Here is a 227,420-nt window from a genome sequence, read left to right as displayed (position 1 = left end):
GCCGCTTCCAAGGCGCAGACCGCGGTGGAGATCGGAACCGGAGCCGGGGTCTCCGGCGTGTGCATCCTGCGGGGACTGTGCCCGCAGGCGGTACTGACCACCATCGACGTCGACGTCGAGCACCTGAAGGCGGCCCGGGAAGCGTTCCAGGAAGCCGGCAGCCCGGCCAACCGCACGCGCACGATTTCCGGCCGTGCCGGCGACGTCCTCCCGCGGCTGACCGACGGCGCATACGACCTCGTGTTCATCGATGCCGACAAGCCGAACTACCCCGGCTACGTCGAGCAGGCCATCCGGCTGCTCAAGTCCGGCGGCCTGCTGATCGTCAACGATGCCCTGGACAAGGACCGTGTGGCCAATCCGGCGGCCCGGGAAGCCACCACCGTCGTCCTCCGGCAGGTGGGCAAGTCCATCCGCGACGACGACCGCCTTGCTTCGGCCATGCTGCCGACCGGCGACGGCCTGCTGATCGCGGTCAAGAAATAGCCGCCCGCCAGGCAGGCAGGCGTTGCGGCCGGATCCTGGAGACAGAAAAGAGGCGGGCCCCGCAGCCATCAGGCTGCAGGCCCCGCCTCTTTTGCGGAATCATCCGCAGAAGTCTCTCAGTGCGAAGCTACTTCGGTGACGCCGACGAGGCATTCCTTCAGGTTTGTGGCTTCGGCAGCATTGAGTTCGACCACGAGCCGTCCCCCGCCTTCGAGCGGAACACGCATGATCAGGCTCCGTCCCTCTTTGGTCACTTCCATAGGGCCGTCGCCGGTGCGTGGTTTCATTGCCGCCATAAGGAATATCCCCTCCATTAGTCCCGTGACTTACCAGCCCGGCCGGGCTGCGTCCGCTTGGTCAATCAAGCCGCCCGACGGCCATGCCTGCTGCCGTCGTGGCAGAAAACCCAGTTGCTTGTTTCTCTTACTTGTTTCTTCGCTACTTGTTTCTTCGCCTGCATCTTGCCCTTGCTTACCCTCCATTATCCCGTAATCAGGCGCCCGGGGCTAATCGTTGGACTTTCCACGCCACCCCGCAAAACCGCCCTGCCAAGCCGTGCTGCCAGCCGGGAAAGGTGCTGCGCGTCATGGCGGATAGTCGCCGCCGCCGGGCAGCGGTGCCCAGGCCCAGAGCCAGACGATCCAGACGATCTGCAGCAGCACGAACATAACCGCCACGCTCCCCCGGTAGGCCCGGGACCTGGAAACCAGGGCGGCGCCCAGGGCGAGCGGGAACAGCGGCAGCAGCATCCTGAAAGTGCTGGTCTGGGGATGCAGGAACACCAGCAGATAGCCCAGATAGCAGCAGCACCACAACCGCAACTCGGTCCCGAGGGCCACCACCGGGCGGGACATCATCAACAGGGCGAAGGCCGCCACGAACACGAACGGCGCAACGAGTCCCAGCGCCGGGCCGAACAGCAGGATTCCGGTATCAAACCACGGCGTGAAGGGCACAAGATCATGTCCCCGCCAGACGGTTTCGGTCTTGGTATAGGCCGCGATATCCCCGGTCACGGCCCAGGCGATGGCGGGCCACAGCAGGGCCGCGATCCCGCTGACTGCAGCAAGACCGGCAAGGGGCCAGAGCGGCGGGGCCGGATCCGCCGGCACCAGGTGTCGTCGGCCCGGTTGCCAACGCTGCCACAGGCGGCAGACCAGAAGCAGCCCCACCATCGCCGCGAACGGAACACCCGTGGGCCGCGACAGGCCCATCAGAAGCACCACGGGCATCGCCCACAGATACCGGCGCTGCAGCACAAGCAGCAGGGCCGCGCCGAGCAGCAGCAGGTTCAGTGACTCCGCATACGGCACCTGCAGGACCGGGGAGACGGGAAAGGTGGAGAAGAACACCGTCCCCCAGAGGGCAGTGCGATGACCGGCCTTATGCCGGAAGATGCGGTAGGCCACGAGGGACGCCCCCAGCCCGCACACCATCGCGATGAGCGTCAGCGACCCTGCCGGGCCCATGCCGGTCAGGCCCGATACGAGCCTTCCCAGCATGGGAAACAGGGCGTAGAAGGCCCAGGCGTTTTCCTGGACGTTGCCGGCCGCGTCCGTGGGCAGCACCGCCGGGTAACCGTTCTGCAGGACCTCGCCGTACCATCGGGCATCCCAGATGTTGATGAAATTCCAGTAGTCGGGCTTGGCCGGAAACCATGGATTCACGCCCTGGTGCAGGGCTGCGGCCATAAAAATGCAGGCGCTGACGAGCCGGGCCACGAGGTAGATTCCGCCCACCTGGATCCACCAGGGCCACCGCGCCATGCGGGCACCGGCAGAGGCAAGGCGCCGCCAGGCCGCGTCGTTCAGCCCGGTGTTGAACTGCCCGGGCGTTCCGGCAGCTGGCTCCTGCGGGGTGCCGGGGTCGTTCTCGTCCACCGGTGTATCCAAGGCCTCAGGGCTGCCCGGGTTTGACCTGCTCAAGGCCGTTGCTCCGCCGGCGTCCCCAGACGCCCCAGTTCCTCCCCGAGCTCCGAAATCTTCCGGTCCCTGGCCGCGATCTGGTCACGCAACTCGTCCAGCACTTGGTCCACCTGGTCCATCCGGTAGCCGCGGAGGCCGACGGCGAAGCGGAGCTGGTCGACGTCGGACGGTCCGGCGTTCTCGGGGAGGAGCACCGGCGGGAGGGAGGCAACCGGCTCGTCCAGGCCGTCGTCGAAGGGAAGCGTGCCGGCCGGGCCCCTGCGGAAGATTTTCGGCGCCAGGCCGGTGCCAAGGAGGGCGGCGGCGCCGGTCAGCACGATCGCCAGGAAGATCAGGAAAAAGCTCACAGCTCCATCGTGCCAGACGGCGGCCCGGACGGCAGCGGCGGACCGCCCGGCCCCGCGTGCCGCTGCGGATAGTGTCAGCGGATGGTGCCATTGGGGTTCCGGTGGCGCGACGCCCCCTCGACGACGAGAGCGACGGCCTGGGCTGGATCATCCACCAGTTGCACCAGATCAAGATCCTCCTCGTCCATCATCCCTTCGGACACCAGGGTGGTCCGGATCCAGTCCAGCAGCGGGCTCCAGAAGTCGGTGCCCAACAGCACAATCGGGAACGACGTCACCTTGCGGGTCTGGACCAGCACCATCGCCTCAAAGAGCTCGTCGAGGGTTCCAAGCCCGCCGGGCAGCACGATGAAGCCCTGGGCATACTTCACGAACATGGTCTTCCGGGCGAAGAAGTAGCGGAAGTTGATGCCCAGGTCCACCCACTGGTTCATGCCCTGTTCGAAAGGCAGTTCGATCCCGAGGCCCACGGACACGCCGTTGCCCTGGAGTGCGCCCTTGTTGGCGGCTTCCATGGAGCCGGGGCCGCCGCCGGTGATGACAGCGAGGCCCGCCTCGGCCAGTTTCCGGCCGACCTGGACGGCGAGTTCATAATTCATCGTTCCCGGCACGGTGCGGGCCGAGCCGAAGACGCTGACGGCCGGGCCGAGGTCCGCGAGCGCGCCGAAACCTTCGACAAATTCGCTCTGGATCCGCATCACGCGCCAGGGGTCCGTATGGACGAACTGCCCGGGACCCTTGGTGTCGAGCAGGGTCTGGTCGGACATGGTGACCTTGGCCTGTTTGCGCCGCAGCTCCAGCGGGCCCTTGTGCCGGATGCCGTTTGCCGGCGGTGTGGCCCGCGGTGCGGGCGCCTGCTTCCCGGTGGGGTTCAGGTCCTGGTTTGGCTGCGGATCGGTACTCATGCCCAATAGGCTAGCGCGGAACACGCTCCAAAGCGGTCTGGCGGACGCCACCACGGCCTGAGCTGCAGGTATCTCTTGAATCACGATCTGCACTTAACAGAGTGATTGCGGTCATAGGGCGTCAATTTTCGCTAGATTCTTTCTATGACTACTCAAGTGCCAGGCGATGCGCTCGTCTCCCTGAATGCCGTAAATAAGCATTACGGCCAGTTGCACGTCTTGAAGGACATCAACCTGGCCGTCCGCAAGGGCGAGGTTGTTGTTGTCATCGGCCCCTCGGGTTCCGGCAAGTCAACGCTGTGCCGGGCCATCAACCGCCTGGAGACAATCGACGACGGCGTCATCCGCATCGATGGCAAGGAACTGCCCAAGGAAGGCAAGGAACTCGCCAAACTGCGGGCCGACGTCGGGATGGTCTTTCAGTCGTTCAACCTCTTTGCCCACAAGACGATCCTCGAGAACGTCACCCTCGGACCCATCAAGGTCAAGGGCGCCTCGAAGGCAGAGGCCGAGAAGGAGGCGATGGCCCTGCTGGAACGGGTCGGCGTCGGGCTCCAGGCCCCGAAACTGCCGGCGCAGCTCTCCGGCGGCCAGCAGCAGCGCGTCGCGATTGCCCGCGCCCTGGCGATGAAGCCCAAGGTCATGCTCTTCGATGAGCCCACCTCGGCCCTGGACCCGGAAATGATCAACGAGGTTCTCGACGTCATGGTCCAGCTCGCCAAGGAAGGCATGACGATGATCGTGGTCACCCACGAGATGGGCTTCGCCCGCAAGGCGGCCGACCGTGTGGTGTTCATGGCCGACGGCCAGATCGTTGAGGACGCCAGCCCCGAAGAATTCTTCACCAACCCCAAGAGCAGCCGGGCCAAAGACTTCCTGTCCAAACTCCTGACGCACTAGAACCAAACGTTCATGTCTGACCGCCGCACGGCGGCCGCCCAATGAAAGGTACCCGATGAAGAACTTCTTTAGCTGGAAGAAGCCGATGCTGGTCGCGGCAACCGCGGCCCTGGCCCTGTCCCTCAGCGCCTGCGGCGGAACCGCCGGCAGCCCCGCCCCGACCGCCACGTCCGACCTCCCCTACAAGGTCGCGGACAACGTCTCGATTTCCGGCAGCCCCACCTTCGATACGATCAAGTCCAGCGGCAAGGTACGGATCGGCGTCAAGCAGGACCAGCCCGGTCTCGGCTTCAAGGACGCGGCCACCGGCGAGTACTCCGGTTTCGACATCGAAATCGCCAAGTGGATCGCGGCGTCCCTGGGTATCAGCAAGGACAAGATCGAGTTCAAGCCGATCCCCTCGGCCAACCGCGAGTCCGCGATCACCAACGGTGACATCGACTACTACGTCGGCACCTACTCCATCACCGACAAGCGCAAGCAGCTGATCGACTTCGCCGGTCCGTACTTCGTCACCGGGCAGGGCCTGCTCGTGAAGAAGGACAACTCCACCATCAACAGCGAAAAGGACCTGTCCGGCAAGAACGTCTGCTCCGCGACCGGTTCGACGCCGATCCAGAACATCAAGGCCAACTTCCCGGGCACGAAGACCACCGAGTTCGATACGTACTCCCAGTGTGTCGAGGCACTCAAGAGCGGACAGGTCGACGCCGTCACCACCGACCAGGCCATCCTGCTCGGCTACGCTTCCCAGGAACCGGACACCCTGAAGGTCGTCGGACAGCCGTTCACCGTTGAGAAGTATGGTGTCGGCCTGAAGAAGGGCGACACCGCGCTGCGCCAGTTCATCAACAAGATGTTCACCGACGGCGGCACCGTCTGGCAGAAGCTCTACGACCAGTCCCTGGGCCAGTCGGGCACCAAGGTCCAGCAGCCCGCAGTAGAGAACTACTAAACCAACGCTGAGGGGGGCGGCCGCACGGCCGCCCCCCTCAACACCCGCTGAAAGCGACGGTTCTGTGAATACGCTGCTGAACAATTCGGACCTCTTCATCACGGGGTTCCGGAACACGCTCATACTCTTCTTCTTCGCCGCGATTTTTGCCCTCATCCTCGGCACCGTCGTCGCCACCCTGCGCGTCTCCCCCGTTCCCGCCATGCGGGCGGCGGCAACGCTGTACGTCAACGTGGTCCGCAACACCCCGCTGACCTTGGTGCTCTTTTTCTTCGCCCTGGGCTACCCGAAGCTCGGGCTGGTGCCCATTGATTTCATGACGGCGGCCATCATCGGCTTGAGCCTCTACACCGCCACCTACGTGGCAGAGGCCGTCCGGTCCGGTATCAATACGGTCCCGGTGGGACAGGCCGAGGCAGCCCGCGCGATCGGACTGCCGTTCACGCAGACGCTGACGCTCGTAATCCTGCCGCAGGCCTTCCGCGCCGTTATCCCGCCGATGTTCAGTGTGTTCATCGCCCTGCTCAAGAACACGACGGTGGCCGCCGGTTTCTCCGTCTTCGAGGCCGGCGCCATCCGGGCCAACCTCTCCGAACGCGGCGAACCGGCCATGGCCGGCCTCCTCTGGGTCGCCCTCGTGTTCATCGCCCTCGTATTCATCCTTTCCGCCGCGCAACGGAAGCTCGAACAGAAGTGGAAGGTTGACCGATGAGTTCTGTTCTCTTCGACGCGCCCGGCCCCAAGGCCCGCTCCCGGTACCGGATCCTGGGCGTTGTGACGGCCCTCGTGATCCTGCTGATCGTCGGCTTCGTCATTTTGCGCTTCGCGCAAAGCGGCCAGTTCGAGGCCAAGAAGTGGCAGCTGTTCACGTTCCCGCTGGTACAGCAGACCATCGCCCAGTCAGTCGGCGCCACCCTGGCCGCATTCGGCACCGCGGCCGTGTTCAGCCTGGTCCTGGGTATATTCCTGGCATTCGGACGCCTTTCTGACCGCCGCTGGATCAGCCTGCCGTGCTACGGCTTCACGGAGCTCTTCCGGGCCGTCCCGTTGCTGATCCTGATGATGATCTTCTACTACGGCCTGCCTACCGTGGGCGTCCAGGGGATCACCCCGTTCATCGCCGTCGTGGCGGGACTGGTGCTGTACAACGGATCCGTCCTGGCCGAGGTGTTCCGGGCCGGCATCGAGTCGCTGCCGCGGGGCCAGAGCGAGGCCGGATACGCAATCGGACTTCCAAAGAGCGCCGTCATGACCAGCATCCTGCTCCCGCAGGCCATCCGGTCCATGCTCCCCGTGATCATTTCCCAGCTCGTGGTGATCCTCAAGGACACCGCACTGGGGTTCATCGTGACCTACAACGAGATCCTGTTCCAGGCGAAGTTCTTTGGCAGCCAGATCCAGTACGGTTCCCCGATCATCCCCTCGGCGATCGTCGCCGGCGTCCTGTACGTCGGCATGTGCCTGATCCTGGCCGCCATCGCCAAATGGCTTGAGAAGCGGCTCTCCCGCCAGCCGGGCGCTGCCGTCATCCCGGCGGCCGCCATCCCGGCGGAAGTCTAGGAGGCCGCGCAGGGACCTCTGGGCGCGGTCAGAGGTCCAGCCAGGTCCGCAGCGCGCGGAGGCATTCGCGGATCGCGTCCGCTTCGACGTGTTCGTTGTCCTTGTGGGCCAGCAGCGCGTCCCCCGGGCCGAAGTTCACCGCCGGGATCCCCAGCCCGCTGAACCGCGCGACGTCGGTCCAGCCGTATTTGGGCTTCGGCTCGGCTCCGACGGCGGCCACAAAGGACGCGGCGGCCGGGTGGTCCAGTCCGGGACGCGCGCCGGCGGCACTATCGGTGCGGACGACGTCGAATCCCGCCAGCAGTTCCCGCACCTGCTGCTCAGCCTGGTCCGGGGTCTTGTCCGGCGCGAAACGGTAGTTGATCTCGACAACGCAGCGGTCCGGAATGACGTTGCCGGCGGTGCCTCCGTTGATCCTCACGGCGTTGAGGCTCTCACGGAAGTCCAGCCCGTCCACGGTGATAGTCAGCGGTTCGTAGGCGGCCAGCCGGGCCAGGATCGGTGCCGCCGCGTGGATGGCGTTGCTGCCCATCCAGGCCCGGGCCGAGTGGGCGGCTTCGCCGAGCGTGGTCGCTTCCAGGCGCATGGTGCCGTTGCAGCCGCCTTCCACGGTCCCGTCCGTCGGCTCGAGCAGGATCGCGAAATCCCCGCCGAGCATGGCGCCGTGGTTGCGTACGAGCCGGCCCAGTCCACTCTTGACCGCCTCGACTTCCTCGTGGTCGTAGAAGACGAAGGTGACGTCCCGGTCCGGCCCCGCACCGCCGTCGAACAGCGCCGCCGCCAGGGCGAGCTGCACGGCGACGCCGCCCTTCATATCCGTGGCGCCGCGGCCGTAAAGGACACCCTCGCCCGGCGCCCCGGAGGGCCAGAAAGCGGGAACCGTCCCGAGGGACCCTTCGGTCGTCGGCAGCGGCACGGTGTCCAGGTGCCCGGCCAGGATGACCCGCTCGGCGCGGCCGAGGCCGGTGCGGGCAATGATGGAGTCCCCGTCCCGGATTATTTCCAGTTGCGGGATCGCGCGGAGGGCATGCTCAACGGCGTCGGCGAGCTCCGTTTCGTTGCCGGACACACTGTTGATGCCGATCAGCTCGGCGGTGAGGAGGGCAACGTCCTGGCGGAGGTCCAGGCGGGCGGGGGCATGGGGGTTCGGGGCGGTCACCGTTCCACCTTATCCGTTGCCCTCCTGCCCTGCCCTCCCGTTCTGCCCTCTGCCCTGCCCTTTGGGATTTGCCGCATTGGTGATTGTTCCGGCCCCGCCGGACGACAACAGCCGGCAGTCACGCGGGTGACTCCGGTTTCAGCCACCGCGGGCGCTCTCGATAGACTTGGACCATGACTGAAACCGCTGCTTCCGCCGTGCCCGCCGACTCCCGCCCTGCCGCCCGCACTGACGCCCGCTCTGCCTACGGCTATGGAGTGGCCACTGTCTCGACCCGCAACGGTGAAGCAACCGTGCTGGACGTCTGGTTCCCTGCCCCGGCACTCGGAACCGCTGCGGAAAACCTCCGGGACGTGGAGAACGCGGACCAGACGCTGCGCGACATTGCCGCCGGCGGCTCCGACCCGGACCGCGGCACCGAGCAGAAGGTCGTCTTCGTCCAGATCCACCTCGACGAAGCCCCGGCCGACACGGCCGATGCCTACCTGCGCCTGCACCTGCTCTCGCACCGCCTGGTCCGGCCGAACACCATCAACCTGGACGGCATCTTCGGCAAGCTCCCCAACGTCGTCTGGACCAACTTCGGCCCCGCCGCCGTCGAGGACTTCGAACTGACCCGCGCACGCCTGCGCAAGCGCGGCGCCGTGACCGTCTACGGCGTGGACAAGTTCCCGCGGATGGTGGACTACGTCATCCCCTCCGGCGTCCGCATCGCCGACGCCGACCGCGTCCGGCTCGGCGCGCACCTGGCCGAGGGCACCACCGTCATGCACGAGGGCTTCGTGAACTTTAACGCCGGAACGCTCGGAACCTCCATGGTCGAAGGCCGCATCTCCGCCGGCGTCGTCACCGGTGACGGGTCCGACGTCGGCGGCGGCGCGTCGATCATGGGCACCCTGTCCGGCGGCGGCAAGGAAAAGATCGCCGTGGGCGAGCGCGTCCTGCTGGGCGCCAACTCCGGCGTCGGCATCAGCATCGGCGACGACTCCGTCGTCGAGGCGGGCCTCTACGTGACGGCCGGAACCCGCGTCCGCGTCATCGGGCCCAAGGACGTCGACGGCGAGGACACCACCCGGATCGTCAAGGCCGTGGAGCTTTCCGGCGTTCCCAACCTGCTCTTCCGCCGCAACTCCACCACCGGCGCGGTGGAGGTCCTCCCCCGCAAGGGGCAGACCGTCGAGCTGAACGAGGCCCTGCACGCCAACTGAGGCGCCAGGGTGAACAACCGACCGTCTGAAGAATGCACCGGCCCGAGAAGGCCTGAGGAGTAGTTTCGTGGCACGTAGAGGTGGCTGGCGCCGTCGGATTGTGCTGCTCCTGGCCCTTGCGATGGTCGCGGGCGGAATCTATACGGCCGTGGCGTTCCTGCAGCGGTCCGAAACCCTGATCACCGAACGCTGCACCGCCGTCGGCAGCGGGGGCGACGACCTTGCTACGGACCAGGCCGGCAACGCCGCCCTGATCACCGCCGTCGCCGTCCGCCGTGGGCTGCCGGCCCGGGCGGCCAGCATCGCGCTGGCCACGTCCATGCAGGAATCCAAGCTGCGGAACATCGGCCACGGCGACCAGGCCGGACCCGACTCCCGCGGGCTGTTCCAGCAGCGGCCGTCCCAGGGCTGGGGCACCGCCGAGCAGGTGATGGACCCGTACCACGCGAGCAACGCCTTCTACGATGCGCTGGTAAAAGTCTCCGGTTACCAGTCGCTGGAGATCACCGACGCCGCGCAACAGGTCCAGCACTCGGCGTTTCCGGGCGCCTACGCCCAGCACGCGGAGATGGCGCGGGCGTTCGCCTCCGCGCTGAGCGGCCAGACCGCGGCCGGGCTGGACTGCACCCTGCGGGCCCCCGACGCTGCCGGTGATCCGGCCGAGGTGCAGGCGCAGCTTACCGCGGCGTTTGGGACCGTTCCGGCGTCCGCCGACGGCAGGACGCTGCAGGTGGAAGCCGAGGGCACCGAGGCGTGGGCCGTGGCGCAATGGGCCGTAGCCAATGCCAAGGCGCTCTCCATCACCGTGGTGCAGACGGACGGCCACGGCTGGAGCCGGGATGCACGCAACGGCTGGCAGGCTTCGGATGCGCCGGCGGGACAGATCACGCTGACCGTCGCGGAGGCTCCCAAACAGTAGCGGCCCCGTGCGGTGGGTCCAGCGGTTACGGTCCAGCGGTCGGTCAGACCAGCAGATCGACCACCGGCTGCACATAGCTGCGGAACAACTCGGGCTGGGACAGCAGGTCGTGGCTCATGATGATCGTGCTCGGCTCAAGGTACCAGGCGCGGGGTTCCGCCAGCGGCAGCTCGATAATGGTGAGGTCGAAATCCCGGGAAGCCCGGCCCACTTCCAGTAGGCGGTCCTCCACCATGTCTGCCAGGAACTCCGTGGCGCCACCGGCTTCCCGCTCCGCTTCCAGTGCCGCGTACTCGCCGCGGCGCTCCCGTGCCCACGTCAGCGCCGCGCCGAAGTGAGCCTGCAATACGCGCCTGAGGGCCGGCGAGTTGCCGAAGGCGCCGAAGGCCGGCGGGGCCAACTCCGGCGACATCTCCGGGTGGGCCTTCAGAAGCTGGTCCCACCAGGCTTCCCACTCGGTCTTGAGCGCGCTGACGCCACCCACCGCGGCGATCAGATTCGCGTGATCCGAGGGGCGGATTTTCGGTGCCACGTGGCTGAGTGCCGGATGCCCGGCGCTGTCCAGGCCGGCGGCGTCCCGAACGTAAAGTGCAATGAGCATGGGGCCCGAAGTGTCCATGGTGATCCGCCAGCCAGGTCCGCCTGTGTGGTGCATCCGATTGCCTCCCTTGGCAAGACGTACGTTTCCAGTGTATTCCCGAAGCTACCGCACGTTAATGGCTGGCTGCGTTGCTTCGCGCAGGGCTCGCCCCGGAGCTGTCCAGGCCGGCCAGATGGGCGTCGAGCACGTCCCTGCACATCTGGGCCGTCATCCATTCGGGCTGCAGGAGGGCATGCATCGTGAGCCCGTCCAGGGTTGCCAGCAGGCGTTCGGCCTCGATCACGAGCTTTTGCTGGTCCGGGGCCGCGCCGCGGGCCCCAAGGTCCATCACCACCCTGCCGACAATCGCGGCGACGCCCCGGTGGCTGCGGTCCGCCTCAGCGGCCAGGACCGGCCTGATCCTGGCCGCGTTCTTGAACGCCATCCAGACACAGGCATCGACGGCACGCGCCTCGTCCAGCGGCAGAAACTCGCCCAGCAGGGCCAACACCCCGTGGTGGTGCCCGGCGGTTCCGGGGACCAGGCCCGCAAGCCTCGCATCGGCTGCCGAGAGCCGGCCGATGACCCGGTCCACGACGACCCGGAAGGAATGGACGAGCAGTTCATCGCTGCTGGCGAAATAGTGCCGGACCGATCCGACGGCAAGGGAGGCCTCGTCCGCAACTTCCCGCAACGATACGCGCTCCAGCCCATCGGCTGCGATGATCCGGAAGGCGGCTTCGACGACATCCTGGCGCCGCAGTGCGGCGTCGACAAATTTGGGCATTGGTCTTTTTTAGCACGGATGTGCCGCTTCCGTGGCGGGGCGCCCCGTCCTATGCAGTCGCCTGGCCACGCAGCCCCCTTCGAACAGGGCGGGGACCGCTTTTGGGATAGCGTAAAGTCATGAGAATTTTGGTTACTGGCGGCACCGGCTACATCGGTTCGCACACTGTCTTGTCCTTGCAGGAGGCCGGCCATGACGTCGTGGTCATCGACAACCTGGTGAACTCCAGCGAGGAATCACTGCGCCGGGTCGCCGAGCTCAGCGGGAAGCCTGCGGTCTTCCACCACGCCGACCTCGTGGACGAGTCCGCCGTCGACGCCGTCTTCGCCCGGCACGCGATCGACGCCGTCATCCACTTCGCCGGCCTCAAGGCCGTCGGCGAGTCCGTCCGCGAGCCCCTGAGGTACTACCACAACAACCTCGTCGGCACGCTGAACCTGATCCGCGCGATGGACCGGCACAACGTCCGCTCGCTCGTCTTCAGTTCCTCGGCCACGGTCTACGGCGAGCACAACCCGATCCCGTACATCGAGAAAATGGAGATCGGCGCCAACAACCCCTACGGCCGGACCAAGGAACAGATCGAGGACATCCTCTCGGACCTCGGCGCGGCAGACGGCCGCTGGCACATCGCGCTCCTGCGCTACTTCAACCCGGTCGGCGCGCACCCCTCGGGCCGGATCGGCGAGGACCCGCAGGGCATTCCCAACAACCTGATGCCCTTCATCGCCCAGGTCGCCGTCGGACGGCGGGAGAAGCTGATGGTGTTCGGCGGTGACTATGACACCCCGGACGGGACCTGCCTGCGCGACTACATCCACGTCGTGGATCTGGCCGAAGGCCACGTCGCCGCCCTTGACCACGTGGCGGACCGCTGCGGCGTGTTCCGCTGGAACCTGGGCTCGGGGAAGGGCTCCTCGGTACTGGAGGTGCTGCGCTCCTTCGAGAGGGCCGTGGGCCATCCGCTGCCCTACGAGGTCACCGCCCGCCGCGCCGGGGATCTTCCCGCGTTCTGGGCGGACGCAACCTCGGCCCTGGCCGACCTCAGCTGGTCCACCACCAGGACGGTGGACCAGATGTGCGAAGACCACTGGCGCTGGCAGAAGAACAACCCTCTGGGCTACAACTCCTAAAGCAACTTAAAGCAACGCGGGGTCACTTACGGCCCATCCCGGTCGCCGGAATGGGCCGTAAGTGACCCCGCGCTGTCTACCCGGCTAGACCGAAGGGTAGTTGCGTTCCGGCTCTCCCACGTAGAGCTGGCGCGGGCGGCCGATCTTGGTGGTGGGGTCGCTGATCATTTCGCGCCACTGGGCAATCCAGCCCGGCAGGCGTCCGATAGCGAACAGTACGGTGAACATCTTCTCCGGGAAGCCCATGGCCTTGTAGATCAGGCCGGTGTAGAAGTCCACGTTCGGGTAGAGCTTGCGCTGGATGAAGTAGTCGTCATTCAGGGCCTTCTCTTCGAGGCGCAGGGCGATGTCCAGGAGCTGGTCGTTGCCGCCGAGCTTGGTGAGGATCTCGTGTGCCGTGGCCTTGACGATCTTGGCGCGCGGGTCGTAGTTCTTGTAGACGCGGTGTCCGAAGCCCATCAGGCGGACGCCGTCTTCCTTGTTCTTGACCTTCTCCATGTAGTCCTCCGGCTTGGTGCCGTCGGCCTGGATCTGGCGGAGCATCTTGAGTACGGCTTCGTTGGCGCCGCCGTGGGCGGGTCCGAAGAGGGCGTTGATGCCGGCGGACACCGAAGCGAAGAGGTTCGCGTTGGAGGAGCCGACGAGCCGGACCGTGGACGTGGAACAGTTCTGCTCGTGGTCCGCGTGCAGGATCAGGAGCAGGTCCAGCGCCTTGGCGATGACCGGGTCCATCTCGTACGGCTCCGCGGGCAGGCCGAAGCTCAGGCGCAGGAAGTTCTCCACAAGGTTCATGGAGTTGTCCGGGTAGAGCATCGGCTGGCCGATGGACTTCTTCAGGGCGTAGGCGGCGATGACCGGCATCTTCGCCATCAGGCGGATGGTGGAAAGCTCCACCTGCTCCGCGTTGAACGGGTCCAGCGAGTCCTGGTAGAACGTGGACAGTGCGGACACGGCCGAGGACAGCACCGGCATCGGGTGGGCGTCGCGCGGGAAGCCGCCGAAGAAGCCCTTGAGCTCCTCGTGCAGCAGGGTGTGGTGGCGGATGCTCTGGTCGAAGGTTTCCAGCTCGGCCGAAGTCGGCAGGTTGCCATAGATCAGCAGGTAGGAAACTTCCAGGAAGCTGGAGTGCTGGGCAAGCTGCTCGATCGGGTATCCGCGGTAGCGCAGGATTCCCGCATCGCCGTCGATGTAGGTGATGGCCGAGGTGGTGGCCGCGGTGTTCATAAAACCCGGGTCAAAAACAACGGCGCCGGTCTGCTTCAGCAGCTTGGAAACGTCGTAGCCTTCGTTCCCTTCTACAACCTTTATGCGCGGGAGCTTAAGCTCGCCGCCGGCATAGTGCAGGGTTGCACTGGTGGTCTCAGTCATGGAGTCTCCTCATGAGGCGTCGGGGCCTCTCTGTAGAAAGCTGGTCCAACATCTGGTGAATCGGCCCGTGGAACCTGTTCCGGACAGGTATTCCAAAGGCGCCGTTGCCTTCTTGTAGAAAGCCACCATTGATCGTCAGTTAAAAACTACCGGCAGTTCGCCGGGTGGTGCTAATCCGCGGCCCCTGCCAAGGGCCTAAATCGTGCCGGTTGTGGCACGTGTCACAGCATTATTACGGTCCCGTGGTGAGCCGTGACACGGCGGCGTCGATGCGTTCATCAGTTGCCGTCAGCGCGACGCGGATGAATCCGTTGCCGGCATCCCCGTAGAAGACGCCCGGGCCGACGACGATTCCGCGGTCCGCGAGCCTGCCCACGGTGTCCCAGGTGGCTTCTCCTGCCGTGGCCCACAGGTAGAGGCCGGCCTTGGAATCATGGATCGTCATCCCGAAGCTTTCCAGGGCCGGCACGATCCGCTGGCGCCGGCCGCGGTACAGGTCCTTCTGCGCCTCGACGTGGGCAGAGTCCGCGAGGGCCACGCGCATGGCTTCCTGGACCGGATAGGGGACGATCATGCCTGCGTGCTTGCGGCTGTTGACAAGGTTGGCCATGATGGCGGGATCCCCGGCGACGAAGGCCGCCCGGTAGCCGGCCACATTGGACTGCTTACTCAGGGAGTAGACGGCCAGCAGTCCGTCATGGGATCCGCCCGCCACCTGCGGGTCAAGGATGCTCGGCACCGGGGTTCCGCCGCACTGGACATCCCATTCCCCCCAGCCGAGTTCGGCATAGCACTCGTCGGAGGCCACCACGGCGCCGAGCTCGCGGGCCTGGCCGACGATGTGCTGGAGCGATGCGATGTCCCGGACGCTGCCGGTGGGGTTGGCCGGCGAATTGACCCAGACCAGCCGAACCCGGGCGCGGGTCCCGGCGTCGAGCTCATCGAGGTCATCCGCGGCGATCTGTTCGGCGCCGGCAAACGTCGCGCCGATGTCGTAGGTGGGGTAGGCCACGGTTGGACGGACGACGACGTCGCCCGGCTTCAGGCCCAGCAGGAACGGCAGCCAGGCCACGAGTTCCTTGGAGCCCACCGTGGGCATAACGTTCTGCGGATCGAGCCCGGGCACACCGCGGCGGCGGTCAAACCACTCCGCGATCGCTTCACGGAGCGTCGGGGTGCCGTGGACCGTGGGGTAGCCGGGGGCGTTGGCCGCGGCGCGCAGGGCATCCTGGATCACGGCCGGCGTGGGGTCGACGGGGGTGCCGATGGAGAGATTCGCGACTCCCCCGGGGTGTCCGGCTGCCCGGGCAAGGTACGGCGCCATCGCCTCCCACGGGTAGTCGGGCAGGCTGAGGCCGAAGCTGCGCACCGCAGATGTCACCGAAGCGCCGCCTTAGTTGTCTTGGTTCTGCAGCGGCAGGGCGGCGATCATCGGATGGTCCGTATGGGTGTTGCCGATCTTCGCAGCGCCGCCCGGGGATCCCAGATCGTCAAAGAACTCGACGTTGGCCTTGTAGTAGTCGGCCCATTCCTCGGGGGTGTCATCCTCGTAGTAGATGGCCTCCACGGGGCAGACGGGCTCGCAGGCACCACAGTCCACGCACTCGTCCGGGTGGATGTACAGGGAACGCTCACCTTCGTAGATGCAGTCGACGGGGCACTCCTCAATACATGCCTTGTCTTTGACATCTACACACGGCTGCGCGATTACGTACGTCACGTCCCTGGCCTCTCCACGTTGGTTCCGGCGACCGGCCGGATGATTCTCCGGCCTGAGCGCCGGACTGCTGACTTCTGAGCCTATTATCCCCCAGCCGGTTCACGCGAACCTAGCCGGGCGCGTTACACGGCGCCCCGCGTCTAGGATGAACGGGTGAGTCCGCCATTGCCTGTACCGCAGCAGTTCCTTTCGGATGCCCCGCTCGGCACCCGGGTGGTGGTCAGATACCGCATCGGGGGCGGCCTGACGGATGCGCTGGGCGAGCTGGTGGGAAAGTCCGACGGCGGGTGCACCGTCCGCACCCGGCGCGCCGACGTCGTGATTGCGCTCGAGCTTGTGGTGGCCGCCAAGGAAGTGCCTCCCGCCCCGCCGCGACGGGCCCCGCGGCCGGCGGTCTCCTGAGCGGGCCGCGCTCCCCCTGGTCCCGCCCGGGTGGTCCCGCCCGGGTGGCTTCACCAATGGACATGCCCTCCCCTGGCTCCCGCCGGCGGGCATTGCCAGGAGATGTCCGGTCGCCGCCGCAGGAGTGGGACATGTCCACTGGTGGTCAGGCCATCGCATGGGACATGTCCACTGCTAAGCCGCAGCGGACAGCCTGTCCAGCGTGTCGTGGACCATGGCAATGAATTCCTCCGGGCGGTTCCTGAGCAGCGGGTAGCTCACTACCAGAGTGGGGATCCCCAGCCTGGTAGTCACGTTCCATCGCCGCCGGTCCTCTTCGAAGCTCGTCCTGTCCATGTGGAATCCGGCCCCGTCTGTCTCGATCCCGAGCCTGCCATCGACCATGAGGTCCAGATGCCCCATGCCGGGCACATTCACCTGGGATTCGACATGGAAGCCTGCCCGCCGCAAGAGAAACCTGGCCATGCACTCGATGATGGACTGCGATTGCGGGACGATTCCGGCCACGATCCGGCGTGCCCTCGCATCGTTCCTGCCATCGAGCCGGCGGCGCAGCCCGGACAGCGGCAGGCCTTTGAGTACGACGGCGGATTCGGCAATGACCAGTCCGTCAAGGTCCGGCAGACATCGCAGGCTTTGGACCACGGAGTCCATCAGAGTCGGCGGTGCCGCCGATCTGTGGCAGACGAACCCCTCGTAGCGCCGGCTGTGGGTCAGTGCAATGTGCGGCCACGCGGGGGCTTCAAGAACCCAGAGCCCCTGCTGGAACTGCGCAGCCGTGACGCAGGCCGGCTCGGCCGGCAGCGAGCGGATGGCAACCAGCAGCGCGTCGGCACCGGGCAGCGCATAGACACCCCGGGACACGCGGGCAACGACGCCACTGGACATGGCAGCCTTAAGCTGGAAGTCGGACACCCCCGCAGCGGCCAGATGCTTGGCGCGCGCGACGCCGTCGTATCTTGAGAGCACTTCGATGATATTGACCATTCGGCCATGGTGTCGCCGTCGGACGCGGGCAGGCTAGGCGCCTCGGACGCTATGTGCACAAGTGCATGTCCCGGCAGCCAAACAGCGGAAGAGCATGTCCCACGGCCACGCATGAGCATGTCCCCCGCTGCGCGCCAGCGGTGGGCATGGTGCCGCTATGCCCGCCCGCGGTGCCGAAGAATGGGCATGTCCCACGGGAGGCCGGGCAGCCGGGAAGCGCGGCAGGCATCAGCCAGGCGGGCTGGGAACCTGGTCCCGCGGCAGCCGGTAGCGCCTGCACCAGGCCAGCATGGCCACCGTGACGGCTGCGATGCCGTAGATCCAGAGATTCCCGGCGGTGTCACCGATCAGGAGCCGCTTGCCGGTCGCCAGGGTGCTCCACCAGCCCGTCAGTCCGTAGCAGAGGATCCCGCAGGCCGCCGTCGGAATCACCGAGTGGAACGCCGCTCCGAGCCACAGCTCCACGGAGGCCAGCAGCAGCAACGCGGCAACCGCACCCCAGGGAAGCCCGACGCCGGCCACCAGGACGTCGTTCCGGTGCAGGGCGGTGCCTGCCACGGCTACAAAAAGAGCTGCCGGCACGGCGGCGGCAATGCCGCCTGCCGTACCGGCAGCTCCTTTATTCACAAATGATCCGTTGCGCCAGCGAAGACCGCTGGAACTAGGACTTGGCGCGTGAGCGGTTGGCCTTGTTGCGCTCGTTGACGTCCAGGATGAGCTTCCGGATGCGGATGGATTCCGGGGTCACCTCGACACACTCGTCTTCACGGGCGAACTCGAGGGACTCTTCGAGGGTCAGGTCGCGTGGCGGCGTCAGGTTCTCGAAGGTGTCCGAGGAGGCTGCACGCATGTTGGTGAGCTTCTTTTCCTTCGTGATGTTCACATCCATGTCGTCGGCGCGGGAGTTCTCGCCGACGATCATGCCCTCGTAAACCTCGGAGGTGGGCTTGACGAAGAAGGAGCCACGCTCCTGCAGGTTGATCATGGCGAACGGCGTCACCACACCGGCGCGGTCGGCGATCATCGAACCGTTGGTGCGGTACTCGATCGGGCCGGCCCAGGGCTCGTAGCCCTCGGAGATGGAGGCTGCGATGCCGGCGCCGCGGGTGTCCGTGAGGAACTTGGTGCGGAAGCCGATCAGGCCACGGGCCGGAACGATGAACTCCATGCGGCACCAGCCGGTGCCGTGGTTGGCCATGTTGGTCATGCGGCCCTTGCGGGCAGCCATGAGCTGCGTGACGGCGCCGAGGTACTCTTCCGGTACGTCGATGGTCATGTGCTCCATCGGCTCATTGATCTTGCCGTCGATGGTCTTCGTGACGACCTGCGGCTTGCCGACGGTCAGTTCGAAGCCTTCGCGGCGCATCTGCTCAACGAGGATGGCCAGCGCGAGCTCGCCACGTCCCTGGACCTCCCAGGCATCCGGGCGCTCGGTCGGGAGCACCTTGATGGAGACGTTACCGATCAGTTCCTTGTCCAGGCGGTCCTTGACCTGGCGGGCCGTGACCTTGGCGCCCTTGACCCGGCCGGCCAGCGGCGAGGTGTTGATACCGATGGTCATGGAGATGGCCGGATCGTCAACCGTGATCAGCGGCAGCGGCTGCGGGTTGTCGACGTCGGTCAGGGTCTCACCGATGGTGATGTCCTCGATACCGGCGACGGCGACGATCTCGCCCGGGCCGGCGGACTCGGCCGGCACACGGTCGAGGGCCTTGGTGGCGAGCAGTTCGGTGATCTTGACGTTCTTCAGTTCACCGTTGGCACGTGCCCAGGCAACGGTCTGGCCCTTGCGCAGGGTGCCGTTGTAGATGCGCAGGAGCGCCAGGCGGCCCAGGAACGGCGAGGCGTCCAGGTTGGTGACGTGCGCCTGCAGGACACCGTTCGGGTTGTAGGTCGGGGCCGGGATGTGCTCGATGATGGCCTTGAACAGCGGTTCCAGGTCCTCGTTGTCCGGAGCGGAGCCGTCGGCCGGCTGCTCGAGGGAGGCACGGCCAACCTTGGCGGCGGCGTAGACGACGGGGACGTTGAGGATCTTGTCCAGGTCAAGGTCCGGAACCTCGTCGGCCAGGTCGGAGGCCAGGCCCAGGAGGAGGTCCATGGACTCGTGGACAACTTCGTCGATCCGCGCGTCGGGGCGGTCGGTCTTGTTGACCAGGAGGATGACCGGCAGGTGCGCGGCCAGGGCCTTGCGCAGCACGAAGCGGGTCTGGGGCAGCGGGCCCTCGGAAGCGTCGACGAGGAGGACGACGCCGTCAACCATGGACAGGCCGCGCTCGACCTCGCCGCCGAAGTCAGCGTGGCCGGGGGTGTCAATCACGTTGATCGTGATGGTCTCGCCGTTGGAGGACGGTCCGTTGTAGGCCACCGTGGTGTTCTTGGCCAGGATGGTGATGCCCTTTTCGCGTTCCAGGTCACCGGAGTCCATGACGCGGTCTTCGAGGTGGTTGTGGGCGGCAAAGGAGTTGGTCTGCTTGAGCATGGCGTCGACCAGGGTGGTCTTGCCGTGGTCAACGTGGGCCACGATCGCGACGTTGCGCAGGTCACTGCGCGATGCAGTGGCTACCGCGGTGTTGGTGGTGGTTTCAGACATGCGTTATTGCTCGATTCAGTGGTGAAGTCAGCTGTTGTATCGCGACATTTCCAACCGGAACGCACGACGGATAAGCCCTTTTGGCACAGGGCACCTAGTACCAGTCTAAGCGCTAGTGCATTTATTGGCCTAAAAACCGAAAACGGCCGGTGCCCGCCGCAGCGGCCAGAGCGCGGAATCAGGGGGGTAACCGTGAGTAAAGTCACTGGTCTTTCCGGACTGCATGCACCATCATTGCTCAGGTAGCAGCAAGCCAGCCCGGAGACATCAATGCGCAACGCCTCGGCCCTGTTCCGTTTGGCCGCACCGATGTTCGTCCTTGGCGTCGTTCTGGGCGGCTGCGGACAGGCCCCGCCTTCCCAGAACCCCGACGCCGCCCCTGGCTCCCGTACGGGATCCGTCCAGGCCATCCACGGCAGTTCCTCCCGCACGCCGGGCGACACTACCACCCCCGCCACGTTGCCGCCCGGCTCGGTGCTCCGGAACCCCGCGAACGGCCGCGACGAGGTCATTGTGGAGGATATCCGCCACACGGCCGTGCTGATCGGCGATTCCCAGTCCGAGCCGGCCAACGCGTGGCCCCGGCAGGCTCTCGCCGCCTTGGGCTACAAGCCCTTCTTCTGCGGGCTGGGCGGGACCGGATTCTTCTGCGGGCTGGGCGGGACCGGATTCGTGGCCTCCAACGGCAAAACCGGCAATTACATCACCGCCCTGCAGCGGGGCGACTGGAAACTGCCGTCCGGCGCACCGCCCCTGGTGGTCATCGAGGGCGGCGGGAATGATGCGGCACAGGGGGCAACCGACGCCCAGATCGTCTCCAATGCAGAGCAGCTGATCAGCACCCTTCAGCAGCGCTACCCGGGGAGTGATTTCGTGATGGTCGGCACGCTCGCCCGCGGAGCAAACTACGGTGGCGGCCGCCGCACCCAGGTCGACACCCTGCTGGGAACGATTGCGCAGAAGAACGGTATTCCGTTCGTCAGCGTCGGGGACTGGCTGACCCGGTACAAGCTGACCGGGCTGCTGGCAGACGGCCTCCACATGACCGCCACGGGGCATGACACCCTGGGCATCCTGCTCGCCGCGAGGCTGAAGGCGCTCGGGCTGGAGGCAAAGGACGCCGCGGAAGCGCAGCCGGCCGCCGGCTACTGACCACCCCGGACCTCCGCGGCAGGATCGCGGCAGGATCGCGGCAGGACGCGACGGGAGCCGGCGCCCGCCCCGCAGGGTGGACACCGGCTCCGGCGTGTTACAGGTTCCGGCCGGGCTCAGGCAACTTCCGGGGGCAGCATGAGGCCGGCACCCGGGATGGCGTTGAGCAGGGCCTTGGTGTAATCCCGCTGTGGCGAGTCAAAGACATCATCCGTGGAACCCGTTTCGACCAGCTTGCCCTTTTCCATCACGCAGACGTGGTCGGCGATCTGCCGGACCACCGCGAGGTCATGGGTGATGAACAGGTACGTCAGGCCCAGCCTTGACTGCAGCTCGGCGAGCAGGTTCAGCACCTGTGCCTGCACCAGGACGTCCAGGGCGGAGACGGCTTCGTCGCAGATGATCACTTCGGGGTCCAGGGCCAGGGCCCGCGCAATCGCGACTCGCTGGCGCTGGCCGCCGGAGAGCTCGTTGGGGTACCGCTGCATGGTGGACTGCGGCAGGGCCACCTGGTCCAGCAGTTCGCGGACCTTCCTCTCGCGGCTGGCCTTGTCCCCGATCTTGTGGGTCCGCAGCGGTTCCTCGATGGTCCTGAAGATGTTGTACATCGGGTCCAGGGAGCCGTACGGGTCCTGGAAGATCGGCTGCACGCGGCGGCGGAAGGCGAAGATCTCCTTGTTGTTCAGCGTGGAGGTGTCAACGCCGTCAAAGATGATCTTGCCGGACGTGGGCGCCAGGAGGTTCAGGACCATCTGCGCCACGGTGGACTTGCCGGAGCCCGACTCCCCCACGATCGCCGTCGTGGTTCCTCGCCTGACGCTGAAGGAAACGTCGTCCACGGCGGTGAAGTCCGTTGCCCGGCCGAATCCTGAGCGCAGTTTGAAGACCTTGCTCAGGTTCCGGATCTGGAGCACTTCTTCGGTCAGGGCGGGCTCGACCGCTACGTCCTCTCCGGGCGTGAGCAGTTCCTCCGATTCGATGCCGAGTTCCTTGGCCGCCTGGATGCGCCGGGACGCCAGCGACGGCGCCGAGGCCACCAGCCGCTGGGTGTAGGGGTGCTGCGGGTTCTGCAGCAGCTCCAGCGACGGCCCGGATTCGACAACCTGCCCGCGGTACATGACCACGACCTTGTCGGCGCGCTCGGCGGCCAGGCCGAGGTCGTGGGTGATCAGCAGTACTGCGGTTCCCAGTTCCGCGGTCATCTTTTCCAGGTGATCGAGGATCTGGCGCTGCACCGTCACGTCCAGGGCCGACGTCGGCTCGTCTGCGATCAGCAGGCGGGGCTGGCAGGAGAGCCCGATGGCGATCAGCGCGCGCTGGCGCATGCCGCCGGAGAACTCGTGCGGGTACTGCTTGGCCCGCCGTGCCGCGTCCGGCAACCCTGCCTCGGACAGGACCTTGGCGACATCGTCGGGGCCGCTGGGCAGCCCGTTGGCCTTCAGCGTCTCGCGGACCTGGAAGCCGATCTTCCACACCGGGTTGAGGTTGGACATCGGGTCCTGCGGGACCATGCCGATGCTGTTTCCCCGGAGTTCGATCATCCGTTTTTCGCTGGCGTGGGAGATGTCCTCGCCGTCGAAAAGGATCCGGCCGGCGGAGACGCGGCCGTTGCCCGGAAGCAGGCCGATGGCGGCCAGCGCCGTCGTCGACTTTCCGGAACCGGACTCGCCCACAATGGCTACGGTCTCGCCGGGCATGATGGTCAGGTGCGCGTTCCGCACGGCCTGAACGTCACCGTTACTGGTGGCGAAGCTGATCGCGAGGTCCTTGATTTCAAGCAGCGGACGCTCGGTGGAGTAACCCTCTTCAAGGATTTCTACTGTGGTGTTCATGGCGTCCCCTTTCATCGCTTCCGCGCTTTGGGATCGAGGGCATCACGCAGGGCGTCGCCCAGCATGATGAAGCTCAGGACTGTGATGGACAGCGCGATGGCCGGGTAAAGCAACGGCATCGGGTTGGACCGCAGTGATGCCTGCGCGGCCTGGATGTCATTGCCCCAGGACATGACGCTCGGCGGGAGTCCGATCCCGAGGAAGGACAGCGTTGATTCGGCAACGATGAACGTGCCCAGCGAGATCGTGGCGACGACGATGATCGGAGCCAGCGAGTTCGGCAGGACGTGGCGCAGGAGCGCGCCGAACTTCGACACGCCCAGCGAGCGGGCCGCCGTGACGAAGTCTGCGTTGCGGACTTCGATCACGGCACCGCGGGTGATCCGGGCGATCTGCGGCCAGCCGAAGGTGATCAGGATGAGCACGAGGGTCCACGCCGTCCGGTTCGCGCGGAACATCGGCAGCTGCATGAGGACGATGGCCCCGAGGATCAGCGGCAGCGCAAAGAAAATGTCGTTGATGCGCGCCAGGATGGCATCCACCCAGCCGCCGTAGTAGCCGGCGAGGGCGCCCATGATGCCGCCGATCAGGAGGACACCGATGGTGGTGAACAGGCCCACCGTCACCGAGGAGCGGGTCCCGAAGATGACCCGTGCGTACACGTCACAGCCCTGCTGGGTGAAACCCAGGGGGTGGCCGGCGGCCGGGCCGCCGTCGGAATTGGCCAGCTGGCAGGCCTCGGAGGACGGGTCGATCGAGGAGAACAGACCCGGGAACAGCGAGACGGCCACGACGACGAGAATCAGGAAGGCGGAGATCAGGAAGAGCGGCTGCTTGCGCAGGTTCTTCCAGGCCTCGCCCCAGAGGCTCAGCGGGGCATTGTCTTCCTTGACCTTGTCGGTTGCCTGCAGCGGCGTCTCCGCCACATCGGCAACGAAGTGTTCTGTCTGGCGGGTTGCACGGACGATGGCGGCGCCGTGCCTTGATGTGTTGTTCTCAGGCGTCATAGCGGATCCTTGGGTCAAGCCAGGCGTACAGCAGGTCAACGAGGAGGTTGGAGAGGCAGTAGATGAGGACCAGCACGGTGACGATGGAGACCACCGTGGGTCCTTCTCCCGAGAGCACGGCCCGGTAGAGCCGGTTGCCGACGCCCGGCACGTTGAAGATGCCTTCCGTGACGATTGCTCCGCCCATCAGGCTTCCGAGGTCCGCACCAAGGAAGGTGATGACGGGAATCAGCGAGTTGCGGAGGATGTGCACCCGGACGACGCGGAAACGGGACAGGCCCTTGGCGGTGGCCGTGCGCACGTAGTCGGCGTTCATGTTCTCGATGACGGACGTGCGGGTCAGGCGCAGGACATAGGCGAAGGAGGCAAGGCCCAGAACGATGGCCGGCAGGATCAGGTCCTGGACCGTCGCGGCGGAACTGACGGTCGGCTTGGCCCAGCCGAGCTGGACGCCGATGGTGAACTGCAGCAGGAAGCCCAGGACGAATATCGGGATGCCGATGACGATCAGCGATGCCACCAGAACCGTGGCGTCGAAGAACTTGCCCTTACGGAGGCCGGCGATGAGGCCGAAAACGATGCCGAAAACGCCTTCGAAGATCAGCGCCATGACGGCCAGGCGCGCTGTGACCGGGAAGACTTCGCCCAGCACCGCGGCGATGGGGCGTCCGGAGAAGTCCTGGCCCAGGTCAAAGGTGAAGATACTCTTCAGGTAGAGCACGTATTGCATCCAGAATGGCTGGTCCAGGTGGTACTGGACCCTGAGCTTGGCCGCGACGGCCTCGTTGACGGGCTTGTCCCCGAAGAGCGCCACGATGGGATCGCCCGGGAGGCTGAAGACCAGGAAGTAGACCAGCAGGGTTGCCCCGAGGAATACGGGAATCAGTTGAAGGAAACGCTTGAGAATGTAAGTCGCCATCAGCGAAGCACACCCCCTTGGAGAAGCATCCGGTCCAGGGATGCGGTGGAGTTGTTCATCAAAGAACCTTTTCACTATGGGTGCAGGCCGACGCCGGTTTGCTCACGGCGTGCGGCTTGCGAAAGAACACCCGAAGGGCCGGGTCACCAAGAATATGCGGAAATAAAACAACGGCGGAGGCCCCAGTCCAGGCAGCCCCCGCCGTCGTTCTTCAGTTACTTGCCGGTGATGTTGTAGTACAGCGGGACGCCGTCCCAGCCGTAGTCAACGTTGGTCACCTTGTCGCTCCAGCCGCCCTGGGCGACCTGGTACCACAGCGGGATGGCCGGAAGATCCTGCAGCAGGATCTCCTGGGCCTTGTTCATTGCCTTGTTGCCGTCGCTGACGGAGGAGGCGTTCAGCCCGTCGGAGACGGCCTTGTCAAAGGCGGGGTTGGCGTAGTTCGCGTCGTTGGAGCCGGCACCGGTCTTGTAGATCGGTCCCAGGAAGTTGTACAGCGACGGGTAGTCCGCCTGCCAGCCGGCGCGGATGGAGCCGGTGAGGGTCTTGGCGGTTGCGTCGTTGCGGGCTTCCTTGAAGGTCGCGTACGGCTTGCCTTCAACCTTGATGCCGAGGGTGTTCTTGAGCTGGTTTACGACAGCTTCGACCCATGCCTTGTGGCCGCCCTTGTCGGCGTTGTACGCGATGGTGAACGTCTCATTGGCGTCCCACTTCTGGATGGCGTCGGCCTTGGCCCAGGCGTCCTTGGCCTTGGTCGCGTCGAACTTCAGGTTCTCGGATCCCGGGATCGAGTCGCTGTAGCCGTCAAGGACGGGAGCCGTGAAGTCCTTGGCAGGCTGGCGCGCGCCGCTGAAGATCACCTTGGTGATCTCGTCGCGGTTGATCGCCATGGAGATGGCCTGGCGGCGCAGCTTGCCCGCCTCTCCGCTCCACTCCGGCAGGTATTCCGGGATGGCGATGGTCTGGTTGCCGGCGTACGGCTTGTTGATGGTGCGGTCGCCGAGGTCAGTCTTGAAGTTCTTCAGCGCGCTCGTGGGGATGGTCTGCAGGATGTCCAGGTTGTTGGACAGCAGGTCCTGGTAGGCAGCGTCGTCGTTCTGGAAGATCTTGAAGGTCACGCCGGCGTTCTTGGGCTTGCGGGGACCGTTGTAGTCCGGGTTCGGCACGAGCTGGATCTGCACGTTGTGCTGCCAGCCGCCGTCGGCCAGCTTGTACGGGCCGTTGCCCACAGGCTTCTCGCCGAAGCCCTTCGGGTCCTTGAGTGCTCCGGACGGGACCGGGACGAAGGCGGTGTAGCCCAGGCGCAACGGCCAGTCCGACTCCGGCTGCATCAGCTCTACGGTGAAGGTCTGATCGTCAACGACCTTCAGGCCGGACATGGTCTCAACGGTCGAGTCCTTAGCGCTGGCCTCGTCGTAGCCCTTGATGCTTTCGAAGAAGTTCCCGCTCAGCTGTGCGTTCTTGGCAGCCGCGCCGAAGTTCCAGGAGTCCACGAAGGTCTTGGCCGTGATGAGCTCACCATTGGTGAATTTCTGGTCCTTCTTGATCTTGATGGTGAAGTGCTGGCCGTCCTTGCCCTCGATGGACTCGGCGAGTTCGTTGACGGGCTTGCCGCTGGGGTCGTAGCTGACGAGGCCCGCGAACATCATGTCGATGACCTTGCCACCGCCGACCTCATTGGTGTCGGCCGGCATCAGCGGACGCTGCGGCTCCGAACCGTCGGCAATAATGACTTTGCTGGTGTCGCCACCGGTGCTGCTGCTGCCGCTGGCGGAGCCGCCGGCACCGCATCCGGTCAGGGCAAGGGCGGCGATGGCCACCATGCCCAGTGCTTTGGAAGTGCGCGAAAAACGCATTCCGCCTCCTATGAGTTGGGGGAGTTAGTGAGGGAAAAACATGTGTTTCCCGGGCAGACCAGGCACAGGGATATCCTGTGACGTGGACTACATATGGAAGTAGCCTAACCGCAAAATGTCCGAATGTTGGAACTCTGTTGCCAAACCGTGATCCGACAAAAGCGTGACCGGCACCGTCAACCGAAATGTATTTCAAGTCACACACTACTGGCTGGTAGGATTCGCCGCGAGGTCAACCCGGTTATTTGGTGTTAACTGGAGGAATCAGCTGGAGGGGCTTGCCGGCGCAGGTGGCGGGAATCCCTGACCGGCGTCTGCCGCCAGCAGCTGGGCCCGCAGTTCACGCCGCTCACGCTGCTTCTCCGGATCAGGCAGCGGAACCGCGGCCAGCAGCCGCTGGGTGTACGCCTCCTGGGGGTTGCGCAGGATCTCGTCCCGGCTCCCCTGCTCCACGATGCGGCCCCGCTGCATCACGCAGATCCGGTCCGCGAGCACATCCACGACGGCGAGGTCATGGGTGACGAAGAGGCAGGCAAACCCCAGTTCCTTTTGCAGGTTCTGGAAAAGGTCGAGGACCTTCGCCTGCACGGAAACATCGAGGGCCGAGGTGGGCTCGTCCGCGACCATAAGCTTCGGCCTGAGCGAGAGCGCCCGGGCGATGCCCACGCGCTGCTTCTGGCCCCCCGAGAGCTCGTGCGGATACCTGTTGCGGTAGTCCCGCGGAAGTTCCACCTGGTCCAGCAGCGCCTCGATCCGCTTCTGCAGCTCGGCGCCCTTCGCCACCTTGGCAAGGAACATCGGCTCCCCGATGCTTTCGCCGATCGGCAGCCGGGGGTTCAGGGATGACGAGGGATCCTGGAACACCATGCCCACATGCCGGCGCATCCGGTGGAGTTGCCGGCCGTTTTTCCTGGCGGCGGAGATATCCTGGCCGACCACGCGCATACTGCCGGCGGCGACCGGGAGCAGCCCGACGGCAGCCCGCCCGATCGTCGTCTTTCCGGACCCGGATTCGCCCACGAGACCCACGACCTGTCCGGGATAGATCACCAGGTTGGCGCCCTCCACCGCCCGGAAGGCGGGCACCCGGCCCTGCTTCGGGTAGTCGATGGCGACGCCGGCCAGCTCCAGCACGGGGTCGCCCTGGGGGCTGGCGGTTTCCACGGCCGTGACGTCGACGCCGCCGGCCGCCCCGGCGCCGCCCTGGCCGAGGTGCGGGACGGCGGCCAGCAGCGCCCTGGTGTATTCGTGCTGCGGGTTGTGGAAAATCTGCGCTGCCGTGCCGGTTTCGACGATGCGGCCGCGGCGCATGACGGCGATCCGGTCGGCGAGGTCAGCGACGACGCCCATGTCGTGGGTTATCAGGACAATTGCGCTGTCCAGCCTGTTGCGCAGCTTGCGCATGAGGTCCAGGATCTCGGCCTGGACCGTCACATCAAGGGCCGTCGTGGGCTCGTCCGCGATCAGCAGCCTGGGGTCGCAGGAAAGCGACTGGGCGATCATGGCGCGCTGCCGCTGCCCTCCGGAGAGCTGGTGCGGATAGGAGCGGAAGGATTTCTCCGGGTCCGGCAGCTCGACGAGTTCCAGCATCCGCAGGGCGCGCAGCCGGGCCTCCTCCGGGGAGACTTCGCTGTGCAGGCGGATGGTCTCCACGATCTGCGCCCCCACCGTGTAGACGGGGTTCAGGGCAGTCATGGGTTCCTGGAAGATCACGGCCACGTCCTTGCCCCGGACGGCCCGGATGTTCGCCTCGCTGGCGCCCAGCAGTTCCTTGCCGGCGAGCCTGACGCTGCCGCTCACCCGGCTGTTGCCGGGCAGCAGCCCAAGCAGCGCCATCGAACTGGCGCTCTTGCCGGATCCGGACTCGCCGACGATGGCGAGCACTTCACCGGCGCGGACCTCGTAGTTCAGGCCGATCGCGGCCGGGACCCACTTCTTGTCCACGCCGAAGTCGACGCTCAGGTCACGGACTTCCAGGACGGGTGCACCTTGGCCCGGCACCGGTGCAAAGGGCGGATCGAGGGCGACGAAGTCAGTCATGATGGGGCTTTCCTTCCACCCGGGCCGCCGGAGCACCGGGGATTAGTTCTGCGGGCCGGAATGCTGAACTATTGGGGGCATGAGCCCTGCGCCGCATGCCGGAAACGTTGAAGTCTTCAAGGCCCGCACGAACAAATGGTTCGCGTGGCTGTCGTGGGCGGTGGCCGCGTTCGGCGTCGTGGTCATGGCCGTGACCGCGGGTCCCGGGGCGCTGGCCGGCATCGCGCCGCTGGTGCTGCTTGGTTTCCTGGGCTGGCAGCTTTTCTGGATGCCGGCGGTCGTGGTGCACGGCGGCGGCGTCACCCTGGAGAACCCGTTCCGGTCCATCGAGGTGCCCTGGGCGGCGCTGGTGCAGGTCGATACCCGCTACGCCCTGACGCTGGTCACGGCAGCCAGGAGCTATACCTCCTGGGCGGCGCCGGCTCCCGGCATCTGGGGCGGCCGCAACGCCCGCCCCGAAGACCTCCAGGGCCTGCCGGCAACCACGTACGGACCGGGGAAGTCGGTCCGGCCCGGGGATCTGACGAGCACCGATTCGGGCCAGGCCGCACGGCTGGTGCGCGCAAGATGGCACGAACTGGTGGAAAGCGGCGAACTTGCCGCCGGCGAGGCCGCCACCACAGCCGTGAAGGTGACCTTCCGACGGGCGGCGGCCGGCGCCGTCGTACTGCTGCTGGCGGCCAGCTACTGGACCGTCACCGCGGGCTGACACGGAAGGGCCGGGGCACGGCACCTAGTCGCCACCTGTTCCGTTGTTGGCCGCCGTTCCGTCAAAGGCCGTGACCGGGAGCGCTGCGGCCGGCGACTGCCCGGGTTCCTTCACCTTCCGGGCATTGAACTTCTTCTGCCGCGGATCGAAGGCATCACGCAGGCCGTCGCCGATGAAGTTTATGCTCAGGCAGATCAGCACGATGAAGAGGCCCGGGAACCAGAAGAGCCACGGACGCGTGGAGAACGCTTCCTGGTTCTGCGAGATCAGCAGCCCCAGGGAGGTATCCGGAGCCTTCACACCGACGCCGAGGTAGCTCAGCGCGGTCTCGGTGAGGATGGCCGCTGACATGGTCAGCGTGATGTTCACGATCAGCACCCCCACCGCGTTCGGCAGGATGTGCTTGAAGATGATCCGGGCATTGCCGGCCCCGGAAATCCGTGCCGCATCGACGAATTCGCGCTCGCGCAGGGACAGGAATTCGCCGCGCATCAGGCGGGCCAGCCCCACCCAGCTGATCAGGCCGAGGAAGATCCCCAGCGCCAGGACGCCGTTGCTGCTCGTGAACGCGACGAGCCAGCTGCCGGAGTCCCGGCGCCCCGCCATTTGCGCCATGACGGCGGCGAGCAACAGGGCGGGGATGATGATGATGACGTCCGTCAGGCGCATCAGCACGGCTTCCATCCAGCCCCGGAAGTATCCGGCGAGGGCACCGACCACGACGCCGATCAGGCCGGCGATGAGGCCGATCACCACCATGATGGTGATGGACTGCTGGGCCCCCCGCATGGTCATGGCGAAAAGATCCCGCCCGATGCGGTCCTGGCCGAAGGGGTGCTCCCCCCAGGCCGGAAGCCAGAGCGAGGCGGTGGGGGCGCCGTCGTTGACCAACGGCGAGACATCCTCGTGGCCGTATTTCCACCAGCCCGGGATCCCCCAGTAGCCCACGGAGGTGAACGCCATGATGAAGATGACCGCGAAGACGACGAGGCCGGTGATGGCGCCCGAATGGCCGAGGAACCGCTTCCGGACGATCTGCCCCTGGCTCAGGCCCTTCGCTTCGATGACCGGTTCGATCCCCGCCGCCGGCCGCAGCAGGCCCGCCTCTTCGGCCATGACTTCGTCCTGTTGGCTGGGCTGGCTCATGCTTTGACCCTTACGCGCGGATCGAGGGCGGAGTAGGCAAGGTCCGCAATGAGGTTGAACACCATGGCCGTGATGGCCACGCAGATGAAGACGCCCATCACCGGGTTGGGATCCACGTGCGTGATGCCGTCGAGGAACAGGAATCCCATTCCCCGGACCGAGAAGACCGATTCGGTGATGACGGCGCCGCCGATCAGGCCTCCGATATCGAAGGCGACGATCGTGGCGATCGGGATCAGCGCGTTCCGGAAGGCATGGCGCATGACGACGGTGCGCTCCGACAGCCCCTTGGCGCGGGCGGTCCGGATGTAGTCCATGTTCATGATTTCGAGCATCGAGGCGCGGGTGAAGCGCGTGTAGCCGGCTAGGGAGATCAGGACCAGCGCCGTCGTCGGGAGGATCAGGTGGGTGAAGGAGTCCAGGCTCAGGATCCAGAAGTCGCCTTCGATGTTCGGGGTGCTGGCGCCGATCGTGGCGATGGGCCGGCCGCGCACGCGGCTGTTGTTGAAGTAGCCGGGCCATGCCTGCATGTAGCGGTCCAGGATGATGAGGAATCCGACCAGGAACGAGGTGAGGGCCGCCGCGCGCATGGACTGTCCGCGGTCGTAGCCGCCCACCAGGTAGCCGATGCCAATGCCGGCCAGGACCGCGGCGATTGCCAGCAGCACGATCATGGGAAACGTTGCCTCATCCAGCAGCGGCTGGACGGCGAAGTAGGCAACCAGACCGAGCCCGACGGCGATCAGAGCCGACTGCAGCGCCTTGCGGTTCTTCAGGCCGGCCGAGAGCAGTGTGACGGCGAAGGCGATGCCGACGCCGGCGACGGCGATCACCACCGGGCCCAGGCCCGGCGTCTTGAACCACCCGGTGGCGGAGAAATAAATGAGCACGGCGGCCACGAAGACGAAAACCGCACCACCGGCCAGGAGCCGGCGTTTCAGCGGGCCGCCCGCAGCCACCGCGGTCAACAGGCCGCACACGGCGCCGATGCCGAGGGACACCGGAAGCGGAACCTCCGGGTTCCGGAGGAAGTTGTTGAAGCCGATGGCGCCGAACTCCTTCAGCAGGACGGCGACCCAGAAGATGGGCAGGGAGAAGAACAGGAACGCCATGAAGGTCACACCGTAGTCGAGCGTGCTGTACTGCCGGAGGGCAGTGACGATGCCCAGGGTGATGCCGATCAGGATGGCGAGCACGGTGGCACCGGTGACCAGGGTCAGGGTCTGGATCAGCGCGTGGCCCAGCGCATCGGTGATCGGCTGGCCGGCGATATTCCTGCCCAGGTCGCAGGAGCCGGCCCACGGCACGAGACATTGCGCCGCACCGCCCAGCCACCTGAAGTAGCGCAGCGGGGCCGGGGTTTCCAGCTGCAACAACTCGGTCCTGGCGTCGATCAGCTGCTGGCGGTTGGGGGCGTTGCTCGCCCGGAACTGCTCCAGCGGATCACCTGACGCCGCGGTCAGGAGATAGACCAGGAAGGACGCGCCGAGCAGGATGAGCGCGGCTGTGATCAGACGCCGGACTATATAGGTCACCATTGTGATTGAACCGGCCCGTGTTGCCAGCGGCCGTCGGCTACTTCTGTGCCCACTCCCAGAAGTTCCACCAGACACCGGTCTGGTTCGGCATGTACTTCACGCCGGTGATGCGGTCGCTGTACGCATCGACACCGACGTTCTGGTACAGCGGGAGCCCGTAGGCGGAGTCCCAGATCTTCTTGTCGATCTGCTGGCTGATCCCGTCCTGCTTGCTGCGGTCGGTGGTGACAACCAGTTCATCCATCAGCTTGTCGGCTTCCGGGTCGCTGAACTGGTTGTAGTTGGAGTCGTTGCCCGACTTGAAGATCTGCGGAACCCCGGAGACGCCGACGCCGGGGTTGCTCCAGCCGAAGATGGTGGCGTCATAGCCGCCCTTGCCCAGGGCCTTGCCCCAGTCGGACTTGCCGAGGCCGCCGTCGACGATCTTGAAGCCGGCCTTGGTGGCGGACTCACGGATCAGCGAGTAGGCGTCGACACGGTTGGTGTTGTCCTTGTTGTACATGATGCGGATCTCGGGCGTGGCACCGTTCAGCAGCTTCTTGGCGCCATCGATGTCCACGTCCTGGTAGGCGGAGGAACCGTTGTTCTTGGCGGAGTCGGCATAGGCGGCCTGGTCCGGCACGAAGAGCTGGGAATCAAGCGGCTTGGCGTTCGGGTCAAGCTTCTTGACGATCTTGTCAACGATGTCCTTGCGCGGAACCGCCTTCAGGAACGCCTCGCGGACGTTCTTGTCGGCAAACGGGCCGGAGTAGTTAAGGTCGATGTGGTCGTAGGCGAGCTGGCTGCCGCGGTCCGTCGTGACGCCCTGGCTTTCCAGTGCCTTGAGCTGGTCCACCGTGTCGGCGGAGGGCTGCGGCGCGATGATGTCTGCCTCGCCGTTCTTGAGCGCCTGGACCTGCGCCGCGGAATCGCCGATGTAGCGGACGGTGATTTCGTCCAGCTTGGCTTCCGGACCCCAGTTGTAGTCCTTGTTCTTCACCATGGTCAGTGACTGGTCCTGGTTGATGCTCTTGACGACGAACGGGCCATTGGAGAGGAACAGGCTCGGGTCAGCCGGCAGCGTCTTGGTGTCGAAGCCGGTGTTCCACAGCGCGGACATGGCCTGCAGCTTGGCGTCGGCCGGCTTGGGAGCCTTGGAATCGCCGCGCGGCATGGACTTGAGGAGGTCGATGAATGCCTTGGTGTCCGTCAGGCCGGCTTTCCTGGCGAGGACGTGGGCCGGGATGTCGATACCGGGGCCGCCGAGGGCGATTTCCCAGTCGGCGAAGGGCTTGGAGTACTTCACCGTCATGGAGCGGCCGTCGGATCCCAGCTCCGGGAAGTCGGTTAAAGCCAGGCCGGTCGCGTCGCCGGCATAGGAAAAGTACGACGTTCCGGTCTTGGCTTCCGGATTGGCGTCATCGTAGTACCCGGAGAAGGCGGCCCACTGCAGCAGGAGGTCGGCCGCGGTTACGGGCGTGCCGTCTGACCACTTGACGCCCTCATTAACCGTGTACTTGACGGTGAGCGGATTGTCGGAGGTCTTCTCCATCTTGCCGAACTTGTCGTTGTGGACGATGTTCAGTTTGTTGTCGATGTAGTAGAAGCCGGAGTGGGTGGCATAGCTGATCTTGGAGTTGACGTCAACGTTGCCATCCGCGGTGTTGGGATTAAACGTGGAGAAGGCGTTCACCTCGACGACCGTTGCCGATCCGCCTGTCTTGCCTGCCGCGGCAGCCGTCGGGGTTGACCCGCCGCTGCCGCCCGCGCAAGCGCTGAGGGCGAGGGCGGCTGCTGCCGCCACTCCCACTGCTTTGGAAATACGACCCAAGCGCATTCCGCCTCCTTGTTTCCGTGGTGTGGATGAGACCAGCACCGTAGGCACCGGACAGACGCCCACACTCCCCCAGCGGCAGTGTGGCCCGTCTCACATGGGATGTAAGCGTAGACCCCAATTGAAAAGGTACTTGAAGAAAGTTGACTAGCGGTAAATGTTGTTACCGAGCTGCAACATTTACCGCCTGGAGGGGAAAGAATTCCGCGTTGGCATTGACGGCGCGGGCGGACCGCGATAAAGGAGGCGAACACAGGAGAGGCCCCGATTGGAAAATCGGGGCCTCTCGAGTTAATCCGTAATTACTTGGCCCCAGTGTGTGGCCCTGTTGCCGGAATCGCCGGGACGTCACACATTGAATCTAAATTCCACCACGTCGCCGTCGACCATGACGTATTCCTTGCCTTCGATCCGGACCTTGCCGCGGGCCTTCGCCTCGGCCATCGTGCCGGCTTCCATCAGATCGTCGAAGGACACTACTTCAGCCTTGATGAATCCACGCTGGAAATCGGAGTGGATCACGCCGGCCGCCTGCGGGGCGGTGTCGCCCTGGTGGATGGTCCAGGCACGGGTTTCCTTGGGTCCTGCCGTCAGGTAGGTCTGCAGCCCGAGGGTGTGGAAGCCGACGCGGGCCAGCTGGTCCAGGCCGGATTCGTCCTGGCCGTTCATCTCCAGCATCTCGCGGGCCTCTTCCTCGTCCAGCTCGACGAGGTCGGATTCGAGCTTGGCATCGAGGAAGATGGCGTCCGCCGGGGCCACCATGGCCCGCAGCTCTTCCTGCTTCTCCGGGCTGCCCAGGATGCCTTCGTCGGCGTTGAAGACATAGATGAAGGGCTTGGCGGTCAGGAGGCTGAGCTCCTTGAGGTGCTCCATCTCGAGTTTGTCCCGCTTGACCGAGGAGAAAATGGTGTCGCCACGTTCCAGCACGGCCTGGGCTGCCAGGATTGCCGCGAGTTCCGCGGCTTCCCGCTTCTTGATCTTGACTTCTTTTTCGATCCGGGGGATGGCTTTTTCGATCGTCTGGAGGTCGGCCAGGATCAGCTCGGTGTTGATGGTCTCCACATCCGAGCGGGGATCGACCTTGCCGTCGACGTGGATGACGTCGGGGTCATCGAACACGCGGACGACCTGGGCGATGGCCTCGGCCTCGCGGATGTTGGCGAGGAACTTGTTGCCCAGGCCTTCGCCCTCGGAGGCTCCCTTCACGATGCCGGCGATGTCCACGAAGGACACCGGGGCGGGCAGCAGGCGCTGGGAGCCGAAGACGGCGGCCAGCTTCGCCAGCCGAGGGTCCGGCAGATTAACGACGCCGACGTTGGGCTCGATCGTGGCGAACGGGTAGTTCGCTGCGAGCACCTGGTTACGGGTCAGTGCGTTGAAGAGAGTTGATTTGCCGACGTTGGGCAGTCCGACGATGCCAATAGTAAGAGCCACGAGTATTGATTCTACCGGAAACCGGTCCCTGATCCTGCGGCCGGGGAGCGCTGTTCGCCGTGGGCGTCGGTTGCCCGTGGCCGCAGTGCGTGTTCGGGCAAAAGTGTCACAGGGGCATGCCAGAGTGAAGGCATGGACGCTTTTGCACTGATACTTGCCCTGCTCATGCTGCTCGTGGGCGCCGTTTCCGGCGCCGCCGTCGCCTATCTGTTGCTCCGGCGCCGCTATCTGGCCGTGGAGCAGGACTTCGACGGCGTCTCGTCCCGGCTTTCAGAGGTCAGCGCCCAGTTCGCCGCTGCCGACGCCGAGCGGCGCCTCCTGGCAGCGCAGAACCGGGAGCTGGGCGAATCACGGAACCAGGACGCCAGCGTGCTGCGCGCGCTGGCCCCGGTGGCGGAGAAACTGACCGCCGTGCAGCAGCAGGTCTCGCTGCTGGAGCGGGACCGGTTGGAGCAGTACGGGCAACTGGCCCAGCAGCTGCAGGAGGCACGGCTGTCCGATGAACAGCTGCTGCGGTCAACCCACGCCCTGGAGTCGGCCCTGCGTTCCAACAGCGCACGCGGCCAGTGGGGCGAGGTCCAGCTGCGGCGGGTGGTCGAAGCGGCCGGGATGCTCCGGCATGTCGACTTCCATGAGCAGGTCCACACGGCCGGCACGGAGAACAGCGTCCGGCCCGACCTCGTCGTGCAGTTGCCCGGGGACAAGCTGCTGGTGGTCGACGCGAAGGTCCCGCTGGCGTCCTACCTGGCGGCGCAGGAGCTCGGCGCGTCCACCGGCAGCCTGCAGCTCGGGCAGGCCGCCAACGGACAGCAGGCGCACCTGGCTGCCCATGCCAAGGCCCTGAAGGCCCACGTCGATGCCTTGAGCACCAAGAAGTACTGGGACATCCCCGGCAATTCTCCGGAGCTCGTGGTCTGCTTCCTGCCGGCGGAATCGATCCTGGCCGCGGCGCTCTCGGCGGACCCGGCGCTGCTGGACTACGCACTGTCCAAAAACGTGGTCCTGGCCTCCCCCGGCACCCTCCTGGCGGTGCTGAAATCGGTCGCCTTCACATGGCGGCAGGACGTGTTGACGGACAGCGCCCGGGAACTCTTTGAGCTGGCCCGGCAGCTCTACGAGCGGATGGGCACGCTCGGCGAGAACGTGACCAAGCTCGGGTCCTCGCTGAAGACCTCGGTGGAACGCTACAACTCGATGGTCGGTACGCTGGAGGCCCGGATACTGCCCACCGCGAGGAAGCTCAATGCCCTGGAGTCCGCCGGGCTCGTCACGCCCGTCTCCGTCGAGGTGACGCCGCGTTCGGTGGCAGCCCCGGAGCTGCAGTCCTCCGGGCCGGAGCTGCAGTCCTCCGGGCCGGAGCCGCAGCCAGGCGGGCAGGCGTGGGGGCCCGGGGAGAACTCGGACGGACCGGCCGCCTGGGAACGTGCCGGCTAGGACTGGGCCGGGCGCACGCCGCGGCCGCCGAGCGCCCGGGAGACGTCCCCGGCCTGCTTCAGGGTTGCCCGGAGCTCCTTCGGCAGGGAGAAGAGCAGGTCCTCCTCGGCCGTGACGACTTCCTCGACGGAGCCGTAGCCGTAGTCGGCCAGGAGCCGCAGCACGTCCTTGACGAGCACTTCCGGGACCGAGGCCCCCGAGGTCACGCCCACCGTGGCGACGCCCTCGAACCAGGCCTCGTCGACCTCGTTGGCGAAGTCGACCCGGTACGAAGCCTTGGCGCCGTATTCCAGCGCCACCTCGACGAGGCGGACGGAGTTGGACGAGTTGGCCGACCCGACCACGATGACGAGGTCGGCCTGCGGCGAGATCTTCTTGATGGCCACCTGGCGGTTCGTCGTGGCGTAGCAGATGTCGTCGCTGGGCGGATCCTGCAGGGTGGGGAACCGTTCCTTCAGGAGCCTGACCGTCTCCATGGTTTCGTCCACACTGAGGGTGGTCTGCGAGAGCCAGATGACCTTCTCCGGGTCCCGGACAGTGACCTTGCCGACCTCATGCGGGCCGTTGATGATCTGGATGTGCTCGGGCGCCTCACCCGCGGTCCCTTCGACTTCCTCGTGGCCATCGTGGCCGATCAGCAGGATGTCGAAATCGTCCTTGGCGAAGCGGACCGCTTCGCGGTGCACCTTGGTCACGAGCGGGCAGGTCGCGTCGATGGTCCGCAGACCGCGGTCCTCGGCGGACTGGACCACCGCAGGCGATACGCCGTGGGCGGAGAAGATCACGAGCGCGCCCTCGGGGACCTCGTCTGTTTCGTCCACGAAGATTGCGCCCTTTTCCTCCAGCGAGCTGACCACGTGGACGTTGTGCACAATCTGCTTGCGCACGTAGACGGGGGGACCATAATGCTCCAGGGCTTTTTCCACGGCAATGACGGCGCGGTCCACGCCGGCGCAATAGCCGCGCGGTGCCGCGAGCAGCACCTTCTTGGCCCCGGCAACGGGCGCCGCGGCCAGTACTTCCTCCGGCGAACGCCGCCGGCGCGGAACGGATGGCATCGGTATGGAGACTGCGGTGGAGGTCATTCTTCAATGCTACCGGTGTTCAAAGCCACCCGTTTTTGGCGGGCAGGCGCGGTTCAGGCGCGGCGGCGGCCGCCGACGGCGCGAAGCACGAGGCCGCCGGCCAGCAGGACCCCGCCCGCCACCGCGGCTGTCAGGATCCACTGCCCGAAACTGCCCGCGGAAGCGGCCACAAACTCGAGCTTGAAGGTGTCCGCCACCTCGTTGCCGCTGGAGGTCCCGGTCAGCGCGGCGCCGGCGGCATCGGAAGCCAGTTTCCACGCCCCGGCAAGCACCAGTACGCCGGCTCCGGTCCCCGCCACGACGCTCCAGCGGCGGCGTGCGGCAACCAGGGCCAGCAGGAAGGCGATGCCGGCTCCGACGGCTACGGCATAGCCCATCGGCGCGTAGGCGGCCGCCCTTTCGATGGCCTGGCGCTGGTTGGACTGCCCGATGTGGATCAACACCTGGTCCGGTGCGCTGAGCGGCAGCTTCGTGGCGTCCGACACCTGCTTCGCGACCAGCGCCGCCAGCGGTGCGACGTCCAAGGTCAGCGAGGTGGCGCCGTCGGCCTCCGCCGGCAGCGTGGCCGGATCTGCGAAGGTCAGCCGGTGGCTCCTGCGCAGCGTTTCCGCCCATGCATCCGGGTAGCCTGGCATGCCGGTCAGGGACTGTGCCGCGGCTTCCAGGATCGGCCGGGCCAGGTCGGTGAGGGCACCGGGGATCCGGTCTCCGGACCCGAGGCTGCTGACGGCCGCGGTGGCGAGCCTGCGCTGGAAAACGGGGTCCTTGCCCAGCGGCCCGGCCAGGGCGGCGAACCCGTCTTCCTGGACGATGTTCCGGTCAACCCAGATGGCTGGAACAGCTACAGCCGCCATCAGGAGCCCGATGAGTACGGCGGCGGCCGAGACGAAAGTGCGCAAAACAGAGTCCTTGGAAGTCGTGGGGATACTGCCATCCTACGGGGCACTGCCCGGCGAGCGATAAAGTCCGGCCCTGGTGATAGAGCTATGGATAGAGTTGAAACAGACAAGTTCCAGCTGCCTGCCGGTCACCTTTCCTGAAACGTTACCTGCGGACGGCTCCGCCCCGGCAAAGGACAACACCACATATGCACACGGCACTCTCCGCCCCCGGAGACAGGCATGCCTGAGGATCCTGCGGCAGCCACCACGCTTCCGGCCACGGCGGCGCAAACCAGCCCGGACAATCCCTGGCCCCTGCAGCTGCTCTCCCAGAAACTCAAGATGCACATCGACCGCGCGCCCTCGGCCTGGGTCGAAGGCCAGGTCATCGAGCTGAACCGGCGCGGCAGCAACGCCTACCTGACCCTGCGGGACATCGACGCGGAGATTTCCCTGCCGGCATCGATCTGGACGAATGTGCTGGACCGCCAGCAGACACCGCTGGAACGCGGCTCCCGCGTGGTGGCCCTGCTGAAGGCCGAGTTCTGGCTCAAGACGGGCCGGCTGAGCATGTCGGTAAAGGACATCAGGCCGGTGGGCCTCGGGGATCTGCTGGCCAGGATCGAGCGGCTGCGCCAGGCCCTCGCGGCAGAGGGGCTGTTCTCGGACGCCCGCAAGAAACGGCTCCCCCTGCTCCCGCACCGGATCGGCCTCATCACCGGCCGCGACTCGGACGCCAAGAAGGACGTACTGCGCAACGCCGCCCTGCGCTGGCCGGCCGTCGAATTCGAGATCCGGGAAGTCGCGGTCCAGGGGAACACCGCCGTCGCGCAGATCATCGCGGCGCTGCGGGAGCTGGACGCCCACCCCGTCGTTGACGTCATTGTCATCGCCCGCGGCGGCGGAGCCTTGGAGGACCTGCTGCCGTTCAGCAACGAAGAGCTCATCCGGGCCGTGTCCGACGCCGCAACGCCCGTGGTGAGCGCGATTGGCCATGAGGCGGACCGGCCGATCCTCGACGACGTGGCAGACCTCCGGGCTTCCACCCCCACCGACGCCGCCAAGAGGATCGTTCCGGACGTCGTCGAGGAGCTCGCCCTGGTGCGGCAGGCACGGGACCAGCTCCGCCGCGGCGTCACACGGCTCGTGGAGCGGGAAGCCGACCGGCTGGCCTCGCTGCGCTCCCGGCCGGTGCTCGCGTCCCCCGAAGCCATGGTCACCACCCGGCTCGACGACGTCGAAAGGCTCAAGGGCCGCTCGCACGCGGCCGTCAACACCGCGGTGGTGCGGGCCGCGGACCAGTTGGTCCATCTCAGGGCCCAGGTGCGTGCGCTCTCGCCGCAGAAGACCCTGGACCGTGGTTACGCCGTCGTGCAGCTCAGCGATGGTGAGGCGGTCCCCGGCACGCCCCGGGAGGTTGTCCGGCACCCCTCGCAGGCGCCGGAAGGAACCGCGCTCTCGGTCCGCGTGGCCGGCGGCAGGTTCACCGCGCAGTCCACCGGCGGGCAGGAAGCCTCCGACAGCTGAACCCGCGGAATCCCGCCTCACCGTTCGATCAGAACCACCCCTCCCCCGGAACCCATCAAGGAGTACGACATGGCAGCAGAAACAAAGCCGAACACCGACATCGACGGACTGAGCTATGAGGATGCCCGCGAGCAACTCGTCGGGGTCGTCGGCAGGCTGGAAGCCGGCGGTGCCAGCCTGGAGGAATCCCTGGCGCTGTGGGAGCGCGGCGAGGCGCTGGCCAAGCGCTGTGAACAGTGGCTGGAAGGCGCCCGCAAGCGCCTTGCCGCCGCCCGGGACCAGGCCGCGCAGGACGGCTAGGGAAACGGCACGTCCGGCGGCGGACAGTCCGGGCCGTTCAGGAGCGCCGTTCAGGAGCGTTGGACCAGCTCCCGTTCCATGCCGACGTCGAGGTCCGGGACGGGCCACTGCAGTTTCAGCCCCTCGAGTGCCTCAAGCAGCAGCTGCTGCACGGCGATGCGCGCGTACCACTTCTTGTTGGCCGGCACGACGTGCCACGGGGCCTGTTCGGTGCTGGTCTTGTCGAAGGCCTTCTGGTAGGCGTCCATATAGTCTGCCCAGAAGGCCCGTTCCTTCAGGTCCGTGCTGCTGTATTTCCAGAGCTTGGCCGGATCCTCCAGCCGGGCCAGCAGCCGCTCCTTTTGTTCGTCGCGGCTGATGTGCAGCATGACCTTGACGATTCTGGTTCCGGCACCCGTCTGCCGGGCCTCGAACTCGTTGATGGCCCGGTAGCGGCGCTCCAGTTCCTCGGGGCTGGCCCAGCGGTGGACGCGATGAATCAGGACGTCCTCGTAGTGGGAGCGGTCGAAGACCCCCACCATGCCCGCCGCCGGCACTTCCTTCTCGATCCGCCAGAGGAAATCGTAGGACTTCTCTTCCTGAGTGGGTGCCTTGAAGGACTTCAGCTGGACCCCGTGGGGATTCATGGCGCCCATGACGTGGGTTACGATTCCGCCCTTGCCGGCAGTGTCCATGGCCTGCAGGATGAGCAGGATCCGTTTGGTCCCGCCAAACCGGGACTCGGCGAAGAGCTGCTCCTGGAGCTGGGCGAGCCTGTCGTCCAGCTGGTCCAGCAGCTGCTCGCCGTCGGGCTTCTCGCCGTCGTAGCCGGGTGTCGAGCCTGGGTCCAGCGCCTTCAGGCTAAAGCCCTTCCCGACCTTCAGGAGTTTCGAGGGGTGGTCATCGAATGTCGCGGAGCCTGCCATCAATGCCTCTTTCCGGTTGGCGCAGCCGTGGTCCGCGGGGCGAGGGCCCCGTTGCGCTGCTGACCGAAGCCTAGTTCCCCTTGTAGCGGCTCAGGAAGTCCGCCATGCGGTTCAGTGCCTCTTCGAGGTCCTTGACCAGCGGCAGCGTGACCATCCGGAAGTGGTCCGGGCGGACCCAGTTGAAGGCGCGGCCGTGGGAGACGAGGATCTTCTGCTCGCGGAGCAGGTCCAGGACGAACTTCTCGTCGTCACGGATGTGATAGACCTCCGGATCGAGCTTCGGGAACAGGTACATGGCGCCCCGCGCCTGCTGCGTGCTGACGCCCGGGATGGCGTTGAGCATGTCATAGGCCTTGTTGCGCTGTTCCAGCAGGCGTCCGCCCGGGAGGATCAGGTCGTTGATGCTCTGGTAGCCGCCGAGTGCCGTCTGGATCGCGTGCTGGGCCGGCACATTGGCGCACAGGCGCATGTTCGCGAGCAGGTTGATGCCTTCGAGGTAGTCTGCTGCGTCCTTCTTGGGGCCCGAGATGGCCATCCAGCCTGCCCGGTAGCCGCACACGCGGTAGGCCTTGGACAGGCCGCTGAACGTCAGGCACAGCACATCGTCCCCGGTGAGGCTGGCCATGTTCACGTGGACGGCGTCTTCGTAGAGGATCTTCTCGTAGATCTCGTCGGCGAAGAGTACCAGCCCGTGCTTCTCGGCGAGGGCCACGATCTTCTTCAGCGTGTCCTCCGGGTACACCGCACCGGTGGGGTTGTTGGGGTTGATCACCACAATGCCCTTGGTGCGCGGGGTGATCTTCGCTTCGAGGTCCGCCAGGTCGGGCTGCCAGCCCGAGTCCTCGTCGCACAGGTAGTGCACGGGTTTGCCGCCGGCCAGGGCCACGGAAGCGGTCCACAGCGGGTAGTCCGGCGTCGGGATCAGGACCTCGTCGCCGCCGTCCAGCAGTGCCATCAGCGACATGGTGATGAGTTCGCTGACGCCGTTGCCCAGGTAGATGTCATCGACGTGGATGTTCTGGATACCGCGCGTCTGGTAGTACTGCGAGACGGCGGTGCGGGCGGAGAAAATGCCGCGGGAATCGCTGTAGCCCTGGGCATGTGGCAGGTGGCGGATCATGTCCACCAGGATCGCGTCCGGCGCTTCGAACCCGAAGGGGGCCGGGTTTCCGATGTTCAGTTTGAGGATGCGGTGACCCTCTGCCTCCATCTGCTGGGCGGCCTGAAGAATCGGTCCACGGATGTCGTAGAGGACATTATGAAGCTTGGTGGACTGCTTAAATTCTGCCATTCATCAAATATGCCATATGCCGCATCCACTTCCGGCGAGACATGCCTCACAGCCGTTTCCCGCCGTCACAAGCGGTGAAACCGCACCAGAACCACGACGGCGGCTGCCGGCACCCCCGTGAGGGAGCGGAGGCCGGCAGCCGCCGTCGAACGCAGGGAAGGGCTGTCAGCCGGCCTTACTTGACGATTCCCTTGTCCTTGAGCCACGCAGCGGCGGCGTCCTTGGGGTTCTGTTTCTGGCTCCCGCTGACGGCCCGGTTGAGGTTGATCAGGTCATCGGTGCTGAGGATCCTGGACACGGCGTTAAGTGCCTCCTTCGCCTTGTCCGTCATCTTGGACTTGTTGTACAGCGGCAGCACCTGCTGGGCGATGAAGTTGTTCTTCGGGTCCTCCAGCACCACCAGGTCGTTGTCCGCGATGGACGGGGTGGTGGTGTAGATATCCGCCACCTGGACCTGGTCCGAGAGCAGGGCCTTGAGCGTGACGGCGCCGCCGCCGTCGCTGAACGGCTCAAGCTTCTTGGGCTCGCAGCCGTAGTTCTTCTTCAGGCCCGGCAGCCCGTAGGCGCGCTCGGCAAAGGTCGCCGGGGCGCCCACGACGATGTCGCTGCAGACCTTGGCCAGGTCCTCGATGGATTTGAGCTGGTACTTCTCCGCGGTGGCCTTGGTGACGACCATGGCGTCCTTGTCCTCGGCCTTGGAGGCGTCCAGCACGGCCAGGCCTTCCGGCAGCTTGGCGGGAAGCGCCTTCGCGATGTCACCGGCCGAGACTTCCGTGGCGTCCTTGTTCACGTACAGCAGGAGGTTGCCGCTGTAGTCGGGGACGACGTCCACGGACCCGTCCTGCACGGCCTTGAAGTACACCTCGCGCGACCCGATGTTCGGCTTGGTGCTGGCCGTGACACCGGCAGCGTTCAGGGCACCCGCGTAGACCTCGGCGACGATCTGGCTTTCCGGGAAATCGGCGGAACCGATCACGAGGGGTCCGCCGGATCCGGAGGCGGCACCACTGCTGGCCGGGGCCGAGCCCAGCGGATTGGATGAGCCTCCGCAGGCGGACAGGGCCAGGGCCAGGCCTACGCCGGCGGCCAGGCCGCCGAATGCGCGCCTGCCAAGTGCCCGTTGGCGGGTTTCCTTCATGACATACCTCCTTGAACAACAGTCCCCGCGGTCACGGGGTCTGTGAGATCAACCGCAGCCTGCTGGCTCCGGTCCGGCTGGGAAGAGGCGCGCCTTGACAGGAAGAGCCTCTGGAACAGGGCAAGGACAAGGTCGACGGCGATGGCGAGTCCTGCGATGAGCAGCGAACCGCCCAGCATCTGAGGGAAGTCGGAGAGGACGAGACCGTCGAACAGGTAACGGCCCAGCCCGCCCAGGTTAATGTATGCCACCACCGAGACGGTCGCGATCACCTGGAGCACGCCGGTCCGGAACCCGCCGAACATCACCGGCAGGGCGTTGGGGAATTCGGCGCGGAAAAGCACCTGGAGTTCGGTCATACCCATGGCGCGGGCAGCGTCTACCACGTTCCGGTCAACACTCGAGATTCCCGCATAGGTGCCGGCGAGCAGGGGCGGGACCGTCAGGATCACGAGGGCCCAGATCGGCGGCATGAGACCGATGCCGGCCAGCAGCACGAACAGGGTGAGCAGTCCCAAGGTAGGCAGGGCGCGGAGCGCGCCGGCGAGGGCCACGACGGCGACCCTCCCCCGCCCGGTGTGCCCGACGTACAGGCCGACCGGAACGGCGATGGCGGTGGCGATCAGCATAACGAGGCCCGTGTACTGCAGGTGCTCGGCCAGCCGCACCGGGATCCCGGAGACGCCGGACCAGTGGGCCGGGTCGGCGAGCCACTCGAAGGTGTCCGTGACAACGTTGCTCATACGTCACCCCCGCCTGACTTCGCTGCGGAGAGCCGCAGGGCCGCGGACGGAAAGGTTGCCTTGTCCGGGCTTGCCCCAGGCCCGGCAGCCGCCCGGGTCCACGGCGTCAGCACCCGCTCGAGCAGCACCAGGACGGCGTCCATCAGGAGCGCGAGGACCAGGATGGCGATGATGCCCACCACCACCTCGGTGACGAAGTCCCGCTGCAGGCCGGAGGTGAAGAGCATGCCGAGGTTCCCGATCCCGAGCAGCGCGGCGACGCTCACGAGCGAGATGTTGCTGACCGAAACCACCCGGAGGCCTGCAAACATCACGGGCAGGGACAGCGGCAGGTCGATCTGGAGGAAACGGGCGGCGGGTTTGAAGCCCATGGCGACGGCGGCCTGGCGGAGGTCCTCGTCCACGGAGTCGAAGGCATCAAGGGCGGCGCGGACCAGCAGGGCGACGGCGTAGATGGTCAGGGCCACCACCACGTTGGCGGGGTCCAGGATCCTGGTTCCGATGATGGTGGGCAGGATGATGAAGAGCGCCAGCGAGGGGATCGTATACAGCAGTGAGGATGCCGTCAGAACCACGGAACGCAGCGCCTTGTTCTGCCGGGCGAACTGGGCCAGCGGAATGGAGATGAGCAAGCCGAAGGCCATCGGGAGGATGGCCAGGACGAGGTGCTGGCCGGCAAGGCTGAAGACCTGCCCGCTGTTGGCGAGGAACCAGTCCATCAGCGTGCGCCCTGCCGGAAACGCCGGTCGGCGTCGATCACCGCGAGCACCTCGGCGGCCTTGACGACGCCGGCCACCCTGCCGTCGGCGTCCACGGCGACCCCCAGGCCCGACGGCGAGGACAGCGCCGCGTCCAGCGCCCGGCGGAGGGTTTCACCCTTGCGGAACAGGGAGCCGCCCGGAACCATCACCGGGCCCTTGCCCGGGCCGGCCCAGCCGAGCGGGCGCAGTTCGGCGTCGACCACCAGCTTCCAGCCGTGGTCCCAGTCGCCGTCCGGCCCGCCGCCATGGTCAAGGTCCGCCGGGGTGAGCGTACCGATCTGGTGGATGGTGACACCGTCGGACGGGCTGAACGCGAGGTGCCGGAAGCCGCGGTCCCGGCCCACGAAGGACGCCACGAAGTCGTTGGCCGGGGCGCGCAGGATCTCCTCCGGGGTGGCGTACTGTGCCAGTTTTCCTCCCACGGCGAAGACGGCCACCTTGTCCCCCAGGACGGTGGCCTCATCGATGTCATGGGTGACGAAGACGATGGTCTTGGCCAGGTCGCGCTGCAGCCGGAGCAGTTCCTTCTGCAGTTCGTCGCGCACCACGGGGTCCACCGCGCTGAACGGCTCGTCCATGAGCAGTACCGGAGGATCGGCGGCAAGCGCCCGTGCCACACCCACGCGTTGTTGCTGGCCGCCGGAGAGCTGGGACGGATACCGCTTGCCGAGGGACGGGGCCAGCCCGACGACGTCGAGCAGCTCCCCGGCACGCTTGCGGGCGTCGGCCTTGGAGACCCCGTTGAGCCGGGGGACGGTGGCGATGTTGTCCAGCACGGAGCGGTGCGGCATCAGGCCCGAGGACTGCATGACGTACCCCATGGACCGCCGCAGCTTCGCCGCCGGCACCGAGGTGACATCCTGCCCGTCAACAGTGATCGTCCCGGACGTCGGCTCGACCATGCGGTTGATCATCCGCAGCGAAGTGGTCTTGCCGCAGCCCGAGGGGCCGACGAAGACCGTGATGGTGCCCTTGTCGATGGACATGGTCAGATCATCGACGGCAGGCTGGCCGCCCTGGTACTGCTTGGTGACGCTCTGGAACTCGATCATGGCTTCAGCCATCTCCGGGCTTACCTAACTGTTGGCGGCAACATCGGATGGTCCAGCCAGCTGATCATAGGCATGCTGATTTTTGGCTGTAAAGACAGGTATGACCCAGCGTAGCCAGCGCCACCGGCGAATTCAGGGATATGCGGCCAGGGAGCCAGGGAAACTTCAGGAGAGTTTGCCGTCCAGCGGCCGTTCGCGGTAGAGCCGGAGCGCCGCGTCCACGAGGGAGACCTTGTTCAGTTCCGGCACCTCGGCCAGCGGGATCCAGGCCGCGTGCGTGGTGCTGCCGTTCACCTCGTGGCGCAGCTCCCCGCCGGTGATGTTCGCTTCGTAGACGAGGCGCAGCGACTGGAAGTCCCGCTCGCCGCCGTCGATCCGGATCTCGGCGGGCCAGTGCCCGACGTCGATCCCCAGCATGGGGCCGATCTCGGCGTGATAGCCGGTTTCCTCGTAGATCTCCCGGCGGCATCCGTCCACCGGGTGCTCGGCCAGGTCCAGGCCCCCGCCGGGAAGGGTCCAGCCTTCGCGTCCGCCCTGCTTCCAGTACGCCAGCAGGATGGCGCCGTCGCGGATGATGACCGCGTAGGCGGCCGGCCGGGTGTCGAAGTTCAGGCTCATCCCTCCAGCGTAGTGGCCCGGCAGCGTAGTCGTAGTGGCTCGGCAGGCCTGGTCAGCCCTGCTCGGCCACGAGTTGGAGCACACCAAAGACAGGGTCCTGCGCCAGGACGCGGACGTCGGTGATCCCTGCGGCTGCCAGCGCGGCGCGGAAGGATTCCTGCAGGCGGGGGACGTTCATGCCCAGTCCGCTGCCCAGGATCACCGGGCCGTCGATGCCGAGCTTCCGGACCGCCTGCTCCGCGAGGGCCGCCAGATCCCGCCCGGCCTGGTCCACGAGCCCCCGGCTTGCGGCATGGCCGGCATCGGCTGCGTCGACCACCAGCCGGCCCCGCTCGGCCCAGTACCGCCGCCCGGTTTCCGGCGAGTGGAAGAGCGCGATCAGCTTGTTGGGGTCAGCCACCCCGCAGGAGGCCAGCAGGGCAGTGGTGAGTTCGTCCGGTTCGTGCCCCTGGTTCATCCGGCGCAGGCTGTGGCGGACAGCCTCGCGGCCCAGCCAGTAGCCGCTGCCCTCGTCGCCGAGCAGATAGCCCCAGCCGCCGGCGCGGGCCTCCTCGCCGAGGCTGTTCCGGCCCCAGGCCGCCGAGCCCGTGCCGGCGATCACGGCGACGCCGGTGCTGGCACCGCCCGCGGCCAGCAGCAGCCGCGAATCGTGGACCACGGTGATCCGGGCGCCCGGCACGAGCGGCGCGATCAGGGCGGCGAGCGCCGCGGCGTCGTCGTCGGTATCGATGCCGCCGGCTCCGGCGTAAACCTGCGCGACGGCGCCGCCGCCGATCCGGGCAAAGAGCTCCTCGAGGTTGCGGGCCGCTTCCTCGCGGCTGACGTTCTGGACATTCGAGCTCCCCACCGACTCGTCGGCAACCGGGGTGCCGTCCTCGAAGCGGACGCCGCGGGTCTTGGTGCCGCCGATGTCCAGGCCGATCACGGCGCCCGCCGCCGGGGAGGAAGATGGAACGGAATCCGCCGCCGGCGGGTTGTCAGTGTTGGTCACACGAACAGACTACTGAATCGCCTCAAGGAGTGAACCATGCCGCATCCCCTGTTCGGTACCCGCATCATTGCGGCCCCCATGGCCGGCGGGACGTCCACCCCGGCCTTCGTCAGCGCCGTGCACTCCGCCGGAGGCCTGGGCTTCCTCGCCGCCGGGTATAAGACCGTCGAGGCCATGCAGGCGGAGATCCGCAGCGCCCGGGCCGCCGGGGCGCGTTTCGGGATGAATGTCTTCGTCCCCGATCCGGCCCAGCTGGAGCAGTCCGAGGCCCTGCGGGACCGGCTGGAGGAGTACCGCTCCCGGCTGCGGACCGACGCCCGGCGCTACGGGGCGGAGGTCCCGCCGCTGCGGCTCGACGACGACGACCGCTGGCAGGGCAAGATCGATGCGCTGCTGGAGGATCCTGTGGAAATGGTCAGTTTCACGTTCGGGCTGCCGGGTTTCGACGTGGTGCGCGCGCTCCATCGGGCGGGCTCCGTGGTGCTGGCCACCGTGACGACCCCCGCCGAAGCGCTGCAGGCAGCCGCCCAGGGCATGGATGCGCTCGTGGTCCAGGATGCGAGCGCCGGAGGCCACAGCGCGGCGTTCCAGCCGCGCGCCGAAAGGCAGAACGGCACGATGGCCGGCCTGCCGCATGACGGCCGGCCGGGCACGACGGCGGAGCTGGTCGCCCTGGTCAGGTCCGCCGTCGGGCTCCCCTTGGTTGCTGCCGGCGGCGTGATGGACCGTGACGGGCTGGACGCCGTACTGGCGGCGGGAGCGGATGCTGCCCAGCTGGGCACGGCGTTGCTTCGGACCGATGAGAGCGGCGCCCGGCAGCTGCACAAGGATGCCTTGGCCAGCCCGCACTTCACCCGGACGCGGCTCACCGCAGCCTTCACCGGACGGCCGGCCCGGGCGCTGGTCAACGAGTTCGTCCGGGACCACCCCGGTGCCCCCGAAGCCTATCCGGCCGTCCACCACCTCACCGCGCCGCTGCGTGCGGCAGCGGCCGCAGCCGGGGACCCGGAGCGGGTGAACCTCTGGGCTGGCACGGGCTGGCGGCAGGCGCGGTCTGGTTCCGTGGCGGATGTCCTGGCGGGGCTGCTGGGCTGACGGAATCCCGCCGGACCGGACTCGCCGGAAGTGTGCCACTTCGCCGGAAGCCCGGGGCTTCCGGCGAATTGAGCGCCTTCCGGCGAACTCACGGCATGGCCCGGATGCCTGGATCCCCGAGGCGTGCCTTTCCAAGGACCTAGTCTGGAGTCATGCCACGCTTTTCACCACGCGCCTCCACCCCGCCACGCCGGACCCCGGCACTCCAGGCCATGGCTCCTGGCTGGGCGGGGCATGCGAAGGGATCCCCCGCCTACCGGAGGATCCTCGCCGGGCTGGCATTCGCCGGCGTCGCGACCTTCGCCCAGCTCTATTCCACCCAGGCGGTGCTGCCGGTCCTCGCCGCGGATCTGAAGGTCACGGCGGCCGAAGCGGCGCTGACGATTTCCCTGGCCACCGTGGGACTGGCCGGGACAGTCCTGCCCTGGTCCTTCCTCGCCGACCGGATCGGCCGGGTCCGCGCCATGATATGGGGCATCTCGGCCGCAACTGTCCTGGGCCTGCTGGTCCCGCTGGCATCGAGCTTTCCCCTGCTCCTGGGCCTGCGGATGCTTGAGGGGATGGCACTGGGCGGCATACCGGCCATTGCCATCGCATATATCAACGAGGAGGTCAACAAGGCCCACGCCGCCCTTGCGGCGGGAAGCTATGTTGCAGGCACCACGCTCGGCGGGCTGGCCGGGCGGCTCGTGGCAGGCCCTGTCGGGGATCTCTGGGGATGGCGGGCCGCGGCCCTGGCCGTCTCGGTCCTGGCCACGGCAGCAGCCGTCCTGTTCCTGGCGCTGGTCCCGAAGGCGCTGAGGTTTACGCCGGTCGCGGCGAACGGTTTCCGCGGCGCCCTCAGGACCCTCGGCGGCCACGCCCGGAACCCGCGCCTGCTGGCCCTGTATGCCCAGGCTTTCCTGCTGATGGGGGGATTCGTGGCCATCTACAACTACCTCGGATTCCGGCTCTCCCGTGAGCCCTTCAGCCTTCCCGCCACCGCCGTCAGCCTGATCTTCCTGGCCTATCTCTCCGGAACCGTCTCGGCCCGCTGGGCAGCCGGGTTGACCGTGCAGTTCGGCCGGCGCACCGTCCTGATTTCCGGGACCGCACTGATGGTGTGCGGACTCGCGCTGACGCTCACCGAGCTGCTGCCGCTGATCCTGATGGGGCTGTTGCTGTTCACCGCCGGCTTCTTCGCGGCGCACAGCGTAGCCTCCGGCTGGACCGGGGCGATCGCGACGACGGGGCGCGCCCAGGCCGCCTCGCTCTACAACCTCTCGTATTACCTGGGCTCCAGTGTCATCGGCTGGGCCGGCGGCCTGGTCTTCCAGTCGCTGGGCTGGACGGCCCTCGCCCTGACCGTGATCGGGCTGGCGTGCGCGACGGCGGTGATCACCGCCGTCGCGCATCCCTCCGGAGGATCCCTGAGACCGGCGCCCGGCTAGCGCGTGGCCTCGATGGCCTGGACGAGATCGGCCACGATGTCCGACGGGTCCTCCAGCCCCACCGAGATGCGCAGCAGGCTGGCGTGCGGCTTGGCTTCTGCGGCCACCGGGCGGTGGGTAAGCCCGGCCGGATGCTGGATGAGGGTGTCGATGCCGCCGAGTGAGACGGCGTGCGTGATCATGCTGACCGCGGACGGGATCCGCTCGGCGTGCCCGGCGCTTGCCAGTTCGAACGCCATGAGGGACCCGGGACCGGACATCTGCGTGCCGACCAGGCCCTGCGGATCGCACTCCGGCAGTCCCGGGTAGTAGACACGCTTCACCAGCCCGTGTTCCGCCAGGGCGGCGGCGACCTTCTGGGCGCTGGCCTGCTGGGCACGCACCCGTACCGGCAGTGTCGCCAGCCCGCGGTGCAGCAGGTAGGCCGGCCACGGGGTCAGGATGCCGCCGGTGACGGCCCGGATCCGGCGCAGCCGGGTGGTCCACTCGGGGGCGGCGGCCACGACGCCGCCCATCGCGTCGCCGTGCCCGCCGAGGAACTTCGTGGCGCTGTGCATCACCATCGCGGCGCCGTGCCTGAAGGGCTGCTGCAGCACCGGGCTCGCGAAGGTGTTGTCCACCAGGAGCGGGACGCCGTCAGCAGCCGCCACCACCCGGGCGATGTCCACCAGCTCCAGGCTGGGGTTGGCCGGCGTCTCCAGGATGACCAGCCCGGTGTCCGGCCGGAGGGCGGCCTGGACGCCCTCCGGCGTCGTGAAGGTGACCTCATTGCCCAGCACACCGGAGGCGAGGAGGTAGTCACTGCCGCCATACAGCGGCCGCACCGCCACCACGTGCTTCCTGCCGGCGGCGACGACGGCGAGCAGCACCGCGCTGAGTGCCGCCATTCCGGTGGCGAAAGCCACGGCCTCGGGGGTTCCCTCAAGAACGGCCACACCCTCCTCGAAACGGGCGACGGTAGGATTCCACAGGCGCTGGTAGACGGTACTCTGCCCCTCGACGGGCGTTCCGCCCATGGCCATGTGCTCATAGGCGAGGCCGCCGTCGTGCACCGAGGGCAGCGGCGCCGTGGTGGAGAGATCGATGGGCACGGCATGCACGCCCAGTTCGGTGAGGCCGTTGCGGCCGGCATGGACAGCCAGCGAGTCTTGGGACAGCACGTTGCTCCTTTTGAATATTCGCCATTGAATGCCGCAAGTATCTGGCAATAATTCGGAGTTTCACAGGGCTTGTGAATGGAACTGTCAGAAAGAGCTGTTTATGATGAACTGACAACACTTCAAGGAGGATCCGTGAGTAGCAGTGCGAAGAATATTCGGCCGGGAGCGGGTGCCGGCGAGCCGCTGGACGCTATCGACGAGCGCCTGCTTGCGGCCCTGGTGGCGGATGCCCGCATCTCCAACAAGCAGCTGGCCGAACTGGTCGGGATCGCTCCGTCCACGGCACTGATGCGCACCCGGGCCCTGCAGGAACGCGGGATCATCCAGGGCTTCGAGGCCAAGCTCAGCCTCTCCGCGATCGGCCGCTCGGTGCAGGCCCTGATCGCCGTCAGGCTCCGGGCCCACGACCGCGAACAGATCGACCGCTTCACCGCCCGCGTCCCCAGACTGCCCGCGGTGCTTTCGACCTTCCACACCTCGGGTTCGGTGGACTACCTGCTGCACATTGCCGTTGCCACCACGGAGGACCTGCGCGACTGGGTACTGGACAACCTGGCCACGGATCCCGTCGTCGGCCATACCGAGACCACCCTGGTGTTTGACCACATCCAGGGCAACCACGGCCCGCTGCCGGACTGACCGGCAGCCCGGTTGCCCGGCGTTCATCCGGGCGTTTGGGGGTTCAGAACCTCCTGCGCAGCGCCGTGCGGAGGGTGGCTGCGGCCAGCGCGAAGGCTGCAACCGAGCACAGCACCACGAAGCCGGTTACGGCTGCCTGGAGGCCGAACGCCCCCGCCGCGGCTCCCAGCCCGATAACGGGGAATGCGCTTCCGAGGTACGTGATGACGTAGACGGTGCTGATGATCCGGGCATGATGGGTGGCCTCGACCTTGCCCGCGACATCGTTGAACACGGTCCGGAAGGAGATGCCCTGCCCGATCCCGGCGGTGACGCTGGCCAGGATCAGCAGCCAGGGGCTGCTCCAGGCCGCGGCCGCGGCGATCAGCAGCACGGATACCCCGAGCACGGCCAGGCCCGCGGGAACCACGAAGCGGCCACGCACGGCCAGCAGCTGGCTGAGTGCGGAGGAACCGAGCGTGAGCCCTGCCAGCAGCCCGATCAGGGGACGTGAATCGGCGTGGACGATCTGCGCGAAATAGCCGGGCGCGAGTGAGAGGCAGAAGCCGAAGACCGTGAAGCTGAGGAACCCCACGGCGGAGGCCAGCCAGAAGGATCCCCGGGCCTCGGAGGAAACGGAGGGGCGGCGGGGCGCCAGGACCCTCAGCGGCTGCGGACCGGCAGCCTGGCCGACGGCAGGGCGCGCCTTGAGCAGGTACAGCGGGACCAGCAGGGCGGCCAGCAGGAAGGAATGCAGGTAGTACGGCGTGGACGTCGGCCCGGGCAGCAGCGAGAGGACTCCCCCGATCCCCGGCCCGGCGGCCACCCCGCCGGCGGAGGCCAGCAAGGTGAAGCGCGAGGCCCATTCGGGACGGCTTGGCAGCAGTTCACGCAGGGCTGCGGAGCTCGCGCCGGTGGCCAGCGCCACCGCAATGCCCTGCAGCGCCCGGCCGGCGCACAGGGCCGGGAGGCTGTCCGCAGTGGCGAAGACTGAGCCGCCGGCGAGGCCCACCAGCACCGCCAGCACGAGGGCTGCCCGGCGGCCGATGTGGTCCGACCAGTGGCCGGCCAGCATGAGTGTGGCCACGAGGGCCAGGACGTAGGCGGCGAAGACCGCCGTGATGTCCAGCGCGGTGATGCCGAGCTTCGCCTGCAGCAACGGGTACAGCGGGGTCGCAAGGTTCGCGCCGACCAGCAGCGTGAAGATCACGACGCCGGCCATTGCCAGCCGTGCGGTGGTGGAGGCGTCCCAGCCCCGGCGTCCAGCGGAGGCCGGGCGCATGCGTAGTTCGCTGAAGACAGTCATGTCCGTGCCCTTGCGTGAAGCCGGACCGGGCCTTCCCTCTTGTGGAGGAGCCGGCCGGCCCGGGTGAGATCTGATATCTACAGAATGGGGCACTTATGACTCATCAGACTGATTTTCATGCCAATATTGATCAAAACAGTCAACCGTTGGCCGCCACAGTGAGCCGGAGTGATGATTTGAACAGCCTGGACCCCACCGACCTGAAGATCCTGCTGGAACTCATCCGGGATCCGCGGATCCAGATCGCCGAGCTCAGCGAGAGCCTGGGCATCGCCCGGAACACCGCCCAGTCCCGGCTGCGCCGGATGCTGCGCTCCGGCCTGCTGCACGACGGCGGCCGCGAGATCGACCTCGAGGCGGTGGGCTACGACGTCGTCGCCTTTGTCACGATCGAGGTGAACCACCGGGAGCTCGACGGCGTGGTGGGCGCCCTGCGCCTGATCGCGCAGGTGCTGGAGGTGCACGAGATCTCCGGCCGCGGTGACGTCTGGTGCCGGGTGGTTGCCACCGACACCCACAATCTCCAGGCCGCCCTGCGGTCCATTCTCAGGATCAGGGGCGTGATCCGGACGGAAACCGTCCTGGCCCTGCACACGCACATCCCGTACCGCACCGAGCCGCTCATCAGCAGGCTGGCCCAGGGCAGCGCGCTGGCGCCGGGCAGGTCCACGTGACACCCTGGCCGCCTCCGGCCCTCACGTTCCGCGCCCCCTGCCGCCCGGACGCTTCCGGAGACTGGATAATTGCCCGGTGACTATCATCGACAACGCCGTCTATGTGGACGGCGTCCGCAGTGCCGAGCCGCAGAGCCTCGAGCAGACTTTCGAGACCCTGACCACGCACGGCGGCATGGCGTGGATCGGGCTGTACCGGCCGACGGAGACCGAGATGGCCGCCGTCGCGGCCGAATTCGGGTTGCATGGGCTGGCCGTGGAAGACGCGATCTCGGCGCATCAGCGTCCCAAGCTGGAGCGCTACGACGACAACCTCTTCACGGTGCTGCGGCCGGCCCGCTATCTGGATGACACCGAGACGGTGGAGTTCGGCGAGCTGCACGTGTTCACGGGCAGGAACTTCGTGGTCACCGTCCGGCATGCCGAGACGGGGGGCGTCGCGCAGGTGCGGCGCCGGCTGGAGCAGCGCCCGGACCTCTTGAGCCACGGCCCGGAGTCGGTGTTGTATGCCCTCATGGACCAGGTCGTGGACGATTATGTACCAGTCGTCGCCGGGCTGGAAAATGACATCGACGAGATCGAGGACCAGCTCTTCAGCGGTGATCCCAAGGTGTCCCGGCGCATCTACGAGCTTGCCCGGGAAGTCATCCAGTTCCAGCGTGCCATCCACCCGCTCCCGGCCATGATGCAGCATCTCCGGCGGGGCTTCGAGAAATACGGGGTGGACTCCGAACTCCAGCACAACCTTCGTGACGTCGAGGACCATGTGGAGCGGCTGATCTCCCGCGCCGATTCCTTCCGTGACCTGCTGCAGAACGCGCTCACCCTGGACGGAACGCTGACGGCAAACCGCCAGAACGAGGCGAGCGCCGAGCAGAATGAGCAGGTCAAGAAGATCTCCTCGTGGGCGGCGATCTTCTTTGCGCCCTCCTTCGTGGCGGGCGTCTACGGCATGAACTTCGACCACATGCCGGAACTGCATTGGCTGCTCGGTTACCCGATGGCGATCGGACTGATGGCCGCCACGGCGACGCTGATGTATACAATCTTCAAGAAAAAGGGCTGGCTCTAAGGCTCATCGGCTTCCCGGGCGAGGCACCGGGCCCGTGTAGTGTGGCGGCATGAGCGCGCGGCGGGACCGGTTCCGGTACATCGTGGAGACCCTGACAAGGCACGGACTGGGCTTCGTGCTGGGCCATCTGGGGCTGGACCGGCGCGTTTGGGCCGAAGGCCGCCCCTCCCCGCACGGGCGTCCGCCCCGGGGCGTGACCCTGCCGGTGCGGGTCCGGCTGGCGCTGGAGGATCTCGGCGCCGTTTACATCAAGTTCGGGCAGATCGTCTCCACCCGCACCGATGTGCTCCCGCCGGAATACGCCTCGGAGCTCGCGAAGCTCCAGGACGCCTCTCCTCCCGTTCCTGTGGCCGGGATCCGGGCCGTCATCAGCGAGGAACTCGGCGCCGCGGCGGACCGGCTGCTGGCCTCACTCGACGACGCTCCCCTCGCCACCGGGTCCATCGGGCAGGTCCACTGCGGCCGGGTTGATCCCGGCGACGGCACCGCACGGGGAACCATGGCCGACGTCGTCGTCAAAGTCCGCCGGCCCGGCGTCGTGGCGCAGGTCAATGAGGACCTGGAAATCATGGCGGAGCTCGCAAAGCGGGCGGAGCAGGCTTCGGCCACCATTGCCGGCTACCACGTGGCCGCTCTCGTGGACGAGTTCTCGCAGACCCTGCGCGCGGAACTGGACTATCTGCAGGAGGCCCGCAATGCCGAGCTATTCGCCGCGAACTTCGCTGGCGACCCCCGTGTCCACATCCCGCGGGTGTTTTGGGATACCACCACGTCACGGGTCCTCACGCTCGAACGCCTCCGCGGTATCAAGGTCAATGACGCCGAGGCCCTGCGCGAGGCAGGGATCGACCCCGGCGAGCTGGCCGTGCGGGCCTGCAGGGTCCTGCTCAAGATGGTCTTCGAGGATGGGTTCTTCCACGCCGATCCCCACCCTGGAAATTTCTTCGTGGAGGAAGACGGCCGTCTCGGCATCATCGACTTCGGCATGGTCGGCCATATCAGCGACGCCTTGAAGGGCCAGCTGGTCAGGGTCCTGCTGGCGGTCGTGGCGAAGGACGCCGGCCGGCTCACCACAGCCGTGGCCCAGATGTGCGGTTCGACGGCGGCCGGGGACTTCGGAGCTCTGCGGGCCGCGCTGGGCCGGCTGCTGGACCGCTACGCGGGCCGGCCGCTGGCGGAAGTGCCACTTGTGCCGGTCGCGGCCGAATTGGCCGGACTGTTGCGTGCCCACCATCTCAGGCTGCCCCGCGAGATGGCGCTGATGGTGAAGATGCTGGTGATGGCGGACGGGCTGGGCAAACAGCTGGATCCTGGATTCGAGCTGACCTCCCAGCTGGCTCCCTTCACTCGGAAGATCGTCCTCGGTTCCCTCTCCCCCGAGGCGCTGGCCGAGCGCCTGAAGAAGCTGGGGTGGGAGGCCCTGAGGCTCGGGACCGATGCGCCCGATATGGTGCGCCGCATGGTGGAGGTCCTGGAACGCGGCGGCATCGACGTGCACTTCCGGGCGGAAGAGCTGGACCGGCTCGCGGACAAGGCGGAGAAAACCGGGAACCGGATCGTCGCCGGGCTGATCACCGCCGCGCTGATCAACGCGATCGGCGAGATGGTCGCCATCCAGCCCGACCGTTGGCAGAAATGGCCGAAAGCCCTGTTCACCGCGGGAATCGGCGGGGTGGGGGCTCTCGGGGCCTACCTGGCGCTGAGCTCCCGGCACCGGCGGTAGCTGCCCGCGGGGCCGGGCGCCGCAGTCGTCCTGACCGCCAGTATTACCGGGAGGACCGCCGGTTGCGCGCCTGGGCCACGAGCCGCGCGAACGCCAGCACGAAGACCGTCTCGATCACCAGCATGAGCCCGAGCAGCAGCCACTGGCCCTGGCCGACGAAGGCGATGGCCCCGACGAGGACCAGCGTGGTTCCGAGGACCAGCGCGTAGACGGCGAACCCGATCGCCACGCGTGCGCTGCGCACACCCGTGCGGAAGCCGAATCCCAAGGGCTCGCCCCCGGGGTACCCCTCGACCCGGTCCGGCCCTGCGGGCTTGAGCCTGTCGAACTCTTCCCAGGGGTCCCGGTCCTGATCTTGCTGTGTCATAGCCCCATTATCGCGCGAATCCGGCGGGCCGGAGGGGCCGTGCCAGCGCTCAGGCGGCGCGCACGTCGATTTCGCCGGTTTCTGCGCCGTCGGCGCCGAAGACGAGGTGCCGGTTGGCGACCTTTTCGGTGAAGAAGCGGTCATGGCTGACCACCACCACGGCGCCGGGGAAATGGAGCAGGGCCCGCTCCATGACCTGGGTGCTGGACAGATCCAGATGGTTGGTGGGCTCGTCCAGCAGCAACACCGAGGCCCCGGAGAGCAGGCATTGGGCCATCGCGACGCGCGCCCGCTGCCCGCCGGAGAGGTTTCCGATCCTCTGCTTGAGGTCGGCCTCGGAGAACTGGAACATCGTCAGGAAGCGGTTCACCGACTTCCTGGTCGCCGTGAAGGCGAGGCTGCCCGGCATCGCGTTGACGGCGTGGGTGACGGTGTCGTCCGGGTCGAGTTCGTCGAGGACCTGGTTGTAGGACACCACGGCCGTCCCGCTGGCCCACGCCACCTTGCCGGCATCGGCCGGTTCCTCCCCGGCCAGCACGCGCAGCAGGGTGCTCTTGCCGCTGCCGTTGGAGCCCAGCACAGCGATCCGGTTTCCCCGCCTGATTTCAAGGTCCAGCCCGGTAAAGAGCGCCTTCTCGTCGTAGGACTTTCCGAGCCCTTCAATGCGGCACAGCACGTCCTTGACATGCAGGCCCCCGTAGATCTCGGTAATGATCTGGTCGACGGGCCGGGGCGCCCGGGACTTCTTGATCCTGGCCAGCTGGTTGCCCAGGCTGCCGCCGGCTGCCTTTGCCGCCTCACGGCGGTCGGCGATGCCCTCAGCCTCAAACGCCAGCAGTTCGGACTCGTGGACGAACTGCGCCTCGAGGGTCTTGAGCCGGAACTGTTTCTGGATAACGTACTCGCCGAAGTTTCCGGGGTATTCGTGGAGGTGGAAGTTCTCGACCTCGATGATGCGGGTGACGACGGCGTCCAGGAACTTCCGGTCGTGCGAGACGACGATCGCAGCTCCCCGGAAGTCCCTGAACCAGCCTTCGAGCCACTCGACGCCGGCGACGTCGAGGTAGTTGGTGGGCTCGTCCAGCAGCAGCACGTCGGGGGCCTCGAGCAGGATCTTGGCCAGTGCCGCACGGTTGCGCCAGCCGCCGGACAGTTCGTCAATCGCGCAGACGCGGTGTGCCTCGCTGAACCCGAGGGTGGTCAGCACCGTGTCGATCCGCCGGCCGTAGTCCCAGCCGTCGAGGCGGTCCATGTCCTCGAACAGTCCGGCCTGGCGGTGGATCAGGCGGTCCAGTTCCCTGGCGTCCGAGGGGTCCGCCGCGATGGCCACCTCAATGGAGGCGAGTTCGGCTTCGATGGACTTGATCCCGGAGAACAGCCCGTCCAGGACGTCGGTGATGGTGGTGTCGCCGTTAAGCTCGGAGAACTGCGAGAAGTACCCGACCCTGGTCCCGAGTTCGACGGTGACCGCGCCGGTGTCGGGCGCCACCTGCTCGAGGATCAGTTTGAGGATGGTCGACTTGCCTGATCCGTTCCTGCCGATCAGGCCGACCCTGTCGCCTGGTTCGAGGCGGAAGAAGGCCTCCCGGAGGATCTGGGTGTTCTCGAAGCGGACGCTGACGTCTTGCAGCCGGATCAGGCTCATTGGTGTTTCTCTCTCGGATGGGGGTCTTGGGGCCGGGAAACGGCATGGCGCGGCTTTGCGGTGAGGCCCCGGACTAACGGGGAACGAGCCGCCACAGGGAGGTGACCTCGGCCGCGCGCGCCTCGAACAGCGGATCACTGCGGTCGGATGCCTTCGGATGTGTTGGCCTGGTGTCGAGCCGTCCCGTCACGTGCAGCCCGGCCGAGTCAATCGCGGACAGCAGATCGTCACGGGACCGCAGGCCCAGGTGCTCGGCCAGGTCCGAGAGGACGAGCCAGCCCTCGCCACCCGGCTCCAGATGGTCGGCGAGCCCGTTCAGGAAGCGGAACAGCATCCGGCTGCCGGGGTCGTAGACGGCGCTGTCCAGGGACGAATGCGGCGTGGCCGGAATCCACGGCGGGTTGCACACGACGAGCGGTGCGCGTCCGGGCGGGAACATGTCGGCCAGGACGGCCTCGGCGCGGTCCTGCACGCCGAGGTTCCGGAAATTCTCGCCGGCACAGGCGATGGCACGGGGTTCGTTGTCCGTTGCTACCACGCGGCGGACGCCACGGCGGGCGAGGACGGCGGCGAGCACTCCGGTGCCGGTGCCGACGTCGAACGCCAGCGTGTCGGATGGCAGCGCAGCGGCGGCCACGAGGTCCACATACTCGCTCCGGGTCGGGAAGAACGTGCCGTAGTGCGGGTGGATGCGGCCCTTCAGGGCATCGACGTAGACGCCGTTCCTTCGCCACTCGTGTGCACCTATTGCGCCCACAAGCTCGTGCAGGGACACAACCGAAGGTTCGCCGATTGCACCGTACGCCTCGGCGACAGTCTCCCGGAGATCCGGGGCCCGCCGAAGCGGCACCACCGGGCCCGGATCCAGCGGAATCAGCAGCAGGCCGAGAATGCGTGCACGATGCGAGCGGGACTGGCGATACCGATAGAACTCATCGGCCGCAGTGCCGGGGACCTTCTTCGTTCCGGCGCCCAGACGGCGGTCCATGGCGTTGAGGACCTGCCGTGCGTTGTGGAAGTCACCGTGCCAGAGCATCGCGATGCCCTGGGATGCCATCCGGTTCGCGTCATCGGCCGTGAGAGTGTCGGTGACCACTTCGATGCGTGTCGGCGCCGGCCTGCCGTTGGCCGACAGCCATCGGGCCGTCCTGCTGCCGGCGGCATCGGCCCAGGCCACGACGGCAGGCCCGTCCGGCGTGGCAGAGCCCGGGGCCCTGAGGCCCGACGTCGGATTTCCCAAGGGGGCTTGCGCATCGGTACTGATAAAGGTCCATTCCCAGCGTCCGAGGGCGGATCGGAGACTGACGTTAGCGCGGTAATTCCGCGACGTCCTGCGGACCGGCCAGGATTCCGGAGAGCCGTCCGGCCACGAACCGGCCGGATCGCTGGCCAATCATGTCATTCAACCGGCTTTCTCAGGATACAGGGGGCATGGCCGCAAACGGCCACGGCCGGAGCCTGGAGCTTCCGGCCGGCCCTGCCGTGCTGCTACCCGGCGATGCGGTTGCGGACGATTTCGCTGACGGCCTTGCCGTCGAAGCGCCCGGCAACTTGGGCGGTGACGGGCTTCATCACCGCCCCCAGCTGACGGATGGAAAGCTCGACGCCGTCGGCCTTCAGTGCCCCGATGACCCCGTCGACGATGGCTTCCACCTCGGCGGCGGTGAGTGCCTTCGGCAGGTACCCCTCGATGACCTCGGCCTCGGCGGTTTCCGCCGCGGCACGCTCGGCCTCGCCGGCCTCCGTGTAGATCCGGGCGGTGTCGCGGCGCTTGGCGGCTTCCTTCTGCAGCAGGGACGTCACCTGGGCATCGTCCAGCACGACCGGCGTCTTGCCGGACTTTTCACGTGTTTCGATTTCGCCAAGGACGTTGCGCACGGTCGTCAGTGCGACCTTGTTGCGGTCCTTCATGTAGCTGACCACGTCAGCGTGCAGTCGTTCTTTCAGGGTGCTCATGGCTTCCATCGTCTCATTGCCACGGCACCGCGGAGTTCCGCGGGTGTGCGTACTTAGGGGGCGGCCAGGACTTCGATGAGTGCCAGGTCCCAGCGATCGGTGGTGGGTGCGGTGTCATTGATGGTGACGACGGTGCCGCTGGTGGCTGTCGGCCCGGTCTGGCGCTGCAGCCAATAGGTATCACCGGCCGGAGGGAGGTACTGGTCAACAAGGGTCTGCGCCAGCCCGACGGCCCGGGCCCGCGAAGCATCCCAGTCGGTTCCCACGCCCCAAACCCATGATCCGGCGCGGGTGGTGGTGAGGCTGGCGCCCGGGGCCCCTGACGCGGCACTGGCGCCGGCTGTGGCGCCGGCTGTGGCGCCAGTGGCGGTATCGGCAAGGAGCACGAGCGGAGGAGTTGTCGTATTCGACGGTGCGTGACTACGTGCGCCCACCGTCCGGGCGGTCCTGGACGAAGCCCTCACCGTCGCAGGGAAGGGACAACTGAGCTACCAGGGCTTCCTGGCCGAACTCCTCCTGGCAGAGTGCGACGACCGGGACCGGCGGTCCTCCGTCCGCAGGGTGAAGACCGCAGGTTTCCCACGGGATAAGTGGCTGGGCGATTTCGACTTCGACACGAACCCGAACATCAACGCGGCCCCTATCAACACTTTGGCCTCCGGTGAGTGGGTCCGGGAAGGCCAGCCTTTGTGCCTCATCGGAGACTCCGGGACCGGGAAATCCCACCTGCTCATCGGGCTCGCCACAGCGGCAGCAGAGAAGGGCTACCGCGTAAAATACACTCGCCACCAGACTGGTGAACGAACTCGTCGAGGCCGCCGACGAGAAAGTTCTGGCCAAAACCATCGCCCGCTACGGGCGGGTTGATCTGTTTTGCATCGATGAGCTGGGCTATATGGAACTGGACCGGCGCGGCCCCGAGCTCCTCTTCCAGGTCCTGACCGAGCGAGAGGAGAAAAACTCCGTCTCGATCGCGACCAACGAGTCCTTCTCAGGTTGGACGAAAACTTTCACCGATCCCGGACTATGCGCTGCAATCGTTGACCGGCTCACGTTCAACGGCGCCATCATCGAAACCGACACCGACTCCTACCGGCTGGCCCGGACCAAAGAGCAGCAGGCGGCGAGCTAAGACCGGTCCGCCATGACAAGGCTCTACTCGAAGTGCCGGAGTTGGAAACGGCGAATAAATAGGAGGCATCCCCCTGCCCATTCCTCATACTTCCCGGATCCCGACCCGGTCGTTTCCGCTCGGGTTCGACCGCGATTGATGCCCAGCACTACCCGTTGGAGCCGTCCGTGTTGGCAGCGGCTGTCAGGTTGATCACTGCTGCCTGGCCGTCGGTAAAGAATCCATCTCCGGTGGCGTTGTGGCCGAGTTGGGCGTCAACGACGTGCACGAATCGTGGGGTTGTGATGTTCAGCGATTGGAGAATGAAGCTCCGTTCGGCGTCGACGTTGGGGTCGATGTGGTGGGTGGGTAGTCCTGACTTGGTTCCGATCCCGATGCCCTTGTCGAAGCTGGCGGTGGCGACCCAGACGGGCTGTCCGTCGAGGGTGAAGGTGGTCTTCCAGAGCCGGGTGTGGTGCCGTTGCACGAGGGTGTTGGTGTCGGTGGGTTTTTCGAAGGCGACTGTCTCGGGCTCGGAGTTCAGGTATGACGGTGTGACGGGGGCTGTGAGGTACTGCTCGTTTCGCAGCGCTACGAGGATGGCCCGCAGGGTGTTCCCCGGGGTGGAGGGATCGGCCTTGAACCATCCGGCCCGGATGAAGTTCTCCTCAATGTGGGGCTGCTCGCCAAGGTAGATGAAGTTGATGGGTTCCATCCTGGCCCCGGTCAGTGTTTCGCTGTAGACGGGCAATTGCCGGATCCCGTCTGCGTTCAGCGAGGGAAGGATCCGTGACTGTGATTGAGGCTGGACTTCCGTCAGAGGGGTGACGGCCGCACCCACGGTCACGGCAAGGAGAGCGGCTGCGGCGGTTGCGATCAGAAGCGGGCGTTTAGCCGCACGGCCGACCGACACCCGCTTCACGAGGTGGAATCGTTCGGTGATCTCCACGGCGGTGATGAGCAGGGACAGGAAGAACAGGCCCAGAGCCAGGCCTCCCAGCACGTCGCTCGGATATTCGACGCCGAGGTATGTCCGGCTCAGACCAACGAGCATGATGCCTGTGACCACGACCAGCAGGATCAGAAGACGGAGTGCACCTGATTTGAGGACGCGAACCAGTACGTATGCCACGAGCCCTGCCACGACCGTTGCCGTCAGCGTAGATCCGCTGGGGAAACTGAAGCTGTTCCCCGTCAACAACCCCAGCGACCGGTCCGGACCGGGTCGCCGGATCAGCGCATTTGCCAGGGTCTGGCCGGCGACGCTGACCAGGAACGCCCCGGCAAAGAGAACCGGCAGCCAGCGTTGCTGCGACCGCCACGACGTAACGGTCAGGACGATCAGAAAGACCGTGAACGACGTCGGACCGGCAGCAAAGGTCAGGACGCTGAAGACAGCGTTCTGGTCGGGCGAGTGGATGTGTGGCACCAGATTGAGGATCCGCTCATCCAGCCCCGCAAACGACGTCCGCAGCACCACGGCACGGGTGATGTTTGCAAAAAGCAACATGCTGGTGGCCGCGGCGGCGATGCCGGCCGTCAGGATCAGTCCCTGTGGACGATCCCGGGAGAATCTTTGACCAACCCACCGGGTCAGGCGGGGATAACGCCGGCGCAGAGAAACGACATACAGATTGGTCAATACCCCCTGCCACGCTGAAATCAGGATTGAGAGGGTAATCTTCAGCGGCGTAAGGAGCACCATGACGAGGCTGAAAGCGAAGAAAATAAGCAGCAGCAGCTGCACACCCAAGGCCGTGGCAAAAATAAACGGGATGCCCACGACATCGAAAGTGTTCAGCGCGTAAGCATTCAGCACGGTCAGGACGATGACAGCCGCCAGTGCGGCTGCATAGCGCCTGGTGCGAATTTCAGTCATGCCGGGCCCTCGTTCCTTTGTCCGCTTTGCTCGTGCGAGGCGGAAGCTGCATGGGGTCAGCGTTCCGGCGTACCAGCCACGCTACACAAAGCCCCGGATTAGTATGAAAGAATCTACGTATGGATGCAGATAAGGCTATTTGCGGGCGCGAGCCCGACAGCCAGTTCGTGGAACTCGCGGTGGAAGTGTTTGCGATGCTCGCCGACGCCACACGGACACGCATTATCCTTGCTCTGCGTGATGGTGAGCTGCCTGTCAATCAGCTGGCCGATCTGGTCCATAAGTCTCCGGCCGCCGTTTCCCAGCATCTGGCCAAGATGCGTCTGGGCCGGCTGGTGACCACACGCCAGGAAGGCACCCGGGTGTACTACCGCCTCGAGAACGAGCATGCCCGCCAGCTCGTCTCAGACGCGATCTTCCAGGCCGAACACTCCCTCGGCGGCAATCCCCGCCACCACCACACGGAAAGCGCGGACAGCCATTGAGCACCCCCCACGACCACCATCACGGGCACGCAAGTGCGCAGGACCACGCAACCGGGCACGAGGTCCAGCACAATCACGATCATGACCACGGGCATGAACACGCGCATGACCACGACCACGGTCATTCCCATGAGCACCCCACGGGAATCAAGGGGTTCTTCTATGGGTTGTTCGTTCCGCATACCCATGATGCAGCGGACTCCATCGATGACGCGCTCGAGGCGAGTGCGCATGGGATTCGGGCCGTGAAAATCAGTCTGTTCATCCTGCTGGGAACGACCATTCTCCAGTTCATCGTGGTGCTTTTCAGTGGCTCGGTGGCGCTGCTTGCGGACACGATCCATAACTTCTCGGACGCCCTGACCGCGGTGCCGTTGTGGATCGCGTTCATTCTTTCCCGCCGGGTCGCCACACGTCGCTATACCTACGGCTTCGGCCGGGCCGAGGACCTCGCCGGGCTCTTCATCGTCGGTGTGGTGGCGCTTTCGGCCATTGTGGCGGCGTGGCAGTCCATCGACCGGCTCATCCACCCCCACCCCCTCACCAACCTGGGGTGGGTCGCCGTCGCGGGTCTGATCGGTTTTGCCGGCAACGAGGCCGTTGCCATCTACCGGATCCGCATCGGTCGGAAGATCGGCTCCGCGGCACTGGTCGCGGACGGGGTGCACGCCCGGATGGACGGGTTTACCTCCCTCGCGGTGGTCTTGGGCGTGCTCGGAGTGTGGGCCGGGTTCCCGCTGGCGGACCCGATCGTGGGCCTGCTGATTGCCGCCGCCATCCTGATCCTGCTGTGGGGAACCATCAAGAGCATCGGCCGGCGGCTGATGGACGGCATTGAGCCTGATCTCCTGGACCGTGCCGGCTCCGCCCTGTCCGGCACCCCCGGTGTCCTGAGCGTCTCCGCGCTTCAGCTGCGGTGGGTCGGCCACCGGCTCCAGGGCAATGCCACCATCGTAGTCGCTGACATGGCCCTCACGGCAGCGGAACAGATCGTGCTGGCCGCCGAGCACAGGCTCGGCCACGCCCTGCCGAATCTGGACACCATGTCCATCCGAACCACTCCCGCACCGGTCCCCTCCCTCGACAATGAGGCCGGGGCAGACCCGGACCTGCACCACCAGCGCAAATGATCAGCGGTCTCCGATGCAGAACATGACCGTAGCGGAAGCCCTTCGGGTCAGCATCCCGGGGCACGGCAGCTTTACCGTGACGGCGGACGCTGCCGCCATGATCGAGGTGTTCGGCGGGCGTCTCCACTGCTACCAGGGCAGCGGCGGGTGCCGGAAGCAGGGGCTGTACTTCTCACGGGCCGAACCGAAGAAGCCCCTGCGCTGCCGGGTCGAGCTCCCGGACACCGGCGAAACCGGCGCCCGCGCAGCGGAGAACCGCGGCGGACGGGACCGGCTTGGGGAAACAGAGATCATCCTCAGCGTCAGCCACGAACTGGCACCGAAACTGGGCGGTGCAGTTCTGGACTTCGGAAACCACAACAAGATGCAGCGTTTTGTCTGGCTGGCCATGCCGGCCGTCAAGGGACCGGCATGCACCTGCCGTCGATCCATGGGGCCCCCGGCAGGAAAACGTTCGCCATGCCTCGATGACCGTGGTATTGGCCTGAGCGACGTCTGACGCCACCCCGACCACGAGGCACCGGCGACCTCTCCCATCGCTGATCCGTGCTGGTCCCGGCGCTGCCGCGGATAGCGCATGACCCTATCGGTGCAGCAGGACGACCACGGCGCCGGCGAGGGCGCCGACGGCCGCGGCGGCGGCCCCGGAGACGAAGGCCTTGACCTGTTTGTTGTCCCGGTGGCGGTGACGGCCCCGGGGAATCCGGCGATGAGGTAGCCGATGAAGCCGGCGGTAATGACGACGGGGCCGGGGTGATCAGGCCCATCGCGACGGCGCCCAGGAACTGTCCCTGGGTGAGCCAGTGGTGCTGGGCGACGACGACGACGCGCAGCAGCGGAACGATGGCCAGGCCGGAGCCGAACACCAGGGCCCCGGTCTGCAGGAAGAACAGTCCCAGGGCCAGCAGGGTTCCGCCCGCCGCATCGGGCCCGCTGCGGGCCCGATGAGGGCCGGCAGGAGAAGAGCCGGTGACCAGGACTGCAGGGTCGGGCCGTCCTCTGCGTGCGGTGGTGGTTTGGGTTTGCGCTGCCCGGGCCGGAGCAGGGAGGGCGGGGCGTCGAGGACGAGCATCATGATTCCGGCGGCCAGGATCAGGGGCACCGGTTCGGACCCGGTCAGCGCGGTGACGGCGAAGACCGCGGCGCTGATCCCCCAGAGCCGCAAATCACGCCGGTCGGTGAGTTTGAGGAGTTTGTAGCCGGCGATGGTGATGATTGCCATGACCGCCGGGGCGATGCCGTAGAACATGGACTGGACCAGGGGCAGACCGAACCGGACCCGTCCCGTCCATCCGCGCGGCGCAGGCCACCACGGTGGCTTCGGTGGGGCCGTAGGTGTTCCAGACCTCGCGTTCGTCCACGGCGAGCCGGGCGGCGAGTTCCGGCGGGCAGGCCTCGCCGTCGAAGATCAGCAGCCGGACCGCCTCGAGAGACTCGGCCGGCCAGAGCCCGGCGAGGGTGGGAACCGTGGAAACGACCGTGATGCCGTTGCTGATCAGCCACGGACCCAGATCCATTCCGGTCCGGACCAGGGACCGAGGGGCCCACCGGCTCCCCCGGCAGGAACAGGCGCGCTTCGGCATCCACGAATGCAGCGGCGGCCCGGTGCGTGACCGCCACACCCTTCGGGGTGCCGGTGGATCCGGAGGTGAAGATCACCCACGCGTCGTCCTCCGGTGTTGCCCGCCGCGGCGCCGATCCCGGCCTGATGCAAACGCCGGCCGTAGGCCTTCACCTCACGGAGCAGCTCCGCATAACTGAGCGAGGTCCGTCCGTCGTCCAGGGCAGAGGAGTCAGGGAACCGTTCGGGGGATTCCAGGAGAACCCGGATCAGGGTCCGCGGGGGTGCAGCGTAGGCAGCGCGGGCCAGCTGCGGGCGGTGGGCTGTCACTATCCCTGTTTGGCCGACAACCGGCCCGGACGGGACGGTTCACCGCTAATCGTCACCGCCCTCCCCGGATGTTACGGCCGGCGCGGTCGCGCCGACACAGCAGACTTTTTCGGCGTTCATCTTGCGCCCGGGCCCCCGATCATCCAGACTGGCTACAGATCCGCAGGAACAAATGCTTCCGCCGATCCAGCCCGCCGGACACGGCCGGCCACCGCCCCATCAGAGAATGCCGGGCAACCCCCCTCGCGAACTACCGTCTTCTGCCTCCCCGGGTGCGCCCGGCCCCGGAAGCCGGTGCCTGTCGGGAGTCCCGGCATATCCCGCCGAGAAAGAGACCACGATGATCAAGCGCCATTCGGACGTTGTCCTGGAAATCACCGCCCACGACCCTGACACCATCGAAAACGACCTGAACACCGCCGTGGGAATCGCCCGTGAAAACGCCATGAAGGAACGCCGCCACGGCATCCTGGTCACCCAGCACGGCTACACCAGCTACACCGTCGCCGTCAGCCGCGACGTCCCCTACGGACAGACACACGAACGGCGCGAACACCCGGCCAACCCGCAGACGGAGACCGGTCGCGGCAGCTGAGGCGCGCCGGACCCGCCCTCCCGTGCCCGGGCTCCGGTCGGACATTCCCGCCATCAGTGTCCCGGCACGACTAGGACCGGTCTGGTCTGGGTACGGGTCAGTGCTGCAGAAACCGACCGCTCAAGAAACCGGTCTATCCGGGCAAGTACGCCGGGCCGCTGCCCGCCCACGATCAGCAAGGACGCCCCGGTGCTCTCCGCCAGTCGGCCGAGGGCCAGGGCAACGTCACCGTTGAGCGCGCGGAAAGTCCACTCCGCGCCTGGCGGCCCGAGGAAGGCTTCCAGCCGCTGCAACACCTGACCTGGAGGAAAGGGCGCCTCTTCGTTCGGGGCCGGATCCAGGGAGGCAGCAGTCCGCGACCTTGCGGGCTCCCACTCGGTCAGGTAGCCGGCCGGATCCACGAACGCACAGATCAGATGCAGCCCCAGACCCGTAGCGAGAACGACGGCCGTTCGGACCAGGTGCTCCGATATATCCCAGCCGGCGCCCAGCACAACCGGCCCGTCCGGCCAGCTCCCGGCGGGAGATTCAGGAAAGTCCGGATGGTCCATCGACTGCCCCTTGCTGCGGCGGCACGGCTGCCTGAACGGCATCCATAGCCATCAGGATAGCCACCGCCCCCATCTGCGCAGACATGGGAGGGCCATGTTCTTCCCCTAAGCCTCCGGCGCCGGGCACTTCCTAGTCGAGCCCGGAGTAGAGGACCGGACGTCGCGAGGACAATTCAGTCAGCTCTGCGAGTTCGGCCAACCGGCGGGCACGGCCGGACTCGGCAGCGGCCCACCGGCGAAGGACGATTCCCCGCGATCTCGTTGTAACGGACCTGCAGTGACGCGGCGGTACGAACCACCAGCCGCATGCCTTCTTCTTTGTACCCGACGGGGTCCGGTGTTTCCGCAGGTCATTCCATGAGCAGCGCTCCCGGGGGACACGTTCCGACACAGCGTCGGGAATTCACGCCGCCGACACCTGATCGGCCATCCGGGAATTCTACGATGAGGCGTCATCACCCATCCATGAAGGAGTTCCGTTTGTCTTTCCAGCAGCAGACCATCCCCGCCGGTACCGGCGCCGTCCCGTTGTGGGCCCCGTACTACGGCGCACCGATCGGTGAGGCCGCGAAGCGGTTCTTCCAGAAATACGCCACGTTCACGGGCCGCGCCAGCCGCAGCGAATACTGGTGGTGGATGCTCATCTCCATCGTCGTATCCATCGTGCTGAACATCATCATGTCAGTGGCCGGCGCCGCGGGCGCGACCGTGGATGCCCTCGGAAACACCGTTCCGGGCCCTGGCGCCGTTGTCGGCATCATCCTCATGGTCATCTGGGGACTGGCGGTCATCGTCCCGTCCCTGGCGCTGACCGTCCGCCGCCTGCACGATGTGAACTTCAGCGGCTGGATGATCCTCATCGGGCTCGTTCCCGTCGTCGGCGCCCTGGCCGTCCTCATCTTCACTCTGCTTCCGTCCAGGCCGGAAGGCCAGCGGTTCGACGCCCCCACAGCCGCGTAGGCTGACGCGTACGTCCAGACGCTGACAAGAAGGCCGCCGGCATTACGCCGGCGGCCTTCTGCCTTCCTCCGCGGATTCGGTCCCACACCTGACTGGCCGGTCCTGTCCGTCAGGCAGGAAGTCCGGAGAACGACGGCGCCCGTCACGGCCACCGTGGCTGCAGCGCTAGTCCGCGACGGAGCGGAGGATCCAGGCGGTCCGCCCGGGTACGTTGTATTCGCTGCCTGCCAGGATCCGTGCCGGCACCGGCCCTTCCCAGCCCCGAGGGCGGCCTGGCCTCGGGCATCCGGGAGCGCTTCCACGCCGCAAACGGTACCTGACAAAGGTGAACTGCAGGGGTCCACTCCCCAGCAAGGGCCCGGCCGGCGGGGCGTGGGCGGGGCAGGGCAGCACGGGTTTGTCGGAGCCGTGACGGGGGCGTCAGTCGAGGATTTCGACGCGTTTCTTGACAGCGCTGAGGGTGACCATGATCCTGGTACCGCGTTCCTCCGGCTCGGGCCCCAGCAGGTTCACGGCGTTCCGGGCGAGCAGCTCTTCGCCGTCGAGGGGATCCGCCGGCGCGTCCGGCTGGTCCTCCGCGGAGACCAGCCGCGCCAAGGTCCGGGCCACGGTGTCGACGCTGGGCAGTACCCTCGATTCGGTGCGTCCCAGCGAGGACAGTCCGTGCTTGGCCAGCCCGGTCTGGAGCTCACGGATGTCATGGCGGCGCAGCTCCGTGTAATGGATGAGGTTCCGGGCGCTTTCCCGGTGGCGGGGAAGCCCGGCCGCGATCTGTCACTGTGCCGTGTTTCGGCGTGCCGGAGCGTTCGCCGCAGCCGGTCCACTCCCTCCAGCAAGGCCCGCAGATCCTGGATCTCGGCGTCCGTCACGTGTGTCCTTTCCCGCCCTGGCTTCGGGCACGGTGCGCGCGGAGCGGACCCCGGTGTCACGGCCGGCTGCCGGGCACCGGTTCCCTCCCCCGGGCGAGGCTACCTGTCCGGGATGTCTGCCAGGTGAACGCGGGCCGGGCAGTCAGCGACTATTTCCAGTGAAGGGGCCTGGGCGGCGAATTACGCCAGGCCCGGGAGAACCGGGTGCGGGCGTCGGCGCCACGTTGCTGCTCCAGGGCGTGGAGACGGCCGTACGTGAATCCGTCTTCCCGGCCGCCGTCCGGGGATTCGGTGGCGAGTGAGCGAAGCTTCTCCCTGATGATCACGCTGTCCTGATGCTCGCCCAGGACGGTCTGGATTTCTTCCGCGGCGCGGGCAAGCCTCGAGGCCTGTTTCCCGAAAACCGGGACGGCGGCTTCTGCCGCGTAGCGGAGCCGTTTTGCGCTCTTCCGCACCTCATGCAGCACCGCATCGACAGACGCTTCTTCCGCGTCGTCCACGCCCCCCACCGCTCTTTGCAGGCGCCGCCGTTCTGCGTTGACGAGCCGGCCCACCGCCCCCTCGGCCTTCTTTCGCGCCGGTCCGGCCAAGGGAGGGGCCGCGAGGAAAGCATCCAACGCATCAAGAAGCCGGAAATACCGGTCGCTTCCCAGCGCAGCCAGGCCGTCGGCGAGGGCAGCCTCATAGGCGGCCCCGAGCTGGTCATCGATGTGTTGTTGCACGGGGCCAATGATCAGATCCGGGGGCTCGGCGCCGATCATCTCGTTCAAGTGGGCCCGCATGACCTCCGTATCCCGTGCCGCCCCCACCGCCCCGGCAAGCCATTGAAGTTCTTCCCGCAGAAGCTGCGCGGTCCCCTTGTCCGTCAACCTGCGGAAGCTTGCCAGCACGGACCGCATCCGGCGTGCGGCGACCCGGAGCTGGTGGACCGCGTCCGGGGCCCCTTCCCGGACCCCAGGGTCGTGCGCCTTGAGGGCCTCGACCTGGGCATGCATATACGAGACAAGCACCGTCGAGGCGTGGCCCTTGCTCCGCGGACGAGGTACGGGAGGGACCTCAGCCGGATACCGGGAGCCAAGGGCGCGTGCCAGTTTGGAAGGCAGCTCCGCCGGCCGGTGGCCCATCAGGGCGAACACCGTATCGGCGGCGTCCAGTACCTCCCGGTTCCCGTCGACCAGTTCGACTTCCCATTCCCGCCAGGTGGCACGTTCGGACGGTTCCAGGAGGATCCGCGATTCCACCCGGTCATCGCTGAATTCAGCCAGGACCGTTCCGTCGGCTCCGAACAGGGGAATCGCCGTCCGGTGGGTCTTCAAGTGGGCGACTGCCACAAGTTCCTGGTTCCGGGTATGGGTCATTACTAGGCCCTTCAACCGTGCAGGCACAGTATCCGGGTCCTCGTTCAACGGCTCCGTGATTTCGCGCCGTTCCCCCGCGGCCACCGGCAGCTTCAGATGCCATCCGGCATCCTTACCGCCGGTACGCCGGCGCAACGTGATCCCGCGGCCCGCAAGCGTCAACCCCGCCGTGTCGAAGTACACGGCATCAAGTTTCTGGTCTACGGCTGTCCCGACGCTGTCCACCCCTGTGATCGACGTGAAAGCCGGCAACTCATCGGACCCGCCAACGTCGAATTTTCGCTCCACTTCCAACTTCTCAGTCCCGGGCATGCCTCATGATAAGCCCGGACAGCTGTCCTGGGTGCGTGCCTAAAGACCCTCGGCCGGTGTCGGCCCAACGCCAGGCATTGGCTGATATAGGAGCCGTCCTCGCGCGGACAGCCTTGCGCCTCGGCGTCCAGCCGTTTGTCCTTGGAGGGCTGCACGCAACTGCAGATCGATCATGAGCCTCGAAGGGCCGCGTTAGCGTGGGCGAACGAGTACATTCCGAGCTACCAGCACAACGCCACTTCAGGGTCCAAAGTGTTATGAAAGTGTTTATTGGGAGGCACTTGTGCCCCCAAAACCCCTGAAAACAGTGGAGCTAAGGAGATTCGAACTCCTGACCTCTTCGATGCGAACGAAGCGCTCTACCAACTGAGCTATAGCCCCGAAGCAACGCCGGTCCCGGAGGAACGGCGTTGCCGGTCTCCCTAGGCTACAAACTATCGGCGCTCTTTGCCAGCCAGCCACGGAAAGTTTCAGTTCCGCGGCGTTCTTCAGGTATCAGATTCAGCCCGTCACGCAGGTATCGGCCCATCGCGCCGGGCAACGGCAGCCGCACGAGGCGCCCCCGCGACCCGCTCGCCCGCTTCCAGGCCAGGGCCAACTCCCCCATCTCGGCGATCTCCGGCCCGCCGATGGTACGGACGCGGTGCCGCGCCCCGGACGGGGCCGCCAAGGCTGTTTCCAGCAGGGCCGCGGCCACGTCCGAAGGCGAGACGGGCTGGAACCGTGCGCCCTTCACCACGGGGATGATCCCAAACCGCGACCCGGCCGCGAAGATGTCTGCCAGCAGGGAGTGGAACTGCGTGGCGCGGACGGCAATCGTTTCAAGGCCGCACCGCTCGTAGCCCTGTTCCTTGGCGGCCTTCGTCCTGTAGTAGCCGAAGCTGCTCCGGTCGCAGTTGATGATGGACAGCAGCACCGCTTTCGTCACCCCGGCGTCCTGGGCGGCGCGGAGAAGCCGGGCACCGCCGTCGGCGAAGTCCTTCCGCGCCTTCCCCGACCGCCCCTCAAGGCAGTCGATCACGACGGCGGCGCCAGCCAGCGCCGCCGCCAACCCCTCTCCGGTGGTGACGTCGCCACGGAAGTACTCCGCGCCGCCGTGGTGCCCGGCCGCCCCGCCCGGGGGCGGATTGCGGCTGAGGACGGCAACCCCGTGCCCGCCGGCTACCGCCCGGCGCACCACCTCACGCCCCACCTGGCCGGTTCCGCCGGCAACACAGATTCGCGTCATGGGCCGAGGCTACCGGTCCGTTGCCGTTGGAGACAGGGCTGCCGCCGGACAACAAAAAGCCCCGGGCTGCCATTGCTGGCTTCCCGGGGCCGGGACCTGGTGAGGATGTCAGGCGCGGCGGCGCTGGAGGACATCGTCCAGATTGCTCAAGGCGCTCTGGGCTTTGCCCGGCTTCGCGTCGGAAACTGCCGCGGGGGCCTCGGACGCGGGTGTCCGGCTCCCGCCCTGCACGAGGCCCTGCTTGAGCGAGGGCTTGCCGACGGCTTTGGGTGCTGCCGGAAGATCGAGCGGCCCGGGCGCGGCACGCTCCGCCTTGGCTGCTTCAACGTAGGTGGGCTTCGGGATCTCCACCGGCTCCCAGCTCGACCCTTCCGGGCTCAGGCGTACGGAGGTGTCCCCGGACGCCGCGGCTTCGGCCATGGCGGCCTGCCTCAGTTCCTGGGCTGTCAGCGCCTTCGGGGCGGCTTTGGGGGCACCGGGCCCCGACTGGGCGTCGAAGAGCAGGCTCTCGGGCCGGCTCACCGGCTCACGGGTGTCCCGGGAACGGACCCCGGCGCCGGGCTCCTGGGCAGGCTGGGCCTGGGCAGAGCGCAGCTGGGCAGACTGTGCCGACGCGCTTCGCGGCGTCGGGGCACTCATCGCCGCACGGAACGCCACATTCACTTTGCGTCGACGGTCCCGCACGGCCAGCCGGCGGAGCAGCACGACGGCGCCAGCCGCGCCCAGGAGCGTCACGACCGGCAGCCAGGCGGTGCCAAGTCCAAAGATCCGAAGCGCGGCGGAGACGACCCCGGCGAGCAGGGACAGCACGCCGGCCAGTGCGAGCGCGAGGCGCCCGTAGCGGATCCGGAACGCCGGGCCGGTTGCCGCCGGCTTCCGGGCCGCATCGGCGTCGGCCGCGCGCTTGACGGGTCCGGTACGCTGCGTGCTGGTCATGGGATCCTCCTGCTGGGCCATCATCATGATCTTCCCGGCTTGGGGGTCTGCGGGTTCTAAATCTATGACCTCCGCCAGGAAATCGCCCGCAGGCTGCAGTTGGTGGCGTCCGTTCCGGAGAACGTAGGGCGCCACCCACACAATCCAGAGCGCAACAGCAATGACAAGGATCACAGAGCTGCTAAGAGGGAAGTCCACAATCAAAACCGTATGAGCAACTCGGGGAACGGCCCCGCATTGTCCCCGGTGTGTCGCGTGGCAAGTGACAAATGCCTCGACTTATGTCAAAACACCCGGCGTGGACGTCATCCGCTGATCAGGCCGGACGGCTTCGCAGCCACCGTGCGAGGAGCCCCTCAGGGACTTCCTCCGAGGTCAGCGCAAAGCTGCGGTGATCGGCCCATTCACCGTTGATGTGCAGGAACCGCGGCCGGCATCCCTCATCGCGGAAGCCGAGTTTCTCCACGACGCGCAGGCTGGGTCCGTTTTCCGGCCTGATATTGATTTCCATCCTGTGCAGGCCCAGGGTCCCGAAACAGTAGTCCGTTGCCAGCGCCACCGCCGTGGGGGCAATACCGCGGCCGGCGCGGTCCCTGTCCACCCAGTAGCCGAGGGTCGCCATCATCGCCGAACCCCACACGATGGATGAGACCGTCAACTGGCCGACGATCACGGGCTCCTGGAAACCCGGCGTGCGGGCGGTGATGACGAAGGGCAGGGCCGTGGCCTGGGCGGCCTGGACTTTGAGCGAGCGCACCATCTGGCGATAGTCGGGCAGCCCGCCGCCGGGCGCGGGGTTCGATGCTTCCCAGGGGGCCAGCCATTCCCGGTTGCGCGAGCGGAGCGCCGTCCACTCCTTGCGGTCCCGGTACCGGATCGGGCGCAGCACGATGTCGCCGCTCTCCAACGTCACCGGCCATTTGAAGTCGCCCCCCATGGGAGTTACTTGGTCAGGCTGGGAGTGAGGCTGGCGGCGAAGCCCGGCAGCCAGTCACGCAGGCCGGGACCCAGGTCATCGCTGTCGCAGGCAAGCTGGACGCAGGCCTTAAGGTAGCTAAGCTTGTCCCCGGTGTCGTAGCGGCGGCCGCGGAACACCACCCCGTACACGCCGTAGCCTTCGCCTTCGCCCGCCGCCAGTTCCTGGAGCGCGTCCGTGAGCTGGATTTCTCCACCGCGGCCGGGTTCGGTGTGTTCCAGCACGTCAAAGACGGCCGGGTGCAGGACATAACGGCCGATCACGGCGAGGTTTGATGGGGCGTCCTCGACGTCGGGCTTCTCCACGAGGTGATTGATGCGGACATAGTCTTCGCCCGGGATGGCGGCCACGTCGGCGCAGCCGTAGGCGCTGATCTGGGACGGCTCAACCTCGATCAGGGCGACCACCGATCCGCCGGTCTTCGCCTGGACCTCGATCATGGTGCTGAGCAGTTCATCGCGGGCGTCGATCAGGTCATCGCCGAGGAGGACTGCAAACGGTTCGTAACCCACATGCTGCTTCGCCCGCAGGACGGCGTGGCCAAGGCCCATGGGATCGCCCTGGCGCACGTAGTGGATGTCGCCGAGGTTGCTGGCGGCCTGGATGGACTCCAGTTTGGCCGTGTCGCCCTTGGCTTCCAGCGAGGCTTCGAGGGACGGGACGCGGTCGAAGTGGTCCTCCAGCGCACGCTTGTTCCGGCCGGTGATCATCAGGATGTCATGCAGGCCGACATGCACGGCCTCCTCGACGACATACTGGATCGCCGGCTTGTCGACGACCGGGAGCATTTCCTTCGGCATCGCCTTGGTGGCGGGGAGGAACCTGGTACCAAGACCCGCGGCGGGGATGACGGCCTTGCGGACGGAAGCGTTGGGTGTAGTCACTCGACTAATCTAACGGAGGTACCAATCATTCGGTAATCATTCCGGCAGCCTTGGGAAGGACCCTTCCCAGCGTGTAACAGACGGAGGGGCAGGGCATTATGGCGTCAAAGGAAGACATCCGGTCCAGTCACAGGCTCCGGCGTGCCGCGCTGTCCCCGGCGGCCAAGGAATCCGCCGCGGCGGGCATCGCCCGTCACGGGCTGGACTGGGCAGCCGGACTCACCGGCGGCCGGCCGGGAACGTTTGCCGCATACCTCGGCGTGGGTTCCGAACCGCCGACCCTTCCCCTGCTCGCCGCCCTGCACCACGCCGGACACCGGGTCCTGCTGCCCGTCTGCGAGCCGGAACTCGAGCTGAGCTGGGTGTACTGGACGCCGGAGTCCGGCTTTGCCCGCAGCCGCTACGCCCCGATCCAGGAACCCGTCGGCGAGCGGTACGGGACTGCGGCGGTGCACGACGCCGCCGGCATCTTCCTGCCGGCGACCGCCGTCGACCGCTCCGGCAACAGGATCGGGCAGGGCGGCGGCTACTACGACAAATTCCTGGCCGCCCTGGAGGCGGACCGCGTCATGCGCGCGCGGCCGCACGACGCCGTCCCGGTGCCGACCGCCGCCGTCGTCTACGACACGGAGGTGCTGCCCGCGGGCAGCATTCCCGCCGAGTCGTTCGACCGGAAAGTTTCCGCGGCGCTGACGCCCGGTGGGCTGCTCCGGCTTGGTGGGGCTCCGTGGCCGGGGTGATAGAATTAGCACTCAGGCCCTGCGACTGCTAAGTCACGGATCTACGTTTCGGATTCCCGGGACGGAAATCCTGACTGGACAGCACGGGACCTGCTCGTTTGTCCCAGAGGAGGATTTCCAGTGCCCACGTATGCCTACGCCTGCAAGGACTGCAGCCACGACTTCGAGATCGTGCAGTCGTTCACCGACAACTCCCTGACGACCTGCCCCGAATGCCACGGCACCCTGCGCAAGAAGTTCAACAGCGTCGGCGTGGTGTTCAAGGGCTCCGGGTTCTACCGGACCGATTCCCGTGACGCCAAGGGCAGCACCGTGTCGGCAGCCGCAGCTCCCGCCCCCGCGGCGGCGCCTGCTCCCGCTGCCGCCAGCTAGTTCCCTGGCTTCGGGCGGCCAGCCACGGCTGTTGCCACCGATCGCGCTTTCCTTTTCCACATAGTGGCTCCGGCGGCTGCGGCTGCCCCCGGGGGGATGCGTAGCGTGGCGGCATGGCCACTCTCCCGTTCCCCGTTCCATGCCGTAGCGGCTACCGTGCCGGCCTCCCTGGCCCGGTCTTCCGCACTTTTTCCGGCGGTCAACGTCCAGCCCCGCCCTGGCCGGGCCCAGGCGGCCCGACGCGCGCCCGGAAGCCGGGAGGCCGTCCGTCGCGCCGCCGCCTGGCCGCCTGGTTGAACCGCAACCGCCGGCTGGCGGTAGCCCTCCTGCTGTGTGTTGCGGCCGCCCTGGCGGTGCAGCAGCTCACGCCGGCGCCCGCAACGACCGTGGCAGCCTTGGCGTCCGTCAGCGACCTTCCGGCAGGCAAGACCCTCTCACCCGACGACGTCGTCACCCTCGATGTGCCGCCCGCCCTCGTGCCCGGCGGGAGCTTCAGCAACAAGGCGGCAGTCCGGGGAATGCAGTTGGCCGTGGCACTGCGAAAGGGCCAGCTGCTCTCCGACTCCCAGCTCCTGGGGCCCGGGTTGCTGGCCGGAAGCCCGGCCGGCTCGGCAGCCGTACCGCTCCGGATGGCGGATCCTGCCTCGATCCAGCTGGTCTCCCCCGGGCAACTGGTGAACGTGGTGCTCACAAGCGGCAGCGGTTTTGAACAACCGGCGGCATCCCAGGTCCTGGCGTCCGCCGTCCCGGTGCTGTGGACCTCCACACGGGGCGGGAAGGCCGGCCAGTGGCTGGCGGCAGGAGGAGACGCCGAGGGCCTGATCGTCGTGGCCGCCGACCCGGAGCAGGCGCGCCGGCTGGCTGGTGCCTCCACCTTGGGCAAGCTTTTTTTCGTACTTGTGGGAACCGCCCCGGGCTAGGGCTGCACTAGCCCCAGTGCGGAGGCTTCTGCTCCTGAAGCCACGAGTCGTGGTCATAGCTGTTCGGCTGGTCGCCCCACCGGCGCGGATCGTCCTCGGCCGCCTTGTTCGGCAGCAAGCCGCCGGCAACCGTGGCGTGAACTGCCTGCCGGGGGGCGTCCACTGCCGGAGCGCCCGGCTCCGGTGCGTAATTCACTTCATCCAGGTGCCCGCCGTTTTGGCGGCTGCTGCCCCGGATTTCGCCGTCTGCACTCATGCCGTCGGCCTCCTTACTGCCTGTTACTGTTTCCTGCTGATCCGCGCTGCGCCACCCCCCACGCATCTGCCCAGGGAGCGCCTGTGCGGGCCGTGCCTGGCCGCGGGATGTCTCGTTGTCCGGGCTGTGCACCTGGCTTGCGGCGAGATTCTCGACGTCGTCGTCGAGGAACCCCGGCGAGGTCCGCATCAGCCTGGATGCTTCCGGCTTATCCAGGCCCAGATACCCGCCGATGCGGTCGGCGCAGGCCGAAGGATCGGTGAACACCTCTATGGTCCATAGTGGCACATAGCGCCAGCCGAGGCGCTCCAGCACCTGCGGCCGGAGCCGGCTGCGTTCGCGGACGGTCATCCGCCGGTACTGTTCGGTACCGTCGGACTCGATCGCGACGGGCCGGGGAATCTCGGCATCCTCCTGGCCGATGGTCCTCAGCGGGTCGGCCGCCGCAACCATGTTCACGGCTCCGTCATACTGGTGCCAGACCCTTGCCCCGCGGGCACGGAGCCGGTCTCCGAGGTCAGCCACCAGCGGATCGGCACCAAGTGCCTGCTCACTCGCGGCGGCCCGGGAGGCGGGGCTGCCCAGATCGGAGTTTCCCGCAATTTCGCGGTCAAGCAGTTCGTAGAAGTCCACCGCGCCGTGGCTCAGCCGGGTGACATCCAGATCCTCGGGACGGAAACAGCTGAGCACATGCAGGGACCGGCGCGAACGCGACATCGCCAGGGCAAACTTGGCCCGTCCGCCTTCGGCGGAGAGGGGGCCCAGGTTGTGCAGCGCGCGCCCGTGCGGAGTGCGGCCGTAACCCGGGGAGAAGATCACGTGGTCGCGGACCAGGCCCTGGGCGCGTTCCAGGTCCACTACCCGGAAGGACTCGTCGCCTGCGGTGAAGAAGCTGGCGAGCAGCGGATAGTTGGGCAGCTGCAGCCGGATGGATTCGCCGATCCGGGCCGCATGGCGCAGGCTGCCCGTGACCACCGCCAGTGACGTCCGGGGCCGCAGCCTGGCGTGTTCGAAGACGAGCTCCACTGCCCGGTTCACCTCGGCGACAACCGATTCGACGCCGTCGTGGTCCGCGCTGGGCAGCCCGGTGCCGTCCGGCAGGTACTCGACCGTCAGGGATCGGTCCAGGCCCGTGGCGGACTGCCCTTCCGGGAGCCTTCGGAGCGTGCCGTCGTAGAAGCCCTTGCTGAGCTGCCGCACGAGGTCCTCATCCACCGCCCGGTAGACGGTCCGAAGGTTCCAGACAGGCAGCACGGCCGAGAGCGCCGCATAGGCGCTGTCCACGCCCTGGTGGGAGCTCTCGCCGGCGGCGAGCCGCTCCACCCCGACGGTGAACGTCCGGGGGCTGGCGATCCTGTCATCGCCGAAGGCAATCACCTGCCTGGCGCGGGCAACGGCCGGCAGGACGGCCTGAAGCGATGTCGCCTCGGCGTCCAGGATGACGACAGCGTCGAACCTCTGTTCCACCGGGAGCACACCGGTCATGAGGTAGGGGCTGACCGACCATACCGGCACGAGCATGGGGAGAAGCTCCGGGGCCTGGCCGGTCAGGGCCGCCAGCGTGACCCGGCCGTCCTTCAGCAGGGTCCGCAGCAGGTCCGACTGGCGCGGATACTCCGCGATGGCCGCACGCCAGCGTTCGGACAGTTTCCAGCGGAGCCGGGCGGCGCCGCTGGCAATGTGGGCGTTGTCCGCGAGGCGGTACTCCGCTTCGAGCTGCCGCAACGCCTCGCCGTCGGACATGGCGAGGTAACCATCACCGCTGATCATCGCTTCCAGGGCCGACTGCCACCAGGCCAGTTCGAGTTCGGCAGCTACCGACTCTGCCGGGACCTCCCGCTCGGCCAGGTCCGCGAGCAGTTCGCCGAGGCCGTGTTCGCGCATGTTCTCCACGAGCAGTGTCCGCTCCGGCAGGGTCTCCAGGGTGCCGGTATCGGCCACCAGCCGGTCCAGGCGTTCCATCAGCTCTTCATAGCCGGTGCGGTCCAGGCCACCGCCGGCTGCCGTGAATTTGACGGCCTGGCCCAGCTCCGCCAGTTCGGACTCCAGCTCGCGGTAGAGGGCCGTGATTTCTGCGAGACCGGAGGGAATGGCCGGGTGGCGTTGCGTTGTGGCGTAACCGGACCATGCGGCCCGCTGCTCCTGGACAAGGAGGAGCGAGCTGTGAAGATCTGCGATATGCACCCCGGGCCGGACGTATTCCTTGGCCACGCGGCGGAGGCGGGAGCGCTGCATCGACGGCATCTCAATGTTCCGTTCGCGGCGCCAGGAGGAGGCTGCGGTGGCGGAGATGAGGTCGTGGACCGGGCGGTCGAAGATGTCCGGGGTGAACCTGTCAAGGCTTTCGCGCACCGCAACCAGGAGTTCGATCTGCTCTCCCCATTCGGCGAAGGTGCTGCCCAGGCGGATCTCGGCGTGTTCGGCGACGCCGTTCATGCGCTCGCGCAGCAACGGCAGCTTCCCGGCTACGGAGCGGGCCACATGCTGGGCCTCCTGGGTTTCCTTGCGGGTCAGGAGCCTCGCGCCGTGCCAGGGGCTCGTGGTCGAAGCACGGCTGAAGCTGCCCAGTTCGGCGGCCCTGCGGAGCCGGCCGGCCAGCTCCTCCCGGTCGCGGATATTGTCCAGCACGCTGCGCTTGAGCCGGACCGTGGTGGCCGGGGCGGGCTGGATGGACGTCAGCGCGGCCAGTGACTGCATGGCCTCATACGGGGAGCAGCCCCAGCGCTGCCGCACGTTGTGGAGCGATGCCACATGGTCCATCAGGGCGTGGCGGTGTCCGGTCAGGGTGGCGTGAAGATTCGCCAGCTGGGGCTGCAGGGACTTCTCATTCCGCACGATGGCACGGACAAGCTGGCCCTTGATCTGCAATGGGGTCGCGTTCCCGGAGAGCTGCAGGAGGATGGAGTCGAGTCCGAGGACGTCCAGCTGGCCCGAGATCTCGGCGAGGCTGGCGCGCCGGTCCCCCACCACCAGGACCGTCTTGCCCTCATCGACGAGCGCGCCGATCGTGTTGATGGCAGTCTGGGTCTGGCCCGTGCCCGGCGGGCAGCTGACCACGAGCGAGTCCCCTGCACGGACGGCATCCACAACGTACTGCTGGTCCGTATCGGCGTCGAGCAGCAGCAGCTCGTCGGCCGGGTCCCGCTCATCGGTGCTGGGGAATCGGCCGGCCGGCAGTTCCGGCACCTCCACGGGCCCCCCGGCGGCGGCCCGCGCCAAGGCGGCCACGACGGCGTTGTTCTGGTTGATCCACGGATCGTCCAGGTTTCCGGACAGATCGGCGAAGGTGGAGACGAGCAGGTTGTGCTCGACCTCGGCGCCGTGGATCGGCTGGATGAGCGTGCCGAGACGGTCCAGGACCGGCTGCGGATCGTAGCGGGCGGTGCTGTACGCCATCCGGGTCACGGCGTTGACGTCAAAGACGATCCCGTGGACGGTTTTGAGATGGCGGATCAGGGCAGGGTTGATCTGCGCCTGTTCGGTCAGCTGCAGTTCATAGTCGTCCTCGCCGGGACGGACCGTCAGGGAAATCGCAGTGAGCATGACCGGGGCCGAGATCCGCTGTGGCTTGCCCCCGACGGCGGACGTCCAGACGACGGTGCCGGCCGAGAAATAGCCGGCGTCGATGCCGCGGTCGTTGGCGAGTTCGAAGATCTTCGAGCGGAGGTTGCGTGAGGCCCGGGCCGCGACAACGTACTGCTGCCGGTCGCGGATCAGGGTGGAGAGCCGGGTGCGCCGGCCCGCCATCAGCTGGGCAAGCCCGGACGGGTGGGCGTGGGTGAGATCAATGGAGCCTTCGGGCGTCTTGGTGAACCGCAGCATCGTATCTGCTCCGGTGACGGGCTTAAGCCCCGACAGCCAAGTCCTGAGCTCCTCAGAGTCCTCGGGGTGGCCTTGACCAACTGACACTGCTGCCTTCTTTTCTCTGCCTGCGTTTTCTTGGACTGCGTTTGTTCTGGCTGCGTTTTCTCTGCTCGCGCGGGACGCCTTGGACCATACCGGCATGCATTCGAGGGTAGCCCGAATCAGGGCCCGGTGAGGCACCGCAACACTGGCGCGGAGCAAATTGAACCAGAATTCGGGAGTAATTTGGGAGTGAAACGAATGGCCGGCCTCGACGAGGCCGGCCATTCACAATGCTATTCCCACTCGATGGTTCCCGGCGGTTTGCTGGTCACATCGAGCACCACGCGGTTGACGCCGTCCACCTCGTTGGTGATCCGGTTGGAGATCCTGGCCAGCAGATCGTAGGGCAGCCGCGACCAGTCCGCGGTCATGGCGTCTTCCGACGACACGGGACGCAACACGATCGGGTGGCCGTAGGTGCGGCCGTCGCCCTGGACACCGACGCTGCGGACATCGGCCAGCAGGACAACCGGCATCTGCCACACCTCGTCGTCCAGTCCTGCCGCGGTCAGTTCGGCGCGCGCGATCGCGTCAGCCTTGCGCAGCAGGTCAAGCCGCTCCTTGGTGACCTCGCCGACGATCCGGATGCCGAGGCCGGGGCCGGGGAAGGGCTGGCGTCCGACGATTTCCTGCGGCAGGCCAAGCTGGGCACCGACGGCGCGGACCTCGTCCTTGAACAGGGCGCGCAGCGGTTCGACGAGTTCGAACTGCAGGTCTTCCGGCAGGCCGCCCACGTTGTGGTGGCTCTTGATGTTTGCGGCACCTTCGCCGCCGCCGGATTCGACGACGTCCGGGTACAGGGTGCCCTGCACGAGGAACCTGATCTTTTCGCCGTGCGCGGCCGCCTCGGCGATGATGGCCTGTTCGGCTTCCTCGAAGGCGCGGATGAATTCGCGGCCGATGATCTTGCGCTTCGTCTCCGGGTCGCTGACACCGGCCAGTGCGCTCTGGAAGCGCTCCTGCTCGTTGGCGACATAGAGCTTGACGCCCGTCGCGGCTACGAAGTCGCGTTCCACCTGTTCGGCTTCGCCTTCGCGCAGCAGGCCGTGGTCCACGAAGACGCAGGTCAGCTGTTCGCCGACGGCACGCTGCACGAGGGCCGCGGCGACGGCGGAATCAACGCCGCCGGAAAGGCCGCAGATGACCCGGGCATCGCCGATCTGTGCGCGGATCCGCTCGACCTGCTCTTCGAGGATGTTGCCCGTGGTCCAGTTCGGCTCGAGCCCGGCGCCCTTGAACAGGAAGTTCTCCAGGACCTGCTGGCCGTAGGCCGAGTGCTTCACCTCGGGGTGCCACTGGACCCCGTAAAGGCGCTTTTCCTCGTTGGCGAAGGCGGCGACGTCGGCGCCCGCCGTCGTCGCTAGGACCTCGAAGCCCTCGGGAGCGTCGTGCACGGAGTCGCCGTGGCTCATCCAGGTGCTCTGGTGCTGGGGCATGCCCTCGAGGATGCTGCGGCCTTCGCCGATGGTGGTGGTCTCGGTGGCGCCGTATTCACGCAGTCCGGTCCTGGCCACCTTGCCGCCAAGGGCGTTGGCCATGGCCTGGAAGCCGTAGCAGATTCCGAAGACCGGAACCCCGGCCTCGAACAGGTCTGCGCCGACGCTCGGGGCGCCTTCGGCGTACACGCTTGCGGGGCCGCCGGAGAGGATGATGGCGGCGGGGTTCCTGGCCAGCAGTTGCTCGGTGCTGTAGGTATGCGGAACCACTTCCGAATACACATTCGCTTCCCGGACGCGGCGGGCGATCAGCTGCGCGTACTGGGCACCGTAGTCAACAACCAGCACCGGCCTGTGGGACGTCTGGGATGCAGTGGGAGTAGTCACCCCCCTAGCCTACTTTGCGCCGCCGCCCGGCCGCACATTGCGAAGTCCGGGCGGCACCGTATCCGGGCCCCCAGGTAAGCGAACTCACATTACGGACGCCCGACGGCGGCCGACGCCCCGGGGCCGAAAACTCAGTAGCGCTGCGGTGCCTGCGGGTTCGCGGCCAGCTCGGCCTCCACCTCGGCGTGGAACTTCTTCTCCACAAAGAAGGACAGGAACGGCACAACGCCGCCCAGCGCCAAAAGGACGAGCTTGCCGAACGGCCAGCGCATCAGGGACCACAGGCGGAAGTTGGAAATCAGGTACACAACGTACATCCAGCCATGCACGATCAGGATCGTGACCGAAAGGTTCACTCCCCCGATCACTCCCGCCGGCTCGGCGTCGGCGAATCCCAGGCCGAACGGCTGGCCGGTGAGGGCGTTGGTGCCGCCCGCGAAGAGGTACTGTCCGAAGGCGTACCGGGTGACCAGCTCGGCACAGAGCAGGAGCAGCATGGATCCGGTCAGGTAGGCCATGACCTTGTAGAACTTCAGGGCGGAACGGATCTGGGCCTCGGTACCGCCGAAGCGGCGCTTCCGGCCGGCGGCTGTTCCCGCTCCATTGGACTGCTGCGGCTGGATGGCCGGCTGGGGCTCGATCATGATTGCACCTTCGGGTCTGTTGTGTTGCGGTTGCTGGTATTCGTGCTGGTCCCGGTTGGCTCCCCGCCGTCGGGCTCCCCTTCGGGCTTCCGGCCGGCGGCGGCCGCCTCGGCTGCGTCGAGTGCGTCCTCCAGGCCGCGGCGGTAGTCGTCCTTCACCAGGCGCCACCAGATAAACAGCGCGAATCCGGCGAAGACGACCCATTCCACGGAATAGAAGAGATTCAGCCAGTTGACCTTCTGGGCGGGGGGCTGGGGCCCGACGTTCAGCGGCTTGACACCGCCGCGCGAGACGGCAACCGCGCCGACGTCGGCGTTCCCTGACCGTTCGGAGCCCGCGGCGACAAAGCCGGGGTAGCTGCTGACGTCCCAGACGTTGATGAGTTCCGCGACGGATACGGCGGTTGCGCGCCCGGGGCCGGGGTCGGTTGCCGGCAGCGGTGCTTCGGACGGCAGCAGCCGTCCGGTCAGTTCAATGATGCCCGACGGCGGTGCCACGGCATCCGCCGGATCCGCCACCCAGCCGCGTGCCACGGGGATCCAGGTCTGGGCGGAGGCGCCGGCTCCCGTCAGGACAGGGGCATCCTTGACGGCGAACGCTGAGACTATCCAGTAGCCCTTCGCGCCGTCGTTCAGGCGGTCCGGGACGAGGACCTGTTTCTGCGGATCATAACTCCCGGTAGCGGAGATCATCTGGTCGGCGACCGAACCGTGGAAGAACTCCCCCGGCCGCAGGGCGGCGGTGAGCGGTTTGAGCTCCTCGGTCGTGGTGCTGGCCGGAACCTCCGACTGGGTCGAGCGGCCGAACTGCCACTGGCTCAGCAGCACAAAGACCCCCGAAATGGCGATCGCAAACACAAGGCCTGCGATCCAGCGGGGTTTGAGGGCAGTTTTCAGCACCCCTTAACCGTACTTCGTCGGCGTGTAGAACAACGAAACGCGTTGGGAATCGGGTCCCGGGAGTGGCCTGCTGCCCCGGAGTGGGGCAGCAGGGTCCCTGCGTGGCGGCGGAGTCGACACGAAAGGGCCTGCCCCCGGAGTGGGGCAGCAGGGTCCCTGCGTGGCGGCGGAGTCGACACGAAAGGGCCTGCCCCCGGAGTGGGGCAGCAGGGTCCCTGCGTGGCGACGGAGTCGACACGAAAGGGCCTGCCCCCGGAGTGGGGCAGCAGGGTCCCTGCGTGGCGACGGAGTCGACACGAAAGGGCCTGCCCCAATCCCTAGTGATCGAAGAACACCAGGCTGGAGTTGATGAGTTCGGCGATCACCTCGGGGTCGTAGGCCCGGCGCAGCGACTCGCGGAACGATTCCTTGGACAGCGAGCGCGCCAGCGTCGCCAGCACCTCGAGGTGGTCGGAGAAGGAGCTGGCCGGGGTCGCGATCAGCAGGATGACCGTGGCGGGGCCATCAGCGGCGCCGAAGTCGAGGGCCTTGCCATACTTCGTGATGCCCACCGCGATCGAGGTCCGCGACACGAGCTCGCTGCGGGCGTGCGGCAGCCCGATGCCGCCCGGGAGTCCGGTGGCCAGCTGATGCTCGCGAGCGCTGACATCCTTGAGGAATCCTTCGAGGTCGGAGATCCGGCCCGCGGCATGCATCCGTTCCGCGAGCTGGGCCGTGGCGTCCAGTTTGTCGGTGGCGTCAAGCTCCAGGATCACCATCTCGGGGGTGGTGAGGCCGGCGTCATACCGGTCCAGTGGTTCCGCCAAGTGGTGTCCCTTCGAAGTGGCAACGGTGTACGCCGCCCGGAGCGCTCATGATGAGCGCAACGGATCGGCGGAGCCTGTCAACGCAACGGAACGATATCCTCCACGCCCATTCGTGCTGCGTCGGCGGATTCGTCGTCCGGTTGCTGCTGGCTCAGCCGTTCGGCGTCGACCCGTGCCAGGTAGTGCTTGATTTCGCCCTCGCGCTGCGCATCGCTCCAGCCGAGAACGTCTGCCATCAGTTTAGCGACTACGGGGGCGGCAGAGACACCCCGGTCCCACGACTCGATCGAGATCCGGGTTCGGCGGGTCAGCACATCCTGCACGTGGCGGGCACCTTCGTGCGTGGCGGCGTAGACGGCCTCGGCCGCCAGATAGTCATCGGCTCCCGGCAACGGTTCGCCCAGCTCCGGGTTTGCGGTGATGAGCGCCAGCACCTCGGCGGCCATGGAGCCGTAGCGGTTGAGCAGGTGCTCGATCCGCGCCACGTGGACGCCGGTCTCCTCCGCCATCCGGTTCCGCTTGTTCCACGCGGCCTTGAAGCCGCTGGCACCGAGCAACGGAATGGAATCCGTGCAGCTGGGCGGGACACGCTCGTCCATGCTCCGCGTCGCCTCGTCCACGGCATCCTTGGCCATGACCCGGTAGGTCGTCCACTTGCCGCCGGCCACGACGACGAGTCCCGGCACCGGGTGCGCCACCACGTGTTCGCGGGAGAGTTTTGCGGTGGATTCGTTCTCCCCTGCCAGCAGCGGGCGCAGGCCGGCATAGACGCCTTCGACGTCCTCGCGGGTGAGCGGGCGCTTGAGGACCTTATTAACGTGCTCCAGGAGGTAGTCGATGTCCTTGCTGGACGCCGCGGGATGGGCTTTGTCCAGGTGCCAGTCGGTGTCGGTGGTGCCAATGATCCAGTGCCGGCCCCACGGGATGACGAACAGCACGGACTTCTCGGTCCGCAGGATCAGCCCGACGGTCGACTGGACACGGTCCCGGGGCACCACGAGATGGATGCCCTTGGAGGCGCGCACCTTGAGCTGGCCGCGGTCCGTCACCATGGCCTGGGTCTCGTCGGTCCAGACCCCGGTGGCGTTGATGACCTGCTTGGCCCGGATGTTGAAGCTGGAGCCATCCTCGTGGTTGACCACCTTGGCCCCGACGACGCGTTCGCCTTCGCGGAGGAAGTCCACGACGGACATCTGGTTGACCGCGTGGGCACCGTAGTGCGCGGCGGTGCGGACGAGGTTGGCCACGTATTTGGCGTCGTCGACCTGGCCGTCGTAGTAGCGGATGGACCCTACGAAGGCGTCGTCCTTGAGGCTCGGCGCGGCGCGGAGGGTCCCGCGGCGGCTCAGGTGCTTGTGGAAGGGCACCCCGCGGCTGTGCCCGCCAGTGATGGACATGACGTCGTACAGGGCGATCCCGGCGCCGACATACGGCCGCTCCAGGAAGGGCCTCGTCAAGGGGTACAGGAACGGGACAGGCCGGGCAAGGTGCGGGGCGAGGACCGAGAGGATCAGTCCGCGCTCGTGCAGTGCCTCTTTGACCAGGGCGAAGTCGAGCATCTCCAGGTAGCGCAGGCCGCCGTGGATCAGTTTCGAGGACCGCGACGAGGTGCCCGCGGCCCAGTCGTTGGCCTCCACGATGCCGACGCTCAGCCCGCGGGTGATCGCGTCCAGGGCGGAGCCTGCGCCGACGATGCCGCCGCCGACGATCAGGATGTCGAGTTCCTTGCCCGGCTCGTTGGTGCCCTGGAGGACTGCGATTGAAGCTTCGCGCTGCTCAGGCCCCAGAGCACCACCGGGCACGGGAGAACCGCCAGGAAAACTGTTCATTTCACGCCTCCATCCGGATCAAACCTCGTAGGGCACCAGACTACGTCCAAGTGGTCCGGATGGGCAGGGGTCTCAGTTCCCCGCGTAGGGCGAAACGACGACGTCGACGCGCTGGAATTCCTTCAGGTCCGAGTAGCCGGTGGTCGCCATCGAACGGCGCAGCGCACCGATCAGGTTGGATGTGCCGTTGGTGTGGTGTCCGGGCCCGAAGAGTACCTCTTCGAGCGGTCCCACGGTGCCCACGTTGACCCTGTCGCCGCGGGGAAGTTCGAGGTGGTGCGCTTCCTGGCCCCAGTGCCAGCCCTTGCCGGGGGCTTCCGCGGCGCGGGCCAGTGCGCTGCCCAGCATCACGGCGTCGGCGCCCATCGCGATGGCCTTGACGATGTCGCCCGAGACGCCCATGCCGCCGTCGGCGATCACGTGCACGTAGCGTCCGCCGGACTCGTCCATGTAGTCGCGGCGGGCTGCGGCGACGTCGGAGATGGCGGAGGCCATCGGCGAATGGATCCCGAGTGCACGCCGGGTGGTGGTGGTGGCTCCCCCGCCGAACCCGACCAGGACGCCGGCGGCACCGGTCCGCATGAGGTGCAGGGCCGGGGTGTAGCCGGCCGCTCCGCCGACAATCACGGGGACGTCGAGTTCGTAGATGAACTGCTTGAGGTTCAGCGGTTCGTGGTCCTTGGAGACGTGCTCGGCCGAGACGGTGGTGCCGCGGATCACGAAGATGTCGACGCCGGCGGCCACGACGGTCTTGTAGTGTTCCTGGGTCCGCTGCGGAGTGAGCGAGCCGGCGACGGTGACCCCGGCGGCGCGGATCTCGGCGAGCCGCGAGGTGATCAGCCCGGGCTGGATGGGCGCCTTGTAGAGCTCCTGCATGCGGCGGGTGACGGCCGGGCTGTTGGTCTCGTCGGCGAGGGCGGCGATCTCGTCCAGGACGGACTGCGGGTCCTCATAGCGGGTCCACAGGCCCTCGAGGTCGAGCACGCCGAGTCCGCCGAGGCGGCCCAGGGCGATGACGGTTTCCGGGGACATGGCCGAATCCATCGGTGCGGCGATGACCGGCATGTCGAACATGTAGGCATCGATCTGCCAGGAGACGGACACGTCCTTGGGGTCACGGGTACGCCGGTTGGGGACGATCGCAAGGTCATCCAGGGAGTAGGCACGACGCCCACGCTTGCCAAGGCCAATCTCAATCTCGTAAGTCACTGCTCTAGGTTATCCCAGTGAAGGGACCTGATGCCGATGGGCCGCCCGGCTCCCGGAGCCGGCCCTCGCCCCTTTGCCACATCTGGCCGGAATACGACGCAGGACAGCGGCCATCTCCGGCAAATCACCGCTCACTGCCGGCGTCACTCCGCGCTGGCGTCACCGGTCTCCACGGCTGTCAGCTGGGATTCGAACATCCGGAAGTACCGGCCGCGCAGCGCCACGAGTTCCTTGTGCGTGCCCTGTTCCACGATCCTGCCGTCCTCCAGCATGTAGACCACATCGGCCTTCTCGATCGTGGCCAACCGGTGGCTGATGGCGATCATGGTGCTGCTGCGGTCGGCGAAGAGCCGGGTGAAGATCCGGTGTTCGGCCAGCGCATCGATGGCCGAGGTGGGCTCGTCCATGACCATGAACGGGGCGTTGCGGTAGAAGTTCCGGGCCATCGCGAGCCGCTGCCATTGGCCGCCGGAGAGGCCGCTTCCCTTCCGGCCGCGCGGGTCCTCCATCCAGTTGCTGACGTGGTTGTCCAGCCCGTTGGGCAGCTTGTTGATGAACTCCAGGGCTTCCGCGTCGGCGGCGGCCCTGCGGATCCGGCCGTCATCGCGGGGCGCGTCCACGTCGCCGAAGAAGATGTTCTCCGCTGCCGTCGCGAACTCGTATTTGAGGAACTCCTGGCTGAGCACTGCGAGATGCCGGTGCCAGGACTTGACGTCGACGCCGGCGAGGTCAACGCCGTCGAGCAGCACCTGCCCGGAATCCGGCCGGTAGAGGCCGGCGAGGATACGGATCAGGGTGGACTTGCCCGCGCCGTTCTCCCCTACGATTGCAATGTGCTGGCCTTCCCGGATGGTCAGGGAAATGCCCTTGATGACCTCGAGTTCGCTGCCCGTGTAGGTGAACCGGATGTCCCGCAATTCCACAGTCTTCGGGGCCTGCAGCAGCGGCGGGGCGTGGCTGGAATGCACCGGGAGTGCCATGAACAGTTCGTAATCCGTCAAGTTTGCCAGGTCCTCGTCGATCGAGCTGAGCGAGGAGACAAGGTTGTTTGCCGTGGACAGGGCACGGCTGACGATCTGCTGGATGTAGAGGAACTGCCCGACGGGCTGGGCCCGCGCGATGATCTGGCCTACCACCCAGATCAGCGACACCACCTCGGCGCCGTACTGCAAGGCATCCGCCGCGAGCTGCTTGGGAATGTAGCGTTTCTGGAAGTCCAGCCGGCGCTTCTCGTCGGCGTCCCGTAGCCGGGAGCGCAGTCCCATCAGGTAGCCGACGATCCCGTAGAGGCGCATCTCGGCAATGTGCTGGGGGCGGAGCAGGTTGGTTTCGATCATGCGCCGCTGCCGGCGCGAATCGACCTGGGTGTTCCAGTGGGCGATCTGCTCGCGGGAGAGCCTGAACTGCAGGTACACGCTGGGGACGATCGCGATCAGGACGATCACCGCGATCCACCAGCTGACCAGCAGGAGCGCCCCGATGGCGAGGATTACGGAGACCGCCTGGGTGAAGATCGCGGCGATGCGGTCCAGGACCCGCGCGTAGGAGTCGGAGAAGCGCTTGGCGCGGTCGTAGAGGTCGACAGTTTCCTTGTCGTCGTACCGCCAGAACTCGAGGGCCAGGAAGCGCTCGTACATCAGGTCGCCCACGATCGCGCCCACCCGGAAGCTCATGAGCTGCTGGATGTAGCGGTCCACGCTGCTGAAGGCGCCCCAGAACAGCCCCAGCGCGGCGGTGATGATGACGTAGACGATGGCCTGCTGGCCTGCGGCGGCGTTGCCCGAATAGGCTGCCGCGAGTGAGGTGGTGGTCAGCGCCGCATAATACGTGGTGACGAGCGGCAACAGCGCCGAGATCAGCGATCCCGCCACCTTCATGACCACGGCCGCGGGCGAGGCCCGGAAACTGACCCGCAGAACCTGCCCCACCGCCCGCGCGTAGGGCCTCAGCGCAAGCTTGCGCCGGGGCTCACGCGCGGGCGGGAGTTCAGACATGGATTGAGCCTAGTCCTGACCGGTGACCATAAAAGTGGCGGCGTCCGGCCTGGCGGCCGTGGGCTTAGCGGGAACCGTAGTTGGGTGCCTCGACCGTCATCTGGATGTCATGCGGGTGGGATTCCTTCAGGCCAGCCGGGGTGATCCGGACGAACTTTCCGCGGGCCTTGAGTTCGGGGATCGTCGGGGCTCCGGTGTAGAACATGGTTTGGCGGAGCCCGCCGACCAGCTGGTAGGCCACGGAGGCCAGCGGGCCGCGGTAGGCCACGCGGCCTTCGATACCTTCCGGGATGAGCTTGTCATCGCCGGAGACGTCGGCCTGGAAGTAGCGGTCCTTGGAGTAGGAGGTGTTCTTGCCGCGGGTCTGCATGGCCCCGAGCGAACCCATGCCGCGGTAGAGCTTGAACTGCTTGCCGTTGACGAAGATCAGGTCACCCGGGGACTCGTCGCAGCCCGCCAGCAGGGAGCCGAGCATGACGGTGTCGGCGCCGGCGACCAGCGCCTTGCCGATGTCGCCCGAGTACTGCAGGCCACCGTCGGCGATCAGCGGAACGCCGGCGGGGATGGCCGCCTTGGCGGACTCGTAGATGGCCGTGATCTGCGGGACGCCGACGCCGGCGACGACGCGGGTGGTGCAGATCGAGCCAGGGCCGACGCCGACCTTGATGCCGTCGGCACCGGCGTCGATCAGCGCCTGGGCGCCTTCACGGGTGGCGGCCTGGCCGCCGATGATGTCCACGTGCGCGACGGCGGGGTCCGACTTAAGCCGTCGGATCATGTCCAGCACGCCCTGGGAGTGCCCGTTGGCGGTGTCAACGAAGAGGGCGTCCACGCCGGCGTCGACGAGCGCCATGGCGCGTTCCCAGCCGTCGCCGAAGAATCCGATGGCCGCGCCGACGCGCAGGCGGCCTTCCTCGTCCTTGGTCGCGAGCGGGTACTGCTCGGCCTTGGTGAAGTCCTTGGTGGTGATGAGGCCCTTGAGCCGTCCCTGCTCGTCAACGAGCGGGAGCTTCTCGATCTTGTTGGTGGCAAGCTTGTGCGAGGCTTCCTCGCGGCTGATGCCGACGTGCCCGGTGACGAGCGGCATCTTGGTCATGACGTCGCTGACCAGGCGGATCGGGAGGTCGGACTCCGGCACGAAGCGGGTGTCGCGGTTGGTGACGATGCCCAGCAGCCGGTTGCCCTCGTCGACCACCGGAAGACCGGACACGCGGTAGTGCGAGCAGATCTCGTCCAGCTCGGCAAGAGTTGCCTCGGGGCCGATGGTCACGGGGTTGGTGATCATGCCCGATTCGCTGCGCTTGACCCGGTCGATCTGGTCGGCCTGGTCTGCGATGGAGAGGTTGCGGTGCACGACGCCGAGGCCGCCCTGGCGGGCCATGGCGATCGCCATCCGCGACTCGGTGACGGTATCCATGGCGGCGGACAGCAGCGGCGTCTGGACCGTGATGCGCTTGGAGATCCGGGACGAGGTGTTCGCTTCGGAGGGAATCACGTTCGTGTGGCCGGGCAGGAGCAGGACGTCGTCATACGTCAGGCCGATGAAGCCGAAGGGGTTGTGTTCGGGCTGGGTCATGAGTGCGCCTCTTACCTTGGGTTGCAGGGTTTCACGGGTAGGGGTTGCATCAGATGACCAGCCCGTCATTACGGGCGTGGCCTGTGCAGAAGTGTTGAATAAATAATAGAACCTTGGCGGCGATCCCCATATTCCGGGGCGGAATGTGAGGTACGGCATGCGGGACCGCGTCACCCTGCCTGTGCCACCGCGCCTGCGGCGGGAGTCAGCTCCAGCCCGTGGCCGCGAGCAGCCGCTCCTCGAACATCGGAATCATGGTCTGGACATACGTCTTGGTCAGGTGGTTGTCGTCCTTGTAGACGTACACATTGCCCACCACGGCGGGGCAGCGTCCGCCGGCGCAGATGAAATCGCTCAGGTCCATCAGGTGCAGCCCCGGCACCTTGCCCCGGTACGCGTCCAGGGGCGAGGAAGCGGCCAGGGACTCCTGCAGCGGCACGTTGCAGTCCGGGGCATCCGGGCCGTGCTTCTGGACGCATTCGGGCATGTTGATGCCGAAGCGGGGATTGTCACGGATCCCTACGACGTCCATGCCGGCGTCGGTGAAGGGTTTGACGCCCTCAAGGTAGCCGGGCACCTCGGTTTCGAACGGCGCGTCGATGTGCGTCAGGGACGCCACGGTGAAGACGGCGTCGGGGCGGTGTTCCAGGACATACCCGGCACTGGCCTTGTTGAAGGCGTTGCAGTCGGCGTCACGGTCCGGGGTCGCGCCGCCGAACCGGCAGTTGCCCTTCAGCAGGGCGACGACCTCCCAGCCGTGGCTCCTGGCGATGGGGCCGCGGGCTGCCATGTACTGCTGGGCGTGGGAGTCGCCGAGCACCACGATCCGCTTGGTGACGGTTTCCGGCCTGCTGTTCTGCAGGCAGCCGGACAACAGGGGATCGCCGGGGACGTTCCCGTCCGTGCACAGCCCGTCGATATCGGCCCACTCGTTCTTCAACGCGGCCGGAGCCGGGATGATTTTCGCGTCCGGCGTGGGTTTGCCCGCATTCTCGGGCGCCAGGGCGGCGGCCCCGGGTGTCAGTTCCCTGGGCTGCGCCGCGGCTGCCGCCTCGTCCGCCAGCAGCTGGCCCTGCCAGACGGACACGGGGCCCGCCAGCAGCGTGCCGCAGGCAGCGATGACGACGGCGGTGCGCCAGACGCGGCGTTCCGGCCAGCGCCACTCGCGCATTGGCTGCTCCACGAACCGGGTGGTCAGTACGGCCAGCACGACCGAGGCCGCGACGATGATCAGGCCCTGCGCCAGGTCCGGGGCCGTGATCCCCATCCACGCAAGGGCCAGGACCAGCAACGGCCAGTGCCAGAGGTAGAGGGCGTAGGAGTTATCGCCCAAAGAAACGAGGGGCTTCCAGCTGAGCAGGCGGTCCACACCGAAGCGGCTGCCACTCTGCCCGGCGACGATGATCGCGGCCGCCGCCAGTGTCGGCCACAGCGCCACGAAGCCGGGGAAGGAACGGTCCACGGTCAGCAGCAGCCCGCAGGACAGCATCGCCGCAAGGCCGGTCCAACCCAGCGCCACCCTCAGGACCTTGCCGGGCTTGAGGTAGGGCAGCGCCAGCGCCAGCAGGGAGCCGAGGGCGAACTCCCAGAGCCGCGCGCGCGTGTCGAAGTAGGCGTAGCCCTGGTTGCCGGCGGTCTGGTCAACCGAGTACACGAGGGACACCACGAAGATTGTCCCGAAGGCGGCGGCCAGCAACAGCCGGTAGCTGGCCGCCCACCGGTGCCTGAGCAGGTGCCGGAGCAACCGGTGGAGCAGGGCCGTGCCGGCAAACACGAGCGGCCAGAGCAGGAAGACCTGGCCTTGGACGGACAGCGACCAGAAGTGCTGCAGCGGGCTGGCGCCGGAGTGGTCCTGCGCATAGTAGTCGACGGCGCTGTCCGCCAGGAGCCAGTTCTGCCGGTAGAGCAGGGAAGCCCAGGCCTGGTCCAGGACGTCGGGCCAGCGGCTTTGCGGAAGGATGGCCCACGTGCCGGCGAGGACGCCGAGGATGACCACCACGACGGCGGGAAGCAGCCGCTTGAGCAAGTGCAGCCAGTGTCCCAGAAGCCGGAGGGGTTTCCCGCTTTCGACCTTCCGGACGAAGCCGAGCGTCATCAGGAACGCTGAAATAAGAAGGAAGATGTCCACCCCGCCGGAGACGCGGCCGAGCCACACGTGATAGGTGACTACCATGAGGACCGCGAGGGCGCGGAGGCCCTGGACTTCGGGGCGGTAGCTGGATTTCCGGCCCGAGAATGAGCCCGCATCCGCCGTTCCAGGGCTGGAAGCGGCTCGCTCGTTCGACACAAAAATCCTCTCGGGCCGGCTTCCAAAGCATCAATGTTACCGAACCGTAATTTCTGTGGCCAATCGTCGGGGCGGCCACGTGGACGGTTCCGGTGCGAAATCCCCCATCGCTGGAGGTGCCCGGCGGCGTGTCGCCGGGACCCGCCGTCGTACCCGGCAGCGGCGCTGCCGGACGTGGGGAGATTCCGCGGTGCGGGCGCCCGGGGCACAAAAAACAGGGGGCCGGGCCAGCTGATGCTGATCCGGCCCCCTGTCCTGGAGCTGTGTTGCCGGGCTGGCGCCAGGGAAGGCGCCGGGGGCCCGTGTTAGTGCTGGTGGCCCGCGTGCTCGTCATCATCGGCAGGCTTCTCGACCACGAGGGTTTCCGTGGTGAGGACCAGTGCCGCGATGGAGGCAGCGTTGCGGAGGGCCGCACGCGTTACCTTCACCGGGTCGATGACGCCGGCAGCGATGAGGTCTTCGTATTCGCCGGTCTTGGCGTTGAAGCCCTGGTTGTTGTCGGATTCGGCCACCTTGGCAACGACGACGTAGCCGTCGAAGCCGGCGTTCTGGGCGATCCAGCGCAGCGGCTGGGTCAGTGCCCGGCGGACGATGCCGACAGCAGCGGCTGCGTCACCTTCGAGAGCCTGGACGGCGGGGGTCTCGTCGAGCGCCTTGAGGGCGTGGATGAGGGCGGCGCCGCCGCCGGCCACGATGCCTTCTTCGAGGGCAGCGCGGGTGGAGGAAACGGCGTCCTCGATGCGGTGCTTCTTTTCCTTCAGCTCGACCTCGGTGGCTGCGCCGACCTTGATCACGCCGATGCCGCCGGCCAGCTTGGCGAGGCGTTCCTGCAGCTTTTCCTTGTCCCAGTCCGAGTCCGTGCGGGTCAGCTCGGCACGCAGCTGGGCAACCCGGGCTGCGACGTCCTCGGCCGAACCGGCGCCGTCGACGATGGTGGTGTTGTCCTTCGTGACGGTGATGCGCCGGGCAGTGCCCAGCACTTCGAGGCCGACGGTGTCCAGGCTCAGGCCCAGTTCCGCAGAGACAACCTGCGCGCCCGTGAGGGTGGCGATGTCCTGCAGCATGGCCTTGCGGCGGTCACCGAAGCCCGGCGCCTTGACGGCAACGACGTTCAGGGTGCCGCGGATGCGGTTGACGATCAGCGTGGACAGGGCCTCGCCGTCGACGTCCTCGGCAATGATGAACAGCGGCTTGGAGCTCTGCAGCGCCTTCTCCAGCAGCGGCAGGAATTCCTGGACCGAGGAGATCTTGCCCTGGTTGATCAGGATCAGGGCATCTTCGAGCACTGCTTCCTGGCGTTCCGCGTCGGTGACGAAGTACGGGGAGAGGTAGCCCTTGTCGAACTGCATGCCCTCGGTCAGGACCAGCTCGGTCTGCGTGGTGGAGGATTCCTCAATGGTGATCACACCATCCTTGCCGACCTTGCCGAATGCCTCGGCCAGGAGCTCGCCGATCTCGTCACTCTGGGCAGAGATGGAGGCAACGCTGGCGACCTGGTCGCCGCCGACGGGGCGTGCGTTTTCGAGCAGGCGGGCGGCGACGGCCTCGACAGAGACCTCGATGCCGCGCTTGATCTCGCCGGGGGCGGCGCCGGCCGCGACATTGCGCAGGCCTTCCTTGACCAGGGCCTGCGCCAGCACGGTGGCGGTGGTGGTGCCGTCACCGGCAACATCGTTGGTCTTGGTGGCGACCTCCTTGGCAAGCTGCGCGCCAAGGTTCTCGTACGGGTCGTCCAGTTCTACTTCACGGGCGATCGTGACACCGTCGTTGGTGATCGTGGGAGCGCCCCACTTCTTGTCCAGCACGACGTTGCGGCCGCGCGGGCCAAGCGTCACCTTGACAGTGTTGGCGAGCTTATCGATGCCGGCTTCAAGCGACCGGCGGGCAGCGTCGTTAAACGCAAGCTGCTTTGCCATGGTTTTGTCCTTTCAAGACAGAACCCCGCGCAACTGATCCATCGTCAGAGGGATCGGCGGCGCGGGGGTCCAAGGGAAGTTACTTAACGACGATCGCCAGAACGTCGCGGGCGGACAGCACGAGGTACTCGGTGCCGCCGGTCTTGACTTCGGTTCCGCCGTACTTGGAGTAGATGACGACGTCGCCGACGGCAACGTCAATCGGAACGCGGTTGCCGTTGTCGTCAAAGCGGCCGGGGCCTACTGCAACAACTTCGCCTTCCTGGGGCTTTTCCTGCGCGGAGTCCGGGATAACCAGGCCGGAAGCCGTGGTCTGCTCTGCTTCGAGCGGGCGGACAACAATACGATCCTCAAGAGGCTTAATAGAGACCGACACTCGGACCTCTCCTTCTACGTCAGCAAATTCGTGGACAGTAGAACTGTGGTCCCGGGGCTGGCAAACCGTCGTCGCGGTGCCGGCAGCAAGCCTGGCGGGCAGTTCTTCATGTGTTAGCACCCTCCGGGGGAGAGTGCTAATGACGACTCTATGTAAGGAGTTAGCACTCGGTCAAGGCGAGTGCCAGAAATCCGTTCCGGATGAACGCCCGCGACGTGCTTTGCTACTGCCCGGCGAGGTCCTCAAAGTCCACGTCTTCGCCGTTCTCTTCGTCGTCGTCCCGGCCCTGCTCACTCCGGTGGCGGTACAGCACGAGGCCCCCGGCGGCGGCGAGGGCGGCACCGATGGCCAGGAAGATGATGCCGCCCAGACGGGCCGCGGCGTACGTGTCGCGGATCGCCCGCGCCTCGTCGGTGGCATCCGTGACGTCCTTGCCGCCGACGGAGTAGATGGTCGCGTTGAAGGAATCCAGGAAGAAGATGATGACCAGCAACGCAACGCAGACGACGGCGATGACCCCGCCGGCGATCAGCGCGGGGCGGGCATACCGGGCAAGCCCCCGGTGGTTGCGGTGGTCCCCATCGGCGTACTGCTGCGCTGCGCTGCTGTTGCCGGCCAGGCCGTTGTCGTCGCTGCGCTGATCATTGATGCCGCTGTCTTCCATGCCGTCAACACTAGCGGGCGCATCTGGGGAAGAGCGCCTCCACTACGCTTGTTCCCATGGCTGACGCACCGCAGGACCAGATCGCCCCGCTCCTTAATCCCGAGGGGTGGGAGCTGCTGGCGTCGCTGGGACCGTACCGGGAGGACGAGGCTTTCCGGCTCAACGCCTCCCTCCGGAAGGCCGGCCACTCCCCCGAGCTAGTCTCGGCAGTGCTGACCCAGTCCCGGCTCCGGACCAGGGCCGAGGCCAAGTTCGGCGAGTTCGCCCGGCAGATGATCTTCACCCAGGCCGGCCTGGAGCAGGCCACCCGGCTCACGGTGGCAGCCCGGCATGCGCAGCGGTTCCTCGGTGCCGGAATCAGCCATGTGGCAGACCTGGGCTGCGGGCTCGGCGCCGATGCGATGGCGCTGGCCTCCCTGGATATCCAGGTCACCGCGGTGGAAGTGGACGAAACCACGGCCGCCTGTGCAACCATGAACCTGATTCCGTTCCGGAACGCCACCGTGGTCCACTCGGATGCCACCGCCATGTCGCTGGAAGGGATCGACGGCGTCTGGCTCGACCCGGCCCGCCGCACCACCTCCAGCTCGGGAACGAAGCGGCTCTGGGATCCGGAAGACTTCTCCCCTCCGCTGTCATTCGTGGAGTCGCTGGCCGCCTCCGGCCTCGCCGTCGGCGTGAAGATGGGCCCGGGCATGCCGCATGACGCGGTCCCGGCGGGCTGCGAAGCCCAGTGGGTCTCGGTGGGCGGGGACGTCACCGAGGTGGCGCTGTGGTTCAACGCGGTGCGCCGCCCCGGCATCCGGCGGGCAGCGCTCCTGCTGGGACCGCAGGGGGCAGCGGAGCTGACTAGCAGCGAGGACTTCGGCGGCGGCCCGCTGGCCCCCGTCGGTCCTGTGGAGGGCTACCTGTACGAGCCCGACGGCGCCGTCATCCGCGCCGGCCTGGTGGCCGACGTCGCACTGCAGCTGGACGGGCACCTCGTCGATGAGCACATCGCCTACATCTGTGCCCCGGAACTCAGGGACACCCCGTTTGCCCGGGCCTACAAGGTCCTGGAGATGATGCCGCTCAACGTCAAGGTCCTCAAGGCCTGGGTCAGGGACCAAGGCATCGGCGTCCTGGACATCAAGAAACGCGGCACCTCGGTCACCCCGGAAGAGCTGCGCAAGCAGCTGCTCCCCGCAGGGAAGGCCGCAGCTAAGGCCGGAGGCCGGAATGCCGCGAAGAAGACGGCCACCCTGGTCCTCACCAGGATCGGCGAGGACAAGGTGGCCATCTCGGTGGAGCCGGCCTAGCTCCGGAAGCTACTGGGCCCGCATGAATTCCTCGGCGGCCCGCACCTGTTCATCGGTGGGCCGGATGCCGGTGTACAGCACGAACTGCTCCAGCGCCTGGATGGTGGCCACCTCCGCTCCCGTGATCACGGTCTTGCCCGCTGCCCGGGCAGCCTTGATGAGCGGCGTCTCCGCCGGAAGGGCGACGACGTCGAACACCACCTTGGCAGCGTCGATCGCCTCCTGTGGGAAGGACAGCGCCTCGGCGTCCGGGCCGCCGGCCATACCCACCGGCGTGACGTTGATGAGCATGTCGGCGCTGCCGCCTCCATCGCTTGCGGGAAGTTCCGGACTCCACGCGAAGCCGTACAGTCCGGCGAGCGCCCGCCCCGCTGCCTCGTTGCGGGCGATCACGGTGACATCCTTGAACCCGGCGTCGCGCAGGGCCGCCACGGTGGCCTTGGCCATTCCGCCGGAGCCCAGCACCCACACCGAGTACGACGACGGCACGGCGTTGCGCTGCAGCAGCTGTTCGATGGCCGTGTAGTCGGTGTTGTAGGCGGTGAGCGTCCCGCCGTCGTTGACAATGGTGTTGACCGAATCTATCGCCTTCGCTGAGGGGTCCAAGACGTCGACAAGGGCGATGACATCCTCCTTGTACGGCATCGACACGGCACAGCCGCGGATCCCCAGCCCGCGGACGCCGGCCACTGCCTGGGCCAGATCCGTGGGGGCGAAGGCCTTGTAGATCCAGTTCAGGCCCAGCTGTTCATACAGGTAGTTGTGGAAACGCGTCCCGTTGTTGCTCGGCCGGGCCGAGAGCGAGATGCACAGGGTCATATCTTTGTTCAGTATGGGCACAACCCCATTAAACCCTCCGGCAAAGTCCGGCGGGGTCCGGTGTCAGCCACAACCTGTTCCCGGGCCCTGCGGTCCGACGGCGACGGGAAGCTTCCCTGGGGCCGCCGCCTGTCCCGCAAGGACTGCCAGCAACGCGTCGTAGGCGCCTTGGCTGCGGCCGTACAGGGCGATCTTCGCCGGAGCGGCAGAGCCGGCCAGCGCCCATGGCGCGTCCAGGGCAACGGCAACGTCCGCCGGTGCCGCCTCTGCTGCCTCCGGCTCCGCCGCCCCGCCGAAACCGATCAAGGAAACGAGCGGCCCGCTGCCGACGCTGATGCCGGCGTTCCGGGCCGCGGCCGTGAACCGTGAACGGTCCTCCTCGGAGCCGCCCGTTACACGCACGCCCGCGGGCACCATCCGCCCATGGCAGGGGCCGGCCAGGACGGTGACCGCAGCCGCGGAGACCTTCCGCGACAGCTCCGTGCCGCTGCCCGGCGCCGTTCCCGCCGGGGCGCCGGTGCGGCCACGCCAGCTCATCATGGTGGCCACCCGCCGCGCGGCCTCGGCCAGCCGTTCCGGCGGCAGGGCCCCGCTCTTCACGGCCCCGACGATCGCGGCATGGGCTGCGGCCACATCTGCCGGCATCAGCAGCAGGTCGGCACCCGCGGCGAGCGCCAGCGGAGCGGCGGAGTCATTGGGGAACTGCTTCCGGACCGCCCCCATGTTGAGCGCATCCGTCACCGCCACGCCGTGGAAGCCCATCCCCCGCAGCATCGCATAAGCAGGCTTGGACACAGACGCGGGTACCCCGGGTTCGAGCGCAGGCACGGCGACGTGGCCTGTCATGATCATGGGCAGGCCGGCACTGATGGCCGCCTGGAAGGGTTTCAGATCCTTGGCACGGAGCTGGTCCAGGGACGCACCCTGGACGGGGAGACCGGCATGCGAATCCACGTCTACCGAGCCGTGGCCGGGAAAGTGCTTGACTGCCGGCAGCAGCCCCGAGGCAAGCATCCCCCCGGAGAAGGCGACGCCGAGTTCCGCAGCCGCGTCGGCGCTGCCGGACATCGACCGCGCCCCGATGGTCGGATCTGCGGGGCCCATGGTTACATCCAGGGCGGGGGCGAAGTCGAGGTTGAAGCCCAGCGCAGCCAGTTCCGAGCCCATGGCCTGGCCTGCACCGGAGGCCAGCGGCCCGTTTCCGGCGGCGCCGTAGCTCATCGGGGCAGGCCACTCGGTCAGCGGGGCGCGCAGCCTGGCTACCACCCCGCCTTCCTGGTCGACGCCGATCATTCCGGGCCAGCCGCGGCCATCCGCCCGAGCCGCCAACTGGAGCCGGCGGGTGACGCCCTGCATCGCGCCGGTGTCCACCTGTCCCCCAGGCGTTCCGGGAACGTTGTCTCCCATGATGATGGAGCCGGCTAGGTGCAGGCGCTCGATGGTCGCGGCGTGGGACTCATAGTCGGGCCCGGTAAAGTTCGGCAGCAGGACCTGCCCGGCCTCCTGTTCGAGGCTCATGGCGGCCACGGCCTGGGCGGCCGCGTCGGCGTCCCGCTGCTCCGGTCCCCAGCCGAGCGGCCGGGATCCGGTGTCCAACGGGGAATCCGGGACGCCGTGTGGTGACGGGGCCGCGGGACGGCCTGAAGGTGCTGGCGGCGGAGGCGCCGAGCAGGAGGCCGTTCCGAGGGCCAGTCCCAGAACTGCCATCAAAACCGCTGCGGTCGGAGTTCTTTTGTGAACACTTTCACTTGTTCGCTGTCGTCTGGCCACCGTCTCGATGGTACCCCTGCACTAGACTTGGACCACCGTTGCCCTGCCAACTGTCCGGCGACGCCGCTCGTGACTTTGCCAGTACCTCTGATGGTGACATTGCCGGTTCCGCTGGCCGTGGCACCGTCGGCCAGGGCCGCGGAAACAGACAGCCGAACAGTGAAGGGACCACATGAAGATTGATTTCGCTTCATCCAGGCAATCAACTCTTGGTGTGGAATGGGAGCTCGCCCTCGTCGATGCGGAAACCGGAGAGCTGGCCTCCGTGGCCAAGGAAGTGCTCCGCGGGGTCGCCGCACGGCATCCCGAACTGAACGAGGACGACGAGCACCCGCACATCAAGCAGGAGCTGCTGCTGAACACGGTGGAACTTGTCACCGGGATCTGCAACACTGTGGCCGAGGCAAAGGCGGACCTGAGCAGTTCCCTCGCGGCGGTCCGTGACGTCACCGACCCCATGGGCGTCGAGATCTTCTGTGCCGGGAGCCACCCCTTCAGCCCGCCGCAGCTTCAGCCCGTGACGGACAAGGCCCGGTACGCCAAGCTCATTGACCGCACCCAGTGGTGGGGCCGCCAGATGGTCATCTACGGCGTCCACGTCCACGTCGGCCTCGACAGCCGGGACAAGGTCCTCCCCGTCCTGGACGGCCTGGTGAACTACTTCCCGCAGTTCCAGGCGCTCTCTGCCTCCAGCCCGTTCTGGGGCGGCGAGGACACCGGCTACGCCTCCCAGCGCGCGCTGATGTTCCAGCAGTTGCCCACCGCCGGCCTGCCCTTCCAGTTCTCCAGCTGGGAGGACTTCGAGTCCTATGCCCAGGACATGTTCACCACCGGAGTGATCGACTCGCTCTCCGAAATCCGCTGGGACATCCGGCCCGTCCCCCATTTCGGCACCATCGAGATGCGCATCTGCGACGGACTGGCCACCCTCGAGGAAGTCGGCGCCATTGCAGCGCTGACCCAGTGCCTCGTGGACGACTTCTCCACCCTGCTGGACAACGGCGGGACCATACCGACCATGCCACCCTGGCATGTGCAGGAAAACAAATGGCGTGCCGCGCGCTACGGCCTGGACGCCATCATCATCCTCGATGCCGAAGGCAACGAGCAGCTCGTCACGGACCACATCCGCGAGACAGTCGCCCGGCTTGAACCCGTCGCCGTGAAACTCGGCTGCAGCGCCGAGCTGGCCGACGTGCTGAAGATCATCGAGCGCGGCGCCGGCTACCAGCGGCAGCGGCGCGTGGCGGCAGAGCACGGAGGCGACCTGCGCGCCGTCGTACTGGACCTGGTCCAGCAGATGCGCAAGGGGCCCGAGGCCTAGGCCGGGCCTTCACCTCACAGCACCGCTTCAGGCCGAGACGGTGGTGACCGGCATGGAGGAATCCGGGGCAAAGCCGATGCCGCTCGGCGCCACCCCGGCCATCACCAGCTGGGCGCCGAGCGCGGCGACCATGGCGCCGTTGTCGGTGCACAGGGACAGCGGCGGGACGGTCAGGCGGATCCCGGCCGCGCTGCAGCGCTGCTGGGTGAGCTGCCGCAGCCGCGAGTTGGCGGCCACTCCCCCGCCCAGCAGCACCTCGGTAATGCCGTTTTCGCGGCAGGCCAGCACCGCCTTGGACGTGATCACATCCACCACGGCTTCCTGGAACGCCGCGGCGATATCCGCCACGGGTACCACTTCCCCGCGGGCCTCGAACTGCTCCACACAGCGGGCGACGGCGGTCTTGAGCCCGCTGAAGGACCAGTCGTAGCGGTGCGGGCCGGGTTCCTCCGCGGTCCCCATGTACTTCGGCTGGCTGAGCCCGCGCGGGAAGCGGATCGCCTTCGCGTTGCCGCTGCGCGCCAGCCTGTCGATGGCGGGGCCGCCCGGATAACCCAGGCCCAGCAGCCGGGCCACCTTGTCGTAGGCCTCGCCGGCGGCGTCGTCGATGGTGGAGCCGAGCAGTTCGACGTCGTCCGTGATGCTCCGGACCCGCAGGATTTCGGTGTGCCCGCCGGACACGAGCAGCGCGCCCAGGTTCTCCGGCAAACCGTTAGCCGGCAGCGCGCCGGTAACGGTCTGCGGGCCGCCGGCATCGGCTTGGAGCAGCCCGACGCCGACGTGCGCGACGAGATGGTTGATCGCGTAGAGCGGCTTGCCCGTCGCGACGGCGAGGGCCTTCGCCGCGCAGACGCCCACCATCAGGGCTCCCGCGAGTCCGGGCCCGGAGGTGACCGCGATCGCGTCGAGCTCCTCCAGCCTGACGTCGGCCTCCGCCAGCGCCTCCCGGAGGGCGGGCACGAAGGCGTCGAGATGGGCGCGCGAGGCGATCTCGGGGATGACGCCGCCGAACCGGACGTGTTCGTCCATCGAGGAGGACACGGTGTTGGTCAGCAGGGCCGTTCCGCGGACAATCCCGACGCCGGTCTCGTCGCAGGAGGATTCAATGCCGAGGACCAGCGGCTGGTCACGGTGCTGGGTGCGGTTCATGGGCGGCCTGCTTCCCTGGGCTGCTCGGACGGTGGTGGGGCGTTCAGCCGGAGCCGCATGATCAGGGCGTCGACGCCGTCGCGGTAGTAGCGGCGCCGGACATGGATCTGTTCGAAGCCGAAGCGGAGATAGAGCCGCTGGGCACGCGGGTTGTCCGCCCTGACCTCCAGCAGCACGTCCTCGGCATGGCGCCGCCGGGCCTCCCTGATGAGCTCGGTGAGCAGGGCCGAGCCGATGCCCTTGCCTTCCTGTTCCGGCACGACGGCGATGGTCTGGACGTCCGCGATCGGCTCGATGCACATCAGCCCGGCGTAGCCCACGATCCCGCCGTCGAGCTCCGCGACGAGGTAGCGGCGGGTTTCCCGTTGTGCCAGCTCATCGAAGAACATCTGCAGGGGCCAAGCGTCTACCGGGAACAGCCGGCGCTCCAGCTCGTGGACGGCCGGGATGTCCGCGACATCCATGGCCCGCAGCGTCACCGTGCCCGGCGCCGTAGACGGCGTTTCCGCGCGGCTCACAGCGCGCGCTTCCGGGGGCCCGGCACCTGGGCGTCGGACTCGCGCAGGTACAGCGGGGTCGAATCCAGCAGCTGTTCTCCTGCCGCGAGCCGGGCGAGCGCCAGCCTGCCCAGCCCGAGGGCCTCCGGCTGCCGGTCGCTGAATCCGGGGACGGCGTGGAGCACCCCGGAGTAAATCCCGGCCCCGGCGCCATAGACCGGCAGCCCGGGGAGGTCCGCGGCGAACCCCACGTGCGGGCCATCGAGGAGCCGCGGCAACCGGGCGCCGGTGAGGGTGTACCGGGCCCAGTAGACCTCCTTGCGCCGCGCATCGGTCGCCACCAGGAACTCCGGCGGCGCCTCGGCTGACCGGGCCACGTCGAGGGCGATCGCGTCCAGGCTCATGACGCCGTACAGCGGTTTATTCCAGACAAAGGCGAGGGTGCGGGCGGTGACGATCCCCGAGCGCAGGCCGGTGAAGGGGCCCGGGCCCACCCCTGTGACGATGGCGTCGACGTCGGCGCCGGCCAGGCCGGCCTCGGCCAGGAGCCGCTCGATCCCCGGTGCCAGGACTTCCGCGTGGCTGCGGGTGTCCTCGGTGGCGAAGCTGCCCAGCCGGGACTCCGTCGCACCATCGGAAACGAGGGCGGCGCTGGCCACGGCGGAGGTGTCGATGGCGAGGATCAGCATCAGGAGTTCCCTTCCGCGGCGGCGGGAAGGGTCCCGGGAAGGATCGGGAGCCCGGGAAGCGCCGGGGGCTGTGCCCAGCGCGGACCGAAGCCGCGGATCACCACGGTGCGGGGCTCGCCGTCGTCGTCCGTGTCAAAGTCCAGGACGCCGCCGGCCTCCGCCGGTCCCGGCGAGCCGTGCCCGGACGAAGCCGCCGGGGTGCCGCCCAGCGCGCGGTACAGGTCCACCTCGAGCCGGCTCTCGCTCAGGTGTTCCACCCGGTCGCGGCCCCATTCGACGACGGTGACGGCGCTGTCCATCGTGTTTTCGAGGTCAATGTCATCGATTTCGGATGCGGACTCCAGCCGGTACGCGTCCACGTGCACGAGGTCCGGGCCGCCCGGGCGCGGGCCGTCGGGCAGGTTGGGGTGGATGCGGACCAGCACGAAGGTCGGTGAAATGATGCCGGCGCGCACGCCCATCCCTTCGCCGAGCCCCTGGGTGAACGTCGTCTTGCCCGCCCCGAGTTCGCCGGTGAGGATCACGAGATCCCCCGCCGCCAGCTGGGCGCCGAGGGCCGCCCCGAGGGTATGGGTGTGCTCCGCCGTCTGGACTTCGAGCGTCCGTTGCCAGGCCGCCGCGCTCACGGCGTGGCCTTGTTGTTGCCGGATGCTCCGGCCACGGCGGCGCCCCCGTCGTGGGGGTAGGGTACTTCGTTGATGTAGCGGCGCGGCACCCGGGGGCTGATCCGGGTGACGATCTCGTAGTTGTTGGTCCCGGCGGCGCGGGCCCAGTCCTCCGCCGTCGGGCCGCCGTCCTCGCCGTTCCCGAACAGCACGGCTTGGGCCCCGAGGATGCTCGGGCCGCCGGCGGTCACGTTGCGCGGTCCGAGGTCGATCACCATCTGGTCCATCGCGATCCGGCCGACGACCGGGTAGTTCACGCCCTCCACCCGGACCGGGCCGCCGGTGGCAACGCGCGGGACACCGTCGGCGTAGCCCAGCGGGATGAGCCCCAGGGTGCTGGCCCCGGCGGTGCGGTAGTTCAGGCCGTAGGAGACGCCCTGGCCGGCGGGCACGTCCTTGCAGTGTGACACGACCGTGCGGACCGTCATGGCCGGGCGCAGCCCCAGCTCCGCGGAGCTCTGCCCTTCGAAGGGGGACAGCCCATAGATGCCCAGGCCCACCCGGACCAGGTCAAAGTGCGTGTCGGGGCGGGACAGGGTGGCCGGAGTGTTGGCGAGGTGGCGCACTTCGGGGTCCGCGCCGGCGTCCTGGGCGATGGCGAGGGCCTCGCGGAAAACGGCCAGCTGCTCGTCGGTTTCCGGACGCTCGGGCTCGTCGGCGACGGCCAGGTGGGAGAAGATGCCCACCACCCGCAGCAGGCCCTGGTCCTGGTACTCCATGGCCTCGCCGACGACGGCGTCCCAGGCTGCCAGGGTGGCGCCGTTGCGGCCCAGGCCGGTGTCCACCTTCAGGTGGATGCGGGCGGGCCGTTCCTGATCACGGACCGCTGCCACCACCCGGTCCAGCTCCCAGCCCGAGCAGCCGATGTCGATGCCGGCGGCGACGGCGGCGGCGAAGTTGCTCTCCGGGGTGTGCAGCCAGGCCAGCAGCGGTGCCTCGATCCCGGCCGCGCGCAGGGCCAGCGCCTCGGAAATGTGGGCCACGCCGAGCCAGCCCGCGCCGGCACCGAGGGCGGCCCGGGCCACCGGAACGGCGCCATGCCCGTATGCGTCGGCCTTGACCACTGCCATGACCTGGGCCGGCGAGGCCACGGCCGCCAGCCGGCGCACATTGTGCCGGATGGCCTCGAGGTCGATTACTGCCGAACGCTCCTCGGGGCGGGCCGCTGCGGCCGCCATATCGGTGCGGAAGTCGCCTGTCGCTGCTGGGTAAGTCACGTATCGATTCTAGGGGCGGCAGTGCACACCGGATAATTCCGGCCACCGGCCCCCGGAGGACATGCCCATTGTTCGCGCCAGAGAGCGGGCCCAGCGGGACTATGTCCATGCCCCGGCCCGGGCACGGGGCATGCGCAACGGTGAAGGGGACCGGGGCTCAGCACCGCACGGGGCATGCCCATCTGCTCGCGCCGTACGCCGGCCGGCTACGCGTCCGAAAGGTGCGCGATGGTCGCCGTCGCGCGCCGCTGCGCCTCCGGCGGCACATCCCGGACGATCTCCTCGAGGAAGCGATAGCGGCGCAGCCACTGGCTGCCCTGCCGCTCCTTCCGGGCGTTGGCCCGTTGCCACCAGTCGGCGATGTCCCCCCAGCCGGGCGCCGCAAGCGAACCGCCCACCTCCTGCACGGCCAGGGCGGCGCACAGGTTGGCGAAACGGAGCCTGTCCCCGAGCGGCCAGCCGGCCAGGCAGCCCACGATGAAGGCCGCGCCGAAGCAGTCCCCGGCGCCGGTGGGATCGTAGGCCGAGACCGGCAGGGAGGGCACCCATTCCTCTTCGCCCGTTTCGGAATCGACGGCCATGGCGCCCTGGGGGCCCAGCGTCACGACGGCCACCGGCACCTTGTCCGCGAGCGAATACAGCGCGGACCAGGGATTGTCGCGGCCGGTGAACGCCATCGCTTCGTGCTGGTTGGGCATAAAGGCGTGGAAATACTGCAGGTTCTCCAGCCGGGCGGCGGACCAGGCGCCCGTGGGGTCCCAGCCGACGTCGCCGAACAACCGGACGCCGGCCTTGCCGGCGTCCAGGGCCCATGGTTCCATTTCCTCGCCGAGTTCCGCGATGGCCGCGAGCGCCGGCGGCGGGCATCCGATCAGTTCGGTCGAGGTCACCGGCGCCGGATGGCCGTGCGTCACCATCGAGCGGTCCTTCTCGACGCTGAGGGACACCGTGACGGGCGAGTGCCAGCCCGGAACGCGCCGGGACAGGGACAGGTCAACGTGTTCCTGCCCGGCCAGGATCTTCCAGTTGAAGTCGCCGTAGCCGTCGTCCCCGAACGCGGCGGCCAGCCCGGTCCGCAGCCCCAGCCGGGCCGCGGCAATCGCCTGGTTGGCTACCCCGCCGGGGCAGCTGCCCATCCCCTCGCTCCAGATTTCGGTGCCGGCCCGGGGCAGGTGCGGCAGCCCGGTGAAGATGATGTCCTGGAAGACGGTGCCGGTCAGGAGCAGGTCGAAACCCTCCGACGCCGGGCTGCGGACGGCGGACAGCGGATCGTAGCGCCGCATTGGATTCGCGTCCATGTATGGCAGACTACGCCGTCCCCGTACCCGGGGATAGACGGAGTGCCAGCGGCCGGGCACCGGCAAGGAACAGCACCGAATAGACTGTCCGCATGCGGCTCATGATTGCCGGCGGCGGCGGGTTCCGGGTTCCGCTGGTCTACCGGGCCCTCTCCTCCGGACCCTTCGCGGGGCTCGTCCGGGAGCTCGTCCTGTACGACGTCGACGCCGGCCGGCTGGCCGCCGTCGACGCGGTCCTGGCCTCGCTCGCCGGGCAGTCCACGGACGCTGGCTTCCCCACGGTCCGCGCCACCACCTCCCTCGCCGAGGCGCTCGACGGCACGGACATGGTGTTTGCCGCGATCCGCCCGGGCGGCACCGCCGGCCGGACGGCGGACGAGCGGATCGCCCTGGACCTGGGGCTCCTCGGCCAGGAGACCACCGGCGCCGGCGGAATCTCCTATGCCCTGCGGTCGATCCCCCGGATGCTCGAGCTCGCGGCGGAGATGCGGCGCCGGTGCCCGGAGGCGTGGCTGCTCAACTTCACCAATCCGGCGGGCATCGTCACGGAGGCGCTGGTCCCCGTGCTCGGCCACAGGGTTGTCGGCATCTGCGATTCCGCCAGCGGCCTCGTGCACCGGGCGGCGCGGGCCGCCGGCGTCGCCCTCCCGGAGGGAAGGCTCCAGGGGAAGCTCGACGGAATTCTCGACGGCGTGGGCTACTACGGGCTCAACCACCTGGGCTGGCTCTACCGGCTGGAGTCCGGCGGCCGGGATGTTCTGCCGGAGCTGTTGGCGGATGCCGCGGCACTGGCAGGCTTCGAGGAAGGCCGGCTGTTTGGCCAGGAATTCCTCGCCGGCCTTGGCTGCCTGCCGAACGAGTACCTCTATTACTACTACGACACCGTCCGCGCCGTGGCCGGGATCCGGGCCTCCGCCCAGACCCGCGGCGAGTCCATTGACCGGCAGCAGTCGGCGCTGTACCCGCGGCTGGCGGCCGCGGGGCCGGAGGCGTATCCGCTTTGGGAGGCTGCGCGCCGGTCCCGCGAAGAAGGTTATCTGGCCGAGGCTCGGACGGCGGGCGAGCGCCGGGACGAGAGCGACCTGGACGGCGGCGGCTATGAACGCGTCGCCCTGGCGGCCATGCGGGCCCTGTCCGGCGGCGGCGAAGCGGAGCTGATCCTCAATACCCCCAACACGGTGCCGGGCGCAGGTCCCGGCCTGGTCCCCGCGGTCCCGGGGCTGCCCGCGGACGCCGTTGTCGAGGTTCCGTGCCGGGTGAGCCCCGACGGCGTCGTGCCGCTGCCGCAGGACCGCCCGGCTCCGGCGCAGCTGGCGCTGATGCGGCGGGTCAAGGACGTCGAACGCCTCGTCGTGCAGGCGGCCGGACTGTCAGCCGGGCAGGCAGCCGGGCAGGGCCGGCGGCAGGCGGCCCTCGCGGCCTTCGCCCGGCATCCCCTGGTCGATTCGGAGGTCCTCGCCGGGCAGCTGCTCGCCGGCTATGAGGCCGCGTTCCCGGAACTGGCGCTGCTCTGGCGTGGCGGGGACGGCCCCGCTCCGGGGCACGACGCCGGGTTTCCCCGGGTTTGACGGCCGCGCCCGGCGCGCCGGCCGGAACGCCCGGTGATTCCCGGCGTCGTGGTCGCAAAACCGGGGAAATCCAGCGCACACCCACGGCAAGATGACCGTGGCTCGATGATGACGCCGTTGGCCCCGCACCGGCCGGCGGGAGCCCGCCCGCGGTACAGGAGTAATGTTTTATCGAAATGCAGTCCGCAGAGGAGGGGAAACAATGTCGCTGATCCGGCGTGTCGCCTTCCTCTCCCTGCATACCTCGCCGATGGAGCAGCCCGGATCGGGCGACGCCGGCGGCATGAACGTCTACGTCCGGGCACTGGCCGCGGCCCTCGCGGAGACCGGCGTCGAAGTGGAGATCTTCACGCGGTCCACCGCCGCCGGGCAGGCCGCCGTCGAACATCCCTCCCCGGGAGTGTGCGTCCACAATGTCATGGCAGGTCCGCCGCGGAAACTGCCCAAGGAGGCACTGCCGGAGCTGCTGCACAGCATGGTCGCCGAGGTCGACCGGATCCGGCACCTCCAGCCGCACGGCCGTTACGACATGATCCATTCGCACTACTGGGTGTCCGGGGTGGCCGGGCTCGAACTGTCCCAGCTCTGGGGGCTGCCGCTGGTACACACCATGCACACCATGGCCAAGGTCAAGAACCTGCTGCTGGAGTCCGGTGAACAGCCGGAACCGCGCCGGCGCGAGGACGGCGAGCAGCGGATCGTCGACGCCGCCACCCGGCTGATCGCCAATACCGGGACCGAAGCCGCGGAGCTGGTCTCCCACTACAACGCCGACCCAGACCACATTGACGTGGCGCCGCCGGGCGTGGACCTGACCGTCTTCACCCCCGCCTTCCGGGGCCGCTCCCGGGCGGCGCACGGAGTTCCGCCCGGCAGGTTCCATCTGCTGTTCGCCGGCCGGATCCAGCGGCTCAAAGGCCCGCAGGTCCTGATCAAGGCGGCCGCGCTGCTCCGATCCCGCCGCCCGGACATCGACCTGCAGCTCACGGTCCTGGGCGCCATCAGCGGTGCGAAGGACTTTGACCTGAAGTCGCTGATCAGCGCCGCCGGGATGGACGACGTCGCCACCCACCACCCGCCGGTCAGCGCGCCGGAGCTGGCCGGCTGGTACCGCTCGGCCGACGTCGTCGTGATGCCCTCCTACAGCGAATCCTTCGGGCTCGTGGCCCTGGAGGCCCAGGCCTGCGGCACGCCGGTGGTCGCCACCAAGGTGGGGGGGCTGTCCCGCGCCATCTTCGACGGACGGACCGGGCTGCTGGTGGACGGGCACAAACCCGAGGACTGGGCAGACGCCCTCGAGGCCCTCTATGACGACCCCGCCACGCGGGAGGACATGGGCCGTGCCGCCTCGCTGCACGCCCAGGGGTTCGGCTGGCAACGGACGGCCGCCATCACCCTGGAGAGCTACCACACCGCCGCGGCACAGCACTTTGGGAGCCTGCACATCCCGGTGGGCCACGCGCCCTGAGCCGGAACCGCCGGCCGGAACACCATCCGGAAGACCCACCGACGCCACGAGCCGAAGGACAACGATGTCTGAGACCACACCTGCCAGGAAGGCGGTCCTGAGCGACCTTCAGATCGCGCAGCAGGCCACGATGAGGCCCATCGAGGAGGTTGCTGCCGCCGCCGGCATCAATCCCGAGGCGCTGGAACCCTACGGCCGCTACAAGGCCAAGATCGATCCGGCGAAGCTCGCTCTGTCCAGGGCGGGCGGCCCTTCCCGTGCCCCAGGCAAGGTGGTGCTGGTGTCCGCGATGTCCCCCACCCCCGCGGGCGAAGGAAAGTCCACCACCACGGTGGGGCTGGCGGATTCCCTGGCCCGTGCCGGGCACAAGGTGATGATCGCGCTGCGCGAGCCGTCGCTGGGCCCCATCCTCGGCATGAAGGGCGGCGCCACCGGCGGAGGCTACTCACAGGTGCTGCCGATGGACCAGATCAACCTGCACTTCACCGGAGACTTCCACGCCGTCACGTCAGCGAACAACGCCCTGATGGCCCTCGTGGACAACCACATCTTCCAGGGCAACGGGCTGAACATCGATCCGCGCCGGATGACCTTCAAGCGCGTGCTGGACATGAACGACCGCTCCCTCCGCGAGGTGGTGATCGGCCTGGGCGGACCGGCGCAGGGCATCCCGCGGCAGGACGGCTTCGACATCACCGTGGCGTCCGAGATCATGGCGGTCTTCTGCCTCGCCACGGATCTCGCCGACCTGCGCGGAAGGCTGGGCCGGATCACCTTCGGCTACACCTACGACCGCCAGCCGGTCACGGTCGCGGACCTGGGCGTGCAGGGTGCCCTGACCATGCTGCTAATGGATGCCATCAAGCCGAACCTGGTGCAGTCCATCGCCGGCACCCCGGCCCTCGTGCACGGCGGCCCGTTCGCCAATATTGCGCATGGCTGCAACTCCCTCATCGCCACGCAGACCGCCCGCAGCCTGGCGGACATCGTGGTCACCGAGGCCGGCTTCGGCGCGGATCTGGGTGCCGAAAAGTACATGGACATCAAGGCGAGGGTGGCCGACGTCGCGCCGTCCGCCGTCGTGCTGGTGGCCACCATCCGGGCCCTCAAAATGCACGGCGGCGTGGCCAGGGACCAGCTCCGGGAGCCCAACATGGAGGCGCTGGCGGCCGGCGTCGTGAATCTCCAGCGCCACATCCGCAACGTCGGGAAGTTCGGCATCACACCGGTGGTGGCGGTCAACAGGTTCGGCACCGACAGCCAGGCCGAGCTGGACTGGCTGCTGGGCTGGTGCGCCACGGAGGGGGTCCCGGCTGCCGTGGCCGATGTCTGGGGCCGGGGAGGCGGCGGCGACGGCGGGGACGAACTGGCGGCGAAGGTGGCCGCGGCCATCGAGGCACCGCACACCTTCCGGCACTTGTACCCGCTGGAGCTGTCGGTGGAGGACAAAATCCGGACCATCGCGCAGGAGATCTACGGCGCCGACGGCGTGGATTTCTCCGTCCCGGCACTCAAACGGCTCGCGGAAATCGAGAAGAACGGCTGGTCGGGTTTCCCGGTCTGCATGGCGAAGACCCAGTATTCCTTCAGCGACGACGCGTCCAGGCTCGGTGCACCCAAGGGCTTCACCATCCATGTGCGCGACCTTATCCCCAAGACCGGGGCCGGCTTCATCGTGGCACTCACCGGCGCCGTGATGACCATGCCCGGGCTGCCCAAGGTCCCGGCTGCCCTCCAGATGGACGTCGACGCCGAAGGCAACGCCGTCGGCCTCTTCTAAAAAGCAACGCGGGGTCACTTACGGCCCATCCCGAAGGTGGTTATGGGCCGTAAGTGACCCCTCGTTGCGGGTGAGGAAGGGGGTTAGCGCTCGAGGTCGCCGCGGATGAAGGCCTCAACCTTTTCGCGGGCGATGTCGTCGTTGAACTGCTCCGGCGGGGATTTCATGAAGTAGCTCGACGCCGAGATCAGCGGGCCTCCGATGCCGCGGTCCAGGCCGATCTTGGCGGCGCGGATGGCGTCGATGATCACGCCGGCGGAGTTGGGTGAGTCCCAGACCTCCAGCTTGTATTCCAGCGAGACCGGGGCATCGCCGAAGTTGCGGCCCTCGAGGCGCACGAACGCCCATTTGCGGTCGTCGAGCCACTGGACGTAGTCCGACGGGCCGATGTGGACGTCGCGCGGGGCGATGTCGGCCTCGACGTTGGAGGTGACGGCCTGCGTCTTGGAGATCTTCTTGGACTCCAGGCGGTCGCGCTCCAGCATGTTCTTGAAGTCCATGTTGCCGCCGACGTTCAGCTGGTAGGTGCGGTCCAGCGTGACCCCGCGGTCTTCGAAGAGCTTGGCCATGACGCGGTGCGTGATGGTGGCACCGATCTGGCTCTTGATGTCATCGCCGACAATCGGCACCCCGGCGGCGGTGAACTTGTCAGCCCAGGCCTTGGTCCCGGCGATGAAGACCGGAAGCGCGTTGACGAAGGCCACGCCGGCGTCGATCGCGCACTGGGCGTAGAACTCGGCGGCTTCCTGGGACCCCACCGGCAGGTAGCAGACCATCACGTCGACCTTGGCGTCCTTGAGCGCCTGGACGACGTCGACGGGCTCCTCGGTGGACTGCTCGATGGTCTCGAGGTAGTACTTGCCGAGCCCGTCGAGGGTCGGCCCGCGCCGGACGGTGATGCCGGTCGGCGGGACATCGGCGATCTTGATGGTGTTGTTTTCGCTGGCCAGGATGGCTTCGGACAGGTCCAGGCCCACCTTCTTGGCGTCGACGTCGAACGCGGCAACAAATTCGACGTCGTTGACGTGGTATTTGCCAAACTCCACGTGCATCAGACCCGGGATCGTGGCCTGGGGGTCGGCATCCCGGTAGTACTGGACACCCTGGACCAGCGAAGTGGCACAGTTACCTACGCCGACGATTGCAACACGAATCGGATTTGAAGACACGGAACTCCTTTGAGAACAAACTTCACGTGCCCGTCGGGGACGCACTCTGATGTGCGACGGCCGCAGACGGGCACGGCGCCATACGGCGCCCTTAGTATTCTACCCAACGGCGCCGGGTCCCTGGTTGTTCCCGTCCGCCGCCTGGTCCTCTGTTACGTCAGGCGGTCAGCCGGGCTGTTTCTGCGCCCACAGGTTGATGTCCGACTCAACGGCGAACTCTTCGATGGCCGTGAGCTCCTCCGCCGAGAAGTCCAGGTTGTTGATGGCGGAGAGTGTGTCCTCGAGCTGGCTGACGCTGGAGGCGCCGACGAGCGCAGAACTCACGGACGATCCCCTGGCCTGGCCGCGGAGGATCCACGCGATGGCCATCTGTGCCAGCGACTGGCCGCGGCCTTCGGCGATGCCGTTGAGCCCGCGCACCCGGTCCAGCCTGTCCGCCGTGATGGTGGATTCGGCCAGAGACTTCGCCTGGGCGGCGCGTGAATCGGCCGGGATGCCCTCCAGGTAGCGGTCGGTGAGCATGCCCTGGGCCAGCGGGGAGAACGCGATGCAGCCTGCGCCCACCTGCTCCAGCGCCTCGTAGAGGTTGGGGCTGCCGTTTTCGGTCCAGCGGTTCAGCATGGAGTAGCTGGGCTGGTGGATCAGCAGTGGCGTGCCAAGTTCCCGCAGGATCCGTGCCGCCTCGAGGGTTTGCTCGGGGGTGTAGGAGGAGATGCCGGCGTACAGGGCCTTGCCGGAGCGGACGGCCGCATCCAGTGCGCCCATGGTCTCTTCCATCGGCGTCTCCGGGTCCGGGCGGTGGCTGTAGAAGATGTCCACGTACTCCAGGCCCATGCGGTTCAGCGACTGGTCCAGGCTCGCGAGCAGGTACTTGCGGGAGCCCCATTCGCCGAACGGGCCCGGCCACATGTCGTAGCCGGCCTTGGTCGAAATGATGAGCTCATCCCGGTACGGCCTGAAATCGTCGCGCAGGTGGCGGCCGAAGTTGGTCTCGGCCGAGCCGGCCGCCGGGCCGTAATTGTTGGCGAGGTCGAAGTGGTTGACGCCGAGGTCGAAGGCCCGGCGCAGGATGGCCCGCTGGGTTTCGAAAGGCTTGTCGTCGCCAAAGTTGTGCCAAAGGCCCAGCGAAATGGCCGGGAGCTTCAGCCCGCTGCGGCCCACGCGGCGGTAGGGCATGGAGTCGTAACGGGTTTCTGCTGCAACATAAGTCATACGTACTATCCTGTCTTATTTCGAGATGATGGCGGCGCTGTGGCCGGGCAGGCCGAGCTGGCCGCCGCCGCCAAGGACCTTGTCGAGGCGCACGCCGGCGTCGGTGGCCAGCGCGATCGAGGAACCGGCAATGACGATGCGCCGCGGTTCGGCGGAGAAGTTCATCGCCACCTCCGTGCTGCCGCGGCGCAGGCGCAGCCAGCCGTCGGCCGCACTGTAGGCCACGGCGGTGTCCTCGAAGCCGAGGCCGGCGAGCTCAGGCGTCGAACGGCGCAGCGCAATCAACTGCCGGTAGAGCTCCAGCAGGCGGGCGTGGTCCCCTTCGGCGGCTTGGGACCAGTCGAGTTTGGAACGGGTGAAGGTTTCCGGGTCCTGCGGGTCGGGCACGACGGCGGGGTCCCACCCCATCCGCTCGAACTCCCGGATCCGGCCCTCCGCGGTGGCCTTCCCGAGTTCGGGTTCCGGGTGCGAGGTGAAGAACTGCCACGGTGTGGTGGCGCCATACTCCTCGCCCATAAACAGCATCGGCGTGAACGGCGACGTCAGGGTGGCGACGGCGGCGAGTGCCAGCGGCCCGTACCCCAGGGTCTGGGAGAGCCGGTCTCCGGTGGCCCGGTTGCCGATCTGGTCGTGGTTCTGGCTGCAGACCACGAGGGCGGCCGGGTGGACCAGGTCCGTGTTGATGGGCCGGCCGTGGTGCCGGCCGCGGAAGCTGGAGTAGCTGCCGTCGTGGAAGAAGCCATCAACCATGACCTTCGCCAGCGCGCCGACGGAGCCGAAATCCTCGTAGTAGCCGGTGGTCTCGCCGCTGACGCTGACATGGACGGCGTGGTGGAAGTCATCGCTCCACTGCCCCGCGAGGCCGTAGCCGTTGACGTCCCGCGGGTAGAGCAGGCGCGGGTCATTCAGGTCCGATTCGGCGATCATGGTGGCGGGACGCCCGGTCTCCGCGAAAACGGCGTCAGCCAGGGCGCCGAACTCCTCGAGCAGATGCACCGCCCGTTCGTCCTTGAAGGCGTGCACCGCATCGAGGCGCAGCCCGTCCACGTGGTAGTCCCGGAGCCACATGGCGGCATTGTCCAGGATGTAGCGGCGCACCTCGTCCGAGCCCGGACCGTCCAGGTTGACGGAATCCCCCCAGGTGTTGCCCTCCCCGGACTTCAGGTACGGCCCGAAACGGGAAAGGTAGTTCCCGCTGGGGCCCAGATGGTTGTAGACCACGTCCTGGATGACACCCAGGCCCGCGGCGTGGGCCGCATCGATGAAGCGCTGGTACGCCGCGGGGCCGCCGTAGCCTTCGTGGACGGCGTACCACAGGACGCCGTCGTAGCCCCAGTTGTGGGTGCCGTTGAAGCCGTTGACGGGCAGCAGTTCGACAAAGTCGACCCCGAGGTCCGCGAGGTAGCCCAGCTTGCCGGCGGCGGCATCGAGGGTGCCCTCGGGGGTGAAGGTCCCGACGTGCAGCTCGTAGATCACGGCGCCGGCCAGCTCACGCCCGGCCCATTGGCCGTCCGCCCACTCGTGTTGGCCGGCGTCGAAGGTCCGGGACAGGGAGTGGACACCCGCTGGCTGGCGCCGGGACCGGGGGTCCGGCAGCGGCGTCGTCTCCCCATCCAGGAGGTAGCCGTAGTCCACCTCGCCGACGGCGGGGGCGCCGGCGGCGCTCCACCAGCCGCCGGGCTGCCCGTCGATACCGCTGCCGGTACGGCTCATCGGATACTGCCGGCCGTCGGCGAGCAGTGTCACTGCCTCCGCGTCCGGCGCCCAAAGGTCAAAGCGTTGGGTTCCGCTTGCAGGCAAGGTCATCGCGTTTTTCCGTTCCCCGGTTCGGTGCTTGTGAGTGAATGCGTTCAGGCCGTAGGCGCCAGCAGTGCCACCGGGTAGTCCCGGAGGAGTTCCCCCACCTCCACGGTGCCCGGGCCGAAGGTGTTGCCCGTCAGTTCATCCTTCATCTCGGCGGCCAGCCGGATGGCCGTATCCTGCCAGCCGCCCTGCCGCTCCAGCCCGCGGGGCAGCCGGGTCGCGAGGGTGAGCGCCCCCGGGGAGCCACTGCCGCGGTCAAAGGCGAGCAGGTGCCGCACGGCGGAACCGGTGGCCGGCACCGGGGCATAGCCGGCGAACAGCTCCGGACGGTCCCGGCGCAGGCGCAGCGCCCTCGAGGTGACCAGGAGCTTCGCCGCATCGTCCCGGAACGACGCCGGCCGGTCGCCGGCATCGAGCGCGGCCAGGGCCCGGCGTCGCTCACCGAAGTCCACGGGCCTGCGGTTGTCCGGGTCGGTCAGCGAACGGTCCCAGAATTCGGTGCCCTGGTAGACGTCCGGAACACCCGGCATGGTCAGCTGCACCAGCTTGGCGCCCAGCGCGTTGGAGGCGCCGTACGGTTCCAGCACGGCCAGCAGGGCATCCAGCTCCGCGCGCACCGCCGCGTTGTCGAAGGCTGCGTCGACGGCGGCTGCCAGGGTCTCCTCAAAGGCCGCGTCCGGGTCGGTCCAGTTCGTCGAGCTGCCGGCCTCGCGCGCGGCCTTCCGGGCGTAGGCCTGCAGCCGTTCCCGGTCCGCGGGCCAGACGCCGGCAACAGCCTGCCACAGCAGGTTCGCCAGCGGCCCGTCGGGCAATGGTGCCAGTTCCCTGATCCGGCCCAGCGAGGCTTTCCACTCCGGCGCCAGCTCCGCGAGCGCCGAGATCCGTGCCCGGGTATCCTCGCTGCGTTTCGTGTCGTGTGTGCTGAGCGTGGTCATGGACAGCGGGAGCCGGGCCTGGCGGCGTGCCATCCTGGTGTGGAATTCATCCGGTGTAACGGCAAATTCCGTCGGATCGGCGCCGACTTCGGTCAGGGTGCCGAGGCGGGTGTAGCGGAAGAACGCCGTGTCTTCCACGCCCTTGGCCATCACCATACCGGAGGTCTGCTGGAAGCGGCGGCCGAGTTCGGCCGAGCCGTCGAGCAGCAGCGGGAGCAGCGCTCCGACGCCGTCGTCCAGTTCGGGCCGGCGGCGGACGGCGAGTTCGCACGCCTCCTTCAGGACGTCCGCACCTTCGGGCAGGTAGGTGCGGTAGACCGGGAAGGCGGCGATGATTTCGGCGAGCACGTCGGCGGCAGCCTCCACCGTGAGGCCGGCACCGGCGGGTACCAGCCGGGCCAGCCGGAGCATCTCGGAGTGCAGGATCCCGTCGGTGATCCGGCGTTTGGTGCCCCGGACCATCTCTTCGTAGTCCACCGTCAGGCCGCCGCGGAGTTCGGCGTCGAGCGCATCGAGGGGCGCCTGTCCGCCGGCGTCGACGAAGACCCGGTCCACGTCGGCGAGGGCGTCGTAACCGGTGGTCCCCTCGCATGCGAAGCCGGAAGGGAGCGCCTCGCCCGGTTCGAGGATCTTCTCGATCAGGAGGTAGCTGCCGCCCGTGGCCTCCCGCAACCGGCGCAGGTAGCCTTCCGGGTCGGCCAGTCCGTCCGGGTGGTCGATCCGCAGGCCGTCGACGAGCCCTTCCCGGAACCAGCGGATGACCTCGGCGTGGGCTTCATCGAAGACCTCCGGGACCTCCACCCGTATCCCGGCGAGCGCGTTGACGGCGAAAAAGCGCCGGTAGTTCAGTTCGTTGTCCGCCCGCCGCCAGCCGATCAGCTCGTAGTGCTGCCGGTCATGGACCTCGCGGGGGTCATCACCTGCGCTATAGCTGCCGTCGGCGAGCGGGAAGCGGTGGTCGTAGTACCGCAGCTCCCCGTCCCGGATCCCCAGCTGATCGAGGTCCGAATCATCGCCAAGCACGGGAATCCGGATGCGCCCGGCGCCAAAGTCCCAGTCGACGTCGAAAGCCTGGGCATAGCGGGATTTCCGGCCTTCCTTGAGCAGCGACCACCACCACGGGTTCTGGGCGGGGGTGGCGACGCCGACATGGTTGGGCACGATGTCAACCAGCACCCCCATTCCGGCTTCCCGTGCCGCCCGCGACACCGCCACGAGGCCCTCGGCCCCGCCACGGTCTGGGTCGACGGCGGAAGGGTCGGTGACGTCGTAGCCGTGGTCAGAGCCCCGCTCGGCCGTCAGGATTGGCGAGAGGTAGACCCAGTCCACGCCGAGCGACTTCAGGTACGGCACGGTTTCCGCGGCGTCCTGGAGCGTGAAGCCTTTCCGGATCTGGAGCCGGTAGGTTGAGGCCGGCGCCCTCATGAGGCGGATCCCTTAGGGGCCTTCGGTCCCCTCGCCGCAGGTTTCGTCGCCGCCGGTTTCTTCGAACCGGAGCCCTTGTCAGCGGCGCCCTTCGCAGGACCACCCTTGGCGGGATCGGCCGCCGCAGGTTCGGCCGCCACAGGATCGGCCGCCACAGGATCGCTCGCCACAGGATCGCTCGCCACAGGATCCGCGGCTGCGGGGGCCGTTTCGACAGGGGCCTCGCCTGCAGCAGCCTTCCCTGCGGGAGCCTTCTCTGCGGGAACGCCGTCTTCCGAAGCCTCGGACATGGCAACCACCGACGCCGCGGCAGAATAATCCACCTCCACCTCCGGGCCGGAGTAGGCCCGCAGCACCACGAGCGACTTGGCCTCGAGCGTCAGAACGGAGCCGGCCTTGAGCGGTTCCGCGTCGCCCCGGTCCGCGGTGTCCACGAGCAGCTCCCAGAACGGGGAGTACTCATCGGCGGGCAGCAGGAAGTCAACGCTTTCGTCATGGGCATTGAAGCCCAGCAGGAAGCTGTCATCCGTGATCCGGCGCCCCCGGGAGTCCTGCTCCTGGATGCCGTGTCCGTTATAAAAGACGCCGATCGACCGGCCGAAGCCGCTGCCCCAGTCCTCAGGCAGCATTTCGGTGCCGTCCGTCTTCAGCCAGACAATGTCCGGCAGTTTCTCGCCCTCGCCCCGGCGCACCGGGCGGCCGTCAAAGAAACGGCTGCGGCGGAAGGTCGGGTGGTCGTGGCGGAGCTTGTTGACGAACGCGGTGAACTCGACCAGGGGCTGGTCCATGGCGTCCCAGTGGATCCAGCTCAGTTCGGAATCCTGGCAGTAGGAGTTATTATTGCCCCGCTGTGTGCGGCCCAGCTCGTCGCCGTGCAGGAGCATCGGGACGCCCTGCGAGAGCAGGAGCGTGGCAATGAAGTTGCGCTGCTGGCGGGCCCGGAGGGTCAGCACGATGTCGTCGTCGCTGTCTCCCTCTTCACCGCAGTTCCAGGAACGGTTATGCGATTCGCCGTCGTTGTTGCCTTCGCCGTTGGCTTCGTTGTGCTTCTCGTTGTAGGACACAAGGTCGCGCATGGTGAAGCCGTCGTGGGCGGTGACGAAGTTGATGGATGCCACGGGGCGCCGGGCCGAGCTCTCGTACAGGTCTGCCGAGCCGGTCAGCCGCGACGCGAATTCGCCCAGGGTGGACGGTTCCCCGCGCCAGAAGTCGCGGACCGTGTCCCGGTACTTGCCGTTCCATTCCGTCCACTGCGGCGGGAAATTGCCCACCTGGTACCCGCCGGGGCCGACGTCCCACGGCTCGGCGATGAGCTTCACCTGGGAGACGATGGGGTCCTGCTGGATGAGTTCGAAGAAGGTGGACAGCTTGTCCACGTCGTAGAACTCGCGGGCGAGGGTGGAGGCGAGGTCGAAGCGGAAGCCGTCGACGTGCATTTCGGTCACCCAGTACCGGAGCGAGTCCATGAGCAGCTGCAGGGAGTGCGGGTGCCGGACGTTCAGCGAGTTTCCGGTGCCGGTGTAGTCCATGTAATGCTTCAGGTCACCTTCGACCAGACGGTAGTACGCCTGGTTGTCGATGCCCTTGAAGGACAGCGTGGGGCCGAGGTGGTTGCCCTCAGCGGTGTGGTTGTAGACCACGTCAAGGATCACCTCGATGCCGGCCTTGTGCAGCTCACGGACCATGGCCTTGAACTCCTGGACCTGGTGCCCGACGTCTCCGGAGGAGCTGTAGGTGTTCTGCGGCGCGAAGAAGCCGATGGTGTTGTAGCCCCAATAGTTGTTCAGGCCCTTCTCCACCAGGGTGCCGTCGTTGATGAACTGGTGGACGGGCATGAGTTCGATCGCTGTGACGCCGAGTTTCTTGAGGTGGTCGATCACGGCGGGGTGGGAGACGCCGGCGTAGGTGCCGCGCTGTTCTTCCGGGATCTCCGGGTGCAGCTCGGTCAGGCCCTTGACGTGGGCCTCGTAGATCACCGACTGGTGGTACGGGATGCGCAGCAGACGGTCGCCGTCCCAGTCGAAGAACGGGTTGATGACCACACCGTGCATCGTGTGCGGGGCCGAGTCCTCATCGTTCCGCGACGTGGGGTCGCCGAAGTTGTAGGAGAAGAGCGCCGGTTCCCAGTCGATCTCGCCCTGGATTGCCTTGGCGTAGGGGTCAAGCAGGAGCTTGTTGGGGTTGAAGCGGTTTCCTGTTTCCGGCTCGTACGGTCCGTAGACCCGGTAGCCGTACTTCTGGCCCGGCTGGATCTGCGGCAGGTAGCAGTGCCAGACGTAGCCGTCCACCTCGGTGAGCTCAATCCGGGTTTCGCTCAGGTCGTCGGCCAGGAGACAGAGCTCCACACGCTCGGCGAGTTCGCTGAACAGGGCAAAGTTGGTACCAGTGCCGTCAAAGGTGGCTCCCAGCGGGTATGCCGTTCCGGGCCAGACTTCCATGTGTTCTCCTCGTGCGTTGCAGACAATCCTTAACAGCCTACTGGTAAGTAAGGTTACTATCCGTGTTGGGCGGCGTTGTGCACTTCCGGCTACAGTTCCCGAAGCACCTCCGGAACGGCCCGGGCGATGGCCGTGGCCGTCACCGGTCCCCCGGCTGAGGCCCGCACTCCGGCACGGCCGTGGAGGCTGGCTGCCATCGCGGCGATCGCCGCCCATCTTTCGTCGGGATCGATGCCACGGTCGCCAAAGAGCCTGACGTCGGCACCCAACTGGGCAAGCAGCGCCCCGATCATTCCGGCCAGGACATCGCCGCTGCCTGCCGTGGCGATCCAGGGCGTGCCCTCGGCCTGGCTGTAGAAGTCCTGGAAGGGGGAGGCCACGAGGGTGGTCGCTCCCTTGAGCAGCACCGTGGCTTCGGTCAGGCCCGCGGCCTGCCGCACCGCGCCGAGCGTGGAGGCTTCCACCGCGGAACGGTCCAATGCGACCCCGAGGCGCTGCAGCAATGCTGCCAGTTCGCCGGCGTGGGGTGTCAGGATCACTTGCGGGGCCAGCACCTCCGGCAGGGCGGGCAAGGCGCCGGCGTCGGCGACCGTCGGCAGGCCCGAATCTGCGGCGTCGCGGGCGCGCTGCAACTGCTGCTCATCGGAGTCATCCAGCCCGGGGCCCACGAGCCAGGCCTGGACGCGCGTATCAGCAACGGTGCCGGTGCTGCACACGACCTCGGGACAGGACCGGCGGACCAGGTCGGCGACGTCCGGCGGACCAAGGTAGCGCACCATTCCGGCGCCGGCTGCGAGGGCGCCCCTGCAGGCCAGCACCGCGGCGCCGGGATAGGCGCCGGAGCCCGCCACCACCCCGAGCACTCCCCTCGAGTACTTGTGCGCCCGCCGCGCCGGGCGTGGCAGCAGCGCGGAAAGATCGCCGGCTTCAAGCCGCCGCAGGGCCGGCCACGGGAGTCCAGCTTCGATTCCGATCGGGATGACCCGCACCCGGCCGGCATAGTCCGCTCCGGGGTCGGCCAGCAGGCCGGCCTTGGCGGCTCCGAAGGTCACGGTCACCCCGGCGGTGAGCACCGGCCCGGGGGCCTCTCCGCTGTCCGCGTCGACCCCGCTCGGTATGTCGCAGGCAATCACCAGCCCGGGGCGTGTCCGATCCAGCGCGGTGATCAGGGCAGCGGCGGGGCCCCGGAGCCCGCCTTGGGCCCCGGTACCGAGGACGGCATCAATCACGACGTCGGTCCCGGCGGCAGCCGCCGCCAGCTCCGCGACGTTGTCCGCGGTGAGGGCCACCGCCCTGCCTCCGGACTTCCTGAACGCGGCCAGACCGGCCTCGTGTGCATCCCCGGCGGTGAGCACCGCCGTCGTCCGCATTCCCCGGCCGGCCAGCATCGCCGCGGCGAAAAGCCCGTCGCCGCCGTTGTTGCCCTTGCCGGCCAGCACGGTGACGCTGGCGCCGTAGGGTCGCTCGCCCCGGCCCCGCAGCTCACGGACCACGGTGTTTGCCAGGCCGTACGCCGCCCGCTGCATGAGGACAGCGCCCATACATTTGTCCAGTAAAGGCTTTTCAGTCTCTCGTATCTGGGTTCCGGTGTAGGCGCTGATCATGATTTCAGTCCATTCGCGGTGCAGTCGCTGCGGGAAAGTTCCTGTTGCCGCTCAGCCTTCGGCGACAACCGTCGCGGTGGCGATCCCGCCGTCGTGGCTCATCGACAGGTGCCAGCGTTTGACGCCCTTCGCCTCCGCCACAGCCAGCACGGTGCCTTTGACCTGGACGGTGGGACCGTTCTGGTCCAGCCCGATCCAGCAGTCCTGCCAGTTCATGCCGGCCGGAGCGCCCAGCACCTTGGCCACGGCCTCCTTGGCTGCGAACCGGGCGGCCAGGGACCGCGTGTTCAGGTCACGCTCGGCCGGGACGAACAGCCGGTCGCGCAGCCCGGGGGTGCGCTCCAGCTGCCGGCCGAACCGCTCGATGTCTACGACGTCTACGCCAATGCCAACAATCATGGCGTTATTCTACGGTCACGCTCTTGGCCAGGTTGCGTGGCTGGTCCACGTCAAATCCCTTGGCGGTGGCGAGTTCGGCGGCGAAGATCTGCAGGGGCACCACGGCCAGCAGGGGCGCGAGGAGCGTCGGCGTCGTGGGAATGTAGAAGACGTGCTCGGCGTAGGCCTTGACCGCTTCGTCGCCCTCTTCAGCGATCACGATGGTCTTGGCGCCGCGGGCCCGGACTTCCTGGATGTTGGAGACGACCTTCGCGTGCAGCGAATCCCGGCCGCGCGGCGACGGAACAATCACAAAGACGGGCTGGCCGTCCTCGATCAGCGCGATCGGACCGTGCTTGAGTTCCCCGGCGGCAAAGCCCTCGGCGTGGATGTAGGCGAGCTCCTTGAGCTTCAGGGCACCTTCCATGGCCACCGGGAAGCCGACGTGACGGCCCAGGAACAGCACGGACTTGGCGTTGGCCATCTCCCGGGCGAGTTCCTTGATCCGGCCCTCGTTGTCCAGGATGTGCTGGATCTTGGCCGGAATCTTGCCGAGGTCCGCGAGGACGTCCTTGATTTCGCCCTGGAACATGTTGCCGCGCAGCTGCGCCAGGTACAGGCCCAGGAGGTACGCGGCGGTGATCTGGGCGAGGAATGCCTTGGTCGAGGCCACCGCGATTTCCGGGCCAGCGTGTGTGTAGAGCACGGCGTCGGATTCACGCGGGATGGTGGAGCCGTTCGTGTTGCAGATGGAGATCGTCTTGGCGCCCTGCTCCTTGGCGTAGCGGACAGCCATCAGCGTGTCCATCGTCTCGCCGGACTGCGAGATGGAAACCACCAGGGTGTTCTCATCGACAATCGGGTCCCGGTAGCGGAATTCGTGCGAGAGCTCGACCTCGGTGGCAATCCGGCACCAGCGTTCGATCGCGTACTTCGCCACCTGGCCGGCGTAGGCCGACGTGCCGCAGGCGAGCACAATGATCTTGTTGATGTGTTTGAGCAGTTCCGGATCGATCCGCATCTCGTCCAGGGTCAGCTTGCCGTCGAGGTCCGAACGGCCCAGCAGGGTCTGTGCGACAGCATCGGGCTGGTCATGGATTTCCTTTTCCATGAAGGACGGGTAGCCACCCTTCTCCGCGGATGCCGGATCCCAGTCAACGTAGTATTCCTTGCCTTCGGCCGGAGCACCGAAGAAGTCGGTGATGTCCACGGTCTCGGCGGTGATGGTGACGATCTGGTCCTGGCCAAGTTCCACGGCCCGGCGGGTGTAGTCAATGAAGCCGGAAACGTCGGAGCCGAGGAAGTTCTCACCGTCGCCCAGGCCCACCACGAGGGGCGAGTTGCGGCGGGCGGCGACGACGACGTCGGGCTGGTCGGCGTGCACGGCCAGCAGGGTGAAGGCGCCTTCCAGCCGCTGGCAGGCGAGCTGCATTGCCCGGGTCAGGCCGCCGTTGGAGTTGTCGCCGTCCAGCTCGTTCCGGTAGATGTCGCCAAGGAGTGCCGCGGCGACTTCGGTGTCGGTTTCCGAGATGAATTTAACGCCTTTGTCGAGAAGCTCCAGCTTCAATTCCGCATAGTTCTCGATGATGCCGTTGTGTATCAGGGCCAGCCTGCCGTTGTCGGACAGGTGCGGGTGCGCGTTCTGGTCCGTCGGTCCACCGTGCGTTGCCCAGCGGGTGTGGCCGATTCCGGTTGCTGCTTCCGGCAGCGGACGGGCTTCGAGCTCGGCCACCAGGTTACTCAGCTTTCCCGACTTCTTGCGGGACGAAATGGCCCCGTCGGCTACGACCGCGATGCCCGCGGAGTCGTAGCCCCGGTACTCCAGGCGCCGCAATCCCTCCAGGACAACGTCCAGGGCGTTGTGTCCAGTATTTACCCGGCCAGCCGAGTGGCCCACATATCCAACGATTCCGCACATGGGGACAAGCCTAGCGGGTTTGCCGGACCGCGGACGTAGGACGGGCGCGGCAGGATGGACCCGGAACGGAGCGGATGGTGCTGAATACCCCGTCTTTACGGCACGCGGCCGGCCCGTCCATTTCGCTCTCGGCCCCGTCAAGGGCAGAATCTCTATGGTGACTTTGCAACGCAATGAAGCGAACGGCGACGGCGTCTCCCCGTTCGTGGAGCTGGACCGGCAGACCTGGTCGCGGCTCGCTGCCCAAATGGAGCAGCCCCTCAATCAGGAGGACGTGCTGCGCCTGCGGGGCCTCGGCGATCCCCTCGACATGAAGGAAGTCAGCGAGGTCTACCTTCCCCTCTCCCGGCTGCTCCATCTCTATGTGGAGGCCGCGGGGCAATTGCATGCGGCCACCACCACCTTCCTCGGCGAGCAGACCCAGCGCACTCCCTTCGTGATCGGCGTGGCCGGCTCCGTGGCGGTGGGCAAGTCGACCATCGCCCGCGTGCTCCGGGAAATGCTCCGGCGCTGGCCCGGCACCCCCAACGTCGAGCTCATCACCACCGACGGGTTCCTCTATCCGCTGGCCGAACTCAAGCGCCGCCAACTGCTGGAACGCAAGGGTTTTCCGGAGTCGTACGACCGCCGGGCCCTGCTGCGCTTTGTGAGCGAAATCAAGAGCGGCGCCGAGGAAGTCCGGGCCCCGTGGTACTCCCACGTGACGTACGACATTGTCCCCGGCAGGGAAGTGGTGGTGCGCCGCCCCGACGTGCTGATCGTCGAGGGGCTCAACGTCCTGGCCCCGGCCCGGCCCAGGCAGGACGGCCGCCAAGGCCTGGCCCTGAGTGATTTCTTTGACTTCTCCATTTACGTCGACGCCAAGACGGCCTACATCGAGGAGTGGTACGTGGACCGCTTCCGCAAGCTGCGGAGCACGGCCTTTGCCCAGCCCGAGTCCTACTTCCACCGCTATGCCACGCTCTCCGACACGGAAGCCGAGCAGACCGCCCGCGATATCTGGAAACGGATCAACGAGCCCAACCTGGAGGAGAATGTCCTCCCCACGCGGGGCCGCGCACAGCTGGTCCTGACCAAGGATTCAGACCACTCCATCCGGCGGATGCTGCTGAGAAAGGTCTAGCACGGGTGTGCCACGACGGAGCCGCAGAGACGGCGGCGGGGCAGGCAAGCGGCCCGGCAACACCGGGCCGGCGGACCTTCGGCCGCCTGCTCCTGGCGGGGTCCGGCCTCGCGGCGCTGGCCGCGTGCACCCCCGAGCCGCCCCGGCCGACGTCGTCCGCCGCCGTCGCCGGCACCCCAACACCGACGGCGGCTGCACCCTCCGCTTCCGCCACGGCCTCCGAGGTGCCCCTCCCGGGCGGCGGACAGCACTCGCTGACCGATCCGGCGAGCCCCTGGGTGGTCGTCAACAAGCACCGGCCGCTCTCCCCGGCCGCTTATGTTCCGGCCGATCTGGTCGGGCCGGCGGTGCGCCTCGCCGTCGCGGGCGAAGCGGCGCTGCTGAACAGCACAACGGCGGCGGCGGCGGAGCAACTGTTCGCGGCCGCGGCGGCGGACGGCGTCGTCCTGACCCTGGCCAGCGGGTACCGCTCGTTCGCGACGCAGACGGTGACCTACGGCGGCTACGTGGACTCGAGGGGGCAGGCCGAGGCCGATACCGCGTCCGCTCGTCCGGGCTATTCCGAGCATCAGACCGGGTGGTCTTTCGATATTGGCGACGGCGGCGGCGCCTGCAGCTTCCAGCCCTGCTTCGCCGAGCAGCCGGCCGCGGCCTGGGCCCGGAGCAACGGCCACCGCTACGGCTTCGTCGTCCGCTACCCCTGGGATTTCCACGAAATCACCGGCTATTACTATGAGCCGTGGCACCTTCGCTACATCGGGGTCGAGGCCGCGACGGACATGCTTAACCGCGGGATCGCGACGCTCGAGGAGTACTTCGGGCTGGAGGCCGCACCGGATTATCTCTGACGGCGGGCACCGCGGATGGTTCCCGATCGAGCGCGGGAATTTACCCCAACGTCACGTGGTTGTGTGCGCAGCTGGGATAGATTGGGCCTTATGCTGACCGGATTCAAGAACTTCATTCTCAAGGGCAACGTCGTGGACCTTGCCGTCGCAGTCGTCATCGGTGCCGCTTTTGGCGCCGTGGTAACGGCACTAGTCCAGAGCGTCCTGATGCCGTTTATTGCTGGCCTGGTTGGTTCGCCCAACTTCGACAGCTTTGCCGTCGTAACCCTGAACGGAAATGACATCAAGTTTGGCGTGTTGCTGACGGCGATCGTCAACTTCCTACTGATCGCGGCCGCCATCTATTTCGTGGTCGTTATGCCTATGAACCACATTATCGAACTCCGCAACCGCCGCCTCGGAATCAGCCCGGACGTCAAGGAAGAAGCTGCGGAAGACCCGCAGATCGCCCTGCTCACCGAAATCCGGGACTCCCTGCAACAGCGCCAGAACTAGCCCCCGGCCCCCGCCTCACCGCCTCAAGCTAGGACGGCCCGTCTCCATCCGGAGCCGGGCCGTTCCTTCGTCATGCAGGGGTTTTGCGCCGGGGCTAGTCGGTGACCAATGCCAGCGCGAGTTCGGACCGGACCACCTCGGCAAGGCGTTCCGCGACGTCCTGGGCGGTGGCATGGTCTCCCGCCTCGACCATCACGCGTACGACAGGTTCGGTTCCGGAGGGGCGCAGCAGGACCCGCCCGGTCTCGCCGAGTTCAGCTTCCGCAAGGGCCACGGCAGCAGCCACGGCTTCATCGCCCTTCACGCGCGTGCGGTCGACTCCCTTGACGTTGATCAGCACCTGGGGCAGCTTGGTCATCACCTCGGCCAGCTCCTTCAGGGGCCGGCCGGTGAGGGCAACCTGGGCTGCGAGCTGGAGCCCGGTCAGCACCCCGTCACCGGTGGTCGCGTATTCCGAGAAAATCACGTGACCGGACTGTTCGCCGCCGAGGCTGTAGCCGCCTTCGCGCATGGCTTCCAGGACGTACCGGTCGCCCACCCCGGTTTCGCGGATGGTGATGCCGGAATCGCGCAGTGCGAGCTTGAGCCCGAGGTTGCTCATCACCGTGGCCACCAGGACGTCGTCCTTGAGCTTGCCCGCTTCCTTCAGCGCGATCGCGAGGATCGCCATGATCTGGTCGCCGTCAACCTCATTGCCTTCATGGTCCACGGCAAGGCAGCGGTCGGCGTCGCCGTCGTGGGCGATGCCGAGATCGGCACCGTTGGCGACGACGGCGGCCTTGAGCGGCGAGAGGTGCGTGGATCCCACGCCGTCGTTGATATTGAGCCCGTCCGGTTCGGCACCGATGACGATCACCTCGGCACCTGCGGTCTTGAAGACCTGGGGGGAACAGCCGCTTGCCGCGCCATGGGCGCAGTCCACCACTACCTTGAGCCCGTCGAGACGCTGCGGGAGCGTCTGGAGCAGGTGGACGATGTAGCGGTCTTCCGCGTCGGAGAAGCGCTGGATGCGGCCGACCTCTCCGCCCACGGGCCGGAAAGGCTCCCTGCCCATCTGCTCCTCGATGGCATCCTCAACCTCGTCCGGGAGCTTCTGCCCGCCGCGGGCGAAAAATTTAATGCCGTTGTCCGGAGCCGGGTTGTGGGATGCGGAAATCATCACGCCGAAGTCCGCGTCCAGGTCGGCCACGAGGTATGCCGCAGCCGGGGTGGGGAGGACGCCGGCGTCGTAGACGTCGATCCCGGAGCTGGCCAGGCCGGCTTCAACAGCAGCGCCGATGAATTCACCGCTGGCACGCGGATCACGGGCCAGCACGGCACGTGGCCGGGTTCCATCGGTCTTGCGGTCATGGCCAAGCACGACGGCGGCGGCCTGGGCCAGCTGCAACGCCAGCTCGGCGGTCAGCAGTCCGTTGGCCAAACCCCGGACACCATCTGTTCCAAATAATCTAGACATCGGGTCAAGCTTAGACGACGCAACGGCTTCCGGCGGGCCTGGATCTGGCACCCGTCAGATTCCGAGGGATGACCTGCGGGCCGTGAAGGCCCTACCGTTCATACGAAGAGGCCGACTACTTGGTTTCTCAGGGCCGTGTACTCTAATTTCCCAAAACACTCGCCAGCCAATCAGCCAGCCGTTTAGGCTTCGACGCATGACACCTAGCTCTGGGGGCGTGGCGCTCGAAATCGTAGTACCGGTCTATAACGAACAATTGGTACTCGAAAACAGCATCAGAAAGCTCGCGACGTATTTATCGCAAGAAATGCCATCGACGTGGCAAATCACCATCGCGGACAATGCCAGCACGGATAATACCGCGGCTATTGCCACGCGATTGGCCGCACAATTACCTAACGTCTCCTATCGGAGGCTTGACGTGAAAGGCCGCGGCTTCGCCTTGCATGATGCCTGGGGTGCCTCCTCGGCTAGAGTCCTTGCCTACCTGGACGTTGACCTCTCAACGGACCTCGCGGCGTTGCCACCCCTGGTGGCTCCCCTGTTGTCCGGGCATTCGGACATATCCATCGGGACCAGACTCGGGCGGACTTCCCGGGTCAGCCGTGGCCCAAAGCGTGAGTTCATTTCCCGGTCCTACAACTATCTCCTCAAGAGGACCATGCAGGTGAGGTTCTCTGACGCGCAATGCGGATTCAAGGCCATCCGTGCCGACGTCGCCCGGAAGCTGCTCCCGCATGTCGAGGATAACGGCTGGTTCTTTGACACTGAACTGCTAATTATCGCGGAGCGCTCCGGCCTGCGGATTCACGAAATTCCCGTGGACTGGGTTGACGACCCCGACAGCAGGGTCGATATCAAGCAAACCGCACTGGATGACCTGCGGGGCCTGGTCCGCGTTGCGGCATCGCTGGTGCGAGGGACTATTCCGGTCCAGGCCATTTACGCGGAACTTGGCCGCCAGCCCATTGTCCCGCCCGGGCGGCCAAGTTTCTTCGGCCAGGTACTCCGCTTCGGCTTGGTAGGAGCGGCTTCCACCATAGCTTTTGCCGTGCTCTACCTGTTCCTACAAGCACCCTTTGGTGCGCAGCAAGCCAACTTCCTGGCGCTGCTTCTGACCGCCATCGGAAACACCGCAGCCAACCGCCGGTTCACCTTTGGCATCAGCGGCCCCGTGAGGCTCTTTACCCAACAGTTCCAAGGACTCGTGGTCTTCCTGCTCGCCTGGACCATCACCTCGTCCTCGCTGGGTCTGCTCCACGCTGTTAATGGCAGTGCCTCTCCGGGGCACGAGTTGTTGACCCTTACGGCAGCAAACATCCTGGCAACCCTTCTAAGGTTCGTCCTGCTGCGTCTCTGGGTGTTCAGGGTGCATGCCGGCGATGACCGCAGTGCCCGGCCCGCGCAGCGGCCCATCGAAGAGCCGGCACTGTGAGCACCCCGGCCGCCCGCACCCGCGAATCGGCGCGGCACGACGGTGCAACTGTGGGCCACCGTGCGTCACCGCGTCGCTGGATACCACGGCGCGTCGCTGAATTCCTGCGCGGTCCGTCTGCGGATCCGGCTTGGGAACGGCCCGCGCTGTTGGTCCTGCTGGCGTTCACGACGCTGCTCTACACTTGGGGGCTGGATCGCAACGGGTGGGCAAATTCGTTCTATTCAGCAGCCGCGATGTCAGGTTCCCAGAGCTGGACTGCGTTCTTCTTCGGATCGTCCGATCCCGGCAACGCCATCACCGTGGACAAGCCCCCTCTCAGCATCTGGGTGATGTCCTTATCGGTCCGAACGTTCGGCCTGAGCCCGTGGAGTCTGCTCCTCCCCCAAGCTGTCATGGGTGTCATCAGTGTGTATCTGCTGTACCGCATGGTCCGAAAACGCTCCGACGCCCCGACCGGGCTCCTCGCCGGAGCCTTCCTGGCCGTCATTCCCGTGGCCACGGTCATGTTCCGCTACAACAATCCGGATGCCCTCCTGACGCTGCTCATGATCGGCATCGCCTACTCCACGCTGGAAGCCATAGATCGCGGCCAACTCCGCTGGCTGCTGCTGGCCGGGTTGCTGACGGGTGCTGCGGTCCTCACCAAGCAGCTCCAGGTCTTACTGCTTCTGCCGTCGATTGCGGTGGCATATGTTCTGTTCGCCCGCACCTCAGTGGGCAAACGCTTTCTACATCTGCTGGCGGCGCTCGCCGCAGCCGTGGTGGCCGGCGGGTGGTGGTTCCTGCTGGTCCAGCTCACGGACCCTTCCCAACGGCCGTTCATAGGGGGCTCGAGGAACAACAGCGCCATCGAGCTCACGCTGGGCTACAACGGGCTGGACCGTCTCACCGGGGAAGACGCCAGCCGGACAATGGCCGCCGGCATCGCCGGGCCGGCCGACGACCTCGCTAGCGGCTTCCAGCGGTTCCTGCAGCCACAATTCTCCGGACAGAGCGGGTGGCTCCTCCCCTTGGCCACCGCAGGTCTGTTCATCGGCGTGTGGTGGGTCTGGCGGCGGCAGGCTCCCCCCGCGGCCCGAGCACTTCTCCTGCTCTGCTGCGTCTGGTTCGCCTCCGGCGCCTCAGTGGTCGCCTTCATGTCAGGCATCGTGCACCCCTACTACATCCTGGCCGCCGTACCGCCCATCTGCGCTCTGGCGGCAGTTGCCCTCATGCATTTCATGCGTGGTTTCCACAAGTCCCGCACACGCTTCCTCGCCGTCGTTACTTTGATCGCGAGCATGATTTTTGCCTTTGTCACGGTATCGCGTTCGACGGAGGATTTTCCGGGGTTGCCTTACGCCATGCTCGTAGTTTGGGGGGTTGCGATCGCCGGAGTCCTCCTTCGCGCACCAAATCCCCGGGTGGCGCAGGTGGCCGGGGCGATGCTGGTTGGCACCCTGTTTCTTGGTCCCGTTCTGTGGTCGCTGAACACGGTCCTTAGCCCCCACAACGGAGGCGGCGTCATTGCCGGTCCGGGTATTCTCGGCATGCGCACCGACGACCGCACTCGCGCGCCTTCCGGCACGCCCCCAAACCTACTGACAGTCGCGTATGGTGATCTGCCGTCGCCGACTCTGCTTGAGAGACTACGCCATCAGCCGCCGTCAACGATCTGGGCGGCTGCCTTCGTCGGTTCCGAAACCGCGGCCAACTATCAGCTGGATTCTGGCCAGGCGATGCTGCCGCTCGGAGGATTCGACGGCACGGACCCATTTCCGACACTGGAGCAGTTCAAGGCCCTCGTGGCAGAAGGCCGGGTGGGCGCCATCGTGATACAGAATCTGCCTCCATGGACGCTGGAGGGCCGGGGCGAGTCCGCCCGCATCGTCGAGTGGGTGAGAGCACGCTTTGTGGCCGAGCGCATCGGCGACGCAGACTACTTCCAGCTAGCCAGGTAGCAGGCACAGAAAACGACGGAAGGCCGCCCCGCCGAGGTGGCGGGAAGAAATTGGCCAGCGCGCGGCCAGCCACAACGGCCTCGGTGGTCAGTTCTTCGTCCTGAGCCAGATTCTCCTAGATAAAAAGTTGGTTGGTGGCCACCTGGGTGATTTCAAAAGCATTGAGCTGCAAGCGCCGTTGCGTGGCGCTGACGTGGCATTATCGGAGGATGTGGAATATTTCTGGCCCGAACCCGAAGAAGATGGATTTCGCTATGAAGTACCCTTTGGTGACGCGGTTGGCGCCTTTCCCAATATGGCTTCTCGGTTTAGTCATAGCATTTCAGTCCGTCAAAGTCACCGTCCTCGACGACGCACTAGGACAAGACGCTCATGCCTACTGGCTTGCTGCACAGAGCGAACTGGTGTATGACAGGGCGCCCGGCCAGAAAGATGCATACCTCTACTCGCCAGTTTTCCTCGCTGTGATCCGACCCCTCGGCATGCTTTCCTGGCCGCTTTTCCTGGCGGTATGGATCTGCCTAGAGGCAGCGGTCCTCTTCTGGCTTGTAAAGCCACTCCCAATCAAATGGTCAGTCCCGGTTTTTCTACTCTGCATGCCGGAACTCCTGATCGGTAATATCTATGTATTGCTTGCCGGCGCCGCCGTGGTCGGCATGCAGAAGCCTGCCGCATGGTCGTTTCCGGTCCTGACAAAGGTCACCGCAGGAATCGGACTTCTATGGTTCGCCGTGCGCGGCGACTGGCGCCGGCTACTGCACGGCGTTGGTGTACTGGCGCTGATTGTCATCGTTTCGTATGCTCTGGACCCCACGCAGTGGCACGCTTGGCTACGGTTCTTATTCGATCACACGGATGGGACACCAGACAGCCGAACCAGCTTTCTGTTGCGCTGCTTGCTCGCCGTTCTCCTGGTGGTAATCGGGGCACGAAAGCAGTGGCCCTGGTTGGTCGCTCCCGCCATGGTCCTGGCTTCCCCCGTACTTGTCGGTCTCCTGCCGCTAACGATGTTGGCCGCAATCCCCAGACTCACAAGGCTGGCTGGGCAAGACATAGATCTCGCCTGTTCCCCGTTGCCCGAGGAAGCGAAAAACTCTGAGGCACGTATTGGGCTGCTTCATGGACGGTCAGGGCCGGGCCCCTGGCCGGCAACCCGCGAACGTCTTTGAGCGTCCGGCAAGACACCTTGGACAAACGACGGAAGCCCGCCCCGCCGAGGTGGCGGGACGGGCTTCCGTGCAAGCGGATTTGGCGCTTGTGGATCCGGGCGCTAAAAGGCGCCGCGGGGCCCAACAGGCGGCCGCTGGCGCGGCCGCCTGTTGGGCAGGCGCATTTTTAGCGCTTGGAGTACTGCTGAGCCTTACGGGCCTTCTTGAGACCAGCCTTCTTACGCTCGATGACGCGGGCGTCACGGCGCAGGTAACCGGCCTTCTTCAGGGTCGCGCGGTTGTTCTCGGTGTCGATCTCGTTCAGTGAACGGGCGATGCCGAGGCGCAGGGCACCGGCCTGGCCGGAAATGCCGCCACCGTGGATGCGGGCAATGACGTCGTAGGCGCCGTCAAGATCGAGGATCTTGAAGGGTTCGTTGACGTCCTGCTGGTGCAGCTTGTTCGGGAAGTAGTTGGCCAGTTCGCGGCCGTTGATGGTCCACTTGCCGGTGCCGGGCACAATGCGGACACGTGCGACGGCTTCCTTGCGACGGCCAACTGCTGCGCCGGCGACGGTGAGGGCCGGGCGTTCCTTCTTGGGCGCTTCCGCTTCCGCAGGACCGCTTTCCGAGGTGTAGCTGGTCAGGTTTTCCTCAGCCACAACGGCCTCGGTGGTCAGTTCTTCGTTCTGAGCCACGATTCTCCTTGATAAAAAGTTGGTTGGTGGCCAGGACTACTGGGCGACCTGGGTGATTTCAAAAGTCTTGGGCTGCTGGGCGGCGTGGGGGTGCTCGGCACCCCGGTAGACCTTCAGCTTGCCCAGCTGCTGGGCAGCGAGGGAGTTCTTCGGGAGCATGCCCTTGATGGCCTTCTCCACGGCGCGTACCGGGTTGGCTTCCAGCAGCTCCGCGTAGGTGACCGAGGTCAGGCCGCCCGGGTAACCGGAGTGGCGGTAGGCGCGCTTCTGCTCCAGCTTGGCGCCGGTGAGGGCAACCTTTTCAGCGTTGATGATGATGACGAAGTCGCCCATGTCCATGTGGGACGCAAAGGTGGCCTTGTGCTTGCCGCGCAGCAGGATTGCGGTCTGGCTGGCGAGACGACCAAGGACAACGTCTGTGGCGTCAATGACGTGCCACTGGCGGTTGATGTCGCCGGGCTTCGGGGTGTACGTACGCACGGTGTTTGCCTCGTTCTTGTTCTGGCGTTCTTGTTTTAGGCGTCACGCTAAAGGTGAACCTACTATCTATGCGCTACCGGAACAGAGGTGAGGGCTCTATGTAACCAGTAATCCTGAGGTCTCGAATGTGCACGTTGAGTAGTCATCCTGCAACCGGATTCCCAAGCGGGCACGCATCATCGAGAAAGGACACGCACAACGACTACCAATAGTAGCCGAAGGCAGGTAGCTGGGTCAAAATGGGGTGTCCGGATGCAGCCAGCCCGCCGCCGGCCCGTCGCATCCTTGGAGGAACCGTGCCTGATCCCGCCGCTACCGGCTCCGCATCACTGCTCTTCATCGCCGGGATCGGATCGGCCGGCCTCTGCCTTGGACTGCTCCTGGAACACCTCATCCTCCCGCGCCTACTCCCCCGGCTGGCCGGCCCGCCTGCCATAAGGCCAGGAATCACGACGGCGGCTGCCGGCTTTGCGCTCTCGGCACTGCTCGCGTGGCGCTTCGGCACCTCTGCGGAGCTTCCCGCCTACCTGGTTCTGGCCATCGCCGGCATCCAGCTCACCCGCATCGACTTTCTTCACCACCTGCTGCCCAATCGGCTCGTACTCCCCTTGCTGGGCGCCGGAGTACTCCTCCTGGCCTTCGCCGCGGCAGTGGCCGGCAATGCCGGAAATCTGCTCCGCGGCCTCAGCGGAGCCGTAATATTGTTCATTTTGTACCTCATACTGGCCCTGACCAGCCGAAACGGCCTCGGGATGGGCGACGTCAAGCTCGCCGCACCCCTCGGCCTGTACTTGGGCTACCTAGGCTGGTCCCCACTGTTCTACGGCGGCGCCCTGGGCTTCGTTGCGGGCGGCATCGCCTCCGTCCTCGTCGTCCTGAAAAACCGCGGCAACAAGCCGCAGGAGGTCGCCTACGGCCCGTCCATGCTCGCCGCCGGCATCGCCGTCATTCTGCTGGCCCAGTAGGCCTGGGAGTGCCCGCACTGGGCAGACTTAGTAAGTTGGCTGAGCAAACCAAGTAGTTTTTTGCCTCACCTCCACACCCAACTGAGTACACCCTCATTTTGACCTAAGTAGAACCTGTAATTTCCCGCCAAAAAGTCGAGTATCCGGTGTTATTGCCGGGCCGTTAATTGCCGTGCAATTGTTGTCCCAACGGAACTCCAGGGGATAGCAAAAGGGGATTTGCTGGAACTCCGTAAAAAATGGCAATAACTAATCGAAACTCTGGAAAAGGAAATTAAAATGACTGGTCTCATGGTCTCAATGATTGCTTTCGTCGCCGGCGTCAAGGATCGATTCTCCTCTGAAAAGGGCGCAACGGCCGTTGAATACGGGCTGCTCGTGGCACTGATCGCCGCCGTTATCATCACCATCGTCGGAACGCTCGGCGGCCAGATCAACAACGCGTTCAACACAATCTCGGGCAAGCTGTAGCCGGATCTGCGGGGGACGCCCAGGGGCGGGGGCGGCGGTAGTTCGGGCAATAGTTCCGCTGCCACCGCGTCCGCCCCTGGGCTTTCTTTCACTTGCAGGTTGTGCAAGGTCTAGGTTGGAGGGGTTGTGCAAGGTCTCAAGAAATACAGGGCAGTCATGCGGCGGGCATCGGAAGCCGGGCGATGGGGGAATCTTTCGACCGAGGCAGGGGCGACGGCCGTCGAATACGCCCTCCTGGTGGCGCTCATCGCCGCCGCGATCATTGCCGTTGTCGGCACTCTTGGCGGTCAGCTGATCACTGGCTTTCAGTCCGTGATTGACGGCTTCTGATGTCTGCCCGGCGACGGGCGGCCGGCCACACCGGATGCGAAAAGGAACAGGGCGCGGTCGCAGTTGAATTCGCCTTGGTTCTGCCGATTTTCCTGGTGCTGGTTCTGGGAATCTTCGAGTTCGGCCGGGGTTTCAATATCCAGGTTTCACTCACGGAAGCCGCCCGGGAAACAGCCCGCTACACCGCCATCCACTACGCGGATGCCGGTTTCACCAAGCCCTCGGCCCAGGCCGTTGGTGTGAGTGCGGCTCCCACCGCATCCCTGGTCCCCGCGAACATCGACATCGCCTACTCCGGCGGATCTGTCTGCGCCCCGGGCGACAACGTCATCGTCACCGTCCATTTGGTAACTCCCTATATGACCGCCCTTCCGGGGCTGATCCCAGGGATGCCGGCGAACCTGGACATTTCAAGCAAAGGCGTCATGCGATGCGGCGGATAGGGCGTGACGATCCCGAGCGCGGAGCCATCGCGCCGCTGGCCGCCTTCCTGATGGTTGCCTTGCTGGGGATGGCAGCCTTCGCCGTTGACGTGGCAACCATGTACTCCGAACACGCCCAGCTGCAAAACGGTGCGGACTCCGCAGCCTTGGCTATCGCCCAGATCTGCGGCAAGGATCCGGCAAACACACAGTGCACTGCTCCGGCTTCCGCAGCGAAAAGCTATACCGACGGGAACGCGCTCGACAACTCAAGCAACGTTTCCGCCATCACGGTGGACCTGGGTGCGGGGACTGTTAGTGTGACGGCACAGGCTCGGGATACGGCTGGAAACAACTCTTTCTCTTTGACCTTCGCCCGCGCGCTGGGCATCCAGACGGCCGACATAAGGGCCAGCGCAACCGCAGTATTCGGGGGATTCGGCGCAGCGAATGTGGTCCCGCTGACTTTTTCGCACTGCGAGAGCGATCCGCAGTTCCAGAAGGGACTGATGTTCTTCCCGGAGCATGGAAGCTCAATGGCGAATCAGGCCGGCTGGACGTGCACAACGCCGTCCTCCTCCGGTCATGAAGTCCCAGGTGGATTCGGCTGGCTGGATCAAAGCGGTCCTTGCACAGTCTTTGTCACCCTGGCGAGCCCCAATGTCGGTTCCGACACGGGGAATAACTTCCCCTCGGCCTGCGACGCGAAATTTGCGGGCTGGAAGACAGCGCTGCAAGCCGGAAAGCCTGTTGAAGTACTCGTGCCGATTTTTGACAATGCCACAGGCAACGGAAACAACGCACAGTTCCATATCGAAGCATTTGCTCAAATCTCCATCCGGGGCTGGCAATTCAACGGTGGGGGAACCACATTCCTGTTGCCGGATGCCCAGGCAAAATACACGGCCTTGGGCTTGAAGAACTCCGACACCGGACTCTTCGGAAACTTCGTACGCTATGTCTCGCTCCAGGAGGCAGGTTCCGTCGGGGGCCCCAAGACCTACGGAGCCATAAGCATTCAACTTACAAAATAGGCTCGCAAGATCTGAGCCATCATGGAAAGGCCTGGAAAGTGAAAACTCGCCTGCTGGGAGGCATCGTCGCACTTGTGCTGGCTATTGTTGGCACACTGCTATTGGTCTCATACGTTCAAGGATCGGAAGCCAGGGCCCAACAGGACCTGCAGCCCGCCGAAGTGCTGGTCCTCCAGGAGCAGATCCCCAAGGGATCCGATCTTGAAAAAATCAAATCCGCAGTCAAGCTGACATCCCTTCCGTCCGCTTCGATCCCCAACGGCGCACTCAAGAGCCTGGACGGATTGAACGGCAAGGTAGCAGCTGTTGAGCTGCTGCCCGGAGAGCCTCTGCTCGGCGCACGGCTGGCCGATCCGGATACCCTGTCCACGCCGGGTTCCGTTCCCGTTCCCGCCGGAATGCAGGAGATCTCGGTGCAACTGGACGCACAGCAGGTCGTCGGTGGACGTGTCGCCGCCGGCGACACCGTGGGCATCGTTGTCCTCTTCGATAAGGGCGCGTTGAAGGACTCCCCCGATATCGAGACCGCCCAGCAGGTCTTCCATAAGGTCCTGGTGACCAGTGTCCAGCGGGCGATGGCCAAGGAGTCCGCCGGCAGCGACCCTGCAACCCAGGCCAATACGGAACTGCCGAACGGACAGCTGATCGTGACCTTTGCCCGTAACGACGCCGATTCCGCCAAGATCGCCTTCGGCGCCCACTTTGGGAGCTTGTGGCTCACGAAAGAACCGTCAACCGCCACGGAAGGCAGCCCGGTAGTGGTCAAGAAGCCGGAACTGTACCGATGAGCCGCTACGTGTTGATCACCTCAGATCCAGGGTTTGAACGGCGCACAAGGCAGGCGGCCACCGGGTTGCACGGCACCTTCCACGCGATCGCGGCCGACCACCTGCCCCCCGGTCCCGACGACCTGCTCCGTATCCTCAGCGGGGACCCTGTTGAAGTCATCCTGCTGGGGCCCGGTCTGCAGCTGGAAGAATCGATCCGCTTGGCCAGCCTCTTCGACCTCCAATATCCGGAAATCAGCATCGTCCTGGTTACCGAAAGCGCAGAAGGGGTGGCCCTTCCCGCGATGCGGGCCGGCATCAGGGATCTCCTGCCGCCCGGTTCGGACGTGGACACCATCCGATCGTTGCTGGAACGGGCCAGTCTCGCGGCCGCCGGCCGGCGCCGAGGACTCGGAAACTCCGTCGAAGGACAGCCGAGGAGCGGCCGGATTGTCGCAGTCATGTCGCCCAAGGGCGGAGTCGGCAAGACAACCATCGCCACTAACCTCGCCGTCGGTTTGGGCAAGGATGCACCTATGGGGGTCGTGGTGGTTGACTTCGATCTCCAATTTGGCGACGTTGCATCTGGGCTGATGCTGGATCCGGAGAAGACGTTGGCTGATGCGGTCGTCGGGGCCGCGGTCCAGGACAGCGTGGTGCTGAAGTCCTACTTGACCTTGCACCAGTCAGGCATCTACGCACTTTGTGCCCCGCTGCACCCTACGGACGCCGACCAGATCTCCGGCGAACAGGTGGGACGCCTCCTGAACCAGCTGTCCAATGAATTCCAGTACGTCGTGGTTGATACGGCACCGGGCCTCGGCGAGCACGTCCTGGCAACCCTGGAACTCGCCACCGACGCGGTGTGGGTCTGTGGCATGGACATTCCCAGCATCCGCGGGCTTCGAACCGGATTTGGCATCCTCGCCGAACTCGATCTCGTGCCTGAGAACCGCCACGTCGTGCTCAACTTTGCAGATCGACGCACGGGGCTGACGCTCAAGGACGTTGAGGCCACCATCGGCTGTCCTGTCGATGTCGTCCTGCCGCGATCGCGGGTTGTGCCGTATTCCACGAACAAGGGCGTCCCGCTGCTACAAGACGGCAGCCGGGATCCGGTGACCAAGGGACTGCGCCAGCTTGTGGAACGGTGCAGCGCCGGCTGGGAGTCCCGCCCCCACAAGAAACTTCACAGAAGGGCAGTAGTCCAATGAACCTGACAAGGCGGTTGGAATCTCTCCGGGGCCTCGACACCGAAGCCCCGGCCACCCCAAGGCCCTCAAGCGGGCCCTGGGCCAGCGGGCCGGTATCCGCAGCCGAGATACCGTCCATCACCCCCGAACCGAAGGCCCACGGCGACGACGCCAACGAAGCCCTGAACGCCATCAAGGATCGCGCGGGCACCGCCCTGTACGAGCGTATGGGCAGCCGCATAACTGATGCGTCCCTGGACGAGGCCGAGCTGCAAAGCTACGTCAAGGATGAGCTTCGGGCCATCGTGGACGAAGATGAAATTCCGCTGACTGCCCCGGAGCGCCACCGGCTCGTTCAGGAGATCATCGACGACGTCCTGGGGCTCGGACCACTCCAGAAGTTCCTGAACGAGCCGGCCGTGTCGGAAATCATGGTCAACGGGCCGGACAAGGTGTACGTGGAACGTGATGGCAAACTGTTCCTGACGAATGCACGGTTCACCTCGGAAGACCACCTGCGCCGGATTATCGAACGTATCGTCACGAAGGTCGGGCGGCGGATCGACGAGTCTTCCCCGATGGTTGATGCCCGGCTCTCCGATGGATCGCGCGTCAACGCGATCATTCCCCCTCTTGCCGTGAACGGTGCCTCGCTTACGATTCGAAAGTTCAGCCAGGTGCCCCTCACCGTCGATGACCTGATCTCCTTCGGAACCCTGACGCCGGAAATGGCGGAGCTGTTGCAGGCCTGCGTCCACGCCCGGCTCAATATTCTGGTTGCCGGAGGTACCGGCACCGGAAAGACGACTCTGCTCAACGTGCTGTCGTCATTCATTCCCGCCGCCGAACGCATTGTCACCATCGAGGACGCCGTGGAACTCCAGCTGCAGCAGGAGCATGTGGTGCGCCTGGAAAGCCGGCCCCGCAACATTGAGGGCAAGGGCGAGATCTCCATCCGGGATCTGGTCCGGAATTCGCTTCGCATGAGGCCTGACCGGATTGTCATCGGCGAAGTCCGTGGCGGTGAATCGCTGGATATGTTGCAGGCCATGAATACGGGCCACGACGGTTCGATTTCCACTGTGCACGCCAATTCGCCCCGGGATGCCATTGCGCGGCTTGAGACCTTGGTGCTCATGGCCGGAATGGACTTGCCGCTGCGTGCCATTCGCGAACAGATTGCATCGGCCGTCAACCTCATTGTCCATATCTCCCGTCTAAGGGACGGGACCCGCCGCGTCACCCATGTCACCGAGGTCCAAGGAATGGAAGGGGATATCGTCACTCTCCAGGATGCGTTCACTTTCGACTACAGCGCCGGGCTGGATGCCAACGGGAGATTCCTCGGCCGTCCCACGCCGACCGGCGTCAGGCCCCGCTTCGTCGACCATTTTGCCGAGCTGGGCATCCAACTATCCCCGGCCGTCTTCGGAAGCATGCACGCGGGCGGTGGATTCCGGTGAGCGCTACGAGCCCGATTTTTTTCGCCCTGGGCATTGGGTTGTGCCTTGTGGCTCTCGGCATCCTGCTGTTTTCGACGTTTGGCATGGGCCAGACGGGGATCGCTTTGTCCCGGCGCCGGCCAGGGGTCAAGGAAGAACCTTCTCTCCTGACCCGTATGACGGCCTCCGCGGTGACCTTCGTGGATCGCAATGTCAGCCGGAACGCCCGGTTCGGTACACGGGAATCATTGGAGCAGGCCGGACTGCGTCTTCGGCAGGCTGACTTCATCCTCCTGGTCTGCTGCGTCGGCGTTACGGCAAGCCTTCTCGGGTTCATCCTGGGCGGCATCCTCACCGGGCTGCTGTTCCTGCTGCTCACGCCGCTGGGCGCGATGCTCGTCCTGAGGATCCTCGCCAGCCGGCGGCGCGCGAAATTTGAGGATCAGCTTGGGGGCACCCTGCAGATGCTGGCCGGCGGGTTGAGGGCCGGCCACAGCCTCTTGCGGTCGGTCGATGCCGTCGCCCAGGAGGCAGAATCTCCCACGTCTGAGGAATTCGCCCGGCTGGTCAATGAAACACGATTGGGACGGGATTTGAGGGAGTCGATGCTTGACGCCGCCAGACGCCTCAAGAGCGAGGATTTCGACTGGACGGGCCAGGCCATCGAGATCCACCGTGAGGTGGGCGGTGACCTCGCAGAAGTTCTCGACCACGTGGGTGAAACCATCCGTGAACGTTCCGAGATCAAGGGACAGGTCCAGTCGCTGAGCGCGGAAGGCAAACTGTCTGCCTACATCCTGATTGCCCTGCCCGTTGGCATGTTCCTGTATCTCAGCGCAGCGAGTCCGGACTATGTGGCCACCCTGTACTCGAGTTTTCTTGGCTGGGTGATGATCGGCATGGCAGTGGTGCTGCTGGCCGTCGGCTCCTGGTGGCTCAGCCGTGTCGTAAAGATCAAGTTCTAGGAGGATCGCTATGAGTGTAGTGGCGTGGTTGATGGTCGGGCTCATCGTCGTTCCGATTTCCGCAATGGTGTGGTCATTCATCTCAATCGACCGCGGTGGTTTGGCCGCGGTCCGAAACAACCTCGGCCGGGGCTTCCGCGTGGTGAAGGAGAGCGCCCCGGCCGCACAGCCGCGGGGACCGGCGAACCTCGGCATCCGGCTGACGCCCAAGGGCTACGCGGGGTGGCTGGACAAACTCCTTGCCCGGGCGGGCCGGCCTGCAAGCATGCCCCTCGAACGCCTCTTGATTGCGAAGCCGGCCCTGGCACTGGTGGCTGCGTTCTTCAGCATTTTTTTGGCTACAAAGTCGCCGACCGGCATCCTGCTCCTGTTGACGGTCCTCCTGCCGGTGCTCGCATACTTCGTTCCGGACATCCTGATCCATGGCCGCGGTGCGGAGCGCCAGAAGGCCATCGAGCTGGAGTTGCCCAACACCCTGGACCAGATGCTGATTTCGGTCGAGGCCGGCTTGGGATTCGAAATGGCCATGGCACGGGCGGGCCAGAACGGCAAGGGTCCGCTGGCAGAGGAGCTCCTCCGCACGCTCCAGGACATGCAGGTCGGGAGAAGCCGCAAGGATGCTTATCTGGCCATGGCCGAAAGGACCGGTGCACCGGATCTGCGGAGCTTCGTACGGTCCGTGGTCCAGGCAGACAGCTATGGAATCGCGCTGGCAAATGTCCTTCGTACCCAGGCAAAGCAGATGCGGGTCAAACGGCGACAACGCGCCGAAGAGAAGGCCATGAAACTGCCCGTCAAGGTTTTGTTCCCCCTCATGTTCTGCATCCTGCCCGTGCTCTTCATCGTCATCATCGGGCCCGCGGTCATCAAGGTCATGCAGAACATGATGGGCGCCTACTAGGGGCAGTCCATCCGACTGGCCACATTATTTAGAGGAGCAACAAATGTTTAGGTTCCCGTCAGGAAGTCCACCGAATCGGGGTAACCAGCAGCGGGGTGCGGCAGCTGTTGAATTTGCCCTGATTGTTCCCTTGCTCCTGGGCCTGGTCCTTGGGGTGATCGACTATGGCATGGCGTTCGGGCAGTTCATCAGCCTCCAGGGCGCGGCGCGGGAGGGCGCCCGGCAAGGTGTGACACAAGGCGACGTTATCGCCTCAGCCAGCCAGGCGAGGGGCTTTCTGGACAGTACCAAGCTCCAGGTGAAGTTCGCCGTGGATACCTCGGGCGGGGCTCCCGGCGTCATGGTCGTCTGTCTGCGCTACCCCCAGTCGTCCCTGTCTGGCTTCTACTCCTGGGCACTCGCCGGCGTCATCGAGACCAAAGCCGTCATGAAGATGGAAGGCACCGCGACTGTCACATCGGGTGCCCAGGGTTGGACTGGAGGATCATGCATTCCCTAACATCAGAATCAGCTCCCGACGATCGGCTGCCCGACGTCGGCCCGCGCAAGCAGGGGTCCAGGGAGCGGGGTGCCTCGGCGGTCATCTTTGCCTTGCTGCTTCCCGTGGTCTTCGGGGCGGTTGCTTTGGCCGTCGATTTCGGCCGCCTGGCCTACGAGCGCCAGCACCTGAGCAACGCCCTGGACGCCGCCGCGCTGGCGGGTGCGTCCTCGCTCCCGACCGACCCGGCCGGGGCAAAGACTTCCGCGCTGGCGTTTGCAAAGGCCAACGACCCCCAAGCGGACCCCGCGGTTTCCTTCTGGTGCGTGGTCGGTTCCACCGGGGCCGCCAAGACCGTGGTCAGCGGCCAGGTCCCCAGCGTCTGCGACCCGGGAACGGTCGCCGGCGCCAAGTGCAATGAGGTGATCTGCGCGATCCCGTGCATCCCGGGAAGCGGCCACACCTGCAATACGATCACCGTGACCGATGACAAGGATGTCCCCTTCGTCTTCGCCCCTGTGATCGGCATCAACACCGGAAACACCGGGTCACTCGCCGCCGACGCGTGCCGGGGATCCTGCGGTGCCCAAAGCCCCAACCCCATGAATGTTGCCATTCTCGCGGACCGAACGAGCAGCATGAGCGACACTGATTTGTCCTCGCTCCAGTCTGGCATCCAGAGCACATTGCAGACCATGACGAAAGACCAGCAATACGTGGCCCTGGGCACCATCGGCCGAAGCAGCAGCACCTCCGGTTGCATCACCAATCCCTCCGGCTCGAAAACAAGTGGTTCCTGGCTCCCTGTTCCTTTTTCCAATGACTACAACACGGCCGCTTCGCCGCCCGCGCTCAACACCGGCAGCGATCTCGTCAAGGGCTTGCAATGCCTGGCCCACTCGAGCACGGGCACCAGCCTTGCATCGCCGACGAAGGCTGCGGCCAGATACCTGCTGGGCCTCGACCCTAACAACCTGGGGAGTCTGCCTGCGCGTTCAGGAACGCCACGCAATGCCATTATTTTGGAGACGGATGGTCAGCCCAACGAGCCTGACGTCTCCGGGTCCACGTCGGTGGGGACTGCCGGAGATATCGGAAGTTCCAACGGCGTTACAGCGTGCAATAACCTCAAGGCGGTCGCGGCGGACGCCAAATCACGTGGAGTCCTGATCGTCACCGTCGGGTACAACCTCAGCACGGAGCGATGCGGCGGCAGCGGAGAGTATGTGCGCGATGTCCTCGCCGCTGCAGCGTCGCCGGACTCCAACGGTAATCCCAGTACCGCGAATGGCTGCTCCACAGCGGCTGAGATCACCGCCGAGAATTCTGACGGAGACTACTTCTTCTGCGCCGGGAGCGGAACGGCACTCGGCCCGATCTTTGTCTCAGCGATCAATGCGATCAGTGGGAACTCCCGCCTGATCCGGATCCCGAGCTGACAGCCCGATAAGGGCAGCGCGGCCACAGCGGCCGTGCCCAATGACCGGACCCCCTCGGCACCCAGACCCGAGGGGGTCCTTTTGCTGCCCACCGCAACCCCTTAGGCGCGCAGGGCCCGGGTCAGTTCGGCCCGGGCGAGGAGGCCGCTGTCCGACGGGTAGGCCACTTCCTCGAGCACCAGCGGGTGCGGGGCGGCCAGAACCGACTTGGCATCCCGCTGGCGGGCCAGCAGACGCTCCAGCAGCCAGCCCGGGGCCTCCACGCCCTCCCCCACGAACAGGGCCGATCCGACGAGGGAGCGCACCATGTTGTGGCAGAACGCGTCGGCCTGGACGGTGGCGACAATGATGCCGTCGGATCCGCGGCTGAATTCGAAGCGCTGCAGTTCCCGGATGGTGGTGGCGCCTTCGCGGGGCTTGCAGTAGGACCGGAAGTCCTGGAGGCCGAGCAGTTGCACAGCGCCTTCGTTCAGCAGCCCGACGTCAAGCGGTTCCTTGTGCCAGAGGGTCGAGGTGCGTCCCAGCGGGTCCCAGTGCGCCGGGCCGTCGGCGATCCGGTAGCTGTATCGGCGCCAGAGCGCGGAGAAGCGGGCGTCGAAGCCAACCGGTGCCAGCGAGACCCTGTGCACCTCTATCGCCCCGGTGAGGTCCCCGAGCCCGCGGCTCAGGGCGCCGCGGAGGCGGCGCAGCAGGGCGACCGCCGGATCGATGTCCGCCCCGCGGTTCAGGCCCATCCATTCGGCCCCGGTCAGGTCCAGGTGGACCACCTGGCCGCGGGCGTGCACGCCGGCGTCGGTCCGGCCGGCCACCGTGACGCGGACCGGCCGTCGGACCAGCAGCGCCAGGGCCTCCTCCAGGACACCCTGGACCGTTCGGAGCCCGGGCTGAACGGCCCAGCCGCTGAAGGGGCCGCCGTCGTACGCCAGATCCAGCCGGATACGCAAAAACCCGCCGCCCCCCAAAACGGGGGCAGCGGGTTTGAGCTCGTTCATAGACTTAAGTCTATGTGAAGAAATCAGCGAATTATTTCGCGTCCTTCTCCGACTTGGCGGCTGCTTCCTCGGTGGCCGGAGCCTCTTCGGTTGCGGCAGCCTCAGCTTCAGGAGCCTCAGTCGCCTCAGCTGCAGGAGCCTCGGTCTCGGTGACCTCAGCCTCGACGGGAGCCTCCTCGGCAACCGGGGCAGCCTTAGCGGCAGCCTGGGTAGCCTCGGCTACGACGGCCTGCTTGGCGGAAACCGGCTCAAGAACCAGTTCGATGACAGCCATGGGAGCGTTGTCGCCCTTGCGGTTGCCGATCTTGGTGATGCGGGTGTAGCCACCGTTGCGGTTCTCCACTGCCTGGGCAATGTCGGTGAACAGCTCGTGGACGATGCCCTTGTTGCTGATCAGGCCGAGTACACGACGGCGGGAAGACAGGTCACCACGCTTGGCGAAAGTCACCAGGCGCTCGGCGTAAGGCTTCAGTCGCTTGGCCTTGGTCACCGTGGTGGTGATCCGCTTGTGCTCGAACAGTGCGGCGGACAGGTTCGCGAGCATAAGACGCTCGTGAGCCGCTCCGCCTCCGAGGCGCGGACCCTTAGCGGGGGTAGGCATAATAGTTTCTCCTCATATGGAAGCCGTTGGACTGCGCACACCATGGTGCATCCAGCCCGCCAGCCAGGATCTGTTTGTTAGAGTTCGTCGTCGCTGAAAGCGGCGTCGTCCTCTTCAATTGCTGCGGCGCGTGCTGCGAGGTCAAATCCGGGAGGCGAGTCCTTGAGGGACAGGCCCAGTTCAACCAGCTTTGCCTTGACCTCATCGATGGACTTCGCACCGAAGTTACGGATGTCCATGAGGTCGGCCTCGGAGCGGGCAACGAGTTCACCCACGGTGTGGATGCCCTCACGCTTGAGGCAGTTGTAGGAACGGACCGTGAGGTCCAGATCCTCGATCGGCAGAGCCATGTCTGCTGCCAGGGCAGCATCCGTCGGCGACGGGCCAATCTCGATACCTTCAGCTGCGGTGTTCAGCTCGCGGGCCAGACCGAACAGTTCCACCAGGGTGGTACCTGCCGAAGCAACGGCATCGCGCGGGGCGATGGCCTGCTTGGTCTCGACGTCGACAATGAGCTTGTCGAAGTCAGTGCGCTGCTCAACACGGGTGGCCTCCACGCGGAAGGTAACCTTCAGCACCGGCGAGTAGATCGAGTCAACCGGGATGCGGCCGATCTCGGAATCGCCGGACTTGTTCTGAGCTGCCGAAACGTAGCCGCGGCCGCGCTCGATGGTCAGTTCCAGTTCGAACTTGCCCTTCGAGTTCAGCGTGGCAATGTGCAGATCCGGGTTGTGGAATTCGACGCCGGCCGGCGGAGCGATGTCCGCGGCGGTGACGACTCCCGGGCCCTGCTTGCGCAGGTAGGCAACAACCGGCTCATCGTGCTCGGAGGAAACCGAAAGGCTCTTGATGTTCAGGATGATCTCAGTGACATCTTCCTTGACACCCGGAACCGTGGTGAACTCGTGCAGCACGCCATCGATCCGGATGCTGGTTACAGCGGCACCGGGGATGGAAGAGAGCAGGGTACGGCGGAGGGAGTTTCCGAGTGTGTAACCAAAGCCAGGTTCCAGCGGTTCAATAATGAAACGTGAACGGTTTTCGGAGACGACCTCTTCGGAGAGGGTGGGGCGCTGTGCAATGAGCACTTAGGTTTCCTTTCGGCGAGCATCCGCTATATGACGCAACACAGGTGGTGGAAAGTCGGTCTGAAGACTTAACGCGGCTGGGCCTGCCCGGACCGGTGAGGGTCCGGGCAAGCTCCTGCTGCTGGAAAGACTTAGACGCGGCGGCGCTTCGGCGGACGGCAGCCGTTGTGGGCGCTGGGGGTTACATCCTGGATGGATCCAACCTCAAGGCCAGCGGCCTGCAGTGAACGGATGGCGGTCTCGCGTCCGGAACCCGGTCCCTTGACGAATACGTCGACCTTGCGCATGCCGTGCTCCTGTGCACGCTTTGCGGCGGCTTCGGCAGCCATCTGGGCAGCGAACGGGGTGGACTTACGTGAGCCCTTGAAGCCAACCTCACCGGAGGAAGCCCAGGAGATGACAGCACCGTTCGGATCCGTGATGGAAACGATGGTGTTGTTAAAGGTGCTCTTGATGTGCGCCTGGCCCAGCGCGATGTTCTTCTTGTCCTTCTTACGCGGCTTGCGAACCGCGCCACGAGTCTTCGGGGGCATTATTTCTCCTACAGAAAGTTATCGGGTAAGCGACCGCTTAATCCCTCATTTGCCGGTTCCGTGAAATCAAACCAGCGATTTCAGGGGGCAAATGGGATTTAGCGGGTCTTCTTCTTGCCGGCGACGGTACGCTTCGGGCCCTTGCGGGTACGCGCGTTGGTCTTCGTACGCTGTCCGCGTACGGGCAGGCCCTTGCGGTGACGCAGGCCTTCGTAGCTGCCGATTTCGACCTTGCGGCGGATATCAGCTGCTACTTCGCGGCGAAGGTCACCCTCAACCTTGTAGTTGCCTTCGATGTAGTCACGCAGCTGGACCAGCTCGGCATCGCTGAGATCCTTGACGCGGATGTCAGCGCTGATGCCGGTGGCAGCCAGGGTTTCGTGTGCACGGGTCTTGCCCACGCCGTAGATGTAAGTAAGCGCAATTTCCAACCGCTTTTCGCGGGGAATGTCTACGCCAGCGAGACGAGCCATAGTGGCAGTGCTCCTTGAATAAACCGGAGGTCGTAGGCAGTACACCCGCACGTAGCGTGCGGCCCCAGCCTCCGACCGGGGGTTAGCTGTCCGGACTCATACGTCCCAGTTCAGCTTGTGCTGCCTTTATTTACTTGCGTGGGTTAGCAACCCAGGGTTTCCCGAAAGGGAAATCAGCCCTGGCGCTGCTTGTGGCGCGGGTTCTCGCAGATCACCATGACCCGGCCATTACGGCGGATCACTTTGCACTTTTCGCAGATCTGCTTGACGCTCGGCTTGACCTTCATGGCGTTCCTTTGCGTGTTGCAGTTGGTCAGCTGGACCGGCCTTCGGCTGTTGCCTCGGCCGCCCAGTGTTTACTTGTAGCGGTAGACGATACGACCACGTGTCAGGTCGTACGGGCTCAGCTCCACCACTACCCGGTCCTCAGGGAGAATCCTGATGTAGTGCTGGCGCATCTTTCCAGAGATGTGTGCCAGAACGACGTGCTTGTTGGTGAGCTCAACGCGAAACATCGCGTTGGGCAGCGCCTCAGTCACAACGCCCTCGATCTCAATGACCCCGTCCTTCTTGGCCATACCCTCCGCTAACTGTTGTTGCCACAGCCCTCCGGTTTGCACCGAGAAGCACTGCGGACGTTTTTTGATTGATTGGCTGATGCCTCCCGGGCCACAAAAGGGCACAACAGGGCAGACAACCAACAGACAACATTACGCCATTGCAGCGCAATTGTTAAATCCTGAGTTAAATCCAGCAATCGTAGCGCACTCAGCCTCCGTATGCACCCAGAACGCCTGCCGGAGTGCCCACCGCCTCCGCCGCGGCGATCCCGTCCAGGATGGCCAGCCGGACGACGTCGGCTGCCGCACTCTGCAGGGTAATAAGGCTCATCTGCCGGGCCGGCTGGGTGCTGCGGTCCAGCGCGACGGCGCCGGTGGCCAGGGCGAACACGGTGTCGCCGTCTGCGAGGGTGTGGCTCGGATTCAACGCCCGGGCCAAGCCGGCATGGGCCGCCGAGGCCGTCCGTTTGCACTCGGCTTTGTCCAGGATGGCGTTCGTAGCGACGACGACCAGTGTGGTGTTCAGGGGTGGCGGATTCGCACTCCTTGCGGCGTTCGCCACAGATGTGTCGAAGGGCAGTCCCAGGGCGTTGACGACCGCTATTGCCCCCACCACCACAGGCCCGTCTTTAGAGATGTTGTTTAGGGTGAGGGAGGCGGTGCCCACTCCGCCTTTGTAGGTGCCCCGGCCGATGGCGGCTCCGGTGCCGGCGCCCACGTTGCCGCGTTCGACGTCGTGCCCGTCCTGGCGGGCAGCGGCATCCGCGGTGGCCGCGTAACCCATGGCGGCGTCGGGCCGGGCATAGAAGTCCCCGCCGCGGCCAAGGTCGAAAATCGCGGCGGCCGGGACGATGGGGACGATCCCGCCGGGCACGGCGAATCCCCGCCCCGCATCCTCGCACCAGCGCTGGGCCCCGTGCGCCGAGGCCAGGCCGAAGGCGCTGCCCCCGGTGAGCACCACGGCGTCGACGGTCTGGCTCAGGGTGGTGGGATCCAGCGCGTCCGTCTCGTGCGTGCCAGGACCGCCGCCCCGGACATCGACCGATCCAACGGTTCCAACAGGCGGCAACACCACGGTCACCCCGCTGAGCCAGCCGTCGCCGATTTTTCCGGCGTGGCCCACCCGTATTCCGGGAACATCCGTAATCGCAGTCATGGCTCCATTGTGCGCCCGGTTGGCTGTGCCGTCCCGTCCGGACCACCCGGCAGGCAAAACCCCCGGCAAAATCAAACGCCATGCAGTCCGGCAACGAACATGCCATGAACGGGCAACGAAGCCTCGAACAACAAAGCTCCGCAGGAGCCCCGGGCGGGATTCCGGGCACCAGCCCTGTGCTGAACTGATAGTCAGGTATCCCCATCCACCCCGCCTGCCCCCAGCAGGCACGGACCCGTTAGAGACCTGTGATGACTCGACAATTGACCGACCGGCCGCCCGCCGTCGCAGAGGCCCCGCCGGCCACGCCAGGCAGGGCCCGCTGGTCCGCCAGGACACGCCGGGACTTCGTTGTATTCCTGGCCCTGGCGCTGCCCAACCTGGCCTTGATTGCGGTGTTCACCTACCTGCCGCTGATCAACAACATCTACTACTCCACCCTCGACTGGACCCTCGGATCGGCCTCGGCCACCGCGGTGGGCTTCGGGAATTACCTCACGTTCTTCACGAGTGCCGACGCCTCGAAGGTCCTGGGCACCACCGCCGTTTTCACCCTGGTCACCGTGGGCGGCTCCATGCTGCTGGGCCTCCTGGTGGCGCTCGCACTCAATTCCAAGGTCCGCGGGACCACCTTCGCCCGCTCGGCGGTCTTCGCCCCGTATGTACTCAGCGGCGTCGGCGTCGGCCTGGTCTGGCTGTTCATCTTCGATCCCGGCTACGGGGTCCTGTCCTGGCTGCTGCGCGGCATCGGACAGCAGAGCCCCCAATGGATCAACGATCCGCAAATCTCCCTGGTCATGGTGGTCATCGTCTACATCTGGAAGAACCTGGGCTACTGCGCCGTGGTTTACCTGGCCGGGCTGCAGTCCCTCCCCCAGGACGTCATGGAGGCCGCCTCGCTGGACGGCGCAAACGGCTTCCGCCGCTTCCTGGACATGTCCGTGCCGCTGCTGTCCCCGACCACATTCTTCCTGCTCATCACCACCATGCTGAGCTCCCTGCAGGCCTTCGACCTGATCCGGATCATGACCCCGCTCGGCAACGGCACCAGCACGCTGATCTACGAGGCGTACCTGCAGGCCTTCGGCGCCTACAACCGCGCCGGCTACTCGGCCGCCATCTCCGTGGTGCTCTTCGCCATCCTGCTCATCATCACCGTGCTGCAACTGCGGTTCGTCGAACGGAAGGTGCACTACTCGTGAGCACGCTCTCCCCCGTCAACCCCGATCCCGCCGCCGCTGCCCGGCCCGCAGCCGCTCCCGACGGCGCCCCGGAACCCCCGCCGCGGCGCCCACGCCCGTTCTCCCGCGCCAACTTGGTCCGGACGGTCGCCGGCGGCTACGTTCCCCTGATCCTGGCCACGCTGGTGGTCTTCCTGCCGCTGCTCTGGATGGTCCTGAGTTCGTTCAAGCAGCCGGGCGAGATCATCACGATGGACCTGAAGATCCTGCCGGAAGGCCTGAACCCGGAGAACTACCGGACAGCCATGACCACGGTGCCGTTCGGCCGGTTCTTCCTGAACAGCCTGATCGTGACCGCAGCCGGGGCCACCATCAAGGTGCTCCTGGCCCTCCTGACGGCCTACGCCCTGGTCTTTGTCCGCTTCCCGTACAAGAACGTGATCTTCGTGCTGATCCTCGTGGCCCTGATGGTGCCGCCGCAGGTCTCCATCCTGCCCAACTACATCCTGATCGCGGGCATGGGCGGGAAGAACACGCTCTGGGGCATCATCCTTCCGGGCCTGGGCACCGCCTTCGGTACGTTCCTGCTACGCCAGCACTTCATGACCCTTCCCGCCTCCATCCTCGAGGCTGCCGAGATCGACGGCGCCGGCCACTGGCGCCGCCTGTGGCAGGTCGTGGCCCCGGTGTCGGTGCCTTCCATTGCGACGGTTGCGCTGGTCACCGTGGTGAGCGAGTGGAATGACTACATCTGGCCGCTCATCATCACGGACCGGCCGGAAACCATGACGCTTCCGGTAGGCCTCACCCTGCTGCAGAACTCGGAAGGCAACGGCTCCGGCTGGGGCATCCTGATGGCCGGCGCCGTGCTGGTGATCGTGCCCATCCTGCTCGTGTTCGCCGCGCTGCAGCGCTACATCGTTGCCGGCCTCACCCAGGGCAGCGTCACCGGCTGACGCCGCCCCTGGATTTCCCCCTCCGCAGCACCGACATCAACACCACCAAGTCAGCACCACCGAGAGGATCCACCATGGCTGTAAACCTTGACCGAAGGCATTTCCTGGGGCTGGCGGGCGCCGGGGCCGGCGCCGCCGCACTGGCTGCCTGCGGCGGCCCGTCCACGGGCGCCAGCACGGCCGCCGCCGGCACCGCCGACCTCGATTTCACCGGCATCAAGCCGGCGGCCTCGATCGACTTCTGGACCAACCACCCCGGCAAGTCCCAGGACGTCGAGAAGGCCATCATCGACAAGTTCCAGGCCAAGTTCCCGGACATCAAGGTCAACCTCGTGACCGCCGGGGCCAACTACGAGGAAATCGCCCAGAAGTTCCAGACCTCGCAGGCCGCGAAATCGGACCTCCCGGGCCTCGTCGTGCTCTCGGACGTCTGGTGGTTCCGCTACTACACCAACGGCAACATCATTCCGCTGGACGGGCTGGTCAAGCAGCTGGACATCAAGGTGGACGACTTCCAGAAGTCCTTGGTCGCGGACTACCAGTACGCGGACAAGCAGTGGGCACTCCCCTATGGCCGTTCCACCCCGCTGTTCTACTACAACCGGGACCACTTCAAGGCTGCCGGCCTGCCGGACCGCGCCCCCAAGACCTGGCAGGAATTCGCCGAGTGGGCGCCCAAGCTGCAGGCCAGCTCCGGCGCGCAGTACGCCTACATCTACCCCGCGCTGGCCGGCTACGCGGGCTGGACGCTGCAGAACAACCTGTGGGGCTGGGGTGGCAGCTGGTCCAACGGTTGGACCTTCAACTGCGACTCCACCGAGTCGGTCGCCGCGCTGCAGTGGGCCCAGGACTCCATCTTCAAGGACAAGTGGGCCGGTGTCTCCTCCAAGGAAGCCGCCGACGACTTCGCCGCGGGCATCACGTCCTCCACGATCTCCTCCACCGGTTCCCTGCTGGGAGTCCTGAAGTCCGCGAAGTTCAACGTCGGCGTCGGCTTCCTGCCGGGCGGTCCGAAGGTGGAAAGCGGCGTCTGCCCCACGGGCGGCGCCGGTCTTGGCATTCCGAGCGGCGTCAGCAAGGAAGTGCAGCTCGCGGCTGCCACCTTCCTGAAGTTCATCACGGAGCCGGAAAACACGGCCGCGTTCTCCGCCGCCACCGGCTACATGCCAACCCGCACCTCGGCCGACATGTCAGCAGTGCTGGCCGCGACCCCGCAGATCAAGACGGCCATGGACCAGCTCGCCGCCACCCGCGTCCAGGACAACGCCCGTGTGTTCCTGCCGGGCGCCGACCAGGAAATGGCCAAGGCCGCCGCCAAGATCCTTACCCAGCAGGGCGACGTCAAGGCCACCATGACCGAGCTGAAGGCGACGCTCGAGGGCATCTACACCAAGGATGTGAAGCCGAAGCTTAAGAACTGATGCCTGCCCCGACTGGCTCGCAGTTGTTGTCGTTTTGAGCCCTCAAAAGGACAACAACTGCGAGTCAGTTGGGTTTAAGGGGGCTTAGGGGATCGGGACCGGCACGACGCCGAGCGGGGCAAGCTTCGCCGCCCCGCCGTCGTGCGCCGAGAGCACCCAGATGCCCTTCTCATGGACCGCAACGGAGTGCTCCCACTGGCAGGAACGCTTGCCGTCGGTCGTCACCACGGTCCAGTCATCGTCCAGGACGGCGGTGTCGATGCTCCCGCGGACCAGCATGGGCTCGATGGCCAGGCACAGCCCGGGCCTGATCCTGGGACCGCGGTGGCCGGTGCGGTAGTTCAGCACGTCCGGTGCCATGTGCATCTGAGAGCCGATGCCGTGGCCCACGTAGTCTTCCAGGATGCCCAACGGTTTGCCGGGTACGGAGGAAACGTAGTCGTCCACGGCATTGCCGATGTCGCCGACAAACTTGCCGTTGGCGAGGGCGGCGATACCGTGCCACATCGCGGCCTCGGTGACGTCGGAGAGCCGCTGGTCCTCGGGATCGGCGGTGCCCACGATCACGGTGCGGGCCGAATCGGAGTGCCAGCCCTCCACGATCGCGCCGCCGTCGATCGAGATGATGTCCCCGTCCTGCAGCACACGGTCGCCCGGGATGCCGTGCACGACTTCCTCGTTGACCGAGGTGCAGATGGTGGCCGGGAAGCCCTGGTAGCCCAGGAAGTTGGAGCTGGCGCCGGCCTCCTTCAGCACGGCGGCGAACACCGCGTCCAAGTCCCTGGTGGTCGCGCCGGGGACGGCCGCGGCCACGGCGGCGTCCAGGGCGCGGCTGAGGACAAGTCCGGCCTCGTGCATGGTGCGCATCTGCGCGTTTGTCTTGTATTCGATGCGGGGCTGGCCGAAGGCCATCTGCAGCTTCCTTTCGGTGGAGCCGCGCTGCTTGCGGGCGCGGGCGCGGCGGAAAATGGCTGAGGCTCCTCCCGATGTTCCGGGAGGAGCCTCAAATATCATGGGCCTGGATCAGACCGACTTGGCCTCTTTGATGGCCTCCATAACGCGGTCGGTGACCTCGTCGATGCCGCCGATGCCATCAACCCGCGTCAGGATGCCGCGCTCGGCATACTTGGCCACCACGGCTTCCGTCTGGCCGTGGTAGAGGTCCAGGCGGTGGCGGATAACGGCCTCGTTGTCATCGCTGCGTCCGGTGTCTTGCGCACGGCCCAGCAGGCGTTTGACGAGTTCCTCGTCGTCGGCCGTGAGCTGCAGTACGACGTCGAGCTTCTCGCCGCCATCGGCGAGGATCCCGTCGAGGTAGTCCACCTGCGCCGTGGTGCGGGGGTAGCCGTCCAGCAGGAAGCCTGCTTCGACGTCGTCCTCGCTGAGGCGGTCACGCACCATCTTGTTGGTGACGCTGTCCGGCACGAAATCGCCGGCATCCATGTACCGCTTGGCTTCGATGCCCAGCGGTGTCTCACCCTTGACGTTGGCACGGAAGATGTCGCCGGTGGAGATCGCAACGACGCCGAGCCGCTCCGAAATGCGTTCCGCCTGCGTTCCCTTGCCAGAGCCGGGAGGTCCAATAATCAACATTCTCGTCATCGCAAAAGCCCTTCGTAGTGACGTTGCTGTAGCTGCGCGTCAATTTGCTTGACGGTCTCCAGTCCGACGCCCACCATGATCAGGATCGAGGTGCCGCCGAACGGGAAGTTCTGGTTGGCGTTGATCAGGACCAGTGCAACCAACGGGATCAGGGCTACGAAACCCAGATAGAAGGCGCCGGGCAGGGTGATCCTGGAAAGAACATACTGAAGATAGTCCGCCGTCGGCTTGCCGGCACGGATGCCGGGAATGAAGCCGCCGTACTTCTTCATGTTGTCCGAGACCTCTTCAGGGTTGAAGGTGATCGCGACATAGAAGTACGTGAAGAACACGATCATGGCGAAGTACATGGCCATGTAGATGGGATGGTCGCCACGGGTCAGGTTGTTGTTGATCCACTCCACCCAGGGCTGCATCTGCTCGCCGGCCTTGGGCTGGTTGAACTGCGAGATCAGGCCCGGCAGGTACAGCATCGAGGAGGCAAAGATGACGGGCACGACGCCGGCCATGTTCACCTTGATCGGGATGTACGTGCTGGTGCCGCCCACGGTGCGGCGGCCGATCATGCGCTTGGCATACTGCACGGGGATCCGGCGCTGGGACTGCTCCACAAAGACCACGAGTGCCACGGTCAGCAGACCGATCGCGATCACCATAAAGAACGTGCCCGGGCCCTGCGACGTCCAGATCGCGCCCAGCGAGCCGGGGAAGCCGGCGGCGATGGACGTGAAGATGAGCAGCGACATGCCGTTGCCCACACCCTTCTCGGTGACGAGCTCGCCCATCCACATGATCAGGCCGGTGCCGGCCGTCAGCGTGATAATGATGAGGATTGTGGTGATGATGCTCGTGTCCGGGATGATCGGCAGCTGGCAGTTGGGCAGCAACTGGCCGGAACGGGCCAGCGACACCAGCGTCGTGGCGTTCAGCAGGCCCAGGGCGATCGTGAGGTACCGGGTGTACTGGGTCAGCTTTGACTGGCCCGAGGCGCCCTCGTCATACAGGATCTGGAACCGGGGAATGACCACCCGGAGGAGCTGGACGATGATGCTGGCCGTAATGTACGGCATGATGCCCAGGGCAAAGATGGAGACCTGCAGCAATGCACCGCCGCTGAACAGGTTGACGAGCTGGTAGATCCCGCCCGAGGTCTGACCGTTCTGCAAGCATTGCTGGACATTCTGGTAGCTCACACCGGGCGAGGGAATGAAGGCACCCAAGCGGAAGATTGTGATGATTCCCAGCGTGAACAACAACTTGCGTCGCAGATCAGGCGTGCGAAAGGCCCGGCCAAATGCGCTAAGCAAGCGTCCTCCTGAGGATAAGTAATGTCGTGTGCGACAGGTCAAATAAACCCAACAACCGAGTCTAGCGGGTGGACGCGCCCCGCGAATAATCGACGGCGCCCGAAAACGAAAAAACTCCCGGTACCTGGGCCTGGGCCCCGGTACCGGGAGTTCAACAACGGGCAACTGCCCCGCCGCCTCCTTAGAGGGCGGTGGTGCTTCCGCCTGCTGCAGCAATCTTTTCAGCGGCGCTGGCCGAGAATGCGTGGACGGTTACATCGACCTTGACGGTGATGTCGCCGGTGCCAAGCACCTTGACGGGCTGGTTCTTGCGAACGGCACCCTTTTCGACCAGGTTCTCCACGGTGACTGTGCCACCTTCCGGGAAGAGCTCGTTGAGCTTGTCCAGGTTGACAACCTGGTACTCAACCCGGAACGGGTTCTTGAAGCCGCGCAGCTTCGGCAGGCGCATGTGCAGCGGCAGCTGGCCGCCGGCAAAGCCAGCCTTGATCTGGTAGCGGGCCTTCGTACCCTTGGTACCGCGACCGGCGGTCTTACCCTTGGAACCTTCACCACGACCAACACGGGTCTTGGCGGTCTTGGCACCCGGGGCGGGACGCAGGTGGTGAACCTTCAGTGCGTTCTGCTTCTCAGCAGCGGCGCCCTGTGCCTTTTCGGCGGTTTTCTTCTCTGCCATTTACTTCGCCTCCTCTACCTTTACCAGGTGCGGAACCGTGTTGAGCATTCCGACGGTCACGGCGTCGGCGGTGCGGACAACGGTGTGTCCGATCCGCTTCAGGCCGAGGGACCGCAGGGTGTCGCGCTGGTTCTGCTTGCCGCCAATGGCGGACTTGATCTGAGTGATCTCCAACTGGGCGTCGGACGGAATCAGGTTCTTAGCCATGGCTCAGGCACCTGCCTTCTGGTTCAGAAGCGCGCGCACCATTGCCGGCGGAGCGATCTCGTCGAGCGGGAGGCCGCGGCGTGCTGCCACGGCTGCCGGCTCTTCGAGACGCTTCAGGGCATCAACGGTCGCGTGAACGATGTTGATGGCGTTGGAGGAACCGAGCGACTTGGAGAGGATGTCGTGGATGCCCACGCACTCCAGTACTGCACGGACCGGGCCACCGGCGATAACACCGGTACCGGCGGAAGCCGGACGCAGCATAACAACGCCTGCAGCGGCCTCGCCCTGTACACGGTGAGGAATGGTGCTGCCAATGCGGGGAACGCGGAAGAAGGACTTCTTGGCCTCTTCGACGCCCTTCGCGATGGCGGCAGGAACTTCCTTAGCCTTGCCGTAGCCGACGCCGACCATACCGTTGCCGTCACCGACGACGACGAGGGCGGTGAAGCTGAAGCGACGACCACCCTTGACGACCTTGGAAACACGGTTGATGGTTACGACGCGCTCTACGAACTGGCTCTTTTCGGCTTCGCGGCCACCATCGCGGCCACCACGGCCACCACGGTCGCCACGGCCCTGGCCGCGGTCGCCACGCTCGCCACGACGAGCAGCGCCACCACGGGCGCCATCGGTGGTAGCAGGCGCAGCGGTCTCAGTTGCCGGAGCAGCTACAGCTTCAGTCACCTGAATGTCCTTTTCGTTATTTTCGGTCACAGTGAAAGCCCACCTTCACGGGCGCCGTCAGCGACGGCGGCGATCCGGCCGTGGTACTTGTTACCACCGCGGTCGAAGACAACAGCTTCGATACCGGCAGCCTTGGCACGCCCGGCGACCAGTTCGCCAACGCGCTTGGCCTTGGCGGTCTTGTCACCGTCGAATGCACGAAGGTCGGCTTCCAGTGTGGAGGCGCTCGCCACGGTCAGGCCCTTGGTGTCATCGACAACCTGGACGAAGATGTGGCGTGCGGAACGGTTGACGACCAGACGAGGACGTACAGCCGTACCGGAGATGCGCTTGCGGATACGAAGCTGGCGGCGGCTGCGCTGGGCAGACTTGCTCTTGTTCGTACGCTTCTTGTTAATTGCGATGGCCATGGTTACTTACCAGCCTTTCCGACCTTGCGGCGGATGACTTCGCCGGCATAGCGGATGCCCTTGCCCTTATAGGGGTCCGGCTTCCGCAGCTTGCGAATGTTGGCAGCAACCTCGCCGACCTGCTGCTTGGAGATACCTGAAACAGAGAGCTTGGTCGGGGTCTCTACTGCAAAGGTGATGCCGTTCGGTGCCGAGACGTTAACCGGGTGGCTGTAGCCCAGAGCGAACTCCAGGTCAGAACCCTTGGCCTGAACGCGGTAACCGGTACCGACGATTTCAAGCTTCTTCTCGTAGCCTGCGGTGACACCCTGGATCATGTTGGCGATCAGGGTTCGGGTCAGGCCGTGCAGCGAACGTGAGGCGCGCTCGTCGTTCGGGCGGGCGACAGTCAGGGTGCCTTCTTCCAGGGAAACCTCGATCGGGCTGGGCACAGTGTGGCTCAGCTCGCCTTTGGAACCCTTGACGCTGACGACAGAGCCGTCAACCTTGACCTCAACGCCGGCAGGAACGGTGATGGGGAGACGTCCAATACGTGACATTATTCTCTTCCTTTCCCGTTACCAGACGTAAGCGAGGACTTCGCCGCCCACGCCCTTCTTGCCGGCCTGCTTGTCAGTCAAGAGGCCGGAAGAGGTGGACAGGATTGCGACACCCAGGCCACCGAGCACGTGCGGCAGGTTGGTGGACTTTGCGTAAACGCGCAGTCCCGGCTTGGAAATACGACGAACGCCAGCGATTGAACGCTCGCGGTTCGGACCGAACTTGAGCTCGAGGGTCAGCTTCTTGCCGACCTCAGCGTCTTCTTCTTTCCAGGAGGCGATGTAACCTTCAGCCTTCAGGATGTCGGCAACGCGTGCCTTGAGCTTGCTGTAAGGCATAGACACGGAATCGTGGTATGCCGAGTTTGCGTTGCGCAGACGCGTAAGCATGTCTGCGACGGGATCTGTCATTGTCATGTGGGCTCTTGCCCTTCCTCATAACGGTTTCCGCCGTGCTGCTTTCCCGAAGTTAATTCGGAACCAGCGCGGACGGACCTTTTACGTAGCTAGATTAATCTTCGGTCTTGAACGGGAAGCCAAGCGCCTTGAGCAGCGCGCGGCCTTCGTCGTCGGTCTTGGCAGTGGTCACGACGGTGATGTCCATGCCGCGAACGCGGTCAATGGAATCCTGGTCGATCTCGTGGAACATAACCTGCTCGGTCAGACCGAAGGTGTAGTTGCCGTTGCCATCGAACTGCTTGCCGCTGAGGCCACGGAAGTCACGGATACGTGGCAGGGCCAGCGTGACCAGACGGTCCAGGAATTCCCACATGCGGTCCCCACGCAGAGTCGCGTGCGCACCGATCGGCATGCCTTCGCGCAGCTTGAACTGTGCGATCGACTTGCGGGCCTTGGTAACCTGCGGCTTCTGGCCGGTGATCAGGGTCAGATCGCGGACGGCGCCGTCGATCAGCTTGGAGTCCTTGGCGGCATCTCCAACACCCATGTTCACAACGACCTTGACCAGACGGGGAACCTGGTTGACGTTCTGGTACTTGAATTCCTCAGTCAGCGTGTTCTTGATGGAATCGGCGTACTTGGTCTTCAGACGAGGAACGATCTTGCTTGCCGGAGTCTCGAGAGTCTCAGTCATTAGATGTCCTTCCCTGAGCTCTTGGCCACGCGGACGCGCACGTCACGCTTCACGCCATCGCGCTCAACGGTCTCGGTGCGGAAACCGACGCGGGTGGGCTTCTTGGTGGACGGGTCGACCAGGGCCACGTTGGAGATGTGGATCGAAGCCTCGACGACCTCGATGCCACCGGTCTTGGTGCCGCGCTGCGACTGACCGACCTTGGTGTGCTTGGTTACGCGGTTAATGCCTTCAACCAACACGCGGTTGGTCTCGGGGAATACGCGCAGAACCTTGCCCTGCTTGCCCTTGTCGCCGCCGCGCTCAGCCTTGGCGCCAGTGATGACCTGAACGAGGTCACCCTTTTTGATCTTAGCCATGGACTAGAGCACCTCCGGAGCCAGAGAAACGATCTTCATGAACTTCTTGTCGCGAAGTTCACGACCAACCGGTCCGAAGATACGGGTGCCGCGGGGGTCACCGTCGTTCTTCAGGATGACGGCTGCGTTCTCGTCAAACTTGATATAGGAACCATCCGCACGGCGGCGTTCCTTCTTGGTACGGACGATGACAGCCTTGACGACGTCGCCCTTCTTTACGTTGCCGCCCGGAATTGCGTCCTTGACGGTAGCGACGATTACGTCGCCAATGCCTGCGTAGCGACGGCCAGATCCACCGAGAACGCGAATGGTAAGGATTTCCTTAGCACCCGTGTTGTCGGCGACCTTGAGTCGCGACTCCTGCTGAATCACTATTTACTCCTTGCGTCACGCTGGTTCTCAAACCGAAAATCTTCCTACGGAGTGAGCCTTGCGGAACGGTTGATCGGGGTGTCTCTTGACCTGCCTGGATTTTGCCAGACCAGGCCTAAACGCCCGTGCCAAAAACATTTGCTTCCCAGGCGGATCCCGACGGGTCGGGGCGCAAGGGGGCACTATGCCGTGGCACGATTGTTTACGAGGTTGACGACGGCGCACGAACGGCGCCATACAAACTCAATATCCTAGCACGTTTCGGGGCCAGCCCCATATCCCACGATCCACAGGGCTCGACGGCGGCTCCGGACGCGGCCCGCGCCGCGGCTCCACTGTCCCGGGCACGGAGAAACCCCCGCTCCCAGGAGGGAACGGGGGTTTCCGCACAGCATCCGCTTAGCGCGGGGCTGCAGGTGTTACTTGGCCTTCTCGAGGATCTCCACCAGGCGCCACCGCTTGGTAGCGGAGAGCGGGCGGGTCTCGGCGAGGAGAACGAGGTCGCCGATGCCGGCGCTGTTCTCTTCGTCGTGAGCCTTGATCTTCGTGTTGCGGCGCAGGACCTTGCCGTACAGGGCGTGCTTCACGCGGTCCTCGACCTGGACAACGATGGTCTTTTCCATCTTGTCCGAGACGACATAGCCGCGCTTCGTCTTACGGTCACCGCGCTCGTCAGCCGTAGCTGCGCCGGAAACAGTTTCCGTCACGTTCTCGTCCTTTTCACTCACTTGGCGTCCTCCTCAGTCTCGGCTTCGGCCGGCTTTTCAGCCTTTTCAGCCTTGGCTGCGGACTTCTTGGACTTCTTTTCTTCCTTGGCTTCCACAACCGGTGCGGCAACCTCGGCACGAATGCCCAGCTCGCGCTCACGGAGAACGGTGTAGATGCGTGCGATGTCCTTCTTTACCGCTCGCAGTCGACCGTGGTTCTCCAGCTGGCCGGTGGCGGACTGGAAACGCAGGTTGAACAGCTCTTCCTTAGCCTTGCGGAGTTCTTCAACGAGTCGCTCGTTGTCGAAACCGTCCAGCTGTGCGGATGCAAGTTCCTTGGATCCTACTGCCATTTCTATTCACCACCTTCGCGACGCAGAATGCGTGCTTTCAACGGGAGCTTGTGGATTGCCAGGCGCAGTGCCTCGCGAGCAACCGATTCCTCGACACCGGAGATCTCAAAGAGAACCCGGCCCGGCTTGACGTTGGAGACCCACCATTCCGGAGAACCCTTACCGGAACCCATGCGGGTTTCGGCCGGCTTCTTCGTCAGCGGACGGTCCGGGTAAATGTTGATCCAGACCTTACCGCCACGCTTGATGTGGCGGGTCATCGCGATACGGGCGGATTCGATCTGACGGTTCGTGACGTATGCCGGGCTCAGCGCCTGGATACCCCACTCACCGAAGGAGACCTTGGTGCCGCCCGTGGCAGCGCCGGAACGACCCGGGTGGTGCTGCTTACGGTGCTTGACTCGACGTGGGATAAGCATTTAAGCCTGTCCTCCTTCTACTGCAGCAGGTGCAGCCTCAACTGCCGGAGCGTCGGCAGCCGGAGCTGCCTCTGCTGCCGGACGGTCGGTACGACGGCGGCGGTCACCACGGTCAGCGCCACCCGGGCGGCCCGGGCGGTCGCTGGCACCACGGCCGCGGGACGGAGCAGCAGCTGCCTGCTGGGCCAGTTCCTTGGCGGTGACGTCACCCTTGTAGATCCAGACCTTCACACCGATGCGGCCGAAGGTGGTCTTGGCCTCGTAGAAGCCGTAGTCGATGTTCGCGCGGAGGGTGTGCAGGGGCACACGGCCTTCGCGGTAGAACTCCGAGCGGGACATTTCTGCGCCGCCCAGTCGACCGGAGCAAGCGATACGGATGCCCTTGGCACCTGCACGCTGCGCGGACTGCATGGCTTTCTTCATCGCACGGCGGAATGCCACGCGGGAAGTCAGCTGCTCTGCAACGCCCTGGGCAACAAGCTGTGCTTCCATCTCGGGGTTCTTGACCTCGAGGATGTTCAGCTGGACCTGCTTGCCCGTGAGCTTTTCGAGCTCGCCGCGGATGCGGTCTGCTTCTGCACCGCGGCGGCCGATGACGATGCCCGGACGTGCCGTGTGGATATCCACACGGACACGGTCGCGGGTGCGCTCGATTTCAACCTTGGCGATACCGGCCCGCTCCATGCCCGTGGACATGAGCTGGCGGATACGGATGTCTTCGCGGACGAAGTCCTTGTACCGCTGGCCGGCCTTGGTGCTGTCAGCAAACCAGTGCGATACGTGATCGGTGGTGATGCCGAGTCGGAACCCGTGCGGGTTAACTTTCTGTCCCACTTAGCGAGCCTCCTCTTTCTCCGGGGTAGCGACTACCACGGTGATGTGGCTCGTGCGCTTCTTGATCTGAAATGCACGACCCTGGGCACGCGGCTGGAACCGCTTCATGGTCGGGCCTTCATCAACAAACGCTTCGCTGATGATGAGGTCGCCTTCGTCAAACGCCACACCGTCGCGGTCCGCGAGGACCCGGGCGTTGGAGATTGCGGACTGTACTACCTTGAATACCGGCTCCGAAGCTGCCTGGGGGGCAAACTTCAGAATTGCCAGAGCCTCATTCGCTTGCTTACCACGAACAAGGTTGACGACGCGCCGGGCCTTCATAGGCGTTACGCGGATATGACGCGCAATTGCCTTGGCTTCCATTGCTTTCCTTCTCTCGTCTAAGACGTAAGTGCAGGCGCCTAGCGGCGCTTGCCCTTACGGTCGTCCTTAACATGGCCGCGGAATGTCCGCGTGGGAGCGAATTCGCCGAGCTTGTGCCCGACCATCGACTCGGTGACAAACACCGGGATGTGCTTGCGTCCGTCGTGCACGGCGAGCGTGTGCCCGAGCATATCGGGGATGATCATCGAACGGCGGGACCAGGTCTTGATGACGTTCTTGGTGCCCTTTTCGTTTTCCCTGGCTACCTTCACAAAGAGGTGCTGGTCAACGAAAGGACCTTTTTTCAGGCTGCGTGGCATGTGTCCAGGCTCCTATCGCTTGTTCTTGCCAGTACGACGGCGACGAACAATAAGCTTGTCGCTCTCTTTGTTGGGACGGCGGGTGCGACCTTCGCGCTTACCGTTGGGGTTGACGGGGTGACGTCCACCGGACGTCTTACCCTCGCCACCACCGTGCGGGTGGTCAACCGGGTTCATGGCGACACCACGGACGGTCGGGCGGACGCCCTTCCAGCGCATGCGGCCGGCCTTGCCCCAGTTGATGTTCGACTGCTCGGCGTTGCCGACCTCGCCGACGGTTGCGCGGCAGCGCACGTCAACGTTGCGGATTTCGCCGGAAGGCAGACGCAGCTGGGCGAAGCGGCCTTCCTTTGCAACGAGCTGGATCGATGCGCCGGCGGAGCGGCCCATCTTGGCGCCGCCACCCGGACGCAGTTCGACTGCGTGGATAACGGTACCGACCGGGATGTTGCGCAGCGGGAGGTTGTTGCCAGGCTTGATGTCAGCGGTGGCACCTGCCTCTACGGTGTCACCCTGGGCCAGCTTGTTCGGGGCGATGATGTAACGCTTGGTGCCATCAACGTAGTGCAGGAGGGCGATGCGAGCCGTACGGTTCGGATCGTACTCGATTTCGGCAACGCGGGCGTTGACGCCGTCCTTGTCGTGGCGACGGAAGTCGATCAGACGGTACTGGCGCTTGTGTCCACCACCCTTGTGACGGGTCGTGATCTTACCGGTGTTGTTACGGCCGCCCTTTTTGGGCAGCGGACGTACCAACGACTTTTCCGGCGTCGACCGCGTAATTTCGGTGAAGTCCGCTACGCTCGAGCCACGACGGCCCGGGGTAGTCGGCTTGTATTTACGGATTCCCATAATTTATTTCCTCGTTAAAGTGGTCTCCGCTACGAGAGCGGACCGCCGAAGATGTCGATAGTGCCTTCTTTGAGGCTCACAATTGCACGCTTGGTGTTCTTGCGGGTACCCCATCCGAATTTGGTGCGCTTGCGCTTACCGGCACGGTTGATGGTGTTGATCGAGTCGACCTTGACGGAGAAGATTTTCTCCACGGCCAGCTTGATCTCGGTCTTGTTCGAGCGGGGGTCCACCAGGAAGGTGTACTTGCCCTCATCGATCAGGCCGTAGCTCTTTTCCGAGACGACAGGTGCAAGCACGACGTCGCGCGGGTCTTTGATGGTGGCTGCACTCACTTGGCATCCTCCTCGTTCTTTGCCACTGCCTTGTGAGCAACGAATGCTTCGTAGGCAGCCTTGGTGAAGACGACGTCATCGGAAACGAGTACGTCGTAGGTGTTCAGCTGGTCTGCGTACAGAACGTGAACATCCGTGAGGTTGCGCACGGAGAGTGCGGCAACATCGTTGGCGCGCTCGATGACGACGAGCAGGTTCTTACGCTCGGAGACACCACGCAGCGTTGCCAGTGCTGCGCTGGAGGACGGCTTGGTGCCGGGTACCAGTTCAGCAATAACGTGGATGCGGCCGTTACGGGCGCGGTCAGAGAGTGCGCCGCGCAGTGCAGCAGCAATCATCTTCTTGGGGGTGCGCTGGCTGTAGTCACGCGGCGTGGGGCCGTGGACAACGCCACCACCGGTCATGTGAGGAGCACGGATTGAACCCTGACGGGCGCGGCCGGTGCCCTTCTGCTTGAACGGCTTGCGACCTGCACCGGAAACCTCGGCGCGGGTCTTGGTCTTGTGGGTACCCTGGCGAGCAGCAGCGAGCTGGGCAACGACGACCTGGTGCAACAGCGGCACGTTGGTCTGTACGTCGAAGATCTCTGCAGGCAGGTCAACCTTGACAGTGCTAGTCATTGAACTAGGCTCCCTTCACGGCGGTGCGTACGAGGACGACCTGGCCGCGGGCGCCGGGAACGGCGCCCTTGATAAGGAGCAGCGACTTCTCGACGTCAACCGCGTGCACCGTGAGGTTCAGCGTGGTGTGACGAACGGCGCCCATGCGGCCGGCCATTTTCATGCCCTTGAAGACGCGGCTCGGGGTGGATGCGCCACCGATTGAACCGGGCTTACGGTGGTTCTTGTGAGCACCGTGGGAAGCTCCAACGCCGTGGAAGCCGTGACGCTTCATAACACCGGCGAAGCCCTTACCCTTGGTGGTGCCAACGACGTCGATCTTCTGGCCGGCTTCGAAGAGCTCTACGGAGAGCTCCTGGCCCAGCTCGTAAGAGTCAGCATCTGCAGTGCGCAGTTCGACGACGTGGCGGCGAGGCGTGACGCCTGCCTTTTCAAAGTGACCAGCCAGCGGCTTGGTGACCTTGCGGGGATCGATCTGGCCGTAGCCGATCTGAACGGCGACATAGCCATCAGTGTCTGCATTGCGCAGCTGCGTGATGACGTTCGAGTCAGCCTGGACCACAGTGACGGGGATGAGTTTGTTGTTCTCGTCCCAGACCTGGGTCATGCCGAGCTTCGTGCCCAGCAGGCCCTTTACGTTACGGGTTGCGGTCATAGTCTCTCAGCACCTCCCTACAGCTTGATTTCGATGTTCACGTCGGCCGGCAGGTCGAGACGCATAAGCGAATCAACAGCCTTGGGCGTGGGGTCGATGATGTCGATCAGACGCTTGTGAGTCCGCATTTCGAAGTGCTCACGGCTGTCCTTGTACTTGTGCGGAGAGCGGATGACGCAGTAGATGTTCTTCTCCGTCGGAAGCGGCACGGGGCCAACTACCGTGGCGCCTGCGCGCGTGACCGTCTCAACGATCTTCCGTGCTGAAACGTCAATGACCTCGTGGTCGTATGACTTCAGCCGGATGCGGATTTTTTGTCCCGCCATGTCGCCTGACTCTCTTTCAGTTAGTGCTGCTCCAGTAAGGGCTGCTCTGTTTACTTGCGTGTTGCATGTGGCTGCCGAAGCAATTGAAGTCGTAACTACCACCCGCCGCACAAGCTGAATCCGGATGAATCCGGGTTCCTCAACCTGCCGGCGTAACCGACCCCCGCGGTCGGGCGTGTCGCGCTTTTCACGCGTACTCGTCCGCAGTTCCATGGAGAGGGGTTATGTTTGGTCTCCCACTTGGACCCTGACACCCGGCATTATCCGGATCGGGACACGAAGGAGCGCTTGAACAACTCATCTAGTATGCCGGAAATTGCCGTCAGAAGCGAATCAGTGCCCGCGGCGGTCCCCGCGGTGCCGACAAGCGGGCGGCGGCCACGTCCTCTTCTGCCACTGGGCCGCCGTCCGGCACGGGCATCATTGCCTTCAGCAATCATCAAACGGATGATAGGGGGATGACTGTGCAGGACGCCGTAGCGGTTCAGGCCCTCGCCGCGCGCCTGAGCCCAAGCTTTACCCTCGGGGTCGCCTCGGCGGCGTTCCAGATCGAGGGTTCCCTCGCCGCCGGCGGCCGCGGCCCGTCCGGCTGGGACGCCTTCGCCGAGAAACCCGGCAGCATCCTCAACGGCCATTCCCCCGCCGTCGCCTGCGATCACTACAACCGGGCACCCGAAGACGTCGAGCTGATGCGCGCCCTCGGCATCGACTCCTACCGCTTCTCCATCTCCTGGCCCCGGATCCAGCCCGAGGGGACGGGGCCGTTCAACAGCGAGGGCCTGGATTTCTACGACCGGCTGATCGATCAACTGCTCGAGGCCGGCATCTCCCCCATGGCCACCCTGTACCACTGGGACACACCTTTGCCGCTCGAGCATCGCGGCGGCTGGATGAACCGCACGACGGCGGAGCGCTTCGCCGACTACAGCGCGGCGGCAGGCAAACGGTTCGGCGACCGGGTGGCGCAATGGGTGACGCTGAACGAACCTGTTTCGGTAACCCTCAATGGCTATGCCCTCGGGGTCCATGCGCCCGGCCACGACCTGCTCTTCGATGCCCTGCCCTCGGTCCACCACCAGCTCCTCGGCCACGGCCTTGCCGTCCAGGCCCTGCGGTCCGAGGGCGTTACCGGCGCGGTGGGCGTCACCAACCTGCACTCGCCGGTCCGGCCGGCTTCCCGCTCGCTGACCGACCGGCTGCTCGCGAAGGTCTTCGACATCGTCCTGAACCGTGTCTATGCCGACCCGATCCTGCTCGGCCGCTACCCCAGGCCGCCCCTGATCGCCAGGCCGTGGTTCCGCTCCCTCGGAAAGATCGCGGACGCCGACCTGCGCACCATTCACCAGCCGCTGGATTTCTACGGCCTGAACTACTACTACCCGGTGAAGGTTGCGACCGGGCGCGGGTCCGGCGGCAGTCCTGTCGGCCCATCCGACCCGATGCTCAGGATGCCGTTCCATCTGCCGGGGTTCCCGGAATACGAAAAGACCGGATTCGGCTGGCCAGTGGCGCCGGACCATCTGGGCGTGTTGCTCCGGGAGCTCAAGGACCGGTACGGGGAGGCCCTGCCCCCGCTGTACATCACCGAGAACGGCGCCAGCTTCCCCGAGCCCGACCACGTCTCGGGCCCCATTGCGGATGCCGAGCGGATCAGTTACCTGGCGGCCCATCTCGGCCAGGCCCTGGATGCCACGGCCCCGGGCGGCATCGCCGAAGACGTCGAACTGCTGGGCTACTACGTCTGGACGCTGATGGACAACTTCGAGTGGGCGGCCGGCTACTCCCAGCGCTTCGGGCTGGTGCATGTGGATTTCAAGACCCTCGAGCGTACACCGAAGGACTCCTACTACTGGTACCAGGCACTCAGCCGGGCACGCAAGGGCTGACCCGACAGCCGAGGCCGGCTATTTGCCCCGGTTGGCCCGATTAATCCGCTTGGCTCGCTCGATTTCGTGTCGGAAGTGCTTCTTGACCCAAAAGACACCGATGACGACAGCGCCCACCACCAACAGGAATATCAGCCAGCCCATTGCGAGCTCCCTTCGTTGGCAGCAACGATATCAGCGCCTGACCTCCGTCAGCCATGGGCCGGTGGCTACGCGCTGATCGCGCGGACTGTGGCCGCCGTCCCGGCATGCTCACGTCCCCGGCACGTGGACGAACAGCGCTGCTGCGGATTCGTCCGTTTCCAGTTTCCACCGGGGATCTGCGCGCAGGCTCCGTGCCAGGCCGCTTGAGGGCGGAACCAAAACGCAGTCCGCACCGGACAGGCGTTCGGCAAGATCGCCGTCCCCCTTTTCGATGAACCGCATGAAATTATTGACGCGATCCGCTCCATACAGGTCGTTGCGGGAATCAAGCGACACACGCACGTCGGGGCGTTGCAGGATGACGAGACCCCCCACCAGGTAATCGTTGAACACTGTGCAGCCGGCCGGAATAGCCCCGATCGCATCGGTTGGATAAACCGCCGGATCAGGTCGTCCGACGCCGGGCAGGTTGATTGCCACCAGCACGATCACGGCGGCCACAGCCAAGCTGCCGCATTGAGCCAGCATCCTGCGGCGGCTCTCAAAGTAGCGCAGTACAACAGGGTGCGAGGCTGCTGACATCAGAATCGGCAGGGACACCAAAAAGAGGATGGGGATGATCCGCATGGCGGCCACGGACCCTGCAAGGGAGGTCACGAGGGCGGCGGAGAGCACAATTTCACGCCGACGCGCCGCAATGACGAGCGCGACCAGCCCCAAGGCAAACGGGACCAGCTCCCGTGGGTCCGCCAGATTCAAGGGCTGCCACTCGGTGATAACTGTTGAGGCTGCCTTCACCTGCGTTATTTGGGAGAAGATACCGATGCCGTAGGGGGTGGCCAAGCTGCACAGCAGCGCGAGCGCCAGGGCACCCGACAACCATCCGACTCGACGCCGCGTATTTTTCTGCAGGCCGGCGAGCACCAGTGTTCCCCCGACGATTGCCACCCCCAGCAGGGACGCCGCGTGCAAGTTGACCCAGACTGTAATGAGCAAAGCCAGGCCGCCCAGCTGCCGCAGCGACGGCGCATCAAGCAGCTGCCTGAGGATAATGACAAGGAACAGCACGGCCAGATAATCCATCAGTTGGGGGCGCGCTGAAAACCAGATGATCAGCACAAGGCAAGCGGGGAACAGCAGCCAGGCTGCTACGGCCGCTGATGCTCCCAGATTCCGGGCCAGAAGCAGGACCAGACCGAAAATGGCAAACACAATCACGGCACAAATAAGTGCCACACCGGGCAGGCCGCCCGCGTTGTACGCCACTGCAAGCAGGATGTTGAAGCCCCACGAGTTCAAGGTCCACGGTTCACCGGCAGCCGTCCAGGAAAACGGATCGGCTGTAGGGAACCTCCCCGCCTCAAGGGTCAGAATGCCGGTGCGTATTTGCCAGAACGTGTCTGATTCGCTGAAGTTTTCTGCACAGGCCAACGCAATCGGCAAGAAGGCCAGCCAGGCGAGGAGCCACAACTTCCTGGGTGCCAGGCGCCCGGCTGCAGGCCGTGGCAGCCCGTCCCTCACTGCTTCGGCACCTCGTGCTTCGACCATAGGATGCACGATACCCGAGCCTCGCGCCGCCAGCCCGCCAGGCCACGGCCTGACATTGTGTGCTCCAGTTCCGGGAGGGCTCTCAGCGCAGGCCTTCCCACAGCGCCCGCTCCCACTTCCGCGGATCTTCAACGACCCGGGAGGCTGTGTCGAACCGCATCGCGGCCCTCCGCCCGGGCTCGTACCTCGGGCAGCCGGGTCTCCGCTGGTCGCGAAGGCGACCCAGGCTCGGCAAAGCTGCCGCGCAACTCACCCTGGGCCGTATTGCCGGGAACGTTCATGACACCATCGTGGAACATGCAACCCGGGCCGTTTAGGGGCCTTGGTCCCGTGGCCGGCCGGGGGCAGAAAAAGAACAGCCCCGCTGCGAGTGCAGCGGGGCTGTTCTTGGCTTCACGGGGGCCGTCAGGCGGCCTGCCCGGTCAGCAGGTAATTCAGATCAGCAAGTATTACTTGAGGATCTTGGTGACACGTCCCGAACCAACGGTGCGGCCGCCTTCGCGGATAGCGAAGCCGAGGCCCTCTTCCATGGCGATGGGCTGGATGAGCGCAACGGTCATCTCAGTGTTGTCGCCGGGCATAACCATTTCCGTGCCTTCCGGCAGGGTGATGACGCCGGTTACGTCCGTGGTGCGGAAGTAGAACTGCGGGCGGTAGTTGGAGTAGAACGGGTTGTGACGTCCGCCTTCGTCCTTGGAGAGGATGTAGACGTTGGCCTCGAAGTCGGTGTGCGGGGTAATGGAACCCGGCTTCACGACAACCTGGCCACGCTCTACATCGTCGCGCTTCAGACCGCGGAGCAGGAGGCCACAGTTCTCGCCGGCCCATGCTTCGTCGAGCTGCTTGTGGAACATCTCGATACCGGTAACCGTGGTCTTCTGGACCGGGCGGATGCCGACGATCTCGACCTCGGAGTTGATGGCGAGGGTTCCACGCTCGGCGCGGCCCGTTACAACGGTGCCACGGCCGGTGATCGTGAAGACGTCTTCGATCGGCATCAGGAACGGCTTGTCACGGTCACGTACGGGGTCCGGAACGGACTCGTCGACAGCTTCCATGAGTTCCTCGATGGACTTGACCCATTCCGGGTCGCCTTCGAGGGCCTTGAGGCCCGAAACGCGGACAACCGGGGCGTTGTCGCCATCGAAGCCCTGAGCCGAGAGCAGCTCGCGAACTTCCATTTCGACGAGGTCGAGGAGCTCTTCGTCGTCGACCATGTCAGCCTTGTTCAGCGCGACCAGCAGGTAGGGAACGCCAACCTGGCGGGCAAGCAGAACGTGCTCGCGGGTCTGTGCCATCGGGCCGTCAGTGGCGGCAACCACGAGGATTGCACCGTCCATCTGGGCAGCACCGGTGATCATGTTCTTGATGTAGTCAGCGTGACCCGGAGCGTCTACGTGTGCGTAGTGGCGCTTCTCGGTCTGGTACTCAACGTGGGAGATGTTGATGGTAATGCCGCGCTGACGCTCTTCGGGAGCAGAGTCAATCGACGCGAAGTCACGCTTCTCGTTGAGAGTCGGGTACTTGTCGTACAGCACCTTGGAAATGGCGGCCGTCAACGTCGTCTTACCGTGGTCAACGTGACCAATGGTACCGATGTTAACGTGCGGCTTAGTCCGCTCGAACTTTGCCTTTGCCACAGGTTCCTCCTAGAACGTTTTCAAATGACTTACCCTCCGGCTGCGCTTGTCGCGGCCGAAACTCCAGTAAGTCTACTTGGGGGGCTTTGGATTGGTGAAATTGCAGATTCAGGAACTAATACTAGTGCCTAGAGCCTGTTCGTGCTGGTGGCCGGAGCCCGGCTTGACCGGACTGCATCTGGCCGGCAACCGGCCACCAGCACCAGGCGAATCTCCACTGGCGGAGACGCACCCGAGTTTGTCGCTGCGGTTTGTCCGAAGGACTATTCGCCGCGGTTCTTCTGGATGATCTCGTCGGCAACTGCCTTCGGGACCTCGGCGTAGCTGTTGAACGTCATGGAGTACACAGCACGGCCCTGGGTCTTCGAACGCAGGTCACCGATGTAGCCGAACATGCCGGACAGCGGGACGTGCGCGCGGATGACCTTGACGCCCTGGGCATCCTCCATGGACTGCATCTGGCCACGGCGGGAGTTGAGGTCACCGATAACTTCACCCATGTATTCCTCAGGGGTGCGGACCTCGACATCCATCAGCGGTTCGAGCAGGACAGGGTTCGCCTTCCGTGCGGCTTCCTTGAAAGCCATCCGGCCGGCGATCTTGAACGCCATTTCCGAGGAGTCAACATCGTGGTAGGCGCCGTCAATCAGCGTCGCCTTGATCCCGACAACCGGGTAGCCGGCCAGGACGCCGTCGTTCAGCGCGTCCTGGATGCCGGCGTCAACCGACGGGATGTATTCGCGCGGAACGCGGCCACCGGTGACCTTGTTCTCGAACTGGTACATCTCGCCTTCGGACGTGTCCAGCGGCTCGATCGCGATCTGGATCTTTGCGAACTGGCCCGAACCACCGGTCTGCTTCTTGTGCGTGTAGTCATGACGCTCTACAGCACGCTTGATGGTTTCGCGGTAAGCAACCTGCGGCTTGCCGACGTTTGCCTCGACCTTGAACTCGCGGCGCATGCGGTCCACCAGGATGTCCAGGTGGAGCTCGCCCATGCCGGCGATGATGGTCTGACCGGTGTCTTCGTTGAGGGAGACCTGGAAGGTCGGGTCCTCAGCGGAGAGCTTCTGGATGGCCGTGGAGAGCTTCTCCTGGTCACCCTTGGTGTTCGGTTCGATCGCAACCGAGATCACGGGCTCCGGGAAGCTCATGGACTCGAGGACGATCTGGTTGGAAGGATCGCACAGGGTGTCACCCGTGGTCGTGTCCTTCAAGCCGATCGCCGCGTAGATGTGGCCCGCCGTAGCAGCGTCCACCGGCATTTCCTTGTTGGCGTGCATCTGGAACAGCTTGCCGATGCGCTCCTTCTTGCCCTTGGTGGAGTTGACCACCTGGGAACCGGCTTCCACGTGACCGGAGTACACGCGGATGAAGGTGAGCTGGCCGAAGAACGGGTGGGCAGCAATCTTGAACGCCAGAGCGGAGAACGGCTCGTCGGCTGCGGGCCGGCGGGTCAGTTCCTTTTCTTCGTCGCGCGGATCGTGACCGATCATCGGCGGGACGTCGAGCGGGGACGGCAGGAAGTCGACGACGGCGTCAAGCATCGGCTGGACACCGCGGTTCTTGAAGGCGGAGCCACAAAGAACCGGGTACAGCTCGGAGTTGATCGTCATCTTGCGGATGCCGGCCTTGAGTTCGTCGACGGAGATTTCTTCGCCCTCAAGGTACTTCTCCATGAGCTCTTCGGAAGCCTCGGCAACAGTCTCGACGAGCAGTGCGCGGTATTCCTCGGCCTTGGCCTGAAGGTCAGCCGGGATTTCCTGGACTTCGTACTTGGCACCCATGGTGACGTCACCCTTGGAATCGCCAGGCCATACGAGCGCGCGCATTTCGAGCAGGTCGACGACGCCGATGAAGTCGTTCTCGGCGCCGATCGGCAGCTGCATGACGAGCGGCTTGGCCCCGAGGCGGCTGATGATGGTGTCCACGGTGAAGTAGAAGTCGGCACCGAGCTTGTCCATCTTGTTGACGAAACAGATGCGCGGGACGTTGTACTTGTCAGCCTGGCGCCAGACAGTCTCGGACTGCGGCTCCACGCCTTCCTTGCCGTCGAACACGGCGACTGCACCGTCGAGGACGCGCAGTGAGCGCTCAACCTCAACCGTGAAGTCAACGTGGCCGGGGGTGTCGATGATGTTGATCTGGTTGTTGTCCCAGAAGCAGGTCACGGCGGCAGACGTGATGGTGATGCCGCGTTCCTTTTCCTGTTCCATCCAGTCGGTGGTCGAAGCGCCGTCGTGCGTTTCGCCGATCTTGTGGTTCACACCTGTGTAGAACAGAATGCGCTCGGTGGTGGTGGTCTTGCCGGCATCAATGTGGGCCATAATGCCGATGTTGCGGACCTTGTTAAGGTCGGTAAGCACGTCCTGTGCCACGGTGTCTCCCTTTCGGATGGACTGCACGTCCGCCGCCGGCCCGGTAGGGCCGGCGGCGTCCGGGAATTATTACCAGCGGTAGTGTGCGAAGGCCTTGTTGGACTCGGCCATCTTGTGGGTGTCTTCGCGGCGCTTCACAGCGGCACCGAGACCGTTGGAGGCATCCAGGATTTCGTTCTGGAGGCGCTCGGTCATGGTCTTCTCGCGGCGGGCCTTGGAGTAGCCGACCAGCCAGCGCAGGGCGAGGGCGGTGGAGCGGCCCGGCTTGACCTCAACCGGAACCTGGTAGGTGGCGCCACCGACGCGGCGGGAGCGGACCTCGAGGGAAGGCTTGACGTTCTCCATGGCCTTCTTGAGGGCTGCAACCGGGTCGCCGCCGGACTTGGCACGTGCACCTTCGAGGGCACCGTAAACGATGCGCTCTGCGGTGGACTTCTTGCCGTCAACCAGGACCTTGTTGATGAGCTGGGTAACCAGCGGGGAGCCGTAAACGGGATCTAGAACCAGCGGCCGCTTGGGGGCCGGACCCTTGCGAGGCATATTACTTCTTCTCCATCTTTGCGCCGTAGCGGCTGCGAGCCTGCTTACGGTTCTTGACACCCTGGGTATCGAGGGCGCCACGGACGATCTTGTAGCGGACACCGGGAAGGTCCTTCACACGGCCGCCACGTACGAGCACAATGGAGTGCTCCTGGAGGTTGTGGCCTACACCGGGGATGTAAGCGGTGACTTCAACGCCACCGTTGAGGCGCACACGTGCAACCTTACGCAGAGCCGAGTTCGGCTTCTTCGGGGTTGTCGTGTAGACGCGGGTGCAGACACCGCGGCGCATCGGGCTGCCGTTAAGCGCGGGAGCCTTGGTCTTTTTGACCTTAGGCGTGCGGCCCTTGCGGACCAGCTGGTTAATCGTAGGCACTCTCGTGTTCTCCGTTTTATCCGGAGCGGCCGTTGGCGGCCGCTCTCTTGTCGCTGCGCCCCGCCGCCCGGGCTTTGAAGTTCTCTCCAGAGCAGCTGAGGCGAAGCCTTAATAGTCGGACCGCACACCGGGTTTCGAGGACTTTCATCCGGGACTGCCCCTAGGCATGCGAAAATGTGGCATACGTTGCACAAGAACCCTGCAAACCGGAAACGTCGTCCTGGTCCAGCCTTTCAGCTGCAACCGGCGCACTCATCCACTGCCACAATAACAATTAGTCTCAAGTCTAACACGGTATGCCCCCACCCCTTAATCGGCTTCCTAAATGAGCGAGGCCCCGCCCCCACAGCGTGGGAACGGGGCCTTCAGTCACTCAGAGCAAGGGCAGGGCGGCCGGCTCCCTACGTGGCGCGGAACGCGACACGAAAGAGCCCGCCCTGACCGGGGTCAGCGGAAGTCGTTGCCCAGGTCGTAGTCATCCAGCGGGATGGCGTGGAACTCGGGAGCCCCGTCGCCGCCCAGCGAATCGTAGGAGAAGTCACTGAATGCGCTCGGGCCGGTGAACAGGTTGGCCTTTGCTTCTTCAGTGGGCTCCACCGTGACATTGGTGTAGCGCGGGAGACCCGTGCCTGCCGGGATGAGCTTACCGATGATGACGTTTTCCTTGAGGCCGAGCAGCGGATCGCTCTTGCCTTCCATGGCCGCCTGCGTCAGGACGCGGGTGGTTTCCTGGAAGGAAGCTGCGGACAGCCAGGACTCGGTCGCCAGGGACGCCTTGGTGATGCCCATGAGCTCAGGACGGCCGGAAGCCGGCGTCTTGCCCTCGGAGACAACGCGGCGGTTGGCTTCCTCGAAGCGGCTGCGCTCGGCGAGTTCGCCGGGCAGCAGGTCCGATTCGCCGGACTCGATGACCGTGACGCGGCGCAGCATCTGGCGGACGATAACCTCGACGTGCTTGTCGTGGATACCGATGCCCTGGCTGCGGTAGACGCCCTGTACTTCGTCCACCAGGAACTTCTGCGCGGCGCGGGGGCCCATGATGCGCAGAACCTGCTTGGGGTCGACCGGTCCGTTGATGAGCTTCTGCCCGACACTGACGTGCTCGCCGTCTTCGATGAGAAGACGTGAACGGCGCAGGACCGGGTAGGCGATCTCTTCGGATCCATCATCCGGGGTGATGACCAGGCGCATCTGGCGCTCGGACTCTTCGATGGTGATGCGGCCGGCTGCTTCAGCAATCGGTGCGACACCCTTCGGAGTACGGGCTTCGAAGAGCTCCTGGATACGGGGCAGACCCTGGGTGATGTCGTCGCCGCCGCTGGCGGAAACAGCACCACCGGTGTGGAACGTACGCATGGTCAGCTGGGTACCGGGCTCACCGATCGACTGCGCGGCGATGATGCCCACTGCCTCACCGATGTCGACGGTCTTGCCGGTGGCCAGCGAACGGCCGTAGCACAGGGCGCAGGTGCCGACGCTGGACTCACACGTGAGTACGGAGCGGACCTTGACCTCGGTGATGCCTGCCGCGAACAGTTCGGCAATGACGACGTCGCCGCAGTCGGTGCCGCCGGCAGCCAGGACCTTGCCCTTGGAGTCAACGACGTCCACGGCCAGGGTGCGGGCGTACGCGCTGTTCTCGACGTTCTCGTCCAGGACCAGCTCGCCGTTGGCATCAGCCACCGCGATGGCCGTGATCAGGCCGCGCTCGGTGCCGCAGTCCTCCTCACGGACAATGACGTCCTGCGAAACGTCCACCAGGCGACGGGTCAGGTAACCCGAGTTGGCGGTACGCAGGGCGGTGTCAGCCAGACCCTTACGGGCACCGTGCGTGGCGATGAAGTACTCCAGCACCGACAGGCCCTCACGGTAGGAGGACTTGATCGGACGCGGGATGATCTCACCCTTAGGGTTGGCCACCAGGCCACGGATACCCGCGATCTGGCGGACCTGCATCCAGTTACCACGTGCGCCGGAGGACACCATGCGGTTGATGGTGTTCATCGGGGACAGGCTGTCACGCATCGCCTGGGCGATTTCGTTCGTTGCCTTGTTCCAGATCTCGATCAGTTCCTGGCGGCGCTCGTCGTCGTCGATCAGGCCCTTGTCGTACTGGCCCTGGATCTTCGCGGCCATGGTCTCGTAACCGGCGAGGATCCGCGGCTTGTCCTTGGGCACCACGATGTCGGAGATGGCGACGGTGACGCCTGAGCGGGTGGCCCAGTAGAAACCGGCGTCCTTCAGGTTGTCCAGCGTGGCCGCCGTAACAACCTTCGGGTAGCGCTCGGCGAGGTCGTTGACGATCGTGGACAGTTCGCCCTTGTCCGCAACGTTCTCAACCCACGGGTAATCGGCAGGCAGTGTCTGGTTGAAGATGACCTGTCCGAGGGAGGTCTCGACCAGTGCGATCTGGCCGGGCTCCCAGCCTTCCGGAGCTTCCCAGCCGGCGTAAGGGACAAATCCCTCAAGCCGGATCTTGACCTTGGAGTTCAGGTGGAGTTCGCGCAGGTCGTACGCCATGATGGCTTCCGCCACGGAGGAGAAGATCCGGCCTTCGCCAGCTGAACCGACACGCTTGGTGGTCAGGTGGTAGAGACCGATGATCATATCCTGCGAAGGCAGCGTCACCGGGCGGCCGTCAGAGGGCTTCAGGATGTTGTTCGAGGACAGCATCAGGATGCGGGCTTCAGCCTGGGCTTCGGGGCTCAGCGGCAGGTGCACTGCCATCTGGTCGCCGTCGAAGTCGGCGTTGAAGGCGCCACAGACCAGCGGGTGGAGCTGGATGGCCTTGCCTTCAACGAGCTGCGGTTCGAACGCCTGGATGCCGAGGCGGTGCAGGGTAGGTGCACGGTTCAGCAGCACCGGGTGCTCGGTGATGATCTCTTCGAGGACATCCCAGACCTGCGGGCGGTAACGCTCGACCATGCGCTTGGCCGACTTGATGTTCTGCGCGTGGTTGAGGTCAACCAGCCGCTTCATCACGAACGGCTTGAAGAGCTCCAGGGCCATCTGCTTCGGCAGGCCGCACTGGTGCAGCTTCAGCTGCGGACCGACGACGATCACGGAACGGCCCGAGTAGTCAACGCGCTTGCCCAGGAGGTTCTGGCGGAAACGGCCCTGCTTGCCCTTGAGCATGTCGCTCAGGGACTTCAGCGGACGGTTGCCCGGTCCGGTGACCGGACGGCCGCGGCGGCCGTTGTCGAAGAGGCTGTCAACGGCTTCCTGAAGCATGCGCTTCTCGTTGTTGACGATGATCTCCGGGGCACCGAGGTCAAGCAGGCGCTTGAGGCGGTTGTTGCGGTTGATCACGCGGCGGTAGAGGTCGTTGAGGTCGGAGGTCGCGAAGCGGCCACCGTCCAGCTGGACCATCGGGCGCAGTTCCGGCGGGATCACCGGGACAGCGTCCAGCACCATGCCGAGCGGGCTGTTGTTGGTGGTCAGGAAGGCGTTGACAACCTTGAGCCGCTTCAGGGCTCGGGTCTTGCGCTGGCCCTTGCCGTTGGCGATGATGTCGCGCAGCATGTCCGACTCGGCCTGCATGTCGAAGTTCTCAAGACGCTTCTTGATCGCCTCGGCACCCATGGAGCCTTCGAAGTACATGCCGTAACGGTCGCGGAGCTCGCGGTACAGGCCTTCGTCGCCTTCGAGGTCGGCGACCTTCAGGTTCTTGAAGCGGTCCCAGACCTGCTCGAGGCGCTCGATTTCAGCGTCCGCGCGCTTGCGGACGTTTGCCATCTGGCGGTCAGCGGAGTCGCGGGCCTTCTTCTTGTCGGCAGCCTTGGCGCCTTCGCCTTCGAGACGGGCGATCTCGTTCTCAAGGTCGCGGGCGATCGTGGCGATATCCGAGTCGCGGTTGTCGATCAGCTGCTTCTTCTCGATATCGTGCTCGACCTGGAGGTTGGGCAGTTCTTCGTGGCGGCTGTCGGCGTCGACGCTCGTGATCATGTAGGCAGCGAAGTAGATGACCTTCTCGAGGTCCTTCGGTGCCAGGTCAAGGAGGTAGCCCAGGCGGGACGGAACACCCTTGAAGTACCAGATGTGCGTGACCGGGGCGGCCAGCTCGATGTGGCCCATGCGCTCACGGCGCACCTTGGCACGGGTGACCTCAACGCCACACCGCTCGCAGATGATGCCCTTGAAGCGCACGCGCTTGTATTTACCGCAGTAGCATTCCCAGTCGCGGGAAGGGCCGAAGATCTTCTCGCAGAAGAGGCCGTCCTTCTCGGGCTTGAGCGTGCGGTAGTTGATGGTTTCCGGCTTCTTAACCTCGCCGTAAGACCAGCCACGGATGTCTTCCGCGGTGGCGAGGCCGATCTGCATGAGGCCGAAGGAGGATTCGCTGGACATATGGTCCCTGTTCTCTCTTGTTCTCTAAATTCTGAAGTCTTGGGTTACGGGAAGAGGGAGGTGGGTTCGACGGCGGGTGGTCACCCGCCGTCGAACCCTTACCTGCTAGACCTCTTCTACGGAACTGGGCTCTGCGCGGGACAGATCGATACCCAGTTCTTCCGCAGCCGTGAAGACTGCGTCATCAGAGTCACGCATTTCAATTGTGGTTCCGTCCGTGGAAAGAACTTCCACGTTCAGGCACAGCGACTGCATTTCCTTGATCAAGACCTTGAAGGACTCAGGAACACCCGGCTCCGGGATGTTCTCGCCCTTGACGATGGCTTCGTAGACCTTCACACGACCGTGGATATCATCCGACTTGATCGTGAGGAGTTCCTGGAGCGTGTAAGCGGCACCGTAAGCCTCGAGCGCCCACACTTCCATTTCACCGAAGCGCTGGCCACCGAACTGCGCCTTACCACCCAGCGGCTGCTGCGTGATCATGGAGTACGGGCCGGTGGAGCGGGCGTGGATCTTGTCGTCCACCAGGTGGTGGAGTTTCAGGATGTACATGTAGCCGACCGAGATCGGATCCGGGAACGGCTCGCCGGAGCGGCCGTCGAACAGGCGCGTCTTGCCTGAGGAGTCGATCAGGCGGACGCCGTCGCGGGTGACGTTGGTGGAATCGAGCAGGCCCGTGATTTCCTCTTCACGCGCACCGTCGAAGACCGGCGTTGCAACAGTGGTCTGGCCACTCTCGCGCGGTAGGTTCGGCAGCGCCTTGACCCACTCGGGCTCGCCTTCGATCTTCCAGCCGGTCTTGGCAACCCAGCCGAGGTGCGTTTCAAGCACCTGGCCGACGTTCATGCGGCCCGGAACACCCAGCGGGTTCAGGACGATATCAACGGGGGTGCCGTCGGCAAGGAAGGGCATGTCCTCGATCGGCAGGATCTTGGAGATAACACCCTTGTTGCCGTGACGGCCGGCGAGCTTGTCGCCGTCGGTGATCTTGCGCTTGGCCGCAACATAGACGCGGACCAGCTGGTTGACGCCCGGGGGCAGCTCGTCGTCGTTGTCGCGGTCGAAGACGCGGACACCGATGACGGTGCCGGACTCGCCGTGCGGGACCTTCAGGGAGGTGTCGCGCACTTCGCGGGACTTCTCGCCGAAGATGGCGCGCAGCAGCCGCTCTTCCGGGGTCAGCTCGGTCTCGCCCTTGGGCGTGACCTTTCCGACCAGGATGTCGCCGGCTTCAACTTCGGCACCGATGTGGATGATGCCACGCTCGTCCAGTCCTGCCAGGACTTCCTCGGACACGTTGGGGATGTCACGGGTGATTTCCTCGGCACCAAGCTTGGTGTCGCGGGCATCGATCTCGTGCTCCTCGATGTGGATGGAGGACAGGACGTCCTCAGCCACAATGCGCTGGGACAGGATGATGGCATCCTCGAAGTTGTGGCCTTCCCAGGACATGAATGCCACGAGCAGGTTCTTACCGAGGGCGAGCTCGCCCTGGTCCGTTGCCGGGCCGTCGGCGATGATGCCGCCGACCTCCAGGCGCTGGCCTTCGTTCACCAGGACACGGTTGTTGTAGCAGTTGCCCTGGTTGGAGCGGGCGAACTTGTTGATCCGGTAGTTGGTTTCCGTACCGTCGTCGTTGAGCATGATGACCAGCTCAGCGGAGACCTCGGTAACCACACCTGCCTTCTTCGCGATGACAACGTCACCGGCGTCGACTGCAGCGGCGCGTTCCATGCCGGTACCGACGAACGGCGCCTCGGAACGGACCAGCGGCACGGCCTGGCGCTGCATGTTGGCACCCATGAGTGCGCGGTTTGCATCGTCATGCTCGAGGAACGGGATCAGGGCGGTTGCCACGGACACCATCTGGCGCGGGGAAACGTCCATGAACTCGACCTCGCCGGCGGGGACCAGCACAGGCTCGCCTCCACCACCGCGGGCGCGGACCAGGACGGTTTCTTCGGCGAACTTCTTGTTCTCGTCCAGCGGAGCGTTGGCCTGGGCGATCAGGACCTCGGCTTCGTCGTCGGCCGTCAGGTACTGGACTTCGTCGGACACGACGCCCTCGGACACGAGGCGGTAAGGCGTCTCGATGAAACCGAAGGGGTTGATGCGGCCGTAGGAAGCCAGCGAACCGATCAGGCCGATGTTGGGGCCTTCAGGAGTTTCAATGGGGCACATACGTCCGTAGTGGGACGGGTGGACGTCCCGGACTTCCATGCCTGCACGGTCGCGGGACAGGCCACCCGGGCCAAGCGCGGACAGGCGGCGCTTGTGCGTCAGGCCCGACAGCGGGTTGTTCTGGTCCATGAACTGTGACAGCTGGGACGTTCCGAAGAACTCCTTGATGGCTGCCACGACGGGGCGGATGTTGATCAGCGTCTGCGGCGTGATGGCCTCGACGTCCTGGGTCGTCATACGCTCGCGGACAACGCGCTCCATGCGGGACAGGCCGGTGCGGACCTGGTTCTCGATGAGCTCGCCGACGGCGCGGATGCGGCGGTTGCCGAAGTGGTCGATGTCATCGATCTCAACGCGCAGTTCGTGGTCCTGGCCGTCGCGCTTGCCCGTGAGGGTCTTCTCGCCGGCGTGCAGAGCAACCAGGAACTTAATCATGGCAACGATGTCTTCAACGTGCAGGACGGAAGCTTCCTTGTCACCAAGGGAGCGGTCGATGCCCAGCTTGCGGTTGATCTTGTAACGGCCGACCTTGGCCAGATCGTAGCGCTTGGAGTTGAAGTACAGGTTGTCCAGCAGGGACTGGGCAGCCTCGACCGTGGGCGGCTCGCCCGGCCGCAGCTTCCGGTAGATGTCGAGCAAGGCGTCTTCGCGGGTTTCGGTGGCGTCTTTCTCCAGCGTTGCGCGCATGGAGTCGTACTGGCCGAATTCCTCGAGGATCTGGCCTTCGGTCCAGCCGAGGGCCTTCAGCAGCACCGTGACGGACTGCTTGCGCTTGCGGTCGAGGCGAACGCCGACCTGGTCGCGCTTGTCGATTTCGAGTTCGAACCACGCGCCACGGGACGGGATGATCTTCGCAGTGAAGATGTCCTTGTCGCTGGTCTTGTCGGCGGTGCGCTCGAAGTAAGCACCCGGGGAACGGACCAGCTGGGAGACGACAACACGCTCGGTGCCGTTGACGACGAAGGTACCCTTCTCGGTCATCAGCGGGAAGTCACCCATGAACACGGTCTGCTGCTTGATTTCGCCCGTGTTGTTGTTCATGAATTCGGCCTTCACGTACAGCGGAGCCGAGTACGTAGCGTCCCGGTCCTTGCACTCAGCCATGGTGTACTTCGGATCAGCGAACTCCGGCTCGGAGAAGCTCAGGGACATGGTGCCCTGGAAATCCTCGATCGGGGAGATCTCTTCAAAGATGTCGGACAGACCGGAGGAGGTGGCGACACTCAGGTCGCCTTCTTCGGCGGCCTTCGCCACGCGGGCCTGCCAGCGTTCATTTCCGACCAGCCAGTCAAAGCTGTCCGTCTGCAGGGCAAGCAGATTCGGAACGTCAAGAGGTTCGTGAATCTTAGCGAATGAGAGCCGCCGGGTTGCACCGTCGGTGCTTTCGGCATTGATAGCGGTTGCAGCGTTGTTTACATTAGAGGTGCTCGAGGCGACCAAGAGGGATCCTTCCACAGACCTTCAGGCGTTTTCAGATCTCCCCCGTTATGCACCCTGCAGAGTGACTCCGCAGTGCTACCAATCCGGTTCCGCTATATGACCCGGGACCCGCGCTGCCCATGGTGGTGCACGTTGTAGACGGCACATTGATGGCGCAGCAGCCAGGCTAAGCCCACCGCTATATGAAGGCTGAAGGTAAACAGGGAAGACGCAAATATCTACGATACGGCAAAGCAACCTACTTGTCTACCCCACTTCCGCCGCGATTGCAAGCACCCCGAGTCCAAGCAGGTGTCCAAGCAGGTGTCCAAGCGGGCGCCGGCGCAGGTGCGGGCGGCGGATGGCTACGTGATGGAGGTCACGATAACCTAGGTCAATATCGTTAATGATCGGAAGAGAAAACCATGAGCAACTCCGCGGACAACAATGATGTTGTCATCCTCGCCGCCGCCCGCACGCCCCAGGGCCGCCTCAACGGCCAGCTGGCCGGCTTCACGGCCGTCGAGCTCGGCGCCCACGCCATCCGGGCGGCCCTGGCCGCCAGCGGGGTGAAGGCCGAGCAGGTGGACTCGGTGATCATGGGCCAGGTGCTGCAGGCCGGGGCTGGCCAGAACCCGGCCCGGCAGAGCGCCATCGCCGCCGGCATCGGCTGGAATGTCCCCACTGTCACCATCAACAAGGTCTGTCTTTCGGGCCTCACCGCCGTGATCGACGCCGCCCGGATGATCCGCAGCGGTGACGCAACCGTCGTCGTCGCCGGCGGGCAGGAGTCGATGACGCGGGCCCCGCACCTGCTGCCGGGCTCCCGGCAGGGGTGGACCTACGGCTCCGTGCAGGCGCTCGACGTCGCCGCCCACGACGGGCTGACCGATGCCTTCGACGGGCAGTCCATGGGCCTGTCCACGGAAAGCAAGAACCTCACCCTGGGCATCGACAGGACCTCCCAGGACGAGGTGGCGGCGCAGTCCCACCAGCGTGCCGCACGGGCCGCCAAGGACGGCGTCTTCGACGGCGAGATCGCCCCGATCAGCGTCAAGCAGCGCAAGGGCGATCCGCTCGTCCTGACCGCGGATGAGGGCATCCGTCCGGACACGTCGGTTGCCTCGCTCGCCGGCCTGCGCGCGGCATTCGTCACGGACGGGACCATCACCGCCGGCAACTCCTCGCCCCTTTCCGACGGTGCCGCCGCCCTCGTGCTCGCCTCCCGGAAGTTCGCGGAGGACAACGGCCTGGAGTACCTGGCCGTCGTCGGCAAGGCCGGCCAGGTTGCCGGGCCTGACAACTCGCTGCACTCCCAACCGTCCAACGCCATCAGGAATGCCCTGGACAAGGCTGGCTGGGCCACCACGGACCTGGACTTCATCGAAATCAATGAGGCCTTCGGCTCCGTGGCCGTCCAGTCCCTCAAGGACCTTCACTACCCGCTGGAGAAGTGCAACATCCACGGCGGCGCGATCGCCCTGGGCCACCCGATCGGCGCCTCCGGCGCCCGGTTGGCCCTGCATGCGGCGCACGAACTGAAGCGGCGCGGCGCCGGCAAAGCCGCTGTCTCGCTGTGCGGCGGCGGCGGCCAGGGCGAAGCACTGCTGCTCTACCGCGACTGAGCGGGCCGTGGCAGCACAGAAGGACGATGGCGGCATTCGCGGAGGCACCGGCCGCGTCGGGGATGGCAGTGCGGCCGGCGTCGGCCGGGAACGTTTCCTGGCCGACGCCGCCGCGCGCGGGCTTGACGTCAGGCTCGTGCAGCGGCCCGCCGCGGACAGCCTCGACGAGGCGGCCCGGATCCTCGGAATCCAGCCCGGGGACATCGTGAAATCACTCGTGGTCAAACACAAGGACGGCAGCTTCCTGTTCGCCCTGATTCCGGGCGACCGGCAGATTTCCTGGCCCAAGCTGCGCAGGCTGGTCGGCGTGAACAAGCTCTCGCTCCCGACGGCGGAGTCCGCCTTCGGGGCCACCGGCTATGAGCGCGGCACGATCACCCCGCTGGGCAGTACCGTTGCCTGGCCCGTCTACGCCGACCGGACTATCGCGGGCCGCCGGGTTTCGATGGGTGCCGGGGAGCATGGCTACAGTGCGTTCGTGGACGCCGATGCCCTGACGGCGGCCCTGGCTGCGGTGGTCGCGGACATCAGCGAACCGGGTTAGGAATGCAGGAAACCCCGCCCACCGGAGTGGACGGGGTTTCCCGGAACAGCGTGTTACTTGAGGGTAACGCGAGCGCCAGCTTCTTCGAGCTGTGCAACAGCCTTCTCGGCAGCTTCCTTGGTGACGCCTTCGAGGATGGCCTTGGGAGCGCTGTCAACCAGGTCCTTGGCTTCCTTGAGGCCCAGGGAAGTGATTGCGCGAACTTCCTTGATCACTGCGATCTTCTTGTCGCCCGGGTGTTCCAGGATGACGTCGAATGCCGTCTTTTCCTCTTCTTCTGCAGCAGCGCCGGCAGCGGGGCCAGCAACAGCAACAGCAGCAGCGGTAACTTCGAAGGTCTCTTCGAAGAGCTTGACGAACTCGGAGAGCTCGATGATGGTCAGTTCCTTGAAAGCTTCAATGAGCTCTTCGTTGGTGAGCTTCGCCATGGTGTGGCGTCCTTCCTATAGTGGTGCTCGGCGGCCTGGGCCGTGCCTTCGCACCGGAGTCTGGTTTAGAGAGTTAGTTCTCTTCGGGGGCTGCGGCTTCGGCAGGAGCCTCAGCCTCTGCTGCTGCATCGGCGGGAGCTTCAGCCGGAGCTTCAGCGTCGGCCGGGGCTTCTTCAGCGGCGGGCGCCTCGGCTGCTGCCGGTGCACCGTTCTCTTCTTCAAGCTTGAGGCGCAGTGCGTCGATGATGCGTGCAGCGGCGGCGGCAGGAGCCTTGAGGATGCCTGCAACCTTGGCGAGCTGCAGCTCGCGGGACTCGAGTGCTGCCAGGGCAGCAACTTCGCTGGCGTTCAGTGCCTTGCCCTCGAAGTAACCGGTCTTGATAACCAGCTGCTTGTTGGTCTTGGCAAAATCCGTCAGGCTCTTGGCAGCGGCAACTGCGTCACCCTTGATGAACGCGATTGCAGTGGGGCCGGCGAGCTGGCCGTCGAATGCTTCGACACCAGCTTCCTTGGCTGCAATAGCGGTCAGGGTGTTCTTGACGACCGAGAACTTGGTGTCCTGGCCGAGAGAGACACGCAGTTGCTTGAGCTGTGCAACGGTGAGCCCACGGTATTCGGTCAGGACAGCGGCGTTCGATTCCTTGAAATCGTTAGTGATCTCAGCTACTGCTGAAACCTTGCTAGGCGTTGCCATAACCCTCCTTCCGGGGATAGTGCCGGTATTCCGGGTCCCCGCTCAGATGAGCTAAAACTAAAAAACGCCCCGCGCAGATGCACGGGGCTTGTCTCGACGCGGTCAATGACTGCGGAGCTTTGCTTCGTTCACCTGCGCCGGCCGCCCTATGTTCAGGGTCCTTCGTCCGGAAACCCACTGGCTCTCCCCGGCGCGACTGCAGAAGTGAGTCTTGCTTGGGAGAGTGGATTTCCAACAACCGACGGTCTTTGGTCCCCCCAGCTTACGGGACGTGGTGCGTGCGCGCCAAATCGGACCAGGGCGGCAGGCCTGCCTCCCGCACCGGCCCGCCGGCGGACTCAGCTGACAGACGGCCCGAGATCCGGGAGTTCCTTCTCCCAGATGCCGGTGACGCCGGCCGTGGCGAACCCGAGCTGCCGGTTCACCTGGAGCAGGTAACGGTTTTCCGGGGCATTCCAGGTGTAGAGCACCCGGGCGTCCGGGAACTGCTCGCTCAGCCGTTCCATATTGGCGACCTTGATCAGCAGGCCCAGCTTGTTGCCGCGGTGCTCCTGGAGGACCACCGTGTCGTCCTGGAAGACCACATCGGGCCGCAGGGCCAGGACGCTGATGGTGGTCAGGCCCACGAGCGTTCCGGTGGCGATATGTTCGACGGCGGTGACCACCGTCCGGCGCCCCTGCGCAATGGTGACCTCCTCCGCCTCGCGGAGGATACCGCCGTCGAACACCATGTCTGCGGTGTCAACCCCCGGAACCCCGTTCTCGCCGGCCGCATTTTCCAGGGCCGCGACGGCCTCGAGCCACTCGTCCGGGCACCGGTCCGTCCAGTGGTGCAGGCGGTAGCGGCCTGCATTGGCCTCGTCGGCCTCGGCCTCCAGTTCGGCGACAAGCTTGCTGTCCAGCGGAAGGGTGCAAGCGCTGAACTGCTCAATATGCTGCAGGGTGTAGCCGGTGTGCCGGGCGAATTCCACCTCGCGGCTGCCCAGCGGAACGAAGCCGAGCCCGCTGCCGGGTACCAGTTGCTCCGCTTCGCTGCCGGCCAGCGAGGCCCCGGGGTGGTTGGTGTCGATCAGGATCCGGTGCCGGCCCTCATCCCGGGCGAAGTGCTCCGCCGCCTCCAGCAGTTGCCTGCCGACGCCCTGGCCCTGGAACTCCGGGAGGATGTCGAGGGTGAACTCGGCCAGGTCGAGGTCGTCCGCGAGCGGCAGGGCGATGTCCACGGTGCCGACGATCTCGCCGTCGACCTTGGCCACAAGGATCACCTGGCGTTCATAGGGGTCCGCCATCTCCAGCAGTTTTTCCTGCGGGGCATACGCGAGGTCATCGCTCCCCCAGGTCTGCATCCGCACCTTGCGCCCCACTTCGACGGCGGCCAGGAAGTCGGCCGCGTCGGGCCCGTCGAGGGAATCGGGTATCCAGAGCTGTTCAATCCGTACGTCATTTGCCATAGAGGGCATCTATCCCAGCCGTTCTGCCACCCATAGGGGCCCGATGCCCGGCTCAAGCCGGACGTTCAACCGCCAGCATATGCCGGTTTCCGCCGGCGTTCCATGGCGCCGGCGTTCCAGGGCGCCGGCGTTCCAGGGAAGACAGGAAGACCGCCCCGCAGTTGCGGGACGGTCTTTCTGTTGCTTCCTGTGGAACTGTTGAGGATCAGACCTCGGTCAGGACCTTGGTGACGTTGGGGTCAACCGAGATGCCCGGGCCAAACGTCGTGGCGACGGTGGCCTTCTGGATGTAGCGGCCCTTGGAAGCGGACGGCTTGAGGCGAAGAACCTCTTCCAGTGCGGCTGCGTAGTTCTCGGCCAGCTTGAGGGCGTCGAACGAAACCTTGCCGATGATGAAGTGCAGGTTCGAGTGCTTGTCGACGCGGAAGTCGATCTTGCCGCCCTTGATGTCGTTGACGGCCTTGGCGACGTCAGCGGTCACGGTGCCGGTCTTCGGGTTCGGCATCAGGTTACGCGGGCCCAGAACCTTACCGAGGCGGCCAACCTTGCCCATGAGGTCGGGGGTGGCCACGGCTGCGTCGAAGTCGGTCCAGCCGGCTGCGATCTTTTCGATCAGGTCATCGGAACCAACGAAATCGGCGCCGGCAGCAATTGCCGCCTCGGCCTTGTCGCCCGTTGCGAAGACGAGGACGCGGGCAGTCTTACCGGTGCCGTGGGGGAGGATAACGGTGCCGCGGACCATCTGGTCGGCCTTGCGGGGGTCGACACCCAGGCGGAATGCGACCTCAACGGTGGCGTCGAACTTGGACGGGTTGGTGTCCTTGGCCAGCGTCACTGCCTCGAACGGCGCGTAGAACTTCTCCGCGTCGATCTTGGCTGCGGCTGCCTCATATGCTTTGCTGCGCTTTGCCATGCTGCTTATTTCTCCTTGTGCAGTTGTGGTCTACGGACCGCGCTGGGCCCTGCCACAGTCGGGACTCCGGCTGGTTTATCCGTGCCGGGTTTCCAACATTTCAATGAATGGTGGTGCCGGTCGCCCGGCGGTGGGGAATTAACCCTCGACGGTGATACCCATGGAACGGGCGGTGCCGGCGATGATCTTCGCTGCGCCTTCGAGGCTCGTGGCGTTGAGGTCTTCCATCTTGGTGGTGGCGATCTCGTTGACCTGGGCCTGGGTCAGCTTGGCGACCTTGACGGTGTGCGGGGTCGGTGAACCCTTGGCAACGCCTGCAGCCTTCTTGATGAGCTCCGCGGCCGGCGGGGTCTTGGTGATGAACGTGAATGAACGGTCCTCGTAGACCGTGATTTCAACAGGAATAACGTTGCCGCGCTGGGCTTCCGTCGCAGCGTTGTACGCCTTGCAGAATTCCATGATGTTGACACCGTGCTGGCCAAGCGCAGGACCGATCGGCGGGGCCGGGTTAGCGGCACCTGCCTGGATCTGCAGCTTGATGAGGCCGGTGACCTTCTTCTTGGGAGCCAATGTAGGGTCCTTCTCTCAATTACGTCCTGGGACACAGGAGCGTGCCTCAGCTTGGTGGCCGCCATGGCGAGGCGGCCGGCCGCTCCGGGACCGCTAAGCGGGCAGTACCGGAGCGAATTCTGTGGGGAAAGCTAGATCTTGCTGACCTGGTTGAATGCCAGAGTGACGGGGGTCTCGCGCTCGAAGATCGAGACCAGCACCACGAGCGTCTGGGAATCGACCTTGATCTCGGAGATCGTGGCGGGAAGGGTCTCGAAGGGACCTTCCTTGACGATGACCGACTCGCCGACCTCGAAGTCGACGTCGACGTGCGCGGCGGCGTGCTTGACCGGCTTGCCCTTCTCTGCCTGCTCTTCTTCGAAGACCGGGGCGAGCATGGAGAAGACCTCATCGAGGCGGAGCGGCACGGGGTTGTGGGCGTTGCCCACGAAGCCGGTGACTCCGGGGGTGTGGCGGACGGCGCCCCACGAGGCATCCGTCAGGTCCATCCGGACCAGGACGTAGCCGGGGATGCGGACGCGGTTGATGACCTTGCGCTGGGCGTTCTTGATCTCAACGACTTCCTCCATCGGAACCTGGATCTCGAAGATGTAATCTTCCATGTCCAGGGTCTGGATGCGGGTCTCAAGGTTTGCCTTGACGCGGTTTTCGTAGCCGGCGTAGGAATGGATGACATACCAGTCACCCTCCTGGCGGCGCAGCTTGGCCTTGAATTCCTCGGCCGGGTCGACCTCGGCGGCGGCAGCGGCGGCTTCCAGCGCGTCGGCCGGCTCGCCGCCGGCTTCTTCTTCGCCGGACTCGGCTGCTTCCTCGCCGGACTCGACGTCGACAGCGGCGGCATCTTCGTCGGCGTCGTCAGCTACGGCCTCGTCAGCGACTTCGGATTCGGGCGCAGCAGACGCAGCCTCGGACTCTTCCACTGCTTCCACGGTGGCGTCCTGGCTCTTATCCAGCTCAGTCTCAGTTACCTCGAGCTCCTGCTCAGACACTTGGTCTCCTGCTTCCTCATTGCCTAACATGCCTATTTAAATGACTCAATTCCGCACACCCCGCGGAACCTCCGGTTTCCCGGGGATTCCACGCAGGCTGCGGACGGGTCGCCTTAGCGGTCCGTGGCTCCCTTACCGCCGAAGACCCAGCTGATTCCGGTCCCGAAGGCCAGATCGAGCAGGGTGACGATGAGCATCATGATGATCACGAATACCAGCACCACGAGCGTGTAATTGATCAGTTCCTTGCGGGTCGGTGCAACGACCTTCTTCAGCTCGCCGATCACCTGGCGGACGAAGAGTGCGATTCGAGCGAAGAAGCCAGCCTTGGCGGCGTTCTTGGCGGGGCGGCCTTTGGAGCTGCTTGCAGCCGTGTCGGTCACCTGGTCCTCACTCATCCTCGCAATGTCGGATACCCGGTTCCGGACTGAACCATGGTTGCTGCGCTGGTTCCGGATTTCCCGGAACAGCATGCGCAGGGCAGACAGGACTCGAACCTGCAACCTGCGGTTTTGGAGACCGCTGCGCTACCAATTGCGCCACTACCCTATGGATCGAAATTACGTTCCGGCTGCTCTTCCCCAGTCTTCACTGAGGCGCGGACCATCATCGTGTTTTCAACACCGGAGAACCAGTCTACGCAACAACTGCGTCTACGTCGAACCGGCACCTTCCGGACCCCTCGTGTGCCCCGGAAACCGGCTGAAAAACTCCAGTCATATTCACCTGCCGACACACCGGAGGATCCGGTGAACAGCATAGAGTAGATCCCGTCGAATCCCACAAACAGCCTCCCCAGCTGCAAGCGAAGAATGGACCCGCCATGCCTGCCGCCCGCATTTCCCAGCGCATTTCCGCCATAGCCGAATCCGCCACCCTGGCCGTCGATGCCAAGGCGAAGGCATTGAAGGCAGCGGGCCGGCCCGTCATAGGTTTCGGCGCCGGCGAACCGGATTTCCCGACTCCGGGCTACATCGTGCAGGCCGCCATCGAGGCCGCCAGCCAGCCCAAGTACCACCGCTACTCCCCTGCCGGCGGCCTGCCGGAGCTCAAGCAGGCCATCGTGGACAAGACGTTCAGGGACTCCGGCTACAAGGCCGAGGCCTCCCAGGTGCTGGTGACCAACGGCGGCAAGCAGGCGGTGTACAACACCTTTGCCACGTTGCTGGATCCCGGCGACGAAGTCATTGTCCCGACCCCGTTCTGGACCACCTACCCGGAGTCGATCCGGCTTGCGGGTGGCGTGCCGGTCAACGTCTTTGCCGGGCCGGAACAGGATTACCTGGTCACCGTGGACCAGTTGGAAGCGGCCCGCACCGACCGCAGCAAGATCCTGCTCTTCGTCTCCCCGTCCAACCCCACCGGCGCGGTCTACTCGCCTGAGCAGGTCAAGGAAATCGGCCAATGGGCGGCGTCCAAGGGCCTCTGGGTCGTCACCGATGAGATCTACGAGCACCTGACGTACGACGGCGTGCCGTTCACCTCGATTGCGACGGCCGTCCCCGAACTGGGCGACAAGGTCGTCATCCTCAACGGGGTGGCGAAGACCTATGCCATGACGGGCTGGCGGGTGGGCTGGATGATCGGCCCGGCCGACGTCATCAAGGCCGCCACCAACCTGCAGTCGCACTCCACATCCAACGTCTCCAACATCCCGCAGGTCGCGGCCCTCGCCGCGGTGTCCGGCCCGCTGACCGCCGTCGACGAGATGAAGCTCGCCTTCGACCGCCGCCGCAAGGCCATCGTGGCGGGCCTGAACGCCATTGAGGGCGTGGAATGCCCGACGCCGAAGGGCGCCTTCTACGTGTACGCGGATGTCCGCGCGCTGCTGGGCCAGGAGTTCCCCTCGGCAAACGGCCCGGTCCGGCCCGGGACGTCCGCGGAACTGGCCGCCCTGATCCTGGACGAAGTCGAGGTTGCTGTGGTGCCGGGCGAGGCTTTCGGGCCCTCCGGCTACCTCCGCCTCTCCTATGCCCTGGGCGACGAAGACCTGGCCACCGGCGTCGGCCGGCTCCAGGACTTCCTGGGCAAGGCCAAATAGTCCCCCACCGGGACGGACGCTCCCCCAGGAGGCGAGGGAGCGTCCGTCGTCGGGCGGCAGGAGGTGAGGGAGGGTCTGTCTGTCCGGTCAGAGCAGCCTGCGTTCGGCCGCCCAACGGGTCAGTTCGTGCCTGCTCGAGAGCTGGAGCTTGCGCAGCACCGCCGAGACATGGGTTTCGACGGTCTTGATCGAGATGAACAGCTCCTTGGCGACTTCCTTGTAGCTGTAGCCGCGGGCGATCAGCCGCATCACCTCGAGCTCCCGGGCCGAGAGCCGGTCCAGTTCGTCGTCGGCGATGTCGGCGGGTGCGGTGCCGAAGGCGTCCAGCACAAAACCCGCCAGACGGGGTGAAAAGACGGCGTCGCCGCCGGCCACCCGGCGGACGGCGTCGGAAATTTCCGCGCCGGAAATGGTCTTGGTGACATAGCCGCGCGCACCTGCCCTGATCACGGAGACCACGTCCTCCGCGGCGTCGGAGACACTCAACGCCAGGAACCGGGTGGTGCCCAGCAGCTGTGCCGAGCCGGCGAGCACCTCGCGCCCGCCGCCGCCGAGGCCGCCGGGGAGGTGGACGTCCAGCAGCACAACGTCGGGGCGCGTGGCGGCGATGACCGCGATGGCCTCCTCCACAGTCCCCGCCTCACCGGCGACGGCGATGCCGGGATCGAGGTCGGCCTTCAGCCCCGACCGGAAGATGGCGTGGTCATCCACGATCACCACGCGGATCGCCGCGGCCGGGCTGCCGGCTGTTACGTTACTCATGGTCTTGCCTCTCCGTTGTCGGCCGGGGCCGTGGCCGTTGCTGATGCCGGCAGCCTGAGCCGCACTTCGGTGCCGTCCGGACCGCTGGTGATGGTGGCGGTGCCGCCGTGGCGCCTCATCCGGCCGATGATCGACTCCCGCACGCCGAGGCGGTCCGCCGGGACGGAGTCCGGATCGAATCCGGGCCCGCGGTCCTTCACGAAGACCTCGGCTGCGCCGTCCGTGACTTCCAGGTACACGGACACGGCGCCGCCGCCGTGGCGGGCGGCGTTGAGCATGGCCTCCCGGGCCGCCTGGACGAGGGCTTCGTGGCGTTCGGTCATGGCGCAGTCCCCCACGCTGACCACTTCCACGGCGTGCCCCAGCGAGTCTTCCACCTCCGCGGCGGCGGCCCCGATGCCGTCCGACAATTGGCCGGCGTCCCGGCCCGGATCCCGGTACAGCCAGGCCCGCAGCTCCCGCTCCTGCGCGCGGGCGAGCCGGACGACGTCGTGCTCATTGCCGGCCCGCCGCTGGATCAAGGCCAGGGTCTGCAGCACGGAATCGTGCAGGTGGGCGGCGATCTCGGCCCGCTCGGTGGCGCGGACCCGGCCCGCACGTTCGGTTTCAAGATCGCGCCAGAACTTCAGGCCCCAGGGAAGCAGCACCAGGGCGACGCCGCCAAGGACCGCAGCGGAGGACAGCAAGGCAAGCCAGGTCTGCTGCCAGGAACCGGATCCTGACACCATGACGAGAACACCGGCAACCACGAGCGCCAGCCCGGCCGCGAGCCGGGCCCAGCCGCCGGCCTGGTCGGCCTTGGTCTTGTCCACAAGCCCCGCCCGGCGGGTCTCGTCAAGCTGCATCCAGGCGATGGCCGCGCCGCCCAGGATGGCCGCGACCGGAATGAGCGTGCCCAGGGGCACGTCGAAACCCAGCATCCGGGCAATCAGGACGCCTGCGGCCAGCAGCAGCCCCGCGCCCAGCAGGATTTCCTTGCCGAAGGGCATGCCCGGGAAGCGGTTCCAGCGGTACCCCGCCGGTTTGCCGGACGGGCCCGGGGGCGCTGCCGGGGCCGCCGTGCCACCGGGCGCCGCATCGGGTGCCGCACCGGGTGTCGCACCGGGTGCGCTCACCGCGGGGGCAATGGGCGACGCCGGCCGGCGCGCGTAGCGCCTGGCGCTTTCATCCGCGGTCGGCACCATGATCCAGAGCCAGGCGTAGAACGCGACGCCGGCGCCCCCCGCGAGCGCGGCCACCACCATGCCGATCCGGACCATCCGCACCGGCCAGCCGAGATGCTCGGCGAGGCCTGCGCAGACGCCGGCGATCACACGGTCGCTGCTGCGGGCCAGCGGCGGGCGGGAAGGGACGGTTGTCATGGGTCAATCCAAGCACGCTTCAGGGTTCTCCGGACGCGTTTTCGGCCGTAACCGGGGGCGGCTCAGGGACAGTTCAGGGTCTCCCCCAATAGAGCTGGAAGCGCGGAAACGGAAGGATCGAGGTATGAATCCGCACACTCCGCCCCCGCCTGAAGGCCACGACCCTTCCGAACGTCCCGCCGACCATCCCTCCGACCGTCCCTCCGGGGGGCCCGATGCCTCCGGCAGCCCATCCGAGGGCCCCTCCGGCATCCCCGCCGCCCCGGCAGCCGGCGAGCCTCTGCCCGAGGCACCGCCCCTCTATCCGCCGGGTGGGCCGGCTGGCCCGGGAACACTGCCACCACCGCCCTACTACGGGCCGATGCCTCCGCTGGCCGGCCCCCAGCCACAGAACTTCTTCGATTGGATCCGCAGCCACGGAATCCACCGCGGGCGCGAGCGCTGGATCGGCGGCGTCGCCAGCGGCATCGCCCAACGGCTCGGCGTCGACCCGTTGATTGTCCGCGGCGTCCTGATCGTCCTGACGGTGTTCGCCGGCGTCGGGGTACTCCTGTACGGCCTTGCCTGGGCACTGCTGCCCGAACCCGACGGACGCATCCATGTCCAGGAGGCCGCCGCCGGCCGGTGGACCTCGGGCATGACCGGCGCGCTGATCACCACGGTCATCGGCTTCCCAAGCCTCGGCAGCGGCGTCTGGGGCTGGGACCGGTACGGTTTCGGCGCCTTCGTCTGGACAGTCTTCTGGGTGGGGGGCGCCATCTATGTCGTCTACTACCTGAGCCAACGCAACAAGGCCCGGAACGGAACCGCCCCGCTGTCCGTGCATCACCGGCCCGGCGGCCCGGTTGACCGGGGAAACGCAGCCAACACCGCCACGTTCGCCGGCGCTGCCGGGGCAGATCCGGCCGGTGGTTCCACCCAGCACGGCTACCCGCAGGGCGGCTACCCGCAGGACCCAGGCCCGGTCTGGGGTCCGCCCCCGCCGGCCAGGCCACGGAACCTGGGACCGGGCACCCCTGCCGTGGCGGTCACCGTCGGGCTCGCCCTGCTGGTGGGTGGCGGCATCAAGGCCCTCGACGCCGCCAGGCTCATCGATCTGGGGAATTCCAGCAACGCCGTGGTCTGGGCGAGCGGAGCAGCCGTCCTCGGCCTCGGGATCCTGTTCGCCGGGCTCCGGGGCCGCACCTCCGGCATCCTCGGATTTTTCGCCGTGGTCGCATTGATCATCGGGGGGATCTTCAACGTGGTGCCGAACGGGGACAGGTTCCGCCTCCAGAATGCGGACTGGACACCATCCAGCATCGAACAGGCCCGGAACGGCTTCGACATCACGGGCGGCACCGGTACCGCGGACCTGACAACGCTGGCCCTCAACCCTCCCCTGGGCACCGACGTCGTCGTTCCCATCGACGCGACGGCCAGCAACCTGACGGTGGTCATCCCCATCACCGTCCCCGTGCACATCGAGGCGGACATGACCATGGGCAACCTCAACGAAGGCAGCGGGAACCGTGGCGGCGTGACGACCCAGCAAAGCGACTACAACACGGGCAAACCGGGCGCACGACTGATCCTCAGGATCTCCGGCACCATGAGCAACGTGACCATCAAGGAAGGCAACTGACATGAGCAGCTATGACCCGCCGACAGGAAGTACACCGGACACCGGGGCCGCCGTTCCCCCGCAGCCCGAAGCACCGGGGCCGCAGGACAGGGCACGCTTCCCCGCCCGCGTCGGCACCGTGGTGTGGGGGCTGATCGTGCTGGCGCTGGCCGCTCTGATCATCATTTCCCGGCTCGGGATCGTGGTCCTCAACGGCAGCTATGTACTGATCGGCCTGATGATCGGAGCCGGCGCCGCACTCGTGATCGGCGGTCTGCTTTCAGCCCGCGGGCGTGACAAAGACACAACGACAGGGAAGTCTTGAACCATGGACAAATTCTTCAGCACCGTCAGGGGCCTTGGCCTGAAACGCGGACCGCAACGCTGGCTGGGCGGGGTCTGCGGAGGAATCGCCGCGAAACTGAATGTGGATGTGGCGTTCGTCCGGATCGCCTTCCTGCTCTTTGCCCTGCTGCCCGGCCCGGCCTTCGTCATCTATCTGGCCGCGTGGCTGTTAATCCCGGACCAGCGGAACGCCATCATCCTCGAATCCTTCCTTGAGAAACGCCCCAACCGGCCCTGACGGCCGCCCGTAGCAGACCCGGGCGTATCCGCCACGGCTCTGACGCGGGACGCGTCCCGGCTTGAGCCAAGACAACGGGTGCCCCTGCCACGACGGCAGGGGCACCGGCAGTTAACCATTTGTGTCCTTGCCCACACGCCCCACTAGACTCTAGGTGAGCTCAGCGTGGCGCTCTGCCTGTACCCCTTCGAACCAGGATTTGAGCCAGAACATGAAAATTGGAATCCTCACCAGCGGCGGAGACTGCCCCGGGCTGAACGCCGTTATCCGTGGCGCCGTCCTCAAGGGCATCGCCGTCCATGGCCAGGAATTCGTCGGCTTCCGGGACGGCTGGCGGGGCGTCGTCGAGGGCGACATCATCGACATTCCCCGCACCATGGTCCGGGGCCTCTCGAAGCAGGGCGGCACCATCCTCGGGACGTCCCGCACCAACCCGTTCGAAAACGGCGGCGGCCCCGACGTCATCAAGGCCAACATGGAGCGGCTGGGAATCGACGCCATGATCGCGATCGGCGGCGAAGGCACCCTGGCCGCGGCAAAGCGGCTGACCGACGCCGGCCTGAAGATCGTGGGAGTCCCCAAGACGGTCGACAACGATCTCGACGCCACCGACTACACCTTCGGCTTCGACACCGCCGTCGAGATCGCCACCGAGGCGATCGACCGCCTGCGCACCACGGGCGAGTCCCACCACCGCTGCATGATTGCCGAGGTGATGGGCCGGCACGTGGGCTGGATCGCGCTGCACGCCGGGATGGCCTCCGGCGCCCATGCCATCCTGATCCCCGAGCAGAAGGCCTCGATGGAGCAGATCACCGAGTGGGTCCTCTCCGCCCGGGACCGCGGCCGCGCGCCGCTCGTCGTCGTCGCCGAGGGCTTCGTCCCCGAAGGCCAGGAGACGCCGCACTCCGAACGGGGCCTGGACACCTTCGGCCGCCCGCGCCTCGGCGGCATCGCCGAACTGCTGGCCCCCGAGCTGGAAGCCCGCACGGGCATCGAGACCCGCGCCACTGTGCTCGGCCACATCCAGCGCGGCGGGGTTCCGACCGCGTTCGACCGGGTCCTCGCCACCCGCCTTGGCATGGCCGCCATCGACTCGGTGGTCGACCGGCGCTGGGGCACCATGGTGTCCCTCAACGGCACCGACATCGTGCACGTGGGCTTCGAAGCTGCACTCGGAAACCTGAAGGCAGTCCCGCAGCACCGCTACGACGAGGCCGCGGTCCTCTTCGGCTGAAGCCATCCGGGCCAGGGCGGTCCGGGCCCGCTCCGGGCGGCCCGCCGCCGGTGGGTAGTGTTGAGTCATGACTCTTGAGCCCGGTTCCGCTGCCATCATCCAGCTCGCGTGGGCACGCCACCTGGGATTCGACGACGCCGGATTCGCGGCCGCCGGCGGTGCCCGGCTCACCCGTGCCGATGAGTCCCGCCGCTCGGTCGACTTCGTCCGGCTGTTCGGCAGCTCCGCCCTTGTGGGGCCACAATGGGTGCTGGATGCCGCCGCCGGGATCCCGGATGAGGAACTCGCCCAGCACGTCACCCTGCTGACCATCACCCGGCCGCACGGCGGCTATGGCCTGGGCGCGGCGGCACTCTTCTTCGCCGATGAGCTGCCCCTGCTCCAGCCCGCCGAGGAGCTCACGGTCTCGCACGGGAACCCTGAAGCCGTGGAACTCGAGGGCCGCTGCCCGCCGGATGATGTGAACGAGGTCCGGCTGTCCGGGTTGCCGCACCGCTACACCATCATGCGCGATGACGACGGCCGGTCGGTGCCCGTTGCTTGCGGCGCCTACGCGGAATGGGAGGGGATCCTCGCGGACCTCGGCGTGCTCGTGGACCCGGAATGGCGGCGGCGCGGGCTGGGCTCGCTGGCCGCCTCGATCGCCGCCCACGAGGCCCTCGCTTCGGGGCTGACGCTCCAGTGGCGTACCGACGTCAGCAACCAGGGCTCACTGGCCATCGCCCGGAGCCTGGGCTTTGCCGCCGGCGGCATCCAGACCAGCGTCCTGCTCGGCTGACCCGGATGCCGCCGTGCGCGGCCGTGCGTACGTCAGCGCGGCTTTGCCTGCGCCCGCCCGCCTGGCATCTGCGCCGGATCGGCAGCGGCAGCAGTGCCGGCAGTGGCCCCAGCAGCACCGCTGGCCGGTCCCCGGCCCCAGCCCTGCACCGGCTTGGGCCTGGCGAAGAACACGGCCACGGCCGCACCGATCAGGATCACCGCGGCCGGCAGCTGGATCGACTGGCCCATCGCCGTCGAGAATCCCTCGTGGAGCGCCTCGGGCAAGGATCCGCCGAAGGCCATCGGGCTGGCCGTGCCCGATGTTCCCGGTGCGGCGGGAAGTTCCGCCGCGAGCCGGGCCTGGATCAGGACGGCGATCGCGGCGCTGCCGAGGACCGCGCCGATCTGCCGGGTGGTGTTGTAGACGCCGGAGCCGGCCCCCGCCTGCCGGGGCGGCAGGTTGCGGGTGGCGGTGGAGCTCAGCGGCGCCCAGATGCCGGCGTTCGCGAAGCCCAGGACGGCGCTCGGCAGCAGGAACAGCCAGATCGGCGTGTCCGGATGCATGAGGGAGGCGTTCCAGAACAGCGCCACGGACATCAGGACCAGGCCCGCCGCGGTGATGTACTTCGGGTTGACCTTGTCGATGATCTTGCCGACGACGGGCGCGAGGCCGCCCGAAATCAGCGCCATCGGGACCATCATGAGGGCGGACTGGGTGGGGGTCAGGCCACGCACGATCTGGTAGTAGAAGATCAGCGGCAGGCTGAAGGCCGTCACGGTGAAGCCCACGGTGGTGATGGCGATGTTCGCCAGCGAGAAATTGCGGTCTTTGAAGAGGGACAGCGGCAGCAGCGGCTCGCCGTCATAGAACCGGGGGTTGACCCGCTGCCACACCACGAACACCACGAGCACGGCGATCCCGGCGATGATGAGGCCCCAGACCGTGACCGGGCCGGTGATGGTGCCCCAGTTGAAGGTCTCCCCCTCCTGGATGCCGAAGACCACGAGGAACAGCCCGACGGCGCTGAGCAGCACGCCGGGAATGTCGAACTTGTGCGGATGCGTGCTCAGGGCGGGGACGAAACGCCAGGCCAGGATGAAACCCACGATGCCGACCGGGATATTGATGAAGAAGATCCATTCCCAGCCGAGCCCGTCGACCAGGACACCGCCCAGGATTGGGCCCACCAGGGTGGCGACGCCGGCCGTGGCACCCCAGATGCCCATGGCGGCGCCGCGGCGGTCCGGCGGGAAGATGCGGGTGATGACGGCCATGGTCTGGGGGGTCATGATCGCCGCTCCCAGGCCCTGGAGCACCCGGGCCCCGATGAGGGTCTGGACGTCGCCCGAGAGACCACACCAGAGCGAGGCCACGGTGAAGACGACAAGGCCGGACAGGTAGAGCTTTTTCGGGCCGAAGCGGTCGCCAAGCCTGCCGGTGATCAGCAGCGGGACGGCGTAGGCCAGCAGGTAGGCACTGGTCACCCAGATCACCGAGTTGATGTCAGCGTTCAGGCCTTCCATGATGCGCGGATTGGCCACCGAGACGATGGTGGTGTCGATCAGGATCATAAAGAAGCCGATCACCAGGGACCAGAGTGCCGGCCACGGCCTGGCTACGTTTTCCATGGGATTCCTTAAGAGTGCTGGTGGTGATGCTTGAACGATCGCTCAAGCGGTTCGTAGCGGCGGATGCCGGGGATGGGCTACCAGGGCAGCCGGCCGCTGCCGATCTGGTCCTGGAGGCTCCGGATCCAGCCGGTTTCCGCGCGCAATAGGGTCTGCTGGTACTCCATGTCGATCCAGTACTTGCGGTCGACGCCTTTCATCCGGGCCCGCTCCTCCGCCGCGGCCAGGAATTCCAGCTGCCCTTCCAGGCCTTTGAGACGCCGGTCAAGCAGTTCAACCACGACGCCGGCCGGCAGGTTGTACGCCTCGGAGACGGCCAGCGGAAAGGACGGGTACTCGTTGACGGGGTTGGCAAGCATGTCCTGCAGCCGCAGGGTCAGGGCTTCCCGGCCCGCCTCGGAGATCTCGTACGTGGTGCGTTCCGGGCGATTGCCCTCCCGATCCGTTCCGGTCGCGGAAACCAGCCCCTGCCCTTCCAGCCGGCCGACCGCGTGGTACAGCGTTCCCGGCCGGACTTTGACGAGCCGGTCTTCGTGCCGGGCCATAAGGAGCTGGTACATCTCGTACGGGTGCATGGGCCCTTCCACCAGCAGGGAGAGTGCGGCAACGCCCAGCGGTGTCAGCGGCGCGGCTGTGGCCATGGTGCGGGATCCTTCATGAGAGTGCGACTATTCCATGAGAACTATTCCATATGGAGTATTGGTGCGCAAAGCCCCCGGATGCCCCTCCGGGGCCTCCTCAGCCGAGCAGCGCCAGGATCTCCGTCCGGGCGAACATCTGCGCGGCGGCCCGGGCCGAGGGGGTGCCCGCGTCGGGGTCGGCGCCGGCGTCGAGCAGCTCGCGGGCGACGTCCGTGTAGCCCTTGAAGACGGCCCCGGCCAGGGGGGTCTGGCCCCGGTCGTTGGCGGCATTGGCGTCGCCGCCGTGCTGCAGGATCAGCCCGACCGTCTCCGGGTGGCCGTGGTAGGCCGCGAGCATGAGCAGGGAATCCCCTGCGGTATTGGTCAGGGTGGCCGGTGCCCCCGCCGTCAGGTAGCTGGCGAGCAGTGCGGAGTTTCCTTCACGCGCCGCGTCGAAGAGTGCGTGGGCCAAGGCCAGCGTCTCATCGTCCGGGGCGCCGGCCGTGCCGGGTGTGGTGTCCTGCTTGCTCAATGGGTCCCCCTCAGGAATCCGGTCCGGCGCCCCACGACCTGGCCGGCGTCGGGAGCCACAATGACTTCCTGGGCCGCGGTGTAGGGCTCTTCGCCGTCAAGGACCGTCAGGACTTCATCCGGAGCGACGGACCGTTTGATGACGGCCAGGGCCACGGGGCCCATTTCGTAGTGCTGTGCCACCGAGGTGAGCGTGCCGACCTTACGGTCGCCGGCGCGGATCTCGCTGCCGACGGCGGGCATGGTGTGCTGGGAACCGTCGAGCTGCAGGAACACCAGCCGCCGGGGCGGATGGCCCAGGTTGTGGACGCGGGCGATGGTTTCCTGGCCCTTGTAGCAGCCCTTGTTCAGGTGGACGGCGGTGCGCAGCAGGTCGAGCTCGTGCGGGATGGTCCTCTCGTCGGTTTCGGCGCCCCATCTGGGCCGCCACGCCGCAATGCGCAGCGCCTCGGCTGCCCAGACGCCCGCCAGCGGCCGGTCGTCCACTGTCGCTTCGAGTTCCGCTGCCGGAACCAGGTATTCGAACCACGGCCGTTCCAGGCCGGGGTGGGAGTCCTCGCCCACGACGGCGTAGGAGTAGCCTCCCGCACCGACGTGCGGCCAGGGGTCTTCCCAGACCCGCAGCGCCGACCATTCCGGGACCCGCCTGGTGGAGCCGAGCACGGCCCAGTCCGCCGAAACATCGGCGATCTCGACCCGGAGCATGAACTTCATCCTGGTCAGCCACTCGGTCAGCGGCGCGGCCTCGGCGGCTTCCACGATCAGCCAGGTGGTCCCGCCGTCGTCCACCACCCGCGCGTCGAACTCAATCCGGCCCTGCACGCTGAGCAGCAGCAGTTCGCTGGACTGGCCCGGGGCAAGGTTCGTCAGCTGCTGGGAGGACAGCGTATTGAGCCAGCTCAGCCGGTCCGGCCCGCTGACGGTGACGACGCCCCGGCAGGACAGATCGACGACGGCGGTGCCGGCGGCCAGCGCCCGCTGCTCGCGCAACGGCTCGCCATAGTGGGATGCGACGCCGGCGTCAGCGCCGCCGGCCTCGACGGCGGCCGGGCGCGACAACAGGGGGCTCTTGGTAGTCATATCTAGTAGAAGTCCTCGAGGCTTAGCGGTATTCCGGATTTTCGAAGTCGAAGCGGGTGCCCGCCTTCCAGGCCCCGGGAAGGTTGCCGTAGGCGGGAATGCCGCCGGCGTCCTTGAGCATCCGGGCGAGGTGCAGCAGGTTCCAGGTCATGAAGGTGGTATTGCGGTTGGTGAAGTCGCTTTCCGGACCGCCCGAGCCTTCGTCGAGGTAGCTCGGTCCGGGACCCACCGGGCCGATCCAGCCGGCGTCGGCCTGTGGCGGAATGGTGAAGCCGATGTGCTGGAGGCTGTAGAGGACATTCATGGCGCAGTGTTTGATGCCGTCCTCATTGCCGGTGATCAGGCAGCCTCCGGCCTTGGGGTAGTAGGCCCACTGGCCCTTGGCGTTCAGCTGCCCGGAGTGGGCGTAGAGGCGCTCGATCAGCTTCTTGGTCTGCGAGGAGTTGTCGCCCAGCCAGATGGGTCCGGCGACGATCACGATGTCCGCTTCCTGGACGGCGGGATACAGTTCGGGCCACTCGTCCGTTTCCCAGCCGTGCTCGCGCATGTCCGGGTAGACTCCGCTGGCGATATCGTGGTCCACGGTCCGGATGACGCGGGTGGTGACACCCTGCTTCGCCATGATCCGCCGGCTGACCTCGATCAGGCCCTCGGTATTGGACCGCTCCGGGGACTTCTTGAGGGTGCCGTTGAAGTAGACGGCCTTGAGATCGCTGTAATCCCGGCTGTTGCCGTTCACTGCACTGTTCACTGTGTTGCTCCCTGCACTCGCCGCGGACAACGGAAAAACCAGTGAGGCCCCTGATGCCAGCCGGTGGGCTGGTCAGCTTACTTTCTTGAGGATGGCGGAGGCATGGGCCTCCAGGCCGCCGCCCGGCGTCGTGCCCTTGCCGGCAGCGACATCCCAGCGCCAGAGCAGGTTCCCCTCGACGAGCCCGAAGATCCGGGTGGCCGCCGCGTATTCCTTCGAGTGGCTCCCGCGCATCACCATGTCGGTGCTGAGCTGGATCTGGGGGCCCTTGATCTGGCCGTAGTACAGCTCGGAGATTCCTCCGGGGTGCGCGATGGACACCGAGATATCGAAGCCGCCGTCTTTGTTACGGAGGGCTTCGACTTCGTCGGCGCTCTTGAGCACGGGCACGATGTCAGCCGGAATAAGCCCCGGCCCGCCGTCCTCTTCCCGCTGCTTGCGTTCCAGTGCCCAGAAGCCGGTCTCGACGGTCAGCGGACGGAGCTTGGTGCCTTCGTCGTCGACCAGCCAGCTTTCGGCGCGGTACTGCAGGTACGGCAGGCCGTTATGGGTGAAGGAGACGTGTTGCAGGAAATGCTCAGAATCCTCTTCCCCGGCCCCCAGCCGGCCACGGCCCTCCCACTCACCAATGAGCCAGGACAACGGGACAAGTTCGGGTGTCAGATCAGTAGGAATTTCAATCGGCACAGCAGCTACCTCTGGAAACTACAGGTTCAGGACGGGTGCTTACTTCTGGCTGTTTACTTCTGGCCCTTGAAGAGGCGGTAGACCACAAAGCCGGCAAACCAGGCCATGGAAAGGCTCGCAACGCCGAGCAGGACGAGGAAGAAGATTTCATATGCAAGTACGGACATGATGCCATCCTAACGCGTTAGTAGATAAGTAGTTTGTCTATGAAGTAGGCCAGCGAACCGACGGCCGAGACCGGCCCCAACCCCATCCCCAGGGCCGCGGCGAGGGTCAGCGGTTCGTCGCGCAGGACCACCAGGCGGCGGAAACTCACCAGCACGGACCCCACCACAATACCCACGACGGCGGCCGGGATCACGGCGATGTCGGAGAACACCAGGCCCGCCAGCGGGCCTGCCAGCCCGGCACCGGCAATGCCCAGCGGCGCCACCACCCGGTCCGGCCAGCGGATCAGCCCGGCCAGCAGGGCGATGGCGGCGCTGACGGCGGCCACCAGGAACATTTCCCGGACCCCGTTGAAGCGGGAGCAGGCTATCCAGCCGGCCCCCAGGCAGGACAGCAGCACGCCGGCGCAGGACCCCAGGGTCGACTCGAGCCGTTGTGCCTGGCCGGTTCCGCGGAGCAACTGCATGACGAAGACGGCCATCACTCCGACCGCCATGAACGAGGGGGTCCAGTCCAGGAAGCCCGGAGCCGGAAGGTAGGTGGCGGCCACCGCGGAACCCACCCCGGGCAGGCCGATCAGCACGGCGAGGGTCTTCTTGGCCGGGATTCCGAGGAAGTGCGGCCAACCGATGCCGATGCCGACGGCGGTGAGCACCGCGACGGCCAGCAGGACAAGGGGCGAAGAGTAGGCGCCTGCGACCACGGCGGCGAGCCCGGCCAGGCCGATGATTCCGATCCTCCAGGACTTCACTGCTTACCCGCCATCAATGCGTACCTTCGCTCACTGCGGACCCCAATTCGACTTGGCTCATCATCACCAGGGCCGCGGGGCCCTGACGGATCAATCCTGCCCTATGTGACCGTTTTGTGTCGCAAAGGGTGCAGCCGCCGGTGACGGGACAGTGTCCGGAAAGCGGCATTTGGGTATACTCGGACTCAGCTACGAGTCCGGCTTCGGCTTTCTTGTTTCGGCTTTCTTATAGCGGCGTTGACCGGCGACCTGCCGGCCGCCCGCTACGAAACCCGGGAACCGTCGAAGGACACCAGTATCGGCCGGTGAGAGCCCGGTTCAGACGCCCAACGATGCGCGGACACCCTTTGGAGGAACCATGTCGCACATCCTGCTACTAACGAACAGCACCGGATCATCGGTGGACGTTCTGCCCGCACTGGAACTGCTGAACCACCGCGTGCACATCCTGCCCGCCGAGCCCACGGCCCTGCTGGATACCGACCCCTGCGACATCGTGCTGCTTGACGCCCGCAAGGATCTGGTCGGCGCCCGTTCGCTCACCCAACTGCTTAAGGCCACCGGCCTGAGCGCCCCGCTGATGCTGATCCTCACGGAAGGCGGCATGGCCGCCGTCTCCTCGGCCTGGGCCGTGGACGACATTCTCCTGGAGTCCGCCGGCCCGGCGGAGGTCGAAGCCCGCATCCGGCTCGGCGTCGCGCGGGCCGTACCGGACCAGGATGATGCCCCGACGGAGATCCGTGCCGCCGGCGTCGTGATCGATGAGGCCAGCTACACGGCCCGGGTCAACGGCGCCCCCCTGAACCTGACGTTCAAGGAATTCGAACTGCTGAAGTACCTGGCCCAGCACCCGGGCCGTGTCTTCACCCGCCAGCAGTTGCTGACCGAGGTGTGGGGCTACGACTATTACGGCGGCACGCGCACCGTGGACGTCCATGTGCGGCGGCTGCGGGCCAAGCTCGGCGCCGACCACGAGAACCTGATCAGCACGGTGCGCAACGTCGGCTACCGGCTGACCCTGGTCCGCCAGCCGGAGGAAGAACTGACCGAGGCCTGACCGCCGGACCCCAGGGCCACAGGAACAGCCCATGCACGCCGAAAGCCCCGGACTCAGGAGTCCGGGGCTTTCGTGTTGCATCTTGCTGCAGTGGAGGACATACGGGTCGAACGTATCGAGGCCACCCCAGTGGTGGATCCCCCTCGTATCCTGCCCGACGGGTTTAACCCGCAAGGCCGGATGAGATATCGACTATACGTCCCCGTTCCGAAACCTTCAAATCCGCTCCGGATCCGGGCCTGGCGTATAGCCTTGCACCATGAGTCCTGCGCATCCGGAGAACTGGCCTGTCCTCGCCACCAAAGGAGCCGTGGCGGAACAGCTGCTGAAGGACGTCCAAGCCCTCGCGGCCGCCGCCGAGGAATCCGACGGGAACCCGCCGCTGTCCGAGCAGACCCTCGTGACGCTCCGGGCCGCCGACGCCGGTGACCATTCCCTGCTGACGCTGGCCCTCTACTCCCCGGAGGACAAGTCCGGCCCCGCGGCGGCACCGGCGGCCCAGGACCTCGCGGGCGTCGCCGTCGTCGTCGAGGAACCGGACGGCACGGGCGTGCTGGAGGTCGCCGTCCACCCGAGCTACCGCAACCAGGGCGTGGCGGACCGGCTGGTGCGCGAACTCCGGGACACCCGCGGCTTCGCGGGCCTCAAGGCGTGGTCCCATGGCAATCACGAGGCCGCGGCGGAACTTGCCGCACGGTACGGCTACGGCGCTGTGCGCGAGCTGTGGAAGATGCGGCTGGCCACGGCGGCGGCGGAACAGCCCGATGTCGTGCTACCTGATGTCGCCCTGCCGGACGGTGTGACGCTGCGGGCCTTCGTGCCGGGCCAGGACGAGGACGCTTGGCTTGCCGCCAACAAAGCCGCCTTCGCCCACCATCCGGAACAGGGCAACATGACGCGTGCCGACCTGGACGCCAGGATGGCCGAGCCATGGTTTGAGCCCGCCGGTTTCCTGCTCGCCGTGGACGGCACGGGCCGGCTCCTCGGGTTCCACTGGACCAAGGTGCACCCCCGGCACGGCGACCACCCCGCGATCGGCGAGGTCTACGTCGTCGGCGTCACCCCGGCGGCGCAGGGCACCGGACTGGGCAAGGCACTGACCGTCGCCGGCATCAGATACCTGGAGGGACAGGGCCTGCACGCCGTCATGCTCTACGTCGACGCGGACAATATTCCGGCCGTCTCGCTGTACCGGCGGCTTGGCTTCACCCGCTGGGACGTTGACGTGATGTACGCGCCGTTGGCCGGGCGCTGACCGGACGTTAATCGGCCGGAGAATCCACCCGACGGACGGCCCTGCGCTACCGGCCGGAACCTGGGCTCGCCACGCGGTGATTGCTTGTATGGTTGAAACTAAATCGCGCCGGCATTAGGAGAGATCATGCAACGGGACACTGCCCGGACAGCCACGTCGGAACCCGCGACGCCGGAAACGGCCACATCGGAACCCGCCGCGCCGGAAACGGCCGCCCTTCCGGTGCGGGCACGTTTCGGTTCCTCCGAAGTGCCCGCCTCGCGCGCCACCCAGGACCGGATCGATATCCCCGAGTTCGCGCCCAACCTGGAACCGGAGGGCGAAATCGGCCCGGACCGGTTCCTGGACCGGGAGCTGAGCTGGCTCGCCTTCAACTCCCGCGTCCTGGAACTGGCCGAGGATCCGGACCTGTACCTGCTGGAGCGGGTCAGCTTCCTGTCCATCTTCGCCTCCAACCTGGACGAGTTCTTTATGGTCCGTGTCGCCGGGCTGAAGCGCCGGATCGCCACCGGACTCGCCGTGCCCTCCCCCGCCGGGCTGAGCCCCATGCAGGTCCTGGAACAGATCGGCGATGCCGCCCACCGGCTGCAGCAGCGCCATGCCCGGGTCTACGCGGAACAGATCCGTCCGGCCCTGGCCAACGAACACATCCACCTCGTGCACTGGGGTGAGCTGGATTCGCAGGCCAAGGACCAGCTCAGCGCCATGTTCGCCGAGAAGGTCTTCCCGATCCTCACGCCGCTGGCCGTGGACCCGGCCCACCCCTTCCCCTACATTTCCGGGCTGTCCCTGAACCTGGCCGTGGTGGTCCGCAACCCGGTCAGCGACAAGGAACTCTTCGCACGCCTCAAGGTCCCGGACCAGCTGCCCCGGCTGATCTCCATCGATGGCCCCCGCGCCGGCTCGATTCCGGGCCGGGTGGCGCGGTTCATCGCGCTCGAGGAAGTCATCGCCGAGCACCTGGACCAGCTGTTCGCCGGGATGGAGGTCCTCGAGCACCACACCTTCCGCGTCACCCGCAACGAGGACGTCGAAGTGGAAGAGGACGACGCCGAGAACCTGCTGCAGGCGCTGGAAAAGGAACTCCTGCGCCGCCGCTTCGGTCCGCCCGTGCGGCTCGAACTCACCAACGACATCAACCCCAACATCCGGGCGCTGCTGATCCGCGAGCTCGGCGTCGAGGAATCCGAGGTCTACACCATGCCGGCGCCGCTGGACCTGCGCGGGCTCTCGGTCATCTCCGGGATCGACCGGGCGGACCTGCACTATCCCAAGCATGTCCCGCACACCTCGCGGTACCTGAACGAGTCGGAAACCTCCAAGCCGGCCAATGTCTTCGCGGCCATGCGCCGGCGGGACATCCTGCTGCACCACCCCTACGATTCCTTCTCCACCTCGGTCCAGGCGTTTTTGGAACAGGCGGCCTCCGACCCCAAGGTCCAGGCCATCAAGCAGACCCTCTACCGCACCTCCGGCGACTCCCCGATCGTCGATGCCCTGATCGATGCCGCCGAGGCCGGCAAGCAGGTCCTGGCGCTCGTGGAGATCAAGGCCCGCTTCGATGAACAGGCCAACATCTCCTGGGCCCGGAAGCTGGAGCAGGCCGGCGTGCACGTGGTCTACGGCATCGTGGGCCTCAAGACCCACTGCAAGCTGTCCCTCGTGGTGCGCCAGGAGGTGGACGGACTGCGCCGCTACTGCCACATCGGCACCGGGAATTACCACCCGCGCACGGCCCGCTACTACGAAGACCTGGGCCTGCTCACGGCCAACGAGCAGGTGGGCGAGGACCTTTCAAAGCTCTTCAACCAGCTCTCCGGCTACGCACCGAAGTCCACCTTCAAGCGGCTCCTCGTGGCCCCGCGCTCGGTCCGGTCCGGCCTCATTGACCGGATCGAGGCGGAAATCCGCAACGCCCGGGCCGGCCTGGGCGCCCGCGTCCAGATCAAGGTCAACTCGATGGTGGATGAAGCCATCATCGATTCGCTCTACCGGGCCTCCCAGGCCGGTGTACCGGTGGACATCATTGTCCGCGGGATCTGCTCGCTGCGCCCGGGAGTTCCCGGCCTCAGCGAAAACATCACGGTCCGCTCCGTCCTGGGCAGGTTCCTGGAACACTCACGCGTTTTCGCCTTCGCCAACGGCGGGGACCCGGTGGTCTACATCGGCTCGGCCGACATGATGCACCGCAACCTGGACCGCCGGGTGGAGGCCCTCGTGCAGCTCACCAGCGGGGATGACACGAGCTACGTCATGGACCTGCTGCGCCGGTACATGGACCCGGGCACGGCCAGCTGGCACCTGGACCGCCACGGCGAATGGAGCCGCCACCACCTCGCCGAAGACGGCCGGAACCTTGAAGATGTGCAGTCCTGGCTGCTCGCTTCCCGCTCCCGGCAACGCACCACAGGTCTGCGCTAGGGGCCCTGTCATTGAGTAGTAATGTGAGTGGCGATGTAAGCGCCGATGTGAGCAGCGATTCGCTGGTCGCGGACCAGAGCGACCATGCCGGCGAAGCGATAGCCGTCACCGCGGCCGGCGCCGTGCCATGGCGCATCAGCCCGGCGGACAAGGACAAGCTCGAAGTCCTGCTGATCCACCGCCCCCGGTATGACGACTGGTCCTGGCCCAAGGGCAAGATCGATCCCGGCGAGACCATTCCCGAGTGCGCCACCCGCGAGGTGGAAGAGGAAATCGGGCTCAAGGCGCCACTGGGCATCCCGCTGCCGCCGATCCACTACCACGTTCCCGCCGGACTGAAGGTGGTCCACTACTGGGCCGTCGACGTCGACGGCGCCCCGCTCCTGCCGGACGGCAAGGAAGTGGACAGCGTCATGTGGTGTTCGCCGGAGAAGGCGGCCGGCCTGCTAAGCAACCCGGGCGACGTCGGCCCCCTGGACCACCTTGTCGCCGCACATGCCCGGGGCGAACTGGACACCTGGCCACTGCTGATCGTGCGCCATGCCAAGGCGAAACCACGGTCCTCCTGGACGAAGGCCGAAGGGGACCGCCCGCTCGCGGCCACCGGCATGCGGCAGGCGCAGGCAGTCGGACGGCTGCTGCAGAGCTGGAAACCCGGCCGCATCGTCTCGAGCCCGTGGCTACGGTGCGTGGCCACCATTGCCCCGTACGCCAAGGCGACGGATGCCAAGGTGAAGCTGAACGAGGCCCTCACCGAGCACCGGCACGCCCGCCACCCGCACAAGACGGCCGGCGCCGTCGAAGCACTGTTCGACAAGCGGCGGGCAGTGGCGGTCTGCACGCACCGTCCGGCGCTGCCCACCATCCTGGCGCAGCTCGGCAAACACATGAGCCCCAGGCTCCGGACACTGCTGCCTTCCAGCGACCCGTACCTGGCGCCGGGCGAGATCATCGTGTGCCATGTGGCGCACTCCAGCAAGAGCAAAGTCGTGGCCGTCGAGCGGTTCAAGCCGTTCGACGACTGAAGTCCTTAACACGGTCCCGGCTTTTGGGGCACCTCAGTAGACTGGGAGCGTGAGCATTCCAACGCCCTATGAAGACCTGCTGCGTGATGTCCTGGACCACGGCACGCACAAATCGGACCGCACCGGGACCGGTACCACCAGCGTGTTCGGCCGCCAGCTGCGCTTTGACCTGGGCCGGGGCTTCCCCCTGGTCACCACCAAGCGCGTCCATTTCAAGTCCGTTGCGGTGGAACTCCTCTGGTTCCTGCGCGGGGACTCGAATGTGAAATGGATGCAGGACCAGGGCGTCACGATCTGGAACGAATGGGCCGACGCAGAGGGTGAACTCGGTCCCGTCTACGGGGTCCAGTGGCGTTCCTGGCCCACCCCCGAGGGCGGCCACATCGACCAGATCGCCGAATTGGTCGAAAACCTGAAGACCAATCCGGACTCGCGCCGCCACATCGTCTCGGCCTGGAACGTCGCCGAGCTCAAGAACATGGCATTGCCCCCGTGCCATGCCTTCTTCCAGTTCTACGTTGCCGACGGCAAACTCTCCTGCCAGCTGTACCAGCGGTCGGCGGACACCTTCCTGGGCGTTCCGTTCAACATCGCGTCCTACGCCCTGCTGACCTGCATGCTGGCCCAGCAGACCGGCCTGGAACCCGGCGAATTCGTCTGGACAGGCGGCGACGTCCACATCTACGACAACCACATGGACCAGGTCCTCAAACAGCTGGCCCGCGAACCCTACGACTACCCGCGGCTGTTGATCACCCGCAAGCCGGACTCCATCTTCGACTACACCCTCGATGACTTCGAAGTGGTCGGATACCAGCACCACCCGACGATTAAGGCCCCGATAGCCGTATGAGCAACCACGAAAACCCGCAGCAGGATTCACAGACCACGCCCTTCACCGAGGACCTGGCAGCCTCCCTCGCCGGTCTCGGCGTGATCTGGGCCCAGTCCAACACGGGCGTCATCGGCAAGGATGGCGGCTTGCCGTGGCACCTGCCCGAGGACATGAAGCATTTTGCCCGGCTCACGACCGGCCACCCGGTCATCATGGGCCGGAAGACCTGGGAATCCTTCCCGGAAAAGTACCGTCCCCTCCCCGGCCGGACCAACATCGTCATCACCCGCCAGGAAGGCTGGGGCGGCACGCCCGCCGCAGAGGGCGCCGTCGCGGTGAAGTCCCTTGACGACGCGCTGCTGGAGTCGCAGTTCGCGCCCGGCCACGGGATGGTCTGGATCATCGGCGGCGGTGACATCTTCGCGCAGTCCATGGACCTCGCCGACGTCGCCGTGGTCACCACTGTCGACACCACCACCGAAGGCGACACCTTCGCCCCGGAACTCGGCTACGACTGGACCACCGGCGCGCGCCTGCCCTCCGACGGCTGGCTGACCTCCGGCGACGGCACCCGCTACCGCATCACCCAGTGGCGCCGGACCAAGGGCTAGGAATGCTGAAGAAACCCGAGACACTCTTCGTCCTTGGCTACATGCTCCTGCCCCTGCTGGCCCTGCTCTCCGCGGTTGTGGGGCTCACCATGATCCTGGGCGGCAACAAAATCGTCGGCGCGATTGTCCTCGTCGTGGTGACCCAGGTCTTCACCTTCGGGGCCGTCTTTGCGCTCCGCAGGCGGAAATCCGCGCTTCTGGCAGAGACCGGCGCAGGGCCGGGCGGCAAGCAGCTCCCGTAGCCGTACGCCGGCCGGGCAGCCGCCGTCGTAACCGACTGCGTGACCCGGCGCTGCAAAGTCTAAACTGGCCCAATGACTACAGCAGCTACTCCGTCCGTTGGACTGGTCGGTTGGCGTGGCATGGTCGGTTCCGTCCTGATGCAGCGCATGCAGGACGAGGGCGACTTCGCCAACATCAACCCCGTATTTTTCTCCACCTCGAACGCGGGAGGTGCCGCCCCTTCATTTGCAGAAGGGGCAGGCAAGCTTGAGGACGCGTTCGACGTCGATGCCCTGGCGAAGCTGCCTATCATTGTCACCGCCCAGGGCGGCGACTACACCAAGCAGGTCCACGGCGAGCTGCGCGGCCGCGGCTGGGACGGGCTCTGGATCGATGCCGCCTCCACCCTGCGGATGAACGACGACTCCATCATCGTGCTGGACCCGATCAACCGCGACGTCATCGACGCCGGCCTCTCCGGCGGCGTCAAGGACTACATCGGCGGTAACTGCACGGTCTCCTGCATGCTGATGGGCCTCGGCGGACTGTTCAAGAACGGCCTCGTCGAGTGGGGCACCTCGATGACCTACCAGGCAGCCTCCGGCGGCGGAGCCCGCCACATGCGCGAGCTCCTGAGCCAGTTCGGCACGCTCAACGCCGAGGTCAGCACCGAGCTGGAGGACCCGGCATCGGCCATCCTGGAGATCGACCGCAAGGTCCTGGCGCACCAGCGCACCGACATCGACGCGAGCCAGTTCGGCGTGCCGCTGGCCGGCTCGCTGATCCCGTGGATCGACGCGGATCTGGGCAACGGCCAGTCCAAGGAAGAGTGGAAGGCCGGGGTGGAGACCAACAAGATCCTTGGCACCTCCGGGGCTGAGCACATCATCATGGACGGCCTGTGCATCCGGATCGGCGCCATGCGCTCGCATTCGCAGGCGCTCACGCTCAAGCTCCGCGAGGACCTCCCCGTGGCCGAGATCGAGGAACTGCTGGCCGGGGACAACGAGTGGGCCAAGGTCGTGCCCAACACCAAGGATGCCTCGATGGCGGACCTCACCCCGGTGGCGGCCTCCGGCACCCTGGACATCCCGGTCGGGCGCATCCGGAAGCTGGAGATGGGTCCGCAGTACATCAGCGCGTTCACGGTCGGCGACCAGCTGCTCTGGGGCGCTGCCGAACCGCTGCGCCGCATGTTGAACATCGCCACGGGCACTCTCTAGGGCTTTCCGGAGCCCAGGAACCTCCGGTATTTCGCGGCCTGCAGCCCAAAGGACTTTTGGGCTGCAGGCCGCAGTCCGTTGACCCCGTCAAAGGGTTCGGGTACGACGTCGGCGCCCCGGCCGGTTCCGGGCCCCGCCCAGGTGCCGACTACTTCGCCGCCGGCGACGATGGTCTTCCTGAACATCCCGTTGCCGCCGGGCACGATCTTGTCGGCGTGCCGGGCGGGCAGCACGAGGGACCTGTCGGTGTAGCCCAGCAGGAACTCGTCGAAGCCCGGCAGGGCCAGCACCGAGCGCGCACCGGGCACGCCGTGGTCGAGCAGTGCCGCCGTGGCCGGCGAAAGCCAGTAGCCGGTCCCTTCGAACTCGAGCCCGACCAGTTCGTGCCGCACCCCGGCCAGGGCCGTCCGGACTTCGGTCAGCGGGATGCCGGACCACCAGGCAAAATCACGTTCCGTCGCCGGCCCGTGGCTGCGCAGGTACCGCAGCAGCAGCTCGGCAATGCCCTCCTCGCGGTCCAGTTCGCGCGATTCGGGGATCCACTCGCCAAAGGCCACGACAAGCTGCTGCCTGCCCCGGAGCGGGCCCTGCACGAGCCAGCCGCGCTGGCAGAGCATCGACAGCAGGTGGATCCCGCGCTGGCCTGCCGTGGGTTGCCCGGCCGCCTGGAAGGCCTGGAACAGTTCCTCCCGGGTGGCTGCTCCCCCGCCGGAGACCAGCCGCAGCGCCGCCCCTCGGGCCGCCTGGACGTCCCCGGAGGTGATGCCGAGCTCCCGGTGGCGTCCTGCCATGCCCCGGATCATTCGCCCGGACGTCAGGGCCAGCATCCAGCGCAGGTCTTCGGGGGCGAGCAGGTGCAGCGTGCCGCGCATCGGCCAGGAACGGACAATTTCGGCCCGGTCCAGCGCCGAACGGACGTCCTCGATCCCGGAACCCGGTACCCGCTGGCCGACGGCCCACAGGGCGGCCTGGAGGTCCTGTGCCTGCATCGCTGTCATCCACCGCACGGCGTCGGGGACGGTCCCCAGGCCCGGCCCCACCAGTCCCTGCGAGGCAAGCCGGAGCCGGCCCATGATGCCGCGGCTGAGCCGGGGGCGCGCTGCTCCTGCCATGGACCCATGGTAGGGCCGGGGGCCGGCAACCGTATGCTCCTGCTCGCGCACCGGATGTTCACAGCCGCCGTCCAGCGGACCTCTCTACCCTTGTGACATGACCATGAGTGAGATGTGGCCGCGGCTGCGGCCCCTGTGCCGGAAGCTGGCCCTGCTGGGCTGGGCCTCCAGCGCTGCCGGCATGGCCGCCGGGCTCGCCATCGCCATCGCGAGCGGCACCCGACTCTCCCCCATGATGAGTACCCTGCAACTGGTCGCAGGGGTATGCATGGCCGTGTCCATGGCGAGCTTCGTCACGGCGGCCGCGCTCCAGCCCCGCGCCGCGGTGCGGTCCGGGGCCGGGCTGCCGGATGATCTCCGCCTTGAGGCCGGCGGCGAGTTCCCGGCGACGGTGCAGAGTTTCCTGCTCGGAGCGCTGGCGCTGCTGGCCGGGGCCGTAGCCTTTGCGTGCGCCGGGCTGGTGCTGCAGAGCGGGCCCAGCGCCCAGTCAGTGGCGTTCTGCCAGGTCTTCCTGCTGGGGGCGGCCGCGTCCGGCTTCACCTTCATGCTGTTCAGCAAGCTCGCCCCGCGCAGCGGCAGGAACCAGGCAGCGGCAGGAACCGGGCCGGCGCAGAAACCAGGCAGGTTCCGCTAGAGCTCGACGCCGATCAGCAGCGGCTCCGGGTGCAGTTCGATCCCAAAGCGTTCGACGACGCCACGGCGCACCTCGCGCGCAATCGCCAGCAGGTCCGCCGTGCTCGCACCGCCCCGGTTGGTGATGGCGAGGCTGTGCTTGGTGGACAGCGAGGCCCGTCCGCCGGACACGCTGTCCGGCTCGAGCCCGAAACCCTTGCCGAAGCCGGACATCTCGATCAGCCACGCCGCCGAGAGCTTCGTCAGCCCGTCCGTGCCGGCCGGATACCGGGGGGCGCCCTCCGGAAGCCCGTCCGCGACGTCGGAAGGCACAATCGGGTTGGTGAAGAAGGATCCCGTGGAATAAGTATCCCGGTCCGCCGGGTCCCACACCATGCCCTTGGACGCGCGGAGCCGGAGCACTTCGCGCCGGACGTCGTTGGAATAGGCCCGCTGGCCCGGTTCCACGCCCAGTGACCGGGCCAGTTCGGCGTAGCGGACCGGAGCGCTCATCCGGCCCAGCGGAAGCTGGAACTCGACGGTGAGCACCACGTAGCGCGGGGAGCCGTTGACGGTGTTCTGCTTCAGCACCGAGTCCCGGTAGCCGAACTTCAGCTCCGAGTTCGTGAATGTCTGCACGGCGTTGCGTTCCCGGTCCCAGGTGCGGACGGCGGCGATGGTCTGGGAGACGTCGGATCCGTAGGCGCCGACGTTCTGCACCGGGGTGGCCCCGGTGGCGCCCGGGATCCCGGAGAGCGCCTCGATGCCGGACCAGGCGTGCCGCACCGCGTGTTCCACGAAGTCGTCCCAGTTGTGCCCGGCCTGCACCGCGACGGCCACCCCGCCGCAGGAGTCCTCCGCGTTGACGGTGAACCCCTCGGAGGCGATCCTCAGCACGGTACCGGGGAACCCGTCGTCGGACACCATCAGGTTGGAGCCGCCGCCGATGATCAGCAGCGGCTCGCCGGCGGCGTCGGCCGAACGGACGGCGTCGATGATCCCGGCCTCGGTGCGGGCCTCGAGGTAGCTGCCGGCGGGGCCGCCGACGGCGGCAGTGGTCAGGGCGGAAAGCAGGGTCTGGGTCACCTGACCAGCCTAGCCGGGATCGCGCACGCCTCCCTATTAAGCGGACTCTGCGGAGCCGGCAGCCGTCAGGCGGGCTTGCGGGCCACCGGGGAGAGCAGGAAGCTGGCCACCAGCATCACCATGACGGCCAGCAGCGAGTGCAGGATGCCCACATGTTCCGCCAGCAGGCCCAGCAACGGCGGCCCGCAGAGGAACGCACCGTAGCCGATCGTGGAGACCACGGAAACGCGTGCGGCGGCCTTCGCGGGATCGTCAGCGGCGGCGGACATGCCCACCGGGAACCCCAGCGACGCGCCAAGGCCCCAGACGGCGAGGGCAACATAGGCCAGCCACGGAACGGGGGCGAAGACGAACAGGCCCAGGCCCAGGACCGCGAAGGCGGCGCACCAGCGCAGCATGGGAACGCGGCCGAAGCGGTCCAGCAGCACGGTTCCGGCGAAGCGGCCCACCGTCATGAACGTGACGAAGAGCCCGTAGCCTGCGGCCCCGGCGGCTTCAGTCTGGCCATGGCCGTCCGCGAGCGCGAGTGCCACCCAGTCCCCGGCCGCGCCTTCGGCCAGGGCAAGCCCGAGCACCAGCACCCCGAGCAGCAGGGTCCGGCGGTCACGCCAGGCCTGGGCGATCTGGCGCTTGTTGTCCAGCGGTTCTTCCGGCTTCCCGGTCTCGGGCCGGATGATGGGCAGCGGGCCGGTGGAAGGGTCCTCAAAGGTATCGGGTTTGGCCGGTGTGAAGCCCTGCTCCCGCAGCGGCGTGATGTCGGCGCGGAACCAGCGGGCGGCCGTGGCCACCGAGCCGGCCACGAGCGCGCCCACCACCGCGAGATGCCAGAAGACCGGGATCCCGGTACCGGCGGCCCAGGCGCCCAGCCCGGCTCCCGCGACGGTGCCGATGCTGAAGGCACCGTGCAGCCTGGGCATGATGTGCCGGCGCACGGCCCGTTCCACCGCGGCGCCCTCCATGTTGGAGGCGGTGTTCCAGCTGGCGGTGCCCAGGCCGATGACGGCCAGGCCCGCGGCGACCGCCAGCGGGTTCGCCAGGACCGAGGTGCCGAAGCCGGCCAGGACCAGTCCGCAACCGACCATGATGCTGCCGATCCGGATGGTCCGCAGGGAGCCGAAGCGCAGCACGATCAGGCCGGAGACGGAGACCGAGATGAAGGAGCCCACGGTCATGCAGAGCAGCAGCAGTCCGACGGTGCCCGGGGTGAGGTCGAGTCCGTTGCGGATGGCCGGCAGCCGGGACACCCAGCTGGCGAACGCAAGGCCGCTGAACGCGTAGGCGGCCACCACGGCGTTGCGCCAGGCCGTGACCTCGGCGCTCTGGACAGCGCGTCCGCTCACTGCAGGCCCATGGCGCTCAGCCCAGCCTGACGACGGCCTGGGCCTTCACCAGGACCTTCTGGCCCCCGGCAACGACGGTGAGGTCAACCCGGGCCGTACCTGCCTCGGCGTCGAGCGCTCCGATGGCGCCGCTGACCTCGATCACGGCGCCGGGTTCCAGGGTTCCCGTGGTGTCGGCCACCGGGACGGGCTTGGTGAAGCGGGTCTGGAAGTCGACGACGGCGGCAGGGTCGCCCGCCCAGTCGGTCACCAGCTGGACGGCCGCCCCCATGGTGAACATGCCGTGCGCGATAACGCCCGGCAGTCCCACGCCGGTCGCGAAGGCCTCGTTCCAATGGATGGGGTTGAAGTCCCCGGATGCGCCGGCGTACTTCACCAGGTCCGTGCGGGTGACCTCGATGCTGCGGCTGCCGATGTCCTGGCCGACCGTGAGTTCTGCGATGTTGATGCTCATGGCTACTGTCCCTCTCCGCGGACCAGGATGGATGAGGTGGTGGTGGCGACGGCCGCGTGGGATCCGTCTGCCGCGATGGCAGAGATCTCCGAGCGGGTGGTGATCATGGCCCCGCCGCCCATGGTGCGCACGCCGTCGACGTGCAGTTCGGCGACCAGCCGGTCCCCGGCCACGATCGGGCGGTGATGGCTGAACCGCTGGTCGGCATGCACCACGCGGGAGAAGTCGATGCCGGATTCCGGATCCTCGATCAGCTGCGCGTCGGCGCGCTGGGCCACGATGATGGCGAAAGTGGGCGGCGCCACGAGGTCGCTGTGCCCCAGGGCCTTGGCGGCATCGACGTCGAAGTGGGCGGGGTGGGTGGCCTTGACCGCGCGGGCGAACTCGCGGATCTTCTCGCGGCCGACGTCGTACACCTCTGCGGCAGGGTAGCTGCGCCCCTGCAGATCCGGATTAATAGTCATGGATCCAGCCTAGTTCCTCAGGGTCAGCGGCACGCGTCCGTGGCCGCCGTCCGTGGCCCTCCGCCCCGGAAAGCGGTATGATGAAAACATCAATTCATCAATTCAGTCGTGGTCCGTCCGCGGCTACGGCGTATAGAGAGCCCAGGCCAGCCATGATTTCCGCGGCGCAGACCCCCTTGTACGAGATCAAGGCGAACCTTTTCAAGGCCCTCGCCCACCCTGCCCGGATCCGGGTGCTGGAACTGCTGGCCGCCGCCCCGGACGGCGCCGCGCCGGTCAGCTACCTCCTGGCCGAGACCGGCCTTGAGGCCTCCCATCTGTCCCAGCATCTGGCCACTCTCCGCCGGCACGGGGTGGTCACGTCGGTCCGGTCCGCGAATGCGGTCACCTACCGGCTGGCCCATCCCATGATTTCGGAACTGCTGAGCATTGCAAGGATCTTCCTCCTGGACAGCCTGGCCGATTCCAACGAGCAGCTGCGGCTCGCGCAGGAGCTGCCCGGCGCACACCTGACGGCTTCGCAGGCCAACGCATCCCGGGCACCTGGGCCGCAGGCCGGCACCCCTCCAACGCCCACACCCAACGCATACGGATCGGCATCATGAGCACGGTAAAGTCCGCGCCGGGCTGGAAGTTCTCGCTCCGGACCTTCCTGCCGTCCCGCCACGACTACGACGGCCTGCGCACATCCTGGAAGACGGACCTGTTGGCCGGCATCACGGTGGGCATCGTGGCTCTGCCGCTGGCGCTCGCCTTCGGCGTCAGCTCCGGAGTGGGCGCCGAGGCCGGGCTGATCACGGCAGTGGTGGCCGGTCTGGTGGCCGCCGTCATGGGCGGCTCGCACGTGCAGGTCTCCGGCCCCACCGGCGCCATGGTCGTGGTCCTGGCCCCGGTGGTCGCCAGCCATGGCGTCGGCAGCATCGCGCTGGTCTCCGTCATGGCCGGCCTGCTGGTCTGCGTGCTGGGCATCAGCGGGCTGGGCCGGGCCGTTGCCTTCATCCCCTGGCCGGTGGTGGAAGGCTTCACCCTCGGCATCGCCGCGATCATCTTCCTCCAGCAGGTTCCGATGGCCACCGGAACCGCGGGCACGCCGGGCGAGAACACCCTGCTGGGGGCCATCGACAGCGCCTCCCGGGCCAGTTTCCCCATGGTCCTGCAGACCCTGGGCGTGGTGGTGGGCGTCGCCGCGGCGATGTTCCTGCTCCCGAAGCTGCACAAGGCGCTGCCGGCAAGCCTGATCGCGGTGCTGCTGGCCACCGTGGCGGCGGAACTGCTGCAGCTGGACATCCCGCGGATCGGCGCCCTGCCGCATTCGCTGCGCGCGCCCTCCATGCCCTCCCTTGATCCCTCCGTACTGGGAGGGCTGCTTATGCCCGCGGTCTCCATCGCCACGCTGGCGGCCATCGAATCGCTGCTCTCGGCCCGGGTGGCCGCCGGGATGGCCGGCCCGGACGGGCGGCCCACCGGAGCCTACAGCCCGGACCGCGAGCTCACCGGCCAGGGCCTGGCCTCCATTGCGGCCGGGTTCTTCGGCGGGATGCCCGCCACCGGCGCCATTGCCCGGACGGCCGTCAACGTCCGTTCCGGCGCGAAAACCCGGCTCTCCGCGATCGTTCACGCCGTCGTGCTGCTGGCCATCATCTATCTGGCGGCCGGACTGGTCGGGAGGATCCCGCTGGCGGTCCTGGGCGGCATCCTGATGGTCACGGCGACGCGTATGGTCTCCAAGCACGCGGTGACCGCCATCATGCGTTCCACCCGCGCCGACGCCTTCGTGTTTGTCCTGACCGCCCTCATCACCGTGGCCTTCGACCTGATTGTCGCCATCGAGATCGGACTTGTCGCCGCGGCCGTCTTCACGCTGCGGAAGTTCGCCTCACTCAGCGGCGTGCAGCGCGAGGAGATCAACGGGGTGCGCGTTCCCGGGGATGAGCACATCGCCATCTTCCGGCTGGACGGCGCGATGTTCTTCGGCGCCGCTGAACGCGTGCTGCAGGAAATCAGCAAGGTCCAGGACATCCAGGTGGCCATCATCCGGCTCTCGCAGGTGCGGATGCTCGATGCCACCGGCGCCCACACCCTGGTGGAGGTCATCTCGGCGCTGGAGCTGCGCGGCGTGACGGTCCTGCTCAAGGGCGTCCAGCCGCAGCATCTGGAGCTCGTGACCAACGTCGGGGTGATCCGCTCGCTGCGGCATCACAAGCATCTGTTCACCACCCTGCCCGCGGCCGTGGAGCACGCCCGCAGCCATGTCCGGCGGAACGCGGGCGCTAGCGCCTGAGCTTCTTCCGGATGGTCTGGCCCCGGACAACGATTCCCACGATGTGCAGGATCAGTCCAAGTCCGATCACCGGCAGGGATGCCACGGCCAGGCCCTGGTTGTTTGAGCTGTTGCCCACGAGGTTGAGGATGATGCCGGCGGCGATCAGGCCCATGGCGCTAAAAACGAGCACCTTGTAGGTGGTTGACGCGGAGGCCCAGAATTCGTTCAGCACCGTGCCAGTCTACTGGCGGGCTCGGCCCCGTCCCAAAAGACCCCGTGGACCGGATAACGGGTACCGGCCACGGGGTCTGCCTGCGTTGGTTCGGTTACCGGGCTACAGCGCCGGCTGCACCCCGAAGGCTACCGCGAGCTTCATGATCTTCTCGGCGCGGCCCAGGCGTGGCAGGTCGGAGCCGTCGCGGATCACGCGGCCGCTGGCTTCGAAGTCGGCCATGAAGTCCGTGGCCCAGGCGACGTCGGACGGGGTGGGGCTGATGACCTCGTTGATGACCGGGGTCTGGTCGATCGCGAGGCAGAGTTTCCCGGTCATGCCCATCATCACGGTGATGCCGGTCTGTTCGCGCAGGATCGGGTGGTTCGTGCCGACAGTGGGGCCGTCAATGGGGCCGGGCAGGTTGCCGACGCGGCTGGCCACGACCAGCTTGGCCCGCGGGTAGGCCATGGCTTCCGGGGTGGCCGCCATGCCGGTGTCGCGGCGGAAGTCGCCGGAGCCGAAGGCGAGCCGGAAGGCGCCCTGGGCCTTCGCGATGTGGTTGGCTTCCTCGATGCCGACGGCGGACTCGACGAGCGCAATCACCGGCGTCTTGCCGTCCATGCGGTGGAAGCTTTCGGTGACTTGGTCGGCCGATTCGGTTTTGGCCAGCATAACGCCCAGCAGGCCGGGGGTGCCGCGGAGTCCGGCGAGGTCGTCGGCCCAGAAGGGGCTGGTGGCATCGTTGATGCGGACCCAGGCGTGGCCGCCGGCGGTCAGCCAGTTCACGACGTTGGCGCGCGCGGCGTCCTTTTGGGACGGGTCCACGGCGTCTTCGATGTCGAGGATGATCGCATCGGCCCGGGAGACGGCGGACGGGTCGAAGAGTTCGGGCTTCATCGCGTTCACCAGCAGCCAGGAGCGGGCGATGTCGGCCGGGATGTTGCGCTGGGGCCGGACGGTTCCGGCAGCGGTGGTAGAGGTCATGTATCTACGCTATCCGCTGTGGGGCGTCTCCCCCTAAGCGATCCGCCCTTCAGCGGCAACCAATACGACCAAAATCACGTCCCGGCCCAACCAACTGGCAGCAGGGGTCGTTTTCATTGCCCGTAACGGTCTTAACTGCCGGCCAGCCGGGTGGGCACGGCGGCGGGACGGCTAAGGGATGTTGCTGCCCCGGGCCGTGATCCAGAGCCGGTACCACTGTGCCCGGGTCATGGCCGCCGCCACCCCGGCGGCCCCAGCGCAGGCCCGGATGCGGTCCGGGTTTGCGGTGCCGATCACGGGAGCGATCCCGGCCGGGTGCTTCATCAGCCAACCCAGCAGGATGGACTCCCCCGTGCTGCCCTTCTCCGCGGCGAGGGCGGCCACGAGCGCCGTGGTGGCCGCCTCCGCCGCGCTCGGCCCGGCGGCCGGCGCTGCGGCCGGTGCCCCAGTGTAGAGGCCGCGGGCCAGCGCGCCGTAGGCCTGCACGGTGATTCCGTGGCGGACACAGTGCTCCACCGTGCCGTGCGGGAAGCTGTAATCCGTGCCGTCGGCATGGTTGACCAGCACGGCGCTTTCCAGCCACGCCCGCTTCACAAGGCTCATTTCCAGCTGGTTGGCAACCACTGGAGTCTCCAGCCGGTCCTGCAACAGCTCGATCTGCGACCCGGACATGTTGGATACGCCCAGGGCCCGCACCTTGCCTTCGGCCATGAGCTGCCCGACGGCGGAAGCCACCTCGGCGGGGTCCATCAACGGATCGGGGCGGTGCAGCATCAGCACGTCAACGTAGTCGGTGCGGAGCCGTGCCAGGCTTTCATTGACCCGCTCCAGGATCGCGTCCCGGCCCAGGTCGTAGTACGTCCCGAGCCCCTGCTCGTTCAGCCGGATGCCGCACTTGGTCTGCAGCCGGATCTTCCCGCGCAGGCCGGGGGTCTGCGCCAGCACCTCGCCGAACACCGCCTCGGCCTTGCCGTTGCGGTAGATGTCGGCATGGTCGAAGAGCGTGATGCCCGCTTCGAGGGCGGCGTCGACGGCGGCCGCGGCCTCGTCCACGTCCGCCGGCGAGTACGGCTCCGGGGACCAGGTGCCGCCCAGGCCCATGCACCCGTAGATCAGCTCCTGGGTTGGCTGCGGCGAGGGGCTCACCGCAGCCAGGCGGTGGTGTTGGCCGGCAGGAGGCTGCCGTCCAGCGGTCCACTGCTGACGAGCACGGTGCCGGCGGGGAGCTCAACCGCTTCATCGCCGAAGTTCGTCACAGACTGCCAGCCGCCCGGGCGGATGAAGCGCAGCACGTCGGGGCTGCCGGTTTCCAGCCATTCCAGCTCCTCCGAGGTCTGCAGTTCGCGGCGGAGCCTGAGGGCTTTGCGGTAGAACTCCAGGGTGGAGCCTTCCACCCTGGCCTGGGCCGCGACGGCGTAGCGGCCGAACCAGGCCGGCTGGGGCAGGTGGGCTCCGCCGTCGCCGAATCCGAAGGAGCTGCCCTCGGCGGTCCAGGGCAGCGGCACCCGGCAGCCGTCGCGGCCGATTTCGACGCCCTTGTTGCGGAAGAAGGTGGGGTCCTGGCGCGCGGAATCGGGGATGTCCCCGACCTCCTGCAGGCCCAGCTCCTCGCCCTGGTACAGGTATGCGGAGCCCGGCAGCGCCAGCATCAGCAGGGTCGCCGCGCGGGCCCGGCTCAGGCCGAGGTCGACGTCGAGCTCCTCGGCCGGGGCGCCGGCCAGCAGCCAGCCCTTGCCGTCCTGGCCCTTGGCATGCCGGCCGCCGCCCTGGGGCAGCCCGTAGCGGGTGGCGTGCCGGACGACGTCGTGGTTGGAGAAGACCCAGGTGGATGAGGCGCCCGATTCGGTGGCCTCGATGAGGTTCCGGGTGATGATGTCGTGGAATTCCCCGGCGTCGAAGTCGGCCTGCAGGAGGTCGAAGTTAAACGCCTGGCCCAGGCCCTGCGGGCTGGCGTAGCGGGCGCGGCGGCTGGCGTGGACCCAGGCCTCGGCGACGGCGGTGCGCGGCGGGTTGTACTCGTTGAAGACCTCACGCCATTCGGCGTAGATCTCGTGGACTTCGTCGCGGTCCCAGAAGGGGTGCGAGCCGTCGGCGAAACCGTCGGCGGCGGCACCTTCCGGCCCCAGTTCGAGCCTGGACAGCAGCGGCTCGGTGAGGTCCTTGGTCAGGGCGTGCGCGACATCGACGCGGAAGCCGTCCACGCCGCGGTCGGACCAGAAGCGGACGGTCTTCAGGAAATCCTCGCGGATTTCGCGGTTGGACCAGTTCAGGTCCGGCTGCTCCTTGGCGAAGATGTGCATGTACCACTGCCCGGGGGTGCCGTCGGGTTCCGTGATGCGCTCCCAGGCGGGGCCGCCGAAGACTGATTCCCAGTCCGAGGGCGGGATCTCGCCGTTCTCGCCCTTGCCGTCCCGGAAGATGTAGCGCTCCCGCGCGGCGGAACCCCGGGGGGACGCGAGCGCTTCCGTGAACCACACATGGCGGTTGGACGAGTGGTTCGGGACGATGTCCGCGATCAGCTTGATGCCGGCGGCATGCAGCGCCGCGGACATTTCGTCGAAGTCGTCCAGGCTGCCGAGCTTCGGGTCCACGTCGCGGTAATCGTCGACGTCGTAGCCGCCGTCGGCCAGCGCCGAAGGGTAGAACGGCGAGAGCCAAACGGCGTCGATGCCGAGTTCTTTCAGGTACGGGACCTTGGCCGTGATGCCCTTGATGTCGCCCAGTCCGTCGCCGTTGGAGTCGGAGAAGCTGCGCGGGTAGATCTGGTACACGGACGCCTGGCGCCACCAATTGGGGTCGGCGGCGAGGTTGGAACCGGACAGGGTTGCCAGCGTGGCGGTGTTGGACAAGGGAGGATCCTTTTGGGGCTCGGAACGGTTGTCATGGTGTGGCACAGACGGGAACTGGTATTTTAGATACAAGCTAAATATATTGCCTGAACAATTATGTGTCCGGATGCAGAAGGGGTCAAGGTTGATGCCGCACGACTTGGGACCGCAACCGGCCGCCACGCCGCAGC

At 66.3% G+C, this 227,420-nt stretch carries 219 protein-coding genes, 2 tRNA genes and 2 pseudogenes (2 of these 223 only partly in view); 77 read left to right on the top strand and 146 right to left on the bottom strand.

Features of this window, described 5'->3' with window-relative positions; genetic code table 11:
• Positions 1–486, top strand: partial view of an O-methyltransferase gene (locus tag E5206_RS07880; RefSeq protein WP_136322002.1) — the 3' portion only. It extends 147 nt beyond the left edge of the window; the window shows 486 of its 633 coding nt (coding positions 148–633); its start codon lies beyond the left edge, outside the window; it ends in the stop codon at positions 484–486.
• A gap of 116 nt (positions 487–602) precedes the next feature.
• On the opposite strand, the gene E5206_RS07875 is transcribed toward E5206_RS07880, so the two are convergent.
• The 4 genes from E5206_RS07875 to E5206_RS07860 form a co-directional block, all read right to left on the bottom strand.
• Entirely contained in the window at positions 603–782 is a 180-nt protein-coding gene (locus E5206_RS07875; protein ID WP_136322001.1) for a DUF3117 domain-containing protein, read from the bottom strand.
• A 288-nt stretch (positions 783–1,070) separates the two neighbouring features.
• Positions 1,071–2,252, bottom strand: a complete 1,182-nt coding sequence (locus tag E5206_RS07870; protein ID WP_136324024.1) for a hypothetical protein — start codon at positions 2,250–2,252, stop codon at positions 1,071–1,073.
• 155 nt (positions 2,253–2,407) lie between these two features.
• Entirely contained in the window at positions 2,408–2,758 is a 351-nt protein-coding gene (locus tag E5206_RS07865) for a DivIVA domain-containing protein (RefSeq protein WP_136322000.1), read from the bottom strand.
• A 74-nt stretch (positions 2,759–2,832) separates the two neighbouring features.
• Entirely contained in the window at positions 2,833–3,669 is an 837-nt protein-coding gene (locus tag E5206_RS07860) for a TIGR00730 family Rossman fold protein (protein ID WP_240690147.1), read from the bottom strand.
• Between the two features lie 138 nt (positions 3,670–3,807).
• On the opposite strand from E5206_RS07860, the gene E5206_RS07855 reads away from it, so the two are divergent.
• From E5206_RS07855 to E5206_RS07840, 4 genes are all read left to right on the top strand, one after another.
• Positions 3,808–4,563, top strand: coding sequence for an amino acid ABC transporter ATP-binding protein (locus tag E5206_RS07855; RefSeq protein WP_136321998.1), 756 nt, complete (start codon positions 3,808–3,810; stop codon positions 4,561–4,563).
• Between the two features lie 55 nt (positions 4,564–4,618).
• A complete protein-coding gene (locus E5206_RS07850) occupies positions 4,619–5,518 on the top strand; it encodes a glutamate ABC transporter substrate-binding protein (protein ID WP_136321997.1) in 900 nt (299 codons plus the stop codon).
• Between the two features lie 64 nt (positions 5,519–5,582).
• On the top strand, positions 5,583–6,230 hold the full coding sequence (locus E5206_RS07845) for an amino acid ABC transporter permease (protein WP_136321996.1): 648 nt from the start codon (positions 5,583–5,585) through the stop codon (positions 6,228–6,230).
• Positions 6,227–7,078 (top strand): amino acid ABC transporter permease, encoded by an 852-nt coding sequence (locus tag E5206_RS07840; RefSeq protein WP_136321995.1) that lies wholly within the window; start codon positions 6,227–6,229, stop codon positions 7,076–7,078. The genes E5206_RS07845 and E5206_RS07840 overlap by 4 nt, the downstream gene beginning before the upstream one ends.
• Positions 7,079–7,106: 28 nt before the next feature.
• Here E5206_RS07840 and dapE read toward each other — a convergent pair whose 3' ends face one another.
• Positions 7,107–8,237, bottom strand: a complete 1,131-nt coding sequence (gene dapE, locus E5206_RS07835) for a succinyl-diaminopimelate desuccinylase (RefSeq protein ID WP_136321994.1) — start codon at positions 8,235–8,237, stop codon at positions 7,107–7,109.
• Between the two features lie 173 nt (positions 8,238–8,410).
• On the opposite strand from dapE, the gene dapD reads away from it, so the two are divergent.
• Together dapD and E5206_RS07825 are read left to right on the top strand one after the other, a co-directional pair.
• Positions 8,411–9,445, top strand: coding sequence for a 2,3,4,5-tetrahydropyridine-2,6-dicarboxylate N-succinyltransferase (gene dapD, locus E5206_RS07830; RefSeq protein ID WP_136321993.1), 1,035 nt, complete (start codon positions 8,411–8,413; stop codon positions 9,443–9,445).
• A gap of 121 nt (positions 9,446–9,566) precedes the next feature.
• Positions 9,567–10,364: a hypothetical protein gene (locus E5206_RS07825; protein ID WP_136324023.1), complete on the top strand. Its 798-nt coding sequence runs from the start codon at positions 9,567–9,569 to the stop codon at positions 10,362–10,364.
• 43 nt (positions 10,365–10,407) lie between these two features.
• Here E5206_RS07825 and E5206_RS07820 read toward each other — a convergent pair whose 3' ends face one another.
• Together E5206_RS07820 and E5206_RS07815 are read right to left on the bottom strand one after the other, a co-directional pair.
• The gene (locus E5206_RS07820; protein WP_136321992.1) at positions 10,408–11,019 is read right to left on the bottom strand and encodes a hypothetical protein; all 612 of its coding nucleotides are present in this window, start codon (positions 11,017–11,019) and stop codon (positions 10,408–10,410) included.
• A 58-nt stretch (positions 11,020–11,077) separates the two neighbouring features.
• Complete coding sequence (locus tag E5206_RS07815) at positions 11,078–11,731, bottom strand: TetR family transcriptional regulator C-terminal domain-containing protein (RefSeq protein WP_136321991.1); 654 nt, start codon at positions 11,729–11,731, stop codon at positions 11,078–11,080.
• A gap of 119 nt (positions 11,732–11,850) precedes the next feature.
• Here E5206_RS07815 and galE point away from each other — a divergent pair, with 119 nt between their 5' ends.
• On the top strand, positions 11,851–12,864 hold the full coding sequence (gene galE, locus E5206_RS07810) for a UDP-glucose 4-epimerase GalE (RefSeq protein WP_136321990.1): 1,014 nt from the start codon (positions 11,851–11,853) through the stop codon (positions 12,862–12,864).
• Positions 12,865–12,948: 84 nt separating this feature from the next.
• On the opposite strand, the gene E5206_RS07805 is transcribed toward galE, so the two are convergent.
• From E5206_RS07805 to fdxA, 3 genes are all read right to left on the bottom strand, one after another.
• Positions 12,949–14,232, bottom strand: a complete 1,284-nt coding sequence (locus tag E5206_RS07805) for a citrate synthase (protein ID WP_136321989.1) — start codon at positions 14,230–14,232, stop codon at positions 12,949–12,951.
• A gap of 232 nt (positions 14,233–14,464) precedes the next feature.
• Positions 14,465–15,613 (bottom strand): succinyldiaminopimelate transaminase, encoded by a 1,149-nt coding sequence (gene dapC, locus E5206_RS07800; protein WP_136321988.1) that lies wholly within the window; start codon positions 15,611–15,613, stop codon positions 14,465–14,467.
• 12 nt (positions 15,614–15,625) lie between these two features.
• Complete coding sequence (fdxA, locus tag E5206_RS07795) at positions 15,626–15,952, bottom strand: ferredoxin (protein ID WP_136321987.1); 327 nt, start codon at positions 15,950–15,952, stop codon at positions 15,626–15,628.
• A 153-nt stretch (positions 15,953–16,105) separates the two neighbouring features.
• Between fdxA and E5206_RS07790 the strand changes: the two genes are divergently transcribed.
• Positions 16,106–16,354, top strand: a complete 249-nt coding sequence (locus tag E5206_RS07790; protein WP_240690040.1) for a hypothetical protein — start codon at positions 16,106–16,108, stop codon at positions 16,352–16,354.
• A gap of 174 nt (positions 16,355–16,528) precedes the next feature.
• Here the strand turns inward: E5206_RS07790 and E5206_RS07785 are convergent, their stop codons facing one another.
• The 3 genes from E5206_RS07785 to typA form a co-directional block, all read right to left on the bottom strand.
• A complete protein-coding gene (locus E5206_RS07785; RefSeq protein ID WP_136321986.1) occupies positions 16,529–17,341 on the bottom strand; it encodes a type IV toxin-antitoxin system AbiEi family antitoxin domain-containing protein in 813 nt (270 codons plus the stop codon).
• A 228-nt stretch (positions 17,342–17,569) separates the two neighbouring features.
• Positions 17,570–17,968 (bottom strand): hypothetical protein, encoded by a 399-nt coding sequence (locus tag E5206_RS07780; protein WP_240690039.1) that lies wholly within the window; start codon positions 17,966–17,968, stop codon positions 17,570–17,572.
• A gap of 34 nt (positions 17,969–18,002) precedes the next feature.
• Complete coding sequence (typA, locus tag E5206_RS07775) at positions 18,003–19,931, bottom strand: translational GTPase TypA (protein ID WP_136321985.1); 1,929 nt, start codon at positions 19,929–19,931, stop codon at positions 18,003–18,005.
• A 270-nt stretch (positions 19,932–20,201) separates the two neighbouring features.
• Here typA and E5206_RS07770 point away from each other — a divergent pair, with 270 nt between their 5' ends.
• Positions 20,202–21,083 carry an SGNH/GDSL hydrolase family protein gene (locus E5206_RS07770; RefSeq protein WP_136321984.1) on the top strand — a complete coding sequence of 294 codons (882 nt, stop codon included), beginning with the start codon at positions 20,202–20,204 and terminating at the stop codon, positions 21,081–21,083.
• A gap of 116 nt (positions 21,084–21,199) precedes the next feature.
• Here E5206_RS07770 and E5206_RS07765 read toward each other — a convergent pair whose 3' ends face one another.
• The 5 genes from E5206_RS07765 to E5206_RS07745 form a co-directional block, all read right to left on the bottom strand.
• The gene (locus E5206_RS07765; RefSeq protein WP_205760026.1) at positions 21,200–22,915 is read right to left on the bottom strand and encodes an ABC transporter ATP-binding protein; all 1,716 of its coding nucleotides are present in this window, start codon (positions 22,913–22,915) and stop codon (positions 21,200–21,202) included.
• An 11-nt stretch (positions 22,916–22,926) separates the two neighbouring features.
• On the bottom strand, positions 22,927–23,922 hold the full coding sequence (locus E5206_RS07760; protein ID WP_136321982.1) for an ABC transporter permease: 996 nt from the start codon (positions 23,920–23,922) through the stop codon (positions 22,927–22,929).
• Positions 23,912–24,841, bottom strand: coding sequence for an ABC transporter permease (locus E5206_RS07755; RefSeq protein WP_136321981.1), 930 nt, complete (start codon positions 24,839–24,841; stop codon positions 23,912–23,914). Before E5206_RS07755 ends, E5206_RS07760 begins: the two co-directional genes overlap by 11 nt.
• Before the next feature lie 215 nt (positions 24,842–25,056).
• Positions 25,057–26,697: an ABC transporter substrate-binding protein gene (locus E5206_RS07750; RefSeq protein ID WP_136321980.1), complete on the bottom strand. Its 1,641-nt coding sequence runs from the start codon at positions 26,695–26,697 to the stop codon at positions 25,057–25,059.
• Between the two features lie 264 nt (positions 26,698–26,961).
• Positions 26,962–28,737: an ABC transporter ATP-binding protein gene (locus E5206_RS07745; protein ID WP_136321979.1), complete on the bottom strand. Its 1,776-nt coding sequence runs from the start codon at positions 28,735–28,737 to the stop codon at positions 26,962–26,964.
• Between the two features lie 79 nt (positions 28,738–28,816).
• Between E5206_RS07745 and E5206_RS07740 the strand changes: the two genes are divergently transcribed.
• Complete coding sequence (locus tag E5206_RS07740; RefSeq protein ID WP_136321978.1) at positions 28,817–29,446, top strand: PH domain-containing protein; 630 nt, start codon at positions 28,817–28,819, stop codon at positions 29,444–29,446.
• A 24-nt stretch (positions 29,447–29,470) separates the two neighbouring features.
• Here the strand turns inward: E5206_RS07740 and E5206_RS07735 are convergent, their stop codons facing one another.
• From E5206_RS07735 to ychF, 4 genes are all read right to left on the bottom strand, one after another.
• Positions 29,471–30,562, bottom strand: a complete 1,092-nt coding sequence (locus tag E5206_RS07735; protein ID WP_136324020.1) for an ABC transporter permease — start codon at positions 30,560–30,562, stop codon at positions 29,471–29,473.
• A gap of 26 nt (positions 30,563–30,588) precedes the next feature.
• Positions 30,589–32,130 (bottom strand): ABC transporter permease, encoded by a 1,542-nt coding sequence (locus E5206_RS07730; protein WP_136321977.1) that lies wholly within the window; start codon positions 32,128–32,130, stop codon positions 30,589–30,591.
• A 37-nt stretch (positions 32,131–32,167) separates the two neighbouring features.
• Complete coding sequence (locus E5206_RS07725) at positions 32,168–33,946, bottom strand: ABC transporter family substrate-binding protein (protein WP_136321976.1); 1,779 nt, start codon at positions 33,944–33,946, stop codon at positions 32,168–32,170.
• 345 nt (positions 33,947–34,291) lie between these two features.
• Positions 34,292–35,377, bottom strand: coding sequence for a redox-regulated ATPase YchF (ychF, locus tag E5206_RS07720; RefSeq protein WP_136321975.1), 1,086 nt, complete (start codon positions 35,375–35,377; stop codon positions 34,292–34,294).
• Positions 35,378–35,509: 132 nt separating this feature from the next.
• Here ychF and E5206_RS07715 point away from each other — a divergent pair, with 132 nt between their 5' ends.
• Positions 35,510–36,811, top strand: coding sequence for a DNA recombination protein RmuC (locus E5206_RS07715; RefSeq protein WP_136321974.1), 1,302 nt, complete (start codon positions 35,510–35,512; stop codon positions 36,809–36,811).
• Here the strand turns inward: E5206_RS07715 and E5206_RS07710 are convergent.
• Positions 36,808–37,896 carry a 4-hydroxy-3-methylbut-2-enyl diphosphate reductase gene (locus tag E5206_RS07710; RefSeq protein ID WP_136321973.1) on the bottom strand — a complete coding sequence of 363 codons (1,089 nt, stop codon included), beginning with the start codon at positions 37,894–37,896 and terminating at the stop codon, positions 36,808–36,810. The genes E5206_RS07715 and E5206_RS07710 overlap by 4 nt on opposite strands.
• 53 nt (positions 37,897–37,949) lie before the next feature.
• Complete coding sequence (locus E5206_RS07705) at positions 37,950–38,795, bottom strand: hypothetical protein (protein WP_136321972.1); 846 nt, start codon at positions 38,793–38,795, stop codon at positions 37,950–37,952.
• Positions 38,796–39,017: 222 nt separating this feature from the next.
• Between E5206_RS07705 and xseA the strand changes: the two genes are divergently transcribed.
• Both xseA and E5206_RS07695 read left to right on the top strand, forming a co-directional pair.
• Positions 39,018–40,304, top strand: coding sequence for an exodeoxyribonuclease VII large subunit (gene xseA / locus E5206_RS07700; RefSeq protein WP_136321971.1), 1,287 nt, complete (start codon positions 39,018–39,020; stop codon positions 40,302–40,304).
• Positions 40,305–40,373: 69 nt separating this feature from the next.
• Positions 40,374–40,604 (top strand): exodeoxyribonuclease VII small subunit, encoded by a 231-nt coding sequence (locus E5206_RS07695; RefSeq protein ID WP_136321970.1) that lies wholly within the window; start codon positions 40,374–40,376, stop codon positions 40,602–40,604.
• A gap of 50 nt (positions 40,605–40,654) precedes the next feature.
• On the opposite strand, the gene E5206_RS07690 is transcribed toward E5206_RS07695, so the two are convergent.
• The 8 genes from E5206_RS07690 to E5206_RS07655 form a co-directional block, all read right to left on the bottom strand.
• Positions 40,655–41,509 (bottom strand): polyphosphate kinase 2 family protein, encoded by an 855-nt coding sequence (locus E5206_RS07690; RefSeq protein ID WP_136321969.1) that lies wholly within the window; start codon positions 41,507–41,509, stop codon positions 40,655–40,657.
• Between the two features lie 70 nt (positions 41,510–41,579).
• Positions 41,580–42,800, bottom strand: a complete 1,221-nt coding sequence (locus E5206_RS07685; RefSeq protein ID WP_136321968.1) for a pyridoxal phosphate-dependent aminotransferase — start codon at positions 42,798–42,800, stop codon at positions 41,580–41,582.
• Between the two features lie 175 nt (positions 42,801–42,975).
• Positions 42,976–43,938, bottom strand: coding sequence for an ABC transporter substrate-binding protein (locus tag E5206_RS07680; protein WP_136321967.1), 963 nt, complete (start codon positions 43,936–43,938; stop codon positions 42,976–42,978).
• Positions 43,935–44,681: an ABC transporter permease gene (locus tag E5206_RS07675; protein ID WP_136321966.1), complete on the bottom strand. Its 747-nt coding sequence runs from the start codon at positions 44,679–44,681 to the stop codon at positions 43,935–43,937. Before E5206_RS07675 ends, E5206_RS07680 begins: the two co-directional genes overlap by 4 nt.
• The gene (locus E5206_RS07670; protein ID WP_136321965.1) at positions 44,678–45,400 is read right to left on the bottom strand and encodes an ABC transporter permease; all 723 of its coding nucleotides are present in this window, start codon (positions 45,398–45,400) and stop codon (positions 44,678–44,680) included. The genes E5206_RS07675 and E5206_RS07670 overlap by 4 nt, the downstream gene beginning before the upstream one ends.
• Complete coding sequence (locus E5206_RS07665; RefSeq protein WP_136321964.1) at positions 45,400–46,506, bottom strand: ATP-binding cassette domain-containing protein; 1,107 nt, start codon at positions 46,504–46,506, stop codon at positions 45,400–45,402. The genes E5206_RS07670 and E5206_RS07665 overlap by 1 nt, the downstream gene beginning before the upstream one ends.
• A gap of 153 nt (positions 46,507–46,659) precedes the next feature.
• The gene (locus E5206_RS07660) at positions 46,660–47,112 is read right to left on the bottom strand and encodes an NUDIX hydrolase (protein WP_136321963.1); all 453 of its coding nucleotides are present in this window, start codon (positions 47,110–47,112) and stop codon (positions 46,660–46,662) included.
• A gap of 52 nt (positions 47,113–47,164) precedes the next feature.
• Positions 47,165–48,103 (bottom strand): BadF/BadG/BcrA/BcrD ATPase family protein, encoded by a 939-nt coding sequence (locus E5206_RS07655; RefSeq protein WP_136321962.1) that lies wholly within the window; start codon positions 48,101–48,103, stop codon positions 47,165–47,167.
• Between the two features lie 36 nt (positions 48,104–48,139).
• On the opposite strand from E5206_RS07655, the gene E5206_RS07650 reads away from it, so the two are divergent.
• Both E5206_RS07650 and E5206_RS07645 read left to right on the top strand, forming a co-directional pair.
• Positions 48,140–49,198 (top strand): nitronate monooxygenase, encoded by a 1,059-nt coding sequence (locus E5206_RS07650; protein ID WP_136321961.1) that lies wholly within the window; start codon positions 48,140–48,142, stop codon positions 49,196–49,198.
• A 212-nt stretch (positions 49,199–49,410) separates the two neighbouring features.
• Positions 49,411–50,628: an MFS transporter gene (locus E5206_RS07645; RefSeq protein ID WP_136324019.1), complete on the top strand. Its 1,218-nt coding sequence runs from the start codon at positions 49,411–49,413 to the stop codon at positions 50,626–50,628.
• Here the strand turns inward: E5206_RS07645 and E5206_RS07640 are convergent.
• Positions 50,625–51,788 (bottom strand): PLP-dependent aspartate aminotransferase family protein, encoded by a 1,164-nt coding sequence (locus E5206_RS07640; RefSeq protein ID WP_205760025.1) that lies wholly within the window; start codon positions 51,786–51,788, stop codon positions 50,625–50,627. The two genes, E5206_RS07645 and E5206_RS07640, sit on opposite strands and share 4 nt — an antisense overlap.
• Before the next feature lie 132 nt (positions 51,789–51,920).
• Between E5206_RS07640 and E5206_RS07635 the strand changes: the two genes are divergently transcribed.
• The gene (locus tag E5206_RS07635) at positions 51,921–52,427 is read left to right on the top strand and encodes an Lrp/AsnC family transcriptional regulator (RefSeq protein ID WP_136321960.1); all 507 of its coding nucleotides are present in this window, start codon (positions 51,921–51,923) and stop codon (positions 52,425–52,427) included.
• A 43-nt stretch (positions 52,428–52,470) separates the two neighbouring features.
• On the opposite strand, the gene E5206_RS07630 is transcribed toward E5206_RS07635, so the two are convergent.
• Positions 52,471–53,712 carry an MFS transporter gene (locus E5206_RS07630; protein ID WP_136321959.1) on the bottom strand — a complete coding sequence of 414 codons (1,242 nt, stop codon included), beginning with the start codon at positions 53,710–53,712 and terminating at the stop codon, positions 52,471–52,473.
• A gap of 176 nt (positions 53,713–53,888) precedes the next feature.
• Between E5206_RS07630 and E5206_RS07625 the strand changes: the two genes are divergently transcribed.
• The 3 genes from E5206_RS07625 to E5206_RS07615 all read left to right on the top strand — a co-directional run bounded on the left by E5206_RS07625 (position 53,889) and on the right by E5206_RS07615 (position 57,181).
• On the top strand, positions 53,889–54,386 hold the full coding sequence (locus E5206_RS07625) for an Lrp/AsnC family transcriptional regulator (RefSeq protein WP_136324017.1): 498 nt from the start codon (positions 53,889–53,891) through the stop codon (positions 54,384–54,386).
• 76 nt (positions 54,387–54,462) lie between these two features.
• On the top strand, positions 54,463–55,458 hold the full coding sequence (corA, locus tag E5206_RS07620) for a magnesium/cobalt transporter CorA (protein ID WP_136321958.1): 996 nt from the start codon (positions 54,463–54,465) through the stop codon (positions 55,456–55,458).
• Positions 55,459–55,507: 49 nt separating this feature from the next.
• Positions 55,508–57,181 (top strand): AarF/ABC1/UbiB kinase family protein, encoded by a 1,674-nt coding sequence (locus E5206_RS07615; RefSeq protein ID WP_136321957.1) that lies wholly within the window; start codon positions 55,508–55,510, stop codon positions 57,179–57,181.
• Between the two features lie 43 nt (positions 57,182–57,224).
• On the opposite strand, the gene E5206_RS07610 is transcribed toward E5206_RS07615, so the two are convergent.
• The 5 genes from E5206_RS07610 to E5206_RS07590 all read right to left on the bottom strand — a co-directional run bounded on the left by E5206_RS07610 (position 57,225) and on the right by E5206_RS07590 (position 61,535).
• Positions 57,225–57,548 carry a hypothetical protein gene (locus E5206_RS07610; RefSeq protein ID WP_136321956.1) on the bottom strand — a complete coding sequence of 108 codons (324 nt, stop codon included), beginning with the start codon at positions 57,546–57,548 and terminating at the stop codon, positions 57,225–57,227.
• 49 nt (positions 57,549–57,597) lie between these two features.
• On the bottom strand, positions 57,598–59,193 hold the full coding sequence (locus E5206_RS07605; RefSeq protein ID WP_136321955.1) for an ABC-F family ATP-binding cassette domain-containing protein: 1,596 nt from the start codon (positions 59,191–59,193) through the stop codon (positions 57,598–57,600).
• A 73-nt stretch (positions 59,194–59,266) separates the two neighbouring features.
• Positions 59,267–60,370, bottom strand: a complete 1,104-nt coding sequence (locus E5206_RS07600) for a class I SAM-dependent methyltransferase (protein WP_136324016.1) — start codon at positions 60,368–60,370, stop codon at positions 59,267–59,269.
• A gap of 311 nt (positions 60,371–60,681) precedes the next feature.
• Entirely contained in the window at positions 60,682–61,149 is a 468-nt protein-coding gene (locus E5206_RS07595; RefSeq protein WP_136321954.1) for a GatB/YqeY domain-containing protein, read from the bottom strand.
• A gap of 53 nt (positions 61,150–61,202) precedes the next feature.
• Complete coding sequence (locus tag E5206_RS07590; RefSeq protein ID WP_136321953.1) at positions 61,203–61,535, bottom strand: hypothetical protein; 333 nt, start codon at positions 61,533–61,535, stop codon at positions 61,203–61,205.
• Positions 61,536–61,569: 34 nt separating this feature from the next.
• On the opposite strand from E5206_RS07590, the pseudogene istB reads away from it, so the two are divergent.
• Positions 61,570–62,281: pseudogene (gene istB / locus E5206_RS07585) on the top strand (IS21-like element helper ATPase IstB); the annotation flags it as partial.
• Positions 62,282–62,429: 148 nt separating this feature from the next.
• Here the strand turns inward: istB and E5206_RS07580 are convergent.
• Positions 62,430–64,139, bottom strand: a complete 1,710-nt coding sequence (locus tag E5206_RS07580; protein WP_136321952.1) for an LssY C-terminal domain-containing protein — start codon at positions 64,137–64,139, stop codon at positions 62,430–62,432.
• A 119-nt stretch (positions 64,140–64,258) separates the two neighbouring features.
• On the opposite strand from E5206_RS07580, the gene E5206_RS07575 reads away from it, so the two are divergent.
• The 4 genes from E5206_RS07575 to E5206_RS19555 all read left to right on the top strand — a co-directional run bounded on the left by E5206_RS07575 (position 64,259) and on the right by E5206_RS19555 (position 66,472).
• Positions 64,259–64,624, top strand: coding sequence for a metalloregulator ArsR/SmtB family transcription factor (locus E5206_RS07575; protein WP_136321951.1), 366 nt, complete (start codon positions 64,259–64,261; stop codon positions 64,622–64,624).
• Entirely contained in the window at positions 64,621–65,754 is a 1,134-nt protein-coding gene (locus tag E5206_RS07570; protein ID WP_136321950.1) for a cation diffusion facilitator family transporter, read from the top strand. Before E5206_RS07575 ends, E5206_RS07570 begins: the two co-directional genes overlap by 4 nt.
• A gap of 22 nt (positions 65,755–65,776) precedes the next feature.
• Positions 65,777–66,253, top strand: coding sequence for a peptidase (locus E5206_RS07565; protein WP_136321949.1), 477 nt, complete (start codon positions 65,777–65,779; stop codon positions 66,251–66,253).
• 78 nt (positions 66,254–66,331) lie between these two features.
• Entirely contained in the window at positions 66,332–66,472 is a 141-nt protein-coding gene (locus tag E5206_RS19555; protein WP_240690036.1) for a hypothetical protein, read from the top strand.
• Positions 66,473–66,511: 39 nt separating this feature from the next.
• On the opposite strand, the gene E5206_RS19550 is transcribed toward E5206_RS19555, so the two are convergent.
• Positions 66,512–67,003: a hypothetical protein gene (locus E5206_RS19550; RefSeq protein WP_240690215.1), complete on the bottom strand. Its 492-nt coding sequence runs from the start codon at positions 67,001–67,003 to the stop codon at positions 66,512–66,514.
• 9 nt (positions 67,004–67,012) lie between these two features.
• Positions 67,013–67,645: pseudogene (locus E5206_RS07555) on the bottom strand (AMP-binding protein); the annotation flags it as partial.
• A gap of 340 nt (positions 67,646–67,985) precedes the next feature.
• Between E5206_RS07555 and E5206_RS07550 the strand changes: the two are divergent.
• Positions 67,986–68,240 carry a hypothetical protein gene (locus tag E5206_RS07550; RefSeq protein WP_136321948.1) on the top strand — a complete coding sequence of 85 codons (255 nt, stop codon included), beginning with the start codon at positions 67,986–67,988 and terminating at the stop codon, positions 68,238–68,240.
• Between the two features lie 53 nt (positions 68,241–68,293).
• Here E5206_RS07550 and E5206_RS07545 read toward each other — a convergent pair whose 3' ends face one another.
• Entirely contained in the window at positions 68,294–68,791 is a 498-nt protein-coding gene (locus tag E5206_RS07545; protein WP_136321947.1) for a universal stress protein, read from the bottom strand.
• A 480-nt stretch (positions 68,792–69,271) separates the two neighbouring features.
• Between E5206_RS07545 and E5206_RS07540 the strand changes: the two genes are divergently transcribed.
• Positions 69,272–69,751 (top strand): DUF805 domain-containing protein, encoded by a 480-nt coding sequence (locus E5206_RS07540; protein WP_240690034.1) that lies wholly within the window; start codon positions 69,272–69,274, stop codon positions 69,749–69,751.
• Between the two features lie 420 nt (positions 69,752–70,171).
• On the opposite strand, the gene E5206_RS07535 is transcribed toward E5206_RS07540, so the two are convergent.
• The 7 genes from E5206_RS07535 to galU form a co-directional block, all read right to left on the bottom strand.
• Positions 70,172–70,360: a hypothetical protein gene (locus E5206_RS07535; protein WP_136321945.1), complete on the bottom strand. Its 189-nt coding sequence runs from the start codon at positions 70,358–70,360 to the stop codon at positions 70,172–70,174.
• Positions 70,361–70,769: 409 nt separating this feature from the next.
• A complete protein-coding gene (locus E5206_RS07530; RefSeq protein WP_136321944.1) occupies positions 70,770–72,290 on the bottom strand; it encodes a CYTH and CHAD domain-containing protein in 1,521 nt (506 codons plus the stop codon).
• Positions 72,291–72,598: 308 nt separating this feature from the next.
• Positions 72,599–72,671, bottom strand: a tRNA-Ala gene (locus E5206_RS07525).
• 46 nt (positions 72,672–72,717) lie between these two features.
• A complete protein-coding gene (locus E5206_RS07520; RefSeq protein WP_136321943.1) occupies positions 72,718–73,518 on the bottom strand; it encodes an NAD(P)H-binding protein in 801 nt (266 codons plus the stop codon).
• Between the two features lie 108 nt (positions 73,519–73,626).
• Positions 73,627–74,628, bottom strand: coding sequence for a hypothetical protein (locus E5206_RS07515; protein WP_136324015.1), 1,002 nt, complete (start codon positions 74,626–74,628; stop codon positions 73,627–73,629).
• Positions 74,629–74,770: 142 nt separating this feature from the next.
• Entirely contained in the window at positions 74,771–75,391 is a 621-nt protein-coding gene (locus tag E5206_RS07510) for a GNAT family protein (protein WP_136321942.1), read from the bottom strand.
• Positions 75,392–75,396: 5 nt separating this feature from the next.
• The gene (galU, locus tag E5206_RS07505; protein ID WP_136321941.1) at positions 75,397–76,314 is read right to left on the bottom strand and encodes a UTP--glucose-1-phosphate uridylyltransferase GalU; all 918 of its coding nucleotides are present in this window, start codon (positions 76,312–76,314) and stop codon (positions 75,397–75,399) included.
• A gap of 98 nt (positions 76,315–76,412) precedes the next feature.
• On the opposite strand from galU, the gene E5206_RS07500 reads away from it, so the two are divergent.
• The 3 genes from E5206_RS07500 (at position 76,413) to E5206_RS07490 (ending at position 78,346) form a co-directional block, all read left to right on the top strand.
• Positions 76,413–77,054, top strand: a complete 642-nt coding sequence (locus E5206_RS07500) for a 5-formyltetrahydrofolate cyclo-ligase (RefSeq protein ID WP_136321940.1) — start codon at positions 76,413–76,415, stop codon at positions 77,052–77,054.
• 120 nt (positions 77,055–77,174) lie between these two features.
• On the top strand, positions 77,175–77,426 hold the full coding sequence (locus tag E5206_RS07495; RefSeq protein ID WP_136321939.1) for an FmdB family zinc ribbon protein: 252 nt from the start codon (positions 77,175–77,177) through the stop codon (positions 77,424–77,426).
• Positions 77,427–77,719: 293 nt separating this feature from the next.
• Positions 77,720–78,346: an RcpC/CpaB family pilus assembly protein gene (locus E5206_RS07490; protein ID WP_240690032.1), complete on the top strand. Its 627-nt coding sequence runs from the start codon at positions 77,720–77,722 to the stop codon at positions 78,344–78,346.
• Positions 78,347–78,353: 7 nt separating this feature from the next.
• On the opposite strand, the gene E5206_RS07485 is transcribed toward E5206_RS07490, so the two are convergent.
• The 13 genes from E5206_RS07485 to E5206_RS07425 form a co-directional block, all read right to left on the bottom strand.
• Positions 78,354–82,511 (bottom strand): AAA family ATPase, encoded by a 4,158-nt coding sequence (locus tag E5206_RS07485; RefSeq protein ID WP_205760022.1) that lies wholly within the window; start codon positions 82,509–82,511, stop codon positions 78,354–78,356.
• A gap of 230 nt (positions 82,512–82,741) precedes the next feature.
• Positions 82,742–84,331, bottom strand: coding sequence for a glutamine-hydrolyzing GMP synthase (guaA, locus tag E5206_RS07480; protein ID WP_136321936.1), 1,590 nt, complete (start codon positions 84,329–84,331; stop codon positions 82,742–82,744).
• A gap of 131 nt (positions 84,332–84,462) precedes the next feature.
• Positions 84,463–84,975, bottom strand: coding sequence for a DUF3817 domain-containing protein (locus E5206_RS07475; RefSeq protein WP_136321935.1), 513 nt, complete (start codon positions 84,973–84,975; stop codon positions 84,463–84,465).
• Entirely contained in the window at positions 84,972–85,874 is a 903-nt protein-coding gene (locus tag E5206_RS07470) for an SURF1 family protein (RefSeq protein ID WP_136321934.1), read from the bottom strand. Before E5206_RS07470 ends, E5206_RS07475 begins: the two co-directional genes overlap by 4 nt.
• 317 nt (positions 85,875–86,191) lie before the next feature.
• Positions 86,192–86,680, bottom strand: a complete 489-nt coding sequence (locus tag E5206_RS07465; RefSeq protein WP_136321933.1) for a PTS sugar transporter subunit IIA — start codon at positions 86,678–86,680, stop codon at positions 86,192–86,194.
• Between the two features lie 77 nt (positions 86,681–86,757).
• Positions 86,758–88,509, bottom strand: a complete 1,752-nt coding sequence (locus E5206_RS07460; protein WP_136321932.1) for a glycerol-3-phosphate dehydrogenase/oxidase — start codon at positions 88,507–88,509, stop codon at positions 86,758–86,760.
• Between the two features lie 72 nt (positions 88,510–88,581).
• Positions 88,582–89,718, bottom strand: a complete 1,137-nt coding sequence (locus tag E5206_RS07455; RefSeq protein WP_136321931.1) for a GuaB3 family IMP dehydrogenase-related protein — start codon at positions 89,716–89,718, stop codon at positions 88,582–88,584.
• Positions 89,719–89,861: 143 nt separating this feature from the next.
• A complete protein-coding gene (locus tag E5206_RS07450) occupies positions 89,862–91,712 on the bottom strand; it encodes an ABC transporter ATP-binding protein (RefSeq protein WP_136321930.1) in 1,851 nt (616 codons plus the stop codon).
• Positions 91,713–91,776: 64 nt separating this feature from the next.
• Positions 91,777–93,288, bottom strand: coding sequence for an IMP dehydrogenase (gene guaB / locus E5206_RS07445; RefSeq protein ID WP_136321929.1), 1,512 nt, complete (start codon positions 93,286–93,288; stop codon positions 91,777–91,779).
• A gap of 205 nt (positions 93,289–93,493) precedes the next feature.
• Entirely contained in the window at positions 93,494–95,575 is a 2,082-nt protein-coding gene (locus tag E5206_RS07440; protein WP_136321928.1) for an acyltransferase family protein, read from the bottom strand.
• A gap of 305 nt (positions 95,576–95,880) precedes the next feature.
• Positions 95,881–97,491, bottom strand: a complete 1,611-nt coding sequence (gene groL / locus E5206_RS07435; protein ID WP_136321927.1) for a chaperonin GroEL — start codon at positions 97,489–97,491, stop codon at positions 95,881–95,883.
• A 79-nt stretch (positions 97,492–97,570) separates the two neighbouring features.
• A complete protein-coding gene (gene groES, locus E5206_RS07430) occupies positions 97,571–97,867 on the bottom strand; it encodes a co-chaperone GroES (RefSeq protein WP_018773735.1) in 297 nt (98 codons plus the stop codon).
• A gap of 223 nt (positions 97,868–98,090) precedes the next feature.
• Positions 98,091–98,531: a hypothetical protein gene (locus tag E5206_RS07425; protein WP_240690029.1), complete on the bottom strand. Its 441-nt coding sequence runs from the start codon at positions 98,529–98,531 to the stop codon at positions 98,091–98,093.
• A 56-nt stretch (positions 98,532–98,587) separates the two neighbouring features.
• On the opposite strand from E5206_RS07425, the gene E5206_RS07420 reads away from it, so the two are divergent.
• Complete coding sequence (locus tag E5206_RS07420; protein WP_136321926.1) at positions 98,588–99,829, top strand: class I SAM-dependent methyltransferase; 1,242 nt, start codon at positions 98,588–98,590, stop codon at positions 99,827–99,829.
• A 9-nt stretch (positions 99,830–99,838) separates the two neighbouring features.
• On the opposite strand, the gene E5206_RS07415 is transcribed toward E5206_RS07420, so the two are convergent.
• Complete coding sequence (locus E5206_RS07415) at positions 99,839–100,648, bottom strand: shikimate 5-dehydrogenase (RefSeq protein WP_136324013.1); 810 nt, start codon at positions 100,646–100,648, stop codon at positions 99,839–99,841.
• 63 nt (positions 100,649–100,711) lie between these two features.
• Complete coding sequence (locus E5206_RS07410) at positions 100,712–102,244, bottom strand: glycoside hydrolase family 3 N-terminal domain-containing protein (RefSeq protein WP_346763468.1); 1,533 nt, start codon at positions 102,242–102,244, stop codon at positions 100,712–100,714.
• Between the two features lie 346 nt (positions 102,245–102,590).
• Here E5206_RS07410 and E5206_RS07405 point away from each other — a divergent pair, with 346 nt between their 5' ends.
• Positions 102,591–103,742, top strand: a complete 1,152-nt coding sequence (locus E5206_RS07405; protein ID WP_136321924.1) for a glutamate--cysteine ligase — start codon at positions 102,591–102,593, stop codon at positions 103,740–103,742.
• A 27-nt stretch (positions 103,743–103,769) separates the two neighbouring features.
• Here the strand turns inward: E5206_RS07405 and tsaD are convergent, their stop codons facing one another.
• The 6 genes from tsaD to E5206_RS07375 form a co-directional block, all read right to left on the bottom strand.
• Positions 103,770–104,891, bottom strand: coding sequence for a tRNA (adenosine(37)-N6)-threonylcarbamoyltransferase complex transferase subunit TsaD (gene tsaD / locus E5206_RS07400; protein WP_136321923.1), 1,122 nt, complete (start codon positions 104,889–104,891; stop codon positions 103,770–103,772).
• Complete coding sequence (rimI, locus tag E5206_RS07395) at positions 104,888–105,355, bottom strand: ribosomal protein S18-alanine N-acetyltransferase (RefSeq protein WP_136324012.1); 468 nt, start codon at positions 105,353–105,355, stop codon at positions 104,888–104,890. The genes tsaD and rimI overlap by 4 nt, the downstream gene beginning before the upstream one ends.
• Positions 105,356–105,405: 50 nt before the next feature.
• The gene (tsaB, locus tag E5206_RS07390) at positions 105,406–106,077 is read right to left on the bottom strand and encodes a tRNA (adenosine(37)-N6)-threonylcarbamoyltransferase complex dimerization subunit type 1 TsaB (protein WP_136321922.1); all 672 of its coding nucleotides are present in this window, start codon (positions 106,075–106,077) and stop codon (positions 105,406–105,408) included.
• A complete protein-coding gene (gene tsaE / locus E5206_RS07385) occupies positions 106,077–106,703 on the bottom strand; it encodes a tRNA (adenosine(37)-N6)-threonylcarbamoyltransferase complex ATPase subunit type 1 TsaE (RefSeq protein WP_136321921.1) in 627 nt (208 codons plus the stop codon). Before tsaE ends, tsaB begins: the two co-directional genes overlap by 1 nt.
• Positions 106,700–107,959 carry an alanine racemase gene (gene alr, locus E5206_RS07380; RefSeq protein WP_240690027.1) on the bottom strand — a complete coding sequence of 420 codons (1,260 nt, stop codon included), beginning with the start codon at positions 107,957–107,959 and terminating at the stop codon, positions 106,700–106,702. Before alr ends, tsaE begins: the two co-directional genes overlap by 4 nt.
• A gap of 206 nt (positions 107,960–108,165) precedes the next feature.
• Positions 108,166–109,257: a carbohydrate kinase family protein gene (locus E5206_RS07375; protein WP_136321920.1), complete on the bottom strand. Its 1,092-nt coding sequence runs from the start codon at positions 109,255–109,257 to the stop codon at positions 108,166–108,168.
• A 92-nt stretch (positions 109,258–109,349) separates the two neighbouring features.
• On the opposite strand from E5206_RS07375, the gene E5206_RS07370 reads away from it, so the two are divergent.
• From E5206_RS07370 to E5206_RS07360, 3 genes are all read left to right on the top strand, one after another.
• Complete coding sequence (locus E5206_RS07370; protein WP_136321919.1) at positions 109,350–110,825, top strand: 6-phospho-beta-glucosidase; 1,476 nt, start codon at positions 109,350–109,352, stop codon at positions 110,823–110,825.
• Positions 110,826–111,027: 202 nt separating this feature from the next.
• The gene (gene mshA, locus E5206_RS07365; RefSeq protein WP_136321918.1) at positions 111,028–112,293 is read left to right on the top strand and encodes a D-inositol-3-phosphate glycosyltransferase; all 1,266 of its coding nucleotides are present in this window, start codon (positions 111,028–111,030) and stop codon (positions 112,291–112,293) included.
• A 64-nt stretch (positions 112,294–112,357) separates the two neighbouring features.
• A complete protein-coding gene (locus E5206_RS07360) occupies positions 112,358–114,073 on the top strand; it encodes a formate--tetrahydrofolate ligase (protein ID WP_136321917.1) in 1,716 nt (571 codons plus the stop codon).
• An 83-nt stretch (positions 114,074–114,156) separates the two neighbouring features.
• On the opposite strand, the gene E5206_RS07355 is transcribed toward E5206_RS07360, so the two are convergent.
• From E5206_RS07355 to glmS, 8 genes are all read right to left on the bottom strand, one after another.
• On the bottom strand, positions 114,157–115,242 hold the full coding sequence (locus tag E5206_RS07355) for an inositol-3-phosphate synthase (protein WP_136321916.1): 1,086 nt from the start codon (positions 115,240–115,242) through the stop codon (positions 114,157–114,159).
• A gap of 165 nt (positions 115,243–115,407) precedes the next feature.
• Entirely contained in the window at positions 115,408–116,454 is a 1,047-nt protein-coding gene (gene mgrA / locus E5206_RS07350) for an L-glyceraldehyde 3-phosphate reductase (protein WP_136321915.1), read from the bottom strand.
• Between the two features lie 15 nt (positions 116,455–116,469).
• Positions 116,470–118,260, bottom strand: coding sequence for a malto-oligosyltrehalose trehalohydrolase (gene treZ / locus E5206_RS07345; RefSeq protein WP_136321914.1), 1,791 nt, complete (start codon positions 118,258–118,260; stop codon positions 116,470–116,472).
• Positions 118,261–118,304: 44 nt separating this feature from the next.
• The gene (gene treY / locus E5206_RS07340) at positions 118,305–120,617 is read right to left on the bottom strand and encodes a malto-oligosyltrehalose synthase (RefSeq protein ID WP_136321913.1); all 2,313 of its coding nucleotides are present in this window, start codon (positions 120,615–120,617) and stop codon (positions 118,305–118,307) included.
• Positions 120,614–123,055 (bottom strand): glycogen debranching protein GlgX, encoded by a 2,442-nt coding sequence (gene glgX, locus E5206_RS07335; protein ID WP_136321912.1) that lies wholly within the window; start codon positions 123,053–123,055, stop codon positions 120,614–120,616. The genes treY and glgX overlap by 4 nt, the downstream gene beginning before the upstream one ends.
• 89 nt (positions 123,056–123,144) lie before the next feature.
• Positions 123,145–124,659 (bottom strand): NAD(P)H-hydrate epimerase, encoded by a 1,515-nt coding sequence (locus tag E5206_RS07330; protein WP_136321911.1) that lies wholly within the window; start codon positions 124,657–124,659, stop codon positions 123,145–123,147.
• Between the two features lie 51 nt (positions 124,660–124,710).
• A complete protein-coding gene (locus E5206_RS07325) occupies positions 124,711–125,058 on the bottom strand; it encodes a holo-ACP synthase (protein ID WP_136321910.1) in 348 nt (115 codons plus the stop codon).
• A gap of 4 nt (positions 125,059–125,062) precedes the next feature.
• Positions 125,063–126,955, bottom strand: a complete 1,893-nt coding sequence (glmS, locus tag E5206_RS07320; RefSeq protein ID WP_136321727.1) for a glutamine--fructose-6-phosphate transaminase (isomerizing) — start codon at positions 126,953–126,955, stop codon at positions 125,063–125,065.
• A gap of 154 nt (positions 126,956–127,109) precedes the next feature.
• On the opposite strand from glmS, the gene coaA reads away from it, so the two are divergent.
• From coaA to mscL, 3 genes are all read left to right on the top strand, one after another.
• Positions 127,110–128,078 carry a type I pantothenate kinase gene (gene coaA, locus E5206_RS07315; RefSeq protein WP_136321909.1) on the top strand — a complete coding sequence of 323 codons (969 nt, stop codon included), beginning with the start codon at positions 127,110–127,112 and terminating at the stop codon, positions 128,076–128,078.
• Positions 128,079–128,083: 5 nt separating this feature from the next.
• Entirely contained in the window at positions 128,084–128,926 is an 843-nt protein-coding gene (locus E5206_RS07310; protein WP_240690025.1) for a M15 family metallopeptidase, read from the top strand.
• Between the two features lie 90 nt (positions 128,927–129,016).
• Complete coding sequence (mscL, locus tag E5206_RS07305; protein WP_136321908.1) at positions 129,017–129,421, top strand: large conductance mechanosensitive channel protein MscL; 405 nt, start codon at positions 129,017–129,019, stop codon at positions 129,419–129,421.
• A 94-nt stretch (positions 129,422–129,515) separates the two neighbouring features.
• Here the strand turns inward: mscL and glmM are convergent, their stop codons facing one another.
• Positions 129,516–130,877 (bottom strand): phosphoglucosamine mutase, encoded by a 1,362-nt coding sequence (gene glmM / locus E5206_RS07300; RefSeq protein ID WP_136321907.1) that lies wholly within the window; start codon positions 130,875–130,877, stop codon positions 129,516–129,518.
• A 196-nt stretch (positions 130,878–131,073) separates the two neighbouring features.
• Here glmM and E5206_RS07295 point away from each other — a divergent pair, with 196 nt between their 5' ends.
• The 3 genes from E5206_RS07295 to E5206_RS07285 all read left to right on the top strand — a co-directional run bounded on the left by E5206_RS07295 (position 131,074) and on the right by E5206_RS07285 (position 135,424).
• Positions 131,074–132,312, top strand: coding sequence for a bifunctional glycosyltransferase family 2/GtrA family protein (locus tag E5206_RS07295; RefSeq protein ID WP_136321906.1), 1,239 nt, complete (start codon positions 131,074–131,076; stop codon positions 132,310–132,312).
• Positions 132,309–134,255, top strand: a complete 1,947-nt coding sequence (locus E5206_RS07290; RefSeq protein ID WP_136321905.1) for a glycosyltransferase family 39 protein — start codon at positions 132,309–132,311, stop codon at positions 134,253–134,255. The genes E5206_RS07295 and E5206_RS07290 overlap by 4 nt, the downstream gene beginning before the upstream one ends.
• Positions 134,256–134,389: 134 nt before the next feature.
• Complete coding sequence (locus E5206_RS07285; RefSeq protein WP_136321904.1) at positions 134,390–135,424, top strand: glycosyltransferase family 87 protein; 1,035 nt, start codon at positions 134,390–134,392, stop codon at positions 135,422–135,424.
• Positions 135,425–135,590: 166 nt separating this feature from the next.
• Here the strand turns inward: E5206_RS07285 and rpsI are convergent, their stop codons facing one another.
• Together rpsI and rplM are read right to left on the bottom strand one after the other, a co-directional pair.
• The gene (rpsI, locus tag E5206_RS07280) at positions 135,591–136,100 is read right to left on the bottom strand and encodes a 30S ribosomal protein S9 (protein ID WP_024367144.1); all 510 of its coding nucleotides are present in this window, start codon (positions 136,098–136,100) and stop codon (positions 135,591–135,593) included.
• A 36-nt stretch (positions 136,101–136,136) separates the two neighbouring features.
• Positions 136,137–136,580, bottom strand: coding sequence for a 50S ribosomal protein L13 (gene rplM / locus E5206_RS07275; RefSeq protein ID WP_136321903.1), 444 nt, complete (start codon positions 136,578–136,580; stop codon positions 136,137–136,139).
• A gap of 296 nt (positions 136,581–136,876) precedes the next feature.
• Here rplM and E5206_RS07270 point away from each other — a divergent pair, with 296 nt between their 5' ends.
• The 12 genes from E5206_RS07270 to E5206_RS07215 all read left to right on the top strand — a co-directional run bounded on the left by E5206_RS07270 (position 136,877) and on the right by E5206_RS07215 (position 146,987).
• Entirely contained in the window at positions 136,877–137,545 is a 669-nt protein-coding gene (locus E5206_RS07270; protein WP_240690023.1) for an A24 family peptidase, read from the top strand.
• Between the two features lie 279 nt (positions 137,546–137,824).
• Positions 137,825–138,016 (top strand): Flp family type IVb pilin, encoded by a 192-nt coding sequence (locus E5206_RS07265; protein ID WP_136321901.1) that lies wholly within the window; start codon positions 137,825–137,827, stop codon positions 138,014–138,016.
• A gap of 156 nt (positions 138,017–138,172) precedes the next feature.
• A complete protein-coding gene (locus E5206_RS07260; protein ID WP_136321900.1) occupies positions 138,173–138,346 on the top strand; it encodes a Flp family type IVb pilin in 174 nt (57 codons plus the stop codon).
• A 74-nt stretch (positions 138,347–138,420) separates the two neighbouring features.
• Positions 138,421–138,789: a TadE family protein gene (locus E5206_RS07255; RefSeq protein WP_240690021.1), complete on the top strand. Its 369-nt coding sequence runs from the start codon at positions 138,421–138,423 to the stop codon at positions 138,787–138,789.
• A complete protein-coding gene (locus E5206_RS07250) occupies positions 138,777–139,802 on the top strand; it encodes a TadE/TadG family type IV pilus assembly protein (RefSeq protein ID WP_136321898.1) in 1,026 nt (341 codons plus the stop codon). The genes E5206_RS07255 and E5206_RS07250 overlap by 13 nt, the downstream gene beginning before the upstream one ends.
• Before the next feature lie 38 nt (positions 139,803–139,840).
• Complete coding sequence (cpaB, locus tag E5206_RS07245; RefSeq protein WP_240690020.1) at positions 139,841–140,590, top strand: Flp pilus assembly protein CpaB; 750 nt, start codon at positions 139,841–139,843, stop codon at positions 140,588–140,590.
• Complete coding sequence (locus E5206_RS07240) at positions 140,587–141,783, top strand: AAA family ATPase (protein WP_136321897.1); 1,197 nt, start codon at positions 140,587–140,589, stop codon at positions 141,781–141,783. The genes cpaB and E5206_RS07240 overlap by 4 nt, the downstream gene beginning before the upstream one ends.
• Positions 141,780–143,225 (top strand): CpaF family protein, encoded by a 1,446-nt coding sequence (locus E5206_RS07235; protein ID WP_136321896.1) that lies wholly within the window; start codon positions 141,780–141,782, stop codon positions 143,223–143,225. The genes E5206_RS07240 and E5206_RS07235 overlap by 4 nt, the downstream gene beginning before the upstream one ends.
• Positions 143,222–144,169: a type II secretion system F family protein gene (locus tag E5206_RS07230; protein ID WP_240690018.1), complete on the top strand. Its 948-nt coding sequence runs from the start codon at positions 143,222–143,224 to the stop codon at positions 144,167–144,169. Before E5206_RS07235 ends, E5206_RS07230 begins: the two co-directional genes overlap by 4 nt.
• A 10-nt stretch (positions 144,170–144,179) precedes the next feature.
• Positions 144,180–145,070: a type II secretion system F family protein gene (locus E5206_RS07225; protein WP_136321895.1), complete on the top strand. Its 891-nt coding sequence runs from the start codon at positions 144,180–144,182 to the stop codon at positions 145,068–145,070.
• A 43-nt stretch (positions 145,071–145,113) separates the two neighbouring features.
• Positions 145,114–145,569, top strand: a complete 456-nt coding sequence (locus E5206_RS07220; protein ID WP_136321894.1) for a TadE/TadG family type IV pilus assembly protein — start codon at positions 145,114–145,116, stop codon at positions 145,567–145,569.
• On the top strand, positions 145,557–146,987 hold the full coding sequence (locus E5206_RS07215) for a pilus assembly protein TadG-related protein (protein WP_136321893.1): 1,431 nt from the start codon (positions 145,557–145,559) through the stop codon (positions 146,985–146,987). Before E5206_RS07220 ends, E5206_RS07215 begins: the two co-directional genes overlap by 13 nt.
• A gap of 101 nt (positions 146,988–147,088) precedes the next feature.
• Here the strand turns inward: E5206_RS07215 and E5206_RS07210 are convergent, their stop codons facing one another.
• From E5206_RS07210 to E5206_RS07175, 8 genes are all read right to left on the bottom strand, one after another.
• Positions 147,089–147,979 (bottom strand): tRNA pseudouridine synthase A, encoded by an 891-nt coding sequence (locus E5206_RS07210; RefSeq protein WP_205760021.1) that lies wholly within the window; start codon positions 147,977–147,979, stop codon positions 147,089–147,091.
• A 31-nt stretch (positions 147,980–148,010) separates the two neighbouring features.
• The gene (gene rplQ / locus E5206_RS07205; RefSeq protein WP_136321892.1) at positions 148,011–148,580 is read right to left on the bottom strand and encodes a 50S ribosomal protein L17; all 570 of its coding nucleotides are present in this window, start codon (positions 148,578–148,580) and stop codon (positions 148,011–148,013) included.
• Positions 148,581–148,657: 77 nt separating this feature from the next.
• Entirely contained in the window at positions 148,658–149,668 is a 1,011-nt protein-coding gene (locus E5206_RS07200) for a DNA-directed RNA polymerase subunit alpha (RefSeq protein WP_136321891.1), read from the bottom strand.
• A 131-nt stretch (positions 149,669–149,799) separates the two neighbouring features.
• A complete protein-coding gene (gene rpsK, locus E5206_RS07195) occupies positions 149,800–150,201 on the bottom strand; it encodes a 30S ribosomal protein S11 (protein ID WP_018773682.1) in 402 nt (133 codons plus the stop codon).
• Between the two features lie 98 nt (positions 150,202–150,299).
• Positions 150,300–150,674, bottom strand: coding sequence for a 30S ribosomal protein S13 (gene rpsM / locus E5206_RS07190; RefSeq protein WP_136321890.1), 375 nt, complete (start codon positions 150,672–150,674; stop codon positions 150,300–150,302).
• Positions 150,675–150,847: 173 nt separating this feature from the next.
• Positions 150,848–150,961, bottom strand: a complete 114-nt coding sequence (gene rpmJ, locus E5206_RS07185; protein WP_009358722.1) for a 50S ribosomal protein L36 — start codon at positions 150,959–150,961, stop codon at positions 150,848–150,850.
• Positions 150,962–151,030: 69 nt separating this feature from the next.
• Positions 151,031–151,252 carry a translation initiation factor IF-1 gene (gene infA, locus E5206_RS07180; protein WP_011775571.1) on the bottom strand — a complete coding sequence of 74 codons (222 nt, stop codon included), beginning with the start codon at positions 151,250–151,252 and terminating at the stop codon, positions 151,031–151,033.
• Positions 151,253–151,442: 190 nt separating this feature from the next.
• Positions 151,443–152,390, bottom strand: a complete 948-nt coding sequence (locus E5206_RS07175; protein WP_136321889.1) for a P1 family peptidase — start codon at positions 152,388–152,390, stop codon at positions 151,443–151,445.
• A 251-nt stretch (positions 152,391–152,641) separates the two neighbouring features.
• Between E5206_RS07175 and E5206_RS07170 the strand changes: the two genes are divergently transcribed.
• From E5206_RS07170 to E5206_RS07160, 3 genes are all read left to right on the top strand, one after another.
• Positions 152,642–153,592, top strand: coding sequence for a sugar ABC transporter permease (locus E5206_RS07170; RefSeq protein ID WP_205760020.1), 951 nt, complete (start codon positions 152,642–152,644; stop codon positions 153,590–153,592).
• Between the two features lie 113 nt (positions 153,593–153,705).
• Complete coding sequence (locus E5206_RS07165) at positions 153,706–154,527, top strand: carbohydrate ABC transporter permease (RefSeq protein WP_240690140.1); 822 nt, start codon at positions 153,706–153,708, stop codon at positions 154,525–154,527.
• Between the two features lie 74 nt (positions 154,528–154,601).
• Entirely contained in the window at positions 154,602–155,948 is a 1,347-nt protein-coding gene (locus E5206_RS07160; RefSeq protein WP_136321887.1) for an ABC transporter substrate-binding protein, read from the top strand.
• 84 nt (positions 155,949–156,032) lie between these two features.
• Here E5206_RS07160 and map read toward each other — a convergent pair whose 3' ends face one another.
• The 23 genes from map to rpsJ form a co-directional block, all read right to left on the bottom strand.
• Positions 156,033–156,860: a type I methionyl aminopeptidase gene (gene map, locus E5206_RS07155; protein WP_136321886.1), complete on the bottom strand. Its 828-nt coding sequence runs from the start codon at positions 156,858–156,860 to the stop codon at positions 156,033–156,035.
• 111 nt (positions 156,861–156,971) lie between these two features.
• A complete protein-coding gene (locus E5206_RS07150) occupies positions 156,972–157,541 on the bottom strand; it encodes an adenylate kinase (protein ID WP_205760054.1) in 570 nt (189 codons plus the stop codon).
• A gap of 5 nt (positions 157,542–157,546) precedes the next feature.
• The gene (gene secY, locus E5206_RS07145) at positions 157,547–158,857 is read right to left on the bottom strand and encodes a preprotein translocase subunit SecY (protein ID WP_136321884.1); all 1,311 of its coding nucleotides are present in this window, start codon (positions 158,855–158,857) and stop codon (positions 157,547–157,549) included.
• Positions 158,858–159,038: 181 nt separating this feature from the next.
• Positions 159,039–159,533 carry a 50S ribosomal protein L15 gene (gene rplO / locus E5206_RS07140; protein ID WP_136321883.1) on the bottom strand — a complete coding sequence of 165 codons (495 nt, stop codon included), beginning with the start codon at positions 159,531–159,533 and terminating at the stop codon, positions 159,039–159,041.
• Entirely contained in the window at positions 159,534–159,740 is a 207-nt protein-coding gene (gene rpmD / locus E5206_RS07135) for a 50S ribosomal protein L30 (RefSeq protein ID WP_056626615.1), read from the bottom strand. It abuts the gene before it with no gap.
• Positions 159,741–159,743: 3 nt separating this feature from the next.
• Positions 159,744–160,427 (bottom strand): 30S ribosomal protein S5, encoded by a 684-nt coding sequence (gene rpsE / locus E5206_RS07130; protein WP_205760019.1) that lies wholly within the window; start codon positions 160,425–160,427, stop codon positions 159,744–159,746.
• A 26-nt stretch (positions 160,428–160,453) separates the two neighbouring features.
• The gene (rplR, locus tag E5206_RS07125; RefSeq protein WP_136321881.1) at positions 160,454–160,837 is read right to left on the bottom strand and encodes a 50S ribosomal protein L18; all 384 of its coding nucleotides are present in this window, start codon (positions 160,835–160,837) and stop codon (positions 160,454–160,456) included.
• Positions 160,838–160,839: 2 nt separating this feature from the next.
• On the bottom strand, positions 160,840–161,376 hold the full coding sequence (gene rplF, locus E5206_RS07120; protein ID WP_120951143.1) for a 50S ribosomal protein L6: 537 nt from the start codon (positions 161,374–161,376) through the stop codon (positions 160,840–160,842).
• Between the two features lie 18 nt (positions 161,377–161,394).
• Complete coding sequence (gene rpsH / locus E5206_RS07115; protein WP_056425243.1) at positions 161,395–161,793, bottom strand: 30S ribosomal protein S8; 399 nt, start codon at positions 161,791–161,793, stop codon at positions 161,395–161,397.
• A 94-nt stretch (positions 161,794–161,887) separates the two neighbouring features.
• The gene (gene rplE, locus E5206_RS07110) at positions 161,888–162,469 is read right to left on the bottom strand and encodes a 50S ribosomal protein L5 (RefSeq protein WP_018773672.1); all 582 of its coding nucleotides are present in this window, start codon (positions 162,467–162,469) and stop codon (positions 161,888–161,890) included.
• Positions 162,469–162,828 (bottom strand): 50S ribosomal protein L24, encoded by a 360-nt coding sequence (rplX, locus tag E5206_RS07105; RefSeq protein WP_136321880.1) that lies wholly within the window; start codon positions 162,826–162,828, stop codon positions 162,469–162,471. Before rplX ends, rplE begins: the two co-directional genes overlap by 1 nt.
• A gap of 3 nt (positions 162,829–162,831) precedes the next feature.
• Positions 162,832–163,200, bottom strand: coding sequence for a 50S ribosomal protein L14 (rplN, locus tag E5206_RS07100; RefSeq protein ID WP_003803789.1), 369 nt, complete (start codon positions 163,198–163,200; stop codon positions 162,832–162,834).
• Between the two features lie 419 nt (positions 163,201–163,619).
• Positions 163,620–163,928, bottom strand: coding sequence for a 30S ribosomal protein S17 (rpsQ, locus tag E5206_RS07095; RefSeq protein ID WP_136321879.1), 309 nt, complete (start codon positions 163,926–163,928; stop codon positions 163,620–163,622).
• Entirely contained in the window at positions 163,925–164,260 is a 336-nt protein-coding gene (rpmC, locus tag E5206_RS19720; RefSeq protein ID WP_136321878.1) for a 50S ribosomal protein L29, read from the bottom strand. Before rpmC ends, rpsQ begins: the two co-directional genes overlap by 4 nt.
• Before the next feature lie 2 nt (positions 164,261–164,262).
• Positions 164,263–164,679 carry a 50S ribosomal protein L16 gene (gene rplP / locus E5206_RS07085; protein WP_123257072.1) on the bottom strand — a complete coding sequence of 139 codons (417 nt, stop codon included), beginning with the start codon at positions 164,677–164,679 and terminating at the stop codon, positions 164,263–164,265.
• A complete protein-coding gene (gene rpsC, locus E5206_RS07080) occupies positions 164,680–165,513 on the bottom strand; it encodes a 30S ribosomal protein S3 (protein WP_136321877.1) in 834 nt (277 codons plus the stop codon).
• The gene (rplV, locus tag E5206_RS07075) at positions 165,514–165,879 is read right to left on the bottom strand and encodes a 50S ribosomal protein L22 (protein ID WP_003803798.1); all 366 of its coding nucleotides are present in this window, start codon (positions 165,877–165,879) and stop codon (positions 165,514–165,516) included. It lies immediately after the preceding gene.
• 38 nt (positions 165,880–165,917) lie between these two features.
• Positions 165,918–166,199, bottom strand: coding sequence for a 30S ribosomal protein S19 (gene rpsS / locus E5206_RS07070; RefSeq protein WP_136321876.1), 282 nt, complete (start codon positions 166,197–166,199; stop codon positions 165,918–165,920).
• A 12-nt stretch (positions 166,200–166,211) separates the two neighbouring features.
• Positions 166,212–167,051 carry a 50S ribosomal protein L2 gene (rplB, locus tag E5206_RS07065; protein WP_136321875.1) on the bottom strand — a complete coding sequence of 280 codons (840 nt, stop codon included), beginning with the start codon at positions 167,049–167,051 and terminating at the stop codon, positions 166,212–166,214.
• 29 nt (positions 167,052–167,080) lie between these two features.
• Positions 167,081–167,386 (bottom strand): 50S ribosomal protein L23, encoded by a 306-nt coding sequence (gene rplW, locus E5206_RS07060; RefSeq protein WP_024366132.1) that lies wholly within the window; start codon positions 167,384–167,386, stop codon positions 167,081–167,083.
• Entirely contained in the window at positions 167,383–168,006 is a 624-nt protein-coding gene (gene rplD, locus E5206_RS07055; RefSeq protein WP_136321874.1) for a 50S ribosomal protein L4, read from the bottom strand. The genes rplW and rplD overlap by 4 nt, the downstream gene beginning before the upstream one ends.
• A 4-nt stretch (positions 168,007–168,010) precedes the next feature.
• Positions 168,011–168,661 (bottom strand): 50S ribosomal protein L3, encoded by a 651-nt coding sequence (gene rplC, locus E5206_RS07050; RefSeq protein ID WP_024366134.1) that lies wholly within the window; start codon positions 168,659–168,661, stop codon positions 168,011–168,013.
• Positions 168,662–168,678: 17 nt separating this feature from the next.
• Positions 168,679–168,987 carry a 30S ribosomal protein S10 gene (gene rpsJ, locus E5206_RS07045; protein ID WP_038464699.1) on the bottom strand — a complete coding sequence of 103 codons (309 nt, stop codon included), beginning with the start codon at positions 168,985–168,987 and terminating at the stop codon, positions 168,679–168,681.
• A gap of 458 nt (positions 168,988–169,445) precedes the next feature.
• On the opposite strand from rpsJ, the gene E5206_RS07040 reads away from it, so the two are divergent.
• Positions 169,446–170,873, top strand: a complete 1,428-nt coding sequence (locus E5206_RS07040; protein ID WP_136321873.1) for a GH1 family beta-glucosidase — start codon at positions 169,446–169,448, stop codon at positions 170,871–170,873.
• A 252-nt stretch (positions 170,874–171,125) separates the two neighbouring features.
• Here E5206_RS07040 and E5206_RS07035 read toward each other — a convergent pair whose 3' ends face one another.
• The 7 genes from E5206_RS07035 to rpoB form a co-directional block, all read right to left on the bottom strand.
• Positions 171,126–172,565, bottom strand: coding sequence for a hypothetical protein (locus tag E5206_RS07035; protein WP_136321872.1), 1,440 nt, complete (start codon positions 172,563–172,565; stop codon positions 171,126–171,128).
• A gap of 449 nt (positions 172,566–173,014) precedes the next feature.
• The gene (tuf, locus tag E5206_RS07030; protein WP_136321871.1) at positions 173,015–174,205 is read right to left on the bottom strand and encodes an elongation factor Tu; all 1,191 of its coding nucleotides are present in this window, start codon (positions 174,203–174,205) and stop codon (positions 173,015–173,017) included.
• A gap of 263 nt (positions 174,206–174,468) precedes the next feature.
• Positions 174,469–176,583: an elongation factor G gene (fusA, locus tag E5206_RS07025; RefSeq protein ID WP_136321870.1), complete on the bottom strand. Its 2,115-nt coding sequence runs from the start codon at positions 176,581–176,583 to the stop codon at positions 174,469–174,471.
• Between the two features lie 69 nt (positions 176,584–176,652).
• On the bottom strand, positions 176,653–177,123 hold the full coding sequence (gene rpsG, locus E5206_RS07020; RefSeq protein WP_011692813.1) for a 30S ribosomal protein S7: 471 nt from the start codon (positions 177,121–177,123) through the stop codon (positions 176,653–176,655).
• A gap of 1 nt (position 177,124) precedes the next feature.
• Entirely contained in the window at positions 177,125–177,499 is a 375-nt protein-coding gene (gene rpsL, locus E5206_RS07015) for a 30S ribosomal protein S12 (protein ID WP_011692814.1), read from the bottom strand.
• Positions 177,500–177,946: 447 nt separating this feature from the next.
• Entirely contained in the window at positions 177,947–181,846 is a 3,900-nt protein-coding gene (locus E5206_RS07010; protein WP_136321869.1) for a DNA-directed RNA polymerase subunit beta', read from the bottom strand.
• Positions 181,847–181,951: 105 nt separating this feature from the next.
• Positions 181,952–185,470 (bottom strand): DNA-directed RNA polymerase subunit beta, encoded by a 3,519-nt coding sequence (gene rpoB / locus E5206_RS07005; protein ID WP_136321868.1) that lies wholly within the window; start codon positions 185,468–185,470, stop codon positions 181,952–181,954.
• A 404-nt stretch (positions 185,471–185,874) separates the two neighbouring features.
• On the opposite strand from rpoB, the gene E5206_RS07000 reads away from it, so the two are divergent.
• Both E5206_RS07000 and E5206_RS06995 read left to right on the top strand, forming a co-directional pair.
• Entirely contained in the window at positions 185,875–187,074 is a 1,200-nt protein-coding gene (locus E5206_RS07000; RefSeq protein ID WP_136321867.1) for an acetyl-CoA C-acetyltransferase, read from the top strand.
• 34 nt (positions 187,075–187,108) lie between these two features.
• Complete coding sequence (locus E5206_RS06995; protein ID WP_136324005.1) at positions 187,109–187,618, top strand: YbaK/EbsC family protein; 510 nt, start codon at positions 187,109–187,111, stop codon at positions 187,616–187,618.
• A 53-nt stretch (positions 187,619–187,671) separates the two neighbouring features.
• On the opposite strand, the gene rplL is transcribed toward E5206_RS06995, so the two are convergent.
• The 8 genes from rplL to E5206_RS06955 all read right to left on the bottom strand — a co-directional run bounded on the left by rplL (position 187,672) and on the right by E5206_RS06955 (position 193,209).
• Complete coding sequence (gene rplL / locus E5206_RS06990; RefSeq protein ID WP_136321866.1) at positions 187,672–188,046, bottom strand: 50S ribosomal protein L7/L12; 375 nt, start codon at positions 188,044–188,046, stop codon at positions 187,672–187,674.
• A gap of 73 nt (positions 188,047–188,119) precedes the next feature.
• Positions 188,120–188,740 carry a 50S ribosomal protein L10 gene (gene rplJ / locus E5206_RS06985; protein WP_136321865.1) on the bottom strand — a complete coding sequence of 207 codons (621 nt, stop codon included), beginning with the start codon at positions 188,738–188,740 and terminating at the stop codon, positions 188,120–188,122.
• 338 nt (positions 188,741–189,078) lie between these two features.
• A complete protein-coding gene (locus tag E5206_RS06980; protein WP_136321864.1) occupies positions 189,079–190,188 on the bottom strand; it encodes a GNAT family N-acetyltransferase in 1,110 nt (369 codons plus the stop codon).
• Positions 190,189–190,393: 205 nt separating this feature from the next.
• Positions 190,394–191,101 (bottom strand): 50S ribosomal protein L1, encoded by a 708-nt coding sequence (gene rplA / locus E5206_RS06975; protein WP_024365991.1) that lies wholly within the window; start codon positions 191,099–191,101, stop codon positions 190,394–190,396.
• A gap of 138 nt (positions 191,102–191,239) precedes the next feature.
• Entirely contained in the window at positions 191,240–191,671 is a 432-nt protein-coding gene (rplK, locus tag E5206_RS06970) for a 50S ribosomal protein L11 (RefSeq protein ID WP_024365990.1), read from the bottom strand.
• A 131-nt stretch (positions 191,672–191,802) separates the two neighbouring features.
• Complete coding sequence (gene nusG / locus E5206_RS06965; protein ID WP_136321863.1) at positions 191,803–192,660, bottom strand: transcription termination/antitermination protein NusG; 858 nt, start codon at positions 192,658–192,660, stop codon at positions 191,803–191,805.
• Between the two features lie 113 nt (positions 192,661–192,773).
• Positions 192,774–193,058, bottom strand: a complete 285-nt coding sequence (secE, locus tag E5206_RS06960; RefSeq protein WP_136321862.1) for a preprotein translocase subunit SecE — start codon at positions 193,056–193,058, stop codon at positions 192,774–192,776.
• A 78-nt stretch (positions 193,059–193,136) separates the two neighbouring features.
• Positions 193,137–193,209: transfer RNA gene (locus E5206_RS06955), tRNA-Trp, on the bottom strand.
• A gap of 274 nt (positions 193,210–193,483) precedes the next feature.
• Between E5206_RS06955 and E5206_RS06950 the strand changes: the two genes are divergently transcribed.
• The gene (locus tag E5206_RS06950; RefSeq protein ID WP_136321861.1) at positions 193,484–194,701 is read left to right on the top strand and encodes a pyridoxal phosphate-dependent aminotransferase; all 1,218 of its coding nucleotides are present in this window, start codon (positions 193,484–193,486) and stop codon (positions 194,699–194,701) included.
• 87 nt (positions 194,702–194,788) lie between these two features.
• Here the strand turns inward: E5206_RS06950 and E5206_RS06945 are convergent, their stop codons facing one another.
• The gene (locus E5206_RS06945) at positions 194,789–195,463 is read right to left on the bottom strand and encodes a response regulator transcription factor (protein WP_205760018.1); all 675 of its coding nucleotides are present in this window, start codon (positions 195,461–195,463) and stop codon (positions 194,789–194,791) included.
• Positions 195,460–196,824, bottom strand: coding sequence for an ATP-binding protein (locus E5206_RS06940; RefSeq protein WP_136321860.1), 1,365 nt, complete (start codon positions 196,822–196,824; stop codon positions 195,460–195,462). The genes E5206_RS06945 and E5206_RS06940 overlap by 4 nt, the downstream gene beginning before the upstream one ends.
• A 124-nt stretch (positions 196,825–196,948) precedes the next feature.
• Here E5206_RS06940 and E5206_RS06935 point away from each other — a divergent pair, with 124 nt between their 5' ends.
• The 5 genes from E5206_RS06935 to E5206_RS06915 all read left to right on the top strand — a co-directional run bounded on the left by E5206_RS06935 (position 196,949) and on the right by E5206_RS06915 (position 201,025).
• Positions 196,949–198,448 (top strand): PspC domain-containing protein, encoded by a 1,500-nt coding sequence (locus E5206_RS06935; protein WP_136321859.1) that lies wholly within the window; start codon positions 196,949–196,951, stop codon positions 198,446–198,448.
• 1 nt (position 198,449) lies between these two features.
• The gene (locus E5206_RS06930) at positions 198,450–198,752 is read left to right on the top strand and encodes a hypothetical protein (RefSeq protein WP_136321858.1); all 303 of its coding nucleotides are present in this window, start codon (positions 198,450–198,452) and stop codon (positions 198,750–198,752) included.
• 3 nt (positions 198,753–198,755) lie between these two features.
• Positions 198,756–199,010 (top strand): PspC domain-containing protein, encoded by a 255-nt coding sequence (locus E5206_RS06925; RefSeq protein WP_136321857.1) that lies wholly within the window; start codon positions 198,756–198,758, stop codon positions 199,008–199,010.
• 211 nt (positions 199,011–199,221) lie between these two features.
• Positions 199,222–200,247, top strand: a complete 1,026-nt coding sequence (locus E5206_RS06920) for a 6-phosphofructokinase (protein WP_136321856.1) — start codon at positions 199,222–199,224, stop codon at positions 200,245–200,247.
• A gap of 67 nt (positions 200,248–200,314) precedes the next feature.
• Positions 200,315–201,025, top strand: coding sequence for a GNAT family N-acetyltransferase (locus E5206_RS06915; protein ID WP_136321855.1), 711 nt, complete (start codon positions 200,315–200,317; stop codon positions 201,023–201,025).
• Between the two features lie 32 nt (positions 201,026–201,057).
• On the opposite strand, the gene E5206_RS06910 is transcribed toward E5206_RS06915, so the two are convergent.
• The 7 genes from E5206_RS06910 to E5206_RS06880 all read right to left on the bottom strand — a co-directional run bounded on the left by E5206_RS06910 (position 201,058) and on the right by E5206_RS06880 (position 207,223).
• Entirely contained in the window at positions 201,058–202,635 is a 1,578-nt protein-coding gene (locus tag E5206_RS06910; RefSeq protein WP_240690014.1) for a DHA2 family efflux MFS transporter permease subunit, read from the bottom strand.
• A 77-nt stretch (positions 202,636–202,712) separates the two neighbouring features.
• Entirely contained in the window at positions 202,713–203,276 is a 564-nt protein-coding gene (locus E5206_RS06905) for a PadR family transcriptional regulator (RefSeq protein WP_136321854.1), read from the bottom strand.
• Positions 203,277–203,373: 97 nt separating this feature from the next.
• Positions 203,374–203,787 carry an ankyrin repeat domain-containing protein gene (locus E5206_RS06900; protein WP_136321853.1) on the bottom strand — a complete coding sequence of 138 codons (414 nt, stop codon included), beginning with the start codon at positions 203,785–203,787 and terminating at the stop codon, positions 203,374–203,376.
• Positions 203,784–204,866, bottom strand: a complete 1,083-nt coding sequence (locus E5206_RS06895; RefSeq protein WP_136321852.1) for a folate-binding protein YgfZ — start codon at positions 204,864–204,866, stop codon at positions 203,784–203,786. Before E5206_RS06895 ends, E5206_RS06900 begins: the two co-directional genes overlap by 4 nt.
• A 22-nt stretch (positions 204,867–204,888) precedes the next feature.
• Positions 204,889–205,617, bottom strand: coding sequence for a flavodoxin family protein (locus E5206_RS06890; protein WP_240690012.1), 729 nt, complete (start codon positions 205,615–205,617; stop codon positions 204,889–204,891).
• A gap of 72 nt (positions 205,618–205,689) precedes the next feature.
• Positions 205,690–206,304, bottom strand: coding sequence for an FABP family protein (locus tag E5206_RS06885; protein WP_136321851.1), 615 nt, complete (start codon positions 206,302–206,304; stop codon positions 205,690–205,692).
• A gap of 184 nt (positions 206,305–206,488) precedes the next feature.
• Entirely contained in the window at positions 206,489–207,223 is a 735-nt protein-coding gene (locus tag E5206_RS06880; RefSeq protein ID WP_136321850.1) for a permease, read from the bottom strand.
• A 358-nt stretch (positions 207,224–207,581) separates the two neighbouring features.
• Here E5206_RS06880 and E5206_RS06875 point away from each other — a divergent pair, with 358 nt between their 5' ends.
• The 8 genes from E5206_RS06875 (at position 207,582) to asd (ending at position 215,872) form a co-directional block, all read left to right on the top strand.
• Positions 207,582–208,280: a response regulator transcription factor gene (locus E5206_RS06875; protein ID WP_136321849.1), complete on the top strand. Its 699-nt coding sequence runs from the start codon at positions 207,582–207,584 to the stop codon at positions 208,278–208,280.
• 259 nt (positions 208,281–208,539) lie between these two features.
• Positions 208,540–209,535 (top strand): mycothiol synthase, encoded by a 996-nt coding sequence (mshD, locus tag E5206_RS06870; RefSeq protein ID WP_136321848.1) that lies wholly within the window; start codon positions 208,540–208,542, stop codon positions 209,533–209,535.
• 126 nt (positions 209,536–209,661) lie between these two features.
• Positions 209,662–211,956, top strand: a complete 2,295-nt coding sequence (locus tag E5206_RS06865; RefSeq protein ID WP_240690010.1) for an RNA degradosome polyphosphate kinase — start codon at positions 209,662–209,664, stop codon at positions 211,954–211,956.
• A 47-nt stretch (positions 211,957–212,003) separates the two neighbouring features.
• Complete coding sequence (locus E5206_RS06860) at positions 212,004–212,981, top strand: NUDIX hydrolase (RefSeq protein ID WP_136324001.1); 978 nt, start codon at positions 212,004–212,006, stop codon at positions 212,979–212,981.
• Between the two features lie 49 nt (positions 212,982–213,030).
• Positions 213,031–213,834 carry a thymidylate synthase gene (locus tag E5206_RS06855; RefSeq protein WP_136321847.1) on the top strand — a complete coding sequence of 268 codons (804 nt, stop codon included), beginning with the start codon at positions 213,031–213,033 and terminating at the stop codon, positions 213,832–213,834.
• Positions 213,831–214,427: a dihydrofolate reductase gene (locus tag E5206_RS06850; RefSeq protein WP_136321846.1), complete on the top strand. Its 597-nt coding sequence runs from the start codon at positions 213,831–213,833 to the stop codon at positions 214,425–214,427. Before E5206_RS06855 ends, E5206_RS06850 begins: the two co-directional genes overlap by 4 nt.
• A 2-nt stretch (positions 214,428–214,429) precedes the next feature.
• Positions 214,430–214,669 (top strand): NF038396 family protein, encoded by a 240-nt coding sequence (locus E5206_RS06845; protein WP_136321845.1) that lies wholly within the window; start codon positions 214,430–214,432, stop codon positions 214,667–214,669.
• 72 nt (positions 214,670–214,741) lie between these two features.
• Positions 214,742–215,872: an aspartate-semialdehyde dehydrogenase gene (asd, locus tag E5206_RS06840; protein ID WP_136321844.1), complete on the top strand. Its 1,131-nt coding sequence runs from the start codon at positions 214,742–214,744 to the stop codon at positions 215,870–215,872.
• Here asd and E5206_RS06835 read toward each other — a convergent pair.
• Positions 215,869–216,984: a winged helix DNA-binding domain-containing protein gene (locus tag E5206_RS06835; protein WP_136321843.1), complete on the bottom strand. Its 1,116-nt coding sequence runs from the start codon at positions 216,982–216,984 to the stop codon at positions 215,869–215,871. The two genes, asd and E5206_RS06835, sit on opposite strands and share 4 nt — an antisense overlap.
• Positions 216,985–217,081: 97 nt before the next feature.
• Here E5206_RS06835 and E5206_RS06830 point away from each other — a divergent pair, with 97 nt between their 5' ends.
• Positions 217,082–217,618 carry a hypothetical protein gene (locus E5206_RS06830; protein WP_240690008.1) on the top strand — a complete coding sequence of 179 codons (537 nt, stop codon included), beginning with the start codon at positions 217,082–217,084 and terminating at the stop codon, positions 217,616–217,618.
• On the opposite strand, the gene E5206_RS06825 is transcribed toward E5206_RS06830, so the two are convergent.
• From E5206_RS06825 to E5206_RS06810, 4 genes are all read right to left on the bottom strand, one after another.
• The gene (locus E5206_RS06825; protein WP_136321842.1) at positions 217,615–218,682 is read right to left on the bottom strand and encodes a UDP-N-acetylmuramate dehydrogenase; all 1,068 of its coding nucleotides are present in this window, start codon (positions 218,680–218,682) and stop codon (positions 217,615–217,617) included. The genes E5206_RS06830 and E5206_RS06825 overlap by 4 nt on opposite strands.
• Positions 218,683–218,747: 65 nt before the next feature.
• Positions 218,748–220,022, bottom strand: a complete 1,275-nt coding sequence (locus E5206_RS06820) for an MFS transporter (RefSeq protein ID WP_136321841.1) — start codon at positions 220,020–220,022, stop codon at positions 218,748–218,750.
• Between the two features lie 16 nt (positions 220,023–220,038).
• Positions 220,039–220,476, bottom strand: coding sequence for a MaoC family dehydratase (locus E5206_RS06815; RefSeq protein ID WP_136321840.1), 438 nt, complete (start codon positions 220,474–220,476; stop codon positions 220,039–220,041).
• A gap of 2 nt (positions 220,477–220,478) precedes the next feature.
• Positions 220,479–220,940: a MaoC family dehydratase N-terminal domain-containing protein gene (locus E5206_RS06810; RefSeq protein ID WP_136321839.1), complete on the bottom strand. Its 462-nt coding sequence runs from the start codon at positions 220,938–220,940 to the stop codon at positions 220,479–220,481.
• Positions 220,941–221,092: 152 nt separating this feature from the next.
• Here E5206_RS06810 and E5206_RS06805 point away from each other — a divergent pair, with 152 nt between their 5' ends.
• Positions 221,093–221,545, top strand: coding sequence for a metalloregulator ArsR/SmtB family transcription factor (locus E5206_RS06805; protein ID WP_136321838.1), 453 nt, complete (start codon positions 221,093–221,095; stop codon positions 221,543–221,545).
• Positions 221,542–223,221: a SulP family inorganic anion transporter gene (locus E5206_RS06800; protein WP_136321837.1), complete on the top strand. Its 1,680-nt coding sequence runs from the start codon at positions 221,542–221,544 to the stop codon at positions 223,219–223,221. Before E5206_RS06805 ends, E5206_RS06800 begins: the two co-directional genes overlap by 4 nt.
• Here the strand turns inward: E5206_RS06800 and E5206_RS06795 are convergent.
• The 4 genes from E5206_RS06795 to E5206_RS06780 all read right to left on the bottom strand — a co-directional run bounded on the left by E5206_RS06795 (position 223,211) and on the right by E5206_RS06780 (position 227,250).
• A complete protein-coding gene (locus tag E5206_RS06795; protein ID WP_136321836.1) occupies positions 223,211–223,435 on the bottom strand; it encodes a DUF3188 domain-containing protein in 225 nt (74 codons plus the stop codon). The genes E5206_RS06800 and E5206_RS06795 overlap by 11 nt on opposite strands.
• A 102-nt stretch (positions 223,436–223,537) precedes the next feature.
• Positions 223,538–224,401 (bottom strand): CoA ester lyase, encoded by an 864-nt coding sequence (locus E5206_RS06790; RefSeq protein WP_136321835.1) that lies wholly within the window; start codon positions 224,399–224,401, stop codon positions 223,538–223,540.
• A gap of 171 nt (positions 224,402–224,572) precedes the next feature.
• A complete protein-coding gene (locus E5206_RS06785; RefSeq protein WP_168709404.1) occupies positions 224,573–225,502 on the bottom strand; it encodes an aldo/keto reductase in 930 nt (309 codons plus the stop codon).
• Positions 225,503–225,543: 41 nt separating this feature from the next.
• Entirely contained in the window at positions 225,544–227,250 is a 1,707-nt protein-coding gene (locus tag E5206_RS06780; protein WP_136321833.1) for an alpha-amylase family glycosyl hydrolase, read from the bottom strand.
• A gap of 127 nt (positions 227,251–227,377) precedes the next feature.
• On the opposite strand from E5206_RS06780, the gene E5206_RS06775 reads away from it, so the two are divergent.
• A protein-coding gene (locus tag E5206_RS06775) for an ROK family protein (RefSeq protein WP_136321832.1) crosses the window boundary here: on the top strand, positions 227,378–227,420 show its start. The gene runs 1,151 nt beyond the window's last position; only the first 43 of its 1,194 coding nucleotides appear in the window; the start codon lies at positions 227,378–227,380; the stop codon falls past the right edge of the window.

It is taken from the genome of Arthrobacter sp. PAMC25564 (assembly GCF_004798705.1).
GTDB lineage: Bacteria > Actinomycetota > Actinomycetes > Actinomycetales > Micrococcaceae > Arthrobacter.
The sequence above is the reverse complement of the archived record's forward strand: the minus strand, read 5'-3'. Positions and strand labels throughout refer to the sequence as shown.

Excerpts from the sequence above, each read along its gene's own strand:
- E5206_RS06940 (WP_136321860.1), bottom strand. The coding sequence starts at position 196,824 with ATGACAACCGTCCCTTCCCGCCCGCCGCTGGCCCGCAGCAGCGACCGT.
- E5206_RS07670 (WP_136321965.1), bottom strand. The coding sequence starts at position 45,400 with ATGGACTGGTTCCTCGCCAACAGCGGGCAGGTCTTCAGCCTTGCCGGC.
- E5206_RS06830 (WP_240690008.1), top strand. The coding sequence starts at position 217,082 with ATGACCATGAGTGAGATGTGGCCGCGGCTGCGGCCCCTGTGCCGGAAG.
- E5206_RS07545 (WP_136321947.1), bottom strand. The coding sequence starts at position 68,791 with ATGGACCATCCGGACTTTCCTGAATCTCCCGCCGGGAGCTGGCCGGAC.
- E5206_RS06875 (WP_136321849.1), top strand. The coding sequence starts at position 207,582 with ATGTCGCACATCCTGCTACTAACGAACAGCACCGGATCATCGGTGGAC.
- groL (WP_136321927.1), bottom strand. The coding sequence starts at position 97,491 with ATGGCAAAGCAGCTTGCGTTTAACGACGCTGCCCGCCGGTCGCTTGAA.
- E5206_RS07415 (WP_136324013.1), bottom strand. The coding sequence starts at position 100,648 with ATGACCCTGTGCATCTCGCTCTCGGCCCGGCCGAGCAACAACGGGACG.
- E5206_RS07220 (WP_136321894.1), top strand. The coding sequence starts at position 145,114 with ATGTTTAGGTTCCCGTCAGGAAGTCCACCGAATCGGGGTAACCAGCAG.
- rpsH (WP_056425243.1), bottom strand. The coding sequence starts at position 161,793 with ATGACAATGACAGATCCCGTCGCAGACATGCTTACGCGTCTGCGCAAC.
- E5206_RS06950 (WP_136321861.1), top strand. The coding sequence starts at position 193,484 with ATGCCTGCCGCCCGCATTTCCCAGCGCATTTCCGCCATAGCCGAATCC.
- rplF (WP_120951143.1), bottom strand. The coding sequence starts at position 161,376 with ATGTCACGTATTGGACGTCTCCCCATCACCGTTCCTGCCGGCGTTGAG.
- E5206_RS07595 (WP_136321954.1), bottom strand. The coding sequence starts at position 61,149 with ATGAGCACCCTGAAAGAACGACTGCACGCTGACGTGGTCAGCTACATG.
- E5206_RS06805 (WP_136321838.1), top strand. The coding sequence starts at position 221,093 with ATGATTTCCGCGGCGCAGACCCCCTTGTACGAGATCAAGGCGAACCTT.
- E5206_RS07660 (WP_136321963.1), bottom strand. The coding sequence starts at position 47,112 with ATGAGCCTGAACTTCGACACCCGGCCGGCCGCCTACGCGGTCATCATC.
- rplD (WP_136321874.1), bottom strand. The coding sequence starts at position 168,006 with ATGACTAGCACTGTCAAGGTTGACCTGCCTGCAGAGATCTTCGACGTA.
- E5206_RS07575 (WP_136321951.1), top strand. The coding sequence starts at position 64,259 with ATGGATGCAGATAAGGCTATTTGCGGGCGCGAGCCCGACAGCCAGTTC.
- E5206_RS07825 (WP_136324023.1), top strand. The coding sequence starts at position 9,567 with ATGGTCGCGGGCGGAATCTATACGGCCGTGGCGTTCCTGCAGCGGTCC.
- mgrA (WP_136321915.1), bottom strand. The coding sequence starts at position 116,454 with ATGACTTATGTTGCAGCAGAAACCCGTTACGACTCCATGCCCTACCGC.
- mshA (WP_136321918.1), top strand. The coding sequence starts at position 111,028 with ATGTCGCTGATCCGGCGTGTCGCCTTCCTCTCCCTGCATACCTCGCCG.
- E5206_RS06865 (WP_240690010.1), top strand. The coding sequence starts at position 209,662 with ATGCAACGGGACACTGCCCGGACAGCCACGTCGGAACCCGCGACGCCG.
- E5206_RS07170 (WP_205760020.1), top strand. The coding sequence starts at position 152,642 with ATGACTCGACAATTGACCGACCGGCCGCCCGCCGTCGCAGAGGCCCCG.
- E5206_RS07645 (WP_136324019.1), top strand. The coding sequence starts at position 49,411 with ATGGCTCCTGGCTGGGCGGGGCATGCGAAGGGATCCCCCGCCTACCGG.
- E5206_RS06850 (WP_136321846.1), top strand. The coding sequence starts at position 213,831 with ATGAGCAACCACGAAAACCCGCAGCAGGATTCACAGACCACGCCCTTC.
- E5206_RS07665 (WP_136321964.1), bottom strand. The coding sequence starts at position 46,506 with ATGGCTGAAGCCATGATCGAGTTCCAGAGCGTCACCAAGCAGTACCAG.
- E5206_RS07740 (WP_136321978.1), top strand. The coding sequence starts at position 28,817 with ATGAGCCCTGCGCCGCATGCCGGAAACGTTGAAGTCTTCAAGGCCCGC.
- E5206_RS07565 (WP_136321949.1), top strand. The coding sequence starts at position 65,777 with ATGACCGTAGCGGAAGCCCTTCGGGTCAGCATCCCGGGGCACGGCAGC.
- rpmC (WP_136321878.1), bottom strand. The coding sequence starts at position 164,260 with ATGGCAGTAGGATCCAAGGAACTTGCATCCGCACAGCTGGACGGTTTC.
- glmS (WP_136321727.1), bottom strand. The coding sequence starts at position 126,955 with ATGTGCGGAATCGTTGGATATGTGGGCCACTCGGCTGGCCGGGTAAAT.
- E5206_RS07815 (WP_136321991.1), bottom strand. The coding sequence starts at position 11,731 with ATGCCCAAATTTGTCGACGCCGCACTGCGGCGCCAGGATGTCGTCGAA.
- E5206_RS07450 (WP_136321930.1), bottom strand. The coding sequence starts at position 91,712 with ATGTCTGAACTCCCGCCCGCGCGTGAGCCCCGGCGCAAGCTTGCGCTG.
- E5206_RS06930 (WP_136321858.1), top strand. The coding sequence starts at position 198,450 with ATGAGCAGCTATGACCCGCCGACAGGAAGTACACCGGACACCGGGGCC.
- E5206_RS07425 (WP_240690029.1), bottom strand. The coding sequence starts at position 98,531 with ATGGAAGACAGCGGCATCAATGATCAGCGCAGCGACGACAACGGCCTG.
- guaB (WP_136321929.1), bottom strand. The coding sequence starts at position 93,288 with ATGACCCAGCCCGAACACAACCCCTTCGGCTTCATCGGCCTGACGTAT.
- E5206_RS07475 (WP_136321935.1), bottom strand. The coding sequence starts at position 84,975 with ATGATCGAGCCCCAGCCGGCCATCCAGCCGCAGCAGTCCAATGGAGCG.
- tsaB (WP_136321922.1), bottom strand. The coding sequence starts at position 106,077 with ATGCTGATCCTCGCCATCGACACCTCCGCCGTGGCCAGCGCCGCCCTC.
- E5206_RS07520 (WP_136321943.1), bottom strand. The coding sequence starts at position 73,518 with ATGACGCGAATCTGTGTTGCCGGCGGAACCGGCCAGGTGGGGCGTGAG.
- E5206_RS06785 (WP_168709404.1), bottom strand. The coding sequence starts at position 225,502 with ATGGGCCTGGGCGGCACCTGGTCCCCGGAGCCGTACTCGCCGGCGGAC.
- rpsG (WP_011692813.1), bottom strand. The coding sequence starts at position 177,123 with ATGCCTCGCAAGGGTCCGGCCCCCAAGCGGCCGCTGGTTCTAGATCCC.
- E5206_RS06925 (WP_136321857.1), top strand. The coding sequence starts at position 198,756 with ATGGACAAATTCTTCAGCACCGTCAGGGGCCTTGGCCTGAAACGCGGA.
- E5206_RS07870 (WP_136324024.1), bottom strand. The coding sequence starts at position 2,252 with ATGGCGCGGTGGCCCTGGTGGATCCAGGTGGGCGGAATCTACCTCGTG.
- E5206_RS06980 (WP_136321864.1), bottom strand. The coding sequence starts at position 190,188 with ATGGCAAATGACGTACGGATTGAACAGCTCTGGATACCCGATTCCCTC.
- rplL (WP_136321866.1), bottom strand. The coding sequence starts at position 188,046 with ATGGCGAAGCTCACCAACGAAGAGCTCATTGAAGCTTTCAAGGAACTG.
- rplV (WP_003803798.1), bottom strand. The coding sequence starts at position 165,879 with ATGGAAGCCAAGGCAATTGCGCGTCATATCCGCGTAACGCCTATGAAG.
- rpsK (WP_018773682.1), bottom strand. The coding sequence starts at position 150,201 with ATGCCCCCGAAGACTCGTGGCGCGGTTCGCAAGCCGCGTAAGAAGGAC.
- rplO (WP_136321883.1), bottom strand. The coding sequence starts at position 159,533 with ATGGCAGAGAAGAAAACCGCCGAAAAGGCACAGGGCGCCGCTGCTGAG.
- E5206_RS07765 (WP_205760026.1), bottom strand. The coding sequence starts at position 22,915 with ATGAACACCACAGTAGAAATCCTTGAAGAGGGTTACTCCACCGAGCGT.
- E5206_RS07675 (WP_136321966.1), bottom strand. The coding sequence starts at position 44,681 with ATGAGCAACGTTGTCACGGACACCTTCGAGTGGCTCGCCGACCCGGCC.
- rplQ (WP_136321892.1), bottom strand. The coding sequence starts at position 148,580 with ATGCCTACCCCCGCTAAGGGTCCGCGCCTCGGAGGCGGAGCGGCTCAC.
- rplJ (WP_136321865.1), bottom strand. The coding sequence starts at position 188,740 with ATGGCAACGCCTAGCAAGGTTTCAGCAGTAGCTGAGATCACTAACGAT.
- E5206_RS06910 (WP_240690014.1), bottom strand. The coding sequence starts at position 202,635 with ATGGAAAACGTAGCCAGGCCGTGGCCGGCACTCTGGTCCCTGGTGATC.
- treY (WP_136321913.1), bottom strand. The coding sequence starts at position 120,617 with ATGAGGGCGCCGGCCTCAACCTACCGGCTCCAGATCCGGAAAGGCTTC.
- E5206_RS07175 (WP_136321889.1), bottom strand. The coding sequence starts at position 152,390 with ATGACTGCGATTACGGATGTTCCCGGAATACGGGTGGGCCACGCCGGA.
- E5206_RS07605 (WP_136321955.1), bottom strand. The coding sequence starts at position 59,193 with ATGAGCCTGATCCGGCTGCAAGACGTCAGCGTCCGCTTCGAGAACACC.
- E5206_RS06920 (WP_136321856.1), top strand. The coding sequence starts at position 199,222 with ATGAAAATTGGAATCCTCACCAGCGGCGGAGACTGCCCCGGGCTGAAC.
- glgX (WP_136321912.1), bottom strand. The coding sequence starts at position 123,055 with ATGGAAGTCTGGCCCGGAACGGCATACCCGCTGGGAGCCACCTTTGAC.
- E5206_RS06810 (WP_136321839.1), bottom strand. The coding sequence starts at position 220,940 with ATGACTATTAATCCGGATCTGCAGGGGCGCAGCTACCCTGCCGCAGAG.
- mshD (WP_136321848.1), top strand. The coding sequence starts at position 208,540 with ATGAGTCCTGCGCATCCGGAGAACTGGCCTGTCCTCGCCACCAAAGGA.
- E5206_RS07745 (WP_136321979.1), bottom strand. The coding sequence starts at position 28,737 with ATGACTGACTTCGTCGCCCTCGATCCGCCCTTTGCACCGGTGCCGGGC.
- treZ (WP_136321914.1), bottom strand. The coding sequence starts at position 118,260 with ATGACCTTGCCTGCAAGCGGAACCCAACGCTTTGACCTTTGGGCGCCG.
- rpmD (WP_056626615.1), bottom strand. The coding sequence starts at position 159,740 with ATGGCTAAGAACCTGATTCCGTCCGACGCCCAGTTGGAGATCACTCAG.
- E5206_RS07770 (WP_136321984.1), top strand. The coding sequence starts at position 20,202 with ATGCGCAACGCCTCGGCCCTGTTCCGTTTGGCCGCACCGATGTTCGTC.
- E5206_RS07360 (WP_136321917.1), top strand. The coding sequence starts at position 112,358 with ATGTCTGAGACCACACCTGCCAGGAAGGCGGTCCTGAGCGACCTTCAG.
- E5206_RS07805 (WP_136321989.1), bottom strand. The coding sequence starts at position 14,232 with ATGACTGAGACCACCAGTGCAACCCTGCACTATGCCGGCGGCGAGCTT.
- E5206_RS07260 (WP_136321900.1), top strand. The coding sequence starts at position 138,173 with ATGCGGCGGGCATCGGAAGCCGGGCGATGGGGGAATCTTTCGACCGAG.
- coaA (WP_136321909.1), top strand. The coding sequence starts at position 127,110 with ATGGTGACTTTGCAACGCAATGAAGCGAACGGCGACGGCGTCTCCCCG.
- E5206_RS06790 (WP_136321835.1), bottom strand. The coding sequence starts at position 224,401 with ATGACCTCTACCACCGCTGCCGGAACCGTCCGGCCCCAGCGCAACATC.
- asd (WP_136321844.1), top strand. The coding sequence starts at position 214,742 with ATGACTACAGCAGCTACTCCGTCCGTTGGACTGGTCGGTTGGCGTGGC.
- E5206_RS07460 (WP_136321932.1), bottom strand. The coding sequence starts at position 88,509 with ATGAACAGTTTTCCTGGCGGTTCTCCCGTGCCCGGTGGTGCTCTGGGG.
- E5206_RS07785 (WP_136321986.1), bottom strand. The coding sequence starts at position 17,341 with ATGGTCAATATCATCGAAGTGCTCTCAAGATACGACGGCGTCGCGCGC.
- E5206_RS06945 (WP_205760018.1), bottom strand. The coding sequence starts at position 195,463 with ATGAGTAACGTAACAGCCGGCAGCCCGGCCGCGGCGATCCGCGTGGTG.
- E5206_RS07160 (WP_136321887.1), top strand. The coding sequence starts at position 154,602 with ATGGCTGTAAACCTTGACCGAAGGCATTTCCTGGGGCTGGCGGGCGCC.
- E5206_RS06915 (WP_136321855.1), top strand. The coding sequence starts at position 200,315 with ATGACTCTTGAGCCCGGTTCCGCTGCCATCATCCAGCTCGCGTGGGCA.
- E5206_RS07550 (WP_136321948.1), top strand. The coding sequence starts at position 67,986 with ATGATCAAGCGCCATTCGGACGTTGTCCTGGAAATCACCGCCCACGAC.
- secE (WP_136321862.1), bottom strand. The coding sequence starts at position 193,058 with ATGAGTGAGGACCAGGTGACCGACACGGCTGCAAGCAGCTCCAAAGGC.
- rpsJ (WP_038464699.1), bottom strand. The coding sequence starts at position 168,987 with ATGGCGGGACAAAAAATCCGCATCCGGCTGAAGTCATACGACCACGAG.
- dapD (WP_136321993.1), top strand. The coding sequence starts at position 8,411 with ATGACTGAAACCGCTGCTTCCGCCGTGCCCGCCGACTCCCGCCCTGCC.
- xseA (WP_136321971.1), top strand. The coding sequence starts at position 39,018 with ATGCCTGAGGATCCTGCGGCAGCCACCACGCTTCCGGCCACGGCGGCG.
- E5206_RS07225 (WP_136321895.1), top strand. The coding sequence starts at position 144,180 with ATGAGTGTAGTGGCGTGGTTGATGGTCGGGCTCATCGTCGTTCCGATT.
- E5206_RS07710 (WP_136321973.1), bottom strand. The coding sequence starts at position 37,896 with ATGACCTCCACCGCAGTCTCCATACCGATGCCATCCGTTCCGCGCCGG.
- rplR (WP_136321881.1), bottom strand. The coding sequence starts at position 160,837 with ATGGCCATCGCAATTAACAAGAAGCGTACGAACAAGAGCAAGTCTGCC.
- mscL (WP_136321908.1), top strand. The coding sequence starts at position 129,017 with ATGCTGACCGGATTCAAGAACTTCATTCTCAAGGGCAACGTCGTGGAC.
- E5206_RS07610 (WP_136321956.1), bottom strand. The coding sequence starts at position 57,548 with ATGACACAGCAAGATCAGGACCGGGACCCCTGGGAAGAGTTCGACAGG.
- E5206_RS07820 (WP_136321992.1), bottom strand. The coding sequence starts at position 11,019 with ATGCACCACACAGGCGGACCTGGCTGGCGGATCACCATGGACACTTCG.
- E5206_RS07330 (WP_136321911.1), bottom strand. The coding sequence starts at position 124,659 with ATGATCAGCGCCTACACCGGAACCCAGATACGAGAGACTGAAAAGCCT.
- rplA (WP_024365991.1), bottom strand. The coding sequence starts at position 191,101 with ATGGCAAAGCGCAGCAAAGCATATGAGGCAGCCGCAGCCAAGATCGAC.
- E5206_RS07580 (WP_136321952.1), bottom strand. The coding sequence starts at position 64,139 with ATGACTGAAATTCGCACCAGGCGCTATGCAGCCGCACTGGCGGCTGTC.
- E5206_RS07725 (WP_136321976.1), bottom strand. The coding sequence starts at position 33,946 with ATGCGCTTGGGTCGTATTTCCAAAGCAGTGGGAGTGGCGGCAGCAGCC.
- glmM (WP_136321907.1), bottom strand. The coding sequence starts at position 130,877 with ATGTCTAGATTATTTGGAACAGATGGTGTCCGGGGTTTGGCCAACGGA.
- E5206_RS06815 (WP_136321840.1), bottom strand. The coding sequence starts at position 220,476 with ATGAGCATCAACATCGCAGAACTCACGGTCGGCCAGGACATCGGCAGC.
- rimI (WP_136324012.1), bottom strand. The coding sequence starts at position 105,355 with ATGGATGTCGCGGACATCCCGGCCGTCCACGAGCTGGAGCGCCGGCTG.
- E5206_RS07150 (WP_205760054.1), bottom strand. The coding sequence starts at position 157,541 with ATGTTGATTATTGGACCTCCCGGCTCTGGCAAGGGAACGCAGGCGGAA.
- E5206_RS07840 (WP_136321995.1), top strand. The coding sequence starts at position 6,227 with ATGAGTTCTGTTCTCTTCGACGCGCCCGGCCCCAAGGCCCGCTCCCGG.
- E5206_RS07755 (WP_136321981.1), bottom strand. The coding sequence starts at position 24,841 with ATGGCGACTTACATTCTCAAGCGTTTCCTTCAACTGATTCCCGTATTC.
- rpsS (WP_136321876.1), bottom strand. The coding sequence starts at position 166,199 with ATGCCACGCAGCCTGAAAAAAGGTCCTTTCGTTGACCAGCACCTCTTT.
- E5206_RS07760 (WP_136321982.1), bottom strand. The coding sequence starts at position 23,922 with ATGACGCCTGAGAACAACACATCAAGGCACGGCGCCGCCATCGTCCGT.
- E5206_RS07210 (WP_205760021.1), bottom strand. The coding sequence starts at position 147,979 with ATGAACGAGCTCAAACCCGCTGCCCCCGTTTTGGGGGGCGGCGGGTTT.
- E5206_RS06895 (WP_136321852.1), bottom strand. The coding sequence starts at position 204,866 with ATGACTACCAAGAGCCCCCTGTTGTCGCGCCCGGCCGCCGTCGAGGCC.
- E5206_RS07735 (WP_136324020.1), bottom strand. The coding sequence starts at position 30,562 with ATGGCCGAAGAGGCGGGCCTGCTGCGGCCGGCGGCGGGGATCGAACCG.
- E5206_RS07265 (WP_136321901.1), top strand. The coding sequence starts at position 137,825 with ATGACTGGTCTCATGGTCTCAATGATTGCTTTCGTCGCCGGCGTCAAG.
- E5206_RS07235 (WP_136321896.1), top strand. The coding sequence starts at position 141,780 with ATGAACCTGACAAGGCGGTTGGAATCTCTCCGGGGCCTCGACACCGAA.
- E5206_RS07295 (WP_136321906.1), top strand. The coding sequence starts at position 131,074 with ATGACACCTAGCTCTGGGGGCGTGGCGCTCGAAATCGTAGTACCGGTC.
- E5206_RS06905 (WP_136321854.1), bottom strand. The coding sequence starts at position 203,276 with ATGGCCACAGCCGCGCCGCTGACACCGCTGGGCGTTGCCGCACTCTCC.
- E5206_RS07510 (WP_136321942.1), bottom strand. The coding sequence starts at position 75,391 with ATGGGGGGCGACTTCAAATGGCCGGTGACGTTGGAGAGCGGCGACATC.
- E5206_RS06845 (WP_136321845.1), top strand. The coding sequence starts at position 214,430 with ATGCTGAAGAAACCCGAGACACTCTTCGTCCTTGGCTACATGCTCCTG.
- E5206_RS07250 (WP_136321898.1), top strand. The coding sequence starts at position 138,777 with ATGCGGCGGATAGGGCGTGACGATCCCGAGCGCGGAGCCATCGCGCCG.
- E5206_RS07650 (WP_136321961.1), top strand. The coding sequence starts at position 48,140 with ATGCCGCATCCCCTGTTCGGTACCCGCATCATTGCGGCCCCCATGGCC.
- E5206_RS07630 (WP_136321959.1), bottom strand. The coding sequence starts at position 53,712 with ATGACTGTCTTCAGCGAACTACGCATGCGCCCGGCCTCCGCTGGACGC.
- infA (WP_011775571.1), bottom strand. The coding sequence starts at position 151,252 with ATGGCCAAGAAGGACGGGGTCATTGAGATCGAGGGCGTTGTGACTGAG.
- rplB (WP_136321875.1), bottom strand. The coding sequence starts at position 167,051 with ATGGGAATCCGTAAATACAAGCCGACTACCCCGGGCCGTCGTGGCTCG.
- E5206_RS07035 (WP_136321872.1), bottom strand. The coding sequence starts at position 172,565 with ATGGTCGAAGCACGAGGTGCCGAAGCAGTGAGGGACGGGCTGCCACGG.
- E5206_RS07530 (WP_136321944.1), bottom strand. The coding sequence starts at position 72,290 with ATGCCCGGGACTGAGAAGTTGGAAGTGGAGCGAAAATTCGACGTTGGC.
- E5206_RS19550 (WP_240690215.1), bottom strand. The coding sequence starts at position 67,003 with ATGTTCTACGGCATCGCCCCGGCGGTCATGGCAATCATCACCATCGCC.
- E5206_RS07730 (WP_136321977.1), bottom strand. The coding sequence starts at position 32,130 with ATGGTGACCTATATAGTCCGGCGTCTGATCACAGCCGCGCTCATCCTG.
- rpsM (WP_136321890.1), bottom strand. The coding sequence starts at position 150,674 with ATGGCTCGTCTCGCTGGCGTAGACATTCCCCGCGAAAAGCGGTTGGAA.
- E5206_RS07750 (WP_136321980.1), bottom strand. The coding sequence starts at position 26,697 with ATGCGTTTTTCGCGCACTTCCAAAGCACTGGGCATGGTGGCCATCGCC.
- rplE (WP_018773672.1), bottom strand. The coding sequence starts at position 162,469 with ATGACTGAGACTCTCGAGACTCCGGCAAGCAAGATCGTTCCTCGTCTG.
- E5206_RS07695 (WP_136321970.1), top strand. The coding sequence starts at position 40,374 with ATGGCAGCAGAAACAAAGCCGAACACCGACATCGACGGACTGAGCTAT.
- E5206_RS07240 (WP_136321897.1), top strand. The coding sequence starts at position 140,587 with ATGAGCCGCTACGTGTTGATCACCTCAGATCCAGGGTTTGAACGGCGC.
- E5206_RS06935 (WP_136321859.1), top strand. The coding sequence starts at position 196,949 with ATGAATCCGCACACTCCGCCCCCGCCTGAAGGCCACGACCCTTCCGAA.
- rplP (WP_123257072.1), bottom strand. The coding sequence starts at position 164,679 with ATGCTTATCCCACGTCGAGTCAAGCACCGTAAGCAGCACCACCCGGGT.
- E5206_RS07690 (WP_136321969.1), bottom strand. The coding sequence starts at position 41,509 with ATGGCAGGCTCCGCGACATTCGATGACCACCCCTCGAAACTCCTGAAG.
- E5206_RS07375 (WP_136321920.1), bottom strand. The coding sequence starts at position 109,257 with ATGGACGCGAATCCAATGCGGCGCTACGATCCGCTGTCCGCCGTCCGC.
- rplC (WP_024366134.1), bottom strand. The coding sequence starts at position 168,661 with ATGACCGCAACCCGTAACGTAAAGGGCCTGCTGGGCACGAAGCTCGGC.
- E5206_RS19555 (WP_240690036.1), top strand. The coding sequence starts at position 66,332 with ATGACCCTATCGGTGCAGCAGGACGACCACGGCGCCGGCGAGGGCGCC.
- E5206_RS07715 (WP_136321974.1), top strand. The coding sequence starts at position 35,510 with ATGGACGCTTTTGCACTGATACTTGCCCTGCTCATGCTGCTCGTGGGC.
- E5206_RS07855 (WP_136321998.1), top strand. The coding sequence starts at position 3,808 with ATGACTACTCAAGTGCCAGGCGATGCGCTCGTCTCCCTGAATGCCGTA.
- E5206_RS07000 (WP_136321867.1), top strand. The coding sequence starts at position 185,875 with ATGAGCAACTCCGCGGACAACAATGATGTTGTCATCCTCGCCGCCGCC.
- galE (WP_136321990.1), top strand. The coding sequence starts at position 11,851 with ATGAGAATTTTGGTTACTGGCGGCACCGGCTACATCGGTTCGCACACT.
- E5206_RS07325 (WP_136321910.1), bottom strand. The coding sequence starts at position 125,058 with ATGATTGTTGGCATTGGCGTAGACGTCGTAGACATCGAGCGGTTCGGC.
- E5206_RS07370 (WP_136321919.1), top strand. The coding sequence starts at position 109,350 with ATGCGGCTCATGATTGCCGGCGGCGGCGGGTTCCGGGTTCCGCTGGTC.
- E5206_RS07875 (WP_136322001.1), bottom strand. The coding sequence starts at position 782 with ATGGCGGCAATGAAACCACGCACCGGCGACGGCCCTATGGAAGTGACC.
- E5206_RS07215 (WP_136321893.1), top strand. The coding sequence starts at position 145,557 with ATGCATTCCCTAACATCAGAATCAGCTCCCGACGATCGGCTGCCCGAC.
- typA (WP_136321985.1), bottom strand. The coding sequence starts at position 19,931 with ATGTCTGAAACCACCACCAACACCGCGGTAGCCACTGCATCGCGCAGT.
- E5206_RS07850 (WP_136321997.1), top strand. The coding sequence starts at position 4,619 with ATGAAGAACTTCTTTAGCTGGAAGAAGCCGATGCTGGTCGCGGCAACC.
- rplX (WP_136321880.1), bottom strand. The coding sequence starts at position 162,828 with ATGGCTAAGATCAAAAAGGGTGACCTCGTTCAGGTCATCACTGGCGCC.
- E5206_RS07680 (WP_136321967.1), bottom strand. The coding sequence starts at position 43,938 with ATGAAGGAAACCCGCCAACGGGCACTTGGCAGGCGCGCATTCGGCGGC.
- E5206_RS07500 (WP_136321940.1), top strand. The coding sequence starts at position 76,413 with ATGGCGTCAAAGGAAGACATCCGGTCCAGTCACAGGCTCCGGCGTGCC.
- rpmJ (WP_009358722.1), bottom strand. The coding sequence starts at position 150,961 with ATGAAGGTCAAGCCGAGCGTCAAGCAGATCTGCGAAAAGTGCAAAGTG.
- E5206_RS07420 (WP_136321926.1), top strand. The coding sequence starts at position 98,588 with ATGGCTGACGCACCGCAGGACCAGATCGCCCCGCTCCTTAATCCCGAG.
- tsaD (WP_136321923.1), bottom strand. The coding sequence starts at position 104,891 with ATGAACCGCACCCAGCACCGTGACCAGCCGCTGGTCCTCGGCATTGAA.
- E5206_RS07685 (WP_136321968.1), bottom strand. The coding sequence starts at position 42,800 with ATGGCAGAATTTAAGCAGTCCACCAAGCTTCATAATGTCCTCTACGAC.
- map (WP_136321886.1), bottom strand. The coding sequence starts at position 156,860 with ATGGCCTTCGGCCAGCCCCGCATCGAATACAAGACAAACGCGCAGATG.
- E5206_RS07010 (WP_136321869.1), bottom strand. The coding sequence starts at position 181,846 with ATGTCCAGCGAATCCTCCTTCGGCCTCATGCAGATCGGCCTCGCCACC.
- E5206_RS07615 (WP_136321957.1), top strand. The coding sequence starts at position 55,508 with ATGAGCGCGCGGCGGGACCGGTTCCGGTACATCGTGGAGACCCTGACA.
- E5206_RS07040 (WP_136321873.1), top strand. The coding sequence starts at position 169,446 with ATGACTGTGCAGGACGCCGTAGCGGTTCAGGCCCTCGCCGCGCGCCTG.
- E5206_RS07405 (WP_136321924.1), top strand. The coding sequence starts at position 102,591 with ATGAAGATTGATTTCGCTTCATCCAGGCAATCAACTCTTGGTGTGGAA.
- E5206_RS06835 (WP_136321843.1), bottom strand. The coding sequence starts at position 216,984 with ATGGCAGGAGCAGCGCGCCCCCGGCTCAGCCGCGGCATCATGGGCCGG.
- E5206_RS06800 (WP_136321837.1), top strand. The coding sequence starts at position 221,542 with ATGAGCACGGTAAAGTCCGCGCCGGGCTGGAAGTTCTCGCTCCGGACC.